General features: G+C 62.5%; 212 protein-coding genes, 3 tRNA genes, 1 pseudogene and 1 riboswitch (2 of these 217 only partly in view). Of the genes and pseudogenes, 138 read left to right on the top strand and 78 right to left on the bottom strand.

Going from position 1 to position 226917, the window contains the following annotated elements; genetic code table 11:
* Both ABVV53_RS05350 and ABVV53_RS05345 read left to right on the top strand, forming a co-directional pair.
* Window positions 1-522, top strand: the final stretch of a protein-coding gene (locus ABVV53_RS05350) for an acyl-CoA dehydrogenase family protein (RefSeq protein WP_353983340.1). It extends 636 nt beyond the left edge of the window; only the last 522 of its 1158 coding nucleotides appear in the window; its start codon lies off the left edge, out of view; it ends in the stop codon at window positions 520-522.
* Window positions 522-1439, top strand: coding sequence for an acyl-CoA dehydrogenase family protein (locus ABVV53_RS05345; protein ID WP_353983339.1), 918 nt, complete (start codon window positions 522-524; stop codon window positions 1437-1439). The genes ABVV53_RS05350 and ABVV53_RS05345 overlap by 1 nt, the downstream gene beginning before the upstream one ends.
* 32 nt (window positions 1440-1471) lie before the next feature.
* Here the strand turns inward: ABVV53_RS05345 and ABVV53_RS05340 are convergent, their stop codons facing one another.
* Both ABVV53_RS05340 and ABVV53_RS05335 read right to left on the bottom strand, forming a co-directional pair.
* Complete coding sequence (locus ABVV53_RS05340; RefSeq protein ID WP_353983338.1) at window positions 1472-2518, bottom strand: ABC transporter substrate-binding protein; 1047 nt, start codon at window positions 2516-2518, stop codon at window positions 1472-1474.
* 165 nt (window positions 2519-2683) lie between these two features.
* On the bottom strand, window positions 2684-3013 hold the full coding sequence (locus ABVV53_RS05335; protein ID WP_353983337.1) for a hypothetical protein: 330 nt from the start codon (window positions 3011-3013) through the stop codon (window positions 2684-2686).
* A 148-nt stretch (window positions 3014-3161) separates the two neighbouring features.
* Between ABVV53_RS05335 and efp the strand changes: the two genes are divergently transcribed.
* The 4 genes from efp (at window position 3162) to ABVV53_RS05315 (ending at window position 5165) form a co-directional block, all read left to right on the top strand.
* Complete coding sequence (efp, locus tag ABVV53_RS05330; RefSeq protein ID WP_353983336.1) at window positions 3162-3725, top strand: elongation factor P; 564 nt, start codon at window positions 3162-3164, stop codon at window positions 3723-3725.
* Window positions 3725-4114 (top strand): hypothetical protein, encoded by a 390-nt coding sequence (locus tag ABVV53_RS05325; RefSeq protein WP_353983335.1) that lies wholly within the window; start codon window positions 3725-3727, stop codon window positions 4112-4114. The genes efp and ABVV53_RS05325 overlap by 1 nt, the downstream gene beginning before the upstream one ends.
* A gap of 41 nt (window positions 4115-4155) precedes the next feature.
* On the top strand, window positions 4156-4974 hold the full coding sequence (locus tag ABVV53_RS05320) for an inositol monophosphatase family protein (RefSeq protein WP_353983334.1): 819 nt from the start codon (window positions 4156-4158) through the stop codon (window positions 4972-4974).
* Between the two features lie 107 nt (window positions 4975-5081).
* A tRNA-Leu gene (locus tag ABVV53_RS05315) sits at window positions 5082-5165 on the top strand.
* Window positions 5166-5195: 30 nt separating this feature from the next.
* Here ABVV53_RS05315 and ABVV53_RS05310 read toward each other — a convergent pair.
* On the bottom strand, window positions 5196-5573 hold the full coding sequence (locus ABVV53_RS05310) for a hypothetical protein (protein WP_353983333.1): 378 nt from the start codon (window positions 5571-5573) through the stop codon (window positions 5196-5198).
* Between the two features lie 272 nt (window positions 5574-5845).
* On the opposite strand from ABVV53_RS05310, the gene ABVV53_RS05305 reads away from it, so the two are divergent.
* From ABVV53_RS05305 to ABVV53_RS05290, 4 genes are read left to right on the top strand one after another with little or no spacing between them, the layout of a single operon-like run.
* The gene (locus ABVV53_RS05305; protein WP_353983332.1) at window positions 5846-7231 is read left to right on the top strand and encodes a TIGR03013 family XrtA/PEP-CTERM system glycosyltransferase; all 1386 of its coding nucleotides are present in this window, start codon (window positions 5846-5848) and stop codon (window positions 7229-7231) included.
* On the top strand, window positions 7231-9360 hold the full coding sequence (gene prsK / locus ABVV53_RS05300) for an XrtA/PEP-CTERM system histidine kinase PrsK (protein ID WP_353983331.1): 2130 nt from the start codon (window positions 7231-7233) through the stop codon (window positions 9358-9360). Before ABVV53_RS05305 ends, prsK begins: the two co-directional genes overlap by 1 nt.
* A complete protein-coding gene (gene prsR / locus ABVV53_RS05295; protein ID WP_353983330.1) occupies window positions 9357-10736 on the top strand; it encodes a PEP-CTERM-box response regulator transcription factor in 1380 nt (459 codons plus the stop codon). The genes prsK and prsR overlap by 4 nt, the downstream gene beginning before the upstream one ends.
* Window positions 10702-12516: a tetratricopeptide repeat protein gene (locus ABVV53_RS05290; protein WP_353983329.1), complete on the top strand. Its 1815-nt coding sequence runs from the start codon at window positions 10702-10704 to the stop codon at window positions 12514-12516. The genes prsR and ABVV53_RS05290 overlap by 35 nt, the downstream gene beginning before the upstream one ends.
* A gap of 4 nt (window positions 12517-12520) precedes the next feature.
* Here ABVV53_RS05290 and panB read toward each other — a convergent pair whose 3' ends face one another.
* Window positions 12521-13393, bottom strand: a complete 873-nt coding sequence (gene panB, locus ABVV53_RS05285) for a 3-methyl-2-oxobutanoate hydroxymethyltransferase (protein WP_353983328.1) — start codon at window positions 13391-13393, stop codon at window positions 12521-12523.
* A gap of 126 nt (window positions 13394-13519) precedes the next feature.
* Between panB and ABVV53_RS05280 the strand changes: the two genes are divergently transcribed.
* Window positions 13520-15100, top strand: a complete 1581-nt coding sequence (locus tag ABVV53_RS05280) for an amino acid permease (RefSeq protein WP_353983327.1) — start codon at window positions 13520-13522, stop codon at window positions 15098-15100.
* 552 nt (window positions 15101-15652) lie between these two features.
* Window positions 15653-16948 carry an ATP-binding protein gene (locus tag ABVV53_RS05275; protein ID WP_353983326.1) on the top strand — a complete coding sequence of 432 codons (1296 nt, stop codon included), beginning with the start codon at window positions 15653-15655 and terminating at the stop codon, window positions 16946-16948.
* A 24-nt stretch (window positions 16949-16972) separates the two neighbouring features.
* Here ABVV53_RS05275 and ABVV53_RS05270 read toward each other — a convergent pair whose 3' ends face one another.
* A complete protein-coding gene (locus ABVV53_RS05270; protein WP_353983325.1) occupies window positions 16973-17740 on the bottom strand; it encodes a DUF2243 domain-containing protein in 768 nt (255 codons plus the stop codon).
* 171 nt (window positions 17741-17911) lie between these two features.
* Here ABVV53_RS05270 and ABVV53_RS05265 point away from each other — a divergent pair, with 171 nt between their 5' ends.
* Window positions 17912-18340 carry a DUF2231 domain-containing protein gene (locus ABVV53_RS05265; protein WP_353983324.1) on the top strand — a complete coding sequence of 143 codons (429 nt, stop codon included), beginning with the start codon at window positions 17912-17914 and terminating at the stop codon, window positions 18338-18340.
* The gene (locus tag ABVV53_RS05260; protein ID WP_419956745.1) at window positions 18298-19701 is read left to right on the top strand and encodes a PQQ-dependent sugar dehydrogenase; all 1404 of its coding nucleotides are present in this window, start codon (window positions 18298-18300) and stop codon (window positions 19699-19701) included. The genes ABVV53_RS05265 and ABVV53_RS05260 overlap by 43 nt, the downstream gene beginning before the upstream one ends.
* A 180-nt stretch (window positions 19702-19881) precedes the next feature.
* Here the strand turns inward: ABVV53_RS05260 and ABVV53_RS05255 are convergent, their stop codons facing one another.
* Window positions 19882-20508: a hypothetical protein gene (locus ABVV53_RS05255; RefSeq protein WP_353983322.1), complete on the bottom strand. Its 627-nt coding sequence runs from the start codon at window positions 20506-20508 to the stop codon at window positions 19882-19884.
* Window positions 20509-20841: 333 nt separating this feature from the next.
* On the opposite strand from ABVV53_RS05255, the gene ABVV53_RS05250 reads away from it, so the two are divergent.
* Together ABVV53_RS05250 and folE are read left to right on the top strand one after the other, a co-directional pair.
* Entirely contained in the window at window positions 20842-22356 is a 1515-nt protein-coding gene (locus tag ABVV53_RS05250; RefSeq protein WP_353983446.1) for a phospholipase D-like domain-containing protein, read from the top strand.
* Between the two features lie 19 nt (window positions 22357-22375).
* The gene (gene folE / locus ABVV53_RS05245) at window positions 22376-22984 is read left to right on the top strand and encodes a GTP cyclohydrolase I FolE (protein WP_353983321.1); all 609 of its coding nucleotides are present in this window, start codon (window positions 22376-22378) and stop codon (window positions 22982-22984) included.
* 77 nt (window positions 22985-23061) lie between these two features.
* On the opposite strand, the gene ABVV53_RS05240 is transcribed toward folE, so the two are convergent.
* Window positions 23062-23742, bottom strand: a complete 681-nt coding sequence (locus ABVV53_RS05240) for an SDR family NAD(P)-dependent oxidoreductase (RefSeq protein WP_353983320.1) — start codon at window positions 23740-23742, stop codon at window positions 23062-23064.
* Window positions 23743-23811: 69 nt separating this feature from the next.
* Window positions 23812-24291 (bottom strand): peroxiredoxin, encoded by a 480-nt coding sequence (locus tag ABVV53_RS05235; protein WP_353983319.1) that lies wholly within the window; start codon window positions 24289-24291, stop codon window positions 23812-23814.
* A gap of 464 nt (window positions 24292-24755) precedes the next feature.
* Here ABVV53_RS05235 and ahcY point away from each other — a divergent pair, with 464 nt between their 5' ends.
* From ahcY to trxA, 8 genes are all read left to right on the top strand, one after another.
* Window positions 24756-26174 carry an adenosylhomocysteinase gene (ahcY, locus tag ABVV53_RS05230; RefSeq protein WP_353983318.1) on the top strand — a complete coding sequence of 473 codons (1419 nt, stop codon included), beginning with the start codon at window positions 24756-24758 and terminating at the stop codon, window positions 26172-26174.
* Between the two features lie 77 nt (window positions 26175-26251).
* Window positions 26252-28606, top strand: coding sequence for a sensor histidine kinase (locus ABVV53_RS05225; protein ID WP_353983317.1), 2355 nt, complete (start codon window positions 26252-26254; stop codon window positions 28604-28606).
* On the top strand, window positions 28603-29052 hold the full coding sequence (tsaE, locus tag ABVV53_RS05220; RefSeq protein ID WP_353983316.1) for a tRNA (adenosine(37)-N6)-threonylcarbamoyltransferase complex ATPase subunit type 1 TsaE: 450 nt from the start codon (window positions 28603-28605) through the stop codon (window positions 29050-29052). The genes ABVV53_RS05225 and tsaE overlap by 4 nt, the downstream gene beginning before the upstream one ends.
* Entirely contained in the window at window positions 29043-30029 is a 987-nt protein-coding gene (locus ABVV53_RS05215; RefSeq protein ID WP_353983315.1) for an aminoglycoside phosphotransferase family protein, read from the top strand. The genes tsaE and ABVV53_RS05215 overlap by 10 nt, the downstream gene beginning before the upstream one ends.
* On the top strand, window positions 30026-30757 hold the full coding sequence (locus tag ABVV53_RS05210; protein ID WP_353983314.1) for a nucleotidyltransferase family protein: 732 nt from the start codon (window positions 30026-30028) through the stop codon (window positions 30755-30757). Before ABVV53_RS05215 ends, ABVV53_RS05210 begins: the two co-directional genes overlap by 4 nt.
* Before the next feature lie 8 nt (window positions 30758-30765).
* A complete protein-coding gene (addB, locus tag ABVV53_RS05205; RefSeq protein WP_353983313.1) occupies window positions 30766-33765 on the top strand; it encodes a double-strand break repair protein AddB in 3000 nt (999 codons plus the stop codon).
* Window positions 33762-37253 (top strand): double-strand break repair helicase AddA, encoded by a 3492-nt coding sequence (gene addA / locus ABVV53_RS05200; protein ID WP_353983312.1) that lies wholly within the window; start codon window positions 33762-33764, stop codon window positions 37251-37253. Before addB ends, addA begins: the two co-directional genes overlap by 4 nt.
* Before the next feature lie 77 nt (window positions 37254-37330).
* Entirely contained in the window at window positions 37331-37651 is a 321-nt protein-coding gene (gene trxA, locus ABVV53_RS05195; RefSeq protein ID WP_353983311.1) for a thioredoxin, read from the top strand.
* A 27-nt stretch (window positions 37652-37678) separates the two neighbouring features.
* On the opposite strand, the gene ABVV53_RS05190 is transcribed toward trxA, so the two are convergent.
* The 4 genes from ABVV53_RS05190 to ABVV53_RS05175 all read right to left on the bottom strand — a co-directional run bounded on the left by ABVV53_RS05190 (window position 37679) and on the right by ABVV53_RS05175 (window position 41068).
* Window positions 37679-38497: an inositol monophosphatase family protein gene (locus ABVV53_RS05190; protein ID WP_353983310.1), complete on the bottom strand. Its 819-nt coding sequence runs from the start codon at window positions 38495-38497 to the stop codon at window positions 37679-37681.
* Window positions 38494-39105 carry a glutathione S-transferase family protein gene (locus ABVV53_RS05185; protein ID WP_353983309.1) on the bottom strand — a complete coding sequence of 204 codons (612 nt, stop codon included), beginning with the start codon at window positions 39103-39105 and terminating at the stop codon, window positions 38494-38496. The genes ABVV53_RS05190 and ABVV53_RS05185 overlap by 4 nt, the downstream gene beginning before the upstream one ends.
* 8 nt (window positions 39106-39113) lie before the next feature.
* A complete protein-coding gene (gene argJ / locus ABVV53_RS05180) occupies window positions 39114-40340 on the bottom strand; it encodes a bifunctional glutamate N-acetyltransferase/amino-acid acetyltransferase ArgJ (protein ID WP_353983308.1) in 1227 nt (408 codons plus the stop codon).
* Between the two features lie 71 nt (window positions 40341-40411).
* Window positions 40412-41068 (bottom strand): alpha/beta hydrolase, encoded by a 657-nt coding sequence (locus tag ABVV53_RS05175; RefSeq protein ID WP_353983307.1) that lies wholly within the window; start codon window positions 41066-41068, stop codon window positions 40412-40414.
* A 124-nt stretch (window positions 41069-41192) separates the two neighbouring features.
* Here ABVV53_RS05175 and ABVV53_RS05170 point away from each other — a divergent pair, with 124 nt between their 5' ends.
* The 3 genes from ABVV53_RS05170 to ABVV53_RS05160 are packed head-to-tail and all read left to right on the top strand — an operon-like array spanning window position 41193 to window position 43646.
* Window positions 41193-42236 carry a cysteine desulfurase family protein gene (locus ABVV53_RS05170; protein WP_353983445.1) on the top strand — a complete coding sequence of 348 codons (1044 nt, stop codon included), beginning with the start codon at window positions 41193-41195 and terminating at the stop codon, window positions 42234-42236.
* Window positions 42233-43312 (top strand): cysteine desulfurase family protein, encoded by a 1080-nt coding sequence (locus ABVV53_RS05165; protein WP_353983306.1) that lies wholly within the window; start codon window positions 42233-42235, stop codon window positions 43310-43312. The genes ABVV53_RS05170 and ABVV53_RS05165 overlap by 4 nt, the downstream gene beginning before the upstream one ends.
* Complete coding sequence (locus ABVV53_RS05160; RefSeq protein WP_353983444.1) at window positions 43284-43646, top strand: 2Fe-2S iron-sulfur cluster-binding protein; 363 nt, start codon at window positions 43284-43286, stop codon at window positions 43644-43646. Before ABVV53_RS05165 ends, ABVV53_RS05160 begins: the two co-directional genes overlap by 29 nt.
* A gap of 32 nt (window positions 43647-43678) precedes the next feature.
* Here ABVV53_RS05160 and ABVV53_RS05155 read toward each other — a convergent pair whose 3' ends face one another.
* Window positions 43679-44218, bottom strand: coding sequence for a type 1 glutamine amidotransferase domain-containing protein (locus ABVV53_RS05155; protein ID WP_353983305.1), 540 nt, complete (start codon window positions 44216-44218; stop codon window positions 43679-43681).
* Between the two features lie 104 nt (window positions 44219-44322).
* Here ABVV53_RS05155 and parC point away from each other — a divergent pair, with 104 nt between their 5' ends.
* Window positions 44323-46605: a DNA topoisomerase IV subunit A gene (parC, locus tag ABVV53_RS05150; protein WP_353983304.1), complete on the top strand. Its 2283-nt coding sequence runs from the start codon at window positions 44323-44325 to the stop codon at window positions 46603-46605.
* A 3-nt stretch (window positions 46606-46608) separates the two neighbouring features.
* On the opposite strand, the gene ABVV53_RS05145 is transcribed toward parC, so the two are convergent.
* From ABVV53_RS05145 to ABVV53_RS05120, 6 genes are read right to left on the bottom strand one after another with little or no spacing between them, the layout of a single operon-like run.
* Complete coding sequence (locus ABVV53_RS05145) at window positions 46609-47250, bottom strand: retropepsin-like aspartic protease family protein (RefSeq protein WP_353983303.1); 642 nt, start codon at window positions 47248-47250, stop codon at window positions 46609-46611.
* Window positions 47251-47308: 58 nt separating this feature from the next.
* Window positions 47309-48472 (bottom strand): CCA tRNA nucleotidyltransferase, encoded by a 1164-nt coding sequence (locus ABVV53_RS05140; protein ID WP_353983302.1) that lies wholly within the window; start codon window positions 48470-48472, stop codon window positions 47309-47311.
* Window positions 48465-49058 (bottom strand): NUDIX hydrolase, encoded by a 594-nt coding sequence (locus tag ABVV53_RS05135; RefSeq protein ID WP_353983301.1) that lies wholly within the window; start codon window positions 49056-49058, stop codon window positions 48465-48467. The genes ABVV53_RS05140 and ABVV53_RS05135 overlap by 8 nt, the downstream gene beginning before the upstream one ends.
* Window positions 49055-49600 (bottom strand): DUF1285 domain-containing protein, encoded by a 546-nt coding sequence (locus tag ABVV53_RS05130; protein ID WP_353983443.1) that lies wholly within the window; start codon window positions 49598-49600, stop codon window positions 49055-49057. The genes ABVV53_RS05135 and ABVV53_RS05130 overlap by 4 nt, the downstream gene beginning before the upstream one ends.
* A gap of 23 nt (window positions 49601-49623) precedes the next feature.
* Complete coding sequence (locus ABVV53_RS05125; RefSeq protein ID WP_353983300.1) at window positions 49624-50139, bottom strand: GNAT family N-acetyltransferase; 516 nt, start codon at window positions 50137-50139, stop codon at window positions 49624-49626.
* Between the two features lie 41 nt (window positions 50140-50180).
* Window positions 50181-51395, bottom strand: a complete 1215-nt coding sequence (locus ABVV53_RS05120; RefSeq protein WP_419956744.1) for a PQQ-dependent sugar dehydrogenase — start codon at window positions 51393-51395, stop codon at window positions 50181-50183.
* 4 nt (window positions 51396-51399) lie between these two features.
* Between ABVV53_RS05120 and ABVV53_RS05115 the strand changes: the two genes are divergently transcribed.
* The 6 genes from ABVV53_RS05115 (at window position 51400) to ABVV53_RS05090 (ending at window position 57512) form a co-directional block, all read left to right on the top strand.
* Complete coding sequence (locus ABVV53_RS05115; protein WP_419956750.1) at window positions 51400-52044, top strand: ribonuclease HII; 645 nt, start codon at window positions 51400-51402, stop codon at window positions 52042-52044.
* Between the two features lie 2 nt (window positions 52045-52046).
* Window positions 52047-52958 carry an oxidoreductase gene (locus tag ABVV53_RS05110; protein ID WP_353983298.1) on the top strand — a complete coding sequence of 304 codons (912 nt, stop codon included), beginning with the start codon at window positions 52047-52049 and terminating at the stop codon, window positions 52956-52958.
* Between the two features lie 190 nt (window positions 52959-53148).
* Window positions 53149-54282 carry a site-specific DNA-methyltransferase gene (locus ABVV53_RS05105; RefSeq protein WP_353983297.1) on the top strand — a complete coding sequence of 378 codons (1134 nt, stop codon included), beginning with the start codon at window positions 53149-53151 and terminating at the stop codon, window positions 54280-54282.
* A gap of 19 nt (window positions 54283-54301) precedes the next feature.
* Complete coding sequence (gene folP, locus ABVV53_RS05100) at window positions 54302-55408, top strand: dihydropteroate synthase (protein WP_353983296.1); 1107 nt, start codon at window positions 54302-54304, stop codon at window positions 55406-55408.
* Between the two features lie 137 nt (window positions 55409-55545).
* Window positions 55546-56847, top strand: coding sequence for an Hsp70 family protein (locus ABVV53_RS05095; RefSeq protein WP_353983295.1), 1302 nt, complete (start codon window positions 55546-55548; stop codon window positions 56845-56847).
* On the top strand, window positions 56847-57512 hold the full coding sequence (locus tag ABVV53_RS05090) for a DUF2161 domain-containing phosphodiesterase (RefSeq protein ID WP_353983294.1): 666 nt from the start codon (window positions 56847-56849) through the stop codon (window positions 57510-57512). The genes ABVV53_RS05095 and ABVV53_RS05090 overlap by 1 nt, the downstream gene beginning before the upstream one ends.
* Here the strand turns inward: ABVV53_RS05090 and ABVV53_RS05085 are convergent.
* Window positions 57467-57970 carry a ribonuclease HI family protein gene (locus tag ABVV53_RS05085; protein WP_353983441.1) on the bottom strand — a complete coding sequence of 168 codons (504 nt, stop codon included), beginning with the start codon at window positions 57968-57970 and terminating at the stop codon, window positions 57467-57469. The two genes, ABVV53_RS05090 and ABVV53_RS05085, sit on opposite strands and share 46 nt — an antisense overlap.
* 158 nt (window positions 57971-58128) lie before the next feature.
* On the opposite strand from ABVV53_RS05085, the gene ABVV53_RS05080 reads away from it, so the two are divergent.
* On the top strand, window positions 58129-59388 hold the full coding sequence (locus tag ABVV53_RS05080; protein WP_353983293.1) for an MFS transporter: 1260 nt from the start codon (window positions 58129-58131) through the stop codon (window positions 59386-59388).
* 30 nt (window positions 59389-59418) lie between these two features.
* Here ABVV53_RS05080 and ABVV53_RS05075 read toward each other — a convergent pair whose 3' ends face one another.
* Window positions 59419-60924 carry a GGDEF domain-containing protein gene (locus tag ABVV53_RS05075; RefSeq protein ID WP_353983292.1) on the bottom strand — a complete coding sequence of 502 codons (1506 nt, stop codon included), beginning with the start codon at window positions 60922-60924 and terminating at the stop codon, window positions 59419-59421.
* Between the two features lie 135 nt (window positions 60925-61059).
* On the bottom strand, window positions 61060-61548 hold the full coding sequence (locus ABVV53_RS05070) for a MarR family winged helix-turn-helix transcriptional regulator (RefSeq protein WP_353983291.1): 489 nt from the start codon (window positions 61546-61548) through the stop codon (window positions 61060-61062).
* Between the two features lie 183 nt (window positions 61549-61731).
* On the opposite strand from ABVV53_RS05070, the gene ectA reads away from it, so the two are divergent.
* The 8 genes from ectA (at window position 61732) to ABVV53_RS05030 (ending at window position 71612) form a co-directional block, all read left to right on the top strand.
* Entirely contained in the window at window positions 61732-62295 is a 564-nt protein-coding gene (gene ectA, locus ABVV53_RS05065) for a diaminobutyrate acetyltransferase (RefSeq protein ID WP_353983440.1), read from the top strand.
* Between the two features lie 16 nt (window positions 62296-62311).
* Window positions 62312-63613 carry a diaminobutyrate--2-oxoglutarate transaminase gene (gene ectB, locus ABVV53_RS05060; RefSeq protein WP_353983290.1) on the top strand — a complete coding sequence of 434 codons (1302 nt, stop codon included), beginning with the start codon at window positions 62312-62314 and terminating at the stop codon, window positions 63611-63613.
* Between the two features lie 14 nt (window positions 63614-63627).
* Complete coding sequence (locus ABVV53_RS05055) at window positions 63628-64041, top strand: ectoine synthase (protein WP_353983289.1); 414 nt, start codon at window positions 63628-63630, stop codon at window positions 64039-64041.
* A 22-nt stretch (window positions 64042-64063) separates the two neighbouring features.
* Window positions 64064-64978 carry an ectoine hydroxylase gene (gene thpD, locus ABVV53_RS05050; RefSeq protein WP_353983288.1) on the top strand — a complete coding sequence of 305 codons (915 nt, stop codon included), beginning with the start codon at window positions 64064-64066 and terminating at the stop codon, window positions 64976-64978.
* Window positions 64975-66411 (top strand): aspartate kinase, encoded by a 1437-nt coding sequence (locus ABVV53_RS05045; protein ID WP_353983287.1) that lies wholly within the window; start codon window positions 64975-64977, stop codon window positions 66409-66411. The genes thpD and ABVV53_RS05045 overlap by 4 nt, the downstream gene beginning before the upstream one ends.
* A gap of 42 nt (window positions 66412-66453) precedes the next feature.
* Window positions 66454-67692, top strand: coding sequence for an MFS transporter (locus ABVV53_RS05040; protein WP_353983286.1), 1239 nt, complete (start codon window positions 66454-66456; stop codon window positions 67690-67692).
* Window positions 67689-69035: an MFS transporter gene (locus ABVV53_RS05035; RefSeq protein WP_353983285.1), complete on the top strand. Its 1347-nt coding sequence runs from the start codon at window positions 67689-67691 to the stop codon at window positions 69033-69035. The genes ABVV53_RS05040 and ABVV53_RS05035 overlap by 4 nt, the downstream gene beginning before the upstream one ends.
* Before the next feature lie 111 nt (window positions 69036-69146).
* Window positions 69147-71612 carry an NAD-dependent epimerase/dehydratase family protein gene (locus tag ABVV53_RS05030; RefSeq protein ID WP_353983284.1) on the top strand — a complete coding sequence of 822 codons (2466 nt, stop codon included), beginning with the start codon at window positions 69147-69149 and terminating at the stop codon, window positions 71610-71612.
* Between the two features lie 7 nt (window positions 71613-71619).
* On the opposite strand, the gene ABVV53_RS05025 is transcribed toward ABVV53_RS05030, so the two are convergent.
* Window positions 71620-72333, bottom strand: coding sequence for an arylesterase (locus tag ABVV53_RS05025; protein WP_353983439.1), 714 nt, complete (start codon window positions 72331-72333; stop codon window positions 71620-71622).
* A 37-nt stretch (window positions 72334-72370) separates the two neighbouring features.
* Here ABVV53_RS05025 and ABVV53_RS05020 point away from each other — a divergent pair, with 37 nt between their 5' ends.
* The 4 genes from ABVV53_RS05020 to ABVV53_RS05005 all read left to right on the top strand — a co-directional run bounded on the left by ABVV53_RS05020 (window position 72371) and on the right by ABVV53_RS05005 (window position 76794).
* Window positions 72371-73057 (top strand): ABC transporter ATP-binding protein, encoded by a 687-nt coding sequence (locus ABVV53_RS05020; RefSeq protein WP_353983283.1) that lies wholly within the window; start codon window positions 72371-72373, stop codon window positions 73055-73057.
* Entirely contained in the window at window positions 73054-75594 is a 2541-nt protein-coding gene (locus ABVV53_RS05015) for an ABC transporter permease (RefSeq protein WP_353983282.1), read from the top strand. The genes ABVV53_RS05020 and ABVV53_RS05015 overlap by 4 nt, the downstream gene beginning before the upstream one ends.
* Before the next feature lie 179 nt (window positions 75595-75773).
* Window positions 75774-76352, top strand: coding sequence for a peptidase S14 (locus tag ABVV53_RS05010; RefSeq protein ID WP_353983281.1), 579 nt, complete (start codon window positions 75774-75776; stop codon window positions 76350-76352).
* Window positions 76353-76512: 160 nt separating this feature from the next.
* Complete coding sequence (locus ABVV53_RS05005; protein ID WP_353983280.1) at window positions 76513-76794, top strand: hypothetical protein; 282 nt, start codon at window positions 76513-76515, stop codon at window positions 76792-76794.
* A 31-nt stretch (window positions 76795-76825) separates the two neighbouring features.
* On the opposite strand, the gene ABVV53_RS05000 is transcribed toward ABVV53_RS05005, so the two are convergent.
* Window positions 76826-79165 carry a putative bifunctional diguanylate cyclase/phosphodiesterase gene (locus tag ABVV53_RS05000; protein WP_353983279.1) on the bottom strand — a complete coding sequence of 780 codons (2340 nt, stop codon included), beginning with the start codon at window positions 79163-79165 and terminating at the stop codon, window positions 76826-76828.
* 234 nt (window positions 79166-79399) lie between these two features.
* On the bottom strand, window positions 79400-81508 hold the full coding sequence (locus ABVV53_RS04995) for an HVA1 family protein (RefSeq protein WP_353983278.1): 2109 nt from the start codon (window positions 81506-81508) through the stop codon (window positions 79400-79402).
* 321 nt (window positions 81509-81829) lie between these two features.
* Here ABVV53_RS04995 and ABVV53_RS04990 point away from each other — a divergent pair, with 321 nt between their 5' ends.
* Window positions 81830-82603: an enoyl-CoA hydratase/isomerase family protein gene (locus ABVV53_RS04990; RefSeq protein WP_353983277.1), complete on the top strand. Its 774-nt coding sequence runs from the start codon at window positions 81830-81832 to the stop codon at window positions 82601-82603.
* Window positions 82604-83063: 460 nt separating this feature from the next.
* Here ABVV53_RS04990 and ABVV53_RS04985 read toward each other — a convergent pair whose 3' ends face one another.
* Window positions 83064-83936, bottom strand: coding sequence for an alpha/beta fold hydrolase (locus tag ABVV53_RS04985; protein ID WP_353983276.1), 873 nt, complete (start codon window positions 83934-83936; stop codon window positions 83064-83066).
* Window positions 83937-84112: 176 nt separating this feature from the next.
* Here ABVV53_RS04985 and trxB point away from each other — a divergent pair, with 176 nt between their 5' ends.
* Both trxB and ABVV53_RS04975 read left to right on the top strand, forming a co-directional pair.
* Complete coding sequence (gene trxB, locus ABVV53_RS04980) at window positions 84113-85087, top strand: thioredoxin-disulfide reductase (protein WP_353983275.1); 975 nt, start codon at window positions 84113-84115, stop codon at window positions 85085-85087.
* A gap of 161 nt (window positions 85088-85248) precedes the next feature.
* A complete protein-coding gene (locus ABVV53_RS04975; protein WP_353983274.1) occupies window positions 85249-85446 on the top strand; it encodes a hypothetical protein in 198 nt (65 codons plus the stop codon).
* Window positions 85447-85457: 11 nt separating this feature from the next.
* On the opposite strand, the gene ABVV53_RS04970 is transcribed toward ABVV53_RS04975, so the two are convergent.
* Genes ABVV53_RS04970 through ABVV53_RS04955 form a run of 4 tightly spaced genes read right to left on the bottom strand, consistent with a single transcriptional unit; the run spans window position 85458 to window position 88238 of the window.
* Complete coding sequence (locus ABVV53_RS04970) at window positions 85458-86249, bottom strand: hydrolase 1, exosortase A system-associated (protein WP_353983273.1); 792 nt, start codon at window positions 86247-86249, stop codon at window positions 85458-85460.
* Window positions 86246-86917, bottom strand: a complete 672-nt coding sequence (locus tag ABVV53_RS04965; protein WP_353983272.1) for a hypothetical protein — start codon at window positions 86915-86917, stop codon at window positions 86246-86248. Before ABVV53_RS04965 ends, ABVV53_RS04970 begins: the two co-directional genes overlap by 4 nt.
* A 7-nt stretch (window positions 86918-86924) precedes the next feature.
* Entirely contained in the window at window positions 86925-87188 is a 264-nt protein-coding gene (locus ABVV53_RS04960) for a phosphopantetheine-binding protein (protein WP_353983271.1), read from the bottom strand.
* Between the two features lie 39 nt (window positions 87189-87227).
* Complete coding sequence (locus tag ABVV53_RS04955; RefSeq protein ID WP_353983270.1) at window positions 87228-88238, bottom strand: GNAT family N-acetyltransferase; 1011 nt, start codon at window positions 88236-88238, stop codon at window positions 87228-87230.
* Window positions 88239-88265: 27 nt separating this feature from the next.
* Here ABVV53_RS04955 and ABVV53_RS04950 point away from each other — a divergent pair, with 27 nt between their 5' ends.
* From ABVV53_RS04950 to ABVV53_RS04890, 13 genes are all read left to right on the top strand, one after another.
* On the top strand, window positions 88266-89798 hold the full coding sequence (locus ABVV53_RS04950; RefSeq protein ID WP_353983269.1) for an acyl-CoA ligase (AMP-forming), exosortase A system-associated: 1533 nt from the start codon (window positions 88266-88268) through the stop codon (window positions 89796-89798).
* Entirely contained in the window at window positions 89795-91021 is a 1227-nt protein-coding gene (locus ABVV53_RS04945; RefSeq protein ID WP_353983268.1) for a pyridoxal-dependent decarboxylase, exosortase A system-associated, read from the top strand. Before ABVV53_RS04950 ends, ABVV53_RS04945 begins: the two co-directional genes overlap by 4 nt.
* A gap of 216 nt (window positions 91022-91237) precedes the next feature.
* Window positions 91238-91879: an XrtA/PEP-CTERM system exopolysaccharide export protein gene (locus tag ABVV53_RS04940; RefSeq protein WP_353983267.1), complete on the top strand. Its 642-nt coding sequence runs from the start codon at window positions 91238-91240 to the stop codon at window positions 91877-91879.
* Between the two features lie 40 nt (window positions 91880-91919).
* Window positions 91920-93437: an XrtA system polysaccharide chain length determinant gene (locus tag ABVV53_RS04935; RefSeq protein ID WP_353983266.1), complete on the top strand. Its 1518-nt coding sequence runs from the start codon at window positions 91920-91922 to the stop codon at window positions 93435-93437.
* A gap of 11 nt (window positions 93438-93448) precedes the next feature.
* Complete coding sequence (locus ABVV53_RS04930; protein WP_353983265.1) at window positions 93449-94444, top strand: P-loop NTPase family protein; 996 nt, start codon at window positions 93449-93451, stop codon at window positions 94442-94444.
* The gene (locus tag ABVV53_RS04925; protein ID WP_353983264.1) at window positions 94441-96159 is read left to right on the top strand and encodes a preprotein translocase subunit YajC; all 1719 of its coding nucleotides are present in this window, start codon (window positions 94441-94443) and stop codon (window positions 96157-96159) included. Before ABVV53_RS04930 ends, ABVV53_RS04925 begins: the two co-directional genes overlap by 4 nt.
* Before the next feature lie 20 nt (window positions 96160-96179).
* Window positions 96180-97373, top strand: coding sequence for an XrtA/PEP-CTERM system-associated ATPase (locus ABVV53_RS04920; protein ID WP_353983263.1), 1194 nt, complete (start codon window positions 96180-96182; stop codon window positions 97371-97373).
* Window positions 97374-97396: 23 nt separating this feature from the next.
* Window positions 97397-98266, top strand: a complete 870-nt coding sequence (locus ABVV53_RS04915; RefSeq protein ID WP_353983262.1) for an XrtA system polysaccharide deacetylase — start codon at window positions 97397-97399, stop codon at window positions 98264-98266.
* Window positions 98263-99339, top strand: a complete 1077-nt coding sequence (locus tag ABVV53_RS04910) for a FemAB family XrtA/PEP-CTERM system-associated protein (protein WP_353983261.1) — start codon at window positions 98263-98265, stop codon at window positions 99337-99339. Before ABVV53_RS04915 ends, ABVV53_RS04910 begins: the two co-directional genes overlap by 4 nt.
* A 1-nt stretch (window position 99340) precedes the next feature.
* Window positions 99341-100576 (top strand): TIGR03087 family PEP-CTERM/XrtA system glycosyltransferase, encoded by a 1236-nt coding sequence (locus tag ABVV53_RS04905; RefSeq protein WP_353983260.1) that lies wholly within the window; start codon window positions 99341-99343, stop codon window positions 100574-100576.
* Window positions 100566-102125 carry an exosortase A gene (gene xrtA / locus ABVV53_RS04900; RefSeq protein WP_353983259.1) on the top strand — a complete coding sequence of 520 codons (1560 nt, stop codon included), beginning with the start codon at window positions 100566-100568 and terminating at the stop codon, window positions 102123-102125. The genes ABVV53_RS04905 and xrtA overlap by 11 nt, the downstream gene beginning before the upstream one ends.
* Window positions 102126-102134: 9 nt before the next feature.
* On the top strand, window positions 102135-104030 hold the full coding sequence (locus ABVV53_RS04895) for an XrtA/PEP-CTERM system amidotransferase (RefSeq protein ID WP_353983258.1): 1896 nt from the start codon (window positions 102135-102137) through the stop codon (window positions 104028-104030).
* Between the two features lie 236 nt (window positions 104031-104266).
* Complete coding sequence (locus ABVV53_RS04890) at window positions 104267-106579, top strand: EAL domain-containing protein (RefSeq protein WP_353983257.1); 2313 nt, start codon at window positions 104267-104269, stop codon at window positions 106577-106579.
* Between the two features lie 346 nt (window positions 106580-106925).
* Here the strand turns inward: ABVV53_RS04890 and zapE are convergent, their stop codons facing one another.
* The 4 genes from zapE to ABVV53_RS04870 all read right to left on the bottom strand — a co-directional run bounded on the left by zapE (window position 106926) and on the right by ABVV53_RS04870 (window position 112347).
* The gene (gene zapE / locus ABVV53_RS04885; RefSeq protein ID WP_353983256.1) at window positions 106926-108041 is read right to left on the bottom strand and encodes a cell division protein ZapE; all 1116 of its coding nucleotides are present in this window, start codon (window positions 108039-108041) and stop codon (window positions 106926-106928) included.
* Between the two features lie 10 nt (window positions 108042-108051).
* Window positions 108052-108411 carry a PaaI family thioesterase gene (locus ABVV53_RS04880; RefSeq protein WP_353983255.1) on the bottom strand — a complete coding sequence of 120 codons (360 nt, stop codon included), beginning with the start codon at window positions 108409-108411 and terminating at the stop codon, window positions 108052-108054.
* A 100-nt stretch (window positions 108412-108511) separates the two neighbouring features.
* Window positions 108512-109294, bottom strand: a complete 783-nt coding sequence (locus ABVV53_RS04875) for a succinate dehydrogenase iron-sulfur subunit (protein ID WP_353983254.1) — start codon at window positions 109292-109294, stop codon at window positions 108512-108514.
* Between the two features lie 287 nt (window positions 109295-109581).
* Window positions 109582-112347, bottom strand: a complete 2766-nt coding sequence (locus tag ABVV53_RS04870) for an Rne/Rng family ribonuclease (RefSeq protein WP_353983253.1) — start codon at window positions 112345-112347, stop codon at window positions 109582-109584.
* Between the two features lie 561 nt (window positions 112348-112908).
* Here ABVV53_RS04870 and ABVV53_RS04865 point away from each other — a divergent pair.
* Together ABVV53_RS04865 and ABVV53_RS04860 are read left to right on the top strand one after the other, a co-directional pair.
* Complete coding sequence (locus ABVV53_RS04865) at window positions 112909-113775, top strand: N-acetylmuramoyl-L-alanine amidase family protein (protein WP_353983252.1); 867 nt, start codon at window positions 112909-112911, stop codon at window positions 113773-113775.
* Between the two features lie 49 nt (window positions 113776-113824).
* Window positions 113825-116344 carry a penicillin-binding protein 1A gene (locus ABVV53_RS04860; RefSeq protein WP_353983251.1) on the top strand — a complete coding sequence of 840 codons (2520 nt, stop codon included), beginning with the start codon at window positions 113825-113827 and terminating at the stop codon, window positions 116342-116344.
* Window positions 116345-116657: 313 nt separating this feature from the next.
* Here ABVV53_RS04860 and ABVV53_RS04855 read toward each other — a convergent pair whose 3' ends face one another.
* The 3 genes from ABVV53_RS04855 to rplO form a co-directional block, all read right to left on the bottom strand.
* A complete protein-coding gene (locus ABVV53_RS04855; RefSeq protein WP_353983250.1) occupies window positions 116658-117305 on the bottom strand; it encodes an adenylate kinase in 648 nt (215 codons plus the stop codon).
* 49 nt (window positions 117306-117354) lie between these two features.
* Window positions 117355-118722 carry a preprotein translocase subunit SecY gene (gene secY, locus ABVV53_RS04850; protein WP_353983249.1) on the bottom strand — a complete coding sequence of 456 codons (1368 nt, stop codon included), beginning with the start codon at window positions 118720-118722 and terminating at the stop codon, window positions 117355-117357.
* 191 nt (window positions 118723-118913) lie between these two features.
* Window positions 118914-119393 (bottom strand): 50S ribosomal protein L15, encoded by a 480-nt coding sequence (gene rplO, locus ABVV53_RS04845; RefSeq protein WP_353983438.1) that lies wholly within the window; start codon window positions 119391-119393, stop codon window positions 118914-118916.
* Window positions 119394-119613: 220 nt separating this feature from the next.
* On the opposite strand from rplO, the gene pyrH reads away from it, so the two are divergent.
* The 12 genes from pyrH (at window position 119614) to ABVV53_RS04785 (ending at window position 131242) form a co-directional block, all read left to right on the top strand.
* A complete protein-coding gene (gene pyrH, locus ABVV53_RS04840) occupies window positions 119614-120333 on the top strand; it encodes a UMP kinase (protein WP_353983248.1) in 720 nt (239 codons plus the stop codon).
* 2 nt (window positions 120334-120335) lie between these two features.
* Window positions 120336-120893: a ribosome recycling factor gene (gene frr / locus ABVV53_RS04835; protein WP_353983247.1), complete on the top strand. Its 558-nt coding sequence runs from the start codon at window positions 120336-120338 to the stop codon at window positions 120891-120893.
* A gap of 31 nt (window positions 120894-120924) precedes the next feature.
* Window positions 120925-121614: a polyprenyl diphosphate synthase gene (gene uppS / locus ABVV53_RS04830; RefSeq protein ID WP_353983246.1), complete on the top strand. Its 690-nt coding sequence runs from the start codon at window positions 120925-120927 to the stop codon at window positions 121612-121614.
* A complete protein-coding gene (locus ABVV53_RS04825) occupies window positions 121589-122368 on the top strand; it encodes a phosphatidate cytidylyltransferase (RefSeq protein ID WP_353983245.1) in 780 nt (259 codons plus the stop codon). Before uppS ends, ABVV53_RS04825 begins: the two co-directional genes overlap by 26 nt.
* Window positions 122365-123525: a 1-deoxy-D-xylulose-5-phosphate reductoisomerase gene (locus ABVV53_RS04820; RefSeq protein WP_353983244.1), complete on the top strand. Its 1161-nt coding sequence runs from the start codon at window positions 122365-122367 to the stop codon at window positions 123523-123525. The genes ABVV53_RS04825 and ABVV53_RS04820 overlap by 4 nt, the downstream gene beginning before the upstream one ends.
* Window positions 123522-124637 (top strand): RIP metalloprotease RseP, encoded by a 1116-nt coding sequence (rseP, locus tag ABVV53_RS04815; RefSeq protein WP_353983243.1) that lies wholly within the window; start codon window positions 123522-123524, stop codon window positions 124635-124637. Before ABVV53_RS04820 ends, rseP begins: the two co-directional genes overlap by 4 nt.
* A gap of 177 nt (window positions 124638-124814) precedes the next feature.
* Window positions 124815-127514, top strand: coding sequence for an outer membrane protein assembly factor BamA (bamA, locus tag ABVV53_RS04810; protein ID WP_353983242.1), 2700 nt, complete (start codon window positions 124815-124817; stop codon window positions 127512-127514).
* A complete protein-coding gene (locus ABVV53_RS04805) occupies window positions 127514-128185 on the top strand; it encodes an OmpH/Skp family outer membrane protein (protein ID WP_353983241.1) in 672 nt (223 codons plus the stop codon). The genes bamA and ABVV53_RS04805 overlap by 1 nt, the downstream gene beginning before the upstream one ends.
* Window positions 128186-128204: 19 nt before the next feature.
* Window positions 128205-128654 (top strand): 3-hydroxyacyl-ACP dehydratase FabZ, encoded by a 450-nt coding sequence (gene fabZ / locus ABVV53_RS04800; protein WP_353983240.1) that lies wholly within the window; start codon window positions 128205-128207, stop codon window positions 128652-128654.
* 120 nt (window positions 128655-128774) lie between these two features.
* Window positions 128775-129002: a 50S ribosomal protein L31 gene (gene rpmE, locus ABVV53_RS04795; RefSeq protein WP_353983239.1), complete on the top strand. Its 228-nt coding sequence runs from the start codon at window positions 128775-128777 to the stop codon at window positions 129000-129002.
* A 146-nt stretch (window positions 129003-129148) separates the two neighbouring features.
* Window positions 129149-130639 carry an MFS transporter gene (locus ABVV53_RS04790; protein WP_353983238.1) on the top strand — a complete coding sequence of 497 codons (1491 nt, stop codon included), beginning with the start codon at window positions 129149-129151 and terminating at the stop codon, window positions 130637-130639.
* Window positions 130640-130690: 51 nt separating this feature from the next.
* Complete coding sequence (locus tag ABVV53_RS04785; protein WP_353983237.1) at window positions 130691-131242, top strand: superoxide dismutase family protein; 552 nt, start codon at window positions 130691-130693, stop codon at window positions 131240-131242.
* A 184-nt stretch (window positions 131243-131426) separates the two neighbouring features.
* Here ABVV53_RS04785 and ABVV53_RS04780 read toward each other — a convergent pair whose 3' ends face one another.
* Complete coding sequence (locus ABVV53_RS04780; protein WP_353983437.1) at window positions 131427-132059, bottom strand: prolyl hydroxylase family protein; 633 nt, start codon at window positions 132057-132059, stop codon at window positions 131427-131429.
* Window positions 132060-132330: 271 nt separating this feature from the next.
* Between ABVV53_RS04780 and ABVV53_RS04775 the strand changes: the two genes are divergently transcribed.
* The 11 genes from ABVV53_RS04775 (at window position 132331) to ABVV53_RS04725 (ending at window position 141611) form a co-directional block, all read left to right on the top strand.
* Window positions 132331-132407 (top strand) — tRNA-His (locus tag ABVV53_RS04775).
* Window positions 132408-132454: 47 nt separating this feature from the next.
* Complete coding sequence (locus tag ABVV53_RS04770; protein ID WP_353983236.1) at window positions 132455-133519, top strand: Leu/Phe/Val dehydrogenase; 1065 nt, start codon at window positions 132455-132457, stop codon at window positions 133517-133519.
* A gap of 64 nt (window positions 133520-133583) precedes the next feature.
* Window positions 133584-134309, top strand: coding sequence for a heme ABC transporter permease CcmC (ccmC, locus tag ABVV53_RS04765; RefSeq protein ID WP_353983235.1), 726 nt, complete (start codon window positions 133584-133586; stop codon window positions 134307-134309).
* A 2-nt stretch (window positions 134310-134311) separates the two neighbouring features.
* On the top strand, window positions 134312-134452 hold the full coding sequence (locus tag ABVV53_RS04760; protein WP_353983234.1) for a hypothetical protein: 141 nt from the start codon (window positions 134312-134314) through the stop codon (window positions 134450-134452).
* Window positions 134452-134922: a cytochrome c maturation protein CcmE gene (gene ccmE / locus ABVV53_RS04755; RefSeq protein WP_353983233.1), complete on the top strand. Its 471-nt coding sequence runs from the start codon at window positions 134452-134454 to the stop codon at window positions 134920-134922. Before ABVV53_RS04760 ends, ccmE begins: the two co-directional genes overlap by 1 nt.
* Window positions 134919-136865 (top strand): heme lyase CcmF/NrfE family subunit, encoded by a 1947-nt coding sequence (locus tag ABVV53_RS04750; RefSeq protein ID WP_353983232.1) that lies wholly within the window; start codon window positions 134919-134921, stop codon window positions 136863-136865. Before ccmE ends, ABVV53_RS04750 begins: the two co-directional genes overlap by 4 nt.
* A complete protein-coding gene (locus tag ABVV53_RS04745) occupies window positions 136862-137425 on the top strand; it encodes a DsbE family thiol:disulfide interchange protein (RefSeq protein ID WP_353983231.1) in 564 nt (187 codons plus the stop codon). Before ABVV53_RS04750 ends, ABVV53_RS04745 begins: the two co-directional genes overlap by 4 nt.
* Before the next feature lie 32 nt (window positions 137426-137457).
* Window positions 137458-137841 carry a cytochrome c-type biogenesis protein gene (locus ABVV53_RS04740; protein WP_353983436.1) on the top strand — a complete coding sequence of 128 codons (384 nt, stop codon included), beginning with the start codon at window positions 137458-137460 and terminating at the stop codon, window positions 137839-137841.
* Entirely contained in the window at window positions 137838-138485 is a 648-nt protein-coding gene (locus tag ABVV53_RS04735) for a tetratricopeptide repeat protein (protein ID WP_353983230.1), read from the top strand. Before ABVV53_RS04740 ends, ABVV53_RS04735 begins: the two co-directional genes overlap by 4 nt.
* Before the next feature lie 88 nt (window positions 138486-138573).
* Window positions 138574-140541 (top strand): potassium transporter Kup, encoded by a 1968-nt coding sequence (locus ABVV53_RS04730; protein ID WP_353983229.1) that lies wholly within the window; start codon window positions 138574-138576, stop codon window positions 140539-140541.
* Between the two features lie 113 nt (window positions 140542-140654).
* Window positions 140655-141611, top strand: a complete 957-nt coding sequence (locus tag ABVV53_RS04725) for a TIGR03557 family F420-dependent LLM class oxidoreductase (protein ID WP_353983228.1) — start codon at window positions 140655-140657, stop codon at window positions 141609-141611.
* A gap of 11 nt (window positions 141612-141622) precedes the next feature.
* Here the strand turns inward: ABVV53_RS04725 and ABVV53_RS04720 are convergent, their stop codons facing one another.
* The 5 genes from ABVV53_RS04720 to ABVV53_RS04700 form a co-directional block, all read right to left on the bottom strand.
* The gene (locus tag ABVV53_RS04720) at window positions 141623-142279 is read right to left on the bottom strand and encodes an inner membrane-spanning protein YciB (protein WP_353983227.1); all 657 of its coding nucleotides are present in this window, start codon (window positions 142277-142279) and stop codon (window positions 141623-141625) included.
* Window positions 142279-143250, bottom strand: a complete 972-nt coding sequence (ftsY, locus tag ABVV53_RS04715) for a signal recognition particle-docking protein FtsY (RefSeq protein WP_353983226.1) — start codon at window positions 143248-143250, stop codon at window positions 142279-142281. Before ftsY ends, ABVV53_RS04720 begins: the two co-directional genes overlap by 1 nt.
* Window positions 143247-144422 (bottom strand): MiaB/RimO family radical SAM methylthiotransferase, encoded by a 1176-nt coding sequence (locus tag ABVV53_RS04710; RefSeq protein ID WP_353983225.1) that lies wholly within the window; start codon window positions 144420-144422, stop codon window positions 143247-143249. Before ABVV53_RS04710 ends, ftsY begins: the two co-directional genes overlap by 4 nt.
* Window positions 144419-145252: a diaminopimelate epimerase gene (gene dapF / locus ABVV53_RS04705; RefSeq protein ID WP_353983224.1), complete on the bottom strand. Its 834-nt coding sequence runs from the start codon at window positions 145250-145252 to the stop codon at window positions 144419-144421. The genes ABVV53_RS04710 and dapF overlap by 4 nt, the downstream gene beginning before the upstream one ends.
* A gap of 85 nt (window positions 145253-145337) precedes the next feature.
* Window positions 145338-146273, bottom strand: coding sequence for an isopenicillin N synthase family dioxygenase (locus ABVV53_RS04700; RefSeq protein WP_353983223.1), 936 nt, complete (start codon window positions 146271-146273; stop codon window positions 145338-145340).
* Between the two features lie 63 nt (window positions 146274-146336).
* Between ABVV53_RS04700 and ABVV53_RS04695 the strand changes: the two genes are divergently transcribed.
* The 3 genes from ABVV53_RS04695 (at window position 146337) to ABVV53_RS04685 (ending at window position 147401) form a co-directional block, all read left to right on the top strand.
* Entirely contained in the window at window positions 146337-146777 is a 441-nt protein-coding gene (locus ABVV53_RS04695; RefSeq protein ID WP_353983222.1) for an EVE domain-containing protein, read from the top strand.
* An 88-nt stretch (window positions 146778-146865) separates the two neighbouring features.
* On the top strand, window positions 146866-147042 hold the full coding sequence (locus ABVV53_RS04690; RefSeq protein WP_353983221.1) for a CsbD family protein: 177 nt from the start codon (window positions 146866-146868) through the stop codon (window positions 147040-147042).
* Window positions 147043-147194: 152 nt separating this feature from the next.
* Window positions 147195-147401 carry a hypothetical protein gene (locus ABVV53_RS04685; protein WP_353983220.1) on the top strand — a complete coding sequence of 69 codons (207 nt, stop codon included), beginning with the start codon at window positions 147195-147197 and terminating at the stop codon, window positions 147399-147401.
* Window positions 147402-147405: 4 nt separating this feature from the next.
* Here ABVV53_RS04685 and ABVV53_RS04680 read toward each other — a convergent pair whose 3' ends face one another.
* Complete coding sequence (locus tag ABVV53_RS04680; RefSeq protein WP_353983219.1) at window positions 147406-148707, bottom strand: MFS transporter; 1302 nt, start codon at window positions 148705-148707, stop codon at window positions 147406-147408.
* Window positions 148708-148874: 167 nt separating this feature from the next.
* Here ABVV53_RS04680 and pgsA point away from each other — a divergent pair, with 167 nt between their 5' ends.
* Window positions 148875-149468: a CDP-diacylglycerol--glycerol-3-phosphate 3-phosphatidyltransferase gene (gene pgsA / locus ABVV53_RS04675; RefSeq protein WP_353983218.1), complete on the top strand. Its 594-nt coding sequence runs from the start codon at window positions 148875-148877 to the stop codon at window positions 149466-149468.
* Between the two features lie 5 nt (window positions 149469-149473).
* Here pgsA and ABVV53_RS04670 read toward each other — a convergent pair whose 3' ends face one another.
* Window positions 149474-150370 carry a hydrogen peroxide-inducible genes activator gene (locus tag ABVV53_RS04670; RefSeq protein ID WP_353983217.1) on the bottom strand — a complete coding sequence of 299 codons (897 nt, stop codon included), beginning with the start codon at window positions 150368-150370 and terminating at the stop codon, window positions 149474-149476.
* On the bottom strand, window positions 150367-151545 hold the full coding sequence (gene rnd / locus ABVV53_RS04665; protein ID WP_353983216.1) for a ribonuclease D: 1179 nt from the start codon (window positions 151543-151545) through the stop codon (window positions 150367-150369). The genes ABVV53_RS04670 and rnd overlap by 4 nt, the downstream gene beginning before the upstream one ends.
* 151 nt (window positions 151546-151696) lie before the next feature.
* Between rnd and aspS the strand changes: the two genes are divergently transcribed.
* A complete protein-coding gene (gene aspS, locus ABVV53_RS04660) occupies window positions 151697-153523 on the top strand; it encodes an aspartate--tRNA ligase (RefSeq protein WP_353983215.1) in 1827 nt (608 codons plus the stop codon).
* Between the two features lie 24 nt (window positions 153524-153547).
* Here the strand turns inward: aspS and ABVV53_RS04655 are convergent, their stop codons facing one another.
* On the bottom strand, window positions 153548-154030 hold the full coding sequence (locus ABVV53_RS04655; protein WP_353983214.1) for a hypothetical protein: 483 nt from the start codon (window positions 154028-154030) through the stop codon (window positions 153548-153550).
* A 236-nt stretch (window positions 154031-154266) separates the two neighbouring features.
* Here ABVV53_RS04655 and ABVV53_RS04650 point away from each other — a divergent pair, with 236 nt between their 5' ends.
* From ABVV53_RS04650 to fghA, 5 genes are all read left to right on the top strand, one after another.
* Window positions 154267-154503: an acyl carrier protein gene (locus ABVV53_RS04650; RefSeq protein WP_353983213.1), complete on the top strand. Its 237-nt coding sequence runs from the start codon at window positions 154267-154269 to the stop codon at window positions 154501-154503.
* Between the two features lie 123 nt (window positions 154504-154626).
* Entirely contained in the window at window positions 154627-155889 is a 1263-nt protein-coding gene (gene fabF / locus ABVV53_RS04645; protein WP_353983212.1) for a beta-ketoacyl-ACP synthase II, read from the top strand.
* Window positions 155890-155899: 10 nt separating this feature from the next.
* On the top strand, window positions 155900-156874 hold the full coding sequence (mltG, locus tag ABVV53_RS04640) for an endolytic transglycosylase MltG (RefSeq protein WP_353983211.1): 975 nt from the start codon (window positions 155900-155902) through the stop codon (window positions 156872-156874).
* 97 nt (window positions 156875-156971) lie between these two features.
* A complete protein-coding gene (locus ABVV53_RS04635; RefSeq protein WP_353983210.1) occupies window positions 156972-158078 on the top strand; it encodes an S-(hydroxymethyl)glutathione dehydrogenase/class III alcohol dehydrogenase in 1107 nt (368 codons plus the stop codon).
* Window positions 158078-158911, top strand: coding sequence for an S-formylglutathione hydrolase (gene fghA, locus ABVV53_RS04630; protein WP_353983209.1), 834 nt, complete (start codon window positions 158078-158080; stop codon window positions 158909-158911). The genes ABVV53_RS04635 and fghA overlap by 1 nt, the downstream gene beginning before the upstream one ends.
* Before the next feature lie 6 nt (window positions 158912-158917).
* Here fghA and ABVV53_RS04625 read toward each other — a convergent pair whose 3' ends face one another.
* Window positions 158918-159202, bottom strand: coding sequence for a hypothetical protein (locus tag ABVV53_RS04625; RefSeq protein WP_353983208.1), 285 nt, complete (start codon window positions 159200-159202; stop codon window positions 158918-158920).
* A gap of 155 nt (window positions 159203-159357) precedes the next feature.
* Between ABVV53_RS04625 and ABVV53_RS04620 the strand changes: the two genes are divergently transcribed.
* Window positions 159358-161637: an FdhF/YdeP family oxidoreductase gene (locus ABVV53_RS04620; RefSeq protein ID WP_353983207.1), complete on the top strand. Its 2280-nt coding sequence runs from the start codon at window positions 159358-159360 to the stop codon at window positions 161635-161637.
* Between the two features lie 34 nt (window positions 161638-161671).
* Here ABVV53_RS04620 and ABVV53_RS04615 read toward each other — a convergent pair whose 3' ends face one another.
* Window positions 161672-162223 carry an energy transducer TonB gene (locus tag ABVV53_RS04615; protein WP_353983206.1) on the bottom strand — a complete coding sequence of 184 codons (552 nt, stop codon included), beginning with the start codon at window positions 162221-162223 and terminating at the stop codon, window positions 161672-161674.
* A 493-nt stretch (window positions 162224-162716) separates the two neighbouring features.
* Between ABVV53_RS04615 and ABVV53_RS04610 the strand changes: the two genes are divergently transcribed.
* The 3 genes from ABVV53_RS04610 to ABVV53_RS04600 all read left to right on the top strand — a co-directional run bounded on the left by ABVV53_RS04610 (window position 162717) and on the right by ABVV53_RS04600 (window position 164146).
* Entirely contained in the window at window positions 162717-162986 is a 270-nt protein-coding gene (locus ABVV53_RS04610) for a GlsB/YeaQ/YmgE family stress response membrane protein (protein WP_353983205.1), read from the top strand.
* A gap of 49 nt (window positions 162987-163035) precedes the next feature.
* Entirely contained in the window at window positions 163036-163317 is a 282-nt protein-coding gene (locus tag ABVV53_RS04605) for a hypothetical protein (protein WP_353983204.1), read from the top strand.
* Between the two features lie 226 nt (window positions 163318-163543).
* Window positions 163544-164146 (top strand): superoxide dismutase, encoded by a 603-nt coding sequence (locus ABVV53_RS04600; RefSeq protein WP_353983203.1) that lies wholly within the window; start codon window positions 163544-163546, stop codon window positions 164144-164146.
* 124 nt (window positions 164147-164270) lie between these two features.
* On the opposite strand, the gene ABVV53_RS04595 is transcribed toward ABVV53_RS04600, so the two are convergent.
* Entirely contained in the window at window positions 164271-164888 is a 618-nt protein-coding gene (locus ABVV53_RS04595; protein WP_353983202.1) for a sigma-70 family RNA polymerase sigma factor, read from the bottom strand.
* Window positions 164878-165009, bottom strand: coding sequence for a NepR family anti-sigma factor (locus tag ABVV53_RS04590; protein WP_353983201.1), 132 nt, complete (start codon window positions 165007-165009; stop codon window positions 164878-164880). Before ABVV53_RS04590 ends, ABVV53_RS04595 begins: the two co-directional genes overlap by 11 nt.
* Before the next feature lie 255 nt (window positions 165010-165264).
* On the opposite strand from ABVV53_RS04590, the gene ABVV53_RS04585 reads away from it, so the two are divergent.
* The gene (locus tag ABVV53_RS04585; RefSeq protein WP_353983200.1) at window positions 165265-166947 is read left to right on the top strand and encodes a CHASE domain-containing protein; all 1683 of its coding nucleotides are present in this window, start codon (window positions 165265-165267) and stop codon (window positions 166945-166947) included.
* Between the two features lie 155 nt (window positions 166948-167102).
* Here the strand turns inward: ABVV53_RS04585 and ABVV53_RS04580 are convergent, their stop codons facing one another.
* On the bottom strand, window positions 167103-167897 hold the full coding sequence (locus ABVV53_RS04580; protein WP_353983199.1) for a response regulator: 795 nt from the start codon (window positions 167895-167897) through the stop codon (window positions 167103-167105).
* A 556-nt stretch (window positions 167898-168453) separates the two neighbouring features.
* Here ABVV53_RS04580 and ABVV53_RS04575 point away from each other — a divergent pair.
* The 4 genes from ABVV53_RS04575 (at window position 168454) to ABVV53_RS04560 (ending at window position 171755) form a co-directional block, all read left to right on the top strand.
* Window positions 168454-169092, top strand: coding sequence for a sigma-70 family RNA polymerase sigma factor (locus ABVV53_RS04575; RefSeq protein ID WP_353983198.1), 639 nt, complete (start codon window positions 168454-168456; stop codon window positions 169090-169092).
* Window positions 169082-169540: a response regulator gene (locus tag ABVV53_RS04570; protein WP_353983197.1), complete on the top strand. Its 459-nt coding sequence runs from the start codon at window positions 169082-169084 to the stop codon at window positions 169538-169540. The genes ABVV53_RS04575 and ABVV53_RS04570 overlap by 11 nt, the downstream gene beginning before the upstream one ends.
* Window positions 169541-169605: 65 nt before the next feature.
* Window positions 169606-169872, top strand: a complete 267-nt coding sequence (locus ABVV53_RS04565; RefSeq protein ID WP_353983196.1) for a hypothetical protein — start codon at window positions 169606-169608, stop codon at window positions 169870-169872.
* Window positions 169873-170129: 257 nt separating this feature from the next.
* Window positions 170130-171755, top strand: a complete 1626-nt coding sequence (locus ABVV53_RS04560; protein WP_353983195.1) for a lysine--tRNA ligase — start codon at window positions 170130-170132, stop codon at window positions 171753-171755.
* A 60-nt stretch (window positions 171756-171815) separates the two neighbouring features.
* Here ABVV53_RS04560 and ABVV53_RS04555 read toward each other — a convergent pair whose 3' ends face one another.
* The 4 genes from ABVV53_RS04555 to ABVV53_RS04535 all read right to left on the bottom strand — a co-directional run bounded on the left by ABVV53_RS04555 (window position 171816) and on the right by ABVV53_RS04535 (window position 174886).
* The gene (locus tag ABVV53_RS04555; RefSeq protein WP_353983194.1) at window positions 171816-172496 is read right to left on the bottom strand and encodes a prolyl hydroxylase family protein; all 681 of its coding nucleotides are present in this window, start codon (window positions 172494-172496) and stop codon (window positions 171816-171818) included.
* A gap of 132 nt (window positions 172497-172628) precedes the next feature.
* The gene (locus ABVV53_RS04550) at window positions 172629-173255 is read right to left on the bottom strand and encodes a glutathione S-transferase family protein (RefSeq protein WP_353983193.1); all 627 of its coding nucleotides are present in this window, start codon (window positions 173253-173255) and stop codon (window positions 172629-172631) included.
* Window positions 173256-173454: 199 nt separating this feature from the next.
* On the bottom strand, window positions 173455-174207 hold the full coding sequence (locus ABVV53_RS17290) for a DUF1428 domain-containing protein (protein ID WP_474100930.1): 753 nt from the start codon (window positions 174205-174207) through the stop codon (window positions 173455-173457).
* Window position 174208: 1 nt separating this feature from the next.
* Window positions 174209-174886 carry a glutathione S-transferase family protein gene (locus ABVV53_RS04535; protein WP_353983192.1) on the bottom strand — a complete coding sequence of 226 codons (678 nt, stop codon included), beginning with the start codon at window positions 174884-174886 and terminating at the stop codon, window positions 174209-174211.
* Window positions 174887-174965: 79 nt separating this feature from the next.
* On the opposite strand from ABVV53_RS04535, the gene ABVV53_RS04530 reads away from it, so the two are divergent.
* Together ABVV53_RS04530 and ABVV53_RS04525 are read left to right on the top strand one after the other, a co-directional pair.
* Window positions 174966-175670, top strand: coding sequence for a winged helix-turn-helix transcriptional regulator (locus ABVV53_RS04530; protein WP_353983191.1), 705 nt, complete (start codon window positions 174966-174968; stop codon window positions 175668-175670).
* Window positions 175671-175737: 67 nt separating this feature from the next.
* Window positions 175738-176730: an AAA family ATPase gene (locus ABVV53_RS04525; protein ID WP_353983190.1), complete on the top strand. Its 993-nt coding sequence runs from the start codon at window positions 175738-175740 to the stop codon at window positions 176728-176730.
* Between the two features lie 52 nt (window positions 176731-176782).
* Here ABVV53_RS04525 and ABVV53_RS04520 read toward each other — a convergent pair whose 3' ends face one another.
* Window positions 176783-179107: a putative bifunctional diguanylate cyclase/phosphodiesterase gene (locus tag ABVV53_RS04520; protein ID WP_353983189.1), complete on the bottom strand. Its 2325-nt coding sequence runs from the start codon at window positions 179105-179107 to the stop codon at window positions 176783-176785.
* Window positions 179108-179269: 162 nt separating this feature from the next.
* Window positions 179270-180010 carry a tRNA pseudouridine(38-40) synthase TruA gene (gene truA / locus ABVV53_RS04515; RefSeq protein WP_353983188.1) on the bottom strand — a complete coding sequence of 247 codons (741 nt, stop codon included), beginning with the start codon at window positions 180008-180010 and terminating at the stop codon, window positions 179270-179272.
* 115 nt (window positions 180011-180125) lie between these two features.
* On the opposite strand from truA, the gene ABVV53_RS04510 reads away from it, so the two are divergent.
* Window positions 180126-180656: a cupin domain-containing protein gene (locus tag ABVV53_RS04510; RefSeq protein ID WP_353983187.1), complete on the top strand. Its 531-nt coding sequence runs from the start codon at window positions 180126-180128 to the stop codon at window positions 180654-180656.
* A 3-nt stretch (window positions 180657-180659) separates the two neighbouring features.
* Here ABVV53_RS04510 and fmt read toward each other — a convergent pair whose 3' ends face one another.
* Window positions 180660-181568 (bottom strand): methionyl-tRNA formyltransferase, encoded by a 909-nt coding sequence (gene fmt, locus ABVV53_RS04505; RefSeq protein ID WP_353983186.1) that lies wholly within the window; start codon window positions 181566-181568, stop codon window positions 180660-180662.
* A 120-nt stretch (window positions 181569-181688) separates the two neighbouring features.
* On the opposite strand from fmt, the gene recR reads away from it, so the two are divergent.
* The 3 genes from recR to ABVV53_RS04490 all read left to right on the top strand — a co-directional run bounded on the left by recR (window position 181689) and on the right by ABVV53_RS04490 (window position 184557).
* A complete protein-coding gene (recR, locus tag ABVV53_RS04500) occupies window positions 181689-182282 on the top strand; it encodes a recombination mediator RecR (protein ID WP_353983185.1) in 594 nt (197 codons plus the stop codon).
* A gap of 108 nt (window positions 182283-182390) precedes the next feature.
* The gene (def, locus tag ABVV53_RS04495) at window positions 182391-182960 is read left to right on the top strand and encodes a peptide deformylase (protein ID WP_353983434.1); all 570 of its coding nucleotides are present in this window, start codon (window positions 182391-182393) and stop codon (window positions 182958-182960) included.
* 67 nt (window positions 182961-183027) lie between these two features.
* Window positions 183028-184557, top strand: a complete 1530-nt coding sequence (locus ABVV53_RS04490) for a DNA recombination protein RmuC (RefSeq protein WP_353983184.1) — start codon at window positions 183028-183030, stop codon at window positions 184555-184557.
* A 79-nt stretch (window positions 184558-184636) separates the two neighbouring features.
* Here the strand turns inward: ABVV53_RS04490 and ABVV53_RS04485 are convergent, their stop codons facing one another.
* The 7 genes and pseudogenes from ABVV53_RS04485 to ABVV53_RS04455 form a co-directional block, all read right to left on the bottom strand.
* Window positions 184637-185443, bottom strand: a complete 807-nt coding sequence (locus ABVV53_RS04485) for a TrmH family RNA methyltransferase (protein ID WP_353983183.1) — start codon at window positions 185441-185443, stop codon at window positions 184637-184639.
* Window positions 185444-185447: 4 nt separating this feature from the next.
* A complete protein-coding gene (locus ABVV53_RS04480; protein WP_353983182.1) occupies window positions 185448-185726 on the bottom strand; it encodes an HPr family phosphocarrier protein in 279 nt (92 codons plus the stop codon).
* The gene (locus ABVV53_RS04475) at window positions 185723-186127 is read right to left on the bottom strand and encodes a PTS sugar transporter subunit IIA (protein ID WP_353983181.1); all 405 of its coding nucleotides are present in this window, start codon (window positions 186125-186127) and stop codon (window positions 185723-185725) included. The genes ABVV53_RS04480 and ABVV53_RS04475 overlap by 4 nt, the downstream gene beginning before the upstream one ends.
* A gap of 45 nt (window positions 186128-186172) precedes the next feature.
* Window positions 186173-187105: an RNase adapter RapZ gene (gene rapZ / locus ABVV53_RS04470; RefSeq protein ID WP_353983433.1), complete on the bottom strand. Its 933-nt coding sequence runs from the start codon at window positions 187103-187105 to the stop codon at window positions 186173-186175.
* A gap of 282 nt (window positions 187106-187387) precedes the next feature.
* Window positions 187388-187597, bottom strand: a pseudogene (locus ABVV53_RS04465) (HPr kinase/phosphorylase); the annotation flags it as partial.
* The gene (locus ABVV53_RS04460) at window positions 187594-189159 is read right to left on the bottom strand and encodes a sensor histidine kinase (RefSeq protein ID WP_353983180.1); all 1566 of its coding nucleotides are present in this window, start codon (window positions 189157-189159) and stop codon (window positions 187594-187596) included. The gene ABVV53_RS04460 and the pseudogene ABVV53_RS04465, both read right to left, overlap by 4 nt.
* Window positions 189152-189904 (bottom strand): response regulator transcription factor, encoded by a 753-nt coding sequence (locus ABVV53_RS04455; protein WP_353983179.1) that lies wholly within the window; start codon window positions 189902-189904, stop codon window positions 189152-189154. The genes ABVV53_RS04460 and ABVV53_RS04455 overlap by 8 nt, the downstream gene beginning before the upstream one ends.
* 236 nt (window positions 189905-190140) lie before the next feature.
* Between ABVV53_RS04455 and ABVV53_RS04450 the strand changes: the two genes are divergently transcribed.
* From ABVV53_RS04450 to secA, 4 genes are all read left to right on the top strand, one after another.
* The gene (locus ABVV53_RS04450) at window positions 190141-191754 is read left to right on the top strand and encodes a phosphoenolpyruvate carboxykinase (RefSeq protein ID WP_419956743.1); all 1614 of its coding nucleotides are present in this window, start codon (window positions 190141-190143) and stop codon (window positions 191752-191754) included.
* A 158-nt stretch (window positions 191755-191912) separates the two neighbouring features.
* Window positions 191913-192110 carry a hypothetical protein gene (locus ABVV53_RS04445; protein ID WP_353983177.1) on the top strand — a complete coding sequence of 66 codons (198 nt, stop codon included), beginning with the start codon at window positions 191913-191915 and terminating at the stop codon, window positions 192108-192110.
* Window positions 192111-192178: 68 nt separating this feature from the next.
* A complete protein-coding gene (locus tag ABVV53_RS04440; RefSeq protein ID WP_353983176.1) occupies window positions 192179-192499 on the top strand; it encodes a hypothetical protein in 321 nt (106 codons plus the stop codon).
* Between the two features lie 95 nt (window positions 192500-192594).
* Window positions 192595-195333, top strand: coding sequence for a preprotein translocase subunit SecA (gene secA / locus ABVV53_RS04435; protein WP_353983175.1), 2739 nt, complete (start codon window positions 192595-192597; stop codon window positions 195331-195333).
* 76 nt (window positions 195334-195409) lie between these two features.
* On the opposite strand, the gene ABVV53_RS04430 is transcribed toward secA, so the two are convergent.
* The 3 genes from ABVV53_RS04430 to ABVV53_RS04420 all read right to left on the bottom strand — a co-directional run bounded on the left by ABVV53_RS04430 (window position 195410) and on the right by ABVV53_RS04420 (window position 199195).
* Window positions 195410-196006, bottom strand: coding sequence for a response regulator transcription factor (locus tag ABVV53_RS04430; protein WP_353983174.1), 597 nt, complete (start codon window positions 196004-196006; stop codon window positions 195410-195412).
* Window positions 196007-196105: 99 nt separating this feature from the next.
* On the bottom strand, window positions 196106-197911 hold the full coding sequence (locus ABVV53_RS04425) for a hypothetical protein (RefSeq protein WP_353983173.1): 1806 nt from the start codon (window positions 197909-197911) through the stop codon (window positions 196106-196108).
* A gap of 483 nt (window positions 197912-198394) precedes the next feature.
* Window positions 198395-199195 carry a TrmH family RNA methyltransferase gene (locus ABVV53_RS04420; protein ID WP_353983172.1) on the bottom strand — a complete coding sequence of 267 codons (801 nt, stop codon included), beginning with the start codon at window positions 199193-199195 and terminating at the stop codon, window positions 198395-198397.
* A gap of 153 nt (window positions 199196-199348) precedes the next feature.
* Between ABVV53_RS04420 and ABVV53_RS04415 the strand changes: the two genes are divergently transcribed.
* The 3 genes from ABVV53_RS04415 (at window position 199349) to pssA (ending at window position 201104) form a co-directional block, all read left to right on the top strand.
* Window positions 199349-199434: transfer RNA gene (locus ABVV53_RS04415), tRNA-Tyr, on the top strand.
* Window positions 199435-199524: 90 nt separating this feature from the next.
* Window positions 199525-200274: a phosphatidylserine decarboxylase gene (locus tag ABVV53_RS04410; protein WP_353983171.1), complete on the top strand. Its 750-nt coding sequence runs from the start codon at window positions 199525-199527 to the stop codon at window positions 200272-200274.
* On the top strand, window positions 200271-201104 hold the full coding sequence (pssA, locus tag ABVV53_RS04405) for a CDP-diacylglycerol--serine O-phosphatidyltransferase (protein ID WP_353983170.1): 834 nt from the start codon (window positions 200271-200273) through the stop codon (window positions 201102-201104). Before ABVV53_RS04410 ends, pssA begins: the two co-directional genes overlap by 4 nt.
* Before the next feature lie 386 nt (window positions 201105-201490).
* Here the strand turns inward: pssA and ABVV53_RS04400 are convergent, their stop codons facing one another.
* Window positions 201491-201769: a hypothetical protein gene (locus tag ABVV53_RS04400; RefSeq protein WP_353983169.1), complete on the bottom strand. Its 279-nt coding sequence runs from the start codon at window positions 201767-201769 to the stop codon at window positions 201491-201493.
* Window positions 201770-202131: 362 nt separating this feature from the next.
* On the opposite strand from ABVV53_RS04400, the gene rpsB reads away from it, so the two are divergent.
* Window positions 202132-202890: a 30S ribosomal protein S2 gene (gene rpsB / locus ABVV53_RS04395; RefSeq protein WP_353983168.1), complete on the top strand. Its 759-nt coding sequence runs from the start codon at window positions 202132-202134 to the stop codon at window positions 202888-202890.
* A 94-nt stretch (window positions 202891-202984) separates the two neighbouring features.
* Complete coding sequence (tsf, locus tag ABVV53_RS04390) at window positions 202985-203908, top strand: translation elongation factor Ts (RefSeq protein WP_353983167.1); 924 nt, start codon at window positions 202985-202987, stop codon at window positions 203906-203908.
* A gap of 72 nt (window positions 203909-203980) precedes the next feature.
* Here tsf and ABVV53_RS04385 read toward each other — a convergent pair whose 3' ends face one another.
* A complete protein-coding gene (locus tag ABVV53_RS04385; protein ID WP_353983166.1) occupies window positions 203981-204202 on the bottom strand; it encodes a hypothetical protein in 222 nt (73 codons plus the stop codon).
* A 260-nt stretch (window positions 204203-204462) separates the two neighbouring features.
* Between ABVV53_RS04385 and thiE the strand changes: the two genes are divergently transcribed.
* Complete coding sequence (gene thiE / locus ABVV53_RS04380) at window positions 204463-205104, top strand: thiamine phosphate synthase (protein ID WP_353983165.1); 642 nt, start codon at window positions 204463-204465, stop codon at window positions 205102-205104.
* 92 nt (window positions 205105-205196) lie between these two features.
* On the opposite strand, the gene ABVV53_RS04375 is transcribed toward thiE, so the two are convergent.
* Genes ABVV53_RS04375 through npdG form a run of 4 tightly spaced genes read right to left on the bottom strand, consistent with a single transcriptional unit; the run spans window position 205197 to window position 208286 of the window.
* Window positions 205197-206117 carry an LLM class F420-dependent oxidoreductase gene (locus ABVV53_RS04375; RefSeq protein WP_353983164.1) on the bottom strand — a complete coding sequence of 307 codons (921 nt, stop codon included), beginning with the start codon at window positions 206115-206117 and terminating at the stop codon, window positions 205197-205199.
* 38 nt (window positions 206118-206155) lie between these two features.
* A complete protein-coding gene (locus ABVV53_RS04370) occupies window positions 206156-207013 on the bottom strand; it encodes an SDR family NAD(P)-dependent oxidoreductase (RefSeq protein WP_353983163.1) in 858 nt (285 codons plus the stop codon).
* A gap of 17 nt (window positions 207014-207030) precedes the next feature.
* Window positions 207031-207639, bottom strand: a complete 609-nt coding sequence (gene cofC / locus ABVV53_RS04365; RefSeq protein WP_353983162.1) for a 2-phospho-L-lactate guanylyltransferase — start codon at window positions 207637-207639, stop codon at window positions 207031-207033.
* Window positions 207636-208286, bottom strand: a complete 651-nt coding sequence (npdG, locus tag ABVV53_RS04360) for an NADPH-dependent F420 reductase (protein ID WP_353983161.1) — start codon at window positions 208284-208286, stop codon at window positions 207636-207638. Before npdG ends, cofC begins: the two co-directional genes overlap by 4 nt.
* A gap of 135 nt (window positions 208287-208421) precedes the next feature.
* On the opposite strand from npdG, the gene cofE reads away from it, so the two are divergent.
* From cofE to ligA, 15 genes are all read left to right on the top strand, one after another.
* Window positions 208422-209195: a coenzyme F420-0:L-glutamate ligase gene (gene cofE / locus ABVV53_RS04355; RefSeq protein WP_353983160.1), complete on the top strand. Its 774-nt coding sequence runs from the start codon at window positions 208422-208424 to the stop codon at window positions 209193-209195.
* Window positions 209192-210157 (top strand): 2-phospho-L-lactate transferase, encoded by a 966-nt coding sequence (gene cofD / locus ABVV53_RS04350; protein ID WP_353983159.1) that lies wholly within the window; start codon window positions 209192-209194, stop codon window positions 210155-210157. The genes cofE and cofD overlap by 4 nt, the downstream gene beginning before the upstream one ends.
* Window positions 210144-212474 (top strand): 5-amino-6-(D-ribitylamino)uracil--L-tyrosine 4-hydroxyphenyl transferase CofH, encoded by a 2331-nt coding sequence (gene cofH, locus ABVV53_RS04345; RefSeq protein WP_353983158.1) that lies wholly within the window; start codon window positions 210144-210146, stop codon window positions 212472-212474. Before cofD ends, cofH begins: the two co-directional genes overlap by 14 nt.
* Window positions 212475-212591: 117 nt before the next feature.
* A complete protein-coding gene (locus ABVV53_RS04340) occupies window positions 212592-213311 on the top strand; it encodes an RraA family protein (protein ID WP_353983157.1) in 720 nt (239 codons plus the stop codon).
* A 207-nt stretch (window positions 213312-213518) separates the two neighbouring features.
* On the top strand, window positions 213519-214067 hold the full coding sequence (locus ABVV53_RS04335; RefSeq protein ID WP_353983156.1) for a helix-turn-helix transcriptional regulator: 549 nt from the start codon (window positions 213519-213521) through the stop codon (window positions 214065-214067).
* On the top strand, window positions 214033-214551 hold the full coding sequence (locus ABVV53_RS04330) for a hypothetical protein (RefSeq protein ID WP_353983155.1): 519 nt from the start codon (window positions 214033-214035) through the stop codon (window positions 214549-214551). Before ABVV53_RS04335 ends, ABVV53_RS04330 begins: the two co-directional genes overlap by 35 nt.
* Window positions 214552-214690: 139 nt before the next feature.
* Entirely contained in the window at window positions 214691-215998 is a 1308-nt protein-coding gene (locus ABVV53_RS04325; protein WP_353983154.1) for an NtaA/DmoA family FMN-dependent monooxygenase, read from the top strand.
* A 245-nt stretch (window positions 215999-216243) separates the two neighbouring features.
* The gene (locus tag ABVV53_RS04320; RefSeq protein ID WP_353983153.1) at window positions 216244-217110 is read left to right on the top strand and encodes an alpha/beta fold hydrolase; all 867 of its coding nucleotides are present in this window, start codon (window positions 216244-216246) and stop codon (window positions 217108-217110) included.
* A 133-nt stretch (window positions 217111-217243) separates the two neighbouring features.
* Window positions 217244-217885 carry a TetR/AcrR family transcriptional regulator gene (locus ABVV53_RS04315; protein WP_353983152.1) on the top strand — a complete coding sequence of 214 codons (642 nt, stop codon included), beginning with the start codon at window positions 217244-217246 and terminating at the stop codon, window positions 217883-217885.
* Between the two features lie 92 nt (window positions 217886-217977).
* On the top strand, window positions 217978-218829 hold the full coding sequence (locus ABVV53_RS04310; protein WP_353983151.1) for a TauD/TfdA dioxygenase family protein: 852 nt from the start codon (window positions 217978-217980) through the stop codon (window positions 218827-218829).
* A 161-nt stretch (window positions 218830-218990) separates the two neighbouring features.
* Window positions 218991-219839 carry a TauD/TfdA dioxygenase family protein gene (locus ABVV53_RS04305; protein WP_353983150.1) on the top strand — a complete coding sequence of 283 codons (849 nt, stop codon included), beginning with the start codon at window positions 218991-218993 and terminating at the stop codon, window positions 219837-219839.
* Window positions 219840-219989: 150 nt separating this feature from the next.
* On the top strand, window positions 219990-220781 hold the full coding sequence (locus ABVV53_RS04300) for an outer membrane protein assembly factor BamD (protein WP_353983149.1): 792 nt from the start codon (window positions 219990-219992) through the stop codon (window positions 220779-220781).
* Window positions 220782-220848: 67 nt separating this feature from the next.
* A complete protein-coding gene (locus ABVV53_RS04295) occupies window positions 220849-221292 on the top strand; it encodes an RrF2 family transcriptional regulator (RefSeq protein WP_353983148.1) in 444 nt (147 codons plus the stop codon).
* 232 nt (window positions 221293-221524) lie between these two features.
* On the top strand, window positions 221525-223189 hold the full coding sequence (recN, locus tag ABVV53_RS04290) for a DNA repair protein RecN (RefSeq protein WP_353983147.1): 1665 nt from the start codon (window positions 221525-221527) through the stop codon (window positions 223187-223189).
* Between the two features lie 57 nt (window positions 223190-223246).
* Window positions 223247-225352: an NAD-dependent DNA ligase LigA gene (gene ligA / locus ABVV53_RS04285; RefSeq protein WP_353983146.1), complete on the top strand. Its 2106-nt coding sequence runs from the start codon at window positions 223247-223249 to the stop codon at window positions 225350-225352.
* A 10-nt stretch (window positions 225353-225362) separates the two neighbouring features.
* Here the strand turns inward: ligA and ABVV53_RS04280 are convergent, their stop codons facing one another.
* The 3 genes from ABVV53_RS04280 to ABVV53_RS04270 form a co-directional block, all read right to left on the bottom strand.
* Window positions 225363-225932, bottom strand: coding sequence for a TMEM165/GDT1 family protein (locus ABVV53_RS04280; RefSeq protein ID WP_353983145.1), 570 nt, complete (start codon window positions 225930-225932; stop codon window positions 225363-225365).
* A gap of 14 nt (window positions 225933-225946) precedes the next feature.
* A riboswitch (yybP-ykoY riboswitch) is annotated at window positions 225947-226136 on the bottom strand.
* Window positions 226137-226196: 60 nt separating this feature from the next.
* Window positions 226197-226499 carry a CtrA inhibitor SciP gene (sciP, locus tag ABVV53_RS04275; RefSeq protein ID WP_353983144.1) on the bottom strand — a complete coding sequence of 101 codons (303 nt, stop codon included), beginning with the start codon at window positions 226497-226499 and terminating at the stop codon, window positions 226197-226199.
* 231 nt (window positions 226500-226730) lie between these two features.
* Window positions 226731-226917, bottom strand: partial view of a DUF2459 domain-containing protein gene (locus tag ABVV53_RS04270; protein ID WP_353983143.1) — the final stretch only. The gene runs 542 nt beyond the window's last position; the window shows 187 of its 729 coding nt (coding positions 543-729); the start codon falls outside the window, past its right edge; its stop codon occupies window positions 226731-226733.

Below are 226917 nucleotides of genomic sequence, written 5' to 3'. Positions count from 1 at the left end.
GAGGGAGATATCCACGAGGTGTTCTTCGACGATGTCACCGTGCCCGAAGGCGCGCGCTTCGGCGAGGAGGGGCAAGCCTGGGAAATCATCGCCTACTCGCTGCGCAATGAGCGGCTCGGCATTCCGCGGTTCACGCTGGCACGTGCGGCGCTCGACCGGGCGGTAGCGATGCTGAAGGATGCCGGCGATTTCGATCGCGAGTACGTGAAAATCGAGGCGGCGCGCTGCGCGACGCTGTGCGAAGCGGCGGCGACCGCGAACTACGCCATCGTCCAGAAGCGAGTGGATGGGCTCGGCGTCGGGCCGGAGTCTAGTTCGGCTCGTTTTGCGACAGTAATGTGTGAGCGCGCGGTGTGTGAATTCGTGGTCGAGTTCGTTCCCGAAGCGCTGGCGGGTTCCTCGCCTTATCTCAAAATGCACCACCAGCGCGGGATCGTCGCCGGCATTGCCTCGGGCGCAGCCGAGATCCAGCTCAACATCATTGCGAGCGACGTGCTCGAATTGCCCAGGGAGCCGCGCTGATGCAGCTGTCGCTCAGCGAAGATCAAAGCCAGATCCTCGACTTTATAGACACTCTCGCCAAGCCTTACGCGACCGTGCCGATGCACGATCACTCGCTTGCGCTGACCAGTGCGGAACTGGACGAGGCGCTTGTCGAAGGCGGCTTCCTGGATGTCATGGCCGAGGAAGAGTTGGGCGCTGCCACAGCCGCACTCGTGGTCGAGAAACTGGCGCGCCTCCCGTTCGCGATAGAGGCGGCTGCCTCGGCGCTGGTGCGGCCGCTGATCGACGCTGATTTGCCGCGGCCGCTCTGCCTTGTCGAAGAAGGGCAGCTTCGCAAGCCCATACGATTCCTGAAGGAAGGCGCCACGGTGGCGCTCGTGGGTCCCTCGGGAGTGCGCAGCTTTACGGTCAGCGCCGACATGGTCCGCGGCGCTCAGGAAGACACACTCTATGCTTACCCGGTCGCATTCCTGACGCGTCTGCCGGACACGCTGACCGACCACGATGTCTATGCTGCGGAGATTACGCGGGCCTGGCGAGTCGCAGTAGCGGCAGAGGCATCCGGGCTCCTTGCAGCGGCCTTGCAAAGCGTGGTGACCTACGTGTCCGAGCGCAAGCAGTTCGGTCGGCCGCTCGCCACCTTTCAAGCGATCCGGCATCGTCTTGCCGAAGATCAGGTCATGACGAACGGTGTCTACTGGCTTGCGATCCGTGCGGCGGCGAGCGGCGAACCCGCTGACGCCGCGATGGCCATGTTGCATGCGCAGGACGCGGCCAAGCGAGTCGCCTACGACTACCACCAGTTCCTGGGCGGCATGGGCATGACGCTGGAGCATCCTCTGCACTTGTGGACCTACCGGCTCAAGCTGCTCTCCGCCGAACTCGGCGGCAGGGGTGCGCAGGCGCTGGCGGCGGCGGAGGCGCTCTGGGGTTAAGGCTAGGCCTCCGTCGCCGCGATCGGAGCGCTTCAGGTTACCGGAACGCTGCGCCCATCAAGCCACTGACGCAAGACCAGATAGCGACCGTGCAAAGCGCCGCGGTCATGGACACCGAAACCTAGAAGCGTGCCTTCTTCGCCCAGCGCTGCGGGCAGCCACTTTACGTGCTCCAGGCCGGCACGAAGTCCTTCGCGGGTGTGGTCGGTGGCTCTGGCGATGCCTTCTGCCACCAGTCGCCCCAGGTCATGCCCCTTGGCGGCGGCCAGTGCGCCCTCCGGCGGGATGTTCTTCGCGGCACAAAGCGCCTTGATGGTTGCGTTCGTGTCGCTGTGCATGTCGATGTAGGTCCATCCATCACAGATGCGCGCGAAGTCGCCAGAGTAGCCGCGCAGCCCGGCCGTGTTCATGATCTTGCAACCATCCCAGTCGGTCGCCGTCACTGCTTTGGCTACAGCGGGTGCTGTCATGCCGAGCCCCAGATAGAGCACGGCATCCGGTCTTGCGCCGAGTACAGTCGCCACTTCCTGCTCCGCGGCGTCAGCAAGCGGGGAAATCCCGGCCTCTGCGACCACGTCCAAGCCAAGAACGGCAGCCTCCTCCTGCAGGAACTTGAGGTGGCGCGTGCCGATGGGCGAGACATCGAAGACGACGCCTAGTCGACGGCATCCCACGCTCGCGAGATACCTTGCCATCACCAGCGGCTCATCCTCATGGCTGCCGACTTGGAGCTGGAACATGTACTTGCCGCGCGCACGCTCCGCTCCGGCCCAGTTGATAGTGGGAAGGCGCAGGCGCTCCACCAAAGGCGAGAGGACCAGTGCGTTTTCTCCGATCGCAGGGCCCACCACCAGCGCAACGTCTTGCGCCGCAAGCTCCTGATAGGCGCGCTCGATCGCTTCCGCGGTGCCCGAGGGAAGACCCAGGCCATAAGCGTGTACGAACTCGACGGAAGCGGTGATGCGGCCGCAGCGCTGCAGCGCCTGAACTTCGTGTTCAAGCCAGTCGCTTACGTCTCCCGGAGCAGGGCCGTCATCGGCCATGTCGTTGAGCACGCCCACGCGCGCGGTTGAGACCATCCGTGTCCTCCCGGTGGCACCCTCGCACAATCGCGGCCACCTCCGGCAGAATGATCAACCTGCGCGATGGCTGCATGCCCCGCCCCGGGCATAGTCGAAATTCACGTCAGGAGGTCAGGTCGGGCGTCCTGGCGCAGACCGGAACGCGGCAACTGCCTTATGGGGCTATCCGTTCCCGGGCGTTCCCAGCACACAGCGGAGCGCTCCATCGGTGCCGTCCGGCTCCACGCGGCGCAGGAAGCCGCTCGAGATGCGGTGAAGCTTCAGGCCGTTCAGCTTGCCGCTCGTCATCGTGACCAAATCGCCGGTGAGCAGGTAGCTGCCACGATCTCCGCCCGAACGATAGCTTGAGCCATGAACTACGGTGAAGTCGAACTCGTCGGCTGCCACGCGAATGGGGCCGCCTGCATCGCCCGGGAGTTCACAGGTGTAGATGCCGAGAGGCAATGTGCCGATAAGCCCGCCGGGCACCGCAGGGGGCGGAGCGGCAGCCATACAAGCGAGGGCCGCAAAGGCAGCGGGAAGGACGCGTCGCATGCTGGTATAGGTAGCACTGGAGCCGGGGAATTGCCACAGCGACCGCCAGGCGCTAAAGGCGGTTTCTTTCCGACATCACGGCTCTTTCCAGCGTAAGGCTTTTCCCATGAAGATCAGCGGCGTCGACATTCGCCCCGGCAATATTCTCGAATACGAAAAAGGTATCTGGAAGGTCGCCAAGACCCAGCACACGCAGCCTGGCAAGGGCGGTGCGTTCATGCAGGTCGAGATGAAGAACCTGATCGATGGCCGCAAGACGAACGTGCGCTTCCGCAGCGCCGATACCGTCGAGAAGGTGCGCCTAGACACCAAGGACTTCCAGTTCCTCTATGCAGAGGGCGAAGATCTCGTGTTCATGGATACCGAGAGCTACGAGCAGATCACGCTCCCGGCGGACCTTCTGGGCGATGCCGCCGCGTTCCTGCAGGATGGCATGCAGGTTCTGCTTGAGCTGTGGGAGGAACGGCCCATCTCGGTGCAGTTGCCTGAGCAGGTTGAGGCTACCATCGTCGAGGCCGACGCCGTGGTAAAGGGCCAGACGGCGTCTTCGAGCTACAAGCCGGCCGTTCTCGACAACGGTGTTCGCGTGATGGTGCCGCCCCACATCGAAAGCGGTACGCGGATCGTCGTCGATGTCTACGAGAAGGCCTACGTCAGAAAGGCTGATTGATGCGTCTCCTCCCGATCCTCTGCGCCGGTGCTGCGTTGATAGCAGCTCCGGCCTATGCCGCCGCTCCTAAGGGTGCATCCGCAAGGCCCGCGGCCGGGCAGAAGGAAGCGCCCGCAGAAGTGCAGCACGCGATGCTCTACCTGAAGGTGCTCATCAGTGCGCTTCAGGCGGACAAACTGGATCAGGGGATAAAGGGCGCTCTTGTTGGCTGTCTCTACAACAACACGCTCGGCACGATCACGGAGTCGATGGACAAGCTAATTGCGGCCAATCCCGACAAGGTCAGTCGGGATGATCCGAATCAGCTTTTGCAGGCCTTGGCCGCGGTTTGCGGTTTTCAGCCCGAAGCGCCGACACCGGCATCCAGCGACAAGCCAACCGGCAGATAACGTAGCGGCCATGTGGCCGCGCCAGCAGTACAAGGAATCTCATGGCCCTTTCCGGTCTCATCCGCGTCATGGAGAAGGCGGCCCGCAAGGCCGGCCAGCGTCTTCGTCGCGATTTCGGCGAAGTCGAGCACTTGCAGGTCTCACGCAAGGGGCCTGCGGACTTCGTTACCAAGGCCGACAGGGCGGCAGAGCGCACGCTCTGGGATGAGCTGCGCGCAGCTCGTCCCGAGTGGGGCTTCCTGATGGAAGAGGGTGGCGAGATCGAAGGGGACCCCGACAAGCCGCGGTTCATCATCGACCCCTTGGACGGCACCAGCAACTTTCTGCACAGTATCCCGCACTTCGCGATCTCCATCGCAGTGCAGGAGCCTCGGCTCGATGGTAGCGGCTGGGGCGATGTCGTTGCGGGAATGGTCTATCAACCCGTCACCGATGAGACCTTCTGGGCAGAAAAGAGCAGGGGCGCCTGGCTCCATGACCGCCGCTTGCGTGTCTCTGCACGACGCCACCTCGACGAGGCCTTGATCGCCACTGGAATTCCTTTCTCCGGTCATGGTGACATGCACCAGTGGACCCGAATCTATCAGGCGATTGGCCCTAGTGTAGCCGGCATCCGGCGCTTTGGTTCGGCAGCGCTAGATCTCGCCTGGGTTGCTGCCGGCCGCTATGAAGGTTTCTGGGAACAGGGTCTGAAGCCCTGGGATAGCGCTGCCGGCTGTTTGCTGGTGCGGGAAGCTGGCGGCTTCGTCTCGGACTTTCGTGGCCGTTCTCTGCCGATTTGCGACGCCGAAGTCCTGGCCGGCAACGACGCGCTTCACTCCCGCCTGCACAAACTGCTCGCGAACAGCCTCAAGGATTGAGCGCGCGGTCGGACGGCGTGGTCGCTCCGCCAAAATAGAGTGTCGGAAGAAGCGTCGACACGCTTGAACCGGAGGCAGAGCGCCGCTAAGCACGGCGCGCGCAGGTTGCCCCTGTGGCGGAATGGTAGACGCGATCGACTCAAAATCGATTGTCGCAAGACGTGCCCGTTCGAGTCGGGCCAGGGGCACCAGCAGCACACGTTCTCCGACGCGCCAGCGCGTCAGGGGCTGGGTGGTCCCGCCCTTCTGCGTCGTTCTTCCAGCATATCCCGCACCGCCTCAGGCGTGGCGGGCACGCGCGGTTCGCGCCCTCGCGCTGTGGCCTCCTCCTTGCTTACATAGATTCCGGTCCGGGCGACTGCGAGATAGTAGCCGTCGCCGTTTGACTGGCTTGGAGGGGCGTACGGAAAGGGTCGATCAGCCGAAATGACCGGCGCCGGCGTGTTTTCGATCCGCATTCCACTGCTGGCAGAGCCAGAGGCCGCGTTGGCGGTGGAAGCAGTTGCCGGTGGCCCGCTCGATGGATCCTCTGGCGAAAACAGCTCGACCATGAGAGCCACCAATATCGTGCCGATCGCGAAGTAACGGTAGCCGTTCATGCGGCTGAGTATCTCATCAAAGGCTGACTAGAATAGACCTTCACTTCAGCAGTCTATAGCCCCCGATGCATAGAAAGGGGGTTAACATACCTGCCTCTTGTGCGAGGTGTCGCCGGCTATAAGCGACGCTCCTTTCTCTACTCCTTTGCAGCGGGAGGCGCAGCTCTGTTCAGCGCCTTGAGCCATAGCGCAGGCGGGAGTAACCGAGATTTTACGCCTTGCGCCTAGGCATGCCTCCGGCCTCACCAAGAGCCAGGGACCCGGCGCACCTCATGATCCGATTGTTCAAGCACTACATACCCCATGCGGTGGTCCTGCTTTGGCTGGTCGACCTGGTGGCGTTGGTCGCAGCCAATGAGCTTTCCTGGCGGCTGCGCGCGGGGCAGATCGGAATAGATGTCGGCCCGGTGATGGATCGCGTCTGGCCGCATTTCGGCTTCGCGACGATGGTCGTCACCGCGATGATCGCCGTGGGGGTCTACGGGGGCGATGCGCTGCGGTCGATGCGGTTCGCTGCCGCGCGCCTGCTCGTCGCGATCTCTCTGGGCGTGATCGCCTTGTCCTTTCTCGATTTCCTCATCGGCAAGGAGACGTTCTGGAGGTCGACGCTGGCGTACTCGATGGCGCTGGCTTTCTGCCTGCTGATCGCCGACCGACTTATACTTGGCGGCTTTCTGGGAACCTCCGCGTTCCGGCGACGCGTGCTCGTGCTGGGAGCGGGTAACCGCGCGCAACGTCTGCGCGACCTGGGCGAGCGGCCGGAAAGCGGATTCGTGATCGTGGGCTACATCGGCATGAGTGAGGCTGCCCCGGTCATCGAGGAAGCCATCGCGCGCGCAGCGATCCACAACCTGACGCGCTTTGTGGAGAACCTCGGCGTCAGCGAGGTCGTGCTGGCACTGGAAGAGCGGCGCAACTCCCTGCCACTGAAAGACTTGTTGCGGATCAAGACGGCCGGCGTGCACGTCAACGAGTTCTCGAGCTTTCTGGAACGCGAGACAGGCCGCGTCGATCTGGACACCGTCAGCCCTAGCTGGCTTATCTTTTCCGACGGCTTTTCTTCGGGACGCGCGATTTCCAGCGCAGCGAAGCGTCTGTTCGACATTGGCGCCAGTGCGCTGTTGTTACTGCTCACCGCGCCGATCATCTTGATGTTCGCGTTTGTGGTTAAGCTCGACAGCACAGGACCTGCGTTCTTTCGTCAGACCCGCGTCGGTCTGTTTGGCCAAAGCTTTAACGTCATCAAGCTGCGCTCGATGCGTACCGACGCGGAAGTCGATGGAGCCCAGTGGGCTTCGCAGGACGACCCGCGCGTCACCCGCGTGGGCCGCTTCATCCGCAAAGTTCGTATCGACGAACTGCCGCAGACCTGGAGCGTGCTTAAAGGCGAAATGAGCTTTGTCGGGCCACGTCCGGAGCGTCCGGAGTTCGTGTCCGATCTGGAGGAGCACCTGCCCTATTACGCCGAGCGGCACATGGTGAAGCCCGGCATCACCGGATGGGCGCAGATCAATTATCCTTATGGCGCGTCGATCGAAGACTCCCGGCACAAGCTGGAATACGATCTCTACTACGCCAAGAACTATACACCCTTCCTCGATCTGCTCATCCTTCTGCAGACTTTGCGTGTGGTGCTCTGGAGCGAAGGCGCTCGCTGATGCAGGGCTCGCCCGCGGATCTGTGGAGCCTGGTTGCGCTTCTGCTGCACATGGCGGCAGCCATTGGCGCGGCCACGCTCGCGATCTGGCTTCTTCCTCGCGCGAGTCGGCTGGGCACCGCCGGTGGGGCGAGTGTCGTCGCACTTGCCCTTACGGCGGTGTGGTCTGTGGCTGAGGCGATAGAGCTTAGGGCTGTCGTGGCAGGACCAGTGCTGGAGACGAGCCGCAATCTCCTTTGGCTGCTTGTCGTTTACCGGCTGTTCGTGGGCGATGGCAGGGCCGCAAGTCTCGCGCCGATCCGCCCGGTGCTCTACGCGCTCACATTCGTGGAGCTGCTCTTGCTCGGGCTCGATCTTGGCTATGCCCGGATCGAGCCCGCCCTGGCGCTGCAAGGACCCGTGTTCGGGGTTGGCGTGATGCTTCGCCTGCTGGTCACCGTTGGCGCGCTCGTCCTCGTGCACAATCTCTACGGCGGTGCGCCACCCGACGCTCGGCGGGCGCTACGCTGGCCAGCGGCAGGCCTTGCGGCGGTCTGGGTCTTTGACTTGAATTTCTACACGATCGCCTATCTGAGCGGGGCGTGGCCGCACGAAATCGCTGCTTTGCGCGGTCTGCCGACGATAGTGCTGGTGAGCCTTTTTGCGATCGGGGCCAGCCACGGTCGCAACGCGCTGCGACTGCGACCCTCGCGCGCAGTCACGTTCCAGACGTTTTCACTGCTGCTGATTGGCGGATATCTCGTCGCCATGGTCATGATCGCACAGTGGCTCTCCTACTTCGGGGGCGACTTCGCGCGGTTGATCAATCTAGCCTTCCTCACTGTGACGAGCGCGGTTGCGTTGCTTGTCCTGCCGTCCCGCCGGATGCGAGGATGGCTGCGGGTGACTTTGGTCAAGCACTTGTTTCAGCACCGCTACGACTATCGCGAGGAGTGGCTGCGGCTGACACGTACGATCGGGGCGACAGGGCCAGACGCTCCGCCCCTGGGGGAGCGGGTGGTGCAAGCACTCGCCGATACTACGGGAAGCCCGGCGGGGCTGCTCCTGGTGTGTGACGAGAGCAGCGGCCCGGCGCTCGCTGCCAGGTGGAATTGGCCAAGCGCCACAGGAGCAGCCACGCTTGACCCGAGTTTCGCATTGTTCATCGAACGCGAGAACTTCATAGTGGAGCTTGACGGGATACGCGCGGGCTCCGGCAGCCTGCCGGGTGGCGTGGATGTGCCGAAATGGCTGCTGGAGGATTCGCGCGCTTGGGCCGTGGTGCCGCTCATTCACTATGATCGATTGGTCGGCGCAGCGGTGCTGGCGCGGCCCCCGCTGCCACGTAAGCTCGACTGGGAAGACTTCGATTTGCTGCGTGTGATCGGCCAGCAGCTCGCCAGTTATTTAGCGGAAAACGCCACCCAAGAGGCATTGGCGGAATCGTCTCGCTTTGACGAGTTCAATCGCCGGATCGCCTTCGTGATGCACGATATCAAGAATCTGGCCAGCCAGTTCAGTCTGCTCGCCCGCAATGCGGAGCTTCACGCGGAGAAAAAGGCCTTCCGCGACGACATGCTCGTGACCCTACGCAACTCGTCCGAGAAACTGAACGCGCTGACGACCAGGCTATCTCGCTATGGCAGCGGGGGCGTCGATAAACTGGACGAGGTCGCTGTGGACGAGGTCGCGCGGGCCGTTGTCGGGCGCTTCGCCGCGACAGGGCAGGTCCTGCTTGCCGAATGTGAACCTTTGCGTGCGACGGCCAACTGGCACTCACTGGAGCAGGTGCTGGTACACCTGGTTCAGAATGCTCTCGACGCTAGTGCGCCGGGCAGCCCTGTGCTCGTGTCTCTGGTAGCCGAAGGGCGGCAGGCTCGGTTCGATGTGGCGGATTCAGGGTCCGGGATGTCGCCGGAGTTCGTTCGCACTCGCCTGTTCAAGCCTTTCGTTTCGACGAAAAACGGAGGTTTCGGCATCGGTGCTTTCGAGGCGCGTGAACTGGTCCGCGCCATGCGAGGGCGGTTGGACGTCGACTCTCGAGAGGACCTTGGCACCCGCTTTGTGGTGCGCCTCCCGCTCGCAGTGGCAGATACCACGTACGACGACGCCGGTTTCGAGCCGACGCTCAGGAGTGAGAAGGCGGCATGAGTAAAGACACCAAGAGTCCGTCGCTTCCGAAGCTCCTCGTGGTCGAGGACGACGCCGGGCTGCAGGCTCAGCTCAAATGGTCCTATGGGGACTTCGAGGTGTTCGTCGCGGGCGATCGCGCGTCCGCTCTCGCGCTTCTGCGTGCCGAGACACCGGATGTTGTGACGCTTGACCTGGGCCTTCCACCAGATCCGGATGGAGTAAGCGAAGGGTTCGCCGTGCTAGACGAGATCATGGCGATCAAGCCGGACACCAAGGTCATCGTCGCCTCGGGCCACGGCGCACGCGAAAGCGCTCTTCAGGCCATCGCGCGCGGGGCTTACGACTTCTATCAGAAGCCGGTGAACATCGATGCGCTCGGACTCATTGTGCGTCGGGCGCTGGAGCTGCACAGGCTCGAGCAGGAGAACCGCAGGCTCGCCGCCAAAGTGGAGAGCGGCGAAAAGGTTCTGGGCCGCCTGATCACTGCGGCGCCTGAAATGGTGAAGGTCGCGCGCACGATTGAGCGGGTCGCCAACACCAACGTATCCGTCATGTTGCTGGGTGCGAGCGGCACCGGCAAGGAACTGCTGGCGCGGGGCTTGCACGATGCGAGTGACAGGGCAGGGGGCGCATTCGTCGCGATCAATTGCGCTGCGATTCCTGAAAACCTTCTTGAGAGCGTGCTGTTCGGCCACGAACGCGGTGCCTTCACAGGGGCGGTGAAAACCACTCAGGGTAAGATCGAGCAGGCGGCGGGCGGCACTCTTTTTCTCGACGAAGTCGGCGACATCCCGCTGCAACTGCAGGTGAAGCTCCTGCGCTTCCTGCAGGAGCGCGTGGTCGAGCGGATCGGCTCGCGCACCTCCATCGCCGTGGATACCCGGATCGTCTGCGCCACGCACCAGAACCTTGAGGCGATGATCGCCGAGGGGCGGTTTCGCGAGGATCTCTACTATCGTTTGGCCGAGATCGTGGTGCGCATCCCCCGTTTGGCCGAACGACCGGGTGACGCAACGCTGTTGGCCAAATCTTTCCTGCACCGCTTTGCCAAGGACATGAACCCGAGTGTGCGCGGCTTTGCGGTCGATGCGCTCGCTGCCATCGATGGCTGGAGCTGGCCGGGCAATGTGCGAGAGCTGGAAAATCGCGTGAAGCGTGCGGTTATCATGGCCGACGAGAAGCTGGTACATGCCGCCGACCTCGATTTGGCAGCGCCGGGTGAAAATGCTTCGAACGCGCTGAACCTCAAGGGCGCGCGCGAGCAGGCCGATCGCAAGGTCATCCGCCACGCGCTGGCGCGCAGCGAGGGCAACATCTCTTCCACCGCGAAGATGCTCGGGATCAGTCGCCCGACGCTTTATGACCTGCTCAAGCAGTACGACCTCCAGAGCTAAGCGAGCGTGGGGAGCGGGGTTCCGTCCGCTCGTCGCGTTTGCCGCGCTGGCGCTGACGTCCTTCGCCGGTCGTGCGCAGGAGGAAACAGGCGCAACGCTTTTTGCGGCGGGGCGCCAGGCGCTGGCTCGCGGCGACGGCATCGATGCCGAGGTGAAGTTGCGCGCCGCTCTCGATCAAGGGCTGCCGAAGGAGAGCGTCGCGGCTTGGCTTGGCGCCGCCTACTTGCGTCAGGAGGACTTTGCGCGAGCGCGCCACTGGCTCGGCCCGGGAGCATTCTCATCGGAAAGTGCCGCGGAAGGTTTCCGGCTCTTGGCGCGGCTGGAGCAGATAGACGGCAATCTGCCGGCAGCCGGCGCGGCATATGACCGGGCACTGGCTATCACCCCCAACGATGCTGTACTGTGGGTTGAGATCGGCAGGCTGCGGTACCGCGGCGGTGAGCATCTGTTGGCAATTGAGGCGGCCAACCATGCCCTTGCGCTCGATCCCCGCAATGTTCGTGCTCTGGAATTTAGCGGCGAGCTCGTGCGTGATCGGGTTGGTCTGCTGGCAAGCTTGCCGTGGTTCGAAGCCGGGCTGAAGCAAGCACCTGATGATGTGCCGCTTCTTATCCAGTATGCCGCCACTCTGGGTGAGCTTGGCAGAGCAACCGATATGCTTGCTGCCACTCGGCGCATCCTAAAGGTCGATGGCAGCAATCCGCGTGCCTTTTACCTGCAGGCGGTTCTCGCGGCACGAGCGGGAAAGTATGAGCTGGCTCGTGGACTGCTGGCGCGTACGGGCGGTAAGCTCGACGACACTCCGGGTGCCCTGCTACTGGAAAGCGTACTCGAACTGGCGGCTGGGAACCCGCAAGCAGGGGCGGAGCTTAGCGAGCGGTTGCTCGGCCTTCAGCCTGGCAATGCGCGCGCGCAGCAGGTGCTTGCGCGCGCGATCTTCCTTTCAGGGCAATACCGCTATCTCACTCTCCGGTTCCGAGACGAGATCACTCGAGAGGACGCCTCGCCGTATCTCCTGACCCTTGTTGCGCGCGGGCACGAGGCGCTTGGAAATCGAACACGGGCGGGAGAACTGCTGGACCGCGCAGCAGCTCGTCAACGCGCCAGCTTTCGGATTTTGCCGGGAGGTAGCGTGGTGGGTGCTCTGATGGCGCAGGGCCGCTCACAGGACGCCCTCGCAGCTGCCGAACGCGACCTGCTGTCCCGGCCGGGCTCCTACGAGGCCCAATCATTAGCCGGTGACGTGCAACTCGCGCTCGGTCACCCCGAGGCGGCGCAGCAGCTTTACGCTGCGGCGGGCAGCATTCGCATGTCAGAGAACCTGCTTGTGCGACGGGTGCAGGCATACGTTGGCGCTGGAGACGCCGCAAGCGCTGCGCGAATGGTGCGCGCGTACCTCGGTCAACACCCACGCAGCCGCATCGCGCTTCGCCTTGAAGCGGGGGCCGCGCTGGCTGCAGGCGATCTACGGCGGGCAGAGGCGATACTGCATTATCTCGCGCGCACGGGCGGCGATCGAGATGTCCAATTGCTCACCGACCTGGCACTCGTACAACTGCAATCCGGCGCAGCGGAGCAGGCCGTTCGCTCCGCCGAGCAAGCGTACCGGCTACAGCGCGCCAGCGGGGTCGCGGCGCAGGCACTGGGGCTCAGCTACGCGACACGCGAAAGCCGACGGGCGGACGCCGCCGCTCTGCTGGACAAGGCGAGGCAGATGCTGGGCGACACTGCTCTTCTGGCAGAAGCCCGCAGGCGTATGGATCGCAGCTTCCAAAGCTGAACCTTCAGGCTTTCGGCTGGTAAGTCTGCTCCGGCCCCGGGAAGCTGCGCTCGCGTACTTCCCGCGCGTACTGAGCTGCGGTGTCGCCGATCATGCCAGCAACATCGCCGTACTTTTTCACGAACCGCGGCACTCGCTCAAACATGCCGAGCATATCTTCGGTGACAAGTACCTGACCGTCGCACTGTGCCGACGCGCCGATGCCAATGGTGGGGATCTCAAGGGTGTTGGTGAGGGCTATCGCGATGGGCTCGATCACTCCTTCGATCACCACCGCGAAGGCCCCGGCGGCTTGAACAGCTTGCCCATCCGCGATGATCTTGGCGTGCTCTTCCTGGCTGCGCCCGCGTGCCGCATAGCCGCCGAGCGCGTTGACCGCCTGCGGCGTGAGACCCACGTGCGCCATCACCGGAATGCCGCGCTGGGCCAGGAACGCGATGGTTTCGGCCATCGCATGTCCACCCTCCAGCTTCACGGCCGCGGCGCCTGTCTCTGCCATGATGCGGCTGGCAGCGGCGAAGGCGGTTTGGGGGCTCGCCTCGTATGAACCGAAGGGCATGTCCACGACGACGACCGAATGGTAGCTGCCGCGCACAACTGCGGCGCCATGGGCAATCATCATTTCGAGCGTGACGGGCAGGGTGGATGGCAGGCCATAGATCACCTGCCCCAGCGAGTCTCCAACCAGCAGCAGGTCGCAGTGGGGGTCGAGGAGTTGCGCCTGTCGCGCGGTGTAAGCGGTCAGCATCACCAGAGGGTCAGCTGTCTTGCCTCCCATTTTCCGCCGCTGAATGGCAGGGACGGTGAGGCGCTTCATCGGCTGCGGCGTGGGATTTGCGCGACTGGTCGCGGTGTCGAGTTGAAAGGTTGTGGACATGCGACGACTTCTAGCGCTGTTGCGGAAATGACGCAAAGCCAGCGAATGCCGCGCGATTGCCCTTGCCAAGCGACTGCTTGCCGCTAGCGTCCCGCCATCCATGCGTTTTTAACCGGGGGTTCCCGCATGTTCGGTCGCGTAAAGCCGCTTGATGCCATTTTGGCGACAGCGGAAAAAAAATCTCTTCATCGTTCGCTTGGCCCGGTGCAGCTCACCCTTCTGGGTGTTGGCGCCATCATCGGCACCGGCATCTTCGTTCTGACCGCAGCCGCGGCGCAGAAGGCCGGGCCAGGCATGATGTGGAGCTTTGTCATCGCCGGTTTCGTCTGCGCGGTGGCGGCGCTCTGCTATTCAGAGCTTGCATCGATGGTTCCGGTCTCGGGATCGGCTTACACCTACACTTACGCGGTTGTCGGCGAAGTGCTCGCCTGGATGGTCGGGTGGGCGCTTATCCTCGAGTACGCGGTAGCTGCGTCGGCGGTGTCGGTGGGCTGGTCTGGCTACTTCATGGGGCTCTTGCGAAGTTTGACCGGGTTCGAGTTACCAGCCGCCCTGTCGGCAGGGCCGAGCTGGTCGATGAACGGTATCGATTTCAGCACCGGCGTCATCAACGTGCCCGCCATCGTGGTCGCGCTCGCGGTGACTTTGCTGCTTATGCGCGGCACGAAGGAAAGCGCCACGTTCAACGCCGTACTGGTAGCGATCAAAGTCGCAGCGCTGACGATGTTCGTGATCCTGACGGTGCCGGCTATCAGGGGCGAGCACTTCGCTCCGTTCACTCCGAACGGCTGGTTCGGGCCGGCCGGAACCACCGGCCTCGGCGTCGTAGGTGCCGCCGCTTCGATCTTCTTCGCCTATGTCGGTTTCGATGCGGTCTCCACTGCTGCCGAGGAGACCAAGAACCCGCAGCGCAACGTACCGATCGGCCTGATCGGAAGTCTCGCGATCTGTACGGTGTTCTATCTCCTCGTTGCCGCAGGAGCGATCGGTGCGGTCGGCGCACAGCCGACCTCGCTTGGCGTGCAGCCTGGTTCCCCGCAGTTCGCCACGGAATGCGCCGGGCTGGCTCAGCAGGGGGACGTCCCGCTGGTCTGTTCGAACGAGGCACTGGCGCATGTGCTGCGGGCGATCAATTACACTTGGGCGGGCGATCTCATCGGTCTGGCCGCCAATCTGGCCCTACCTTCGGTCATCTTGATGATGCTCTACGGGCAGACGCGTATCTTTTTCGTCATGGCTCGCGACGGTCTGCTGCCGGAGAAGCTTGCAACGGTGCACCCGAAGTGGAAGACACCGCACATCGTGACGCTGATCACGGGTGTTTTCGTCGCGATCGCGGCGGCGCTGCTGCCGGTCGGTCAGCTTGCCGACATCTCGAACTCGGGGACGCTGTTTGCGTTCTTCATGGTCTCGATGGCGGTGCTTATTCTTCGCGTGCGAGATCCACACCGCGTTCGCCCATTCCGCACTCCGCTCGTCTGGATCGTCGCGCCCGTGGCGGCAATCGGTTGCGTGTTGCTCTACTTCAACTTGCCGCCAGAGGCGATGCTGGTCCTGCCTGTTTGGGGCATGCTGGGTCTGGTGTTCTACTTCGCCTACGGTCACCGCAAGAGCCACGTCGGGCTTGGCCGGATCGAGGTTCATGAAGACGACGCAGACGTTCCGCACTCTGCCGTTCCGCCCATGCCGGGCGCTAGCATCGACTGAGGCGTCCGATGGAGCGGTCTGCACAGATGATCGCACGAGCCGGACCGCGGGAATCCGGTAGTGTGTCATCTGTGTGTTTATTGTATGACGACGGTGCCTGCGGTCTTGCTCTCGGCAGACCGCGGGGCCAGAGGCTCGCGAAATCTAATTACAGGGTGACGCAAGAATCATGATCCGGTCCGTGCGCAAAGGGCTGTTCCGAACAAACGTTCCTGGAATTGGAGAGTGCGCTCGGGTCGACATGCGCGCCGGCGATGCCGCGCCGTACCTAGAGCGGGAAATGTACGTGATGCTCGGGTTTGAGCCCGCCTTCGAGATGTTGCCGTGTAAGGACAGGGTGGAACTCGGCGGCAGGGAACTGGCGCGATAAGCTTACCGCAGGCATCGTGGGGGGCGCGATCGGCGCACGCCTGCAATCCTGCGGTCATGACGTCGCGCCGTAATGTCAAATCATTGCTGTTGACCGGAACGATTGACGTTCTGCTCTTCCAATGAGAGCCCATGAACGGCTGACATGTGCAAGTGTGCAGTCGACGGGAGAGCATACGTCTTTTGAAGGTCACCAAGCCTCTGCGGCTGTCGGCTTACGCGGCCTTGCTTTTCATCGCGATCGGGCTGGTTGAGCTTGTTGCCAGCCTCCTGTTCTATCGTCAGATCGATGAGCAGACTCTGCGTGAGGATCATGCGCGACGCGTCGCTGAGATGCTGGTGGTCAGCGACAGAGTTCACCGTCTGAGTCCCAGCCTTACACCTGCGGTCATGACGTCGCGCCACCTCCATGTCACGATCTCGCGTGAACCGCTCGTTCCTCGCTCGATGCCATCCGAGGTGTTGCAAGCGATGAGCCGGCAGATTGTGCGATGGGAGCCCACGCTGGCGGGTAAACCCCTGCACCTCGCAATACGACGGAGCTTTGCGGGCCGGCGCGACCTCGTGGGGTCAATGCCGCTTGCCGGCGGCCGCTGGCTCAACTTCGAGTCGCGGGATATCTCCTCTATGTGGCCAATCGCCTTGCGCGCTGCATGGATGACGGCCGTCACTGCCATTGTGTGCCTCATCGGCGGGCTGCTCGCGATCCGCGCGCTCACACGCCCGCTGCGGCGCATGTCGGAAGCTGCCAAGGCCATAGGGCAGGGCCAGCGGGTTAGCATCCGCGAGGAGGGGCCAACCGACTTGCGCAACCTTGCGCACGCCATGAACGAAATGCAAGATCGCATTGCCGGGTTGCTTGAGGATCAGGCGAAGTCATTCGAGGCTATAAGCCACGACTTGCGTACGCCCTTGTCACGGCAGAAGGTGCTGGCCGAGCTGCTGTCCGATGAAGAGCTGAGCCAGTTACTTCTTGAAAGCGTGGACGAGATGGATGCCATGCTTCGATCACTGCAGCAGTTCCTGCGAGCGCAGCATTTGCAATCCCTGCCCGAGCCGGTCGACCTTCTGGCAACGCTGCAGGAAATGACAGAGCATCTCGGTTCGCGTGTGCAGCTTACAAGCGAGGGGGACCCCTTGGTGGAGACATATCGCGAGCCCCTCGTTCTCTCACTTCAACCGCTGATCGAGAATGCGGCTCTCTACGGCGAGCGTCTGGACGTGCGGATACAGCGCGAGGAGGGCGATTGGATCATCGAGATCGAGGATGATGGGCCAGGTATTCCTCATGAGCACTTCGGCGACGTGCTCACACCGTTCTTCCGGTTGGATGAAGCGAGAGGCCGTACCACCAACGGTTTCGGCCTCGGCATTCCTACAGCTCACCGCCTGCTGACCCGCTTCGGCGGAGCACTGCACCTCTCGCAAGGGGCAGAGCGGGGGCTGCTTGTGCGGGTGCAGGTCCCGCGGGCGCATTGATACTGCTACCGTAAGCAAGAACGATCAGACGCTGGCCCAGGCAAGGCAACCAGCGGCCAGGTACGAATTGCTGACCAGAAGCGCGCCGTGTCCATACAAGCCGCTTGCGCGCTCTGGCTTCTGCCACTCGATGGCCCAGACTCCTCGTGAGGCCCACAGGACCCGACCGCCGGATGTTCCGACCGCGTTGAAGATCTGCCCGTCAGACATCTCGGGCCGGAAAACTGCAATCGCGGTGCGCGCATCCGTTGCCGAACGCGCCGCCCACACCCCTCCAACGAGGGCCAGGGTTGTCATCGCGACGGCAGCAGCCGGGCCGCCGCCCGTCCCGCTGCTGCGTCTCCGCTTTATCAGAGCGCCGAGAACGATCGGCAGGACGCCGAACAGAGCAAACCAGAGGGCGTCCCAGAAAAGCGGATTGGGGCTGTCCAACCTGATGCGGTGAATGCCCAAGAGCCAGTGGGAGAGAACGCTGTCCACCACGTGCCAGGAGCCGAATCCGATGAGGCCATTCCCAAGGATGAGCCTGCCGACCGCGGGACGGCCCAAGCTGTGTCGGCTGCGTATGAGCATGGTCAATCCATAGCCGGCGATCACGTACATCAGCGCGTGAAACAGGCCATCGAACAGAACCTGGTTGCGAATGTCACCCACGCCATCGACCAGGCTGAGAAGGTGATGCCATTGCAGAATCTGGTGAAGAAGGATTCCATCGAAGAAGCCGCCAACACCAAAACCCAACAGATAGCCTGAACGGCTGAGGCGGCGGTAGCCTTGCTCGGCTGTGGACATGGCGCTTCCCTCCAGCGGTACAGGAGCAACGATGCACCTTGCCGGCTGTTCCCAGACGGAACCATGGTGCTTGGCCGACGTTCCGCCAGCATCTGCCGCGTTTACGTGGTCGCACCGATCGCCGGCCGGCCTTTACATTTACATTCGCGCAAGCATGAGAGGGGAGACTCCTTGGCTATTGTCCATGAGCCGAGAACGAGGCGAGCGATTCACCCGCTGCACGCGGTATTTCTCGCTTCGAGCGTTCCGCTATTCCTGGGAACGCTTCTGAGCGATTACGCCTACACTTCGACGTACCACATCCAGTGGAGCAACTTCGCTTCCTGGCTCCTGGTTGGCGCCATGGTGTTCACCGGCCTTGCGCTGCTGTGGAGTTTTGTCTCGCTGCTGCGTGCACATAGGCGGAAGGGAACGGTTCTGGTCACCTTCCTGTTGTTGCTGGCCGTCTTTGTACTGGGGCTCATCAACGCCTTCGTTCACGCGCGTGACGCCTGGGGCACCATGCCGGAGGGTTTGATCCTGTCCGTCATCGTATCGGTGCTCGCGGTCGCAGCCACATGGGCGGGTTTTTCCACGCTTCGTACGGGAGTAACGCGGTGAAGACTCGCGGTCTTTTGATAATCCCCGGCTCGCTGGCGCTGCTGGCAGGTTGCGGCGGCAATGATGTGGATCCGGTCCAGCAGGGTGCAAACCCAAGCCTTCCCGAGCAGGAGCGCGGCCTTCTTCCCTCCATGAACATCGCGGAGCCCACACCTTGGGGGAACGAGCGGCCGACAGTGCCCCCAGGCTACAATGTCACCGCCATTGCGACCGGGCTTGGTATTCCGCGCCAGACGCTGGTGCTTCCCAATGGCGACATTCTGGTGGCTGAAGGGCGAGGGGGCAGCGCTCCGGCACTTCGGCCCAAGGATATCATCGCCGGCTTCATCAAGGCCAAGGGAACGACTTCGGTGGAGAGCGGCGATCGTTTGACGCTGCTTCGCGACAGCGATGGCGACGGGAAGTACGAGGGCCAAACAGTCTTCGCCGATGGCCTCAACGCACCCTACGGCCTCGCACTTGTGAATGATCGCTTGTACGTCGCGAACCAGGATGCCTTGGTGATGTTTCCATACCGCATAGGTCAAACGCAAGCGTCCGGCCCTCCCGTCAAGATCACCGACCTGCCGTCCGAGATCAATCACCACTGGACCAAGGCTCTGGCGGCGAGCCCTGACGGGCGCTTTTTGTACGTTGGCATTGGCTCCAACAGCAACATCACCGAACGAGGCATGACGGCCGAGGCCAACCGGGCAATGATCTGGGAAGTGGATGCGACGACGGGTGCTCACCGACCGTTCGCAACCGGGTTGCGCAACCCGACGGCACTCGCGGTGCAGCCCGGCTCGGGCAAGCTATGGGCTGTCGTGAACGAGCGCGATGAGCTCGGGCCCAACCTTGTGCCGGACTATCTGACCTCGGTGCGTGAAGGCGGCTTCTACGGATGGCCCTACAGCTACTGGGGGCAAAACGTCGATCCGCGCGTGCGCCCGCAGAACCCACAGAAAGTCGCTGCCGCTATAGAGCCCGACTATGCTCTGGGATCGCATGTGGCTACCCTCGGGTTATCGTTCTCCACGCCTGCGATGGGCAGTGCTTTCACGCAAGGGGCCTTCGTTGGTGAGCACGGTAGCTGGAATCGCAGCAAACCTTCCGGCTACAAGGTTGTGTTCGTGCCCTTCCGTGGCGGGCAACCTGCAGGCGCACCCGTGGACTTCGTGACCGGATTTCGCGGCTCGGATGGCAAAACGCGGGGGCGCCCGGTGGGCGTGACGGTTGATCCTCGGGGCGCACTCATCGTTGCCGACGACTTGGCAAACGTCGTCTGGCGCGTAACGCCAGAGCGGCAAGGTCCCGCTGCGGTATCGCCAACCGCTGTGACGCGGGGCACTGCGGAATCTGCTGGGAGCGCTACGCCCTGACGCGGCACGGGCCGTGCTGCGAAATCATCGATGCAGCGGTGAGGGCAGTCTGAGGGCCGCAGGAAAGTGGCAGCTCGATAGAACGGAACTCGTTGAGCTGAATTGGCTCTCACATATACGAAAGGGGCCGGAGCGAACGTGTCGCTCCGGCCCAACCCGTCTGTTGAAAACTCAGGCCGATCAGTCGGCGGCCGGCTCTTCCGTCGCCGCTGCCTGCGCGTTCGTATTCGCTTGAGCATCGGCGCCTGCGGGAGCGGTCGCGCCACTCTGCGTTGCGGCCGCGACGGCGGATTTGAACTCTGCCGCGTTCATCGTCAGCGCCAGGCCACCTGTGGGCGCCATCATGAGGTACTGCTTGGTGACGGTGACGGGGTTGCCGTCGGCGAGAGCGATGGTGATGTTGTCGCCGTCGATCTTCTGCACCGTTCCGATCATAGCGCCATCTTTGCTCTTGACCGCTGCGTCCACCACCAGAGCAGCCTGCAATGCCGACGAGGTCTGAGCCTCAGCCGCCGCTACGGCGGCGTTGAGCTGATCGCGGCTCATGCTGATCAGCAGACCCTTGTCGTTGTTGCCGAATGCCGCCAGCGGCAGCGTGGCGCGCTTGGTACCCGTATTTACCACGACGTTTGCGGGATCCACCTTTTCAACCGTGCCAACTTCTGCGCCCTGCGGACCGTAGACCTTCGCGCCTACTGCCGGCTTTGTAGCCGCAGCGGACGTAGGTGCGGTCGTTGCTTGCGCGTGAGCAGCAAGCGGCGACAGAGCGACAGCCGCCAGTGCGGCGGCTACGAGTGGCTTCTTCATTGCATTCTCCTAATCGAGCATGGAAACTTTGGTTCGATAAACGCGAAACGCTCCCACCCGTTCCGCCGGTAGGTAAAACCCGGTCTTGCCGGCGCTCGCGGTGATCCTTTTGATACCGAGTATCCGTCGGTCGAACCTACGTCGGCGCACGCGAGCTACCAACACGTTTCCCATTCCCGCTTGCTCAATTTAGGGCAACTGAACAGCGCGTTGAACTGAGCCTCCGGTGCGAGGAGCGGTGGTATGCTACGTGGCTTGACCTGGATTCGCTTCGATGTGACGGAACATTGCTGCGGCTCGCCGCTTCCCTCAGTCGAGATTGGGTGGGTACGAATGCAGGACGCGTCAGGCGAAGATGATTCCACACGGTCGGTGTGGCGGTATGCCAAGGCAAGCCGTGCGCATGTCGTAATCGACGCGGCTGACTACTTTGATATCATCCGGGATGCGATGTGCAACGCGCGGCAGCGTATCTTCCTGATCGGCTGGGATTTCGACACTCGAATACTTCTTTCCGCCGGGAAGCGTTGGTGGACGCTTCGGAAGCGAGGCCGCTTTCCGGCTCGGCTCGGCTCCTTCATGCTGTGGCTTGCTCGCACAACACCGGCCCTTGAGATCCGCGTGCTCAAGTGGAACCTATCGCTCGTCAAGTCGATCTTTCGCGGAACCATGGTGATTGATCTGATCCGCTGGGGGATGAGCCGTTCTATCGATTTCAAGTTCGATTCGGCGCATCCCGTTGGCTGCACTCATCACCAGAAGATCGTAGTCATCGACGATCGGTTTGCGGTGTGCGGCGGGATCGACATGACGACGGACCGTTGGGATACGCGCGAACACCTCCACAAGGACAGTCGGCGGCGGCGGCCGACGGGACGCAGCCACGGACCGTGGCATGACATCACTATGATTATGGAAGGGGAAGTGGCCGAGGCTCTGGGTGAACTCGGGCGCGACCGTTGGAAAGCGGCTGGCGGCGGCGAGCTGATGCCGTGCAGGGCGCAAGAGGAAAGTGCCTGGCCAGATCGGGTTCAAGCCGAGTTCCGGGATGTCGAAATTGGCATAGCCCGCACCCGTGCCGCTTGGGGCGAGTGCAGCCAGTTGGCGGAAATCGAGAGGCTCTTCGTCAGCCAAATCGCAAGTGCTCGCCGGTTCGTCTATGCAGAGACGCAGTATTTCGCTTCCCGACGGATAGCCGAGGCGATCAGCAAACGGCTGGCGGAGCCCGACCCGCCCGAGTTCGTCATTATCAATCCGGTCACCGCAGATGGCTGGCTGGAGCAAGTCGCCATGGACTCTGCGCGGGCCGAGCTGTTGCGGGCCGTAAAGCAGATCGACCACGCTGATCGCTTTCGCATCATGGTCCCGTACACCACGGGAGGCTCGCCGATCTACGTTCATGCCAAGCTGATGATCGTGGACGATAAGATGCTACGGATCGGATCCGCTAACATGAATAACCGCTCCCTGGGGTTGGACAGTGAGTGTGATATCTTCATCGACACGGCACGGCCCGCCAATGCGCATGTGGGAGACCAGATCACCAGGCTGCGTTATTCGCTTCTGGCTGAGCACTGCGGCATCGCGGAAGAGGAAGTGTCAGCGCTTCTGGAGAAGTACGGGTCGATGATCGGCATGATCGACGCGCTTCCCCAGCGGGGAAAGCACCTGCGTCATCTGGAACTGCCAGAGCTGAACGAGATTGAGACGGTATTGGCGGACGGCGCCTTTCTGGATCCGGAACGCCCCGGCGAAATGTTCGAGCCGATTAAACGGCGGGGCCTGTTCCGACGCCGCAGCTTGCTGCACAAGCCAAGACGTGGCCGCAAGACGCGGGCGAGTAGATAACGTCTAGGAGGATATAGCTATGAGCAGCCTGGTAGGTCCCGACGAGGACAACCCAACGGGCAAGCCCCCGGTCCCCGAGGATGTGCAGGACGCGATACGCACGCTGATCCGCTGGGCCGGCGACGATCCAGCTAGAGAGGGCCTGCTGGACACCCCCAAGCGCGTCGCGCGGGCGTGGAAGGAATACTGTATCGGTTACGCCGAAGATCCGGCCATCCATCTTTCCCGCATCTTCGAGGAAGTGGGCGGGTACGACGAAGTGGTCCTGCTCAGGGACATACCCTTCCAGTCGCACTGCGAGCACCACATGGCGCCGATCATCGGCAAGGCCGCCATCGCATACCTGCCGCGCGACCACGTGGTGGGAATCTCGAAGCTGGCGCGCGTGCTGCACGGTTTTGCACGACGGCTGCAGATCCAGGAGCGGCTCACTGCAGAAGTGGCCCAGTGCATCTGGGAGCACCTCAAGCCGCATGGCGTTGCCGTGGTGATCGAGGCGAGCCACGCCTGCATGACCGCGCGGGGCGTCCGCACGCCGGGTGTTGGAATGACCACGAGCCGCATGATGGGCACGTTTCTCGACGATCCCCGCAGTCGCGAGGAAGTGCTGAAGTTGATGGGCTACTGAGGCGAGGAGGGCGTGGGAACTGCGGGGCGCCGATTTAGGCAGCCCCGCTCAGCCCTCAGATATGCCGCAAAGCCGGATCAGCCGCCCCGCGTGACCGGGATAAGAGCGCCCGTGACTGCACCCGCTTCTTCGGAAGCTAGAAACAGGATCACTTTAGCGGCGGCCTCTGGACGGACCCAGGTCGACACGTCCGCATCGGGCATGTCGGCACGGTTGGTCGGTGTGTCGATGATGCTGGGCAGGATGGCGTTGACGGTTACGGTGGATCCGGCAAGCTCTTCCGCCAGTGCTTCCGTGAGGCGATGAACGCCCGCCTTGGAGGCCGCGTAGGCCCCCATTCCCGTACCAGCTTTCACCGCGCCCCCAGCGCCGATGTTTACAACACGACCCGCAGCTGAGTTTTTCAGCTCCGGAAGCGCGAGCTGCGTGATCGTTGCTGCCGTGATCACGTTCATCGCCTGCATCTTTGACCAGGTGGCGATGCTGCCGTCTTCAAGGGTCTCCCAGGCGAAGCCCCCAGCCACGTTCACGAGAACGTCGATACCGCCGTTCGTCTCAACAACCTTGGACAGTGCGCCGCGCGTGGACTGCGCATCCGTCAGGTCGATACCGCCGAGGTCCAGAGCTCCCTCGGCAGCGGTGTGCGGCTTCTCGGCGAAATCGATCCGCGCCACTTTGTCGCCGTTGGCCGCGAAAGCTTCGGCGACGGCTTGGCCGAGGACCCCGAAGCCGCCTGTCACAATTACCGAACGCGTCACGTTATTCCCCCAAAGTTCGAGAATGTCAGAAAAAACCGACGGCTCAGAGACGGAGCCGTCCAGGGTAAATCAGAGCTGGCCCAGCATGTAGTCGGCCGAGCTTACTTCGAACTGGCCAGGGGCTTCCACGTTAAGCTGCTCAACCGTGCCGTCATTCACGACCATCGAGAAGCGCTGGCCGCGCTTGCCCATGCCAAATCCGCTGCCGTCCATGACAAGGCCGACCGCCTCTGCCAAGTCACCGTTACCGTCCGCCAGCATCGTGACCGCGTCGCTGCCCGAAGCCTTGTTCCAGGCGCCCATTACGAAGGCGTCGTTCACTGCGGTGCAGGCGATCTCGTCGATGCCTTTGGCCTTGAGTTCATCTGCTTTTGCAACAAAGCCGGGCAAGTGCTTGGCTGAACAGGTGGGCGTAAACGCTCCAGGTACTGAAAACAGGGCGACTTTCTTTCCCGCGAAGTAGTCTGCGGCTTGGACTTGCTCAGGACCGCTCTCAGTCACCTTCGTCAGCTTCACGTTCGGCAGCTTGTCACCAATGGCGATGGTCATGCTCGGTTTCCTTGTTCTGAAAGTGAATCGCTTCCTGGCAGATATACGGCGCTGTTGCAGGGCAGCAACGGGCAGGGGCGGTTAAATCGAGTTTACCGTTGGTGCGAAGCCGCTGTTAACCATGCGATGCGATCGTGCTCTTCATGCATCAGGAGTCACGAGTCAGTTCAGTGAGCAGGTCGTATGTTAGGCAGAAGGGGCATCGGGATCGCAACTCGCCAGGGGAGTCGGGTGTGATTGGCGCTGCATTGATAGCGCTGCTTGCCGTTATTGCTCTGGGAATGAGTCTTCCCGCGTAGCGCAGACTGCTGCCGTCGATCCGGATCAAGCCCGTACGGCACCTGCAGCATGCCATATAAAGAAAGCTTTATATTTGCCTCCGGCCGTCTGACGGGCTAATGGGTCAGCATTGCAGGCGCGCCTGATCGGGCACGTCGATCCCGACCTTCTTCCAGGAGTTGCCCGTGGCTACCGCTGAGCTCACCAAAGACTACGCCATCGCCGACATCGGCCTAGCCGCTTACGGCCGCGCTGAAATCGCCATAGCTGAAACCGAGATGCCCGGCCTAATGGCGCTGCGCGAGGAATTCGGCGCCAGCAAGCCGCTGAAGGGCGCGCGCATCACTGGCTCGCTGCACATGACGATCCAAACCGCGGTGCTGATCGAGACGCTCGTGGCACTTGGCGCCGATGTGCGCTGGGCTACCTGCAACATTTTTTCGACTCAGGATCACGCCGCTGCCGCCATCGCCGCCGCCGGCATTCCGGTTTATGCGATCAAAGGCGAGAGCCTGGCGGACTACTGGGATTACGTCGGCCGCATCTTCGACTGGTCGAGCGATTCCGATCCGGACTGCACTGCCAACCTGATCCTCGATGATGGTGGCGATGCGACGATGTTTGCGCTGTGGGGCGCGCGCGTCGAAGCGGGTGAGACTCTGTTCGAGCCCGGCAACGCGGAAGAGATCGAGTTCGTCCGTGCGCTGAACGCCTTCCTCAAGGCAAAGCCGGGTTACCTCACCAAGTCGGTGCAGGCGATCAAGGGCGTCTCGGAAGAGACCACCACTGGCGTCCACCGCCTCTATCACCTCGCCAAGGAAGGCAAGCTGCCGTTCCCCGCAATCAACGTGAATGACAGCGTCACCAAGTCGAAGTTCGACAACCTTTACGGTTGCAAGGAATCGCTGGTGGACGCGATCCGCCGCGCCACCGATGTCATGCTCGCCGGCAAGGTCGCTTGCGTTGCCGGGTTCGGCGACGTCGGCAAAGGCTCGGCCGCATCGCTGCGCAACGGCGGCGCGCGTGTGATGGTCACTGAGATCGACCCGATCTGCGCACTGCAGGCGGCCATGGAAGGCTATGAAGTCGTCACCATGGAAGAGGCGGTGAAGCGCGCCGACATCTTCGTGACGGCCACCGGCAACGAAGCAGTCATCACCGCCGAGCACATGAAGGCGATGAGGCCCATGAGCATCGTTTGCAACATCGGCCACTTCGATTCCGAAATCCAGATCTCGGCGCTGGACAACTACAAGTGGACCGAGGTTAAGCCCGGCACGGACCTCGTCGAGTTCCCGGACGGCAAGCAGATCCTGATCCTCGCGAAGGGCCGCCTGGTGAACCTGGGCTGCGCCACCGGCCACCCCAGTTTCGTGATGTCCGCCAGCTTCACCAACCAGACTCTGGCGCAAATCGAGCTGTGGACCAAGTCCGAGAACTACCAGAACAGCGTCTACGTGCTACCTAAGCACCTCGATGAAAAGGTCGCGGCTTTGCACTTGGAAAAGCTTGGCGTGCAGCTGACGAAGCTCTCGCAAAAACAGGCCGACTACATCGGCGTTCCGCAAGAAGGCCCCTTCAAGGCCGACCACTACCGTTACTGACGCGAAGCGGGCCGTTCTGAGCGCAAGCTCAGGCGGCCCATTGTCATAGGCTAGCTCTCGCCCCATAGCCGCAGGCGATGGATCAGGATCGCATCGTGCCCGTTCTGCTGGGGCTGCTGCTTGCGGCGTGGACGGTCGCGGCCGCATGGGCAATCGTCTCGGCACGCATGCGCCAGCGCCGGGCAGAGGCCACCCAACGGTCTGCTCGGCGGCTTGCGCGCATGGTAGAGGAGTCGCCTTCTCTTCCGTTGCTGGTCCGAACCGACGGCAGAATCGAAGCTTCGCCGCGCCTTGGCCAATGGCTGGGACTTGACGGAGTTCCGCAATACCTAAGCGAGCTTGACGGAGGAGATCGCGGTTTCAGTGCGAGTGCCCTGGCGGAACTGACCGAGGCAGTGCTGCGCACGCAGAAGACGGCGGCGCCTTTCCGGATGGTTGCGACGCCGCGCGGCTCCACCCGCAGCCTTGCGTTGCGTGGTCACCTCGCCGATCCGCAGGTGTCACCGGGCGGCGCTGCGCTCGTATGGGTGTTCGACTTCAGCGACAGCGAAAGCGAGCTGTCGACTTTGCGCGAGGAAGCCGCGCGCGCGCGTGGCGACTTTACCGCCCTCGTGTCGCTTATCGAAGCGGCGCCGATGCCGATGTGGTTCCGCAGGCCCAGTGGCGCGCTGCGCCTGGTAAACACCGCATATGTCGCGGCGGTTGCGGGCGAGAGTGCGGAGCAGGTCGTTGAGGACGGCATCGAGTTGATCGAGACAATCGATGGTCTGAGCGCGGCGCAAGTGGCGTTGCAGGCAGCCGCTCGCGCCGCGCCGATAGAGCGTCTCGTACCGGTCACCATCGACAACCAGCGGCGCGCCTTTCGAGTCCACGATCTGCCTCTCGGAAGCGAGGGCATTGCCGGGTATGCCGTCGATGTGGAGGATCTGGAGGAAATGGCCCGCGGCTTCCGGGCTTTCCGTGAGGCCCAACGCGCTATGCTCGATGAGCTCTCGGCGGGCGTTGCGCAGTTCGACGCCAAGCGGCGGCTGACGTTTGCAAACCAGCCTTTCCAAAGCCTCTTCAAGCTGTCGCCGACATCTATGATCGATCCGCCTGCATTCGAGCGGCTTCTCGATGCTGCACGCGATGCCGGTCGCGTGCCCGAGGCGCGGGATTTTCCGGCTTGGCGACGCGAGCGGGCAGAGTGGTTTGCGGCCGACGCCACGCAGGAAGAAGCTTGGCCTCTAGCCGATGGCACCCACTTGCGGATCGTCGCCCAGCCGGTGCCAGATGGCGGCTTGCTGCTCATTGTGGAGGATCGCACCGAGCAACTGCGCCTCTCCGCGATGCGGGACACGCTCTTGCGGACACGGACAGCGACCTTCGACAGCCTGTTCGAATCCATCGCCGTTTTCGCGCCGGACGGGCGGATGCAGTTGTGGAACCGGCGGTTCGCGGCCGACTGGGGTCTTGAGAGTGAGTTCCTTGACACGCACCCCCACATCGAGGCGCTACTAGGCAAGGTCTCGCCGCGCTTGAAGAAGCCGAACCAAGCGAAGGCAGTGGGTGACGTAGTCCGGGCCGCGACGCTGGACCGCAAGCAGACAGGCGGTCGGATTGTGCTGGCCAATGGCCGCATCGTGGAATTTGCCGGGGTACCTCTGCCGGACGGCAACGGCCTGCTGACCGTGCTCGACATCACCGATTCTCAAAAAGCCGAGGCGGCGCTGCGAGACCGCAATGCCGCTCTGGAAGAGGCGGACGCGGTGAAGACGCGGTTCCTTGCCAACATGAGCTATCAACTGCGCACGCCCCTGACTTCGATCGGCGGATTTGCGGAGTTGCTGCAGGCAGGCGTCGGCGGCGAGCTCAGCGAGGAGGGCAGCGAGTACGTCCAGGCGATCATCGCATCGGCTGAAAGGCTGGGAGAGCAGATCGAGACGTTACTGGATCTGTCCCAGAGCGAAGCGGGAATGCTGCCGCTTTCGTGCGAGAATGTGGAGCTGATGTCGGTCGTTCGCGCAGTCGTGGAGGAGCGATCGTCGCGGCTGACACGCGCCGGCCTGACTCTCGATCTGCAAGGCAGCAGTCTCGTCGGCTCCGTTAGCGGCGATCGAAGGCGCCTCATTCGTGCTTTCGGGCACCTGGTGGACAATGCAATAGCAGCAACGCCGCGAGGCGGACGGATCCTCGTTCAGGTCTCACGCGAGAAGCACGAGGGCAGGCAATTTGCTCAAGTCGTAGTATCCGACAATGGCGCGGGTATGGACGAGGAGGCGCTGGCCCGCGCGCTTGACGGCCTCAAAATCAGTGCCGACGGGCGCTCGGTAGAGCGTCGGCAGGGCCTAGGGCTCCCGCTCGCGCGTGAACTCATTCGGGCGCACGGTGGTACCCTTCGTTTGCTATCCGAGCGGGGGCAGGGAACCGCCGCAATCGTGGAACTGCCGTGAGGATCGTGCTGCCCGATCTTGCCACCATGGATGGCTTCGGTCGTGCCATCGCCGAGGTCTTGCGGTCCGGCGATGTCGTCGCTCTGTCCGGCGGGCTGGGCGCGGGAAAGACAACCTTGGCGCGGGCGATCATAGCGGGCCTGGGGCATGGCGGCGAAGTGCCATCACCGAGCTTCGCCATTGTCGAGCTCTACGAACCGCCCGCCGTGCGGCTGCCAGTGGTGCATGCCGACTTCTACCGGCTCTCGCACTCTGCTGAAGTGGAGGAGATCGGCCTCGACGATTACCGCTATGGCGGCGCGCTCATAGCCGAATGGCCTGAGAACGCAGGTGGATTCGCGCATGAGCCGGGTTGCCTTTCCGTTAGGCTCGAACCTGCGGATGAGGGCAGGATCGCCATTGTCGAAAGCGGGGCGGATTGGCTAGGGCGAATCCCATGTCCATGACGCTACCCGCAGATGTAGAGATTTTCCTGGCCCGCGAAGGCTGGGGCGAGGCAGCAATCGAGCCGCTACCGGGCGATGCCTCGTTCCGACGCTACTTCCGCATTCGCAAAGCCGAAAGCACTGCGCTGCTGATGGATGCGCCTCCACCCAACGAGGACCCCGCGCCGTTCCTGCGCGCGGCCCGCTGGCTCGACGCGAACGGTATGCGTGCGCCCCGCATTCTGGCGGAGGATGTCTCCCGCGGCTTGGTGCTGCTGGAGGACTTCGGAACCGTGCGGATGCGCGACTATCTGGACGAATGGCCGTCGGACGAGCTGGATGTGTACCGCGGCGCCGTGGACGCGCTTGTCACGCTTCGCGCGCTGCCGTCCGGCCCGTTCCTCGACTACTCCATGAGCGAGTACATGCGCGAAGTGCGGCTGTTTACCGAGTGGTACTGCCCCGCCCAGAACCTCTATGCCGATGCCGCCGGCTTTACCGCAGCATGGGAGACGGTCCTTCGCGATCTGCTTCCTCGCCAACGCCCCGGGGTTACGGTGCTGCGCGACTATCACGCGGAGAACATCATGCTGCTCGGCGCGCTGCATAAGCAGGGCTTGCTCGACTTCCAGGACGCGCTCGTGGGACATCCAGCTTATGACCTGGTGTCGCTTCTGCAGGACGCGCGCCGCGACGTTTCGGCCGAACTAGAGGCCGCGATGATCGACCGTTATCTGGCAGCCACGGGTGACGACCGCACGACCTTCCTGGCTGATTACGCGCGTCTGGGCGCGCAGCGGAACGCAAAGATCGTAGGCATTTTCGTGCGTCTCTGGCGCCGCGATGGCAAGCCGCGCTATCTCGATCTCATCCCCCGCGTGTGGCGCCAGCTTGAGCGAGACCTTGCGCACCCGGCGCTGGCGCCCGTCGCGGCCTGGTTCGATGCAAACGTGCCTGCCGCGCTGCGCCAAGCAGGCGGCGGGGAGTTCGCGCGATGAGCTCAGGCCTTGCAAGTGATACTGCGATGGTGCTGGCGGCGGGGCTCGGCAAGCGTATGCGCCCGCTCACGGCCACGCAGCCCAAGCCTTTGGTCCGGGTGGCGGGCAAGCCGCTGATCGACCATGTTCTTGATCAGGTCAGCGCAGCCGGCGTCGGAAAGGCTGTCGTCAACGTGCATTATCTCGCCGATGCGCTGGAGGCGCACCTGGGAGCTCGCCGCGTTCGCCAAGCTGGCCCAGCCGTCACCGTTTCGGACGAACGCGAGCTGCTGCTGGAGACTGGCGGAGGCATGGCCAAGGCGCTGCCGTTGCTGCCTGACCCGTTCTTCGCCATCAACAGCGATAACATATGGCTGGACGGCCCGCGGAACGCGATGCTCGAGCTATCGTCCGCTTGGGACCCTTCACGTATGGACGCACTGCTCCTGCTGGTGCCGCATGCGCGTGCGCTCAACTACAAGGGCAAGGGCGACTTTCATCTGGACGGCTTAGGGCGGGTGTCACGCAGAAGGTCTGGCCGCGTAGCGCCATTCATTTACTCGGGCATCCAGCTGGTCTCTCACCAACTCATGCGCGACGCGCCCGAAGGGGCGTTCTCCACCAACTTCTTCTGGAACCGCGCCATAGAGGAAGGCCGTCTCTACGGCATTTCCCATACCGGCATATGGTTTGAAGTCGGCAATCCCGCCGCGGTTGCTGCGACTGAGAGCTGGCTCAATCGTGTCTGAGCGGGATCGTGGCTGAGCGGGGCCAGCCGCAGATCTACTCGATCGCTGCACATCGGGGTTTTGCCGATGCTCTCGTCGCCGGACTGGTGCCTCGCTATGCAGAGCCCGATTTTGGTCTTGCCCGACTGACGCTGCTCTTGCCCAGCCGGCGCGCCGTACGGACGATGACCGAAGCTCTCGTGCGGCACACGGGCACCGATTCGGGCAGGGGCGGCATCCTGCTGCCCCGCATGACGGTCGCAGGCGATCTCGATCTGGATGAGGCGCTCGGTCCCTTGCTGGACCCTCTGGGGGCGGCGGACATACCTCCCGCTGCTGACCCGACGCGCCGCTGGCTGCGCCTCGCGGATCACTTACGCGCCGTCGAAGGGGATGCCGCCGGAAGCGGTGCGGCCTTGCTGCGGCGCGCGTTCGAAATCGGCAGGACGATGGATCGGCTGGCGGTGGAAGGTATCGCCCCGATAGATCTGATGTCCGACACTGCCCTTGGCATTGTCGGCGAACTGGCAGAGCACTGGCGCGAGGCGACGCGCACCTTTCTCAAGGTGCAGCAATACTGGCTAGCGGACCTCGCCGAGCGAGGCGAAGTCGATCCTCCCGAGCGGCGTAACCGGCTGTTCGAACACGCGGCGCGGCGCTGGTCGGAAGCTCCGCCGGCGAACCCGATCGTGGCCTGCGGGGTCACCAGCGCCTCGCCTGCTCTGGCGCGATTGCTGCGGGTGATTTCACAATCGCCGCGCTGCGCAATGGTCTTGCCGGACCTCGATCTTGCGCTGGATCAGGAGGTCTGGGATGCGCTTGGCACGGCGGGCATGCCGCCCGAACCTGGCGATCCGCCGTTTGGGCGCAGTGACGCCGTGACGCACCCGCAGTACCATTTAAAGGTGCTGCTCAACCGCATGGGCGTATCGCGCCAGGAAGTGCAGTCCTGGCATCGCGCTGGCATGAGTGCAGCGCCGCCTGAGCGTAGCCGCGCCATCTCCAACCTGTTCCTCACGCCTTCGGCTTCGGCCCGCTGGTCGACGCTGACGGCACGAGAGAGACGGCTCACGGGCGTGCGGTTGATGGAAAGCGCGACCCCAGCCGCCGAAGCGCAGGCGATCGCCGTGATGATCCGGCAGGCTCTGGAAACGCCTGAGCGACGCGTCGCTTTGGTGACGCCTGATCGCGCTCTGGCCGGTCGCGTGGTCGCGCAACTGGGACGCTGGGGCATCGTTGCGGACGACACCGCGGGCCGTCCTCTGCCACAGACTGCCGCCGGGCGCGTGCTGCTGCTGCTCGCCGAACTGATCGCCGAGCAAGCCGCGCCGGTGCCGCTCGTGGGTTTGTTGACGCACCCGTTGGTGGCAGCTGGGGAAGAGCGGGCCCGGTGGCTGGAGCAGGCGAGGGCACTCGATCTTGCGCTTCGCGGTCCTCGGCCCGGGCCGGGCCTCACTCCCTTGCGCGATGTTGCTCAAGCAGCCGGTGCAGCCGTTTGGTGGGAAGGCCTTGAGCCCACCCTGGCGCCGCTCTTCACCTACGGTGCGGATGCCTTGCTGGGGGATCTGATCGACGCGCTTGCCGCCGCCGCCGAGGCGCTGTGCGGCGAAGGGCTTTGGAGCCGTCCCGACGGTCGGGCACTGGCGCAGTTCGTCGAAGAGTTGCGCGAAGCCGCGCGCGAGACGCAGACTCGCCTCGACCCCAAAGAATTGCATGCAGTGCTGCGCGACGCGATGGAGCGCACATCGGTGCGACCGCCATGGGGCGGCCACCCGCGCGTCGCGATCTATGGCCTGCTTGAAGCGCGGATGAGCCGTGCGGAACTGGTCATTTGCGGCGGCCTTGTGGAGGGTGTCTGGCCCGCAAGTCCTGCTCCCGATGCACTGCTGCCGCCTGCGATGCTGCGGGCGCTCGGTGTGCCCGGTGCGGACTTTCGCATCGGCCTTTCCGCTCACGATCTTGCATCGGCGCTCGGTGCGCCCGAAGTCGTGCTGAGTTGGGCGCGCCGGGACGAGAGTTCGCCGGTGATCCCGTCGCGCTTCGTACTTCGGGTCAAGGCCATGCTCGGCGACGCCGCCGATGCAATGGTGGAGCGGGACGCAGTACGGCTCGCCCGCCTGATCGATGAGGCGCGGGCAGCACCCGCCTATCCTCGTCCCAAGCCAGCGCCCACGCCAGAGCAGCGCAAGGTCGCGATCTCCGTCACTGCGCTCGATCGCCTGCGCGGCGACCCCTACCAGTTCTATGCAAGCTCCATTCTCAAGCTGCGCAGTCTCGATGCACTGGATGCGGAGCCCAGCGCGGCGTGGAAGGGCACGGCGGTGCACGCCATACTCGACCGTTGGCACAAGCAGGGTGAGCCTGCCGGAATGCTGCGCAGCATTGCTGAGCAAGTGATGGACGAGATGAGCGCGCATCCGCTCATGCGCGCGCTGTGGCGGCCGCGGCTTTTGGCTGCGCTGGACTGGGTCGGTGAAGAGATCGGTCGGCAGAAGGAGGACGGTCGCAAGGTGCTCGCCACGGAGGCCGATGGCTCGATCGAGTGGCGCGGGGTGCGTCTGCAAGGGCGTGCCGATCGCATCGATCGGTGTGCGGATGGGATACTTGCCGTCGTCGACTACAAGACCGGCCAGCCCCCGTCCGCGCGCCGAGTGCAGGAGGGCTTCTCATTGCAGCTCGGCTTAGTGGGCCTAATTGCCAGCGAAGGCGGGTTCAAGGACATCAGCGGCGAGGCGCAGCGGTTCGAGTACTGGTCGCTGGCGAAGAAGCAAGGGCAGGATCAGTTCGGCTACTGGACCGAGCCGGTGCTGGAGGACCGCAAAAAATCTGGGATTGCGCGCGAGAAGTTCCTCTCGGAGACGGTACGCTACCTCGACGACGCACTGGATCGGTGGATTCTCGGCGCCGAGCCTTTTACGGCCCGCTTGAACCCGGACTTGCCGGGCCATGCGGACTACGACCAGCTCATGCGCCTGGATGAGTGGATCACACAGCTTGGCTCCCTCGATGACGGGGAGGGCGCAGCATGAGCGGGCCGCACCCACTGCATGGCAGCCAGATGAAAGCCGTCGCGCCCGAGGATACCGTCTGGCTCTCGGCCTCGGCAGGCACCGGTAAGACGCAGGTGCTTTCCTCGCGCGTGCTGCGGCTTTTGCTGCAGCGCGGCATCGAACCGTCGCAGATTCTGTGCCTCACGTTCACCAAGGCCGGTGCAACCGAAATGGCGGCTCGTATTAACGAGAAGCTCGCCCGCTGGGTGCGTCTGGGCGATACCGAACTGGCGGCGGAGCTTGCCGCAATCGGTGCCGATGTCGGCCTCGAGACACGCCAGCACGCGCGCACGCTGTTCGCAGCCGTGCTCGATTGCCCCGGCGGCGGCTTGCGGATCGACACGATCCACGCCTTCTCGCAATGGCTGCTCGCCGCCTTTCCGCTCGAGTCAGGACTGGTCCCCGGTACGCGCCCGATGGAGGACCGCGAGCGCGTGCTGCTGGCGCGGCAAGTCCTGTCGGATATGCTGGTTGCTGCAGAGCAGGACCCGGTGGGCGATCCGCAATTGCTCGGTGCTGTATCCGAGCTGTCGCTGCGACTGGGGCCGGACGCGGTGCAGGCGTTTCTGCTGCGGTGCGCTTCGGCGCGTGAGGCATGGCTTGGCCCGGGCGGATGGCAGGAGCCGATGCGGCCCAACGTGCTGCGCCTCCTGGGTCTCCCGAGTGACGCCGGCGCCGAGATGCTGGCGCAGATGTGCTGCGACGATGCGTTCGACACGTCCGCACTGCGGCGCTGTCACGAGACACTGAGCGCTTGGTCCACCGACACCGGTCGCGAGGGGGTCGAAGCCATTACCGCGTGGCTTGCCGCTGAACCGGCCGTGCGTGCCAAGGCCTTGGTTGATCTTCATGGAGGGCTGTTCACCAGGACGACGGGCGCACCCAAGCGGCTCGCCAACATTCTCAAACGGGATCCTGACTACGAGGCGCACATTACCCGCGTCAGTGAGTGCATCGCGGGCGTGCAGCAGATCGCGGCGATGCTGGACCTTGCGGATCGGCTCGTACCGGCTCTGCGTCTTGGACGCGCGTTTGCCTTGGCTTGGGAAGACGCGAAGCGGCGCGAGGGGCTGATCGATTTCGACGACCAGATCCGCCAGGCGGCCGCGCTGCTTGGGCGCCGCGAACTTTCCGACTGGATCCGATACAAGCTTGACCGCCGCTTCGATCACATTCTTGTCGATGAGGCGCAGGACACAAACGCAGCGCAGTGGGACATCATCTTCGCGATGGCGGAGGAGTTCTGGGCCGGCGAAGGTCAGCGTGGCGATCGGCTCCGCACCTTGTTCGTCGTCGGGGACTACAAGCAGGCGATCTTCCGCTTTCAAGGGACAAGTCCGGAGAACTTCCGCCGCGCCGCCGACCGTGTGCGAGCGACGATGCGCGAGGCTGCGCAGAATGCGACGTACATCGCCGAGCAGGTGCGGCCGCGTGAGTTGCAGGACCTCGGCCTCGATCGGAGTTTCCGGACGGCGCAGCGCGTTCTCGACTTCGTGGATCGGGCGCTGAACGCCATCGGCCATGACGGGATCGGCTTGGACAAGCCTGCAGAGCGGCATGTGGGGCAGGAGCGGCCGGGATACGTCTCGTTGTGGCAGCCGATCGGCACCGCATCGGACGAGCCCGAGGATGAGCCCGAGGAAGGCACCGAAACCTGGCTGTCGCGTCCAGACCGGCAGCTGGCCGAGCGTATAGCTCAGCAGGTTAGGGCTTGGCTGGATCCGAAAGGACCCGGATTCCGTCTTCACAAGGGCGGCGAGCGCCGCGCTGGTGCCGGCGACGTCATGGTGCTGGTGCGCAAGCGCAAGGAACTTGCGGGGCTGATCGTCGCGCGCCTCCACGCGCTCGGCGTTCCCGTCGCAGGCGTTGACCGCCTTCGCCTCGGCGCTCCACTGGCGGTGAAGGATCTCGTCGCCGCCCTGCGCTTCGCCGCGCAGCCGCTGGACGATCTCAATCTCGCCAACCTGCTGGTCTCGCCTCTTGTAGGCTGGACGCAGGAAGCGCTGCTGGAGCACGGCTACCGCGATCCGGCGCAACGACCACGCCGTTCGCTCTGGGCGCACTTGCGCGGCTCGGCCGATCCGCTGGCGCGTGAAACCGTGGTTCAGCTTTCCTCTTTGCTTGCACTGGCCGACTTCGACCCGCCGCAGGTGCTGCTGCAATGGATTCTGTCCGGCCCGTGGCAAGGGCGCCGCAAGCTGGTCGCGCGGCTTGGCGTCGAATCCAACGATCCCATCGACGAGCTGGTCAACGCCGCCCTCGCTTACGCCGCCACGGCAACGCCGAGCCTCGTGGGCTTCCTCGCCTGGTTCGACGCAGGCGATGGCGAACTCAAGCGAGAGGCGGACAACGCACAGGGCCTCGTGCGCGTGATGACGGTGCATGGCTCCAAGGGCTTGCAGGCGCCCATCGTCATTCTCGCGGATGCGACCGGCAATCCTGATGATAGCCGCGAGCGCGGGCTCGACTTGCCGGACCCGCACAATCCCGCCCGTCGCATTCCGCTCCCGCCGCTGCGCAAGGAAGAAAAGTGCGGCCGGATCGCGGAGGAGGCGCAAGCGGTCAAAGTGGCTGAAATGCAGGAGCATTGGCGCCTGCTCTACGTCGCCATGACACGGGCCGAGGAAGCGTTGTTCGTGGGCGGGGCGCTGGGGCCAAAGGACAAGGGACAGGCTGCGCCGAACAGCTGGTACGCGCGGCTCGAAGCCCTCTTCCCGCCGGAGGGTGCGCTTACGGATCCAATCTGGGACAGCCGGCGGGACTGGGGCACACCGCCAGACGGTATGGCGCCCGAGCCGACCGCTGTTGCCGCCGAACTGGCGCTACCTGAGCCACTTCCGCCGCTGCTGCTGCGTCCGCCGCCTGCCGAGCCGCTTCCGCCGCGTCCACTTGCGCCTTCCGCCCTGGGTGAGGAAGCCGCACCCGATCCGCCGCTGCCTGCGGGAGCCGCTCTCGACGCAGCGCGACGAGGCACGCTAATGCACCGGTTGCTGGAGCGACTGCCCGAGCTGACACCCGATGCTCGCGAGAAGGCTGCGCGGCAGTGGTTGGCGCGCAATGCCGCGGACTTTTCGCTGGAAGATCGCGACGCAATGATCGCCGCGACACTGACGATCGTGGACGACCCTGCCTGGACCGACCTGTTCGGACCAGGGAGCCTTGCGGAAGTTCCGTTCTCAGCCATCTTGGGTGGGCAAGTCGTTGCGGGCACTGTCGACCGGCTGCTGATCACGCCTGACTTGATTCGCATCGTTGACTTCAAGACGGCCCGCCGCCCCCCCGCCAGCCTTGAGGAGGTGCCCGCGGCAACCCTTCGGCAGATGGGCGCTTACGCGGCGGCGCTTACGACAATCTATGCGGATCGGGCGATCGAAGCCGCGATCCTCTATACTGCGGCCCCGCAGTTGATCGCACTGCCGGCCGAAATTCTGGCCCGGTACAAGCCCGCCTTGGCCTCAACCGAGTAAACCTTTCGCAAACCGCCGTTGCCTGAGCGGCTTTCATCCCTAGATTGCGGCTCAACCACTTCCTTCGGAGAACGTAAATGCCCACCAAAGCCGTAACCGACGCCAGCTTCGAGGACGATGTCCTCAAGTCAGATAAGCCCGTGCTTGTCGATTTCTGGGCGGACTGGTGCGGCCCGTGCAAGATGATCGGCCCCGCTCTGGAAGAGATCAGCGAAGAGCTGGTCGACAAGGTGACCATCGCCAAGATGGACATCATGGCCAACACCGACGTACCCGGTCAGATCGGTGTGAAGTCGATCCCGCTGATGGTACTGTTCAAGGACGGCAAGCCCGTGGCGCAGAAGCTTGGCGCGGCTCCCAAGAGCGCACTCAAGGGCTGGCTCGAAGGCGAGCTGTAAGCTGACGAGAGGCCGAGTGCAGGCGCGTCAGAGGCGCGCCAGTCGCTCGGCCAGTTCGTCCCAGAGCCGCGGCGTGGAGGCTCCGATCAATCCGCGCGTTTCCCAATCATCGACGCGATAAGTCGAGCCGTCCAGGCGCGCGGCGCGGCCACCGGCTTCGTTCAGGAACAGCACGCCGGCGGCGTGGTCCCACGGCAGGATTCGGTTGAACACCGAGACGTCGTTCTCCCCGAGGACGAGCCGCGGGTATTGCTCGGCAGCGCAGCGGGGGATGTCGACCACGTGATAGTTCGGAGCAATGTGCTTTAGCACCTTTGCCCTCTCTTCCGGGTCCAAGTAGACCGTTGAAAGCGCCGCTACCGGTGGCTCCTGAGTTGTCGGGCGCGCCGTGACCCGTTCCCCGTCGATGAACGCGCCGCCCGAAGCCAGCGCGTGGCAAAAGCGGCCGGTCAGCGAGTCGAGAATCCAACCGCCGATCGTCTCGCCGCCGTCGGCCAGCGCGACGAGCACGCCGAACGGCGCTTTGCCCGAGGCGAAGTTGTTGGTGCCGTCGAGGGGATCGACGATCCAGCACAAACCGTCGCGCAGCCGCTCGAAGATGGCAGGATCGGCGAAGGCGGCTTCCTCTCCCACCACGGTTGCCTGGGGCAGGAGATCCGCCAGCAATCCTGTCAGGATCGCCTCACTTTCGTGATCGGCCACGGTAACGACGTCGTCAGCAGCCTTGGCGATGATGTCGCTTTCGGCAAGGCTGCGGTAGCGTGGCACGATGGCCGTTTGCGATGCCTGCCGCATGATCGCCTCTACCCGCGCGGTGAAGGCAGGAGTAATGTCGCGGCCATTCATGATAAGGGTATCCCCACTTGCTCCGCAAAGCCGGGCCGCTCGCGAATTCGGGCGTACCAGTCCTGCACTGCCGGAAATGCCGGCCGGTCGATGGGCAGGCTGAACCAGGTGTAGGCGTAAACGCCCATAGGGATATCTCCGATCCCAAATCCAGTGCCGGAAAGCCACGGCGTCTCGTTCAGGTACCGCTCCATGATTGCGAGTTGTGCGGCGCTCCTCTCGACTGCGGCGGAAACCTGCGCCGGATTGCGCTCGGTCTCCGGCTTTCGCACGTGCTGTATGAAGGCATCGCGCTGAGCGTCCGCATAGCCCGTCTGCCAGTCCATCCAGCGATCGGCGATCGCCCGTTCGGCGGGATCGCTGGGCCACCAGCGGGAGCCGCCGTACTCCGCTGCGAGATAGCGCAGGATTGCGTTGGATTCCCAGAGAACGACTTTGCCGTCCTCGATCGTCGGGATCAGCGCATTGGGATTTTTCGCGAGGTAGTCGGCTTCCATGCCGAACTTGCCCCCCACATCGATCCGCTGAAATTCGAGGCCAAGTTCGACAGCGAACCAGGCGACCTTCTTCACGTTGTGCGAGTTCAATCGCCCCCAGATCGTCAGCATTGTGGGCGTCAGCTCCTGTAGTCGGCGTTGATGGAGATGTAGCCGTGCGTGAGGTCGCAGGTCCAGACTTGTGCCCGGCCATCACCGAGGCCCAGATCGACTTCGATCGTTATGTCCTGCCCCTTCAGGTGGGCGGCCAGGGGAGCCTCGTCGTAGTCCGCCAGCGGCAGGCCTTCGCGCGCGGCCCATATGCCGCCGAATCCGATCGAAAGCTTGTCACGGTCGGCTGGCTCGCCCGCTTTGCCAACGGCCATAACCACGCGGCCCCAGTTGGCGTCTTCGCCCGCGATAGCGGTCTTCACCAGCGGCGAGTTGGCGATGGCCAGCCCGACGCGGTGGGCGCTGTCATCGGAAGCCGCACCGGAGACGGTCACTGCGATGAACTTCTGCGCTCCTTCGCCGTCCCTGACCACGAGGTGCGCGAGCTGGCGGCACACGTCGTGGATGGCTGCCGCGAAGCCGTCGGCGCCGGCGTCGTCAAACGAGGTCAGCGTTGCGTTACCCGCCTTACCCGTAGCGAACGCAAGAACGGTGTCGCTGGTCGAAGTATCGGAGTCGACCGTGATGCAGGAGAAGGTGGCCTTGTTGGCCCGTGACAAGCACTCCTGCAGGAAGGCCGGCGCGACGGCGGCATCTGTGAAGAGATAGCCCAACATCGTTGCCATATCCGGCGCGATCATACCCGAGCCCTTGATGATGGCCGAAATCGTCACTGTCGTCGCGCCGACTACGGCTGTGGCAGTAGCCCCCTTCGGGAACGTGTCCGTCGTCGAGATCGTGTGGGCGGCTTCTTCCCAGGAGCAGGGCGACGCCGTCAGTGCGGCTGCGACACCTCCGCGGGCCTTGTCCTTCGGCAGCGGCACGCCGATGACCCCGGTCGAGGATACGAACACCTCTTCTTGTGCGCACCCCAAGTGCTCGGCGACTTGCACCATGATCTGCTCGACCGCTTCTCGGCCGCGATAGCCGGTGAACGCGTTAGAGTTGCCGGCGTTCACCACCAAGGCGCGAGCGCTTCCCTTGGCGACATTGGCGCGGCCGATCTCGACCTCGCTCGAACAGCACACGTTCCGAGTGAAGACGCCCGCTACCGAGGTCCCCTCTGACAGTTCCACATAGGTGAGGTCGCAACGGCCCCAATCCTTGTACCCTGCGCGCGCGACACGTGGCGTCACGCCCGCAATGGCGGGGAGATAGGGGAAGGGCGTGGCGAGCGGAGAGACGGCGTCGGACATGCGCCGCACCTAGTCTGAGGCGCGGCGCTTCGCAACGCCGCGCCTACATCGGACTTAAATGGCCGGACGGCTCACTTGATCGGGCAGTCCGGGGCGAGACGCATGTCGAGGTAGTTGTCGACCGAACGCATCAGGTCTTCCATCTCATTCTCGAAAAAGTGGTTGGCGCGCGGCACTTCATCGTGATGGATGGTGATGTGCTTTTGGGTGCGCAGCTTGTCGACCAGCTTCTGCACCGCGTTAGGCGTCACCACCGTGTCCGCCGTACCCTGAACGATGATTCCCGAAGCGGGACAGGGCGCTAGGAAGCTGAAGTCGTACATGTTTGCCGGAGGAGCGATCGAGATGAAGCCACGGATCTCGGGGCGACGCATCAGCAACTGCATGCCGATGAGCGCACCGAAGCTATAGCCGGCGATCCAGGTCGTGGATGCCTCCGGATGAATCGACTGCACCCAGTCCAGTGCCGAGGCCGCGTCGGAAAGCTCGCCAATGCCGTTGTCGAAGCTCCCCTGGCTGCGTCCCACCCCGCGAAAGTTGAAGCGCAGGGTGGCGAAGCCCCGATTCACAAAGGTCTTGTAGAGGTGCTGGGTGATGCGGTCGTTCATGGTCCCGCCCGCCTGAGGGTGCGGGTGAAGGATCATCGCGACAGGCGCACGAGGACGCGAAGCGGGCTGGAAGCGGCCTTCAAGCCGCCCCTCGGGACCAGGAAAAATGACTGAGGGCATGTGATTCGCGAACCTGACTTGCTGACCGGAGCGCCGCGCCGAGTGGACGCAGGGGCAACGGGGGTGCCAAACGATGGGTGTTCGCTATATAGAACTACCGCTCCTGAAAACAACTTGCGTGACGATGCCCTCCGAACTGCTCTATCTCGACCATGCCGCGACTGCGCCGATGCTTCCCGATGCTCGCTCTGCGTGGCTGGAAGGGGCGGCTCTGTGGGCGAATCCTTCCAGTCCTCACCGGCAGGGCCGCGCCGCCCGGGCCGCGCTCGAGGACGCGCGCGAACGCGTGAAGGTGGCTCTCGGCTGGGAAGGTGAGGTCGTCTTTACTTCGGGAGCAAGCGAAGCCGTGACCATGGCGCTGTCTCGCTGTGTGCTGCCGGTCGGCGCCGTTTCGGCGGTAGAGCACGACGCGGTACTGCGCCTGTGCGACGGTGTGCCAAGGCTCGGCGTCGATGCCGAGGGGCGGATCGACAGCACGCAGGCCCCATCGCCCGCCCTGGTCGCTGTGCAGCACGTTAACAACGAGACCGGCGTAGTGCAGGAAGTTGGGCCTGTCGCGCAGGCCGTGCGCGAAGCTGGCGGCCTGCTGCTTTCCGATTGCGCGCAGAGCGCCGCCAAGCTGCCGCTGCCCGACGCCGACCTGATCGCGATCTCGGCGCATAAGTTCGGTGGCCCTGTAGGCATCGGCGCACTCCTCGTGCGGGACTGGGCGATGCTGAAGGCCTCGGGCGGGCAGGAACGAGGCTATCGCGCGGGGACAGAGAACCTGCCGGGAGTACTTTCCATGGTAGCCGCCCTAGAAGCGAGCAGAGACTGGCTGAGGCGGTCTGCAGACCTGCGCGCGCAGCTGGAACAGGGGCTGATCGCTGGTGGCGCCAGCGTCATCGCGCAGGGAGCCCACCGCGTCGCCACGATCGGCGCCTACCGTATGCCGGGCGTCGCCTCGGCCGTGCAGCTTATCCGGTTCGACGCGCAAGGCATTGCGGTGTCGGCGGGTAGCGCCTGTTCCTCGGGCAGCCTGAAGGCGAGCCATGTCTTGACGGCGATGGGCGTGGATGGCGCCGGCGAAGTCATTCGCGTGAGCGTCGGTCGAGAGACAAACGCTGCCGATATCGATCGGTTCGTCTCCGCCTGGACCGACATGTCCCAACGTCGAGCCGCTGCATGATCTATCTTGATTATCAGGCGACGACGCCACTAGCGCCTGAAGCGCGCGAGGCGATGCTCCGGTGGTTGGGCGGGCCTGACACGACGGGTTTTGCCAATCCTCACAGTCCCCACCGCCCAGGCCGTGCAGCGGCTGCGGTGATAGAAGTGGCGCGTGAGCAAGTGGCCAGTTTGCTGCCGCCGGGGGGGCGCGTGATCTTCACCGGCAGCGCAACCGAGGCGCTGAACCTGGCGATCTTCGGGAGCGGCACGCGACGGCTGGCAGTCTCGGCGATTGAGCATGCCGCCGTTCTCGACACGGCAAAAGCACGGGATCCCGGCATGGCAATCCTGCCAGTCAGTTCCCTAGGGATAGTCGAGTCGCACACGCGAATACCAAGCGGCGTCGATCTGGTGGCCGTAATGCAGGTGAACAACGAGATTGGCACGATCCAGCCGATAATCGAACTTGCGGATGCCGCCCACCGAGCGGGCGCCTTGTTCCTGTGCGATGCAGTTCAGGGTGCAGGCAAGATCGCCGCTCCGGAGGGCGCCGACATGATCGCGCTGTCAGCTCACAAGTTATACGGGCCTAAAGGTATTGGCGCGCTCTGGGTCCGCGATGGGCTGACACTCTCACCGCTGATCCACGGGGGCGCGCAGGAGCAGGCATTGCGCTCGGGCACTCTCAGCCCCGCCTTGTGCGCGGGTTTCGGTGCTGCAGCGAGAATTTGTTGCGAGCGGATGCTTGAGGATGCCGAGCATGTCGGCCGGCTCTGGCATGCCGCTCGAGCAGTCCTGTCGCGATGGACTCTGAACGGTTCGGCCACGGCGCGCTGGCATGGGAACATGAACGTGCGTCTGGACGGGCTCGATGTGGCACGGTTGATATCGGAGTTGCGCGACATGGCTTTTTCGGCAGGTTCGGCTTGCGCGAGCGGGTCTGGTCGTCCTAGCCATGTTCTCACGGCCTTGGGGCTGAATGCAGCCCAGGCAAAATCTTCCGTCCGTCTCGGGTTTGGAAGATACAGCGTGTTGGGAGACATAGAGGATGCCTGCGTACGCTTGGATGCCGCAGCGGCGGCGCAGGGAGTCTGATGAATTGAAGGTTCAATTCTTAACGAGCCAAGGGAATGCCGTCTCGGCTGAGGCTGAGATCGGCACGCGTTTGCTTGAACTGGCGCAAGCGGCAGGGATGCCGCTGGAAGGCACGTGCGAGGGGCAGATGGCTTGTTCCACCTGCCACGTGATCGTCGAGCCCGATTGGTTCGACAAGCTTCCGCCCGCGTCAGCGGATGAGGAGGACATGCTCGATCTGGCAGCCGGCGTCACGCGGACCAGCCGGCTCTCGTGCCAGATCGAGCTAAGTGAAGACTTGGAAGGGCTGACGGTCCGCATTCCCGGCGTCGCCCGCGATATGCAATTCGGCTGACCGCATAAGCGCAGGCGATCGGAAGGCGCAGCTTATCGGGCGATTGCCGGTGAGCGAACAGCTTCGATCAGGGCTTTCGAGAACGCGGGAATGTCGTCGGGCTTGCGGCTCGTGATGAAGTTGCCGTCGACGACGACTTCCTGATCCACGACGTCAGCGCCGGCGTTGCGCAAGTCGGTGCGGATCGAAGGCCAGCTCGTTACCTTGCGGTTGCGCACCACGTCAGCCTCGACCAGAAGCCACGGTCCGTGACAAATCGCGGCCACTGGCTTTCCGCTTTTGGCGAACTGCTGAACGAGAGAGACGGCTTTCTCCTCCATCCGCAGCTTATCCGGGTTGATCTGCCCACCGGGCAGCATCAGCGCATCGAAGTCTTCGGCTTTCACCTGATCCAGCGTCATGTCCACCTTGACACTGTCTCCCCAATCGGTGTGATTCCAGCCCTTGATTTCGCCGCTTTCGGGGCTGGCGACGGTGGTTTCGATGCCAGCTTCCTCCAGCGCCTTCTTCGGTTCGGTGAGCTCTGACTGCTCGAAGCCGTCGGTCGCGATGATGAGGACCTTCTGTCCCATGGTCATTTTCCTTTGAGGTTGGCGTTTGATAAGGAAATGAATGGCGGAAAACATCGGTTCCGATGGTTCCACTCGGCTCGCGGCGTTGCTAGGGCGTTCTGGCAATGGCTCGCACCACAGACGAACCCGATCCCTTCGACGCTATCGTCGACGCGCCGTTCGATGCGGCGCTATCCCAGCGTTACCTCGTCTACGCCCTTTCTACGATCACCGCGCGGTCGCTTCCCGATCTGCGCGACGGACTGAAGCCGGTGCACCGCCGCCTGCTGTGGGCGATGCGGCAACTGAAGCTAGATCCGGGCAGCGCCTACAAGAAGTCAGCCCGTGTCGTGGGCGACGTTATCGGCAAGTATCACCCGCATGGCGACGCCTCGGTCTACGATGCGATGGTTCGCCTCGCGCAGGACTTCTCGCTCCGGTATCCGCTGGTGCAGGGGCAGGGCAACTTCGGCAACATCGACGGCGATAACGCCGCCGCCTACCGCTACACCGAGGCGCGGCTCACCAAGACGGCCATCCAGCTCATGGCGGGGCTGGACGAGGGCACGGTCGAGTTTCACGCCACTTACAATGGCGAGGAGGAAGAACCCGAAATCTTCCCGGGCATTTTCCCGAACCTGCTGGCGAATGGTGCGACCGGCATCGCCGTGGGCATGGCGACATCGATCCCCAGCCACAATGTGGCCGAGATCATCGATGCGACGCTGCTGCTGATTGACAATCCCGAAGCCCAGCATGCCGAGCTCATGCAGGTCTTCAAGGGCCCGGACTTCGCGACCGGCGGGCTGGTGGTCGACAGTCCCGAAGCGATCAGCACCGCTTACGAGACCGGCAAGGGCGCCTTCCGCGTGCGAGGGCGCTTCTCCACCGGGCGCGTGGGCGACAAGTGGGAAGAGACGGGCATCGAAAAGCTGGGGAGCGGCCAGTGGCAGCTCGTGATCAGCGAGATTCCCTACATGCTTCCCAAGGCCAAGTTGATCGAGCAGATCGCGGCGCTCATCGGCGATCGCAAGCTGCCGATCCTGGAAGACATCCGCGATGAGAGCGACGAGCAGATCCGCATCGTCCTCATTCCCAAGAGCCGCAACGTCGATCCCGAGCTGCTGAAGGAAAGCCTGTATCGGCTGACCGACATGGAAAGCCGGTTCACGCTGAACCTCAACGTACTCGACGCGCATCGCACACCGGGCGTGCTGGGGCTCAAGTTACTGCTGCAGGAGTGGGTCTACAGCCAGATCGATATCCTGCTGCGCCGCACGCGCCACCGGCTGGAGAAGATCGCCTCGCGGCTGGAGCTGGTCGAGGGTTACATCATTGCGTACCTCAACCTTGACCGGATCATTGAGATCATTCGGACGGAGGATGAGCCCAAGCCGGTGATGATGGCTGAGTTCAATCTGACCGACCGGCAAGCCGAAGCGATCCTCAACATGCGGCTGCGCAGCTTGCGCAAGCTGGAGGAAATGGAGCTGCGCCAAGAGCGCGAGGACCTGCTGAAAGAGCAGGAGGAGCTCAACAAGCTGCTCGAGAGCCCGGCTCGCCAGCGCACTCGCCTCAAGCGCGACTTGTCCACGCTGCGCAAGGATTATGCCGAAGACACCGCTCTCGGCCGGCGCCGTACGACGATCGCACAGGCGGCGCCCACCGTTGCCTTCAGCATGGACGCGATGATCGAGAAGGAGCCGGTCACGGTGATCGTCTCGCAGCGCGGCTGGGTCCGCGCCGCGAAAGGGCATGTCCCGCTCGACAGCGATTTCAAGTTCAAGGAAGGCGATGGCCCCGCCTTCGCGCGCCACGCTCAGACCACGGACAAAGTGCTGATCGCGGTCGACAGCGGGCGGTTCTACACCATCGGAGCCGACAAGCTGCCGGGTGCGCGCGGCTTTGGCGAACCGATCCGCACGATGGTCGATATCGATGCCGACGCGCACATCGTTGCTGCGCTGACGTATCGGCCAAAGGGGCTGCTGCTGCTTGCCTCCAACACTGGCCGTGGCTTTGCAGCCGAGATGGACGAGCTTCTGGCGGAAACGCGCAAGGGCAGGGCGGTGATGAGCACCAAGCCGGGCGTGAAGCTAAGCGTGGTGCGCGAGATTCCGCCCGAGCACGACCACGTCGCAGTCGTGGGCGAAAACCGGAAGCTCCTGGTGTTCAATTTGCAGGAGCTACCGGTGCTCGCCAAGGGGCAGGGCGTCACGCTGCAGCGTTACCGCGACGGTGGACTGGCGGACGTCGTCACTCTGAAACTCGAGGACGGCCTATCCTGGACAATGGGCGGTGAAAGCGGCCGTACCCGAGTGGAGAAGGATTTGCTGCCGTGGAAAGTCGCGCGCGGCGCGGCCGGTCGCCTTCCGCCTCAAGGCTTTCCTCGAGACAACAAGTTCTAAGCGTCAGGTCACCGGCTGCGGATTGTTCGGCACCAGAATCAGGGTGCGCCCTTCGACTCTCCAGCTGGCAAGACGCGATAGCAAGTTCATGCCGATCACATTCGCGTTGCCAAGTCCCGGCGCAACGACCGCGTCGAGTTCCCGGGCGACGACATTGCCGAAGCGTAGCTCGTTTATAGTGGTCAGCTGGGCTTGCACCGTGCCGTTGGCAGTGCGCATCATGATGGCCTGAGGGAAAGCCTGTTCCTCAAGCTGCGCCGCCTCTGCCGTCTGCGGCGAGATTGCCGTCAGCGTGGCGCCCGTGTCGACAAGGAAGCGTCGTTCAACGCCGTTCACGCTGGCAGTCAGCCAGAAGTGGCCATCGCGATCCATGGGCACGCGAGTCTCACCGCCCTCGACGGTCTGACCGGGCATGCCCAGTTGAGGCAGTGCGAAGTCACTGCCAGTGGTAAAGCGCGTGACTTGCACAATCGTGAGCAGCAAGGCCGCGATAAGGCCAAGGTTGCCCACTCCGCGGACAAATCCGCCCAACATCGGCGTGGCACGACGCAACATGCCCCCGAGCGTCGCAACGAAGATCGAGGCGATGGCGAGGGCGAGCAGCGGTTGCTGCGTCAGAAATTCAATCAGTTCCGGGAAGTCCACCAAGCGTTCCTAGCAGAAGCAAGCTTTCTGCTTGCTGTCCTCGAGCCAAGGACGACACTTAGGTCAGCACTTCGTCGAGCATTTCAAGGACTCGGGCCCTTTGGGGAAATCCCTCTGCGATCCAACGCTCTTCCAGCACGCGCAGGGTGCGCGCGATTTCTGGTCCGGCTTTGATGCCGCGTGCGACGATTTCACCGCCCTTAAGGGGGAACTGCGGGATCTCCCAGCCGCTAAGCGGGGCTACGGATCCGCCGGAGATGAGCAGACGGTCCAGCGCCTCGCTACGGCCGAGGCGGTAGGCAAGGGCGCGCGCGTCCCCCGTTGGATCATCCCGCCTGGCTGCCGTGGCCAGGCGCTTCTTCTGCGCCGAGGACATTCGAAAGCGGGCGGCGACTTGCTCCGCCAGAGCGGGATCTTTGGGAAGCAGGGCGGCAAGCCTGCGAAGCGGGTCAGGCGCGATGCCTTGCGCGCGCTCATGCCCGATCAGTTCGCGAAGCATCTCCGGACGTGCCTCCGGCAGGATCTGCGTCAGCACGCCAAGTTCCGCCATGCGCGTGACGGTCGGGCCCGGATCGGACAGACCCAGGAGGTTTATCGTCTCCATGCCGATCCGCTCGCGCGAGAGTCCCTTCAGCGTGGAGGCAAGGTCGGCACAGGCGCTTTCCGCCTCGCCATCGGCGGGTTGGCTGCCGAACCGCGTCTGGAAGCGGAAGTATCGCAGAATGCGCAAGTGGTCTTCGCGGATCCGCTGGCGCGCGTCACCGATGAACCGAACCCGTCGCGCGGCAAGGTCTGAGAGGCCCCCGAACCAATCGGAAAGCTCAAGGGTAATCGGGTCCGCGTAAAGCGCGTTGATCGTGAAATCGCGCCGCGCGGCGTCCTCCTGCCAGTCACTCCCGAAGGCGACCTCTGCGCGGCGGCCATCGGTGGCAACATCCCGGCGCAAGGTGGTGATCTCTACAGGGCCGCTCGGCAGGACGGCAGTGATCGTCCCATGCTCAATACCAGTCGGGATGCTGCGGATGGCAACGGCGTCAAGTCGCTCGATGACTTGCTGCGGAAGCAGCGTCGTCGCCATGTCGATGTCCTTGACGGCGAGCCCGAGCAACGTGTCTCGCACTGCTCCTCCAACCCACCTGGCGTTTCCCGATCCAAGTGCCACGGCGAGCGCCGCCAAGTCCTCCCGGTTGGTCCACTCCGCCCGCGGCAGTTGTTCAGCCATGCCAACGCAGCCGTCCGGCGAGGTTGTGCAGAATGGCGCCGGTAACGCCCCAGATCTGATGGCCACGCCAATCGACTTCCACGAACGTGTGCATGCGGCCCTCGTGCTCGATGGTCTTTTCTAGCTGGTTTGCCCGGTCGAGCACGAAGTCGACGGGCGCCTCAAACCATTGCGAGACCTCCGCGGGATTGGGGCGGATCTCTATGTCAGGTGGAACGATGCCGAGCACCGGAGTGATCTCATAAGCCGAGCCGGTCCTGTACATGTCCGTGGTGCCGACCACGCGCACATCCTCGGGGCGGATGCCGAGCTCTTCCCAAGCTTCGCGCAGTGCGGCTTCCACGGGAGTTTCGCCGGGGTCGATGCGCCCGCCGGGAAATGCGATCTGCCCGGCGTGGGCTCGCATGGTGGCGGGGCGGTGGAGAAACAGGAAGCCGGGGCGCTCACGCTCAGTCATGGCAATGAGCACGGCCGCGGGCACGAAGCTTTCGATCTCATCGATGCGCGGATCGAGCCACAGCGCCGGCGGCGCGGTTTCATGACCTTCGCGGAAAAGGCGGGTCACCTGGTCAAACAGGGCGCTCATGCCGTGACGAGCGGAAACGTGACGCCCTGGCTTGAGACGGAGGTGCCGTCCCCAGCCAGAGCGATTTCCGCGAGTTGCGCCCAGGTGCTGCGGTTAAGCCGCGCCTCGACCCCGTGTCGCACGCTCACGTAGACGGCTGGGCTGTCCGCATCTCCGGCGACGCGGATCGGGTGATCGAGTCCGGCGATGACGAACTCATCGGTGTTCAGCTTGAAGGCTAGGGCGTCTCCATCCTGCCGCACGTCGATGGCGATCAGCGCCGCATCGTCCACCGCGAGGGATAGCTTCTGTGTCGGAGTGACCAGCCAATGCTGTCCATCATCGTCGCGCATCAGCAGCGAAGCGAATGCCCGTACCATGGCGGGGCGGCGGATTTCTCCACCTTGATGATACCAGCGCCCATCGGCGGCGATGCGCATCTCGCTATCGCCGCTCTCGCTTGGAGACCACTTGTCGAGTGGGGGCAGTTTGCGCGCCTGGACCAGCTCAGCAATCTGGGCGAGCGTGAGGCCGGCGAGTTCCGGAGGCGGTTCGTAGGGCATCGCCAGTCCGATGCCAGACAAGCTCAGCGGAGCCAAGGCCCCAGCGTACCCCTTTCCGGCAGCACCGACGGATTGTCGCAGCGAACCAGAAGGCGATGCGGTTCGAACGGACCGGGTAAGTCCCATCCGGCGGTATACTGGTTGGAAAAGCCCCAGAACCTGCCGTAGTACTCCGCATCGCCAATCATCACTTGCGGCAGCGGTGCGCGTCCATCGATCCCCGCCAGGCTCGCGCTCACCAGCGCCTGACCGTAGCCACGCTGCTGCTGATCGGGGAGCACTGCCACTGGGCCGACCATGATGATAGGATGGGCTCGGCCGTCTGGATCAGTCAAGGCAACGGGCCAGCACTGGATCGTGCCGACCAGCATCTCGCTTTCATCGAGGGCGGCGAAGCTCAAAGCAGGGAGCCAATCCATACCCTCGCGAACCTTGTATGCAGTGCGCTTGTGCCGATCAGCCTCGAAGGCGCGGTCGAGCAATTGCTCCACCAAAGCGGGATCGACATTATCGAGCGGGATGATCGCAGCACCGGACATAGCCGCGGGCGGATAGGACCCAGCGCCCGCCTTGTCGACAACTATCGCGGCGCGCCCGGTGCCAACTTGAGCAGTCGGCCCGCTCCGGCTTCCTTGCCGTCCTCCAGCAGCCAGACGGAACCATCCGGCGCCTGCTGCAGTTCGCGGATGCGGTGCTCCATCGGATAACGAGCTACTTCGCGAGCGGTTTCGCCATCGAAGTCAACGCGAACCAGCACGTTCGGCTTCATGCCGCCGACCAAGGCCTCGCCCTTCCATTGCGGGAAGGCCTCGCCCGAATAGAAAATGAAGTTTCCCGGCGCGATAACCGGATCCCAGCTGATTGCCGGGGCGGTCAGGTCCGGACGCGTGTCGTTGTCCGGGATCGGCTTGCCATCGTAGTGCTCGCCTTCCGAGACCAGCGGCCAGCCGTAGTTCTGGCCTGGCTTTATGAGGTTGATCTCGTCGCCGCCTGCAGGGCCATGTTCCATTGCCCACAGCCGTCCGTCGGGTCCGAATGCAAGCCCAAGCATGTTGCGATGACCGTAGCTCCAGATCTGGTCCGACGGCGAACCTCTGTCGGCGAACGGATTACCGGCAGCCGGTGTGCCGTCCAAGTTCAGCCGTACGATCGTGCCCAGTGTATTGGAGAGGTCCTGCGCTGGCGTCATCTTCTGGCGGTCGCCCGAGGAGATAAAGAGGTGGCTGCCATCAGGCGAGAAGGCAATCCGGTGCGAATAGTGACCCTGCCCGGTCACCTTCGGTTCCTGGCGCCAGATTACCTCCAACCCCCGCAGGTCACACGATGTCGGCTGCGTGCAGGTGAGGGTACCCCGTCCGACGGCAGCGCCGTAGGTATTTTCCTGCCCCGCCTCGGCCCAGCTCAGATAAATGGTTCGCCCATCAAGGGAATCGCCGCCCGACTGCCCCGGCGCGAACACCACGTCCCCAAGACCACCCTGGCCGCCATAGGCGACCTCCGGCATGCCGGAGACCTCTCCGATCCGCCCATCAGGCAGGCGCAGCTTCATCGTGCCTTTTCTTTCGGTGATGAGCTGGATGCCGGTGCTTTTGTCGAGGTCCATGGCCCACGGCTCATCGAACTGCGCCAACGGCTCGATATGGAACCCGTCGCTGTCGGTCGCTGGCTCTGAAGCGGCGGACTCTGCAGCCCCGCGGGCGTTTTCCCCGGAGGATGAAGCGCCGCAGCTTGCGAGAGCGATGAGGAGCGGCGATACGGAGGCGAGCAGGCGCCCGAAGCCTGTGGTGTCGGTCATGCCCATGTTAACGCACAATCCAGCTATGGTTTCCATCCCCGTCTTTAGGGCTGCCGATTACGTAATCGGAGTGGACGAAGCCGGTCGTGGTCCGCTGGCGGGACCCGTCGTCGCGGCGGCGGTGGTCTTGTGCAAGCCGCGTCCGGCCGGGCTCGACGATTCCAAGAAGCTTTCGCGCGAACGACGCGCTTCGCTGGAGGCCAGCATCAAGCGGCGGTGTCGCTGGGCGGTCGGTGTCGTCGATGTGGAAGACATCGATCGGCTCAATATCTTCGGCGCGACGATGCTGGCGATGAGTCTGGCGGTGCAGTCACTATGCGAACAGATGGAAGGCGCGCCGCGCGAGGTTCTCGTGGACGGCAACCTCACTCCGGCTGGCCGACGGGCCGAGTGGTGCTGGAAAGCCCGCGCGATCGTCGGAGGTGATGCGATCGAGCCCTGCATCTCCGCAGCTTCCATCATCGCCAAGGAACATCGCGATCGCCTGATGCGTGATCTCGCCGCGGTGCATCCGCACTACGGTTGGGAGCGCAACGCAGGCTATGGCACTCCTGAGCATCTTGACGCGTTACGCCGCCATGGGCCTTGTGCTCACCACAGACGCAGCTTTGCGCCGGTCGCGCAACTGCACCTCGAACTGGAGGCATAGCGATGGCGGGCTTTACGGCACAGGATGTGACGCCGCAAACAGGCAAGTGCTTCGTGGTCACAGGAGCGAACACCGGCATCGGGTTCGCAGCGGCAAAGGTCCTGGCAGCTCGGAGGGCTCGGGTGCTGCTCGCCTGTCGCAGTGAGCCTAAGGCGGCGCGTGCCATCGAGCGGATCGAAACTGAGAGTCCGGCTGCCGATCTCGCGTTCGTGCCTCTCGATCAAGCGGATCTGGAGAGCGTCAGGGCCTGTGCCGATTTGATTGCGCGCGAGCCGCGGGTCGACGTGCTGCTCAACAACGCAGGGGTCATGTTTCCGCCGCTGCAGCGCACTGCGCAAGGACATGAGCTGCAGTTTGGAGTGAACCATCTCGGTTGCTTCGCCCTGACCGGGCTCTTACTGCCCAAGCTTGCGCAGACGCCCGGCGCCCGTGTCGTCGTCACATCCAGCCTCGCGCACAGCAGCGGCCGCATCGACTGGGACGATATCGACGCACATCGCAAGTACAGCCGTACCCAGCGTTATTCGGCCAGCAAGCTGATGAACCTGCTGTTCGCCTTCGAACTTGATCGCAGGCTGCGCGCTGCCGGATCGCCGGTGAGTGCCATCGCCTGTCATCCCGGTGTCGCGTCGACAGAGCTGGTCCGGCACATGCCGGCTGCCGCAAGAGTCATCTGGCCATTGTTGTCGGCGGTGCTGAACAGCGCTAAACAGGGCGCATGGCCCGCCTTGCAGGCGGCGACGGCAGCAGATGCACGGTCTGGTGCCTACTACGGTCCGCAGCGCTTGCGCGGTGCAGCTGGACCCTCGGGTCTCGCAGACCGGTCCGCGCGCGCCTCCGATCCGGTAGCCGCGCGCCGCCTATGGGACATCTCCGTAGAGCTGACCGGCGTCGACCAGCTAACGTCTGCTTGAGAAAAATCTTGCGGTCGCTGCGAACCACATCTTGAGTCCGTGACCGGCGACGAGACTCGACATGTTGTGGCGGACTCCTTCCGTTCTCACCTACTTAGCTCAGAATCGCAAGGATTCCGGCGAGTCGCCGCTTGACTGCGAGTCCGTAAAGACTCACCCTATAGGCTGGTGAGACTGTTGCGGAGCGGGTATGGGACAGGTTCTGGTAAAGGAGCGGATCCGGGCGACTGCGCCCGCGCCCATTCCACGCGAGTTGCTGCCATTGGGGCAGATACTGGATGGTGACTGCATCTCTGCGATGCGGAGCCTGCCCGATGCTTGCGTCGACATGGTCTTCGCCGATCCGCCGTACAATCTGCAGCTCGGCGGCGACCTTTCGCGACCCGACGGCAGCCATGTCGATGCGGTCACCGACGCGTGGGATAAGTTCGACAGCTTCGCGACATACGATGCCTTCACGCGTGCATGGCTCACGGAAGCGCGACGGATACTGAAGCCCAACGGGTCACTCTGGGTGATCGGGTCTTATCATAACATCTTCCGCGTGGGCGCGATCCTGCAGGACGCCGGCTTCTGGATCCTGAACGACATCGTGTGGCGCAAGGCAAACCCGATGCCCAATTTCAAGGGCACCCGCTTCACCAATGCGCACGAGACGCTGATCTGGGCCTCGATGGGCGAAAAGGCGAAGTACACCTTCAACTATCGGGCGATGAAAACCCTCAACGATGAGCTGCAGATGCGTTCAGACTGGGTGCTGCCGATCTGTGCGGGCCCCGAACGCCTGAGAAAGGACGGCCACAAGGTTCATCCCACGCAGAAGCCGGAAGCGCTGCTCTATCGCGTGATGCTGGCGACCACGAACAAGGGCGACATCGTGCTCGATCCGTTCTTCGGAACCGGCACCACCGGCGCAGTCGCCAAGCGTCTGGGCCGTGAGTGGATCGGCTGCGAGCGTGAGGCGGGTTACCGCGACGCAGCGCTGGAGCGCATCGAAATGGCACTGCCGCTCGATGAGAGCGCGCTCAAGACGATGCAGAGCAAGCGCAGTGCGCCGCGTGTTGCTTTCGGCACTTTGGTGGAGACCGGCTGGATCGCTCCCGGAACCAAGCTGTTCGATCGCAAGCGCCGGTTCGCCGCTGCGGTGCGCGCCGACGGGTCGCTGGAGAGCGGCACGAAAAGCGGCTCCATCCACGGCATTGGTGCGGCCCTGCAGGGCGCACCTTCGTGCAACGGCTGGACCTTCTGGCACCTGGAGCACGAAGGCGAGTTGAAGCCGGTCGACGCAATCCGCCAGCTGTACCTTCTGGCGACCGAGCCTTGATCCGCAAGGCCGGCAGGTCGTGAGAAAGCTCTACATACGCCCAATCGGCTTTGCCGAAAGCCCGCAGAGCGAACATGGCGATGCCATACGGCTGTCCGGTTCCATGGTGTGGGCCAGCCGTTTCGCACTTCTGGTGCGGGACAATGGCCGAATCGTGTCGCGCGACTTGGTTGCAGCGCCCGGCATACCTGAGGCCTTGGCTGCGCTCCCGGATGACCTTGCAGTGCAAGGCGAAGCGCAGTGGGCAGCCCTGCGCAAGGTGCACGAGCCGCTCGGTTGCGGAACGCGAACGATCAGGCTCGATCAGCCGCAGGTGATGGGCATCCTAAACGTCACGCCGGACAGCTTTTCCGACGGTGGGCAGTTTCTGGACGATCCCGAAGCCGCCGCCACCCACGCTGCCCAAATGCTGGAAGCTGGCGCCGCCATCGTAGACGTCGGCGGCGAATCCACCCGGCCGGGGGCGGCGGCCGTGTGGGAAGGCGATGAACTGAAGCGCGTTATCCCGGCGGTGGAGCGTCTCGCGGGGATGGGCGCGGCCATCAGCGTCGACACCCGCCGACTGGCCGTGATGGAGGCCGCGTGCGCCGCTGGCGCCCACATCATCAACGATGTCTCGGCTCTGCGTCATGATCCTCGCAGCCTGCAGTTTGCAGCGGCGTCAGGCGCACCTGTGGTGCTCATGCACGCTCCGGGCTCGTCGGACGATCTTCATGCGGGTGGAGAGTACGCCGACGTCGTGCTCGACGTGTTCGACTGGCTGGCCGAGCGACGGGATGCTGCAATCGGCGCGGGCATCGCCGCCGAGCGGATCTTCCTGGATCCGGGCATCGGCTTCGGCAAGTCCGTGGCCGAGAACCTTGCACTAATGAACGCATTGCCGCTGTTCCATGCGCTTGGCTCGCCACTGGTCGTGGGCGCCAGCCGCAAGCGGACGATCGGAGCGCTCTCGAACGAAGCACCTGCCCACCGCCGCCTTGGCGGATCTCTGACGCTGGCGATCAAAGCACTCGACGCCGGCGTCCACATCCTGCGAGTCCATGACGTGTTTGAGACCGTGCAAGCCATTCACGTCTGGCGCGGCTTGCGCGACGCGGCGCTCACCGATTTCGCGCAGCTTCCCTGAGGCTCTGCGCCGGTGCCGCCAACGGCCGCAAGAGGTCGGCGGCGACAGCAGCTAGCCTGTGCTGAGGCTCGTCCCCTTGCGGCACAGCGACGATGCGACCATAAGCCCCCGCTCAGCGCTCGGGCACTTTAAAAATCATGACCTCGGATCAGAGCGGCCGTTTCGCAGGCCTGGATTTCGGCACGACGAACAGCGTCGCGGCTGTGGCCAGCGGGGCAGTGCAGCAGCCGCGCCTGGTGGACCTGACAGGGCCGCAGGGTGTCAGCGAAGTGTTCCGTTCGGCATTGTGCTTCTGGCAGGACGACAGCGTGCCGGGGGGGCTCGCCGTCGAAGCGGGGCCCACCGCTATCCACGAGTATTTAGAGGATCCTAGCGGCAGCCGTTTTCTGCAGTCGTTCAAGTCTGTTGCCGCGAGCGCCACGTTTGAGAGCGCGCCTGTGTTCGCGAAGCGCTATCGGTTCGAGGAACTCGGCCGCCTGTTTCTGACGAAGCTTGCATCGCACGCTGATGGAGAGTTGCAGCAACTGGACCGCCTGGTGATCGGAAGGCCCGTTCATTATGCAGGCGCACGACCGGATCCGGCCCTCGCGCGGCAGCGCTACGATGCCATGTTCGAAGGCTTCGCAAAAGAAATTCACTACGTTTACGAGCCGCTTGCAGCAGCTTTCAGCTTCGCGTCACGCCTGAGTGAACCCGCTACGCTGCTGGTCGCGGATTTTGGTGGCGGCACCAGCGACTTTTCGGTGGTTCGAGTCGAGGAGCCCGGTGCGGCGCAGCGATGTGTGCCGCTCGCCCACGCGGGCGTCGGGCTTGCGGGAGACCGTTTCGACCAGCGCATCGTCGATCGCCTCGTGCTCCCGGCACTGGGAAAAGGCGGGCAGTACCGCTCGTTTGACAAGCTCGTGGATATTCCCGCGACCTACTTCACGGAGTTCTCGGACTGGTCGAAGCTGGCGCTCATGCGCAATCGTAAGACACTGGCGGAGCTCGACCGCTTGCGGCGTAGCGCGGTGGATTCGGACGCGATTGGACGCATGATCGCGATGATCGAAAACGAGCTTGGCTTTTCGCTCTATGACGCGGTCGGCCATCTCAAGCGGAACCTCTCGGAGAAGGAGCACGCGCAGTTCCACTTCTCGGGAGCAGAGGTCGAAATCACGGCTGAAGTGACGCGTGCAGAGTTCGAGACCTGGATTGCAGATGACGTGGCCCGGATGGCGCGCGCAGTCGATGAGGCTCTGGCAGCCGCTAGCTTGAACGAAAGGGAAATCGATCGCGTCTTCCTGACCGGAGGCACCTCACTGGTGCCGGCGGTTCGCGCAATCTTCAGCGCGCGTTTCGGAGCCGCGAAAATCATGTCGGGCGGGGAACTTACATCGATTGCCCACGGCCTCGCCTTGGTCGCGCAGCAGGACGATGTGTCCGCCTGGACCGCGTAGTGGCGGACAATCAGCGCGCCGTCCTTTCGGAAACGGCCTTGTACGGCCCAATCAAGAGCTTCCTCGAGGCAAGGGGATTTGAACCGAAAGGAGAGATCTGCGGCTGTGACGTGGTGGCGGTCAGAGCGGGTGAGCCGCCGCTTGTCGTGATTGCCGAACTGAAGCTGAGCTTCAACCTGGAGTTGGTGCTTCAGGCCGTTGAGCGCCTCCGCTCAGCCGATCAGGTCTATCTTGCTGTCGTGGCCAGCCGGCGCGGTCGCGATCAGGACGGGCGAGTCCATCGCTTGTGCCGCATGCTGGGCCTGGGGCTCCTGACTATCGATGTCAGGCTGGGCAAGGTCTTCATGATCTGCGAGCCGACGCCCTACAAGCCGCGGAAGAACCTTCCGCAACGGCGACGCCTGCTGAAGGAACACGCGAGCCGCCGGGGTGACCCGACGAAGGGCGGATCCACTCGCCAGCCGATCATGACGGCCTACCGGCAGCGTGCGCTCGCTTGCGCACAAGCTATCGGCAACGCTCAGGCCCGACCGCGCGACTTGAAGCCGCTGGCGGAAGATGCGGGAGCCATCCTGCTGCGGAATGTCTATGGGTGGTTTGAGCGGGTGGAGAAGGGGACCTATCGTCTATCGGAAGCAGGAATGGCTGCGGTCCGGTCTGCATGATTCGTGCCTGACCAGTCCGGAAGGTGCCTTCGCGCAAGTGCAATGCCGGCGAGGTTTTTCGATCTCGCCACGTGGCGAAAGGCGACTTTCTCCAAGGGGGCAATCAAATCTTGGAGGGCAGCATGATACGACTGAAGCTGCACGCTTCGGCACGGCCAGGCGCCGCTGGCCTGGTGAACCACTAAAGACGAGTCGCCAACGAACAGCACGTTGGAAGCGCCCTGCGCTACTGCGATTTCGGCGGCGAAGAGCAGCGCTGACCACTCCGCCTGGCTGTTGTCACCGCTGCCGACATCATCCCTGAAATGTGCAAGTCCCCGGCTCACCACCGCCACCTCGACAGGACCCGGATTGGGGCGGCTGCCTCCATCGAAAAAGTAGGTCGAGCGTCGTGTCACGCCTCTCTCGTAGCGAAGATGACACACTCCGGCGACCGGCGCCGATGCAGACTGGGGCATTTTGTAGCCATGTGAGCTCATCGTGGCGGCAAAGCCAGCTCCTTGAATCTGCGGCGGGGCTGGACTTGCCCAACGCTGTAGACCAGAAGTGGTGAGAAAAAAGAAGGTGGTGACGCTCAGCCGATCGCTGGCTGGCGAGTTCACCAGGGGAGGGATCGATGACCTATCTGTTGGAGCTGAAGCGCGCCTGGAGGCCGCTGCTTGCCGCTACGATCGGCCTGGCAAGCGGCATGTCCATTGTAGGCACCATCACCAGCACGATCGCCCCCACTCTCGTCGCCGATGTCGGGTGGTCGCCGGCAGATTTCGCGATGGTAGGAAGCCTGGCTCTCCTGATGTCGTTTGTCTTCCCGTTCGTCGGGCGATTGGCGGATACGATTGGTGTACGAAAGACCGCTCTCATCGGGCAGGTGACATTGCCGCTGGTATACCTCGCCTATAGCGCGATGGGTGGCGCCCTGTGGGTCTATGTCACTATCTTCGCGTTACAAAGCCTGATCTGTGTGACGACGACCTCCACGGTTTACACGCGCGCGGCCGTGCAGCACGTCGAACATGCACGAGGTCTCGCACTGGCGATCGTGGCGTCGGGTCCGGCTATCGCGGGTATCATTATCGCTCCGCTTTTGAACGCCTACGTCGAGGAATACGGCTGGCGCGCCAGCTTCCAGGTGGTGGCGCTGTTCACCGCCATTGCAGGAGTGGTTACGTTTCTGCTCCTGCCGCGTGACGAAGGCAACAGGGGGGGCACAGCGCCCAAGCGCCGCGCTCGTGAGGATTATCCCTTGATCTTCCGTTCGCCCGCATTCTGGATACTGCTTGTGGCGATGCTGCTGTGCAACTTGCCGCAGACGATCATCCTGGTTCAGCTCAAGCTGCTGTTGCTCGCGAATGGCATCCCGGGCGAAGGAGCCGGAGTGATGTTGAGCGCGGTCTCTGTCGGAATGCTGGCAGGGCGCTTCGTTACCGGTGTCGCGCTCGACCGCTTCAATGTCCATCTCACCTCGTTCGTCGGACTTGCACTGCCAAGCGTAGGCCTCTTCCTCCTCGCTTCATCGCTCGACACGCCGGCGATCATCACCTTTGCAGTGTTCTGCCTTGGCTTCGCATTCGGTGCGGAGGGAGACATCATAGCGTTTCTCGTCGCGCGTCACTTTGGCGTGGCGGTGTACAGCTCGACCCTTGGCTTGCTCACTGCCGCTATGTCGTTCTCGGCCGCGTCCGGCGCCGTGCTGCTGAGCTACACTCTGGCGCAGACAGGAAACTACGATCTTTACCTGACGATAGTGGGTTGTGCAGTGCTGGCTGGCGCAGGAACGATCTTGCTGTTGAGGGGCGGTCGGGAGCCCGATCCCAAAGCGGCTGCGCTGGAGGAGGCCGTCCCTCCACCCGGCGTGGTCGGCACAGGGCAGGCCTGACAGTTGCGCTTGTAGCTGCTGAAAGCAGCTTTAGGCGGCTGCGGCCACCCATTCTACCCGGTCGCGCCCGCTGCGCTTCGCTCTGTAGAGGGCTTGGTCAAGCTTGCTGACGAGTTCCAGCACATCGCCAGGTGCGCGGTCGATGAACTGCGCGCCGATACTGACGGTGGCTCTGATCGGCTCTCCCTGCCACGTCGTGGTTTGCTCAGCGAACACCTGCCGGATCCGGTCTGCGGCAGCTTGGGCATCGCTTTCATTCGAGACCCTTAACAGGAGGCCGAATTCCTCTCCTCCCACTCGACCGATCAGGTCTTCGCTGCGGCAACATGACCGGGCGGCAGCTGCGAAGTCACGCAGTACCTCGTCCCCGGCAGGATGGCCGTGGCAATCGTTGATCGCTTTGAAGTGGTCGATATCGAGCAAAAGAACCGCAAACCCGTAGCCCGACGATGGTGGTTGCATCCCCTTCAAGCGCAAGGCCATTTGGCGCTCGAATGCACGACGATTGAGCAGCCCGGTCAAGCCATCATGGTCCGCAGCTTGCCGAAGCCGGTTTAGGAGGTCGTCTCGCACCGCCATCGCGCTGCTGATGGTCAGGGGAACGAGCACGAGGAATGCGACGGCGACCCGGACTGATACGGTCATGGCCGGAACTGACATATCTTGCCCGATATCAACGAGTTCAAGGCCTAGTACGGTGAGGCATCCTGTCCCGAGGACCATAGTCAGCATGGCAGTCGTTGCGGTAGTGTACGTCAGCGCACATAGGAGAAGTGCCGGCATAGGGAACATGATGCTGCCAGGCCCATCGAACAGCACGGCTGCGACGCAAGACACGGCGAGGAGAACGGCGGGCACGATGGTGTCACGGCTGTTGGTGTGACGCTCGTTGGTATTGCGGGTGTCGCGCAGGCGTGAAGCGGCGGTTCTGATGAACCAGTCACGCGGCAGTGTCAGCATTGCCGGCAGGAAGGTGAGATAATTCACCAGTTCGCTGGCGGGCCATGTCATCAGCGCCTGCAGTGCGGAGCCTTCGAATTCCACCACGACGAGAACCGCACCCGCCCCACCCGCCGCCAAGCAAGCGGGGAGCAGACAGGCGAGGATGCGCAAGACCGAGTGAGTGCGCCGCAGTTGCAAGTCCCGCTCATCCAAACGCATGAGGAGCAAAGTCGCTGCGAGCGTGCCGGCAAGGTTCGCGCTTGCAAAGAAGGCGGCAAGAGAAGGCGTGCGCCCGAAGAGGAGGTCTGCGACGATGAACCCTGCAGCCGCGCCGATCCACCCCGCCGGGCGCATCAGGTGCCGCGCACGTAGCATTACACCTACGAGAACTGCGTTAGCAGGCCACACCGACACGGAGGCCGCGTGGCGCGATGTAAGTCCAAGTAGGCTCGCCACCCACACGATTGCTGCGACGAGCAGGAAAGTCCGGGCTGCGCTCCCTAACCGTGCACCCCGCAAGAAGGTGGCGGAGACCACCGCTGGCTGCGAAGGGGAAGCACTCGGCTCAGCGGAGGAGAACATCGTCGGGCCCATAGCGCATCTTAGTAACGTTTCAGTGTCGAACCCGCTATGCGCCAAAGAGAACTGCACAGCGAGCCTTCGGAGTACGATTCGTGCAACGGTGCGGAACCGAGCGCCCAAGCTGGTTCTCGCGAAGCGTCGCCCGTGTCAGGGTTGGTGTGATCTGTTGATAGCCCCCGCATCCAAAAGCGGAGCGGCGTCGATCGACTGCGCTCCCATGATTTCTCCCAACCGCTCCAGAGCGGCCAAGATCATTGCGCGCTCCCAACCGGGTAGTGCTTCATATCCTTCGCTAAAGCGCGTCTGGAGCAAGTCTGGCGCCTTGTCGATTGTCGCTCTGCCTGCATCCGTCACTTGCAGGATAATCTGCCGCTTGTCGCGAATGCTGCGTTGACGCGTCACCAGCGCGGCGGCCTCTAACCGGTCCACGATGTTTGTGATCGTGGCTTGGCCAAACTGCAGTGCAGCAGAGAGTGCGCTTGGCGTCGTCTCGCCTCGCTGCTCGACCTCTTGCAGTACCAGAAGTTGGGACGGGGTAAGGGTGGTCGCGGCTGCAAGCCTGCGGGTGCCCAGGTCCGATGCACGCAGGATTCGGCGCAGTGCCTTCAAGGCTTCCGTCGTCAGAACGTCGCTCATGACGTCCTGCTATGCCGGAGCGGAAGCTCTGCCAATGCATAATTTGCTTCGGCTGATGAAGCATATTATCTGTCATTCCGGACATCATGGGTTGCGGAATGGCGGAATATGGCCATATAAAGCGCCAACGCAGCAGGGTGTCTCCTGCAGTGCCACGTATAATCGTTCGAAGGATGAATAATCATCGAAGTTCCAGCTAAGACAACGGAGCGGGCGCGCGACTCTGAAGAGCCTGCCCATACTCCCAAGGGTCGCTTCACTTTCCGGTGTCCGCGACCCGAGGATGGCTTCCGCATCGCGTCGCTGATCGCGCGCTGTCCACCGCTCGATACCAACTCGGTCTATTGCAATCTGCTGCAGTGCAGCGACTTCGCCGACACCTGTGTCGTTGCCGAGCGCAATGGAGAGATCCAGGGCTGGATCTCGGGCTATCGCCCACCCTCCGCACCTGAAAAGCTCTTCATCTGGCAAGTTGCCGTCGATGCCGCGGCGCGCGGAGAGGGGCTTGCCGGCCGCATGCTCGACGAGTTGCTAGCTCGTCCCGCCTTTGCCGGCACGACGATGATGACCACCACGATCACCGAAGACAACGCCGCTTCATGGCGCCTGTTCGGGGCATTTGCTCGCCGCCACGGCGCAGAAGTGGCCAAGGTGCCGCGCTTCGAGCGCGAAGTGCACTTCGGCGGGGCCCACGACACCGAATGGGAAGCGCGGATCGCGCCGCTTCCAACCACGATCACGAGCTAAACAGGGAGAATTCCACATGGCTCTTACCGTAAGCCCGAGCGCCGCTGCGCCGGACATCAGCATTTACGATCGCCGCGAGTCCCAGGTTCGCAGCTACTCGCGTTCCATGCCGCGCCAGTTCAATCGCGCCGAAGGCGTGTGGCTTCATGACAGCAACGGCGGGCGTTACCTCGACTTTCTGTCGGGCTGCTCGTCGCTGAACTACGGGCACAATCATCCGGTCCTGAAGCAGGCTCTGATCGATTACATCAGTTCGGATGGCATCACCCACGGCCTGGACATGCATACCGACGCGAAGGCAGAGTTTCTGAGCGCGCTCGAAGACGTGGTTCTGCGGCCGCGCGGCCTCGACTACCGTGCAATGTTCACCGGCCCGACCGGCACCAATGCAGTCGAGGCCGCGATCAAGCTGGCGCGCAAGGTCACTGGCCGCGAGATGATCCTCGCGTTCACTAACGGCTTCCACGGCATGACGCTGGGCGCGCTCGCCTGCACCGGCAATGCCGGTAAGCGGGGCGGCGCCGGCATTCCGCTCAGCCACGTCAGCCACGAGGCGTTCGACGGCTACTATGGGCCGGAGGTTGATACGGCGGCACTGCTGGAGCAGCGCCTGTCGGACCCTTCTAGCGGTCTTGATGCGCCTGCGGCGATTTTGGTCGAGACGGTGCAGGGCGAAGGGGGGCTGAACGCCGCTTCTCCCGAGTGGTTGCGCAAGATCGCGGCCATCGCCAAGAAGCACGGCGCGCTGATGATCGTTGATGACATTCAGGCGGGATGCGGCCGCACCGGCGGATTCTTCAGCTTCGAAGGCATGGGCTTCACGCCGGACATCGTCACGCTGGCAAAGTCGCTTTCCGGAATGGGCCTGCCGTTCGCTTTGACGCTGATCCGCCCGGAACTCGATGTGTGGTCGCCCGGCGAGCACAATGGTACCTTTCGCGGCAATAACCACGCTTTCGTGACTGCCGCTACGGCTCTCCGTCACTTCTGGAGCGACGACGCCTTCAAGGGCGACGTAGCGCGCCGCGGCGCACTGCTGGAGAAGCGCCTGAGCCGCATGGCGAAGGAGCACGGTCTCACCACGCGTGGCCGAGGCATGATGCGCGGCATCGACGTAGGCTCGGGCGAGGTCGCCTCCACTGTGACCAGCGCGTGTTTTGACCAAGGCCTCATCATCGAGACCAGCGGTGCACACGACGAGATCGTCAAAGTACTGGCGCCACTCACAATCGAGGACTCCGTTCTCGATGGAGGGCTCGACATTCTGGAGCAAGCGATCCGGGCAGCGCTTTCGCCCGCCTACGGCGTCGCTGCGTAACAAGGAGAACAATTATGATCGTTCGTGATCTCAAGGAAATCCGCGCATCCGAAAAGAACGTGAAGTCCGACGGCTGGGCCAGCGCCCGCATGCTGCTGAAGGACGACAACATGGGCTTCTCGTTCCATGTCACCACGATGTTCGCCGGAGCCGAACTCAAGATGCACTACCAGAACCACCTGGAGTCCGTGCTCATCCTCAAGGGCACCGGCACCATCGAGGATCTGGCGACCGGTGAAGTGCACGAGCTGAAATCAGGCGTGATGTACGCGCTCAATGAGCACGACCGCCACATCGTGCGTCCCACCACTGACCTGCTGACCGCTTGCGTCTTCAATCCCCCGGTATCCGGCCGCGAAGTCCACGATGAGAACGGCGCCTATCCCGCCGACGTGGATGCAGGCTTTGAGCCTGCGCTGATTGATTGAAAGACCAACAGGGGCCAAACCAATGAATGACAGCTACCCGTCGCGATACGCGGCGACCCCCGAGTTGCTGCCGCGCCATGACCCGGTTGCGTACCGTGCGTGGGAACCAGGAGCGCCGCTCTCCGCAGCGCAAGTGGAGCAGTTCGACCGGCACGGCTACCTCGTGATCGAGGATGTCTTCTCCCAAGAAGAAGTGGCCGCTCTCCAATCGGAGACCGGACGTCTGCTCGCCAATCCTGCCGGACTGGACGAAGAAACCATCATCACCGAGCCAGCGGCTCGCGAGATTCGGTCGATCTTCGCAATCCACCGCCAGAGCAAGGTGATCGAGAGGCTCTCGGCCGACGAGCGGCTGGCGGGGGTTGCCCGGTTCCTGCTCGATGACGAAGTCTACATCCACCAGTCTCGCCTGAACTATAAGCCCGGGTTTCAGGGCAAGGAGTTCTACTGGCACTCTGATTTCGAGACCTGGCATACCGAGGACGGCATGCCGCGCATGCGTGCACTGTCCATGTCGGTGCTGCTTGCCGAGAACACGCCGCACAACGGTCCGCTGATGCTGATCCCCGGATCGCACCGCGTATTCGTCTCATGCGTCGGGCGCACGCCCAGTGACCACTACAAGATGTCGCTCAAGCGCCAGCAGTTCGGCGTGCCCGACGAGGACACGCTGGCTGAACTCGCGCACGAGCATGGCATCGACGCTCCGCTCGGAAAGCCAGGAACCGTCGTCGTGTTCGACTGCAACACGATGCATGGCTCTAACGGCAACATCACGCCGTTCCCGCGTGCGAACGCTTTCCTGGTCTACAACGCGGTGTGTAATCGCCTGGAAGCGCCCTTCGCGGCCGAGGCTCCGCGGCCCGACTTCATCGCCGAGCGGGATTTCACGGCCGTGCGGGTTCAAGCAGGATCACTGGCGGAGATGGCGGCATGAACGGACACAGCGTAGAGAAGATCGGCGGCACATCCATGGCCGCCACGTCGACCGTGTTCGACAATGTGCTGATTGCCGGGCGCAGCGGACCAGCCCTCTACAACCGGATCTTCGTCGTTTCGGCTTATGCAGGCATGACCGATCTGCTGCTGGAGCACAAGAAGACGGGCGTACCGGGGGTTTACTCCAGTTTCGCAGGAAACGACGCGGAGTCCTGCTGGCGCGAGGCGCTGGAAAAGGTGCGCGAGGCTATGCAGCAACGCAATGCCGACATGTTCGCGCGCGCGAACAGCCTGGCCGAGGCAAATGCCTTTGTCGATTGCCGTGTGCAGCAGCTCAGCGACTGTCTCGCCGATCTTGACCGGCTTCGGGCGCATGGCCGCTTCTGCCTGAAAGAGCAGCTCGTCACCATGCGCGAGATGCTCGCGGGGCTGGGAGAGGCACATAGTGCCCACTCCACCGCTCTCTTGCTGCGCGATCGCGGCGTGAACGCGGTCTTTGTCGATCTGACCTTGTGGAGCCACGAAGACCTTGCGTCGCTCGATAGCCGCATCCTCGAGGCGCTGAAGCCGATCGACTTGGCGACGCAAATGCCGATCGTAACTGGCTATGCGGGCTGCGAAGGCGGAATGGTGAAGCGTTACGCACGCGGATATTCCGAAATGACCTTCTCGCGCATTGCTGTCCTCACCGGCGCACGCGAGGCGATCATTCACAAGGAGTTCCACCTTTCGAGTGCCGACCCTAAGCTCGTCGGCGTCGACAAGGCCCGTAAGATCGGCCGGACAAACTACGATGTGGCCGATCAGCTGGCGAACCTTGGCATGGAGGCGATCCATCCGCGGGCCGGGCGTGGGTTGCGGCAGGCGGAAATCCCGCTGCGCGTGCGCAACACCTTCGATCGGCTGGACGAGGGTACGCTGATTTGCGGAGACTACGTCACCAGCAAGCCTCGCGTGGAGATCGTAACCGGGCTTCGGGCCGTCCATGCGCTGCAGTTTTTTGAGCAGGACATGGTGGGGGAAAAGGGCTTCGACGCGGCCATTCTCGACGCCCTCACGCGGCATGGGGCATGGATCGTCAGCAAGTCTTCAAATGCCAATACCATCACACACTATCTCTCTACCGACGCAGAGACGGTGGCGCGCGTGATCGCGGAGTTGGAGGACACATATCCGGGCTCCGCCATTACGACGCAGCCGGTGGCCATGGTGTCAGTCATCGGCAGTGACATCTCCGAGCCTGGGCTGGTTCCCCGCGCTCTGCTTGCCTTGGATAAGGCGGGTGTGGAGATGATCGCGATGCAGCACCAGATCCGTAACGTCGATGTCCAGTTCATCGTTGAGCGCTCGCGCTTCGACGATGCGGTTCGGGCACTGCACGAGGCTCTGGTGGACGCCGGTCCCGGAGAGACGGCGCGCGCCGCAGCGTGACGTCGTGCCAGGACCGATTCAGCCGTCAGATCGTTACCTGATATGCTGACTGCAATCCTGCCCGTACGAAGCCTGTTGCTCGCCATCTTCATGCTAATGGCGGGCGGCGGCTTCCTCTCGACGCTGGTGAGCGTCCGGCTCGAGAGAGCGGGCAGCAGCGCGGTGTTCATCGGTCTTGTCGCTACGGCCTATTTTGCCGGATTGGTGACGGGATCTCTCCGCGTGCCTCAGCTCGTCCGGCGAGTGGGCCACATCCGCGCCTTCGCCGCGTTCGTGGCGCTGCTTTCCGCCAGCACGCTGACATACGCCGTCCACCGAGACCCGCTGCTGTGGGGCGTTCTACGCTTCATCGACGGCCTGTGCGTCGCAGGTGTGTTCGTGTGCCTGGAAAGCTGGCTCAACGAACGCGCCGAGGGCGCAACCAGAGGCGCTGTGCTGGCCGGGTACATGATCGCGCTCTATTTGGGACAGGCGATTGGCCAGTTCCTGCTCAACCTGAGCGAAACCAAACCCTCGATGCCGTTCCTCGTCGCTTCGATCCTCATTTCGCTATCTGCCATTCCCGTGGTGCTTACGAAGATTTCGGCGCCGCCGCCTGACGACGGGGCAGCCTTGCCCGTCCGCGCTCTCTATTCCGCCTCACCGCTCGGCATCGTCGGCGCCACGGTGACAGGCTGGATGCTCGGCGCCTTTTACGCGATGGGGCCGGTTTTCTTGCGCCGGCTTGGTATGGACTTGTCCGCCACGGCTCTGTTCATGAGCGTCGTCATCATGGGTGGTGTCGCGCTGCAATGGCCGCTGGGTCGTCTGTCTGACCGTTTCGATCGCCGGAAGATCATCGTCGTCGTTCTCGCCGGCGCCCTGCTTGCCAGCCTTGGCATCGCTGTCGTGGCAACCCAGGGGCCTGTGCTGCTAATTCTCGGCGCGCTGTTCGGCGGCTTGAGCTTCGCGCTCTACCCGTTGTGCGTCGCTCATACCAACGATCACCTCGCTCCCGACCAGCGCGTCGCCGCCAGCGGTGGGTTGGTCCTGCTCTACTCCGTCGGTGCCGCCGCGGGCCCTATGGCCGGCGCAGCGGCGGTTACCGTCGCCGGGGCTTCGGGGCTGTTCTACTTCATTGCCCTATGTGCCGGCGGCACTCTGGCGTTCGCGTTTTGGCGGCAGCTGCGGGCGCTGCCCGTGCCCCTTGAACAGCAGCAGAGCTACCAGGTTCTGCCTCGCACCACGCCACTCGCAGCCACGCTGGACCCGCGTGCCGAGGAAGAGAAGGAAGTGGCATGACGTCCCTGCTGAACAACCCGCCGCTCACTGGCGCGGACGTTCCCATCGGCCACCCAGAAGCGGTCCCCGCCTCGGTGCTGAGGAGGGCTATTGCCGCCTCGGCGCTCGGCAATGCGACCGAGTGGTTCGATTACGGCATCTATGCCTACGGCCTCACGTATATTTCGGCGGCGTTGTTCCCGGGGGAGGCGGAGGAGGCGACGCTGTTCGCCTTGGCGACCTTTGCCATTTCCTTCCTCGTGAGGCCGCTTGGCGGCTTGTTCTGGGGGCCTTTGGGAGATCGCTATGGACGCAAGTCGATCCTGGCGCTCACCATTCTCATGATGTCCGCCGCGACCGTCGCTGTCGGCCTGATCCCTTCCTATGACAGCATCGGCTTCTGGGCGCCCCTGCTACTGGTGGTCCTGCGCATGGTGCAGGGATTTTCCACCGGCGGAGAATACGGCGGTGCGGCGACCTTCATGGCCGAATACGCTCCGGATTCGAAGCGCGGCTTTTGCGGCAGCTTTCTGGAGTTCGGCACGCTGGCGGGTTTCTCGTTGGGCGCTCTACTCATGCTCGGATTTTCGCTGCTGCTTGGCGAGGAGGCGATGCACGAGTGGGCCTGGCGAGTGCCGTTCTTCGTGGCAGGGCCAATGGGCCTAGTCGGCATGTACTTGCGCTCGAAGATGGAGGACACGCCCGTGTTCCGAGAAATCGAAGCGCATCATGAGACTGAGACGGCTGCCTCTACCGAGCTTCGACACCTGATAACACGCTACCGGCGGCCGCTCCTGGCGATGGGTGGATTGGTGGTGGCGCTTAACGTGGTGAACTATACACTCCTGAGCTACATGCCGACATACCTGCAGCGCAGGCTGGGCCTGTCACCGGATGCAGCCTTGGTCGTGCCGATCGTTGGCATGCTGTTCATGATGGTGCTAGTGCCGTTTGCCGGAGCGCTGTCTGACCGGATCGGGCGTAAGCCGATGTGGTGGTTCTCGCTTATCGGCCTGTTCGTCAGCGCCGTGCCGCTCTACCTGCTCATGGGAAGCGGGATCGGCGGAGCAATCTTCGGGTTCGCAGCGCTTGGGCTTCTCTATGTGCCGCAACTCGCAACGATTTCCGCCACGTTCCCGGCGATGTTCCCGACACCCGTGCGCTTTGCCGGCTTTGCGATTGCTTACAACGTGTCGACCTCACTGTTCGGAGGGACTGCACCGGCGTTCAACAGTTGGCTGGTCGGTACTACCGGAAATCTGCTGATGCCGGCTTACACGATGATGGCCGCTTGCGTGGTTGGTGCCGTAGCGCTCTGCTACACGGAGGAGAGCGCGGGCAAGTCGCTGAGGACCGTAACGTAAGGACGGACCTAGGGCGTGCAGCCGGTGCGCGTGCACGGCTCCTGCGGCGGAACAATCGGGGAGCCGACGGTATACCCTTGTGACCAGATGCTGAACAGGGGTGAGGCACGCATGTCTTCCAAGCCGATTGTCCTGATTACCGGCGCGGCCGGGAACCTAGGGCGTTCACTCGCAGGAGCGCTGAGTGATCGCTACACCATCGTCGGCCTCGACAGGTCGACAAGCGGTACCGACTACCCACTCTTTGAGGTTGATCTCTCCGACGAGAAGAGCGTGCGCGAAGCGCTAGCTCAGTTTCGTCAGGATCATGGCGGCGAGATCGCCAGCGTCCTGCATCTGGCAGCGTTTTTTGACTTCAGCGGCGAGGACAAGCCTCAGTATCGGGCGGTCAACGTCGAGGGGAGCAGGAACCTCGTGCGCGCTTTGCGCGATTTTGACGTGGAGCAGTTCGTCTACTCCGGCACGATGCTGGTACATGCCCCCGGACGTCCAGGAGAGCGCATCGACGAGACGACTCCGATCGAGCCGGGCTGGGCCTATCCCAAGTCCAAGGCGCAGGCCGAGGATGCCATTCGCGAAGAGCGCGGAAACATGCCGGTTGTGTTCCTGCACTTGGCCGGTGTCTACGACGAGAAAACCTCCGTTCCCACTTTCGCCCACCAGATTGCTCGCATCTACGAGCGGGACTTCCAAAGTCACCTCTACTCCGGAGACACGGATGCAGGCCAGGCGATGGTGCACCGCGAGGATATGATCGACGCGTTCGTGCGAACCGTAGACCGGCGCAGGCGGTTCGAAGGTGAAACGGTCATCCTGGTCGGTGAGGAGGACGCGATCGGCTATGCTGATCTCCAGGACCGCCTCGGCTGCCTGCTCCATGGCGAAGACGATTGGGCCACGATCCGCATGCCCAGCGCTTTGGCTGGAGCGGGAGCGTGGGCTCAGGATAAGGCAGAGCCGATCGTCCCCGATGCGCTGGATGGCGGTGAGCGACCGTTTATTCAGCCTTTTATGACGCGAATGGCCAGCGATCACTATGCGCTTGATATCACGCGCGCCCGCAACCTCCTGGCTTGGGAGCCAAAGCATAGCCTTGCCAATGACTTACCGGCGATAGTTTCTGCGTTGAAAGAAGACCCCGCCGCCTGGTATTTGGCCAACAAGATCAACCCTCCTCCCTTCGTGGAAGAAGCGCGGGAAGCTGGACGCGAGCCCGAAGCTCTTCGCGCTCAGTACGAGGTCACGCGGCGTGAGCAGCATGCCGGCAGCCGGTGGGCGCACTTCACCAACATGGCGCTGGGCCTGTGGATCATGGTCCAGCCGGTAATCGTCGAGGTGACGGAGCCGCCGCTCTTCTGGGCCGAGGTTGTGCTTGGCGCCGCGCTGATCCTGTTCGCCTTCCTGTCGCTCTCATGGCAGCTGACTTGGGCTCGCTGGGCACAGGCAGGAGTGGCGGCTTTGCTGATGGCAGTACCGTTTCTGTTCTGGACGGAGAACCCGGCTGCCTTTCTTTCAGATACGCTGGTAGGCGCCTTCGTCTTTGGTTTAGCCGTCGGCACCCGGCCTGAACCTGGCACGTCCATCCTGGCCAGCATGACCGGTCCTGACGTTCCGCCGGGCTGGTCGTACAATCCGTCGACATGGACCCAACGTATTCCGATCATTTTCCTGGCGCTGATCGGCTTGCTGGTTGCGCGCTATCTCACGGCCTATCAACTTGGCCACATCAGTTCCGTATGGGAACCGTTCTTCCCGGGGTTGCCTGAGGATCCCACGAAGAACGGAACCGAAGCCATTATAACTTCTTCGGTTTCTGAGGCGTTCCCTATCCCTGATGCGGCCCTCGGCGGCTACACCTATGCGCTTGAGATCGTAACCGGCCTCGTCGGCTCGAGGGCCCGCTGGCGGACGATGCCTTGGCTGGTGTTCCTCTTCGGGCTCATGATTGCCCCGCTGGGTGTGGTTTCGATCCTCTTCGTCATCATTCAGCCGGTCATGATTGGTACCTGGGCCACGCTCACGCTCATTGGCGCGGCGGCGATGCTGATCCAGATACCGTACTCGCTCGATGAGCTGCTCGCGACGTTGCAGTTCGTCCGGCGGCGGTCGCGAGCAGGGCGTCCGTGGCTTCGCGTTTTCCTGTTTGGCGATACCGACGAAGGATCGCGTGGCGAACGCAAAGATGAGTTCGACCAAGGCCCCGGTGCCGTGCTCAGGGACATGTGGGCGGGAGGCGTCAACTTGCCTTGGAACCTCGTACTTGCCGGATTGGCAGGATTGTCGCTGCTGTTCACGCGTCTGACGTTCGACGCCGAAGGGGCGATGGCGGACGCGGATCACATTATCGGCTTCCTTGCACTTACGGTCGTGTCGGTTGCAGCAGCAGAAGTCGCGCGCCCGGCCCGTTATCTGCTGATACCGCTGGGGCTGGCCCAGATCGCAACGCCGTTTCTGTTTGGTGCGGAGACGGTTCACACCGTGGGCAGCGTGGTGATCGGGGTAGCGCTGATTGCCCTCAGCTTCCGCCGCGGTGGCATCTACGAGCGTTACGGAAGCTGGACTCGTTTTATCGTGTGAACCACCTCTATGAAGCTGCCGAGTCCTGCAACGCCGAGACCACGAGAGGGGCCACGTTCTGCGCGATGGTGTCGATGCCCTTCGCGTTGGGGTGGACACGATCCGGCAGCATCATGGCCCTGTCGGTGATCACGCCCTCCAGGAAGAAGGGGTAGAGCGTGGCTTCGTATTGCGTTGCAAGATCTCGGTATATCGCGTTGAAACGGCTGGCATAATCCTCCCCCATGTTGGAGGCTGCGATCATGCCAGTCAGCAATATCGGGATACCTCGACTCTTCAGTTCTTCGCAGATGGCGACGAGATTGCGGCGCGTTTCGGCAGGGTCGATCCCCCGCAGCATGTCGTTCCCGCCCAGGTTGACCATCACCAAATCGGGCTTGCGCTCCAGACCTTCCAACGTGAAGGCGAGCCGCCTCTGGGCCGCGGCAGTCGTGTCTCCGGATACTCCGGCGTTGCGCACGTCGGCTGCGAAGCCGCGTGCTGCCAGGGCTTGTTCAAGCTGCGCGGGGAAACTCTCCTCTGGAGCCAGTCCGTACCCCGCATAGAGGCTATCTCCGAAAGCGAGGACTAGCCTTGTGTCGCCCTGCGGCGCCAGTGATCGCGTAGCCCCCGCCTTCTTCTGAGGGGCTTCGGAGCCTATCCGGTCGGCGGAATTATTCTCCTTCGAACACCCGGTCAGCCCTTGGAGGAGGAACACCGTGCCTGCATATAGGACGAGCATTTTAGTCACGGGTGTTTCTCCAACGATGTCGATCGATATGGCTGCGGATATCGCAATCCGCGCACGCGATGTCACCCTGAGCCTGGGTACACGGGAAGCTCCCACGGAAATCCTCAAGAGCATCGATCTCGACATCGCGCGCGGAGCGAGCGTCGCGATTCTTGGGCCCTCGGGCTCGGGCAAGTCGTCGCTCATGGCGATCCTGGCTGGTTTGGAGCAGGCGAGCGGCGGAACGGTAACGGTGGCGGGTGTCTCCTACGCCGATCTGGACGAGGACGGACTGGCGCGCGCGCGGCGGGGGCGCATAGGGATTGTTCTGCAAGCTTTTCACTTGTTGCCGACGATGACAGCGCTTGAAAACGTGGCCGTTCCGCTGGAACTGGCTGGCGCTGCCGATGCTTTTGCGCGGGCGGAAACGGAACTGCACGCGGTGGGCCTTGGTCACCGGATGAACCATTACCCCGTGCAGCTTTCCGGCGGTGAGCAACAGCGGGTGGCGATCGCGCGGGCCGTAGCTCCGCGGCCTGGTATTCTGTTTGCAGACGAACCCACCGGCAACCTTGATGGCGCGACCAGCGGTGCGATCGTCGATCTGCTGTTCGAGCGCCAGCATGATGCTGCGGCAACTTTGCTCATCATCACGCACGATCCAAAGCTGGCGCAGCGTTGCGGGCGCGTTCTGGAGATGCGCGATGGCCGTATCGTTTCGGACACCGGCACTTGAGCACGGCAACAGCTGTCCGGGCGGCGCTGGGCTGGCGCGCCAGCTGGCGGATCGCGCGACGTGATCTTCACGCGGGTTTCCGCGGCCTGCGCCTTTTGCTCGTATGCCTGTTCCTGGGCGTCTGCACACTGGCGACGATCGGCAGCCTGACGACCTCGATCACAGCAGAGCTGACCGCACGTGGGCGAGTGCTGCTGGGCGGCGACGTCGAGGTGTCGATGACGCAGCGTCAGGCTTCTCCAAAAGAGCGCGCCGCGCTTGCCACACAGGGCGAGGTGAGCGACACCATCCGCCTGCGCGCCATGGCACGACGCGTGCGAGAGGCTGCCGGGGCCCCCGATGCGGTGCTGACCGAGCTCAAGGGCGTTGATGCCCGCTATCCGCTCTACGGCGAAGTCACGCTCACAAATGGGCGCTATAACCTCCTGGCCGCTGATGAGGTGGTGATCGACCGCGCCTTGGCGGACCGGCTGCTGCTCAGCCCCGGTGACTTTCTCCGTTACGGCGAGGCCACGTACCGCGTGGTCGACACAATTGCAGAAGAGCCTGATCGCGTGGGCGAGGGCTTCACGTTGGGACCTGTAGCTCTTGTGTCCATGGCGGGGATGCAGCGAGCCGGCCTGCTCAGTCCGGGCGCGCTATACGAAACCAAGTACCGCATCCGCCTTGCCTCCGATGAAGATCCCGAAGCTGTCATCGAGCGGCTGAAGGCGCGTTTCGGCGAGGCGGGCTGGGAGTACAAGGATCGGGGACGCGCGGCACCGGGAGCTGTGCGCTTCTTCGAGCGGATGGGACAATTTCTCTCCCTGATCGGTTTGTCGGCACTGGTTATCGCCGGGATTGGCGTGAGCAACGGGGTCGCTTCGTATCTCACGCTGAAACGAGGCAGTATCGCCACGTTCAAGATCCTGGGCGCCAGCTCGGTCGATATCGCGCGCATTTACCTGCTGGAGATCGGCACTGTGGCGCTGCTCGGAGTAGGGACTGGAGTGGTGGCAGGAGCTATACTGCCCGCGGCTCTTGTGGCGCTCGTTCGCGATCTCCTGCCGGTTGCGCCGGGATTCAGCGTGCATCCATTGCCTCTTGTCACCAGCGCCATCTACGGTCTGCTGATCGCCTACGCATTCGCGCTGCCTCCGCTCGCGCGCGCCCGCTCGCAGCCTGCGGCAGCTCAGTTTCGCGGCGGGGTGGAAGCGTCGCCCAAGATCGGGCTCCGCGACTGGCTAGGCGTAGCCATAGCAGGTACGCTCGTTATCGCACTTGCGCTCGGCACTGCGCGCGAGCCCTTGTTCGCAGCCGCAGTGCTCGGCGCCGTCGCCGCGGTGCTGCTGATGCTGCTGGCTATCGGTGTTGCGATCCGTGCTGTGGCTGCGCGCGTACGGCGTCCTCGGCGGCCGCTGCTGCGGTTGGCGCTGACGAACCTTCATCGGCCCGGCGCACAGACCGTGGCTCTTGTGATCGCGCTTGGGCTTGCTCTCACGCTGTTTGTCACTCTGGCTGCCATCCAGACCAGCCTGAGCAGCGAAATTAGCAACGCCGTCCCTGCGCGTGCGCCGAACCAGTTCGTGCTGGATATCCCTTCTGATGAGCGCGAACGGTTCGTGGACGTGGTGCGCGGTGAGGCCCCCGAGGCGCAGTTCAACATCGTGCCGTCGCTGCGCGGCACGATTACCGCCTATGGAGGGCAGCGGGTTGCAGACCTGGAGCGCTTGCCCGAGGGAGCCTGGTTCCTGAAGGGCGAACGCGGCGTGACTTACGCCGAGACACTGCCGCAGGGCAGTGAACTCGTCGCGGGTGAATGGTGGGACAGCAACTACACCGGCCCGCCGCTGGTCTCGCTTGATCGGGAGGCAGCGGACACCCTCAAAATCGGCATCGGGGATACCCTCACCGTGAGTGTTCTCGGGCGTGCAATTGAGGCACGGGTTGCCTCGTTGCGTCAGGTCAACTGGGACACCATGGGCTTCAACTACGTGCTGGTCTTCTCACCCAACACGCTGGCTGCTGCGCCGCACAGCCTGACGTCGACAATCGACATCGATCCGGCGCACGAAGGCGCCGTCTCCCGAGCATTGCTTGCCGCGTTCCCTTCCGCTTCGATCATCGCGGTGAGCGAAGTACTGAACCAAGTGCGCACAATCCTTGACCAAATGGCGACTGCAATCCTGCTCTCCGCATCAGTAGCGATCCTGGCAGGTATCGCTGTGCTGGTCGGCGCCATCGCAGCTTCGCGCCAGGCCCGCACCTATGACAGCGTCATCCTCAAGACGCTGGGCGCAACCCGCTGGCAGATCCTGGCGGCCCAAGCGCTTGAGTACGGGATCTTGGCGGGGGCGCTCTGCATCCTTGCGCTTGGTCTGGGTGTGTTGGCCGGGTGGTATGTCATTGTCGGAGTTTTCGAGTTTCGCTGGACGCCTGATTGGAGCGTAGTCCTCTCGACGCTGGCTGGTGGAGCGGTACTGACGCTTGGTATCGGTGTGCTGGGTTCGCTGCCGCTGCTCGGCACCCGCGTCGCGACCGCCCTGCGGCGGCTCTGAGCGGCACGTGGAGCGGTTGCGCTTAGGAGCAGTCCCCTTGCGGCAGCAAGGAAAGAGCGCGTCTCAGGAACGATTGAGGGGGTGCGGCATTATCCGCTCGCGCGAAGCACTCGCTGGCGCACGGAGTGAGGCGAGCGCCTTTGAAGTGCGGCGCCCGTGTTCTTCATGAGAGGCAGACGATGAGCAGCACCGGCGTAGCTAAGCTCCAGGCTCAGGATTTTCGCAATCCGGCGATTCTGCTTTCTGGCCAAGTCGACTACCAGATGTATGCCAGCTTCAGGCAGAAGCTTGAAACGGCTCCTGCAGAGGGCCTCGTTGCCATTGAACTCACTACCCTGGGAGGTGATCCCGAGGTTGCCCGTGTCATGGGTGAGGACGTGCGCTTCCACAGCGACCTAGAGCCGCAGCGACGGTTTGTCTTTTTGGGCAAAGCGGCGGTCTACTCTGCCGGCACCACGTTCATGAGCTTTTTCGCCCGGGAGAACCGTTATCTCACACGCGGCACTCGGCTGATGATCCACGAGCGCAAGATGAACACCCGGTTGCACGTGGAGGGTCCTTTGACTCAGTGCATCGCAGGGTTGGAAGCGACTCTGAACGAGATTCGGGAGTCCATCGCGATCCAGAACGAAGGTTTTGAAAACCTGATCCGGGGATCGCAAGTCACCATGGAAGAGCTTCTCAGGCGAGCGCCGACCAATTGGTATGTCGAGGCTCAGCAGGCGCGGGACCTTGGACTTATCTCTGAAGTGCTTTGACTTGCCGCGTTCTCTCAAGCGAACGGCCTGATCCGAGTTGCGAACACCGATACGGCGAGACCAAACTTATCGTTGTAACTCATGTATGTAGCGTGTCCATTCGGAACCTTCATTGCCACGGTTTGTTCTTGATTTGCTATCAGGACAGGAGTGGAGCGACATGCATGCGGTGACGGAAGTTGACCGGGAAGCTGCTGAAGAGCTGAGGGTGTTGCTCGCCGATTTGTCCGGTTTCTGGTACAATCCCGACGACACCGGACCACTCTGCGCCGCATTGGCGCGTCACCGTGTTCAGAGCGAGCTTCGCATGCTCGAGAAGATCAGCCAGGCCGGTCTGCTCGCGATACCCGGGGAGAGGGGGCAGGGAGAGTCTGATTCCCTGACTGCTCCTGCGTTTGACATCCGAACCCGGCGCCGGCTTCCCAACGCTCTCAACAGATGACGCCCGGCACGCTGCACCGCAAGCTGTTCTGTTAGGCAGCCATTCGGTTTGCGGCCAGGAGTTGTTCGAACTGCTGTGAAGGGAGAGGCGCGCTGATCAGGTACCCCTGCGCCATGTCGCAACCGGCCATGCGCAGGAACTGCAGGCATTCCTCGGTCTCGACGCCTTCGGCGACCACTTTGACACCGAGTTCGTGCGCCATGTCTATAGTAGAGCGGACGAGTACGGCATCGCTGCGGTTCTGATGCGCATGCTCGACGAAGCTGCGGTCGATCTTCAGTTCGTCCAGGGGCAGCTTTTTCAGATAGGTCAAGGTGGACTGGCCGGTGCCATAGTCATCAACCGAGATGCCGATGCCCCATCCCTTGAGGGCGAGGAGCGCCTCGGCAGCGCGGTCCGGTGCAGTCATCGCTGCGGACTCGGTGACTTCGAATATAAGCCGATGAGGATCTACGCCCCCCTCCTGGATGACCTTCTTGAGTTGGGAAAGGAACTCCGCGGACTGCAGCAGAAGCGCTGACACGTTCACCGCAACCTGTAGGGCTGGATCCGTGACCATCCATGCTTTCAGGTCGGCAATCGCTCTGCGCACGACAAAGATCGTGAGGTTGGCGATGCGGTCGGACTTTTCGAGAACGGGGATGAAGTAGTCCGGGCGCAACGGTCCGCGCGTTGCATGCGTCCAGCGGACGAGGGCCTCGGCACTGGTGATGCGCCCGCTCGCGAGATCGAGCTTGGGCTGATACACGACGGAGACATTGCCATAGGTCAGGGCGCTATCCAGATCGCCCAGAAGCGACAACTCTTCCTCCGCAACGGCAGAATCAGTTTCGGCGTGGATATGGAAAAGCTCGCCGTTAGAAAGCGCCAAGTCGGCGGCGAGCGCTGCGTTGTCGATGGTCTCTGCCTCTGAGCCCATGACGCCATGAGCATAGCCGATCGCCAGGGAGGCATCCACTCTGCGACCGCCCGCGTCGACGGGGTTCAGCATGATCGCTCTGATCCGCTCACACAGCAGGGGTATATCGCGGGACGAAACCGTGACGCGCCAAGCCAGAACCCGATCCTCCACGCGGAAGATCGTGGCGCCTGATTCCAGAACGCTGATCCGGTCGCGTATCCGCATGAGGAGCTGCGTCATGCCCTGGCGGCCCAAAGTCGCGAGGGCCTTATCGTATTCGGTGATCCGCGCAGTCACGACCCCGAAGCTCTCGTGCTCGCCAAGTGCGGTGATCAGCGCATGGCTATTAGGCAGGCCTGTCTGCTCATCATGGGTGCGCTTCTCGGCCGCCCAGCGTCTGACACGCATGGCCGTCGCTCCGGCGACGATCGTTAGGAGCGCGACGTAAGCGGGAACCATCGTAAACTCATATCCGGCACTCGCCGCAGGGATCGTAAGAGCGAACAAGCCGACCGACATCAGCAATACCGCGAATAGGAACCTTTCCACTTTCCTTTCACGCAGCAACAGCCAGCCCAGCGTCCATGTCAGGACCAGGGGAATGGCCCAACCTGCCTCCGAGGGCACGCCCTGCAGCAATGTGAGCGTCGCCAGTGCTTGAATAACGACACCAGACACCACCCCGAAGCGGGGGACAGCGTAGCGGTCGCCCAACTCGATGGCCGTCGCGCCGATCAAGACATGTTTGCCGCGAAATTCGCCGTTGTTGAATCGTCCGTTCATGACGTCCACGAAGCTGTGGCGCGGGATGGAAGCGGGGTTGATCGAGAAGTCGATCGGGAAAGCTGTGCCTGCAGTGCCCCGCATGCCGGCGGTGATCGCCGCAAGCGAGGGCCGAGGGACCCCAGCGGTGATCTCCCCGATCGGCGCCTTGCGCACGGCGCCTCCCGGTTCCGGCCGAATGCTGACCGTAGCGGCTTGGGAGTGCTCTCTCAGCGCGGCTATTGGAAGGGAATCGATGTAGCTGCCGCGGCCGGTGCCACTAGGCTGCCTGAAGGTGGGGAGGATCACTCCATTGTTTGCTCTGGCCAGCGCCCGGGCGAACAGTGCGTCGTCGCGGGCATTCGATGGCGTCGAGAAGTCGACGTCGAAGACGATTGATGCGGCGCCCGACTGTTGGAGCCGGTCCACGAGGGCGGCGTAGTAGCGGCGTGGCCAGGGCCAGTGGTCGATGGCGCTGATCGATCGCGCGTCGATCTCGACGAGATGAACCTCACCGCTACTGTCTTGATCGCGGACGGCGTACCGCAGATCGGCAAAAGCGTGCTCGAGGCTAGTGCCTGCACCAGTTAACCCAACGAGGACACCGAAGAAGAGGGCGAGAGTAAGGGTTGACGCACGCCACCGTGAGATCAGCCGGGCTCTGAACGCTATGAGACCGTTCCGCATGCTGACCGTGATATCGGGCAAAGACTAACATCCCGTCACAGCCAGGTTAGCTGACGGATCTGTTTGCCGTTTCCCTTCCGTCCGCGAGACCTGTTTCGCGCGGAAAGCGTGCTTCAGCGCGCAAGAGCGCAGCCGTCTCGGGGATCGCGCGAGTGCCCCCCACTTGCCTTCTGGAATGCCAGCAGGAGTTTGCTGCGCGACGGTACCTCGATCTCCACGCTACAAGTGCACAGTTTTACCAATTTCAGGCAGGTGCTACTTTTCGTGAAGAACTTCCGGCTTGTGTGCCGCTAGTTTTCCGGACTTGTCGCTTTTTACGATGTACTGAGGGTCATCCTCAGTAGCCGCGACCTTGTGGCCCTTTATGTGCGTAGGAGAGGTCTGCTTCTTCTGTACGGTGCCTTCCGTCTTACCTTGGCTGGTGTTCCACTCTACGGTGTCACCTTGTTTCAGGGACTTCGCCATAAGACTCCTCCTCAGGATAGCTCGGCCGCTGAATAAGCGCGTCGCTGGGGAGCGGAGTTCCACATCTGCCCCGACGGGCATCATCGAGCGAGGCGAGGTGAGCTCGAGAACATGCACTGCCTGCGGCTTCGCTACGGTGCGGCTCTCCATTTCAGGCGCATAGCGGATCACTTCGGTGCGTGAGGTCCGATCCGCTATGAAGAGTTCGACTTCGTTCCCAATGATCGGACGGCTGAGCAGAAAGCCTTGTATTTGCCGGCAGCCCTCCCGACGCAGCACTGCGAGCTGGGCGGCTTCCTCGACCCCCTCTGCGAGCGTTTCGATGCCTAGGGCATCGGCAAGGGTGGTGATGGCGCGAATGACGGCGTGTCCGTTTCCTTCGGACGCGAGATCCCGAACGAAAGTCTGGTCGATCTTGAGCTTGTCGAATGGGAACATGCGCAAGTGGCTGAGCGAAGCATAGCCCGTACCGAAATCATCCAGAGCGATACGAACTCCCAGCTCGCGCAAGGCGTGAAGCGTTTCGATCGTCTTCTCGGCATTGGCCGCGAAGGCGCTCTCGGTGATTTCCACCTCAAGCCGTTGCGGAGGAAGCCCCGACTCGGCGAGCGCCTGAACAACCATTGAGGGCAGGGTAGGGCAAAGGAATTGCCGCGCCGAAAGATTGACTGCCACCGCCAGCGGTTCAGGCCAGGAGCTTGCTTGGCGGCACGCTTCTCGCATCACCCATTCACCGATCTGTGTGATAAGACCGGTCTCTTCCGCAAGTGGGATGAAGTCGGCAGGGCTGACCAGGCCCAGCGTCGGATGGGGCCAGCGGATCAGCGCCTCGAAGGCTGTCAAACGCTCTTCGGTGAGACTGTAAAGCGGTTGATAATGCAACTCGAAGCGGCCGCTACGAATGGCATCGCGCAAGTCGGCTTCGAGCTGTCGACGATGTCTTGCCCGCTCATCCAGCGAAGGCTCGAAAAAGTGATGGCCTGCCTTGCCATGCTGCTTTGCGCGATAGAGCGCGAGATCAGCGTTTTTCAGCAAGACGGCGCCGCTCGTGCCATCGTCAGGACTAATGGCGATGCCGATGCTGGCGGACACCTCTGCCTTACGGCCGCCCAGGACGATGTTGCGTGCAAAGCAGCTTTGAATCCGCATTCCGAGCATGGCCAGATCGGCATCAATCGGAAGATCCCGGATCATCACAGCAAATTCATCGCCACTGAGCCGTGCAACCAAGGCGCCAGGCAACTCCGCCTGAAGATGTGCCGCGACGTCTCGCAGCAGGTTATCGCCCGCCGCATGGCCGAGCGTGTCGTTCACCATTTTGAAGTCGTCTAGGTCGATGTACGCGATAAGAAACTGCTCGTCCGGTCGCCGGCGCTGCAGTGCCTGGTTGAGCTGTTCGAGAAAGTACTGGCGATTCGGAAGGCCTGTCAGCGAGTCATGAAGCGCCGCGTGAGTGATGCGCCGCTCGCGCACCTCGATCGCATCGACCATCGCGTTGAAACTTTCCGCCAGAAGACCGAACTCATCCGTGGATTCCACAGGCAGTCTCGCCTTCCGGCCCTTTGCCACGTTTCGTGTTGCGCGAATGAGATCAGCCACCGGCTTCGTTATCGTGCGTGCAAGCGCCAACCCGAAGGCGATCACCAGCATTAGTTCGACCGCGAGCATCAAAGCGATCAACATCCCCATGCGTGTGCTGAGACCCGCTGCCTGCGAGGTGCCGACGCCAGCGAGGCCTATCGTGAACAGCCCGGCCAAAGTCGCCGCAAGCAGAAAGAACACCACGGTCAGTGCAACGGCGATGCGGCCGCGCACAGTGTTGAAAGCCGGAGCCAGGCGCTCTTGCGGAGCCGTCGATTGCGGCTGGCGGCCCATCAGGCGCTGGGGCACGGCAGCCATTCGAGAGAGCGTTGTGCGGTGCGGCATGTGCCGGGAATAGAGCGATAGAAGTTAAAAACCCTAAGCTTTGTTTTCTCTTCTCGCCGCAGATATGGCTCGCTTCCCCGCACCCCACGGAAGCGGGTTAACCTTGGGCAATATTGTGTCCTAAAAAGGCGGGCGCATCTCGTCTCTCAATCTCGTCGAATTGCGTTAACCAAGCTTTTCTGCACGAGATTCCTGTTCGGTATGGAAGGTCGGCGTTGTCATTCACGGATGCGCCGGGCAACGCAGGGAGCCACAACAGGGGCGTTCCCGCGAAGCAGAGAGGACAGTCTGAGCATGTCTATCGAAGTATCGGCAAGCGTACAGAACAACATCGGTGAAATCCGCTTTGCCAAGCCGCCGCACAATTTTGCCTGTCCGGAATTGCTCTGCCGCATTGCAGATGCAGTGGAGGCCTTCGATGGCGATCCGCAGGTGCGGTGCACGGTGCTTGCCTCGTCAGGGAAGGCCTTTTGCGCCGGCGCCGATCTTGCTGGTGACGAAAGTATTGCAGGCGAAAGCGGAATGACTGCAATCGGCGGCCTCTATGTGCAGGCCGAGCGCATCTTCCGCCGGGCCAAGCCCATGGTGGTGGCCGTGCAAGGCGCCGCTATCGGTGCCGGGTTGGGTCTGGCGCTTACCGCCGACTTTCGAGTCGCGGGTCCTGCGGCCAGGCTATCGAGCAACTTCGTACGGCTGGGGTTTCACCCCGGCTTCGGTCTCACCTACACGCTGCCACGTCTTTTGGGCCAGCAACGCGCCGCATGGATGATGCTTTCGGCAGAGCGGGTGAAACCTCGCGAAGCACTGGCTTGGGGACTGGTCGACCAAGTGGTCGACGAAGGCGGGGAGATTGAGGGCGCTCGGGAGATGGCGAGACAAATCGCGGCAAACGCCCCGCTGGCGCTTCTCGCCGTGCGGGCGACCGCCACCTCGGGCCATGCGGACGCCGTGGTTGCGGCGATGCGTCACGAACATGCTGCACAATCTGCGCTCAAGCCCACACGCGACTACGCGGAAGGAGTGGCTTCAGTGTTCGAGCGGCGTGAGCCGCAGTGGGTTGGAGCATAAGGCTGCGCAAGAGGAGGTTTATCCAGCCTGGCCTCTGTCCCTTTAGCTAAGTCGACGGCGGGCGAGAAAGGCGCCCGCAGCGCAGCAACAAGGAACATGTGTCCTTAAGGATCGTTCATTTTGGCAGAAAGAATGACAGACAATCCTTGGAGGGTGCTCATGAAAGCGTACAACGATTTTGCGAGCTTCGCTGCTCGCCGAGAAGCTGCGGATTTTCCTGCCTCTCGTTTTCAGGCTCACCAGATGCCACGCGTCGCTGTCCGGGCGATGGAGCACCGCCGACAGCTTCATAACGGCCGTGGGCTCGTGATATCGCTTGTTTTCAGTGTGAGCTGCTGGGCTGCGCTCGGCGTCGCTTTTCTATTCTGAAACCATCACATGTTGGCCCGCCAAGAGGCTGCGGAAGGTGGTCGTGGAGAGTTAAGCCCGCCTCAGCAAGTCTCCTGAGGCGGGATCTTTTTCAGAGGAACGCTTTGACGTCTCCCATGAACCGCTCGAACTGGTCATGGTGCAGCCAGTGCCCAGCGTCCTCGTATTCCTTGAGCGTCGCGTTGGCGAAGTAGTCGAGGCGACCGTCTCCCGCAGGGCTGACGGCAAAGCTGTTCTTGCCCCACAAAAGCAGAACCGGGCAAGTGATCGCTGTCCATAGCTTCGCCTTCTCGTCGAAGGGCATATCTCCCGCCGTCCAGACGTTCAGATAATTGTCGAATTTCCAGCTCCACGTGCCGTCCTCGTTCCGCATCGCTCCGTGAACGGTGAGGTGCCTCGCCTGCTCATCTGTCAGGAATGTATTTTCCGTCTTCATGCGCTCGTAAGCGTCACGCAGAGTGGGGTAGCGGCGGGGAGTGCGCCCGGCGGCGGCGCGTTTCTCATCGATCCAGCGGTGTAGGCGCGCGGTTGTGCTGCCGCCTTCCATCTGTTGCTGAATCTCACGCGAGGGGCCCAAGCCTTCAATATTCACCAGCTTGCGCACTTTGTCGGGATAGAGGCCTGTAAACCGTGTCGCGATGTTGCCGCCCAACGAGTGGGAGACGATCGTCACTTGCTCATAGCCCAGGGTGTGAACGAGTTGCGCGAAGTCGTAGACGAACGCGTCCATGCCGTAGTGCCCTTCTGGGGACCAGTCGCTGTCGCCGTGGCCGCGCAGATCGGGAGCAATGATGTGCCAGTCCTGGCGTAGCTCTTGCGCTACCCAATCCCAGCTGCGGCAGTGGTCGCGTCCGCCATGCTGAAGGATAAGCGGCGGCGCGTCCGGGTTGCCCCAATCCACATAGTTGAGGCGCAGGCGCTGCGAGACGAAGCGGTTCGATGTTGGGCCGGGAAAGGTTTCCATCGCGCGATGGTGGCGAGAGCAGTTCCCTGCGTCAATCGGCTCAGAGCAAGCCATGCCTGTGCCAAGATCAGCGGTGACGGCGCAGATCGGCTTTCCGGGGATGAATATATTCCTTCGCGTCGCTGAACTTGGCAAAGGGGCCTGCTGATCTCTATCTCCCGCGCCGGAGGTATTTCATGGCTACGCACACCACCCGCATGCTCATTATCGGATCCGGTCCAGCCGGCTTGTCCGCGGCAATCTATGGCGCGCGCGCGGGCTTGCAGCCGATCGTGGTGCAGGGGCTGCAACCCGGCGGCCAGCTTACGATCACCACGGACGTAGAGAACTATCCGGGTTTTCGCGATGTGATCCAGGGCCCCTGGCTTATGCAGGAGATGGAGGCGCAGGCTGTCCACGTTGGCACGCGGATGCTGTGGGACACGATCGTGTCGGTCGGGCTGGATGGCCCCACTTTCCGCGCCATCGGTGATGGCGGGGATGTCTACGAAGGCGATACCCTGGTGATCGCCACTGGAGCGCAGGCGAAGTGGCTTGGCGTGCCCGGCGAGATGGAGCTGTCCGGCAAGGGTGTCTCCGCCTGCGCGACGTGCGATGGGTTCTTCTATCGCGGCAAGAAGGTGGTGGTGATCGGCGGCGGCAACACAGCGGTGGAAGAAGCCCTGTATCTGACCAACCACTCTCAGGACGTCACTCTGATCCACCGCCGCGATTCGCTTCGTGCCGAGAAGATCCTGCAGGATCGTCTCTTCGCGCATCCCAACGTGAAGGTCGTATGGAACAAGCGGGTTGAGCGGTTCGTCGGTGATGCAGAGACGGGTGAGTTACGGGGGGTCGCAGTGATCGACACCGAGACTGGCGAAGAGAGCGAGATCGGGACGGACGGCGCGTTCGTGGCGATCGGACATGCTCCGGCAACTTCACTGTTCGAAGGCAAGCTCGACACGGACGAGAGCGGCTACCTGATCGTGGAACCCGGCACTCCGAAAACAAAGATCCCGGGCGTGTTCGCTTGCGGGGACGTGATGGATCACACCTATCGCCAGGCCGTGACCGCGGCGGGTACCGGGTGCATGGCTGCGCTCGATGCCGAGCGGTACCTGGCCGCAAAGGACTTCGCGGAGGCTGAGCAGGGGCTCGCTGCGGAGTAGCTCGCGGGCAAGCATGATTCTGCGCCCGATTTGAAACGTGGGGTGCCTCGCGCGGCTGCCGGGAGAGGCCGCTCGCACCTTCATCTGCCGACTCACCGGAACCGCACGGCACACGCCCGAGTTGCTGACCTGTGCCAAGGGTGGTTCAAGGAGAGATGATAGTGGATAATCGCGACGATCTGGACAAGCTACAGCGTTCCAAGAAGTCACTGGTTCTTCCAGCGACACTTGTCGTGCTGCTGGTGATCTTCTCGCTGTACGGTCTTGCTGGCGGCCTCGGCGAATCCGTGGGGATCGAAGAGGCTGCTCCTGGCGACACGAACTCCACCGTGAATCCGGCGGCTGACCCGGAAAACTGATCCTCTCTCGGTCAGTGCAGACGCTGTAGCTCGCTCAGCGTCTGCTCAATCAGCCATTCCCGGGCGTGCGGCTCGACAAAGCTATGAGACGCGTTCGGACATTGGTGGAGGCGAGCGTCCCCCTTTTCCCAAGTCGAGAGGAACGCCAGCCCGGTCCGATCACGTTTGGCGATCAGGAAGCGAACAGGGCCACTGAAGTCCGCGATACCAGCCGCCATTGCCTGCGCCAGCGTACCTGGCGAAGGCGCGGGCTTCGCTGCGGAGATAAGGCTGCGCAACAGCGGGCCTATCGCCACTTCACCCGTCAGCAGGCGCTTGACGGCGCCAAGATCCGTCAGACGATTGCGATAGTGACTGCGGACAGCCTCGGGCGGCGTCTCATCGGGAGTGTCGCTGTCGAAGGTCCAGGGATTGGAGAGGATCAACGCGTCGCAACCGGCGCCGCCGCTCAGCATCAGGGCGCTGGCTGCGTCGCAGTTGCCCATGCCTATCACGTGCTCCAGCTGGGGGCATTCACGGCGAAAAGCATCGAGAGCGGCTGCTATGTCCGGTGCGCTTGAGCGGAATTCCGCATTGACACCTTCGCTGTCCCCGCAGCCCCGGCGATCGAAACGCAGGACCGAGTAGCCGGCCGTGGCAATGGACGCTGCGAATTGAGCTTGTCCAGCCCACGCTCCCGATCGCACTTCGTTGCCGCCAGTTATCAGCAGCAGGCCGACTGTGCCGTTGTCCGATGCAGGCTCATCCAAGGTGCCAACGAGTACATCGTGGCCGCATACGAAGGTGAGGTGCCGCCGGATCATGCCAGTGCCATTGCCACTGCGGCAGCGAGCGCATCGGCCTGTTCCGCGCTCTCGCTCGGCTCTGCTCGCAACCAAAGGCCGGAGCCGCCGACGGTGTCCTGCGCAATCTGGGCGACGCCTTCGCGCGGGGTGAGCGTGTCGAACTGACGGACAAACTCAGCCCCAAGCTGATAACCGGCAAGTTCAATTCCCAGCGCCAGCCCAAGCGCCATCAGCCCCTCGCGCGTCTCCTCGCGACCGATCTCGCGCGAGGATAGTATGCGCGCGCGCAGCATCTGGCGCAGAAGGCTGGCGGCTTTCACCGGCGCATAGTGCAGGCTCGGCAGCGCTGACGGCGTGAACAGGCAACCACCACGGATACCGAGCACATGGGTGGCACCGAACTCAAGCCCGGCGGCCGTCATGGCGTCCGCCCAGTCGTCCGGCTCCTGCGTCGGCAGCGGCTGGAGGCTTTCATTCGTGCCGGGATAGTCTGGCAGAAAGACGTCTACTCCTGCGCCGTCGAGGCGGCGCATAACCTCGACAGTGAACCGCCGCAGGCGATTGCCTTCGTCGAACAGGGCAGGGACGATCAGCAGTCGCTTCTCGCGCGCCCGATCGAAAACGAGAGCATACTCCTCCACCATGGCGCCACCGGGCAGAGGGCAGGGCCAGCTAAGGGGAGTCACCGAAAGCTTATGCCTTCTCGCGCTTGGCTTCAGCGAAAGCCAGGAGGGCGCCGTAAGTCTCGAGCATGTCGCCGTCGATCTCGTCGTCATCGATAACGATGTCCAGGCGATCCTCGATCTCGGTCAGGAGGCCTGCGACAGCCATCGAGTCCAGCTCGGGCAAGTGACCGAACAGGCCGGTATCGGCATCGAACTCGGCCGCTTGGTTCTGCTTCAGGCCCAGAACGTCCGTAAGGATGCGGCGTAGCAGCAGATCGGTGTCATCGGACATAGTGGCCTCGGCGATAGGCATGTTTGAAAGGCCCGCGCTCTACCCGCGCTTCGCACGTGCGGCAAGCAATCGTGCAGCATTGCGAGCGAGAATTGGCCAGTTACCAGGAGCTTGAGGCCGGAACAGGTCGAGTCGCCAGCGTGGCCGCACTTGCTCCATCCAGTCGCGCTTGTAAGGGTCGTCGCCCGTGCCGAAGTCCACCAAGCCGACCTTGTCCACGTCGATCACGTGAAGGAACAACGCAGCGCTCAGCACCGAGCCCGGTGAAAGCGGCCTGGCGTTTTCGCGATGGGCAAGCTTGTGAATAAAGGCGGTGCCCCCTTCGACCGTCCACATCTGTGCGGCTATCGCGCGTCCTTCCGGATCATGCGCCACGCCTAGGCGCAGGCGCCCTGCGGTGCCCTCCGCTTCGGCAAAAGCCCTGAGGAACGCGGGGGAGCCTTCCTCAGGCTTCCAGCTCTCGGCGTAGATATCTTCGTAGGCGTCCCAGACGGAAGGATCGAAGTGCGTGAGAACCTGCGTAGCGACTTTGCCGGACTTGCGCTTGAGCGTCGTGCGCAGCTTGCCGGGCCGCCCGGCAAGGAACGCAGTGAAGTCCCGGCCTGCCAGCGGGAGGACGTGGTTTACGTCGCTCTGTTCGCGCAAGGCGATCCAGCCCGCCTTACGGAACGCAGCGGCGACCAAGTCGGCCTCCTCGCTCGGAAGTCCTGTCAGCGTGAGACGACGGCTCTTGGTGGCGAGATCGCGGCCCAGCGTCGTCAGCAGGGCAATCGCGTCGGCACCGGGAGAAATGATCGGGCGAAAGCGAAAGGTGTACCAGTTGGATAGCTGTGTCAGGTGCGCGCCGCTTCCGGTGAGCGGCAGCACGACGGCGCCGCTGCCGTTGCGGGCGATGACCAAGCGCGCGGCGACGCTGCAGTGCTCTGACAGCAGCCGCCACCATTCGAGCCGGTCGAAGGGTGCGCTTTGGACTTCGCACGAAAGCAGACGCGCCAGTTCCGCGTCGGATTGCACTTCCTTAAGATCGTCGTGATATTCGACGCTAACCACTCGATCCCGCCTCGGAGTTGCCTCTCTATGTCTGCGCAGAGCCCCATCCGGCCGCTCGACCATCTCGCGGAGCGAGGAGAGGCCGAAGCGCCAGCGCTGGTGCTGCGCGAGGGCACGCTTAGCTATGAGACCTTAAGAACGCGTGTCGCCATGCTGGCGGGATGGCTGCAGAGGCGTGTGCCAGAGAAGGGGGCACGCATCGCCACATGGGCGGCGAAAGGCGAACTGACGTGCCTGATGCCCTTGGCTGCTGCTCGTGCAGGTTTGGTCCACGTGCCCGTTAATCCACTGCTTAAGCACGCGCAGGTCGCCCACATCCTCGCCGACAGCGGCGCTCGACTGCTGGTCGGCACGCCCAGGCGAGTGAAGACGCTGGAGCCGGGCGACGTGCAGGAAGGTTGCGAGATGCTGGAAGAGGCGGCTGTGCTGGATGAGGCGAAGGCACTGGGTGAAGCGCTGCCAGCTTCCGATGCCGATCCGCAAGACCTCGCGGCGATCCTGTACACCAGCGGCTCGACAGGCCGGCCCAAGGGCGTAATGCTCAGTCACGCGAACATGTGGCTGGGGGCAGAGAGCGTTGCGGATTATCTCGGCCTCGCGCCCGACGACCGCACGCTGGCAGTCCTGCCGCTCTCGTTCGACTACGGTCAAAATCAGCTTCTGAGCACTTGGCATGCGGGCGGTTGTGTCATTCCTCTGGACTACCTTCTGCCGCGGGATGTGCTGAAGGCGGTGGAGAAGCACGCGGTCACCACGCTCGCCGCCGTGCCGCCACTCTGGGTGCAGCTTACCGAAGCCGATTGGCCATCCGATGCGGCGGCGACATTGCGGCGGCTGACCAACAGCGGCGGAGCGCTCACAGTGGATCTGGTGCGTCGCTTGCGAGCGCTTTTCCCGCAGGCGCGGCTATTCCCGATGTACGGGCTGACCGAGGCTTTCCGCTCCACGTACCTCGACCCATCGCTCGTCGATGCGCACCCGACATCGATGGGTAAAGCCATTCCTCATGCGGAGGTGCTGGTGATCGACGATGCGGGACAGGTGGCTGAAGATGGCCAGGAGGGTGAGTTGGTCCACTGCGGGCCTCTCGTGGCGCAAGGATACTGGCAAGATGCCGACCGCACGGCTGAACGCTTCAGGCCAGCGCCCTTGGCATCACGGTACGGTGGCACTGCGGTTTGGTCAGGAGATCGGGTCAGGCGCGATGCCGACGGCTTGCTGTACTTTGTCGGGCGCCGGGACGCGATGATCAAGAGCGCAGGCAATCGCATCAGCCCGCAGGAGATCGAGGATGCTGCGATTGCGACCGGTCTCGTCTCCGAGGCCGTGGCCTTGGGCGTACCGGACGAGCGGTTGGGGCAGGCGGTTCATCTGTTCCTCCGCGCAGCGCCAGGGGTTCAGGACGCGCACTCCGAGCTGCCGCGCCGCCTGATGCAGGATTTGCCCAATTTCATGCAGCCGCGCGTGATCCATTGGCGCGAGGCGATGCCGATCGGACCGAACGGAAAGATCGACCGTACCAGCCTCGCCAGCGAACTGATGGTGGGGCTTGCAGCATGAAACCGCTTGGCCCGATTCCGCCAGGCTTCCCGGCCGTGAATGGCATACTTTCCGTAGGGGGGCGGCCTGTCACCGAATGGGTCGAGCAGGCGGGTGACACACCGCTGTTTCTCTACTCGGCCGACCTGATCCGCGCGCGGGTCGCGCAACTTCGTGATGCGATGCCGGAGCGGCTGGCGCTGCACTATGCGGTGAAGGCCAACCCTTTCGATCCAGTGCTCAAGCTGTTTGCGGAGCTTGTCGACGGCTTCGACATCGCTTCGGGCGGCGAACTGGCGGTGGTCCAGCGCGCAGGAATTGATGCGTCGCGGGTCAGCTTTGCTGGGCCCGGCAAGCGCGACCGGGAACTGGAGGCGGCCATAGCGGCGGGCGTGACGCTCAACTGCGAAAGCGAGGCGGAGGTGCGCCGCGCGCTGGGCATCGGCGATGTGCTGGGATGCACGCCCCGTCTGGCGATACGCGTCAATCCGTCCTTCGACCTCAAGGGCTCGGGCATGAAGATGGGCGGCGGGGCCAAACCCTTCGGCCTCGACGCCGATCGCGTGCCGGCACTTGCGCGAGAAATCGTCGGCGCTGGAGCCGAGTGGCGCGGCTTTCACATTTTCGCGGGCAGCCAGGCTCTCGACGCTGAGGCCATTGCCGAGACACAGGAGCAGGCGCTCGAACTTGCCGCCCAGCTGGCCCGCCAGACCGGAGCGTCGCTGCCGCACTGCAACCTGGGCGGTGGCATGGGCATCCCCTATTTCCCCGGCGATAAACCCGTCGACTTGGCCCTTGTCGGCGAACGCCTCGGCCAGCGGTTCGCAGCGCTTCCCGATGAACTGCACGAGACTGGGTTCTGCATCGAACTTGGCCGTTATCTGGTGGGTGAAGCAGGCGTCTACGTCACGCGGATCGTCGACCGGAAAGTCAGCCACGGAGAGGTGTTCCTCGTCACCGACGGTGGCCTGCATCACCAGCTTGCAGCCTCGGGCAACTTCGGGACTGTCGTGCGGCGAAACTACCCCGTCGCGATCGCCACCCGCTATGACGCTGCAGTCGAGGAAGAGGCTAGCGTTGTGGGGTGCCTGTGCACGCCATTGGATCGCCTGGCTGACAAAGCTGGCTTCCCGCGTGCCGATGTCGATGATCTCGTGGCGGTGTTCTGCGCCGGAGCCTATGGCGCAAGCGCGAGCCCGGCTGCGTTCCTTGGACAAGGAGCTGCGGCTGAGGTGCTGGTGTAGGCTTTCTAAAGCAATACTTTCAGCCAAAGAGTATTGGGCATCGTCGTTCTTTACTTCCGCTGCCGCCGCTGTCCCGATCGGAGACTTCGCCCAAGATCGGCAGTTATCCTAACGTAATGTTCACCCTTTTTCTCGATACCAGAGGCTTAGATCAGCCAGGTCTCGGCGGCGTAGCTACGTCGTCGGGGAGCGACCTGGTGCAACAGGGATGTCTCCATGCCGAATTTACGCCTAGCCCGTCTTCTGGCCGGCAGCGCGATCGGGAGCCTGGCACTGACGGGTTGCGCCGGCAGTCCGGGGCCGCAGTTGCCACCTGCGTCTTTCGTGGCCATGCAGGAGGGCCCCGGTGAGGAGTACATTATCGGCCCGCTCGATGAGCTGACGATCTTCGTATGGCGCAATCCCGAACTGGGCGCCAAGGTCCAGGTCCGCCCCGACGGGCGCATTACTACGCCGTTGATCACCGACATGCCCGCCGTAGGCAAGACGCCCACGATGCTGGCCGAGGACATCCGCCTCCAGCTCTCCCAGTACATTCAGGAGCCGCTGGTCTCCGTCATAATCGACAAGTTCGCCGGTACGTTCAGCCAGCAGGTGCGCATCGTCGGTGCCACGGAGAAGCCGGCTTCGATCCCCTATCGCGCGAATATGACGCTGCTCGACGCGATGATCGCGGTGGGCGGCCTCTCCGAATATGCAGCCGGAAACAAGGCGCGCCTCATTCGCTTCGACAAGTCCATCGGCAAGCAGCGCGAATATGCTCTGCGCCTGGGCGACCTGCTGAAGAACGGGGAAAGCAAGGCGAACGTCATGCTCAGCCCGGGCGACGTCATCATCATCCCGGAAAGCATGTTCTGAGCGCGCGCCGCCAGCACATGACGGGACAGGGGGCAAACCGGTGAACTCGATCTACGAAGAAGTGCTCTCAGCGATCCACAGCGTCTGGCAGCGGCGCTGGTTGGCGTTGGCGGTCGCCTGGGGCATTTGCCTGCTGGGCTGGCTGGTCGTGGCGCTGATCCCCAACAGCTATCAGTCGCAGGCGCGCATTTTCATCCAGCTCGACGATGCTCTGGCCGAGCAAGTCGGGATTGGCGTGGCGGACCGCAAGCGCGACATCGAGCGTATTCGGCAGACGCTGACGAGCGCAGTGAACCTCGAAAAGGTTGTCCGCTCAACGCAGCTGGGTGACACCATTGAATCGCCCAAGGCGATGGAAGCCGCCGTCCTGCGCCTTGCCGGCAACATCAAGGTGGTGAGCGAGCAGGACAATCTGTTCAACATCCAGGCCATTTCGAACGAAAGCTCGTTTTCCGATGCCGAAAACGCCAAGGTAGCTCAGCAGATCGCCCAAAAGCTCATCGACATATTCCGCGAAGAGAACCTGGCCGGCAACCGTGGTGAGATGACCGAGACGCTGGAGTTCGTGAACGCGCAGCTCGCCCAGCGCGAGAAGGAACTCGAAGCCGCCGAACAGCGCCGTCGGATATTCGAACAGGCTCATCCGGAGATGGTCCAGGGTGGAGCGGCCAGCTCGCAGCGGCTGGAGGCAACCCGCACCGAACTGCGCGGGGTGGAAGCCGATCTGGCAGCGGCGCAAAGCGCGCTTGCGGCGGTCGATGGACAGCTTGCCGGCACTCCGCGCACTCTGCCGGGGGCTGCGGGCAGTGCTTCGGCTGCGCTTGCGCGGGCGGAGGCGGACCTCGGCGCCATGCGAGCGCGTGGCCTGACCGATAGCCATCCCGACGTGATTTCTGCCCGTAATCAGGTGGCTGCGCTGAAGGCGCCAGCGGCTCAGGAGGCGGCGAATGGCGGTGGCGTTCCCAATCCTGCCCATAGCTCGCTCCAGTCGATTCGGGCGGACCGACAGGCTACGGCACAGGCGCTATCCACACGCAAGGCAGCGCTGCAGGCTGACTTGGCTCAGCTGACTGCGCTGGCTCTCAACAATCCAGAAGCCGCCGCTGATGCCCAGCGTATCAATCGCGACTACGACGTGCTGCGCCAGCAGTACGATAAGCTCCTGCAAGATCGCGAGGAACTGCGCCTGCGCGGCGAGATCAAGACTGAGCGCGAGGCGGTGAAGTTCGAAATCGTCGATCCGCCGACGACCCCGCGCTCGCCAGTCGCGCCCAATCGCCCGCTGCTGCTGTTCGGTGTTCTGTTGGTGGGGCTGGGCGGCGGAGCCGGCGCTGCGTTCGGGCTTGGAAAGCTGAGGTCGACATTCGCCACGACGGCAGCGCTCGAGCGGACGACCGGACTGCCTGTGCTCGGCGCGATCTCTCAGAACCTCACGGATGCCGCGCGGCAGCTTCGTCGCAAGCGCCTGAGGCTCTGGTACAGCGGCAGCGCTGCCTTGGGCGGGCTCTTCATGCTGCTTCTGGCGGTAGAATTCATCCAGCGCGGCATGGTGGCCTAAGGGGACGTAGCATGACCGAACAGAGCAAGATCCCGATCCCCCGTGACAGCGAGGCCCTGCCTAGAGCTGAGTCGCTCATCGAGCGTGCGGCAGAACGTTTTGACTTTCGCCGCTTCGTTGCGCCTCGCCCAGCCGTGCCAGAGGCATCTAGGCGAGCACCTCGCCTCAGGGCAGCCGAGGCAGCTGCCCGGTCCGAGCAGCCTGCAACAGCGGTTCCTCGCATCGTGGGGCGGGATGTTCGCGCAGCCGGCGAACGCCCGCCGGTGTTTTCGGGCAAGCGGCTGCCGATAGACCGTCAGCGGCTGCGCGAGAACGGCTTCATCGTTCCCGAAGGCTCGGTAACAGCCCTCCTGGAGGAATTCCGCATCGTCAAGCGTCAACTCCTGCTGCGAGTGGGGGAACTAAGCCGCGAGGAGCGAGCGGCCAAGGCCAGGCGCGTGCTCATCACATCCCCGCATCCCGGCGAAGGCAAGACCTACTGCGCAGTAAACCTCGCCCTCTCGATCGCAGCGGAGAGAGACGGAGACGTCCTCCTCGTCGATGCAGACTTTGCGAAGCCTTCGGTCCTTTCGGCTTTGGGGCTGCCCGGCGGTCACGGCCTGATGGATGCCCTGATGGACGAGAACGCCGATGTGGCGGACTTCGTGCTCGGGACTGACATTCCGGGGCTTTGGGTTCTGCCGGCCGGCAACACCAGCACGAACGACAGCGAATATCTCGCCTCTGCCCGGACCGAGCGGGTGTTTGAGCGACTGACGCAGAACGCCCCCAATCGGATTGTAATCTTCGATTCTCCACCTGCACTGGCGGCGTCACCGGCTGCCGAGCTTGCCAAGTACGTGGGTCAGGTGGCTGTCATTGTGCGTGCGGACAGCACCGGGCAGGGTGCCTTGGAAGACGCGGTGTCGTTGCTTTCATCCTGCCCGAATATCGAGCTGCTGCTCAATGCGGCGCAGTTTAGTCCCAGCGGCCGCCGCTTTGGCTCCTATTATGGATACGCGGAATGACCCGATTGCTTCGCCACGCGCGCGCGATGACACCGCTCGCGGCTCTAGCATGGCTTATCCCGGCAACTGCTCAAGCCCAGACGCTGGATTACGGGGATGTGGGTGGTCCGGATGGGGCGGGCGCAGGCGCGCCCAAAGCGAACAGCTCCGGGAAGGCGCAGCGTGGCCGCGATGGCGGGCGCGGCGGACGTCATGCCGTGATCATCCCCTACGCCGAACTCAATCAGATCGTGGACGCGCAGCTCTCGCCCGGCGACGAGGTCCTCACATACACGCAGGTGGCCGTCGGGGTGGATGCCTCGGTCTCTGGCCGCAGCAATGCGCTGGCCGCCTCGGTTCGTTATGCCCACCACTTCGGCTGGGGCAAGAGTGCGGGCGATGGCGACACGATCAGCGGCTTGGTCAATGGCTACACGACGGTGGTCCCAGGCTTGACCGTGGAGGCCGGCGCGCTTGCTACACGCGCGAGCGGGGATGCCGGCGGACGGGCGTTCGGCGGAGGCAGCATCGGTGATGGCACGACGACCGTCTACTCCGCCTATGCCGGACCTTCATTCGCGACGCGTGCGGGTGAGGTGAACCTGGCTGCGAACTACCGCATCGGCTATACCAAGGTGGATCAGGAAACCGGCATTGCGGTGCCGGGGCTCGGCTCCGTTGATGTGTTCGACGAAAGCGTAGTGCAGTTTGCCGATGTCGCCGCATCGATCGCACCGGGCGTGGCTCTGCCGGTCGGTGTAGGGGTTGGCGGCAGTGTGTACCAGGAGGACCTCTCGAACCTCGACCAGCGCGTGCGCGATATGCAGGTACGCGCGATTGTCACCGTGCCCGTAAGCCGGACCGTGCAGGTGGCCGGTGCCGTGGGCTACGAGAACGTGGAGCTAAGCAGCCGAGATGCGCTTCGCGATGCGAGCGGCGCGCCAGTGGTCGGCGCTAACGGCCGCTACGTCACCGACGAAAGCGCGCCGCGGCAGATTGCCTACGACGTTGATGGCTTCATCTGGGATGTTGGCGTGACGTGGCGGCCGAGCCGTCGCACATCGCTCTCCGCGCATGTTGGCCGCCGCTACGGCGCCATCAGCGTCAACGGCACCTTCGCCTACGCTCCGAACGATCGCGGCACGCTCAGCATATCGGTTTACGACAATGTCGCGGGCTACGGCGGGCAAGTCACTCGTTTGCTGGACGATCTTCCCGATGATTTCAAGGCGGTGCGGGATCCGATTACGGGTGAGCTGCGCGGCTGCGTGTCTTCGCTCAACGGGAACGGTTGCCTTGCCAGTGCACTTGGCTCGATCCGTTCTGCGACCTTTCGCGCGCGCGGTGTGGCCGCGAATTACACGCTCCAGATGAACAGGATCAGTGCAGGACTGGGCGCCGGGTATGACCGGCGCAACTTCCTGGCTGCTCGGAACACGGTTCTTGCGTCCGCCAACGGTGTGGTGGATGAGAATTACTGGCTGGCGGCCTTCATCAGCGGCCAGCTCGATCAGCAGTCCGGCTGGGCGACCAACGGGTATGCGCAGTGGCTTTCAAGCGATGACTTGCTGCTCGACGACATCACTGCCATCGGCGCCAGCGCCAGCTACTACCGACTGCTGACGGCGCGCTTGCGCGCCACTGCGGCGGTTGGTGTCGACGGACTGCTGCAAAGCGCTCCGCTTGACGACATATGGAATGCGTCGGCCCTGCTCGGCGTGCGCTACAGCTTCTGATAGCCGGAAGGAGACAACACGTGTTCGACGAATTCTACGGGCTTGAAGCCAGGCCCTTCCAGCTTACTCCGGACCCGGCATTCTATTTCGAGAGCGTGACGCACCGCAAAGCGCTGTCGTACCTCGGTTACGGTTTGGCGCAGGGTGAGGGCTTCGTCGTGATCACCGGCGAAGTGGGCGCGGGAAAATCGACGCTGGTCGCGCATCTCATGGCAACGATCGATCCTGTTGGCCTCACAGCTGCGCAAGTGGTGACGAGCGCGCTGGACGGTGAAGAGATCATTCATGTCGTCGCTCGTGCCTTCGGCCTGGAAGTGGCCGGGCACGACAAGGCGACCGCTCTAGGCGCCATCGAGCACTTCTTCCACGAGGAAGCTCGCTGCGGACGGCGCTGTCTCCTCATCGTCGATGAAGCACAGAATCTCTCGATCGCGGCTATCGAGGAACTGCGGATGCTGTCGAACTTCCAGCTCGGCGCCCACCCGCTGCTGCAGACACTGCTTCTCGGACAGCCTGAGTTTCGCGCCATGCTGCTGGACCACCCCGAACTGGAGCAGCTGCGCCAGCGGGTGATCGCTACTCACCACCTCGAGCCGATGCAGATGAAGGAGGTGCAGCCCTATATCGAGCACCGAATGAAGCGCGCGGGCTGGCAGGGTAATCCGAGCTTCGATCCTCGTGTTTTTGCGGAGATCTACACTGCAACCGGCGGTATTCCGCGGCGGATCAACCAGACCCTCAATCGGCTGCTGCTGCTCGGCGCAGTGGAAGAGCGGGCGTACATCGACGGCGCGATGCTGGACCAGGTCTTGGGTGAGCTCAACGAGGACGGCTCCATCGCGATCGTGTCTCCGCAGAAACAGAATGCAAGCCTTCGTTCGCCTTCAACTGCGGTACCGGAAACGGACGGCGTCGCCGCTGGTCACAGCGACCAGCATGATGCCCCGGTCGCCGCTGTCGTGCTTGACGCGATGCTGGCCGAGCGAGACGCGCAGATCCACGAGCTGCAGCAGGCGGTGATCGAACTGGCGAATGCTGCCGACGAACGGCATGAGGCGCGGCAGGCCGCTTATGCTGGACTGGTGGAAGACATCAGCCGCCAGATCGCCGCTTTGGAGGGCCAGCTGTCCGAGCAGGACCGGACCGTCCGACACGCTTTGACCATGATCATCGAATGGATCGAGAGCGACGAAGCACTGCGCGCGGCGGCCTGATAAGACCCCGGGAGGCTTTCGACATGCATGCGCAAGCACCCGTCAACGGGATTTCGGTCGACGTCGAGGACTGGTTCCAGGTCGGCGCGTTCGAGGCCGTGATCGACCGCGAGAGTTGGGATGGCCTCGCCGATCGGGTGGAACGCAACTGCGACGCGATCCTCGCCCTGTTCGAGCAAGCCGGAGTCAAAGGGACCTTCTTTACTCTGGGCTGGGTCGCGCAGCGCCACCCCGTGCTGATGCGCCGCATCGTGGAGCAGGGTCACGAAATTGCCAGCCATGGCTGGGACCACGCGCGTGTCTTCCGGATGGACCGGGAGGCGTTCGCTCATGATCTTGCGCAGAGCCGCAAGGCTATCGAGGACGCAGCCGGCGTGGCGGTTACCGGATATCGAGCGCCCAGTTTCTCCATCGACGCACGCACGCCTTGGGCGCACGAAGAGCTTGCGGCACAAGGTTATACTTACTCGTCCAGCGTCGCGCCTGTCGCCCACGATCATTATGGCTGGCGCGAAGCACCCCGCTTCGCCTTCCATCCCGTCGAGGGCAGCGACTTGCTGGAGATCCCCGTCACCACGGCCATGTTTGCCGGGCGGCGCCTGGCAGCTGGGGGAGGAGGCTTCTTCCGCGTGCTGCCTTACGCGTTCTCGCGCTGGGCCATCCGGCAGGTAAACTGCGAGGGGAAACCCGCGGTATTCTACTTCCACCCTTGGGAGATCGATCCCGGTCAGCCGCGGGTAGGGCATGCACCGCTTCGCTCACGCTTGCGTCACTATACCAACCTTCATGTCATGGCTGACAAGTTGCGCGAGCTCGTGGGGGAGTTTGCGTGGGGACGCATGGATGCGCTCGCGGTCCGAGCGATCCCAAGCGCGCTTCCGCTCGCCGCATGAACGCGCCCTTCGTCTCTGTCGGTGTGAAGGTGAGCATCGCGGACCTTGGCGATCCCGATGTTTGCGCCGATATCGAGCGCTTTGTTGCCGATCACCCGCAGGGCACGCCTTTCCATCTGCCTCGCTGGATCCAAGCAGTCGAGCGCGGGACGGGCAACAAGGCAGTCGCTCTTGTGGCGGAGCGTGGCTCCCGGATCGTTGGCTTGCTGCCGCTTAACGAGATACACTCGCCCATCTTCGGCCGGCTGCTGGCCTCGGCTGGCTTTGCCGTCGATGGGGGGCTGCTGCTGGCTGACGGACAGTCTGGCATGTGCTTGCTCGCGGCGGCTGAGGATCTGGCGCAGAGCCGTTCGTGCCCGACGATCGAGCTGCGCGGAGGACCAGTCGCCGCAAACCGAACGGGCTGGGCGCTTCGCACCGAGTCTCATTGCGGCTTCGTGACGCAGCTTGCCGCGGATGACGAAGCGCAACTCACTGCCATTCCGCGCAAGCAGCGCGCTGAGGTGCGCAAGGGGCTTGCCGGGGACCTGAAGGTGAATACCGGCACTGGTATGATTGATCGCGAGGCACATTACGCCGTGTTTGCCGAGAGTGTTCACAATCTGGGAACACCCGTTTTCCCGCGGCGGCTGTTTGAAGCGGTGCTCGACGCCTTTGGCGACGCGGCGGACATTCTTACCATCCGCCATGCTGGACGGCCGGTCGCCAGTGTGCTCTCGCTATACTGGCGCGGTGCGGTGATGCCGTACTGGGGTGGCGGCACATGGGAGGCGCGGCGGTTGCGGGCTAACGATCGCATGTACTACGAACTTATGCTGCACGCGAGGCGACGCGGCTGCGATCGCTTCGATTTCGGCCGTTCCAAAACAAACAGCGGGGCCTATCACTTCAAGCGCAACTGGGGCTTCACTCCCGAACCGCTCAGCTACGCCGTGTGGACCGCGCCGGGTTGCGCGATACGGAATGCCGATCCGACCAGCGCCAAGCATGCGCTGCAGATCGCGCTATGGCAGCGCTTGCCGCTCCGCGTCGCCAACAGTCTGGGGCCGTGGATCGCGCGAGGCTTAGGCTGACGTGTCTGAAATTCTGTTTCTCGCCCACAGGATACCGTTCCCACCTGATCGAGGCGACAAGATCAGGTCGCACCATGTGCTGCGGCATCTCGCGCGCAGAGCACCGGTTCATGTAGCGACGTTTGCCGACGACGTTCTGGACCGGGCTGCGGAGGACGACCTGCGCCAGCTCGCCGCGAGCTATTGCCTCGTGCCGCGCGCCAAGCCGCTGCCCCTTGCGGGGCTGCAAGCGGTGGCAATGGGACGGCCGATCAGCGTGACGGCCTTTCGCTCCGCAAAGCTGGAAGCTTACGTACGGGACCTCATCGCGCGCAGACCTATCGAGCTGATCTACGTCTTCTCCGGGCAGATGGGGCAGTATGTTCCAAAGGAGTATACCGGCCGCGTCGTCGCCGACTTCGTGGACGTAGATTCCGCAAAGTTCGAGGCGTATGCCTTGCAGGGCAGCGGCATCAAAGGCTGGGCAGAGAAGCGGGAAGCTGAATTGCTGCGCGCGGAAGAGGTACGCGTCGCCCGTCGTGCGCAAGTCAGCTTGCTCATCAGCGACGAGGAGGCGGCGCTGTTTCGTTCACGCCTTACCGAAGCGGATCGCGCAAGCATCGACGTTCGCAAGCTTGCGAACGGGATCGACAGCGTCGCGTTTGATCCGGCGCATGCGATTCCGGAGCCTCACATAGCCGACATGCCGTTCCCTCGGCTGATCTTTACCGGGCAGATGGACTACAAGCCGAACGTAGAAGGCTGTCTTCGCGCGGTAGAGCACATCATGCCGGCAGTCCGACGCGAGTTCCCCGAAGCGACGTTCCACATCGTCGGGCGCAATCCGACCGAACGTCTCAAAGCTCTTTGGAAAGGCGACGGTGTGTATGTCTGGGGGCGGGTGCCGGACGTACGGCCTTGGCTCGCGGGCGCGGACCTCGCGCTGGTGCCGCTGGAGATTGGGCGAGGCGTCCAGAACAAGGTGCTTGAGGCGATGGCGATGGCGCTTCCGGTCGTTCTGACACCGGAAGCCGCCACCGGGATCGGGGCACAAGATGGTCGCGATTTGATGCTGGGCGCAAGCGACGCGGATCTCGCTGAGGCCTGCATGACATTGCTGCGAAGCCCGGCCCGCGTGCGGGCCATGGGTGAGGCGGCGCGCGCCTACGTTGTCGCCAACGGGAGTTGGGAGGCCGCTCTTTGTGACCTCACGGATGTAATCGAGGGGCGACCGGCTGGCGGGCACGATGCAGCCTGAAGCGCTTTGGATGGTTCCGGGCGCGATGCTTCGCTGGCAAGGTCTGTCCGAAGCGTGGCGAGGAGCGATCGTGCGGCTGCTGGGGGTCGCCCTGCTATTGCTCGTGCTGTTTGCGCGTGACTGGTCAGAGATGGTTCTGCATTGGTGGAACATCTCCACTTACAATCACATTTTGCTGGTCCCCCTCATACTGGCATGGCTGGTGTGGCAGCGACGAAGCGAGTTGTTCAAGCTGGAGCCCGTGGTCTGGTGGCCGGGGCTGATTCTGTTGACGGGAACAGCCTTCGTTTGGCTGCTTGGTGCGTTTTCCGGTCTCAATCTCGCGAGGCAAGCCGGGGCCGTGGGTATGGCTGCCGCAAGCGTGCCGCTGTTCGCCGGGCCCCAAGTGGCCAAGGGACTGCTCTTTCCCTTGCTCTACATGGTCTTCCTGGTGCCTTGCGGTGAGGAACTCGTAACCGCTCTTCAGATGATCACGGCGAAAATCACGATCAGTCTCGTCCACGCCAGCGACATTCCGGCGCACATCGACGGGGTGTTCATCGATACACCCGTGGGATTGTTCGAGGTCGCCGAAGCGTGTTCGGGCGTCAAGTTCCTCATCGCGATGATCGCTTTCGGTGCGCTGATGGCGAACGTCTGTTTTCTAAGCTGGACGCGAAGGGCCGCGCTTCTCGCCGCCTGTATCATCGTGCCCATCCTTGCGAACGGTGTCAGGGCTTGGGGCACCATCTACGCCGCTCAAATCATTGGCGTGGAGAGGGCTGCGGGTATCGACCACATCATCTATGGTTGGGTGTTCTTCGGGATTGTCATTGCAGTGATCATCGGCTTGGCGTGGCGGTTCTTTGACCGTCCGGTCGACGATACGTTCATCGACGCACAAGCGATCGTTGAGGATTCGGTGCTCTCGAGAATGGCGTCCCTGCGGATTGGATCCGGAAAGGCGCTGATGGCCTTTCTTGCCATCACCCTGGGAGCACAGGGCTGGGCTTACGCAGCAACCCGTCTCAGCGCCGATCTGCCGCGGACGGTTGCTCTTCCGAAGGTCGCGGGTTGGACCAGAGTGGACTACCAGCCGAAGGTCTGGTGGGAGCCGAGGGCGAGCGGGGCGGGGCATCGACTCCTAGGCAGCTACGCCGACCGGGCCGGAAGACGCGTGGACGTCTTCTTCGCCCTCTATGCTGCGCAAGCAGAGGGGCAGGAAGCGGGAGGGTTTGGCCAAGGCGCGCTGACACCCGGAACCGACTGGGCGTGGCAAGCGCCGGCGGCATTCGAAGGAGCTCACGGCGAGCGCTTGCTGGCCGCCGGACGCATAAGTCGCGTGGCGCTGACCTGGTACCGCACGGGCGATTTGCTCACGGGAAGCAATGCGCGGCTCAAGCTAGCCGTGATGTCCGACCGACTGGCACTGCGCGAGCGCACGACCATGCTGCTGATCGTCTCGGCGGAGGAAGGGGCAGGAGGGCCCGCGGACCGCGCGCTTCGTGATTTCATGCAAGCAGCCGGCCCGGTTGATGCTTGGATGGACCGCATCGGCCGGGTGAACTAGGCTCCCGGAATGTGTGGCATAGCGGGCATTTTCCACCTCGAAACAGCGAAGCCGGTCGATCCCTTGCGGATCGAGCGCATGTGCGATGCCATCGCGCACCGCGGACCTGACGGACAGGGAGTCTGGACAGCGCCCGGCGTCGGACTTGGCCATAGACGCCTGTCGATCATCGACGTGGCAGGCTCTCCGCAACCGATGGCTTCGTCCGATGATCGGACCATGCTTGTATTCAACGGCGAGATCTACAACTACCGGGAGCTGCGGCAGGAACTGCGCGTGCTCGGCGCCGTCTTCCAGACCGATGGCGATAGCGAGGTGATCCTCGCAGCTTGGCAGAAGTGGGGGCCTGAGTGCCTCTCCCGGCTCAACGGCATTTTTGCTTTCGCGATCTATGACCTTGACGCACGCACGCTGTTCCTCGCGCGGGACCGTTTTGGAGTGAAGCCGCTCTTCCTGGCTGAGTTAAGCGATGGGAGCGTGGCGTTCGCCTCCGAGCTCAAGGCACTGACGGCCCACCCTCTGCTACGCCGTGAGATCGATCCCCTTTCGATCGAAGACTTTCTTACATGGGGATATGTCCCGGACGCGCGATCTATCCTCAAGGGCGTGACCAAGCTGCCGGCGGGGCATTCGTTGCTCTTGCGCTACGGCAGTCCGATGCCGACCCCACGGCAGTGGTGGGATATTTCGTTCGCGGATCGCCGCAAAGGCAATTTCGAAGACCTGGAAGCGGAACTGCTGCACCTGCTGCGCGAAGCAGTGGCATCTCGAATGGTTGCCGACGTCCCGCTGGGCGCCTTCCTGTCGGGTGGCGTCGACAGCTCCAGCGTAGTGGCTCTCATGGCAGAGGTGAGCTCCGCCCCGGTGAAGACCTGTTCGATCGGCTTCGATGTCGCCAGCCTGGACGAGAGCGCCTATGCACGCCGCATCGCGGAACGCTTCGGCACGGAGCACCGGGAGCGTCTGGTCTCTCCCGACGATTTCGAGGCGGTTGATACCCTCGCGTCCATTTTCGACGAACCCTTCGCAGATGCGTCGGCGCTGCCCACGTGGCGTGTGTGTCAACTTGCTCGTGAGAGCGTCACGGTCGCGCTCTCTGGCGATGGAGCGGATGAGGCCTTCGCGGGATATCGCCGCCATGTGTTTCAGCACGGTGAGGATCGCTTGCGGTCCGTTCTGCCCGCAATGTTGCGAAGGCCGGTGTTCGGCACGCTGGGTGCGCTTTATCCCAAGGCGGATTGGGCACCCAGGTCTCTGCGGGCGAAAACGACGCTTTTGTCTTTGGCAGCGGACAGCGCGGAAGGCTACGCGCGAGCCATCAGTGTTACGGGGCCTGAGCACCGGAATGCGCTCTACTCCGCCGACTTCAAGCGCCTGCGCGGCGATTATCGTGCCGAAACGCTGGTAACTGAACTCATGCGGGGGGCGCCCGCCCGCTCAGGGCTGGATCGCGCGCAATACGCGGACCTGAAGGTCTGGCTACCCGGCGACATCCTTACCAAGGTCGATCGCGTGAGCATGGCAGTGGGGCTGGAAGCACGTGAGCCGTTGCTGGACCACAGGCTCGTTGAGTTCGCGGCAACCCTGCCCGAAGCCGTCCGGCTGCGAGGCAAGCAGGGCAAGTGGCTGATGAAGCGGACCATGCGCCGCTACCTGCCCGACGACGTGTTGTACCGCCCGAAGCAGGGCTTCGTGACGCCTATCGACGAGTGGTTCCGAGGCCCTCTCGCGAGTGCAGCCGGGAGCATCGGTACCAGCGCAGCGCTTGCGAGAACCGGCTGGTTCGATCCCCGAAGTCTGTCGAAGGTGGCAGAGGCGCACATCCAGGGCAGAGCTAACAACTCGCGGTTGCTATGGCAGTTGCTTATGCTGGACCGCTCCCTTGAAGGTCTCGGTGTAAGCTAAGCAGGACTTTTTTAACCGCCAATACCTGCGGTCTCCGGGATGTCTGTCACATTAACTAAACTCAATATTAGGACATTGACCCTAAACCGGAGCTGTAAGCGTCAGCTCAGGGCGTCAATGACAAATTTCGGTCGCACATCTTTCATCCTGCCCGCCCGGCGAGCGTGCTGCGCCTTGTGGACGTTCGCGCCGCGCGGCTACAAGTGCTCCGGCATCTTCAACACGAAGCCCAGCGCATGATTTCGCCCATCTCTCGTCTGCGTGCCGCCTGGCAAAACCGTCGCTCACGCATCGTGCTTTCCGCGCTGCTGCTCGGCGCGTTCTGCGGTGTCCTGGACGTGACAATGCCGCTCGAGGACCTCTTCATCGCAGCTCGCACCAAGCTGCGCTACGAGAAGGCCGACGGCTCCATCGTGGTGGTCAAGCTGGACGACCGTACCCTCGACGCCCTGCACGACAACGACGTCTCACCCGGCCTCGATGCGAAGCTGATCGAGAACCTCATGCAAGCGGGGGCAACGGAGGTTTACTTCGGCCGAAGTTATCCTTTTTCCCCCACGGCGGTAGGTGCCGAAAAATTCTCTACTGTACTGCGAAAGTATCCCAATCGTGTCTTTCTGGGCGTCACCGGAAAGTCAGATCGCCGCGGCATTAATAATAGCAGTAGCACTGCGCGGGATACGCTTCCGGCACGTGAACTCAGAGAGAATGCACGGCTGGTTTCGCTTGCCGCGCTGAACCACCCGCTCAACCTGAGTATTAGTATCCCGTTTTGGTCTCATAGTGTAGCCGGCCCTATCCCTTCCTTTGCTTCAGCAATGGCGGACAGATCCGTAGAAGAATCCGAGACATTTCGGCCGGACTTCGCGATCGATTATGCCACCGTTCCAAGCGTCAGTTACATTGATGTACTCAATGGCAAGACTGACGCGGAACAGTTCGCCGGGCGAAAGGTCGTAGTCGGATGGACGTCATCGGTAACCCAGTACCGGCCACTTCCGCTAGGAGACTTTGTTCCCGCAGTGTACTTTCACGTCATAGCGGCTCAAACTCTCAAGGCGGGCATACCACTGGATCTCGGTTGGGTGCCTGCATACCTGCTCGTCGCCTCGATGATCGTCACTGGCGTGGGACGCGGCCATTCCTTTAAGCCAGTGAGGCTGATCGGACACGGAGCCGTCCTGATCGCCGCTCCGTTGATCTTGGACCATTCCCTCATAGAAATCGAAGTGCTGCCAGCAGCGGTGATGGCAATATACGCGACATTTCGCGCGCGCACTCTCGATAAAGTAAAGGACGCAAGCGAAACAAATGCAGCGTCCGGTCTGCCCAGCTTACAGGCCCTACGCAGTCACCATGCCCCGACTTCCGGCCTTCTGGTTGCCCTCAAGATACGCAATTACAGCGGGATCATCCGCAGCTTCACCAACTCCGTCGAGGCTGAGTTGGCCAATGAAGTTCAGCGCCGCATTCGCATCAGCGAACCGGATGTGACCGTCTACCACGAAGGCGGCATGTTCGTCTGGGTTTCCAACCTTGGTGATATCGTCGACGTTTTCGAGAATCTGGAGGGCCTTCATCGCATCGTCCAGAATGGGATCGTTATCGCGGGCACCGAAGTAGACGTTGGCTTCAATTGTGGCATCGATTCCGAACGTCAGAACATCTTGAGCAGCCGGCTGGCGAACGCGATGCAGTCGGCTGAGGAAGCGGTAAGCTCGGATGAACTCGTCTGTCATCACGACGGGAAGGACGGCGAGGTTCAATGGGAAATTTCTCTCCTGACCTCACTCGATCGGGCCATTGACAACGGTGAGGTCTGGGTCGCCTTCCAGCCAAAACTTGACCTTTCGACCAACCGTCTCGTCGGCGCGGAGGCTCTTGCGCGTTGGTCGCATCCGGAGCGGGGCCCGATCAGTCCCGATAAGTTCATCAGCATCGCCGAGGAGTACCACCGGATAGAGCGGATCACCCGTTTCGTTCTCGATACCGCCATCCGTGGTGCCGCTTCCCTCGTCCGGGCAGGTCATGAGTTCTCCATCTCCGTCAATATTTCCGCGCAATTGCTACGCAATCCGCGCTTGCCAAAGATGATCTCTGAAGCCCTTGCTGTGCACGATCTACCGACAGAATACCTCATTCTTGAGGTCACTGAGACGGATCGCCTTGATAAATCCAAGAACACGATCAACATGATGAAGGAGCTCGTTGAAAGCGGAGTTAGAATATCGATAGATGATTTTGGTACCGGTAACGCTACGATAGATTACCTGCGCTATCTACCCGCATCGGAAGTGAAGATCGATAAACTGTTCATCCGAGAAATTGACACAAATCTGGACGATCAGCGCCTGGTCCAGTCCATCATCGAAATGGCGCATTCGCTTGGAAGACAAGTCGTTGCTGAGGGCGTGGAAACAGCTGGGGCACTGCGTCTGCTCAAGCAGTACCGGTGTGATCAAGCTCAGGGATACTACGTATGTAGACCTGTCCCGTTTTTAGACATGGTCGAGCAGCTTACGGCACCGCGCCTTCGCGCGAACGGTTAAAAAACAATTGCTGCCGAGTTAATACATTGGTAACCCTGCTGATGTCGCGGAACGTCGCGATTTACTTCAGCATGGGGAAATGCAAATGTGGACTTGGTGGTGGACTAACCTCGCTTAATCGATTTTCAGGGCTGAGCAGGCCTATAGGTTTGCACAGGTTCTGACGCATCGGTCTGTTTGCTCCCTCAGGAAGAGGGGCGAACGAGAAAGTAATTCTGACATGTGCGTGTGTCAGGAAGGCGTCGCGGGTATCTACCCGAGGCGCCTTCGTCGTTTCTGGGGCGCAACAACTGTTCCGAAACTCAGCCGACGGCGAAGTCTTTACGGATAAGGTAATCGGGTGGCGCTACTCTTCGCCATGCCCCAGGGCGAGGTAGTCCGCGCTTTGCATCTCATTTAGACGGCTGACGGTGCGCTCGAATTCGAAGCGGCCGGTTCCGCTCTCATAGAGAGCCTCCGGCGCGGCATCCGCGGCAGCGATGAGCTTTACCTTGTTCTCGTATAGTGCGTCGATCAGCGTCACGAAGCGCGCGGCCTCGTTCCGCTTCTCCGGGCCGAGTCTCGGTATGCCGACGATGATGACGGTGTGGTATGCGTGCGCAATGGCCAGGTAGTCGGCTGCGCCTCTCGGTTCGCCGCAGAGACGTTTGAAGCTGAAAACTCCGACGCCTTTGAGGCTTTTGGGCACGTGGATCGTACGGCTACCGCTAATTTCCAGGTCTGCTGCGGGAACATGCTCCCCGTCCTCTGGCGCATAGTCTGTGAGGCGGTAGAACGCTTCGCGCGTCTGGGCCGTCGCTTCTTCGCCGAGCGGTGTGTGCCACGTCGCCATGCCGCCCAGGCGCTGCAAACGATAGTCCGTGGGGCCATCCAGAGTCATCACATCAAGCTCGTCCTCGATAAGCGTTATGAAGGGCAGGAAGTGCTCCCTGTTGAGGCCGTCTTTGTAGAGCTGCGATGGAGCGCGATTAGAGGTGGTGACGATCGTCACACCTTCCTCGCGAATGAGCGCGGTGAACAGGCGGCTCATTATCATTGCGTCTGCCGAGTTGTTCACGACCATCTCGTCGAAGGCGAGGCAGCGCAGGCTTCGGCCAATCGCGGCCGCGACAGGCAGGATCGGATCGCCCACCTCTTTCTTGCGCTCGTCTCGCAGCAGTGCGTGAACCTCAAGCATGAAGGCGTGAAAATGTACGCGCCGCTTTTCGGGGATTGCCAGCGTCTGGTGAAACAAGTCCATCAGCATCGACTTGCCGCGCCCCACGCCGCCCCACATGTAGACGCCTCGGGGTGAGGGGGCTTTTCGGCCCATAAGCCGCCCCAGCAGGCCCACTGAGGCTTCACCCTTCTCGAGCTCCCGCTGCAGGTGTTCGAGCCGCTCTGCCGCAGCCGCCTGGTCGGGGTCGGCGCGTAGCTCGCCGCTGGCCACGAGCGCTTCATAACGGCTGAGGATGCCGGTCATCTCTGCCCTTTCAGCGCTTTGTCGGCTTGCGGATTGTACCCATGTAGCTGGCCACAAGGCCGTGTTCCTGCTCGACCGTGCCGCGCAGGAATACGAGACGTCCCGTCTCCTTCATCACTTCGCCTATCAAATCGAGTGGCTGCCCCACAACGCCGCTGCCCACGAACTGGCAGTTGAGATCGAGTGTAACCGATCCCGCAGCGTCCGCACCAAGCACGGTGTAGATGGTGGCAAACATCCCGATGTCGATCAGCGCGAGAGTGACCGCGCCATGGATGTTGCTGTGCAAGTTGCTGTGTCGCGTTTCCGTCGAAAGCATACGCACCCGCGCGCTATGCTCTCCCTCGGGGCGCACGATTAGCTTGCCCATAGCCAACGCGTTGAACCGGCTTCCGTCCGCGAGATCCCAGGTGTACCAGCCCGGATTGGCCGGGTCGGGCTGGTGTACAAACGCCGAAGAGGGTTGCACCTCAGACCTGGCGCTCGGCCTGCATTTTCTTGATCTCGGCGATCGCACGCGCCGGAGACAGGCCCTTGGGGCAGACGTTCGCGCAGTTCATGATTGTGTGGCAACGATAGAGACGGAAAGGATCCTCCAACTCGTCGAGCCGCTCACCAGTCATCTCGTCACGACTGTCAGCAAGCCAGCGATAGGCCTGAAGCAGGATGGCCGGGCCAAGGAACTTGTCGGAGTTCCACCAGTAGCTCGGGCAGGATGTGGAGCAGCACGCGCACAGGATGCACTCGTAGAGACCATCCAGCTTCTCACGCTGTTCCGGGCTCTGCAGGCGCTCCTTGCCCGAAGGCGTGGTGGATACTGTCTGCAGCCAGGGACGGATTGAGGCGTACTGCGCGTAGAAGTGCGTGAAGTCAGGGACGAGGTCCTTGACCACCTCCATGTGCGGCAGCGGGGTAATGCGGATATCGCCCTTGAGGTCCTCGATCGCGGTGGTGCAAGCAAGGCCATTGCGACCGTTCAAGTTCATCGAGCATGAACCGCAGATGCCTTCGCGACAGGAGCGGCGGAAGGTGAGCGTGGGATCCATTTCGCTCTTCATCTTGATCAGGGCGTCGAGCACCATGGGCCCGCACGTGTCCAGATCAATTTCGAACGTGTCGTATCGGGGGTTTTCGCCGCTGTCGGGATCGTACCGGTAGACGGTGAATTTCTTCACCCGGGCAGCGCCTTCAGCCTTGTGGACTTTGCCCTGCTTCCTGATCTTGCTGTTGGCCGGGAGGGTGAAGGTCGCCATCGATGAATCCTGTTTCCGTTCCGCACTGCAGCACCTGCCGCATTGCATGTGCATCTAGCGATTCGAACAGCGGGGGCAAGGGTCTCTGGGGGAAAACCGCCGATTGAGGCAGTAGAGCGTAAAAAGGCCGCTTTGCCGGCTCCTCCTCGTATACCCCTGTACGGGTACCGAGTTTATGATTTGCCCTTGAACAACTGGGTAGTTCCGCGATGCTCAAGCGGAAACAAAACACCCCCCGAGCGCTGCCGGAGGGTGCTTGTTCGTCTTATTTCCTACAGACGATAGCGTCAGTGGCCGAACGTGCGCTGCCACCAGCCGCGCCGCGGCTTCTCGTCTGTCTGCTCGGATCCAGCAGCGTCCTCATTGGTTGCCGTCGGCGCCGGTGACGTCTCTTCGTCGCGAGCGCCGGTGCGAGGCTGTCTGACTGCTGCCGGTTCCGCGTCAGCGGCCGGTTCTGCCTCACCGGTAGCGACCTGCGCAGGTGCGGCAACGGCTGCCTTGGCGCGCCGCGTGCGCTTCGGCTTAGCCGGTGCTTCGGCAGCTTCGGTCGCTGCTTCGGCGGGCGCCTCAGAAGGCGTAACCTCGACCTTCTTGCGGCGCGTGCGCTTAGGCTTCGGCGCGGCTTCAGCAGTCTCCACTACGGCTTCTGCTGCTTCCACGGCCTCAACAGCGTCGGCCTTCTTGCGGCGAGTGCGCTTCTTGGGAGCCGCCTTCTCGACCGGCTCTGCTGCCTGCTCTGCAGCTGCGCTTTCCTGAACTGGCTCCGGCTCGCGTGCAGGAGCGGGTGCAGGTTCAGGCCGATCAGGCGCGGTGGCAGCATCGCCACGCTCGCCTGCGTCAACAGTTTCACCTTCTGATGACTCGGACTCGTCGCCCTGGGCCTCGCCGCTCTCGGTCCGATCACGCCCGCGCCGGCGGCGTCCGCCGCGACGGCGACGTTTCTTAGGCGCCTCTCCGTCTTCACGGCCTTCGTCGCCCTCGGCTTCCACGTCGGCTTCGCCTTCGGTTTCGCTTTCGCCTTCCTCGTCGTCACCTTCGCTATCGTCGGTAGCTTCTGTCTGACCTTCTTCACGCTGGTCACGGTTGCGGCCCCGACGGCGCTTGCGGCGCTTGCGACGTCCTTCGCCGTCACTCTCGCTCCGCTGTTCTTCCTCGGCGAGTTCTTCCTCTTCGTCCTCCTCGATCGGCAGATCGTCCTCTACCTCCTCAGCGATGGGATCGAAGCGCGGCACGAAGTCGTTTCGCGGCCCGGAAGAAATGACGCGCATCTTCGCGCCTTCATTTTCGCCCTCGGGTATCACTTCCACGGAGACGCCGTAGCGCGCCTCGATGTCGGTAAGGTCCGCCCGCTTGGCATTGAGCAGGTAGATCGCCGCCTCGGTGCTGGCGAACAGCGACACCACGACCCCGCGGCCCTTCGCAGCTTCGTCTTCGATCAAGCGAAGTGCTGAGAGGCCGGCGGAACTTGCGGTACGCACCAGTCCCGTGCCGTCGCAATGCGGGCAACCGCGCGTGGTCGCCTCAAGCACGCCGGTGCGTAGCCGCTGGCGGCTCATTTCCATGAGGCCAAAGCTGGAGATGCGGCCAACCTGGATGCGCGCACGATCGTTCTTGAGCGCATCCTTCATCGCTTTCTCGACCTTACGGACGTTCGATCCGTATTCCATGTCGATGAAGTCGATGACCACAAGGCCAGCCATGTCGCGCAACCGCAACTGGCGTGCGATCTCGTGTGCAGCTTCGAGGTTGGTGTTGAGTGCCGTCGCCTCGATGCCGTACTCTTTGGTGGAGCGGCCCGAGTTGATGTCGATCGAGACCAAGGCCTCGGTGGGATTGATGACAATGTAGCCGCCGGACTTCAACTGCACGACCGGATCGTACATCGCGGTCAACTGGTCCTCGGCCCCATAACGCTGGAATAGCGGAACCGGGTCGGAATAGGGCTTCACCTTGCGCCCGTGGCTGGGCATCAGGAGCTTCATGAAATCCTTGGCGGCGCGGAAGCCTTCCTCGCCCTCCACCACGACTTCCTCGATGTCGCGATTATAGATGTCGCGGATCGCGCGCTTGATCAGATCGCTGTCCGAGTGGATCAGCGTCGGCGCGCTCGAGCGCATCGTGGTCTCGCGTAACTCGTCCCACAGTCGGGCGAGATAGTCGAAGTCGCGCTTGATTTCGGTTTTCGTGCGCTGGAGCCCGGCGGTGCGCACGATGCATCCCATCGAGCGCGGCAGTTCCATCTCGTTGATGATCGACTTCAGGCGCTTACGGTCACTGGCCGAGCTGATCTTGCGGCTGATGCCGCCGCCATGGCTCGAGTTCGGCATGAGCACGCAGTAGCGCCCTGCGAGGCTGAGATAGGTCGTGAGGGCCGCGCCCTTGTTGCCGCGCTCTTCTTTGACGACCTGGACCAGCAGGACCTGACGGCGCTGGATCACGTCCTGAATCTTGTAGCGGCGGCGGAGCGCCATGCGCTTCGCACGCAGTTCGTCAGCTTCCTTGGAGCGGCCGCCGCCACCCTTGCCGTGACGGCGGCCGCGGCCACGGCGCTGTGAGCGATCGTCGCCCGACCCGTGTTCCTCGTCCGACGAGTCATCGTCCTCGCCGTCATCGAACTGTCCGGCCTCGATAGTCGAAACTTCGTCCTTTTCTGACGTGTCGACTTCGGTCAGGCCGCCTTCATCGGAGAAGTCGTCCTGCCCGTCAGAGCCTTCCTCATCTTCGTCGTCACTTTCGCTGGCGCGTAGTGCCGCTTCCTCTTCGGCGTGCGCGGCTTCTTCAGCGAGAAGCGCTTCACGGTCTTCCTTGGGGATCTGGTAGTAATCGGGATGAATTTCGCTGAAGGCCAGAAAGCCGTGACGATTGCCGCCAAAATCAACGAAAGCAGCCTGCAGCGAGGGTTCTACGCGCGTTACTTTCGCGAGATAGATGTTGCCCTTTATCTGCTTGCGGTCGGCCGACTCAAAGTCGAACTCTTCAATGCGATTTCCCTTGAGTACCGCCACCCGCGTTTCTTCCGGGTGGCGCGCATCGATCAGCATGCGCGTTGCCATTGTGTATTCTCCAGACGCGCCGCGCTTCTGCCTCGTCGGCAGCGGCTGCGCGATTTTGTTCGATGGTGCCGCGGCGGGCACGAAGCCCGGGCGTCAGGCAAAAGCCCGAGCGTTTCTGCGCGGCAAGGTGAAGGATTCCAGGGCACGTTGCCCCGTTAGCGGATATCGTGTCTGCGAGTATCTGAGTGCGCGGCGAAATCGGTCGCGCTGCAAACGGCGTCCGGACCGGCCACGCCCAAGCGGGCATCGGCTGGCAGGACGGCAGTTGCATTCTCATCGTTCGCGTCAACCTGTTAGGATCCGGAAGAGATTTCCGGTCGTGACGACCGGGTTCTGACAAGAGCCGGCGCGGTCCGAAAGCCATTTTAGGCTTGTTGTTCGGAAGGCGAGGGTCGAAGCGTCAGGCCCCGGGTCGCAACTGCGTAGCATCCATGGTCTTGCGGGGCAAGGTCTGGGCCGCTGAGCGACTTGAGCCTAGCCGGATGTGGTTGCCAATTTGTTTAGGACGAAACTGTACTAGGCATTGCCCTATACAACTCCGCAACTTAGGCAGGTAGCACGATGTTGCGCGGCCTCCAGTTCGCCTTGCTCATGCTGAGCCCCCTTGCGGTCCTTGCCGCTGTGGTACTTCCCGAGATCGCTTCCGGCAGAGACGGTGCGACTTACGCCTACGTTGTGCGTCTTGAGCTTCCTAGCCCGGATCGGCTGCGTGGGTTGCCGCCCATCGCGGGCCCCCAGGACGCAAGTCGTCCGCTGGTGGTCATCGATCCGGGGCACGGTGGGTTCGACCCTGGGGCAGGGGCAGGGCAAGCCAAGGAAAAGTCCGTGGCGCTGGAGATCGCGTTGTTGCTGCGCAAACGTCTGCTGGAAGGTGGCGGTATCCGTGTGGCAATGACGCGCGAAGACGATCGCTTCGTCACTCTTGCCGAGCGTCCGGCCATTGCGCGACAACTCGGCGCCGATCTGTTCATATCGATTCATGCGGACAGCGCGGGAGCGGAGGCGGCTCGAGGCGCCAGTGTGTACGTGTTGTCGGAGAGCGGCTCGAGCGAAGCGGCAGCCCGGTTTGCCGCGCGGGAAAACAAAGCAGACCGCGTCAACGGTATCAGCCTGTCGGAAACGAACGACACAGTGGGAGCTATCCTGCTCGATCTGTCGCAGCGCGAAGCGCAGGCGGGTTCGGTGGAGGCGGCGCAGACTGTCCTGCGGGAAATACGCGGCAAAATGCCGCTGCATTACGACGACGTAGCGTCGGCCGGGCTCGCGGTCCTGAAAGCGCCTGATATCCCCTCGATCTTATTCGAGACTGGCTACATCAGCAATGCTGCCGACGCGCAGTATCTCACGTCGCAGCAGGGCCGCGAGACGATCGCCGAAGCGGCAGCACAGGCTATCCGCGTGTTTTTTGCCAGAAGAGCGCAAGGCTGATCTTCTCGACTGGCCTTGCCCGGAACTTGGATGCTACAGGGCCAGCGCAATGAGCGAGCAGGCAGAACCCGAAGCCGAGGACTTCACTTACCGTATCCGCCGCGAGACCGGCGGCGTCTTTCGCGCCGTCGGAGCGCAGTGGCGCGGTAGGCCATGGCTTCGGCGCTTCGCCTACTTAGGGGTGGCGCTGCTGATTGCGCTAAGCGTGTTCTGGGTGATCCTGACACGCGATCTTCCCTCTACGGACAAGCTGCTCGATTATCAGCCGCCGCTGCCTACGATGGTGCGCGGCATGGATGGCGAGATCGTGTACAGCTACGCGCGCGAACGGCGCGTTCAGCTGCGGTTTGTAGACTTTCCTCGGCCCCTCATCGACGCCTTCCTCTCGGCTGAAGACAAGAGCTTCTGGAGCCATGGCGGCGTAGACTACACTGGTTTGTTCGCGGCAGCCGTCGACTATATCTCCAAGCTCGGTTCCGGCGACCGGGCTCGCGGTGGATCGACGATCACGCAGCAGGTCGCCAAAAATATTCTGATTGGTGACGAGTATTCGATTACGCGCAAGCTCAAGGAAATGGTTCTGGCTCGCCGCATCGAATCGGTGCTGACCAAGCAGCAGATCCTTGAGCTTTATCTCAATGAGATCCCTCTGGGGCGTCAGAGCTTCGGCGTTCAGGCGGCGGCGCGGGCTTACTTCGATAAGGACATCGATCAGCTCGATCTACATGAAGTCGCGTTTCTTGCCATTCTCCCCAAGGCGCCCGAGCGGTACGGTCGCGCCAAGCACGAAGGCATGGCGATCGCCCGGCGCAATTACGTGCTGGACCAGATGGTCGCGAACCGTTGGGCCACGCGCGCAGAGGCCGACGCGGCAAAGGCGTTGCCGCTTGGCCTGAAACCGCGCCGCGCGGAACGCTACGAACCTTCGATCGGCTATTTCGTCGAGGAAGTCCGCCGCAACTTGATCCAGCGCTTCGGCGAGACGTCCGATGATGGTCCTTTGAGCGTCTATGGTGGAGGTCTCTGGGTCCGCACCTCCGTCGATACAGAGATGCAGAGCGCCGTGCGCGATGCATTGCGCGCAGGCTTGCTGCGCTACCACGGCAACCGGGGCTGGGTCGGTCCGATCGCGCACATTGACGATATGGATACCTGGCAGACGCAATTGATCGTCTCGAACCTTACCATCGATTACCAGGACTGGCGTATCGGAGTGGTGATCTCTCGCGACGGCAGCGGCGGCCAGATCGGCTTCACCGACGGCAGTGTCGCAGAGCTTACGGGCATTCCGGATAAGGCGAGAGTGGGCGATGTGCTTGCAGCCGCGCCGGTGCGTTCGGGTACTTACGCGGTGAGGTCGATCCCTGAGGTGTCAGGCGGCATGCTGATGGAGCAACCCGGCACAGGCCGTATCCTGGCGATACAGGGAGGGTTCGATTCCGGTCTGGGCTCGTTCAATCGTGCCACGCAGGCGATGCGCCAGCCCGGTTCCACCATCAAGCCCTTCGTCTATGCGACCGGGCTCATGTACGGTATGACCCCCGCGACGCAGGTCCTGGACGGCACCTTCTGCGTCTATCAGGGCGCGGCGCTGGGCAATAAATGCTTCCGCAACTTTGGCGGCGGGGGCGGTGGTACGCACACCATGCGCTGGGGTCTGGAGCAATCCCGCAACCTGATGACGGTGCGCATCGCCAACGACACCGGTATGCCCCGGGTGATCCGCACATTCCACAATGTGGGCATCGGTGACTACAAGCCCTACTTGTCCTTCGCACTCGGCGCTGGCGAAACCACCGTGGCTCGCATGGTCAACGCCTATGCGGCGCTGGCCAATAACGGCGTGCAGTTCCCGGCGTCCGTTATAGATTATGTTCAGGACCGTAATGGCAAGGTGATCTGGCGTAGCGATGATCGCCGCTGCATGGGCTGCAACATGGCCGAGTGGGATGGCAAGGCGATGCCCCGCATCGCTCGTAAGGGAAAACAAGTCCTCGACGCTGCGACCGCTTACCAGGTCGTCCATATGTTGGAAGGCGTGGTCACTCGAGGGACCGCGGTGAGCTTGCGAGACCTCGACCTGCCTCTGTTCGGCAAGACCGGCACGACCAGCGGCCCCACCGATGTGTGGTTCGTGGGCGGCTCGCAGGACTACGTGGCGGGTGTGTACCTTGGTTATGATACGCCGCGTTCCCTTGGCGGTTATGCTCAAGGCGGCCGCATTGCGGCTCCGATCTTCAAGCAAGTGGTTCAAAAGACTAAAGAGCGCTGGAGTTCCGAGCCGTTCGTGGCGCCGGCCGGCGTACGGATGGTGCGAATCGACCGTTCCAGCGGCAAGCAAGTGATGGGCGTTGAGCCCACGAACGAGCCAAAAGCAGCAATCATCTGGGAAGCCTTCAAGCCCGACACTGAGCCGAAGCGGTATACGGCGCAAGATGAGTTCGCGCGCAAGCGCGACGCCCTGGTCGCCGAGATACGCAGCGCTCAAAGAGCACGTGCTGCGGCTACAAGTACGACGCGACAGGCTGAGCCACGCGACTTCGTCGAAGAGCAGGGCGGGTTATATTGAGTTGAGCGCCAGGCTCAGAAGGCCCGGCGGGAGCTGCAAACGCCCTACCGAGGTTCCGTGTGGCGGCTCGGTCGTGAGTTGCTTGACGGCCCTGGCGGTCGCCGGACCGCGGCCAGCCTGGTAGCCCTTCAAGCCCCATCACGCTGTTCGCGAGCGGTGGCGCGCGGTGTGTCACAAGCTGCTGAATCCCGCTGCGGTGTCGCTAAACCGATTACAGGTGAGGGCCGAGGCGCTCACCTGTATAGACTACAGCAAAACTTTCGACGAAATCTAAGCCTGCCTTGGCACCACGCTGATGCAGGCGGAGCTTTCATTAGCCTGCGAGGATTGCCTCGATTTTCGCGGTAACCTCATTCATCTCGGCCATTCCATCCACTCGGGCGACGATGCCCCGGGCTTCATAGATGGGCAGGATTGGTGCAGTCTTTGCGCGATATTCCGCCAGCCGCGTGCGTACTGTCTCCGCGTTGTCGTCTGGACGGCGCTTGAACTCGTGGCTGCCGCACTTGTCGCACGTGCCGGGCTTCTGCGGCTGCTCGAACTGATCATGGTAGCCCTTGCCGCAAGTTGCGCAGGTGAACCGACCGGTGATGCGCTCGACCAATGCGTCCTCGTCGACGTCGAGCTCGATTACGTGGTCCAGCTTGCGGTTGCGGTCGGCCAGGATGGAGTCGAGAGATTCAGCCTGCGGAGCCGTTCGCGGATAGCCATCGAAGATGGCGCCTGTCCGGGGGCCCATTGAATCGAGCATCTCGCCGATAAGGCCCGACACGATTGCGTCCGAAACCAGTTCGCCGCGATCCATCACTTCCTTCGCTTGCAGGCCGATCGGTGTCCCCGCCTTGACGGCGGCACGCAACATATCGCCGGTGGATAGCTGGCGCATCCCGCGCCGTTCCATCAAGCGCTGCGCCTGGGTTCCCTTGCCCGCGCCCGGCGGTCCCAACAGGATGATGTTCACGCTAACCCCCCTGAACTTTTGTTGTGTTGTCGTCAGCAGACGGCCGCGCTCAGCGCAGCCGTCCCTTCAGCTTCGCCTTCTTGATGAGATCGCCGTACTGGTGTGCCAGCAGGTGCGACTGGATCTGCGTAATAGTGTCGACGGTGACGTTGACGACAATCAGCAGGCTGGTTCCGCCCATGAACAGCAGCGGAAGCCCCGTCTGCGACAGGAAGTACTCCGGCAGGACGCATACTATCGTGAGGTAGATCGCACCGATCACGGTGATGCGGGTGAGCACATAATCAAGATAATTCGCGGTGTTCTTGCCAGGCCGGATGCCTGGGATGAAGCCACCGTTCTTCTTGAGGTTCTCTGACGTTTCCTCAGGATTGAAGACGACCGCGGTGTAGAAGAAGCAGAAGAAGATGATCCCAGCGGCATAAAGCAGCATGTAAAGCGGCTTGCCGTGGCCAAGGTACTGATTCAACGCAACCACTGCCTGGCCCATCTGTGAGTCCGGTGCGAGCGAATTGCCGGCGAACTGGGTGATGGTTAGCGGCAGCAACAGCAGCGAACTGGCAAAGATTGGCGGGATGACGCCCGCAGTGTTGATTTTGAGCGGCAAATGACTGCGATCCGCCTGCATCATTCCGCGTTGTGTGGCACGCTTTGGATATTGGATCAGCAGCCGGCGCTGCGCCCGCTCCATGAAACAGATGAACAGGATCATCGAGACGATCAGCACAACCAGCAGGATGATCGTGATCGATCCTGTGTCGCCAGCGGAATACTGGTTCATCAGGTTGCCGACGAACTGCGGCATCTGGGCCACGATACCCGCCATGATGATGAGGGACACGCCGTTACCGATGCCCCGGCTGGTGATCTGTTCGCCCAGCCACAGCAGGAACATGGTGCCGCCAATAAGGCTGATCACCGCGCCGATGCGGAACATCAGGCCGGGAGCCACCACAGCCTGAAGGCCGCTGGACGCACCGTAGGCTTCTAGGCCCGTGGCGACGAAGTAGCCCTGGATACCGCACAGCAGAACCGCGCCGTAGCGCGTATACTGGTTGAGTTTCTTGCGCCCAGCCTCGCCTTCCTTCTTCAGCGCCATGAGCGCCGGATGAAGCGAGGCGGCCAGCTGCACCACGATAGACGCGGTGATGTAGGGCATCACGCCGAGCGCGATAAGGCTCATGCGCTCCAGACCGCCGCCGGAAAAAGCGTTGAACATGTCGAGGATGCCGCCGCGCGTCTGATCGTAGAGCGACTCAAGAATCAGCGGATTTACGCCAGGGAGCGGCACAAAGCTAAGGAAGCGGAAGACGATCAGCGCACCGATCGTGAACCAGATCCGCTTTTTAAGCTCGGTCGCTTTGGAGAAGTTGGCCAGACTTAAAGTGCTGGCGATGTTGTCGGCGCGTGAAGCCATCGGAAGGAAGGAGCCTTAAACTGTTCGGGCCGCAAGCCCTTCGCCGAGCACTCATATCGCGCGCTGGTTGGCTTGTCGAACCCCCCATCGGACATCGGGGCGAAGACTGCGCATATAGTTGCCGCCGCGCTGGCGGCAATGCCGGTGCGACGCCTGCTGTGCACAAGCGCCGCACCGGTTCAATTGTAAGCTTAAGCTTCGGCGGTCTCGACCGCAGGCACGTCAACCGAGCCGCCCGCCTTTTCGATCGCTTCGCGTGCGCCCTTGCTAACGCCGGCAACCTGGAATGTCACCTTCGCGGTCAGCTCGCCCTTGCCCAGCAAGCGCACGCCGTCCCTGCCGCCGCGGGCCAGGCCTGCTGCTTTCAGCACGGCGTGATCGACAGTGCCGGACACGTCGAGCTTGCCAGCGTCGATCGCCTTCTGGACGAGGCCCAGGTTGACCTCTGCGTAGTCCTTGGCGAACTTCTTGTTGTTGAAGCCGCGCTTCGGAAGACGCATGTGAAGCGGCATCTGGCCGCCTTCGAAGCCGTTGATGGAGACGCCCGAACGTGCTTTCGCACCCTTCTGACCGCGTCCGGCAGTCTTGCCCTTGCCGGAGCCGATACCACGGCCGACGCGCATGCGGCGGTGACGGGCGCCGGCGTTATCTCTAAGATCGTTCAGTTTCATGGTCTGCACTCGCTTTCGCTTTGTTCGCGCTGTTTGGAATTGAGCGGGCGCTCTTAGGTGCTCCGGGGTGCGATGTCACCTTGTAATTTGTCGCAAGAGGACGCGGTTCACGTTCCTGCATGCGAGGGGTCATAGTCAGGCATTCGTAACCTCGCCCCTTGGCAATCGCCTTGGGCACTTCTAAAGCCGGGCGTCTTCCCCCTTGCGAGAACCCGGTTCCATGGCATCCCCCTACAAGCGCGTCCTCCTGAAGCTCTCGGGTGAGGTGCTCATGGGTAGTCAGCAGTTCGGCATCGATCCAGCCTTCGTGGCCGAAATGGCAAAGGAAGTTAAAGCCGCGAAAGAGACCGGCCTGCAGATTTGCTTAGTGATCGGCGGCGGCAACATCTTCCGGGGCATGGCAGGTGCGGCGAAGGGAATGGATCGCGCGCAGGCTGACTACATGGGCATGCTGGCCACTGTTATGAATGCGCTCGCGATGCAGAATGCTCTCGAGCAGCTCGGGGTCGATACGCGAGTGCAGTCGGCGGTGCAGATGGATCAGGTATGTGAGCCCGTGATCCGACGGCGCGCAGAGCGACACCTGGAGAAAGGTCGCGTCGTTATTTTTGCGGCCGGTGTTGGTGCGCCTTACTTCACTACCGATTCCGGCGCCGCGCTACGCGCAGCAGAAATGCAGTGTGATGCCCTGCTTAAGGGTACCAGCGTCGATGGAGTCTACGATAGTGACCCGAAAACAAATCCAAACGCGACGCGCTACAACAGCGTCGGGTATGATACCGTCCTCGCCAACAATCTGAAGGTGATGGATGCCTCTGCCGTGGCTCTATGCCGCGACAACGATATTCCGATTGTGGTGTTCTCGATCCGCGAGAAGGGCAATCTGGCCCGCGTGCTCGCAGGACAGGGCACCCAGACGATCGTCCAGAAGGGAGCCTGAACATGGCAAAGTACGACAAAGCCGATCTAGAGCGTCGCATGAAGGGCGCAGTGGATTCTCTCAAGAGTGATCTTGCAGGACTGCGCACGAGCCGCGCCAGCACCAATTTGCTCGATCCTGTGATGGTTGAGGTCTACGGTGCTCAGATGCCTCTTAATCAGGTCGCCTCGGTGTCCGCGCCTGAACCGCGCATGCTTTCGGTGCAGGTTTGGGACAAGTCGAACGTCGGCCCCGTTGAGAAGGCGATCCGCTCGGCCGGCCTTGGTCTGAACCCCATCAACGATGGGCAGACGCTGCGCCTTCCGATCCCGGATCTTACGGAGGAGCGCCGGAAGGAACTGGCGAAGCTCGCCGGACAGTACGCGGAGAAGGCGCGCGTCGCCATTCGCAACGTCCGGCGCGACGGCATGGAAGCCTTGAAGGTCGACGAGAACAAGAAGGAAATCTCGGAGGACGATCGCAAGCGTGCCGAGGGAGACGTCCAGAAGCTGACTGACGAGCAGATCAAGGCTGCTGACGAGGAATTTTCGCGCAAGGAGAAGGACATCCTGGGCAAGTGATACCTGCCGAAGCCAATCAGCGGGCTCGGGCATGAGCGAAGTGGAGCCGATCAGGGCACGGCATGTTGCGATCATCATGGATGGCAACGGGCGCTGGGCGAAGAAGCGGCACATGCCACGCGCGCTCGGTCATCAGCGTGGGGTGGAAGCGGTGCGAAAGGTCGTGCGGGGCGCGCGGGATCTCGGGCTCGAGGCATTGACGATCTACGCCTTCTCCACCGAGAACTGGCGCCGGCCGGACGATGAGGTTTCCGACCTCATGACACTGATGAAGCGCTTCATCCTCTCGGATCTCGATGAGTTCGTCGAGGCGGGGATTAGGCTGAAAATTATTGGTGATTACAAAGCGTTCAAACCCGATGTTGTCGAGCTTATCGAACAAGCACTCGTCCGTACCGCAGCCAACACCGGAACCGCGCTGGCTGTCGCGCTGAACTATGGCTCGCACGACGAAATTGCTCGTGCCGCGAGCGCTGCGGCGGCCAAAGGGGCGATCACGTCCCAGAGCATCGCCGCGGAGCTTGATACTGCCGATCTCCCGCCGTTGGATCTCCTGATCCGCACTTCCGGCGAAGAGAGGCTGTCGAACTTTCTGCTGTGGCAGGCAGCGTACGCGGAACTGTACTTCACCGATGTGCTGTGGCCTGACTTTACGGCGGATCACCTCAAGGAGGCTATGGAGGCCTTCGCCACGCGTGAGCGACGTTATGGCGGACGCTGACAGGACCGGCCCTCACGTCAAGGTCCCGCTGGCGGTTCGAAATGCCGACTTGCCCAAGCGAGTCGCAACGGCACTCGTCATGCTTGTGATTGCGGGGACGGCGCTGTGGCTGGGCGACCTGGCCTGGACCGTGTTCGTGTTAATCATCGGAATCGGCGTCTGGTTCGAGTGGAGCGCGCTGGCGCTGCAATTCAAGCCGCCGGGCAGGGGGCGCACTGTCTGGCGCGCAGCGGGAGCCATCTACAGCGCCATCGGTAGCGCCATCCTCATTCAGGTTCGAGCCGAGGCGGCAGGTGCCGCTCTCGTGCTGTTGGTCGTCGGCGCTGTAGTTGGTACCGACGTGGGTGCCTACTTCGCGGGGCGAACCATCGGCGGCCCGCGCATTGCCCCGCGGATCAGTCCGTCAAAGACATGGGCCGGGCTGCTAGGCGGAGTGATCGGCGCAACGCTGGTCATCTGGCTGGTCCTTGCGAACGCGGAGCAAATCCTTGCCACCTCGCCGGGCGCTCAGGTTACGGCGGTCGAGATCGCCACGGATCCGCTGATCATGCTAGGGCTTGGCTTTGGCGTTGCCGTCGTTGCGCAAGCCGGGGACTTTTTTCAAAGTTGGATGAAGCGGAGGGCCGGGGTGAAGGACTCTGGCAAGTTGCTACCTGGCCATGGTGGATTGTTCGACAGGGTAGACGGGCTGCTTGCGGTGCTTGTGGTGTTTGGGAGCTTGTTCATCATCGTGCGGCTATCAACCCTTTCATGACCAGACGTTCCCTCACCATCCTTGGCGCTACCGGCTCGATAGGAACTTCGACTCTCGACTTGGTGCGCAGGGATCGTGAGTTATGGGATGTTGTCGCGCTGACCGCGAACTGCCAAGCGCGCGATTTGGCTCGCCTCGCGTGCGAGTTCGGCGCGCAAGTGGCGGTCGTCGCGGACGAATCCTGCCTCCCCGAGTTGCGCGAAGCGCTTGCCGGGAGCGGTGTCGAGGCGGCTGCCGGCAAAGACGCATTAGTGGAGGCGGCTTCCCGGCAGGCCGACATCGTGCTCGCTGCGATTGTCGGTTGTGCCGGTTTGGGCCCGACCATGGCGGCTATCGAGCAGGGACGGGTGGTCGCGCTCGCCAATAAGGAGGCGCTGGTTTCCGCAGGCGATGTAATGACTGCGGCTGTGCGCCGTTGCGGAACCGTGCTGTTGCCGGTGGACTCCGAGCATAATGCCATCTTCCAGTGCCTTGCCGGCAACGACGCTGCGGACGTGCGTACGATCACCCTGACAGCGAGCGGCGGGCCGTTTCGCGACTGGTCGCTCGAGCGGCTCTCAGCGGCGACTCCGGCCGAGGCGGTAAAGCACCCCAACTGGGACATGGGCGCCAAGATCAGCGTCGATTCAGCCACGATGTTCAACAAAGGCTTGGAACTGATCGAGGCCTATCATTTGTTTCCGGTTGGCCTCGAGAAGCTGCGAATCATCGTTCATCCGCAGTCGGTCGTGCATTCCATGGTGGAGTACCGCGATGGCTCCACTTTGGCGCAGCTAGGTCCCTCCGACATGCGCGTGCCGATCGCCTCGGCGCTGGCATGGCCGCGCAGGATGACTACGCCTTGCGCGCCGCTCGACCTTGCAGCTATTGGTGAACTGACATTTCGGGCGCCTGACGAGGTGCGTTTCCCCGCGACCCGCCTAGCGCGAGAGGCCGCGGAAGCCGGCGGAGCTGCCCCGGCTATTCTCAATGCTGCCAATGAGATAGCGGTTGCTGCCTTCCTCGCTGGTCAGATTGGGTTCACACGGATTGCAGCAGGAGTGGAGAATGTTCTTTCCTCCTATGCCGCGCCCGCGCCCGGGTGCTTATCCGATGTGCTCGCCATTGACGACGAGGCGCGCGCTCGCGCGCGTCAATTGACGCAGGCCGTAGCATGATGGACTCTCCCTCGCTGCTCACCATGCTGATCGGGTTTGCGCTCCTGCTGGGGCCGTTGGTCGTTTTGCACGAGCTTGGACACTATCTCATGGGGCGGCTGTTCGGCATCAAGGCGGATGTGTTCTCAGTCGGTTTCGGTAAGGAGCTTGCGGGTTTTACGGATCGCCGCGGCACGCGCTGGAAGCTCTCGGCGCTGCCGCTCGGTGGTTACGTCCAGTTCGCCGGTGACATGAACCCAGCCAGCGCGCCATCGCCCGAGCAGGACGGCCTTACGCCTGCGGAGCGCGCGCAGACCTTCCACGCCAAGCCGCTGTGGCAACGGGCGCTAGTCGTGCTCGCGGGCCCGCTGACCAATCTGATTTGCGCCGTGGCTATCTTCGCCGCATTTAACCTCGCGTACGGCCGCGTGGTTGCTGTGCCAGAGGTGCAGGGCTTCAGCGCCGACTCTCCCGCTCAGCAGGCGGGCCTGCGGGTAGGCGACCGGATTGTTGCGGTTGCTGGTAGTCGTATCACAAACTTCAACGAAATTCCGGAACACGTCGTGCCTTATCCGGAGCGCACCGTATCTGTTGCCGTGGATCGTGATGGCGAAACCGTCGTGATTCCCGTAAAAATCGGGACGTCGGTGGAACAGGACCGGTTTGGCAATGAAGCGCGCGTGGGGCGCATTGGGATCGCCGGAGGAAAAGGCGAGATCGTGCCGGTTGGGGCGTTCGAATCTGTGCAGCTCGGTGTGGACCAGAGCTTCAGTATCATGCGCATGATGGGTGCGGGGATCATCCAGATCTTCACGGGCGAGCGCTCGATGAAGGAACTGGGCGGTCCCATTAAGATCGCCAAGTACTCGGGCGAGCAGCTGAGCCTTGGCTGGGCGCCGTTTGTCGGCTTTGCTGCCCTGATCTCGATTAACTTGGCATTCATCAATCTCCTGCCAATCCCGGGCCTCGACGGGGGTCACCTGGCTTTCTATGGCGCCGAAGCGGTGCGCAGAAAGCCTCTGGATTTGCGGAGTCAGGAATGGGCGGTCCGCACCGGCGTCGCACTTGTGCTGACGTTAATGCTGATCGTAACGATCAACGATTTGGCCTCCCTTCCGGTTTTCGGGGGATAGCACTCGGTATTTCACTCAGTTTGGCGGCGGCGCTTGAATGGCTGCTTGATCGGTAAACTTCGATCAGGCAGAGGCAGCGGCGATTGTGTACGGCACGTTTCCGTCGGTATATCCGGCGGCGAGCCGAGGGTTCGGGATCGGCCAATTGGCGCGCGGGCGCTTACGGGATTTGCGTTGATGATGGGATGGGAAATAGTTCGCTGCGATAAGGCCCGCCGCGCCTCCCGGATGGCGGCAGTGCTTCTGGGAACCACAGGCCTGACAGTCTTTCCGGGGCTTGCTTACGCGCAAGGCGTCCCGGCTCCGGCCGTTACTCCTCCTGCCGCTTCTGCTGTGGGTGCTCCACAGGAACAGATCATTCAGTCGATCAGGGTGACAGGCGCCGAGCGTCTGGAGGCTCAGACGGTCATCTCCTATGTCAAGTTGCGCATCGGCCAGCCCTACAGCTCGGCCGCGGCGGATCAGGCGCTGAAGGATCTATACGAGACGGAGTTGTTCTCCGACGTCCAGATTACCAATGATGCCGGTAACGTAACGATCCAGGTGAAGGAAAACCCGGTCGTCAACCGGATCATTCTGGAGGGCAACAAGCGGATCAAGGATGACAAGATCCTGCCCGAGATCAAGGTTGCTCCGCGCCAGATCTTCACGCGTTCGAAAGTTCGTGCGGACGTTGCGCGCATCATCGAGCTTTATAAGCGCCAGGGCCGTTACGCCGCGACCGTCGAGCCGAAGATGGTCATGCTCGATCAGAACCGGGTCGATATCGTCTTCGAGATTACTGAGGGCGACAAGTCCAAGGTTCGGCAGATCAATATCATCGGCAACGAGCAGTTCTCCGATGGCGAGCTGCGCGGCGAGATGGTCACCAAGACGACCGGCCTGACCAAGATATTCAGTTCGAACACCAGCTACGATCCTGATCGCATGGCGTTCGATCAGCAAAAATTGCGCCAGTTTTACCTCACTCAGGGATATGCCGACTTCCGCGTGGTTTCAGCCGTGGCCGAGCTGACTCCGGACAAGAAGGACTTCATCATCACTTACGTGGTGGAGGAAGGCGAGCGCTACAAGTTCGGCGAAGTCGAAGTGGACAGCCAGCTGCGCGACTTCGACAGCGAGAAGCTCGCTGCCCAGTTGCCGATGAAGGAAGGTGACTGGTACGACGCCAAGCTCGTCGAGGACACGATCGAGCGGCTGAACGATACCGCCGGTGCCTTCGGCTATGCCTTCGCCGACGTGCGGCCGAACTACGACCGCAACAAGGAAGACCTCACGATGGGTCTGACCTTCGTCATCTCGGAGGCGCCGCGCGTTTACGTCGAAAGGATCGACGTGAATGGCAACACGCTGACGCAGGACAAGGTCGTACGCCGCGAGTTCCGTCTTGCTGAAGGCGACGCGTTCAATTCGCTTCAGGTGAAGCGCTCCACCAACCGCATCAAGTCGCTCGGCTACTTCCAGGAGAAGTTCGAAGTCGAGCAGAAACCGGGTAGTGCTGACGATCGCATTATCCTCGAGGCCAATGTCGAGGAGAAGCCGACCGGCGAGCTTCAGCTGTCAGCTGGTTTCTCGAGCCTCGAAAGCTTCATTTTCCAGGCATCTATCCGCCAGCGCAACTTCCGCGGACGCGGCCAGACCGTGGGTCTGTCGGGCAGCTACTCGCGCTTTTCCAAGAGCGTTGAGGCGAGCTTCACCGAACCCTACGTGTTCGACCAGAACATATCGATGGGCGTTGATGTCTACCGCCGCGACCTCAACAGCTTCAATTACAACAACAACAACCGTGACACGACTTATCAGCAGACCACGACGGGCTTCCAGGTCCGCGCCGGTCTGCCGCTCACAGAGTACCTGACCGCAGTTGCCCGCTACACGCTCAACTACGATGAGGTTTCGCTTGCCCGAGGTACGTTCTTCTCCGATCGCGTTACCCCGGGCGTGCAGGAGTGCGATGTCCTGCTGGCAGGACGCTACTTGTGCGATGCTATCGGTAATCGCCTGAGCTCGATGGTCGGCATGTCGCTGATCTATGACACTCTGGATAATCGGGTACGTCCGACTCGCGGCATTACGGCGTCAATCAATGGCGACGTGGCAGGTCTGGGCGGTGACGTGAAGTATGTCCGCCTGCGTGCGAACGCGTCTCGCTTCACCAACCTCGGCAAGGGCTTCATCTTCTCGCTCTCGGGCGAGGGCGGGGCGATCAAATCGCTGGACGATAATGAAGTCCGGCTGATTGATCGCTTTTATTTGGGCGAGCCGCAGATCGGTGGGTTCGACATTCGCGGCGTGGGGCCGCGCGTGCTGCGCAAGCCTTATGTGAATGCCGACGGAAATATCGTTGCCAACGCGTCAGAGGGCACTCTCTCCACTCGCCGTCGTGACTGGACCGATGATGCGCTCGGAGGCAAGTATTACTACCTTGCCAAGGCCGAAGTAGAGATTCCTTTGGGATCCGGCGCTCGCGAACTGGGGCTACGCCCCTCTATATTTGTGAACGCCGGTTCGGTGTGGGGGATCAGCGATCCTGGCGTCAGTCCGCTTCGCGAGCAGACGACCATACCACGGCGCGATGCACAGGGTAATCGCACTTACATTCGAACCTGCGGATCGACTCAGACCATCGTTAGCGGCAACGGCAACACAGCTCCGCCGCAGACGCCTGGCTGCGAGTTCACCGAGAACGGAACTCCGGTCAACGCCTTCGACGAGATCTTTGTTGGAGACACCTGGAAGCCGCGTGTGTCGATCGGCATCGGCGTCAACTGGAACTCACCTTTCGGTCCCTTCCGCATCAACTTTTCCAAGGTTTTGGTGAAGCAGGAAGGCGACGATACAAAACCCTTCAACTTCAACGTGGGAACGCAATTCTGATGAAGACCATTCTCAAGTCCGCGCTCGCCGCAAGCCTTCTGCTTGGCGTTGCGCAGCCTGCTTTCGCGCAGAACACCGGAACCGTGGTGCAGGGCATTGCCATCGCGAATCTTGATGCGGTGATCGCCAACGCGAACGCATACAAGACTGCCGAGACCCAGCGCCAGACGACGTACAAGGCGCAGTTTGACCAGGCGCGCGCACGCGGTGATGCGCTGAACGCGCAGCTCAAGCCGCTCGCGGACAGGTTCAACGCCGATCGCCAGGCTGCCAAGCCCAACCAGGCTTCGCTTGAGCAGCAGGCAGCGACGATCCAGCAGCTTCAGGAATCCGGGCAGGCCGAACTGCAGCAAATCCTTGAGCCGGTCGGCCGCTCGCGCGCCTACGTGCAGGAGCAGATTGACGAGAAGCTCGACCAGGCAGTGAAGAACGCCATGGCCAAGAAGAAGGTTTCGCTGCTCCTCAGCCCGCAGGCGGTGCTGGCCGTGAACAACAACGCCTACAACCTGAACCAGGACATCCTGGCCGAGCTCAACACGCTGTTGCCTTCGGCTCAGATCGTCCCGCCGCAGGGCTGGGAACCGCGTCAAGTGCGCGAGGCACGCGCGCAGCAGCAGGGCCAGCAAGCTCCCGCTCCCGCCGCTGCGCCTGCGCAGCCCGCAGGCCGCTGAGGCAAGCCGCGAGCTGACGATGACCGAGCAGGCGACACCCTACGATCACGCCAAAATCCTCGCGGCATTGCCGCACCGCTATCCGATGCTGCTCGTCGATCGGGTCGTCTCGGTCGGCGATGAGGAGATCCACGCCGTTAAGGCGGTGAGCTTCAACGAGGATTTTTTCCAGGGGCACTTTCCGGGCCGTCCAATCATGCCAGGCGTCCTCCAAATTGAGGCGCTGGCGCAGGCTGCCGGAATTCTTGCTGTGGAGAACCTCGGTCTCGCCGGCACCGGCAAGCTGGTCTACTTCATGGCCATCGAAGAGGCGAAGTTCCGCGCGCCGGTCGAGCCGGGAGTCCTGCTCGATCTCCGCGCGGGGTTCGTCCAGAAGCGTTCGCGTGTGTGCAAGTTCTGGGGCAAGGCGTCGATCGGCGATAAGGTGACGTGCGAAGTCAACTTCACGGCGATGATCGCGGACTCCTGAAGGGCAGTAGCCGAACAGACCTTCGGCACTGCTCCCTTGCATTTTCGTGGCTGCCCAGCTAAGGGCGCCGCTTTCCAAAGGCAGGCCGGTCGGAACCGGCCAAGCGAAAGAGTTGAGACCATGAAGGCCGACACCCATCCCGATTACCACATGATCACGGTGCAGATGACTGACGGCACCACTTTCCAGACCCGCTCGACCTGGGGCAGCGAAGGTGACACCCTGGTGCTTGACATCGACCCGACCTCGCACCCGGCTTGGACCGGCGGAAAGGCACAGCTTCAGGATGGTGGCCGCGTGGCGCAGTTCAACAAGCGCTTCGGCGGGCTCAGCCTCAAGAAGAACTGATTGTCTCCGAATCGCCGCGAAGGCGAGGACGACACGCAAGGGGCGGCTCCGCAGGGGCCGCCTTTTTTGTTGTCTGAGGCGGGAGCGGAGCCTTAGCTGGCCCTAGGAGGGTTGCGCGTAAGCCGGCAGGCGATAGGCTGCTGCTGATGGCGATCCATACTAATCCCGATGGCCACGCCGATCGCGCTAGCTTAATCGCCGCACGCCTGCCAGCGCGTCTCGATCGCTTGCCGTGGAGCCGTTTTCACTGGCTGATCGTAGGTGCGCTCGGCATCACGTGGATTCTCGATGGCCTGGAGGTTACGCTCGCCGGTTCAGTGTCGGGAGCCCTGCGGGACGAGCGTAGCCTTGGGCTTTCCGCCTCTGAAGTTGGGATCGCCAACTCGGCCTACCTTGCCGGTGCCGTGCTGGGCGCATTGCTGTTCGGCTGGCTCACTGATCGGATGGGCCGCAAGAAGATGTTCAGTGTTACGCTGGGCCTCTATCTGCTCTCGACTGCGGGAACCGCGTTCGCGTGGGATTTGCCCAGTTTCATGATCATGCGCTTCCTGACTGGCGCGGGTATCGGAGGTGAGTACAGCGCCATCAACTCGGCCATTCAGGAGCTGATCCCGGCTCGGCGGCGTGGTTGGACCGATCTTGCGATCAACGGCAGCTACTGGGTGGGAGCGGGGCTAGCGGCAGGGCTATCGCTGGTCATGCTCGATCCGGAGAACTTTGGTCCGGACATGGGATGGCGGCTGACCTTTTTCGGCGGCGCGGCAATCGGTTGCGTGATCATCTGGCTGCGCCGCTACATCCCCGAGAGCCCCCGCTGGCTCGCGATTCATGGCCGGGCGGAGGAAGCGGACGCGGTAGTGAGCGGTATTGAAGCGCGGATTGCGGCCGACGGGCACGTTTTGCCGCACGTGCCGCCGGCGAGGGTCTCCGTCCAATCGCGAAAGAGCACTCCGCTTTCAGAGGTGTTCGGCGCTTTGCTGCGCACGTATCCGCGCCGTACCGCTTACGGCCTTTCGCTGATGATCGCGCAGGCCTTCTTCTATAACGCGATCTTTTTCACATATGCGATGACGCTGACTGACTTCTACGGCGTTCCCCCCGCAGAAGTGGGTTGGTACATTCTGCCCTTCGCGGCCGGCAACGTGCTGGGGCCGCTGGTGCTGGGCAGCTTCTTCGACACCGTGGGCCGGCGGCCTATGGTCACCCTGACGTATGGCATGTCCGCCGTACTTTTGCTTGCGACCGGGTTCGCTTTCCGCGCCGGGGTGCTGGATGCGATGGGGCAGACTTTGTGCTGGAGCGTCACGTTCTTCTTCGCCTCGGCCGCGGCGTCCGCTGCTTATCTTACCGTCGCCGAGAGCTTCCCGTTGGAAGTTCGGGCGCTGGCTATCGCGATCTTTTATGCACTGGGCACCGGCATCGGCGGAGTGGCCGCACCTTGGTTCTTCGGCATGCTGATCGAAAGCGGCTCGCGCGATCAGGTGCTGCTTGGCTATACGGTGGGTGCGGGGTTGATGGCCATTGCCGCGGCGCTCGCGAAGGTGATCGGGATCGACAGCGAGCGGAAGGCGCTCGAGGACGTCGCGCGGCCGCTGTCATGGGGTGACGCGCCGCCTTCGGAACCGATTGGCCGTTGACGCCTTGAAGGGCAGGGTGTCCAAACCTCTTCACAGACAGGGAGATTTTAGATGAACCGCTTTGCCACGTTCGTTTGCGCCGCAGCAGTGTTTGGCGCCGGTCCTGCGCTGGCGCAGTCGAATGCCACGAAGCCGGGACCACACGGCGTGGTGCATGCCAGCGTCATCGGCGCTGATGGCCGGGATCATGGCGTCGTCACATTGAAGGACACACCGCACGGCGTGCTCGTCACCACGAATTTAAACGGACTGCCGGAGGGCGAGCACGGCTTCCATTTCCACGAAAAAGGGATGTGCGAGCCGCAGCAGAAGTTCACGACTGCCGGCGGTCACTACGCGCCCGGCGGGAGCAAGCACGGCTTCATGGTAGAGCAGGGGCCGCACGGTGGCGACATGCCCAACCAGCATGTCGGAGCCTCCGGGAAGCTCGTGAGCGAGGTCTTGAACACGGGTGTCACGCTTGCCGACGGCCCAAGGACGCTGTTCGATATGGATGGGTCCGCCTTGGTGATCCACGCCAAGCCCGACGACTACAAGAGCCAGCCCTCGGGCGATGCAGGCGATCGGATCGCGTGCGCTGTCTTGGCGGCTCCGAAGAAGTGAGGTGTGGGGCGGGTGCGGGCGAACGTCCGCGCCCGCTGGCAAGTGGAGGTTGAAGCCAGCGAAAGTTCAGCGGTGGACCGGAGAGCGCCTAGCCGTCGGACCGTCTTGGAGAGCGCGGCAAGCCACTCTGATATGAGCGGCCGCATCGAGTGGCGCCTGGGTTCGGCTCAAAATAACCCCCGCATCACCCCCAAGGCCGCTCCCGGTACCAACGGGTGATCACATACTTCAGGCCCTTGCGTACCTTCATCGCGTGGTGGAGCGTGGCCGCGTTCAGGCTGCCGTCCGGCCGTCGATTGTTCCAGGCGAGCAGCTTTCCCCGCTCGGGCTGGATGATCTTGTCGATCACCTTGAAGCGCGTGGCGCCACCGGCCTCTACGTCGTTGAGGTAGACCATGAAGGTCCACGTGCGCTGGCCGGAGACGGCGCAAAACGTCTTATAGTCGGGGTGCCCTGGTTCGAAGTAGTCCGTGTGTGCCTTGAATTCCTGACCTGCTTCGTAGCGTTGGCCTTGCAGCCGCTCGCCATAGACTGGGGCAATTCCCGAGACGTCGGCAAGCTTGCGATCCAGCGCAGCCACGCACGGATGGTCGTGGTGGAGATCACACGTCTCGCTTGTCCGGAAAAGGTCGTCCCCATTGTGATTGGCGATCGTGGAAGGACGACGTTCCGCCTCGATCAACTCGATTAGCGTCTCGCATTCGTTTGCGGACAGGAAGTCGCGAAGGATGAACAGTTCCAGCCGCTGCGACGGCACGCGCTGCACACCGCTCTGAGCCATGAGATGACTGGCTGACGATTCGCCGGGACCCTGCATCCGATCGAGATACAATCTCGTTCTGTCCTCGCAACATCTTTCAAGAGGCATGCGAATGCTCTTTGCCGCTGATTCGCCCCGAAGCCAGTGGTCAGCCGCTAGATGAACAGAGGAGCGCGACAGAAAATTGCGTGGTGAGCGCAACGTTCAACTTTTTGCTTTGCAAGAACGGCTCCCTTGTGCGAAGGCGCCCTCCCGCGCAGATCGCTGCTTGCAGCTTTTTGCGCCGTTCCCCTAAAGCGCGGGCTCCGGCATGCGCGTCGGGATTGTGGCGATCGTAGCTCAGTTGGTTAGAGCGCCGGTTTGTGGTACCGGAGGTCGTGGGTTCGAACCCCATCGATCGCCCCATTTTTCCACTGTTTTAGGCGCATGGTCCGCAGACTTGGGGACTTTACTTGGCCGCCTTTTGGACTCAGCCTGACTTCGACGATCACGAGTGCGTGCACTTCGTTCATGACCGTGCGAGCGGGCTTACTGCCATCATCGCATTGCATTCGACTCACTTAGGCCCCGGCGCGGGTGGCACGCGCTTCTGGCATTATGCCGAGCCCGAGGCAGCGCTACGGGACTCCCTACGACTCTCGCGGGGAATGAGCTACAAGAATGCCATGGCAGGGCTGCCGATGGGGGGCGGCAAGGCCGTGATTCTCGCCGGACCGGACCGTGCGAAGTCTCCTGAGGTTCTGGCGGCGTTCGGAGATGCGATTCAGGCGCTTGGCGGCCGTTACATCACGGCGGAAGACGTCGGCATGGGCGAGCCGGACATGGTCGCGATCGCGTCCCGCACTCCGTTCGTGACCGGGCTTCCGGCCACCGACAGCACTGCGGCCGGTGGTGATCCCGGTCCATTCACAGCCAAGGGCGTTTTTCTGGGCATCAAGGCCGCGGTGGCGCAAAAGCTGGGGCGCGACAGCCTCGAGGGCGTTCACGTGGCAGTGCAAGGCACAGGGAGTGTGGGAGGCGGCGCTGCGCGGTTGCTGGCGCGAGCCGGAGCGCAGCTGACCCTGGCTGATGTCGACGCGAAACGCGCTGACGCGCTCGCACTCGAACTGGGCGCACGCACTGTGTCGGCGAACGAGATCATGGACGCCGAGTGCGATGTGTTCAGCCCGAATGCTCTTGGCGCTATCCTCGACGACAGCGGGATTGCGCGACTGCGCGCTTCCATCGTGGCAGGGGGAGCCAACAATCAGCTCGCTCGGGCTGAGCACGGTGCCATGCTGGCAGAACGCGGCATTCTCTACACGCCTGACTACGTCATCAACGGTGGCGGGATCATCGCCGTGACATTGGAGTATCTTGCGCGTCGGGATGGCCACGCCTGCGACGTGGCGGAAGTTCACCAGGCCGTCGAAGCGATACCATCGCGTCTCCACGCGATCTGGGATGAGGCGGAAGCCAGTGGACGCACGCCCGATGTTGTCGCCGACAGCATGGCCCAGCGGCTCATCGGCAGGTAATGTCACAAGTTGATACCAAGTAGCTCTTGCGACCCCGGCTGTGGGCAGTAGAAGCGCGCCTGTCATGCACGGCTTTGCCAACCCGGCCCGTTTTCTGCGCCTCGCCCGTTGGTTGACGCCGCTGTGTCTGCTCGTGGGGCTGGCGGTCACTTCGGCAGCATTGCTCTACGGGCTGCTGTGGGCGCCCGCTGACCGGCTGATGGGCGAGACAGTGCGTATCCTATTCCTGCATGTGCCCGCTGCATGGCTGGGCATGGCAGGATGGATGACGATCGCCGGCGCGAGCGTAACCGAGTTGGTGTGGCGCCACCCGCTGGCTGCTATTGCGGCGCGCGCTGCAGCCGTCCCGGGCGCGGTGTTCACGGCAATCTGCCTTGTCACCGGCTCTATTTGGGGACGGCCGACCTGGGGCACGTGGTGGGTGTGGGACGGCCGGCTCACGTCGATGCTCGTGCTGCTGTTCCTCTACTTCGGCTATATCGCCTTGTCCGATGTCGCCCGGCGCGACGGTGGCAATGGCCGGGTCGCGGCTATCTTCGGCATCGTGGGTGCCATCAATGTGCCGATCATCAACCGTTCCGTAGTGTGGTGGAATACGCTGCACCAGCCTGCGAGCATCACGATGGGCAAGTCCGCGATCGATATGGCGTTCCTCTGGCCGCTGCTCATGGCAGCTGGAGGTTTCTCACTAATCTTTGCCGGAGTCGTGCTCGCACGAATGCGAGCGATTCTGGCCAACACCCAGGCCGAGGCGCGATTGCGGCGCAGGGCCATGGCGGAAGCGGGCTGAAGATGCGCGAGGCGTTGGATCAATGGACGTTTGTGCTGGCCGCCTACGGGATCGGTGTGCTGGGAACGCTGGGCATGATCGCCTGGTCCTGGCTGTCGATGCGCCAAGCCGAGAAACGTCGTGACGAAAGTCGGAAACGCTGATGGCCGTGAATGGACCTGCTGGGATCAAAGCCAAGCATCAACGGCTTGTGCTGCTGGTCATCGCGCTGGTGGTGGTGCTAGGCGCCGGGCTGCTCGCGGCTTGGGCGCTCCGCAGCCAAGCCAGCTATTTCTATGTTCCGAGCGAGATCGTAGCCAAGCCGCCTTCGCCTGACCGTGCGGTGCGTCTAGGCGGTATGGTCGTGGCCGGCTCGTTGCGTACGGCGCCCGACGGTGTGACCATCGCTTTCGTCGTGGGCGACGGCAAGGCGCGCGTGCCAGTTCGTTTCGCCGGCATCGTCCCTTCGCTATTCGTCGAAGGTTCGGGCGTTGTGGCCGAGGGCAAGATGACGCGCGAAGGCACATTCGTGGCCGACAATCTCCTGGCGAAGCATGACGAGAACTACGTACCGCGCGAAATGCAGGAGATGACCAGGGAGCAGGCCAAAACGGTCGTGGCCGAAACCAAATGATCGCCGAACTCGGCCTTGCCGCGCTGTGGCTCGCAGCCGCGCTGGCGGCGCTCCAACTGCTTGCCGGAGCTTTGGCGCTTACAAAAGGCGGAGCCGCATTTGGCGGGGTCGTGCGTCCGGTTGCCGTCGTGCAGGGCCTTCTTGCGCTGATCGCGTTTGCGGCGCTGATTCAGGTCTTCGCGGTGACGGACCTCTCCGTGAAGCTGGTGGCGCTCAACTCGCATTCGATGAAGCCGCTGGTCTTCAAGATAGCGGGCGCTTGGGGCAATCACGAAGGGTCGATGCTCCTGTGGGTGACGGTGATGGGGCTTGCCGGCGCTTTCCTTGCGCTGGTCGAGCGGCGGCTGCCGGAGCGGACCATGCTGGCAACCCTTGCGGGCCAGGCCTTTGTGAGCCTGGGCTTCTACGCATTCCTGCTGGTCGCCTCCAATCCGTTCGAGCGGCTTAACCCGGCGCCGCCGGAAGGGAACGGCCTGAACCCGCTGCTGCAGGATCTGGGCCTCGCCTTTCACCCGCCTACGCTGTACCTCGGCTATGTCGGCCTTTCGATCGCGTTCAGCTTCGCCATCGGCGCCCTGGTGACGCGAGAAGTGGGTCCGGCGTTCGCGCGCGCCATGCGGCCCTGGGTTCTGGCCGCGTGGATATTCCTGACAATCGGAATCACCGCAGGGTCTTACTGGGCCTACTATGAGTTGGGCTGGGGCGGCTGGTGGTTCTGGGACCCCGTCGAAAACGCCTCTCTCATGCCTTGGCTGGCGGCCACTGCACTTTTGCACTCCGTAAGCGTTCTGGCTGCGCGCGATGCACTGCGAGCCTGGACGATAATGCTGGGAGTCGTCGCTTTCTCAATGTCGATGATCGGCACGTTCCTTGTTCGCTCGGGCATTCTCACCAGCGTTCACGCCTTCGCGGTCGATCCAGAGCGCGGTAGCTTTATCCTGGCGCTGCTGGCCATCAACATCGGGGGGGCGCTCACGCTGTTCGGCCTGCGCGCCTCCACGGTGACGGAAGGCGAGCGTTTCGCCGTTGTCAGCCGCGAGGGCGCGCTGGTGATTAACAACGTACTGCTCTCCGCTATTCTGGGGATTGTGCTGTTTGGAACGCTCTACCCACTTGTGGCAGAGGCAGTGGGCGCGAAGGTCTCGGTGGGACCGCCTTACTTTAATCCTGTGGGCGCACTGTTTTTCGTGCCGATGCTGGTGGTGCTCGCGGTTGGTCCGCTGCTGCGCTGGCGGCGTGATCGCTTCGCGCGGATCGGCAAGCGCCTGCTGATCCCGGCCGCGATCACGCTCGCAGCCGCCGCCGGACTACTCGTGTGGAGAGGAGCAGGGCTGCTGCCGTTCCTCGGGCTTGCGCTCGGAGTGGGACTGGCGATTGCCAGCTTGCTTCCTTTACGGGACCGCAACCTGCGTCGCACACCGCTGCCGATTTGGGGGATGGTCGTCGCGCACTTTGGCGTCGCGGTTTCGCTGATAGGCATGGCAAGCGAGAGCGCTTACTCAGTCGAGCGGCTGGTGGCGTTGCGTCCGGGCGAGACCACTTCGGTGGGGCCCTGGAGCGTGCGCCTGGTCGGAATAGAGCCAGTCGCCGGGCCGAACTGGACTGCCTTGGAGGCACGGCTAATCGCCGCTTATCGAGATGAAGCCGCTGTTGTAGTCCGCCCGCAGGCGCGCAGTTTCTGGACCCCGCCGCAGCAGACGAGCGAGTCCGCGCTACTCACGCGTTGGAACGGCCAGCTTTATGCGGTGCTGGGGGGTGAAGCCACGGACGGCCGTTGGCAAGTGCGGCTCTGGTGGAAGCCGTTCGTTACGCTGATCTGGCTGGGCGGAGGATTGATCGCGCTGGGCGGACTGCTGGCCCTGATCGGCCGTGTGGCGAGCGATGTGCGGCGCATCGTCGCGCGGGACAAGATCGCATACAGGCGAGAGAGGCAAGGCCGGTGACCGAAGAGCGTCTCAACCCCTCATCCAGGCGCCGCCGGTCCTGGACCATCTGGTTGCCGCTAATTGTGTTCGCGGCGTTCACCGCACTCGTCGCCCTTGGGCTCTTTCGTCCGGCCGACCGGAATGTCGCCAGTGCCCTGATCGACCGCCCGCTTCCAGAGTTCACGCTTCCCGCTTCGCTCCCCGTCCGTCCCGGCCTGAGCAATCAGGATTTCGCCGATGGACGCCCGAAGCTGCTCAATATCTTCGCGAGCTGGTGTCTTCCTTGCAAAGTGGAAGCGCCGCAACTGGCACAGCTTGCAGCAGCAGGCGTGCCGATCCTGGGCATCTCCGTACGCGACAGGCCGGAAGCACTGGCAGCGTTTCTGGCCGAGCACGGCAACCCGTATCAACGAATCGGCGCCGACGATTCGGGAGCCGTGCAACTCGCTCTTGGCTCTTCGGGTGTTCCCGAAACCTATGTAGTCGATGCCAAGGGCAGGATTCGCTACCAGCATATCGGCGACATTCGGCCAGAGCATGTACCGGTGCTGCTGGAGAAGCTGGAGGCGGCGAAGTGACGCTGCTGCGCCATTTGCTATGTGCCGTGCTTATGCTCGCAGCATTGCCCGTGGCCGCGCAGGAGATGGAGTCCACCGCGCCTTACGCTTACCAGCAGCTGTCGGATGCGCAGCAGGAGGCCGAAGCGCAGTCGCTGATGCAGAGCTTGCGCTGCCTGCAATGCCAAGGCCAATCGATTGCGGATTCCGATGCGCCGATTGCCGGCTCCATGCGCTCGCTAGTGCGTGAACGCATTGCTGCAGGAGAGGAGCCGGAAGCGATTCGGGCTTGGTTGATCGAACGTTACGGCGATTACGTCAGCTACGCTCCGCGAGTGACAGCGCTGACTTGGCCGCTCTTCGCGCTTCCCCTCGCTCTCTTAGGGCTGGCCGCGTTTTTGCTGCGCAATCGCTTCCGTAAGGGAGAGGGTGCGTGAGCTGGACGGCAGCTATTCTCCTGGCGATTGGCGCCTTCGCCCTCGCCGCCTTCGTGCTGCGGGCACCGCGGCGGGGCTGGGAGGCGATAGGTGCAGCGCTGCTGCTCGGGATAGCCGGTTATGCGCTACAGGCGAGTCCCGGCGTTCCCGCAGCCCCCAAAGCGCCTCGAGAGCGCGTGGGCGGCAACGCCGATGCGTGGGTCGAAGCGCGAAGCCAGGTTACCAAGAGCGGCATTCCCCCCAGCGACCGTTGGGTCATCATTGCCGACGCGTTGGCCCGGAACGGCCAGTTTGCATCCGCCGCTGAGATACTCCGGGGCGCAACCAGTGCCGATCCCAAGAATGGTGAAGCCTGGCTGGCGATGGCCAATGCGCTCGTCTCGCACGCGGATGGGACGCTGACGCCGGCCTCGCTCTATGCCTATCGACGTGCCGCCGCAGCGGCGCCCGAACATCCTGGACCACCTTACTTTCTTGGGTTGGCAATGGCGCAGTCTGGCCGTTTGGAGGAAGCAGGCACGCTTTGGCGCCGCCTGCTGGAGCAGACGCCGCCCGATGCACCTTGGCTCGCGGACTTGCAGGGCAAGATTGAACAACTTGATGCCATTGTCGCTGCGCAGCGCAGCGGTTCGCCCGCGCGTTGACACGCGTTGCGAGTGCTATCCCATGCTGCTAACGGCGATCGATGCCGCACACGCGAGACGTGGTCGAACATCATGACGGGGCGCAAGCATGAGTGATGGATTGCCAGAGCCTGCTCTGGACGCCCCGCGGGTCGTCAATGCGGCAACGGGCAAGTCGGAACTGGCCACGCACGGCGGCGGCCGGGGCGCCAGCAATGTCACGAAGCTGGCCCTTGGGGCCGTCGGCGTCGTCTTCGGCGATATCGGTACTAGCCCGATCTATGCCTTCCGCGAAACGTTCGTAGGCCCGCACCCCCTCGCGATCGATGAACTGCATATCCTGGGCGTCGTCAGCTTGATCTTCTGGTCGATGACTCTGGTCGTTTCAATCCAGTACGTCGGCATCCTTATGCAGGCCGACAACAAGGGGCAAGGCGGCAGCCTGGCGCTTGTGGCGCTGATCTCAGGCAAGTTGTCGAAGTCGCGCTATTCAGGACTGGTGGTGCTGCTCGGCGTCTTCGCGACAGCATTGTTCTATGGCGATAGTATGATCACGCCGGCGGTCTCGGTGCTTTCGGCAGTAGAAGGCCTCACCGTGGTAGAGGCGCGCCTGCAACCTATGGTTTTGCCCATTGCGCTGGTCCTGCTGATCGCGCTGTTCCTGATACAAAAAAGCGGAACGGAGAAAGTCGGCAGGCTCTTTGCGCCAGTGATGGTGATCTATTTCATCGTTCTTGCGGTGCTCGGTATCTACCACCTGATCCAGCTCCCCCAGGTGCTGCTGGCGCTCAATCCCTGGTACGCGGTCCAGTTCTTTTTGACGGATAAGTTGCTAGCTTTCCTGGCGCTAGGTTCGGTCGTGCTGGCGGTGACCGGGTCAGAAGCGCTCTATTCCGATATGGGGCACTTCGGACGCGGGCCGATGCGGATTTCCTGGTTCGGCTTTGTCATGCCCTGTCTGCTGCTTAATTACTTCGGCCAGGCCGCGATGATCCTCAGCCTTGACGAGATCTCCGCAGCGCGAGCGATGGAGAACCCGTTCTTCAATCTGGCGCCGGAGACACTGCGACTCCCCCTGGTGATCCTTGCCACTTGCGCGACGTTCATCGCGAGTCAGGCTGTAATTTCCGGCGCATTCTCGATCACGCATCAGGCGATGCAGCTGGGCTTCATCCCCCGTCTGTCGACCCGCCACACCAGTGAGCACGAGGTCGGCCAGATCTACATTCCGTTCGTCAACTTCGCGCTCATGATCGGCGTGATCCTGCTGGTGCTGATCTTCCAGAACTCGTCCAACCTCGCTTCGGCTTACGGCATTGCTGTTACCGGAGCGATGCTGATCGACACATGTTTGATGACTGTGCTGCTCACCGTGATCTGGCGCTGGAAGCTGTGGCTGGCAGTGCCTGTGGTGCTGGTGTTCTTCATCGTGGACGGCGGGTATTTCGCTGCCAATGCCACGAAGGTGGCTGATGGCGGGTGGTTCCCGCTGCTGATCGGCGGGATTGCCTTCACGCTGCTGACAACGTGGAACAAGGGCCGGCGCCTGATGCGCGACCGCATGACGGAGGCGGCCCTGCCGCTCAATGTCTTCGCCAAGAGCGCGCACGGCAGCGCCGCTCGCGTGCCTGGCACCGCGATTTTCATGGCCTCCACCAACGTCGGCGTTCCCTCCGCGCTGTTGCACAACATCAAGCACAACAAGGTGCTGCACGAGCGTGTCGTGGTGCTCACCGTGGAAGTGGCGGACGTGCCTTGGGTCGAACCGTCCGAGCGCTATGAGGTGGCGAACCTCAGCGAAGGCTTCTATCGCATGACGCTGCGCTACGGCTTTATGGAAGAGACGGACGTGCCTGCTGCGCTAGCCCAGAGCCATCTTTGCGGCGGACCGTTCGAGATGATGAAGACGAGCTTCTTCCTCTCGCGCCAGACACTGCTTCCCTCCGCCAAGCCGGGCATGGCCATCTGGCGCGAGAAGCTGTTCTCCTGGATGATGCGCAACGCGGCGAGCGCAATGGAATTCTTCCGGTTGCCGACTAACCGTGTTGTCGAGCTGGGCAGCCAGCTGGAAATCTAGGCCCGCCGTTTCGTCGTGCCTGCCGGACGCCTGACCTTTTGAGCAGGGCCGGTGGGCCGAACCTTTCCCGATCCGACGCATTGCAGCGCTAAGTCCACAGACGGAGCGCGCAGATGACGAAGTTCGGGTACAAGCTGATGACTGAGGAACACGGGCCAAAGGCGCTCGTCGCCAACGCCGTGCGGGCGGAGCAAGCCGGGTTCGACTTCGTCTCGATCTCGGATCACTTTCATCCCTGGCTAAAATCCCAGGGACACGCGCCGTTTGCCTGGAGCGTGCTGGGTGCCATTGCTCACGCCACCGAGAAGGTCGGCATTACCACGGGCCTCACTTGCCCGATAATCCGCTACCATCCCGCGATCATCGCCCAGGCGGCAGCGACTATCGCCATCATGAGCGACAACCGCTTCAGCCTGGCGGTAGGCGCGGGTGAGCGGCTGAATGAGCATGTGACGGGCGAGTTGTGGCCGTCGACCCCAATTCGGCACGAGATGCTGAGCGAAGCCATCGACATTTTCCGCCTGCTTTGGGACGGCGGATTGCACAGCTTCGAAGGCAACTTCTACGACATCGATCACGCCCAGCTCTATGACGCTCCGGAGAAGCCGATAACGGTAACACTGGGCGTCAGCGGCGAAAAATCGGTGGAATTGGCTGCCGACAAAGCGGATGGCATCATGGCGACAAGCCCTGATGGGGCCCTGGTGAAAGGCTTCAAGAAGAAGTCGGGCAAGTCCGGTCCCGCGTACGGCGAAGTCACGCTCGCCTGGGCTCCGAGCGAAGAGGAAGGGCGCAGGATTGCGCACGAGCGCTTCCGCTTCGGGGCTCTGGGCTGGTCCGTCAATTCGGAGCTACGCGACGTGGAGGGCTTCGAAGCCGCCACGCAGTTCGTGCGCCCTGAAGATCTAGAAGGCTCCATGCCGATGGGCCCCGACCCGGAGGTGCACCTGAAGGTCATCCGGGAGTGGATGGACGCCGGCTTCGATCACCTCGTGCTGCTCGGCCCCGGCGACGATCAGGAGGGCTTCATCAGCTTCTGCGAGAAGGAGTTGTTCCCCAAGCTGCGCTGACGGGCTGAACGTTACTGATCGACGGGAGGGTTCTCGATCATCTCGGTCGTGGCCTTCTCGCCCATGCCGTGGCGCAAGACCATCGGGATCTGCGAGAAGGTGAACAGGAACGACAGGCCGGTGAATAGCCACAGCTTGGCTTGAAGCCAGCCGCCGAAGGTTAGCACCTGCCGCAGGACTTCGTTGAGAGCGGCGAGGAACAGGAAGAACACCGCCCAGTTCCGGGAGAGCTTCATCCATCCCTCGTCGTTCAGCCCTTCAAAGGCCGACTGCAGCAGATAGCGGAGCATCGGCTTGCCTTTGGCGAGACCTCCGAAGAGTACGCCCGCGAAGATCAGGTAGACCGCAGTCGGCTTGATCTGAATCCAGAACGGGTCGTTCAGGAACACCGTAAGCGCACCGAAGCCGAGGATCAGAGAGGTCGAGAGCCAGACCATCGGCGAAATGCGGCCAAGCCGCCATTTCGAAACGATCAGAGCAACCAACGTCGCCACCATGAACGCGATGGTCCCCTTGGTGACGGCAAGCACGATACCTAAGCTGCTCTCTTCCGCAGGTGAAAAGTGGCGATAGGTGAAGAAGAAGACCAGCAAGGGGCCGAAGTCGACGAGCAGGTTGACCCAAGAGCTACCGGTTTTTTCAGGCGCATTGGCCATGCTGCTACCCATCAGGCGATTCCTGCGATGACGCGGGCGAGGAGGTCGGGGTTGAAGGGGCGCAAGTCGTCAAGCCGTTCGCCCACGCCGATTGCGTGAATCGGCAGACCATACTGCTCTGCTGCTGCGACCAGCACGCCGCCGCGCGCGGTCCCGTCCAACTTGGTCATGATGAGGCCGGAAACCCCGGCGACTTCCTTGAAAATTTCAATCTGCGACAAGGCGTTCTGTCCATTGGTAGCATCGAGCACCAGAACGACGTCGTGCGGGGCCGCGGCATTAAGCCGGCCAAGCACGCGGCGAACCTTGGCGAGTTCTTCCATTAGCTCGCGCTTGTTCTGGAGGCGCCCGGCTGTATCCACGATGAGCGCATCGATCCCTTCGGCTGTCGCGGCCTTCAGCGCATCGAAAACGACGCTGGCGGGATCTCCGCCTTCCGGCCCTGTGATGATCGGAACGCCCAGGCGCTCGGCCCAAACGCGTAGCTGGCCAATGGCGGCCGCGCGGAAGGTGTCACCGGCCGCGAGCATGACGGAGTAGTCCTGCTCTTGGAACAAGTGCGCGAGCTTGGCGATCGTGGTCGTCTTGCCCGAACCGTTCACGCCGATGACGAGGATCACCTGAGGACGGGGGAAGGCCACGACGTCGAGCGGCTTCGCAACCGGCCGCAGGATATCCGCAATCTCGCGTGCGACCACTTCCATAATCGCGCGCTCGTCCGCATCGCGCTCGAAGCGCTCCTGGGCCAGCCGGTTGCGGATGCGGGCTGCGGCGCGCGGCCCTAGGTCCGACATGATGAGGGCGTCTTCGATATCGTCGAGCTGGCCTTCATCCAGCCGCGTCTTGCCGACGATCCCGGACAAGTTCTCCGATAGACGTTCGGACGTTTTTCGGAAGCCACCGAACAGACGGTTCGACCAGCTCTCATCGTTGGTGAGATCGCCAGACGCGCTATCGCTGCCGTGCGGGTTTTCGTCACTCATTCCAGCATTCCTTCGACCACCCTGGCGGGGGTTACGCTCACGACCGTTCCGCGCGCTGTGTTGGCAGGCAGGCGGACGGGTGCAAATTCAGGCGAATGGCCGGTCCCTCCACGTTCTACAAGGACCGAGAGGTCCGCGCCGATCAGGCTCTTCAGCCAATGGTCGCGCTGCGCGGCGACGGCTTGGCGAAGCGCACTTGCGCGCGTGCGTGCAACATCCGCTGCCACTTGCGGCATCCGCGCGGCCGGAGTGCCGGGCCGCGACGAGTAGGGAAACACATGACCGTGCACTATGTGCAGGGCCTCTATGATCGAGAGGCTGGACGCATGCATTGCATCGGTTTCCGTAGGAAAACCGGCGATAAGGTCAGCGCCAACCGACAGCTCGGGACGGGCGGCACGCAGACGCTCCACCAGCGCGATGGCATCGCCGCGCGTGTGGCGGCGCTTCATCCTCTTGAGGATCATATTGTCGCCGGACTGTAGCGAGAGATGCAAGTGCGGCATCATGCGCTTCTCTGTGCCGAGAAGGGCCAACAGCGCCCCGTCGACCTCGGCGCCATCGACGGAGGAGAGCCGCAGGCGCGAAAGGCTGCCAAATTGCAGCAGAATTGCCTCGCACAAATCACCAAGGCGCGGGCTGCCCGATAAGTCGGGCCCCCACGAGGTAAGATCGACGCCAGTCAGCACGACTTCTCCGACGCCCGCATCCGCGTGCATCGCCACGTCTGCCAGTACATCTGCGATCGGCCGCGATCGGCTGGGACCTCGCCCCTGGGGAATAACGCAGAACGTGCAGGCGTGATCGCAGCCGTTCTGCACTTGCACGAATGCACGGGTGTAGCCGCGCAGACGTGGAGCAGGGGTGCTTGCAGGAAGATTCCAGGCGCGCGGGTCGAGCTTGGCTGCGTTGGCGATCAGGCCGTCGACTTCAGGCATAGCCGCGATCTGCGCGCGCTCCACTTCAGCTGCGCACCCCGTCACCAGCAGTCTTGCGTCCGGCCTGGCGCGGCGAGCCTTGCGAATAGCCTGACGGGTCTGGCGCACCGCCTCCGCAGTAACCGCGCAGGAGTTGATCACCACTAGGTCGTCCGCATCTGCCAGCAGGCCGCGCAGTTGTTCGCTCTCAGCAAGATTCAGCCGGCAACCCAGCGAATGGACTTCCACTCTCACTCCGCGCTTCCGGAGGAGTAAAGGCCATAAGCGACGGGATCGAAATCGCCACGGAAGCTTTCCGTCGCAGGGCCGGTCATGACGATCTCGCCGTCCTCCCGCCACTCGATCCTCAGCGCGCCGCCGGGAAGGCGCACCGTGACCTTCCGGTCAACGAGACCACGCCGCATCGCGCCGATCGCAGTCGCGCAGGCCCCGGTGCCGCATGCCCGCGTCAGGCCGGCCCCGCGTTCCCAAACCCGCAGCCGAATGGCATCGCGAGCTGTCGCCGTCGCCACGTTGACGTTGATCCGCTCAGGAAACAGGGAATCATGTTCAATTTCGGGGCCGAGGCGGGCCAGATCGACGGCGTCCGTGTCGGGCACGAAGAAGATCGCGTGCGGATTGCCGACATTCACAGCGATCGGCGCGTCCAGTTCCTCCCACGCCACGGGCATGGCGTGCGTGTCCATTGCGTAGGCGAGGGGAATCTCATTCCACCCGAAGCGGGGCTTGCCCATTTCCACTGCTATACCGCCCCCGGAGGGCGCTGAGGAGATCACGCCCGCCAACGTCTCGATCCGCGCCGCTGCGCCGTGCAGGAGGCCCACTGCGCGAGTGGCATTGCCGCAGGCTTCCACCTCGCTCCCGTCGGGGTTGAAGATCCGCATGCGGAAGTCGGCCGAGGCGGAGGGCTCCAGCAGAACGAGCTGATCGCAGCCGATACCTGTATGGCGGTCGGCCAGTGCAGCGGCGGAGGTTGCGTCGATCTTCGGAAGGGGGCGCGTGCGTCCGTCGAGCACGACGAAGTCGTTGCCCAATCCGTGCATCTTGATGAAGGCGATCCGCATGACGGAGGCGATCTATGCGCTCGCGCTGGCCGCGTCCAGTGCGCGCGCGGATCGGCCCCCTATCCCCCAAAAGGGAAATGTGCGGTCAGCCTTTCAGACCAATCTCGCGCAGCCGTTCCTGAAGATAGTCGTCGGCGGTAATGCTCACCGGGTAGCGGTCCGGATTGGCGGCCGTTACGCACTGCGGCAGGGTTGCAAACCGGAAGTCGCTGCGCAGGTGGAGGAAGAAAGGCATCGAGTAACGGCTGTAGCCCGCGCGCTCGCCCACCGGATTGCGAACCCGGTGCGTGGTTGATGGTAGAACGTGGTTCGTCAGGCGCTGCAGCATGTCGCCGATATTCACGACCAGAGCGCCTTTTGGCGGCGCAATGGAAAGCCAGCGTCCATCCCGCCCCAGGAGCTCAAGGCCAGCTTCCTCGGCGCCCAGCAAAAGAGTGATCAGGTTGATGTCTTCATGCGCGCCAGCGCGAATAGCGCCGCCTGCTTCGGCAGAGACCGGCGGGTAGTGGAGCAGGCGCAGCACTGAATTGCCGTCCTCGATCGCGGGGTCAAACCAGCTTTCGTCCAGACCGAGGTCGAGGGCAATCGCCGAGAGGATGCGCGCTCCGGCCCGATCGAACTCCGCGTAGAGCCTGGTGAAAACATCGCGGAAGGCTGCCGGGCGTTCGGGCCAGATGTTGGGAGGCATCGTCGGGGCAAGCAGATGACCTTCTGGTAAATCGCGGCCGACGTGCCAGAACTCCTTGAGATCCTTCTCGGTCGCGCCTTTGGCGATCTCGGTGCGAAACGGGGTGTAACCCCGCGCGCCGCCTGTGCCCGGAACGAGGTAGCGCAGCTTCTCTTCGGTCGGCAACGCAAAGAACTCGGCCGTGAGCTGCCACGCCTCTTCGATCAAGGCCGCGTCAATGCCGTGATCGCGCACCATCGCGAACCCGTACCGGCGAAAGGTCGCGCCAAGCTCAGACGAGAGGTCGCGCGGCGTGTTCGCAAGGCTTAGGATGGGGATTTCGGCGATGTCCATGTGTGCGGTCCGGTGCGATTTGCTGTAGTTGCGCTCGCTCTAGTCGAAAACACGAGGCGATGCATGTCCAAGAGCCACGGGGCAAAGAGCTACTGGCTGATGAAATCGGAGCCGGACGCTTACAGCTGGGACGATCTCGTGGAGGAAGGCGAAGGCACGTGGGACGGCGTGCGCAACCATCGCGCCGCCAACAACCTGCGCGCGATGCAGGTGGGCGACGAGGCGTTCTTCTACCATTCCAACATCGGCAAGGCGATTGTCGGGGTGATGCGGATTAGTGTTGCGGGAATTACTGACCCCAGCGACCCCGAAGGGAAGTGGGCTGCCGTGCGGGTCCAGCCGGTCCAGAAGCTTAATCGTGCAGTGACGCTCAAGGAGATCAAAGCCGATCCAGCACTGGCGGAGATGGAAGTCGTAAAGCTGTCGCGACTCTCTGTCGCTTCTGTCACCGAGCAGGAATGGCGGCACATTCTGTTGCTTGCGAGAGGGAAGCCATCGGGCTGACGGGGCCTTCCGGCAACTCCGGCGCTTCCCACGGGTTAACTCACTAATGGCGGGCAGACGTATCCGCCTGAGTTAAAGGAGACCACTCATGGGTGAACTCACGGACAAGGCCAAGGGTATTGGCAACGAGATCGCTGGCAACGCGAAGCAGGCGACTTCCGGTGACAACACGCAGCAGGCCGCAGAAGGCCGCGCTCAGGAACGCAAGGGCGAAGCCCAGCAGTTCAAGGGCAAGGTCAAAGGTGCACTTGGCGATTCCGTCTGAAGCGGGATCGAACTGACCTTCAGAAAGGCCGCTTTCGAGCGGCCTTTTTGTTGTCGCAGAGGCGCATGCGGCAGCTTTGTGACGTCCCGTTTCGGGGCGGGGCATCGGGAGCGCTGGCCCTGTCAGTAACGATTTCTTAGGCATGAGCCATGATGTCAACGCAGCCCCGCCGCGCTTTGGTCCTGACCGATGAAAGCGCCCGCCACCCTTTCCGCCAGTCGCTGCCGCCGCATGTCTGTGCTCGGGTGAGGGACGCATCGAGGAAGCGGTCGGTTCGCGATATCATCATCGAGGACTGGAAGAGCTTCTTGGCAATCTACTGCGCCACGTTTCTTACGGTAAGCGCTTTTCTCGCCTGAGATATTAGACGATAGCGGCCCGTTCCGCGCGCAGGAGCGCGTAGCCGAACCAGGCAGGCAAAAGGCAGCACGCGGCTACCACCAGCAACTGCTTGACCACCGCCAGACCAACCAGGCTGAGCAGGCCTGCAAGCAGGGCACCAATCACCATCGCGCCCGAATTGACGATGTTGTTGGCTGCGATCGTTCGTGCGGTCTGCGATTTCTCCACAAACGTGGTGAGGAAGGCATAGAGGGGAACCACGAACATACCGCCTGCAACGGCGATCCCAAGCAGCGACAGCAGCAGCATCGGCGCGAGCGGATGAGCCAGGAACGTCGGCACGTCCATCATCACGTCGGCGGCGGTCCAGTCGCTGCAGACTCCTTCGAAGAGGATTAGGAAGCCGCCCATCGCGATCACGGAGACAGGGGAATACCGTGCTGACACAGTACCCTTGAGCAGCGCGTTGATCGAAACCGAGCCGATGGCGACTCCAACAGAGAAAATCACCAGAAAGAGGCTCGCCACTTCCTTGCTGGCGTGCAGGACGTTCTTGGCCAGCGGGGTGAACTGAACGAAGAGGATCGTGCAGATCGCCCAAAAGATGCTGATCGCGATGATTGCCAAGAAGACGCGGCGGTCATGCAGTGTGCTGCGGATGAGCTTGAAGGATGAGCGCAGGACATTGAAATCGAGCGGTTCCACAGGGCCGACTGGCGGCGCGGGCGGCACGAACCGGGCTGCGACGAAGCCCAGCAAGGCGACGCCGACCACAGCGATAGCGGCCCAGGACACACCTATCCAGCCCGCAACGATCGTTCCTGCGAGCACAGAGAGGTAAGTCCCAGCTTCCACTAGACCGGTGCCTGCAAGCACTTCGTTTTTTTCCAGGTGCTGCGGCAGAATCGCGTATTTGATCGGTCCGAAGAATGTGGAGTGGACGCCCATCGCGAACAGCGCCAGCAGCATCAGCGGAATGGAAAGCGTCCCGATCGCCACGCCTTGCCAGGCCAGCAGCAAGCCCGCCCCTCCAACAAGCATGATGCCGATCTCGCAGGTCTTCACCACACGGATGATTCGCGCCTTGTCGCGCATGTCGGCCAGTTGCCCCGCGAGAGCGGAAAGGAGAAAGAAGGGCGCCACGAACACGCCGGAAGCGACAGCGCTGAACCACATTTCCGCGGTCTCGGAATTGTAGACCGAGTAGACCACGAAGAACACCATGGCGTTCTTGAACAGGTTGTCGTTGAACGCCCCCAACATCTGAGTGATGAAGAGCGGCAGGAAACGGCGGGCCCGGATAAGCTGCGTCGATGTCGTCATGCGGTCTGCGGTAAGGCTCCCGGGGGCTTTCGTGCCCGACACTTAGTGGCAAAGCAGCGGCGGGCAAGTCTTTGGTGCACTTAAGTGCGCTGCCTTGACCGGAGTTTCCGGCAGGCAGCGCGATCACGTGCTTCCACCGAGGGGGCGCAGCCTCTAAGGCAGGTGAAATGCTGACTCTTCCGAATCTCCTGACACTCTCGCGCATCTTTGCTGTGCCACTGCTCGCCTTCCTGCTCTGGTGGCCAACATGGAGCTTTGGCTACGGCCTTGCATTTGGGCTCTATTGCCTGATGGGCGTGACGGATTACTTCGACGGCTATCTTGCTCGCTCCAGCGGCACGGTATCGAAGCTGGGCGTCTTCCTCGATCCCATCGCGGACAAGATCATGGTTGCTGCGGTGATCCTCGTTCTGACGGCGCAAGGCATCCTCACCGGCCCCTATGTGTCCGACGCTCATGTGATCGCAGGTCTTATCATCCTCGTGCGAGAGATTGCCGTTTCAGGCTTGCGCGAGTTCCTTGGCGGCCTGCAAGTGTCGATGCCGGTAAGCCGCCTCGCCAAGTGGAAGACGACCTCACAGTTGATCTCGCTAGGCGCGCTGATCTTGGGCCGGGCAATGCCGTGGTGGAATGTGAACGTCGGCGAACTGGCAATCAACGTGCCGCATACCGTCGGTCTGGCGACGCTCTGGGTGGCGGCTGCGCTCACGCTGGTGACCGGCTGGGACTATTTGCGAGTCGGCCTTAAGCACATGGACTGAAGGGCTCAGCCCGCTCGCAGTTCGTCCGCAAGCATTCGGAATTCCTCCGAGCGCGGCGAGTTCTTGCGCCACACGAGCGCGATCTCACGATTGGCGTTGGGAGAGTGCAGGGGCCTGGCGACGACGTTGGTGCCGTTGAGGATGCCGGCGTCGAGCGCCATTTCCGGCAGCATCGTCAAACCCAAGCCATTGTCCACCATCTGTACCAGAGTGTGCAGCGAAGTGCCGATCATCGTTGCAGAGGCGCGCAATTCGGGCCTGTTGCACGCGGCGAGCGCGTGGTCCTTCAGGCAGTGCCCGTCCTCAAGCAGCAGCAGGCGGTGCTCGTCGATGATGTCGGGCTCCACCTCTTCCGGCGGGTTGCGGGGATCGTCCTTGGGAAAGGCGACGTAGAACGCGTCGAGTTCGATCGTCTCCTTTTCCACTTCGCCGGTGGTATACGGCAGGGCAAGCAGCACGCAGTCGGCGCGGCCCTGATGGAGGGATTCCACCGCCGCGGCGCTGGGCTCCTCGCGCAGGAAGAGCTTCAGGTTGGGGCGCTCTCGCCGCAGGCGCGGAAGCATGCGTGGCAGCAGGAAAGGCGCGATGGTGGGGATTACGCTCATCCGCAACTCGCCTGAAAGCGGCTTGCCGCTCGACTGGATGAGATCGGAAAGCTCTTCTGTTTCCCGCAAGATCCTGTGCGCCTTGGCCACGACGGCTTTGCCCAGAGGCGTGAACCTTACCGCCCGCTTGGTGCGCTCGACAAGCACGACGCCGAGTAGCGCCTCGAGATCGCGCAGGCCCGCAGACAAGGTGGACTGTGAGACGAAACAGGCCTCAGCCGCACGCCCGAAATGCCCGTGCTCGTACAGCGACACAAGGTATTGGAGCTGCTTGAGCGTGGGCTGATGGACCGTCATGCCGCCTTGTCGTCGACGTGAGTCATTTTGAGGCGGCCGTTCTCGACCGCGAAGGCGAGCTTGCCTTCTACAAGATCGAGCGCATCACGGCCGAAGGTTTCATACCGCCAGCCCTCCAGCATCGCGAGGTTCTTGCGCACGCCAGCGGCCAGCATCTCCAGTTCATCACTGCGAGCCAGGAGCCGTGAGGCGACGTCGATCTCGCGTGCGCGAATCTTGAGGAGCAGCTTGAGTAAGTCGGCCACCAGCGATCCCTCCTTGCCCAGCGGCGCTCCCCTGGGAGCACGAGGCGGCATCTCCTCGTCTGGCAAAGGTACCGCATTGGCGAGTGTCTGCATCAGGCGCCTGCCGATCTCGTTGTCCTTCCAACCCTGTGAAAGACCGCGCACCTTAGCGAGGTCGGCCTGGGTTTTGGGCGGATGGCTGGCGATATCTGCCAGAGTTTCATCCCGAACAATACGGCCACGGGGGATGTTCTTGTCGCGAGCCTCATGCTCGCGCCAGGCGGCGAGAGCCTTGAGCCGCCCGAGCACCGCGGCGTTGCGTCCCGCAGCCTTGATCCGCTTCCAAGCGACGTCGGCATCGTTCCGGTAATTCTCCGGATCGGCGAGTTTTTCCATTTCCTGATCCAGCCACTGACCTCGGCTCGTCTTCATCAGGCGGCCGAGCAGTCTGGGAAAGATCTTCGCGAGGTGCGTGACGTCGCCAATGGCGTACTCGATCTGACGTTCGGTGAGGGGCCGACGCGACCAGTCCGTGAACCGCGCGCCCTTGTCGATGGTGAGGCCAAGCCACGATTCGACGAGGTTGGAATATCCGATCTGCTCGGACTGGCTGACCGCCATCATCGCGATCTGCGTGTCGAAGATCGGGTGCGGCGTGCGCTTCGTAATGTTGTAGATGATCTCCACGTCCTGACCTCCGGCGTGGAATACCTTCAGGACGTCTTCGTTGTCGGTCAGCAAATCCATCAGTGGCGACATGTCGAGTCCGGGCGCCATCGGGTCGATCGCGGCGGCTTCCTTGTCGTTCGCGATCTGCACCAGGCACAACTCTGGCCAGTAGGTGTTCTCGCGCATAAATTCGGTGTCGACCGCAACAAAGTCGGATTGAGCGAGGCGGGCGCAGAGCGCGGCAAGATCTTCGCTATCGGTGATCAGCGGGTGAATATGCATGGTCGGGGCGCGTTACGCCGTTCGCCATCTGCAATCAACGTTGCTGACGCGCCATTCGATCGAAGGCACGCTTGCGACGGCTGGAAATCCCCTCGTCAGTCGACTAGGGGCGACGGCTTGCCATTCCGATGATCGAAGAAGCCATCAAGCCATGACCCATCCCTATCGTTCCCACACCTGCGGCGCCCTGACGGCTGCCGAAGTCGGTCAGCCGGTCCGTCTGTCGGGCTGGGTCCACCGCAAGCGCGATCATGGTGGCGTGCTCTTCGTCGATTTGCGCGATCACTATGGCATCACTCAGGTGGTCGCCGATACCGACAGCCCCGCCTTGCCGATGCTGGAAGCGCTGCGTCTGGAAAGCGTCGTCACCATCGATGGCGGCGTGAAGGCGCGCAATGCGGCCACGGTCAACCCGAATCTCGGGACTGGCGAGATCGAGGTGTTCGCGCGGTCCGCAGCCGTGCTGGGCCGGGCCGAGGAACTGCCGATGCCCGTGGCGGGTGAGCAGGACTATCCTGAAGACATTCGCCTGCGGTACCGCTTCCTCGACCTCCGCCGCGAGACGCTTCACGCGAATATCGTCAAGCGCACGAAGATCATCTCGGACATGCGTCGGCGCATGGAAGGCGCAGGGTTCACCGAATATTCGACGCCGATCCTCACCGCATCAAGCCCGGAAGGCGCCCGCGACTTTCTGGTGCCGAGCCGTATTCATGCCGGCAAGTTCTATGCGCTCCCGCAGGCGCCGCAGCAGTACAAGCAGTTGCTGATGGTGGCCGGCTTCGACCGCTACTTCCAGATCGCGCCTTGCTTCCGCGACGAGGACCCGCGCGCTGACCGCCTGCCGGGCGAGTTCTATCAGCTCGACCTGGAAATGAGCTTCGTCACCCAGGAGGAAGTCTGGGAAACGATGGAGCCGGTCGTCGGCGGGATCTTCGAGTCCTTCGCAGAGGGCAAGCCGGTTACCCCGATCGGCTCGTTCCCGCGCATCCCTTACGCGCAGGCAATGCTGGATTACGGCAGCGACAAGCCGGATCTGCGCAATCCGCTGATCATTCGCGACGTCTCGGAAGAATTCCGCCAGTCCGGCTTCGGCCTGTTCGAGAAGATCGTGGGCGGCGGCGGCGTGGTGCGCGCCATTCCTGCGCCGGGCACGGCTGAAAAGAGCCGCAAATTCTTTGACGAGATGAACGATTGGGCGCGCTCCGAAGGGCATGCCGGCCTGGGCTATGTTACTCGCAAGGGTGGCGAGTTCGGCGGGCCCATCGCCAAGAACCACGGTCCTGAGAAGATGGCCGCGCTCTATGACGCACTTGGCCTGGGCCCTGATGACGGCTTGTTCTTTGCCGCAGGCAAGGAAGAGCAGGCAGCCAAGCTCGCCGGTCTGGCGCGCACGCGCGTCGCCGAGCAGCTGGACCTGATCGACAAGGATCGGTTCGAACTCGCTTGGATCGTCGACTTCCCGTTCTACGAGTGGGACGAGGACGAGAAGCGCGTCGACTTCGCGCACAACCCGTTCTCGATGCCGCAAGGCGGGATGGAAGCGCTTGAGAGCGGCGAGCCGCTGAAGATCAAGGCGTTCCAGTACGATCTCGTCTGCAATGGCTATGAGATCGCTTCAGGTTCGATCCGTAACCAGAGCCCTGAGCTGATGGTCAAGGCGTTCGAGTTGGTCGGCTTGTCCAAGTCCGACGTGGAGGATCGCTTTGGTGGCCTTTACCGCGCCTTCCAGTACGGCGCGCCGCCGCACGGCGGCATGGCAGCCGGCGTCGATCGCATCGTGATGCTGCTTTGTGGCGCGCAGAACCTGCGGGAGATTACGCTGTTCCCGATGAACCAGCGCGCAGAGGACTTGCTCATGAGCGCGCCGTCGCCGGCCGAGGCAAGGCAGCTTCGGGAGCTGCACTTGCGCGTCGTCGAGCCGGTAAAGCCGGCCGCCGTCGGCGCGAACAAGCTGGTCGCGCCGGACGCGGGATGAGGCGACCTGCCGTGGCGGAATGGGCTACCGGCGGCGAAGGCGGATTGTTAGGCCGCCGTCTCCTGTGAGCGTCTGCTGCTGCCCCTCTTGAAGAGCGAGGATTTGTGTAATGGAAACGGAGCGGCTGCCCATTCGCGCGGGGCAGCCTGCGCCGCTTCCCGGCCGCTCCCAGGTGACGCGCACGTTTAGTGCGCCCGTCGCGGGAAAGCGTGACATCGGCGACAGGTTGATCGAAACCACCGATCGTTCGTGAACCTCGCCGTAGATTTCCGGGCTCATACAATTCAGCGGTGCTGCGTTTTGCTGTTGCTGCGAGAAGGTGGCGCCCATGCGTTCTGAAACCCGCATCTGTCCGGACCACAGAAGCTCCGCGTCACTGCGGAGCTCGACATCGTACGTCATGGTTTGCGACACCGGCCTGGTTGGGTGCCGTTGGACGGTGGATTGTGACGGCGCGAGCGGAAGCGGAGGGGCAACGGTCGCAGCAAAAGCCAGCAAGATCGACATCCGCGCATTCCTTTCAGTTCGTCATCTGGATTTATGACCCACATCTTGGACTGCGCAGTTGCCAATCAGGGATAATATGGGGTGAACGTGGGCCTCCGATGATGCATGAGTGGGGGCGATGTGTGCACATGCAAGCAGTCGGTGCACCGAACCTCGCTGCAAGGCTTGCCAGCACGCCGCCTGCACATTAGGGCGGCTGGCGAAGATTTCATCCTCGTTTCAGAAGGGGTCACTAAATGAGCGATACCGCCGATCGTGTTAAGAAGATCGTGGTGGAACACCTTGGGGTCGAAGCCGACAAGGTCACTGACGAGGCCAGCTTCATCGACGATCTGGGCGCGGACAGCCTCGACATCGTCGAGCTGGTGATGGCCTTCGAAGAGGAATTCGGCGTCGAGATCCCCGACGATGCGGCTGAGAAGATCAGCACCGTCTCGGATGCGATCAAGTACATCGAAGAGAACAAGGGCTAATCGGGCCCGCCTGATTCCCGGCCGGTCAAACGGTGCTGCCGTGAAGCGGCAGCAGGGAACATACTACCGGCAGGCTCGGCTCCGAGAGGGGTTGGGCCTGTTGCGTTTGTTGCGGAGAGTTGCATGCGTCGCGTTGTCGTAACCGGTCTTGGTCTCGTCACTCCCTTGGGCAGTGAAGTCGAGACCGTGTGGGCTAATCTTCTGGCCGGTAAATCCGGCGCTGGACCGATTACCCATTTCGACGCCTCCGACCAGAAATGCCGCATCGCGTGCGAGGTAAAGCCCGCCGATCACGAGTATGGCTTCGACCCCAACAAGCGCGTCGACCATAAGGTGCAGCGCCAGGTCGATCCGTTCATCGTTTACGGCATCGATGCCGCCGGGCAGGCCATTGAGGATGCCGGCCTCACCGACATGAGCGAAGAAATGCGTCTGATGGCAGGCTGCTCGATCGGCTCGGGCATCGGCGGACTGCCGGGAATCGAAAGCGAATCCCTGGTGCTTGCCAACAAGGGGCCGAGCCGTGTCAGCCCGCACTTTGTGCACGGCCGCCTCATCAACCTCATCTCCGGCCAAGTGTCCATCAAGTACGGTCTGATGGGCCCGAATCACGCGGTGGTGACGGCTTGCTCGACCGGCGCCCACTCGATCGGCGATGCTGCGCGCATGATCAAGGATGGCGACGCCAACATCATGCTTGCCGGTGGTGCCGAGGGCACGATCTGCCCGATCGGCATTGCCGGCTTCGCGCAGGCGCGCGCCCTCTCGACCAACTTCAACGACGACCCCACCCGCGCCAGCCGCCCCTACGACGTCGACCGCGACGGCTTCGTGATGGGTGAGGGCGCTGGGGTGGTGGTGCTCGAGGAATACGAGCACGCCAAGGCGCGCGGGGCGAAGATCTATGCCGAAGTGATCGGCTATGGACTTTCCGGTGACGCTTATCACGTCACCGCGCCGCATCCTGAGGGTTCGGGCGCTTATCGCTCGATGGCCATGGCGCTCAAGAAGGCTGGCCTGACGCCTGATGATATCGACTATATCAACGCGCACGGCACTTCGACCCCGCTCGGCGACGAGCTGGAACTCGGCGCCGTGAGGCGCCTGTTCGGCGACGCGATCTCTCAGGTGTCGATGAGCTCTACCAAGTCGGCGATCGGTCACTTGCTGGGCGGTGCCGGCGCGGTCGAATCGATCTTCTGCATTCTTGCCATGCGCGATCAGATCGTGCCGCCCACACTGAACCTCGACAATCCCAGCGAAAGCTGCCTCGGTGTGGACCTGGTGCCCTACAAGGCCAAGAAGCGCGAAGTGCGCGCGGTGCTGAACAACAGCTTCGGGTTCGGCGGCACCAACGCCAGCCTTGTCATGCGCAGGGTCGACTAAGCTGTCGGCAATGCTCTCCCGCCGCGGCTGCGCTCTGGCGGCGGTTCTCGCTGCCGTGTTCGCCGTCGCGGTGGGCGTGTTTCTGGCGGGCTGGTACGGCTCCGGCCCGCTGGAGGAGGACGGCACCTTCATTGTCTCCAACGGTGCGAGCCTCACCGCCGTCGCGCAGCGGCTGGAGGAGAAGGGCGTCGTCTCTTCGGCGAGCGGCTTTACCTTGCGGGCACGCGTGCTCGGAGGTGGGCGCGACATCAAGGCCGGCGAGTTCGCGATTCCCGCGCACGCCAGCCCTTCTCAAGTGCTGGAGATCATCACCAGCGACGACGTAATTAGGCGCTTCGTCACGATCCCCGAGGGCATGCCCTCGATCATGGTCTACGAGCGCCTGATGGCGCAGGACCATCTGACCGGAGAGATCGCCGTGCCTGACGAGGGCTCGGTCCTGCCTGACAGCTACGCTTTCGAACGCGGCGAACCGCGTGAGGCCGTGCTGCGCCGGATGCAGGCGGCGATGAGCCGCACGCTGGCAGAGCTGTGGGCGAACCGCGATCCCAACCTGGTCGTAAAGACGCCAGAGGAGGCCCTGACGCTGGCTTCAGTGGTGGAAAAGGAGACCGGCAAGCCATCGGAGCGACAGATGGTGGCGGGTCTCTATTCGAACCGGCTGAAGCAAGGGATGATGCTGCAGGCCGACCCGACGATCATCTATCCGATCACACGGGGCAAGCCGCTGGGCCGCCGCATCCGCCAGTCGGAGATTCAGGCGGTGAACGACTACAACACCTACTCGATGGTTGGCTTGCCCAAGCATCCCATCACCAATCCGGGGCGCGAGTCGATCGCGGCTGTGCTTCATCCAGCGAAGACGGAAGCCCTCTACATGGTGGCTGATGGCACCGGCGGTCACGCCTTCGCAAACACGCTGGCGGAGCACAACAGCAACGTCGCCAAGTGGTTCGCCATCCGGCGGGAACGCGGCGAACTCTGACGGTTAGTCCTGCTCCGGTTCCACTTTGTTGGCGCCGGCAAAGCTTTCAACGCGCTCTGACACTGGTTAGATGGGGCTCAAAGGAGTCGCCTGTCTCATGAAAACCCGTGCTGCCGTTGCTTTCGAACCCAAGAAGCCGCTCGAGATCGTCGAGGTAGACCTTCAAGGCCCGAAGGCTGGCGAAGTGCTTGTCGAGATCATGGCGACCGGCATTTGCCACACCGATGCCTACACGCTCGACGGGCTGGACTCCGAAGGGATCTTTCCGTCGATCCTCGGCCATGAGGGTGCCGGAGTCGTGCGCGAAGTGGGGCAAGGCGTCACCAGCGTGAAGCCCGGCGATCACGTGATCCCGCTCTACACCCCCGAATGCCGCCAGTGCAAAGCCTGCTTGTCTGGCAAGACGAACCTGTGCACCGCGATCCGCGCTACGCAAGGGCAGGGCTTGATGCCGGACGGCACCAGCCGCTTCTCGTACAAGGGACAGCCGATTTTCCACTACATGGGCTGCTCGACCTTCTCGAACTTCACGGTTCTGCCCGAAATCGCCGTCGCGAGGATCCGCGAGGACGCCCCGTTCCAGACCTCGTGCTACATCGGCTGCGGCGTGACCACAGGTGTCGGCGCGGTGGTGAACACTGCCAAGGTCAGCCCCGGCGACAATGTCGTGGTGTTCGGGCTCGGCGGGATCGGCCTGAACGTGATCCAGGGCGCCAAGATGGCGGGGGCGGACCGCATCGTCGGCGTCGACATCAATCCGGAGAAGGCGGAGTGGGGCAAGCGGTTTGGCATGACCGACTTCGTCAATCCCAGGGACGTCGGCAACGTCGTGGAGACGCTGGTGAACATGCTGGATGGCGGGGCGGACTACTCGTTCGACTGCACCGGGAACACAGAAGTCATGCGTCAGGCGCTGGAATGCTGCCATCGCGGCTGGGGTACCTCGATCATCATCGGCGTTGCCGAAGCCGGCAAGGAGATCAGCACGCGTCCGTTCCAGCTCGTCACGGGGCGCAACTGGCGGGGCACCGCGTTCGGCGGCGCGAAAGGCCGTACCGACGTGCCCAAGATCGTCGACTGGTACATGAACGGCAAGATCGAGATCGACCCGATGATCACTCATGTCTTGTCGCTCGAAGAGATCAACAAGGGTTTCCACCTGATGCATGCAGGCGAAAGCATCCGCTCGGTCGTGGTCTATTGATGGAGAAGGTCTCCACCAATCGCAGCCATGGCGGAGAGCAGGGCGTCTATCGCCATCGCTCGACCGAGACCGGGACGGAGATGACGTTCTCGGTCTTTGTGCCCGACCATGCGCCCGGCACGAAGCTGCCGGTGCTGTGGTACCTCTCCGGCCTGACCTGCACGCACGCGAACGCGACGGAGAAAGGCGAATATCGCGCAGCCTGCGCCGAGCACGGCATCATCTTCCTCGCACCCGACACCAGCCCTCGCGGCGCGGATGTGCCGGATGCGGAGGGGTGGGATTTCGGCCAGGGCGCTGGCTTCTACGTCGATGCAACGCAGGCGCCCTGGGCCGCCAATTTCCGCATGCGATCCTATATCGAGAGCGAGTTGCCGGAGCTTATTGCAGCCGAATTCCCTATCGACTCTGAGCGGCAGGGGATCACCGGGCACTCCATGGGCGGCCATGGTGCGCTGACGATCAGCTTGCGCAATCCCGGCCGCTTTCGCTCCACGAGCGCCTTCGCACCGATCGTCAGCCCGCTGGCATGTTCCTGGGGTGAGAAGGCCCTTGGCGGTTACCTGGGGCCGGACCGGGCCGCCTGGCGTGAATACGATGCCTGTGCGTTGATCGAGAACGGTGCGCGCTTGCCAGATCTGCTGGTGGATCAAGGCGGTGCGGACGGGTTCCTTGAGGAGCAGCTGAAGACAGACCTCTTGCGCGCCGCTTGTGACCGCGCGGGGCAAACCGCGACGATCCGTATGCAGGCCGGCTACGACCATTCCTATTACTTCATCTCCACCTTCATGGCTGAACACGTGGCGTGGCACGCCGAGCGCCTGACAGGTTGAGCTGAACTAAGGCTGGTATTTCGCAGGGTTCCGAGGGTCGATGATGGCCCGTTGAGGTTGCCTGAGGGCCACCTCTGCCTCAGGCGATCTGGCAAATGCGTCGAAGTTCCTCCTCAGCCGCCACGCGACCGGCTTTTCCTTACCGGCGATAGTCGTGCGAAACATGACCCGACCCTCGTCGGTGTACGGAACGATCCGGTGCATCATCCCTTCATTGTCGAGCAGGTGATCCTTGTTCACCCGGATGATGCCGCCGATTTGCGGCTTGGCGGGTTCGACGGTCAGGCTCATCTCCGGTTCTCCATTTGTGTTTTGCTGTGCAGGTGTGCAGTGCTCTTTCGTCTGCTGGCGATGCGAGCGATGTCGAAGAGCCAGAAGGGGCAAGCGGGAACCCTTCCTGTGCCCAGGCTTTGCCCCCGCAAGGGCCAGCTTGCACGGAGGACACCATGAGCGACACGAACATGAGGGCTGGCTATCGCGGACCCGCCGGCGGCTGGGGGTCACTGAAGGGCATCGCCAAGACGGAAATGAACGGACGGTCGCGACCTTCTGCGCTTGCCACCCTCGCGGTTCAGAACAAGCCGGGAGGCTATATGTGTTCGTCGTGCGCCTGGGCCAAACCTCCGGTTGCGCATGTCGCCGAGTTCTGTGAAAATGGTGCGAAGGCGACGCTGTGGGATCTCACCAGTGAGCGCTGCACACCTGAGTTCATCAGTCGCCGCACAGTGACGGAACTGCGCGCCTTGGGCGACTACCAGCTTGAAATGGCGGGCAGGATCACGGAGCCGATGCGCTACGACGCTGCCAGCGACCGGTACGTCCGCACCAGCTGGGAAGAGGCATTCTCCGCTATCGCTGCGAAGCTTCAACAGCTCGAACCAAAGTCCGTGACGTTCTACACGAGCGGCAAGGCGGCTCTGGAAGCGAGCTATCTCTATGCGCTGTTTGCCAGAATGTACGGTAACAACAATCTGCCGGACAGCTCGAACATGTGTCACGAGACGACATCGGTCGGTCTCAAGAAGGTTATCGGCTCGCCCGTGGGCACCTGCACGCTTGAAGATCTCGAGCATTGCGACGCCATCTTCTATTTCGGGCAGAATCCCGGCACGAATAGCCCGCGCATCCTTCACCCGCTAAAGCGGGCAGTGGAGCGCGGCTGCAAAATAATCGTGTTCAATCCGCTGCGTGAGAAGGGCTTGCTGGAGTTCGCGGACCCGCAAAATCCGGTTCAGATGACGGTAGGCAAACCCACGCCGCTAGCTGCTCAGTATCATCAGGTGAGACCGGGCGGCGACATCGCGGCGATCATGGGCTTGTGCAAGCGCGTGCTGGAACGCGATGCGCGGACAAGGGCGGCTGGCACGAAGCGCATCCTCGACACTGCATTCATCGAGCAGCACACGCACGACTTCGATGCCTTCATGAGCAAGGTGGAGGCGACAAGCTGGGACGAGATCGAGGCTGCGTCGGGCCTGAGCCGCGACGCGGTCGAGTCCGCCGCTGACGTCTATTGTGAATCGCAGAAGGTCATCGGCATCTACGGGATGGGCCTTACCCAGCATGTCCATGGCAGCCAGTCGATCGGCCTGCTCGTCAACCTGCTGCTGATGCGCGGGAACATCGGTAAGCAAGGCGCCGGCTGCACGCCGATCCGCGGGCACTCCAACGTGCAGGGCCAGCGCACAGTCGGGATCACCGAGAAGACCAGCCTTGCTCCAATGGACAAGTACCGCGAGCTATTCGGCTTTGAACCGCCCCAAGAGGACGGGCACACCACGGTCGAGTTTCTCGAGGCGCTGCTTGACGGCAGCAACAAGGCCTTCGTCGGTTTGGGAGGCAACCTCGCCAAGGCCGTGCCCGATCATGAGCGCGTGCATGATGCCTGGAGCAAGATGGAACTGACGGTTCATATCGCCACCAAGCTGAATTCCACGCACATGATGCCCGGCAAGAAGAGTTGGATCCTTCCGTGCCTCGTCCGGTCTGAGGACGACACCCAGGCGGGAGGCCCCCAACAAGTCTCTATCGAGGACAGCTTCAGCTGCATTTACGGCTCGATCGGCCGGAGAACGCCTGCCAGCCCGCACTTGTTGTCCGAAACCGCGATCGTTGCCCGAATGGCAAAGGCGACGCTCCCGACGAACCCGCTGTGGAAGTGGGACGACTGGGCTGGCGACTACTCCCTCATCCGCGATCTCATCGCCCGGACTTTTCCTGAGCAGTTCTATGACATGAACGTCCGAATGAACCTGCCAGGCGGCTTCTACCGCGGTAACGCCGCGCACGAGCGGATTTGGAAGACTGAGTCGGGGAAGGCTGAGTTCACGATACCTACCGTGCTCAATGCCTGTGGCGTGGGCAACGCCGAGGGGCACTATCACCTCGTCACGCTGCGTTCGAATGACCAGTTCAACACCACGATCTACGGTCACGATGATCGTCTGCGGGGGCTCAAGGGCAGCCGCATGATCGTCCTGATGAGCCCGGCCGAGATCGCTCGCGCCGGTTTGAAGGCGGGCGACAAGGTTACCTTGGTGGGAGATGCAGGCGACGACGTTCGCCGCGAGGTCTCTGGCCTGGAAGTTACGCCGTATGATTTGCCGGACGGCACCCTCGTGGGCTACTTTCCCGAGCTCAATCCGCTGGTGCCGTTGTGGTACCATGACAAGGCATCAAAGACGCCCGCAGCCAAAGGGGTGCCGGTGCGGATCGAGACTGCCTGACGTTGCCATGGCGGCACGCAAAAGCGCCGCCGGGCTACTCCTCACGCCACTCGGGATCATCTTCAGGGTGATGATGCCACCCGTGCACCTCAATGATGTACGAGGCGACGGGACGGCCGGCAGCATTGCGCGACGGCCGGAAGCGGAAGCGCTCGGTGATGAGCTGACATGTCTTCGCGTCCAGCGCGGGCATGCCGCTGGAACGGACCACTCGGCAGTCGCTGACGCGGCCGTTCACATTCACTCGGTACGTCAGTTCTAGCTCGCCGCCTTGTTTCGCTGCGCGCAGTTCGGGCGGTAAATCGGACCACCGCAGTCGTCCCTTGATCTGCACGGGCCGGGTGATGGCATCGCCGGCACCCTTGCCGGTGCCATTCCCGCCTCCGCCGCCGCCTGTGCCGTTGCCCCTGCCGTCGGAGCCCTGGCCGGGACCGATTCGATCCGAAGCTCCCGTGTTGGATGCGTTCCCCGTCGCAGGGACCGGCGCTGCGATGATGGGCGGCGGCTGAACGATGGGCGGCAGCACCGGCGCAAACACTGCGCTTGCCTGATTGCGCAGATTTGGGGGGGAGGGCTCTTTCCTCATGCGTTGCGCCTCTGCCTTGTCCGCTTTGTGAGCCGGTTTCGTGGGAGAGGGGGTAGGGCTTGGCTGCGGTTGCGGTGCTTCCTCCTGCATCGGTGTGAGGGAGACCAGAGTCTCATGCGCCTCTCGTATAGGCGGCGCACCGGACGAGAGGCCCAGCACGAGCGCTGCCCCTCCCAGGCCGACAAGGCCGAGGGAGGCAAGTGCAGATGCGGTCCGCTGCCGGGGGGAGGTTGCGTACAAAGGCGATCCTAAGGTGCTTGGCCAGGTTGCTCCACTGGTACTGAATGAACAGAGCAGGCGGAGGAAGGATGCGGCGCTGTTAGAGCATAGCCAGGAGGGAAGAGTTCGGAGCCAGATCGGCCAATGCTCCTAGGGTAGTCTTCGGCCGTTGGGCCTCCCCGGCTGACATAACGTTGCCGCGCAAAAGGCGAGCGCGGAACTAAAGAATGATGGATCCGTTTAATAGAAAGATTCCCATCTGGAGTTTGGACGCATGACACTTATTCTTATTCTTCTCGTTGGCGGCGTTATTGGTTGGCTGGCCAGCATCCTCATGCGCACGGATGCGCAGCAGGGGATTTTCCTGAATATCGTCGTAGGCGTGATCGGTGCTTTGATCGCCGGCGTGATCATCACCCCGCTGATTGGCGGTGCTCCCATCACCAGCGGGTCGTTCGATATCATGTCGCTGTTTGCGTCGTTCCTTGGCGCCGTAGTCCTGCTTGCAATCGTGAACTTGTTTCGTCGTGGGTCGATCCGCTAAGGGTCAGCACTCGCAGTTCGCTATTTGAACACGAAAAGGAGTTTATCTGATGAAGCTGATCACCATGCCTCGACTGGCTGTTCTAGCTATCGCTAGCGCGTCTTTCAGCCTGACTGCCTGCAACAATGCGGCGGAAGAGCCCGCTGAGGTGGCTGCCGAGCAGATCGAAGAGTCGTCCGATGCAGCGGCCGATCGGCTTGAGAATGCCTCCGATGAGATCGGTGGAGTTCGGGAAGACGTTCTGGAAGACCGCGCCGAGGCTATCCGCGAGAGCGGCGAAGCCAAGGCGGATGCGATCGAAGAGCGTGCGGAAGTCCACGAAGGTCTGTAAGGCTTAGTTTCGCTGGCCTAAGTCAGCGGTCACGCAGAGGGGACGGCGATCTGACGCCGTCCCCTTTTTGCATGAAAAAACGGGCTAAGAGCGTCCGATTGTGAACTGAAGCTTGAATTGCTATCGCGAAACTCAACATACCGGACAAGCCGCACCCCGGCTTGGTCCTCGCAAGCGCGGGGACTGCGCGCCGCCTGATTTGCCAACCACAACAGGAAAGATGCCCATGACCATTCCCCTGATGCCGCTACCATACTCCCATGAAGCGCTTGAGCCGCACATCTCGCGCACGACGCTTGAGACTCATCATGGCGCCCACCACAAGACCTACGTGGACAAGCTGAATGCAGCCATCGAAGGCACTGAGGAGGCGAACAAGCCGCTAGAAGAGATCGTACGCACGTCCAGCGGGCCCAAGTTCAACAACTCGGCACAGACTTGGAATCATGGCTTTTACTGGCACTCCCTGAGCCCTGAAAAGACCCAGCCCAGCGAGAGCCTTGCCGCTGCGATCACCACCGACTTCGGCTCGATGGATGCTCTTCTTGAGGCGCTCAGCAACGAAGCGATCAACCACTTCTCGAACGGTTGGGCGTGGCTGGTCGTGAAGGGCGGCAAGCTGGCCGTAATCTCCACGCATGATGCGAACACCGGCCTCCTGGAGAGCGATAATCCGCTCCTCACCGTCGACGTTTGGGAACACGCCTACTACATCGACCAGAAGAACAAGCGTCCCGCTTATGTGAAGGCGGTGCTCGAAAACATCATCAACTGGAAGTTCGCATCCGACAACTTCGATCGCGGCACGCCTTGGGTGTACCCGGTCTGATCAGAACCTCGGAGATTTCCTGAGAGGCACAAGGGCTCCCGCAACACATGATGCGGGATCCCTCAATTTTGTCAGGGACTCATCATTGGCCGTGACGTCCGGTCTGCACGACTCGACCGGTCGGTCAGCCGGTCTCGCGCCTATGGGCGGAAGAACTTTCGGTGCCGGATCGGGTCAGGCCGGCGCCACTGCGGATCGCAGCCTTGCGTCTGGCAAGTGCCTGCGGATCGGGCTCGGCATTGAGTATCCGATTAAGCTCGGCACGAGCGCGGGCGACTCGACTTTTCATGGTGCCGACAGCGCAGTCGGCGATTTCCGCCGCTTCTTCGTAAGTGAAACCGCCAGCGCCTACCAACATCACCGCCTCGCGCCGCTCGGGAGCGAGCTGTAGGAGGGCGGCTTCCATGTCAGACAAGTGCAGGCCGCCCTCCTGATCGGCGTCCATCACAAGCATTCGCTCTACGGCGCCATCATCAAGGTCAGTTTGCCGGCGGTTGCGACGCAGTTCGCTCAGGTAGTGATTGCGCAAGATCGCAAACGTCCAAGCGCGCATGTTGGTGCCCGGCGTATAGCGCTCGCGTGCGGTCCACGCCTTGATCGCCGTCTCTTGGGCGAGATCATCGGCATAGTCGGGTCGACCTGAAAGCCCGCGCGCGAACGCGCGCAAGTGCGGAAGTGTGCCGAGGAGCTCTTTGCGGAATTCTTCGTCTGCCTGATGGCCGCTGGCTGACTCAGCCGTCATCACTCTCGTCCAGCTTCTTCAGCAGATCATCGAAGCTGTCCGGCAGAGGCTCATCGACAACGGAGTTGTACAGATTTCTCAGCCCGGCGGCCCAGCCCGGTTCCCCGTCCTTGCGGGTCAACGGGGGCAGACCGGGGCGTGACCCGGACCTCCCTTGTCCATTAGGGTGAGACAACACGAACTCCCTTTCAAGCAGATGTGTGCATGTGGCATGGCTGAACGGTCAAGCTTCTTCGCCGGAAATGGCGTCTAGGAATGGAACATTTGATCTTTGCCATGGTTCCCCTCTGAACGAAGACATGTCAGACGCCGCCTGTCCCGTGCGGCATATGCAAAGCCGGGGTCTTGCGGAGTTTTATGAGGAACGGTTTCCGGCGTGGTTGATGATACTCTGCTCGAGCGGGTGGAGAAGCAGGCTTGGTTCCACCGCTATCCTCGCGGGTGGCCGTTTCTGCTCTTCATCATTGCCAGCATCGGCACGGCCGTGAGCGTCATGGCCATCGAGCGATCGGAGCGGGAGCGCCGTGACGTTGAACTCGATCGTAACCTGACCGAGATCGCCTCAGCGCTGCAACGTCGTGTGACCGAGAACATCGCCTTGTTGCGAGCAGCGTCAGCGCTTTTCTCGACGCAGGAAGAAGTGACTCCAGAGCAGTTTGCGGAGTTCTCTTCAGACCTTCAGGCAAGTGGCAACCTGTACGGTTCGCTTGGCATGGGGTGGGCGCCCTTGGTTCGAAACTCCGAAGTTGCCGCTTTCGAGCAAAGCAGGCGGGAGGCAGGAAACACCAGCTACGCCATCTTCCCTGCGCCACCCAATGGGGGCAGCCAAGCGGCAGATCGAGCGTACTCCGTGCCGATCACGTACATCGAGCCGATGACGCGGATCAACGAGCGCGCTTTGGGCTACGATATGTATGTAGACCCGGTTCGCCGGAAGGCGATCAACGCGGCCATGGATACAGGGAAGCCGATTGCTACTGGTAAGGTCCAACTTGTGCAGGATCGTGGCAGGCCCAACTCGATCGGGTTCCTGATCTACATGCCTGTGATGGACACCAAACGGCGCTCGGTGGTCAAAGGCTTTGTATATAGCCCCTTTCGCGCGGATGACTTTCTTGCTTCCGCAGCCGAACTTTTCCGCAACGACGATATCGAGGTGAAGGTGTACGATCAGTCGGTCGCACCGGGAAACCTCATTGCACGGCGGCGGGCGCCGGGAACGACCGGCGCCGCTGTGGAACGGCGGATAGACGTGGGCGCCCACTCGTGGGTGATACGCGTGAGCGACAAAAAGTCCGGGCGGCTATCCACCGCGGCGCGTCTGACGCTGTTTTTCGGCGTGATCACTTCGCTCATGCTGATGGCGATCGGCCGGTTGATAACCAAGCGTGCGGCGGAGGATCGGCGCGTGCTGGAATGGCTGAGCCGGCAGTCGTCCATCCGCAACTCACTGACCCGGGAACTCAACCACCGCGTGAAGAATACGCTGGCCAACGTACTCTCCATTGCCGCTTTGACGCGGCGGCGCTCTACCGATCTCGACGATTTCACTGAAAGTCTGACGGCCCGGATCAGGGCGTTATCGGCCACCCATGACCTGCTTTCCCAATCGGATTGGAGCAATGCCCCGCTGGGGGATATCGTTCGGTCTGAACTGGCGCCCTACATGGAAGGCAACGAAAGCCACGTTGAGATTGCGGGACCCGAGATCAAGCTGGCGCCGAATGACGCGATGTCACTGGGCTTGGCCATTCACGAGCTCGCCACCAATGCCGCCAAATACGGCGCACTTAGCAGTGAGACAGGGCGGATCCACGTGACCTGGTCGCTGGTTGGCGGGGAGTGTGCGGAGATTCACTGGCGCGAGGAAGGGGGGCCGCTGGTGCGTGAGCCGAACAAGCGGGGCTTTGGCCGCGACCTGATCGAGAAGATCGTAGCTCACGAACTGCGGTCGGACGTCGACCTGCAGTTCCTGCCTGCGGGAGTGGAGTGCCGGCTCAAGGTGCCCGTGCGGGTCACGCGCGAGTTCGCGTTGCGTCACGGCAGCCGATCGAGTTGAGGGAAGGGGGCGGCGGTCAATTGGCCGCAGCAATTTAGGCAAAGCCGGACAAGGATCTGCCTTGAGGCCGCCAGCTGGCTGTTCAAGGGGCGGCGCCAGTCCGAGACTGGCGCACTTCAATCCAGGAGCGCCATTCAGGACTGGCGCTCCCTGCATCAGTTCAGCGGGCGGCTCGACCCGAAGAACAGCGCCTGGCTGATCGCCGCGCGAACAGTGGCTTCCTGGAACGGCTTGGTCACCAGATATGTCGGCTCAGGGCGCTCCCCGGTCAGCAGACGCTCTGGGTAGGCGGTGATGAAGATCACAGGCACATCGCCGAACTTCAGCAGGTCCTCGACCGCATCGATACCAGAGCTGCCGTCCGCGAGTTGAATGTCGGCAAGCACCAGGCCGGCCGGATGCTTGCTGAAGATCTCCAGAGCCTGGGTTCGTGTAGCTGCGGTTCCAACCACGTTGTGGCCGAGTTCCGAGACCAGCCCTTCCAATTGCATGGAGATGAGCGGCTCATCCTCGATGATCAGCACATCGGTCGTGCTCTCGCTTTCGATCTCCTCGATCGCCTGGCGCACGAGCGTATCGACCTCGGGCACGCCGACACCGAGAATGTCTGCCGTGTCCTCTCGCGAGAATTCTTCCACAGTTGTGAGAAGAAGCGCTTGCCGATGGGTTGGCGCGATCGTTGCGAGGCGCGTCTGCGCAGCCTGCTCGTGCAGCCCCACCGACGCGTCTCCCACTGGCCCATCCACGTGAGACGTTGTCCAGATGCGTGTGAAGGCACCGTACAAAGCGGCGCGACTACGGGAGATATCGGATCGCAGGCCTTGGTCGGCGAGCGCCGCTTCCAGCGTAGCGCGGACGTAGGCGTCACCGGAATGCTGGGACCCGGTCAGCGCGCGCGCATAGCGGCGAAGGTAGGGAAGTTGGACGCTGATCTGGTCGGAGACAGACATGCTCATTCCTCGAGATGGTTGGCGCGGTTTAGCGTTCGAAGAGAACCGGTTCGGCAGCCAAGCCCCAGACCTAGCACGGTAAGGGTGCGTGACAAGCCGGTTTGGCTGCTTCGAGCTCGCGGCGGGTTCAAAGGCGGGTGTAGACGAGTTTCTCGCGTCCATATCGCGCAAGGACAATGGAGGACAGACAAGGGTGCGACAAAATTTTTCGAGATCGCGACCGATTCTGCATCTTCAGGGGAACCCTTTTTCGCCCGACGTGTTCAACTGGTATCACCACTGGCCCTCCCACCCCCCCCCCCGCAACCGGTGGTGATCCGATCCCGAGGCCCTCGTCCAAACCGGACGGGGGCCTCAATTCGTTCAGAAGGGCTTTGTTCCCGATTCTCAGCGCCGCCTTTCGCATCGTGCTGCGCAGTTCACGATTTTTTTATGCTGGTGTGCCGCAGAATTCCAAGGTTCTCCTCATCTGAAGGGGTGTGACCTCCAGATCACGGGAACCAATTGTCCGGCAGTTACGTTCAGAACTCGACAGAAGCACAATGGAGGGAAGCATATGACGGTAGCAACCGACGTTCAGGTTGAGCCCGCTAAGTCGCTCAGCGACCGGGATTTCAAGCGCGCCCTGACAGAGGTGGCTCCTCATCTTCGGGCTTTTGCTCGTGGCCTGTGTGGTTGCCGCGACCGGGCGGATGACTTGGCTCAAGAAGCCATGCTCCGTGCTTGGGCTGCTCGCGAGCGTTATGCTGCCGGCACCAACTTCAAAGCTTGGACTTTCACGATCCTGCGCAACCACTTCTACAGCGAAGCCCGCCGGGCGCGCTTCCACGGCGAGTATGATGAGCTTGCCGCAGAGCGCATCCTTCGTGCTCCTGCCGGCCAGGAGAGCGCGATCGAACTGGGTGACGTGCTGCGGGCGCTGACGGCCATTCCCGAGACCTATCGCGAAGCACTGATCCTGGTGGCTGCCGGCAACCTCTCCTACGAAGAGATCGCCGATATCTGCGGCATCGCACTTGGCACCGTGAAGAGCCGGATCTGCCGCGCACGCTCGATGCTCAGCAAGGTCATTGAATCCGGCCAGCTGCCTGACTTCCGTCACAACTTTGTTCTTTCCGGAGAGGCGATCGACGCGTTCTTCGCGGAACTGGCCAAGATCGCTAACAACGAGGAAGAGGCATCTCTTGCCGCCTGAATCAGGTGCCGCATCGGCTGATACTGACAAGGTGCGCGCAAGCATTGCAATCGTAGAGGATGAGTTCCTCGTCGCCTTGCAACTGGAAGATATTTTGTTGGAAGGTGGCTACCATGTGGTGGCCACCGCCCCCGATTTGCCGGCTGCAGAAGCAATCAGCCAGACAGTAGATGTTGCTCTGGTGGACCTTAACTTGCGGGACGGTCTGACCGGGCCTGAAATCGCGCGTCGCTTGAGTACGCGGTTTGGCACTCGGATTGTTTACGTCACTGCCAATCCGGGGCAGATCGGCGTGCCGGCCGAGACGGCAATGGGCGTGCTGCACAAGCCATTCTCCCGAAAAGCAATCGAAGCTACGCTCGAGTATGCCTTGGACCAGTCGCTCACGGTTGCCCGGCCGAGAGAACTTGAGCCGCTTGAAAGGCATCCGGTCTTTCGCTCGGCCTGAGCGGCAAATCATTAACATACGAGACAAATGAAACCTGGCGGTTCGCCGGCGAGCAGGGTGTGGGCATGAGCGAAGACCTACTGACCGCGTTACAGTATTATGGCGCCGGGGCTGCCGCCTTTGCCGCATTGATCGTGTCCCTCGATCTTGGCCGCAAGTGGACCGGGTTCGGCTTCATCATCTTCGTGACCAGCTCCATAGCCTTGATCGCATGGGGCTTCATGGCTGAGGACTCGGAGGGTATTGGCGTTCAGAATGTCATCTTGCTGGTCATCAACTGTGTCGGCGTTTACCGTTACCTGATTTCCAAACATCGTGCGGACGTGACCTGAACGTCTGTCGCAACGTGGTCTTCTCAATCTGCCCAGGATTCCCTCACCCTCGGTGATGTCGGAAATTGGCATCTTTTCCCGCAGCATGATGAGGACACCGGCAAGGAAGTTCTCGAAGATGCCCTGAGAACGGTGATGTTCACAGAAGAAAGCCATCCGCTGCGATGAGGAGCGGTGCAAACCGCTCATGGGCAGTTGGTTTCCGCTGTCCCTTCGCCCTTGCGGAATGTGCGCTTTGCCGCGAATGAGTGCGCATCATGACCGACACAGCTCTCATCGACGCCGCTCTGAAGTCCAAGGCCTGGCCTTTCGAGGAGGCGCGCAAGCTTCTCAAGCGATATCCGCAGGGCAAGCCTGGCGGTGAGCCCGTGCTTTTCGAAACCGGCTACGGCCCATCGGGTCTGCCGCACATCGGAACTTTCCAAGAGGTTTTGCGCACCACTCTGGTCCGCCGCGCTTACGAGGTGCTGACCGGTGGCGCGCCTACGCGCCTCGTCGCGTTCTCGGATGATATGGACGGCCTGCGCAAGGTGCCGGACAACGTGCCAAATGCCGATCTGCTGAAGGCGAACCTGGGCAAGCCGCTTAGCCGAATTCCCGATCCGTTCGGCGGCTCCGAGAGTTTCGCGCACCACAACAATGCGCTCCTGCGCCAATTCCTCGACCGCTTCGGCTTCGACTACGAGTTTGTCTCGGCGAGCGAGCGTTACAACTCCGGCGCCTTCGACAAGGCTCTGGCGAATGTGCTGGCGCATTTCGATGCCATCATGGGCGTCATGCTGCCCACGCTGCGCGAGGAGCGTCGCAAGACGTACTCGCCGGTGCTCCCGGTCTCACCCACGTCGGGCGTGGTGCTGCAGGTGCCTGTCGAAGTGCTGGACCCCGCCACGGGAATGATCGCCTTCGAGGATGAAGGGCAGCGGATCGAACAGTCTGTCTTCAGCGGACACGCGAAGCTGCAGTGGAAAGTCGATTGGGCGATGCGCTGGGTGGACCTTGGCGTCGATTACGAGATGTGCGGCAAGGATCTTACGGATTCGGTCACGCAGTCCGGAAAGATCGCGCAGATTCTCGGCGGGCGCCGCCCGGATGGGCTGATTTACGAGCTGTTCCTCGACGAAAATGGCGAAAAGATCTCCAAGTCCAAGGGCAACGGCCTCACCATCGAACAGTGGCTGACGTACGGCACCGAGGAGAGTCTTGGCTTCTACCTGTTCCGAGAGCCCAAGAGCGCGAAGCAACTGCACATCGGCATCATTCCCAAAGCTGTGGACGAGTACTGGCAGTTCCGCGGCAATCTGGCCGCTCAAGAACTCGACAAGCAACTCGGCAATCCCGTGTGGCACCTCCTGCGCGCGAATGGTGAGCAAGATGGCGCGGGCGACACACTGCCGGTCACCTTCGGCTTGCTGCTGAACCTGGTCGGGGTGCTGGGCGCGGATGCGACCGAGGACCAAGTATGGTCGTACCTTGCCAATTACGTGGCTGACGCGACGCCCGAGGCCCATCCCGAGCTTAAGGACCTCGTGGCTGCCGCGCTTGCCACCAATCGCGATTACATCGCACCAACTCTCCAGCGTCGCACGCCCGAGTCCAATGAAGCAGCGGCGCTGAAGGCTTTGGACGCCGAGCTGGAGCGTGCTGCGCCCGACGCTTCTGCCGAGGAACTGCAGAACGCGGTTTACGAGATCGGCAAGCGCGAGGAGTTCGGCTTTGGGAACCTGCGCGATTGGTTCAAGGCGCTCTACGAGACGCTGCTGGGCTCCTCGCAAGGGCCGCGCATGGGAAGCTTCATCGCGCTTTACGGCATCCCGGAGACGCGCAAGCTGATCGCGCAGGCGCTTGAGGCCAGCCAGCAGGAGCAGGCCGGATACAGCGATTGAGCACCCGGTCGAGGCACAGAGCGTTCCGCTCTGCGGCCCCGCTGGCGGGTCGGCCGCCAGTCACCCCCAGGGGCGACCACGGAACCATTTGGTGATGACGTACTTCACGCCGCGCACAACGGGCAGGGCGGCGTGCATGGTGTCCCAGTTCACCGTGCCGTCCGGCAGGTTGTTGTTCCACAACAGCAGCGCGCCCGCTTGTGGCGGGATGCTCACCTCAATTCGGGGAAAATCGGTGGTCCCGCCTTCCTCCACGGTGTTGAGGTAGACCATCGCGGTCCAGCTGCGCTGGCCGCCGCGACGCAGCTCATCCTCCCAATACGGCTGCCTCGTATCGAACCAGTCGCAGTGTTCCTTGAATTCCTGCCCCGGATAGTAGCGCTGCCCCTGCACGGTCTCGCCCCAGGACAGGTCGATGCCGATCAAATCTGACAAGCGGCGCTCGATGGCCTTCACCACCGGGTCTGCCTGATCGACGTCGCCGGAGAAGCTGGTACGATAGTTTTTGTAGGCTTCGTCTCTCACAAGCTCCGAAGGTCGCGCTACCGCATCAATAAGCCTGATTACGTGAGCGCACTCGTGCGCATCGAGGAAGCCACCCACCGCGTAGATCTCCGCAGCGTCGACAGGAACGCGATAGATGCCAGGATCACGTGCAAGCCTGGACCGCACGCTTTCCCCCAATCGAGCCAGCGTTTTACGATCGGGACTGGAAGAATGGGTCTGTTTCGCCTCCGCCATCGTGTTCGACTGCTAACCGCTCAGCGCGACCAGGCAAGCTACTTTCGAAAACGCCTGCTTGGCTGAGCGATGGTGATGGAGGCCGCCGGAGAAAGCCAACCAGAGGCTGTCATGCACACCCTCGCTACCGTATTACTTCCGCATTTTTCCGATCAGCTCGTTGTCGATTGCCTTGGCAGCTTTGTACGCGGGACGCGCCTGCACGCGCTCGGCATAGGCGACGATCGGCTGGCTCGGCGGCAGGATGCCGAAGGTGAGGCCCCAGTCGATCGAACTGCCGACGTAGACATCCGCCATCGTAAAGCGCTCCCCGCAGACCCACGTCCGGTCCGAGAAGAAGGTTTCGAGCGTTCGCATGGTCCGGTCGAAGCTACCCCAGCCCGCCATGCCTTCTTGCTCGGCCGAGGGCTCGAACTTGAGTGCGCGCGAGGTGATACACTGCTCTATTGGGCCGGCTGCGAAGAAGGTCCATCGGTAGTAGTCCGCCATCTCCGCGTCGTTGGGCAGCAGGCTCGCCTCGGGATGCATTTCCGCCAGGTAGAGGCAGATCGCGGCGGCTTCGGTCACCACGCGATCGGCGCCAGCCTGATGGTGGACAATCGTCGGCACTTTGCCCATGGGGTTGGCAGCCAGGAATGCCTCAGGCTTGTCTTGCCAGTCCACAAGGACCTGCTCGTATTCGGCACCGACTTCGTGCAGCGCCCAGCGGACGATCTGACCGCGCGACATTGGATTGGTATAGAAGGTGTAGTCAGCCACTGCTCTTCTCCCTTGCCACGAAGTGGTGAGGTGGAACATTAACGGAACAGAGGGCTGCGTCAAGGCCTCGGCAGGTTCACGCCCTTGGGAGCCCACTAGGCCACAGGCTGCGAATTGAGGGTTCGTGGTGACCACACTCCAGTCACCGCCAAAGACCTCCGTTTGAGTGCCTAAGAGATAGAGATGACGACCGGATTGCTCATGATCCCGCTCCGCATGTTTTACCAAGTGTGAGGATCGGATCGAAACCGCCCCAGACCATGCGCATGCCGTCGAACGGTAGTTCCATGCCTTCGGGCATGCTCATCTCGCTTTGCATCTTCTTGGCCGCTTCGTCGCAGACCTGCCTGGAAGGCCAGATCATGTACGAGAAGACCACGCTTTCCTCTTCGGTGGCATTTACGCCACGGTAGAAGTCGGTGACTTCGCCGCGCGGCACGTCCTCGCCCCACGCCTCCAGCACGGCTAGCGCGCCGTAGTCCTTGAACATGCCCCAGGCATCCGCAGCCATCTTCGCGTAAGCGTCGCGCTTTGCGGTCGGCACCGGGACCATGAAGCCCTGCACATACGGCATGTCGGAGTGATCGCCTTCCGTCACCATCGGCTCGAAGCCGCCATAGATCACGCGCTTACCATCGAACGGCATCGGATTGCTCTGCGGGTCCACGCGTGAATCAAGGCTTTCCGGGTTCATCAGCGTGGCAAATGCAGTCTCGCGCGTTTGCTTGTCAGGCCACTCGATCCAGCTGAAGAGGATGCTCTCATCGTCTTTCGCATCCACCGCCCGGTAGAAGTCGGTCACTTTGCCGTGCGCGACATTGTCGGCCCAACACTCGACGGCCCGGATGGCGCCGTGTTCGACGAAGGCTCTGTCGGCTAGCCGGGCGTGCTCCAGAAACTTGTCCTTGTTTGCCGTGGGTACGGCGGCCACGAAACCGTCAAAGTAGGTCATGTCAGGCATCCTGCTTGGCAGTGGGCGCGTGCGCTTCGAAGTGTGAGAGCTGGGCGGCGAGGGCGGTCTGGAACGCAGGGCGTTCAACGCCGCGGCCAAGGTAGGCGGAAAGGGCCGGGTGGTCGTCGAGCAAGCCTGATCGCTCGAGTTCGCGCAGCACCGTGACCATAGCGATATCGGCAATCGAAAATGTGCCGGCGAGCCACTCTCGGTCGCCAAGCGCCCGCTGGAAGCGATCGAGGCGCTGCCCCGTCGCCTGCAGCAGCGAGGGGCGCCGCAAGCTTGCCCACTCTTCCTTCTTTGAAAAAATCTCGATGTTCGACAGTTCGAAAACGAAAGGCTCGATGCTGTTGAACGCGGCGAGCGTCCAGCTCAGTACGGAGGCGCGCGCTTGCCCTTCGCCGGGGAGCAGGTCGCCTTTTTCGCCGAGGTGAATGAGTATCGCACCGCTTTCGAACACAGAGACGTCGCCGTCTCGCAAGTGTGGCACTTGGCCCCAAGGCTGTTCAGCATAGTACCAGTCAGGGCGTTCCATCGCGCTGATCAGGCGCTCGCGATAGGAGAGCCCCATTTCTTCGCAGGCCCAGCGAGGGCGCAAGTCGCGTACGAAGCCTTGTGCAAAGGGTGGAACCCACGAAAACGCGGTAATTTCAATCTCGGCTTCGGAGTTGATGGGCATCGTTCCTCTCCTGTCTTGCTAGCCCCCATCGGCGAGTCGCTCTTGCAGGAGCGTGCCACGATAGTTACAAAAGGCAACAATGAAGTTTAAAAAGGAAACTAACGTCGCGTCTCAAGGTCACGGCAAGTGGTATGACGATGCTTGCGCCGCCGCTTTTGCCATGGAACTGATTGGCGAACGGTGGTCCTTGCCGATCATTCGCGAGCTTATGCTGGGGGGGCGGCGCTTCAGTGACATACGGGCCAGTTTGCCCGGCCTGAGCGCCAAGGTGCTGACCGAGCGGCTGGAGAGTCTTGAGGCGGCAGGTATCGTCACTCGCCTGGCGGTAAACTCGCCAGCGCCTGCCAAGCTCTACGCGCTGACCGATTGGGGCCTCGCGCTGGAAGACGTGATGCAGGCGCTTGGCCGCTGGTCGGTGCAGTCGCCTGAGCACAATCCTCGCCTTCCGCTCACGCCGGTCTCGCTGATGCTGTCCATGCGAACCATGCTCGACGCCACCGCGGACAAGGACTGGGACACCACCGTCCGCTTCGTCGTGGGAGAGGAGCGTTTCCTCGGTCGGCTGAAAGGAGGAGATCTGCGGATCGAGCGCATGGGAGATCGTGAGATCCAGGCCGACATCGCTTTTCAGGCGCCTGATGCTAACGCCTATCTATGGGTGTTCTACGGCAAGCAGGCGCTTGATGCTGCAGGAATTACGCTTAAGGCTGAGGGCGATCCTGCTCTTGTCGCACGCTTCATCGGTCTGTTCGGGTTGCCAGAGAAGCGTCGGCAAAGCGCCTGAACAGCGCGCCATGCCGGCTGCAATGGCTGTTGCAGCGCAGCGCTGCGTCCATTAGGCGATGATCACGATGACTGACTTCCCGAACATGCAGGCCGACAGCCGCGACCGCACCATCCTTGCCGCGCCGGACATCGAAGTGGATGTGCGCGAGACCTTCGGCATCGACATCGACATGAAGGTGCCGGCGTTCTCGGTTGCGGACGAACGCGTCCCCGACCTGGACGAGACTTATGTGTTCGATCCCGACACCACGATGGCCATTCTGGCAGGCTTTGCCTTCAACCGGCGCGTGATGGTGCAGGGCTATCACGGCACCGGCAAGTCGACACACATCGAGCAGGTCGCCGCGCGGCTGAAGTGGCCCTGCATCCGCATCAACCTCGACGCGCATATCAGCCGTATCGACCTGATCGGCCGCGACGCCATCGTGCTGCGCGACGGCTTGCAGGTGACCGAGTTCCGCGAGGGGCTGCTGCCTTGGGCGTTGCAGCATCCCGTGGCGCTGGTGTTCGACGAGTATGATGCCGGGCGGCCCGACGTTATGTTCGTGATCCAGCGTGTGCTGGAGACCGAGGGCAAGCTCACGTTGTTGGACCAGAACCGCGTGATCCGGCCTAACTCGAACTTTCGCCTCTTCGCCACCGCCAACACGGTGGGGCTTGGCGACACCTCGGGGCTCTACCACGGCACTCAGGCGATCAACCAGGGTCAGATGGACCGCTGGAACATGGTCGTGGGGCTGAACTACTTGCCGGAGAAGATCGAGACCGAGATCGTCGGCAAGAAGGTGCCCGGCATCGACGGCAAGATGATCGCGGACATGGTCAAGGTCGCCGATCTCTCACGTCAAGGCTTCATCAACGGTGACATCTCGACTGTCATGAGCCCGCGTACGGTGATCACCTGGGCACAGAACACCGCGATCTTCAAGGATGCGGGTTTCGCGTTCCGACTCTCGTTCCTCAACAAGTGCGACGAGACCGAGCGAATGCTGGTCGCGGAATACTATCAGCGGGTATTCGGCGCGGAACTGCCCGAAAGCGTCGTCGCCAAAGCCTGATGACTGCAAAGGCGGGCGGCTGCAGGCGCTGCCCGTTCGAGCGCCCCCGTGCTCAGGCTGCGTGGTATTGCCTGCGATCGGATGCAGGGAGCCGCCAAGCGGGCAGGGCTTTCTCGAACAGGAAGCCCTGGGCATGGCAGCAGCCCATTTGGGCCAGCTTGGCGAGTTGCGCCTCGCATTCGATACCCTCGGCTATTGTTTCCATGCGGAACTCGCGAGCAAGTGCCAGAACGCTTTCCACGATCGCGCGGCTCACGGGTTCGTTGATGATATCGCTGATGAAAGAGCGATCGATCTTTAGCTTGTCGAGCGGGAACCGACGCAAGTAGTTCAGCGAAGAATAGCCAGTGCCGAAGTCGTCGAGCGCGATACGAACACCAAGGCTGCGCAATTGGTGCAACTGACGCAAGTGGGCGTCTCCGTCGCGAATCAGAAGGTTTTCGGTAATCTCCAGCTCAAGCCGTCGGGAGGCGACACCAGTGGCCGCCAGTGCGCTCACGACTTGAGGCACTAGTGCGTCGCCGCGCATCTGGGCCGGAGAGACGTTCACCGCGATGGTCAGGTCCTCTCGCCAGGTCGCTGCTTCCGCGAGCGCCTGACGCAGCACCCATTCACCGATCGCACCAATCAGGTCCATTTCTTCGGCGAGCGGGATGAACACTGACGGCGGTACGGAACCCCGCACTGGATGATTCCATCGCAGCAGAGCTTCGTAACCGACAGTTCGCCGGCTCCGGATGTCTACCAGCGGCTGGTAAAAGACGACGAATTCCTTGCGCTCGAGCGCAACTCGCAGATCCATCTCCAGTTTGCGCCGTTCCTGAAGTTCGCTGAGCAAGTCTGTATGGAACAGCACGCTGTTGCCCCGGCCGCGGCTTTTCGCCTCGTAGAGCGCGACATCAGCCGCCCGCAATAGCGCCTCTCCGGTCAAGCCGTGCTGCGGTGCAAGGGCAATGCCCAGGCTGGCGCCGCAGGGCAGGACAGTCCCCTCGCGTTCGATCGGCTGGGACAGCGCGGCGACAAGCTCGGTGCCGAGCCTCTCGACCTCGGAGGGATCGATGATGTTCCACAGTAGGACGGCAAACTCGTCGCCGCCCAGCCGCGCAGCTAGCGTCTCCTCGCCGAGCAGACCTTCGATCCGGCTTGCCGCTTCGGTCAGCACGGCGTCACCGGCGGCGTGGCCATGCGTGTCGTTAACGAGCTTGAAGGAGTCGAGGTCGATAAAAAGGATCGCGCATTCGGCTCCGTCGCTGCAATTCTGGAGCACTTGTTCTAGTTGCGCGGTGAACACGGCGCGGTTCACCAGCCCGGTGAGGTTGTCGCGGGTGGCCATCAGATGCACGCGATCTTCGGCTGCCCGCTTAGCGGTGACGTCCTGCGCAAAGAAGCGAAAGCCAGCCTGCGCGCCTTCCTGATCCAGCATGGCACAGCCTGAGATCGACCACCACCGCTGCTCGGCTCCGACGCAAAGTGGCACTACCTGATTGCGAAATCGTTGGCCGCGCCGCGCTGCGGCTAACATGGCGTTGCGCTCGTCGCCTGGCTCGAACAGCGACGGGATCGGCACCCCGTCGAGTTCCTCGTGCGAGCGGCCCAGGGCCGCGCAAAGGCGAGCCGTAGGGTTCTGCAGACGTCCCTTGCTATCCGCCTCGATCAGCCAGTCTGTCCCGTGCTCGTCATATTGGGTGAGGAGGGCTTGAATGGTGTCGTTCGCCGTCGCGAGCAGGCGCGTGCGCAGACTGCGGGTCGCGAACATGTAATCGAGTTGGAAAATGGCAAATTGGAGGCTCAGCACCGTCAGCGCGGCAAGGGCAAGAAGCCCTTCGGTATGGGCCCCGGGACGGACGATCAGCGCGGTAAAGAGGCTCACGACGAACATCATACCGGTGAGCAGGCCCACAAATGGCAGGGCCAGCATGCAGACCACATCGAACAGGAGCGATGCGCCCACGAACATCATCACCGGACCGACGTGCCCCGGCACCGCCCATGTCACGAGAAGCCAGATCACGATAGACTGGCCGAGGCTGCGAACGAGTAGGACGCCCCGAATCCAGTTAAGGCGACGGCCTGGCGTTTGGGTGTCGCGTTCGAGTGAGGAGCGCAGTGCGACCTCAAGAAGCCAGAGTGCCGCGAGCAAGGCCGCAGTCACCATTCTCACATCGGATGGCGCCCGAAGGAGCCAGAGCGCCACCACCGCCCGCAACGCATCGCAGCGCACCCAGGGAAACCTTGCGAACTGCTGTATCCGGCAGGAGGCGAACCACTCGCGGTCGCGTTCCGGTACCTCATACCGCAGTACTGGGAAGCGCCGCAGGCGCGTGGGCAGCAAGCGCAATGGCAACAGTGTGCCGTGTATGCGTGCTAGTGCCTGCATGTTTGTTACCCGCGTCTGGGCCGCTCGCGGCCGTTCTCGCCTCACGACATATCCTTACCGTCTATAAAGACTTTTTCGGATCGTGCTAACTTTTTGCTGGCTAGTCTAGTCGGTGGCAATATCTCGGTATATTTTCGGATGGGCCTCGGACTTCTTACCGGGTCAGGCGTACCTCGCATGGACGAAGTAGAGCCCATCGGGTGGAGCATTAAGACCAAGCACTTGGCGGTCACGCGCTTCCAAGGCGGCGATCAGGCGATCTTCATTCCATCGGCCCAAGCCCACAAGTGCAAGGCAGCCCACCATCGAACGAACTTGGTGATGCAGGAAGCTGCGTGCTTCGGCTGCGACAAGCACACGCTCACCTTGGCGATGAACGTCGAGCCGGTCGAGAGTTTTAAGCGGGCTTTGGGCTTGGCAGTGAGCCGAGCGGAAGGTGGTGAAATCGTGCAGGCCCACCAGCACTTGCGCCGCCCGGTGCATGGCTTCGGCATCCAGTGGCTGCGGCACTTGCCAGGCTTGTCCGCGCTCGAACGTCAGCGGCGCACGGCGGTTGATGATGCAGTACTCGTATGCCCGGCCGATGCAGGAAAAGCGGGCGTGCCAGTCTTCCGGCACCGCCTCGCAGGCAAGCACGGCAACGGGAGCCGGCCTCAAGCGTGCGTTCAGCGCCTCCATCAGCCGAAACGGCGCTATGTCCTTCATGACGTCGATGTGCGCGCGCATACCGCGTGCATGCACACCGGCGTCGGTGCGCCCCGCCGCATGCATCGCTACCCGTTCACCGGTGATCGCGAACACCGCATCCTCTACCGACTGCTGCACGGATGGACCATGCGACTGGCGCTGCAGCCCCATGAAAGGGGCGCCGTCAAACTCGAGTGTAAGGGCGAACCGCGTCATCGTCGCCGCCGTTACAGGAGCAAGCCCGATCTGCAAACGGAGGCTGCAATGGTGCTTGGCTGCCGCATCGCGGGATGGCACCATGGTGCCGAAAAAAGAAGGAGAGGATTTCACGATGCCCCAGGAAGCAACGCCGCGGCCGCGCTTTGAAATTTTCCGCGGCAGCGAAGCGCCGTCGCTTGCGGAATGTGAGTGCATGACGAACCAGGGTGAAACGCCCAACCTTTTCACCGCGCTCGGCCGTTTCCCCGATATGATGGAGACTGGGGGCGAGCAGGTGGATGTGCCTTATCGGCGCCCCGGCATGAGCCTGGCGCGACTATGGCTGAAAAGCGGCTTCCCCCTGCCGCTTCACACGCACGACTGCGACTGCCTCTACTACGTCGTCGCTGGTACCATCCTGCTGGGCAGCGAGACGCTGGCCGCAGGGGACGGGTTCTTCGTTGGTAGCGAAGTGCCCTACGGCTACTCGGCCGGGCCAGAAGGTGCAGAAGTGCTGGAGTTTCGCGCCACGGACGCCTTCAACATCCGCTTGAAGGACAAACCCGTCGCGGCTTGGGAGAAGACGGCGGGGCAAATGCGCGAGGCGCGTAACCGATGGGCCCAGGAAACGCCCCCGGTGCGCCGAATGCCCGAAAAAGTCTAAGCGTCAGCCGAGCTGCGTCCCCGGGGAGATTGAACGGCCACGCAGGAGTTCAGCCGCCGCCATAGCCGGCCGCCCGGCGCGCTGAACCGTCGTCGGCCGGACAGCACCCGAGCCGCACGCGATGGTCAGCTGCTCGTCGAGAACCACTCCGGGCTGGCCTTCTTCACCCACGACATCAGCAGCCAGAACTTTGAACCGCTCGCCCTCCAGCTCAAAGAAAGCGCCAGGGGCAGGGGCGAAGGCACGCACTTGCCGCTCGACCTGGGCTGCGCCCTGCGTGAAATCGAGGCGCGCCTCCGCTTTGTCGATCTTGCTGGCATACGTGACGCCCTCCTCAGGCTGCGTCACTGGCCGATGCTTCGGCAATTCGCGCACGGTGCTTACCAGCAGGATTGCGCCGCGCTCCGCCAATTCGCGGGTGAGATCACCGGAGGTCTTGCAATCGATGGTCGTACGCAGTGTCGCCAGCATCGGTCCGGTGTCTAGCCCGGCTTCCATCTGCATGATGGTGACCCCGGTGGTCGGATCTCCGGCAAGGATCGCCCGCTGGATCGGTGCTGCCCCACGCCAGCGCGGCAGGATCGAAGCGTGGATATTCAGACATCCGAGCCGCGGGGCGTCGAGCACCGCCTGTGGCAGGATCAGCCCATAAGCCGCCACCACTGCGACGTCGGCATTGAGGGCGGCGAAGTGCGCCTGCTCTTGCGCGCCCTTCAGCGAGACCGGATGGCGCACTTCGATCCCGCGAGCCTCGGCCTCGCGATGAACGGGCGAGGGCGTCAGCTCCCGCCCGCGCCGGCCGGCCGGCCGGGGGGGCTGCGTATACGCTGCGACGATCTCATGGTCCGCGTCCGCCAGTGCAACAAGAGCGGGGACCGCGAAATCGGGAGTGCCCATGAAAACGATCTTCATTCGCGTTTCTCCGCTGACGTAGGCTTGCCGCACGCTGTTCGCCCGCGAACCGTCGAAGGGTGCGCATAAGCCCCGGTTTGTTCTTGCCGGGGCAGGGGCGCAACTCCTATCTGCCCAGGCATGGCATCGCAAGAGATCGAAACCCTCACTGGCGCGCTCTCGCGCTTGCCCGGGCTGGGGCCGCGCTCGGCTCGCCGGGCGGTGCTGTGGCTGATCAAGCGGCGCGATACTGCGTTGGTGCAGCTGCTCGATGCTCTGGGCGCAGTGCAGGGTGCTCTGATAGAGTGCGATGTGTGCGGCAACATCGACACCACCACTCCTTGCGGCATCTGCACCGATCCGCGCCGGGATGCGCGCCAGCTCTGCGTTGTCGAGGAAGTGGCAGATTTGTGGGCGCTTGATCGCGCACGGCTCTTTACGGGGAAATACCACGTTCTAGGGGGGCGACTCTCTGCACTGGACGGCGTGCGCCCGGAAGACCTGACTATCGAGGCACTGCTCACCCGCGCAAGTTCGGGCACCGATGAAGTCGTCCTGGCGATGAACGCCACGCTCGAGGGACAGACGACCGCTCACTACATTGCCGAGCGGCTGGAGGCATGCCCCGTCCGGGTCACGCAGCTGGCGCATGGCCTGCCGGTGGGCGGCGAACTCGATTACCTCGATGAAGGGACTCTCGCTCAAGCGATCCGGGCGCGTCGTCCAGTGGGCTGAAGAGCCCGCAAGTCGTTGCCCGGCCTGCAGAAAACGCGAATCACTGCAATCGACTTTCACTGCATTGCCGATGTTGCGAAAATGCTTCGTGCCGATTATCTCGCCAGCATGGCTATCCGTGAAATCATCGAAGTTCCCGATCCGCGCCTCAAGCAGGTCTCCACGCCCGTCGAGCGCTTCGATGACGAGCTCAAGACGCTTGTCGCCGACATGTTCGAAACCATGTACGACGCGCCCGGGATAGGTCTTGCCGCTATCCAGGTGGGCGTGCCGCTGCGCGTGCTGGTCATCGATCTGCAGCCGGACGATCCTGATGCCGAGCCCGAAGTCTGCACCGCCCACGGCGATCATCATCACACCCATCAGCCGACGAAGCGCGAGCCGCACGTCTTCATCAACCCTGAAATCCTTGATCCGTCCGAAGAGCACATCGTCTACAACGAAGGTTGCCTGTCGGTGCCCGAGATCTACGCCGAGGTGGAACGCCCTGCTCGCATCCGCGCCCGCTGGCAGGATCTTGAAGGCAATGTTCATGAAGAAGCTATGGACGGCATGATGGCGATCTGCCTCCAGCATGAGATGGACCACCTTGAGGGGGTCTTGTTCATAGACCATCTATCGCGCCTTAAGCGCCAGATGGCGCTCAAGAAGCTGGAGAAGCTGCGCCGGGCCGCTTGACGCCGGTGTTGTGGATGACTTTTATCAACTTCTAGCGTTCTCCCTTCGTTCCTGATATGCGCAGCGGATGGATTCCGCTGCGTTTGTCATTGTCGCCCTGGTCCTCGGTCTGGCTGCCGGCCTCTTTGCTGGCTGGTTCTTCGGATCGCGTCCCGTAGCCGAATGGCGCGATCGTCACGCTGCGCGTGACGCGGAGGCGCGAGATCTTGACGAAAAGTTTCGCCGCGCGATTACCGAGCTGGCGACCGCCAGCGAGCGGGCAAGTCGTGGCGACGCTTTGGAAGAAGCACTCGACCGGGCGCGTCTGGAGCATGCCACGACTCTGGAGCGCACGCACGGTGAGCACTCCAGCGCGGTCGAGCGCTTGCGAGCCGAGCATGCGGCACTGGTGGATACGTTACGCCGCGAGCATCGCGAACTCGCTACAGAACTGGCTGGTTTGCGTGAAAAGACCGCCAATTTTGATGAACAGAAGCGCCTGCTGATTGAAGCGCAGGAAATGCTGCGCAAGGAATTCGAGAATGCCGGTGCGAAGGTGCTGGCCGGCGCACAGGAAGCGTTCCTGCAGCGGGCAGGTGCGCGGTTCGACGAAAGCGAAAAGGCGAGCGCCGAGCGTTTGACCACTTTGCTGGCGCCGGTGAACGCGCGTTTGAAATCGTATGAGGAGCAGGTGACCGCGCTTGAGACCAAGCGCGCTGACGCTTTCGGTCAGTTGCACGGCCAGATCGAAGCTTTGCGGGCTGGCCAGGAACTGGTTCGCGCCGAAGCCATGCGGCTTGGCAATTCCTTGCGCAATGCACCCAAGGCCCGCGGGCGTTGGGGCGAGCAGCAACTTAAGAACGTACTTGAACAGTGTGGTCTGTCCGAGCACACGGACTTCGTTACCGAGCAGTCCGTCGGTACGGAGGACGGCCGGTTAAGACCGGATGCGCTCGTGCGCATACCCGGCAACAAACAACTAGTGATCGACGCAAAGGTATCGCTGAACGCTTATCAGGATGCCTTCGAAGCCGATGACGAGGTGAAGCGAATGGGCTTCCTCGACCAGCACGCAGCATCGATGCGCGCGCATATTCAGTCACTTGGCGCCAAAAGCTATCATAGCCAGTTCGATAACGCGCCTGACTATGTGCTGATGTTTGTGCCGGGTGAGCACTTCATCGCAGCCGCTCTGGAGCATGATCCGACGCTTTGGGATTTCGCGTTCGAAAAGCGCGTGCTTCTGGCCAGCCCAACCAATCTGGTCGCGATCGCTCGCACGATTGCACAAGTGTGGCAGCAGGAAGGCCTCGCCCGTGAGGCGCGCGAGATCGGCAAACTCGGCAGCGACTTGTACGATAGCCTGGCGAAGACGCAGGACGACCTCATGAAGACGGGCGTTCATCTCGGGCGTGCCGTGAACTCCTTCAACGACTTCACGCGCACTTATGAGGGCAACGTGCTCAGTAGGGCACGACGACTTTCCGAGAAGCACATCAAGATCGGGAAGCGCGAGATCACGGAAGACGTTGCCGTGGTCGAAGCGGCACCCAGGCACGCTGATGTGCGTTTGCCCGGGACATACAGCAGCGAGAGTACGGCCGGAGCGTCTGAGTAGTACTGCAGTTTGGCGGTAGGTTGGGCGATCTTCTGCAGTCGTGCGGAAAAGGGCTACCGCTTTTGAGAGTAGCGGATCGTCAGTCGCTCAAGCGTGCTAGCGCCTCATAGGCCAACACTGCCCCAGCTACGGCGGCGTTCAAGCTGTCGGCCCGGCCGCGCATCGGTATTGTCACGCGCAAATCGCACTGTGCCTCGTAAGTGTCTGGTAAGCCTTGTGATTCGTTGCCGACGAGCAGAAAGCAAGGCGCCTGGTACGGCGCCATCCGATAGTCGGTTGGATCCCGGAGCGAAGCGGCGACGAGTTGTCCCGGACCTTCGCGCAGCCACTCGATGAACTCTTCCCAGCGAGCGCTAGCCAGGCGCTGCGTGAAAATGGCGCCCATGCTCGCGCGCACGGCTTCGACGGAAAAAGGGTCGGCGCAGTCGTCGATCAGGATCAGTCCGCCGGCGCCCACCGCATCGCCGGTACGCAGCATGGTGCCGAGATTGCCGGGATCGCGCAGCGCCTGTGCAACCAGCCAGATCGGCGAAGTGCTTCTATCGATCCTCGCCAGTCGGGTGTCGAATTCGGCGAACACGCCAGCGACGGCCTGCGGGTTTTCCTTTCCTGTGACTTTGGCGAGGATATCCTCGTCCATCTCCAGAATCTCGCCTCCTGCGGCAGCGACGGCATCCTCAAGCTCTGCAAGCAGGGGGTGCGGCGCCCGTCCGCTTGACATGACCAGGATCTCGGGCAAGACGTCGCTCTCGCGTGCATCCGTCAGCAGGCGAAGCCCCTCGGCGAGGAACTTTCGTTCACGGCGACGGTGCTTCTTGTCCCGCAGCGATCGCAGGAACTTGACTGTCGGGTTTGAAAAACCATTTATCGTACGGCGCGGAGCCAAGGCCTTAATCCTCGCCGAAGCCGTCCCGGACGAGCTTCACAAGCTGCTCCAGCGCCGCTTCGGCGCCATCGCCGGACACGGCAATCTCGATTGTGTCGCCCTTGGCGGCGCCGAGCATCATCAGGCTTAAGATCGAGCCGCCGGCGGCGTCCACCCCGTCCTTGCTGACCTGGACCACGCAGGTAGGCGGCAACTCGCCGACAAAATTAACGAATTTCGCGCTGGCGCGCGCGTGCAGGCCCCGCTGGTTAACGATCGTCACGGATTCGCGGCAGGCAATCATGCGTCCTGCCCCAGGTATTCGGAGGCCACGGTTATGTAGTTGCGTCCCGCATCACGTGCGGCACAGGCCGCATCGCGCACAGACATGCAGCGGCGCGCTTTTGCAAGGCGGATCAGCATCGGCAGGTTTATGCCGGCGATCACTTCGACCTTGCCCGCTTCCATAAGGGAGATCGCAAGGTTGGAAGGCGTTCCTCCGAACAGATCGGTCAATACGACGACGCCTTCGCCTGCGTTCACATCGTGGATCGCGCTGGCAATTTCATGCCGGCGTTCTTCCATGTCGTCGTTCGGGCCGATGCAGACAGTGGCGACGCCCGGCTGCGCGCCGACGACGTGCTCCATCGCTTTGACGAACTCGACAGCCAGATCGCCATGGGTGACGAGGATCATGCCGATCATGTGGGATTTGCGCTCCGAATCTGCTGCGAACGCACCGGGGAATTGCTATTCTTCACGCCGCGGGCTTCCTTCCAGAAGATCGGCGGCACGTGCGCCCAGGTTGCGATGCAGCAATGTGGGGGAAAATCCGTGCTCACGCAAGGCTGCTGCCATTTGTCGCGCCGTGAAGACAGAGCGGTGCCGCCCGCCTGTGCAGCCAAATGCCACATGAACATATGCTTTTCCCTGCTCCCTGTAGCGCGGGAGCAACAGCAAGAGCAGGTCGCGTATCCGCTCGAACGCCTCGGCGAAGGCAGGGTCTTTACGAACATACTCGCCGACCGACAGATCCTCTCCGGTCAGGGGGCGAAGCTCAGGGTCCCAGTGCGGGTTGTTGAGAAAGCGCATGTCGAACACGAGATCCGCGACAGGCGGCATGCCACGTGCAAAGCCAAAGCTGGAGACGGTGAGCGTCAGTTGCTGCGCATCTTCGTTGGCGAAGCGATCACGCATGGCGCGTTGCAGGTCGTTGGCCGTGAACTCGCTTGTATCGATCAGGATGTCGGCCCAGCGACGCAGCGGGGCAAGTAGCTCGCGCTCCGCCCGAATGCCTGTCGAAACCGGCGTATCGCCGGCAAGGGGGTGCCGCCGCCGGGTTTCGTTGTAACGACGCTCCAACTCATGGCTCGCGCAGTCCAGGAACAGCGTGGTCACCTCCAGATCCGGCCTTTCGCCGAGATCCTTCACTTTGCGAATGATACTTTCCGGATCGAAGCCGCGTGTTCTCGAATCGAACCCGATGGCCAGCGGTCCACGCAGTTCGCGAGGCGCGGCCTGCGGAGTGTCCATGAGGCGATCGAGCAGACGAACGGGAAAGTTGTCGACGATTTCCCAGCCCAGGTCTTCCAGCACGCGCAGAGCCGTTGTCTTGCCCGCTCCCAGCATGCCGGTCACCAGCATCAGCCGTTGGCGGTTTTCGGAAGAAGAATCAGACTCCATGAGGCGCTGCTTTGCGCTTTTGCGCTGTAAAATGGAACTCCGGTATCGTCCTCGTCCCGATGCGGCGCGATTTTCAGGCGGTAAGCCGTAGAGCCGCAAGGCTTGTTCCACCTTGAGGGCAGGGGGGTGGGGTTCCGGCCAGATCGCTACAAGAGGCACGGACACACCGAGGCGTTCTGTTGGCGTGGGAGAATCGATGAACCGGGGAGCAGCCGGATCCAGCTTGATCACGAGAGCCACTGGTGCCGCATCGCACGCCTCGAATGGTGCCAGCCCAAGATTTCGCACTTCCAGCAGCCCGCGTGTGCGCGGGTGCGGGCGGGCGAGAAGACGTTCATCGAACAGTTCGAGAAGGACGCCATCGTCGCCGATCAGGCGGGCACCGCGATCCATCAGAGCGAGAGCGAGCGCTGACTTGCCCGAGGCGGGCGGCCCTTCAATGAGAATAGCCCGACCATCGATCGCGACGCATGTAGCGACGTGCGGTTTCATGAAGGATCGCGCCACATAGGAAGCACGAGTTCGATTCGCGCACCGGGCCGGCTATCAATGCGACCAGTGGCTGCAAGACGCCCGAAGTGAGCCTCGACCACGGTGCGAGCGATCGCGAGGCCGAGACCGCTATGGCGTTTGAAGGCTTCCCCGGAGGGGCGCAGTGAGTGGAACCGCTCGAAAACCTTGGTGCGGGCTTCTTCGGGAATCCCGGGGCCGTGGTCGGAGACTGCCACCAGGATGCGGTCGTTCGACTGAGAAAGCTCTATCTCGATTGCGCCGCCCGCCTCAGAGAATGAAACCGCATTGTCAAGCAGGTTGTGCAGTACACGTTCGAGGCGTGCGGCGTCGCCGGGAACGACCATGTTGCTGTCGCCCACGCGAGAAACGACGACTCGGCAGGTGTCGTTGGCCCCGCGCGTGTCTCGCTCGGCGACAAGAGCCAGCACGAGGCGTAGCATGTCGACTGGCTCGAACGTCGTGCGGCTGAGTTCCGCATCGATCCGGCTCACATCGGCAATTTCGGTGATCAGGAAGTCAATACGCCGCACGTCATCGCTGGCGATCGCCAGCAATTGGCTCCGCAACTGTGCATCGCTGACGCGCTCCAGGTTCTCAAGCGCGTTGCGCAGCGAGGCGAGCGGATTCTTCAGCTCATGCGCGACATCGGCTGCGAAGCTGCCCACCGCGTCGATCCGCTCGCGCAGGGCCGCGGTCATGTCAGATATCGCACGGGCCAGGAGCCCGATCTCATCACCACGCTCCGGCAGCCGCGGAACGATAACTTTGCGGTCCCGGCCAAGCCTTACGCGCACAGCTGCGCGGACCAGCTTGCGTAGCGGATCGACAATGGTGCGCGCCAGGAACAGCGAGAGCAGTATTGATATACCCAGGGCGCCTCCGACGATGATCGCGAGAGTCTGGCGCGCCTCGCGAACGTACTGGGTGATGTCGCGAGCGTTACGCGTAGAGAGCAGTGCGCCACCTTTGTCGCCCACCGGCGTGGCTGCCGTTATGACAGGAGTGCGATCTGGCGCGGATCGGCGCCGGGTGACTGTGTTGCCGGTCCCGAGCGCTGCGGCGATCTCCGGCCAGTTGCTGGCACCCGGCTGCTGCGGGTCTTGGTAGCCGGGGATCGGCTGAGTGCCGAGAACAAAATCCATCGCGCGGTCGATGAAGCGGGCAGCCTTGTCCAACAGCGGCTCGTGTTGAGGGTCTACGAAGGCATAGGAGGGGCTCGCCAGCGCGAAGCTATCGGCAACCAAGTCACCTTTGCCGTCATAGAGGCGCAGCCGCAGTTGCTGTGTGGTTCCGATCTTGGCGAGCAGTCGCTTCTGCTCCGTCGGGTCAAGGTATGTAAGGGCCGCGGCCGTCATCTCAGCCTCGGCCCGAGCGAGGCGAAAACGCTCTGCAAAGAGCTCCCGGCGGTAACTGTCTATGTAGAACAGGCTGCCCGCCAGCAATGCGAACGCAATCACGTTGACTGCCAGGATGCGTGTCGTCAGCGAGACGCGCCAGGGCCATCCTATGCGCGCGGTAAGGCTATGCAAGAGGTCAGGCATCGGCGAACGAGTAACCGGCGCCGTAAAGCGTCTCGATTGCGCCAAAGTCCGGGTCGACGGCTCTGAACTTGCGCCGGAGACGCTTGATATGGCTGTCGATGGTACGATCGTCTACGAACACGTCCTCGCTGTAGGCAGCGTCCAAAAGCTGATTGCGGCTTTTGACGACACCGGGGCGCGCCGCGAGAGCTTCTAGAATCAGGAATTCAGTTACGGTCAGCGAAACGGGCTGTCCCGCCCAAGTGACCTGGTGGCGGGCAGGGTCCAGCTCAAGCCGCCCCCGCGCGATCGTCTCGGGCGTTTCGTGCGGCGCTGCATCCCCCGTCTGGCTGCGGGCAAACTCGCTGCGCCGCAGGATTGCGCGAATGCGCGCCACAAGAAGGCGTTGGCTAAAAGGCTTGGTGATGTAGTCGTCCGCGCCCATCGCCAGGCCCAGCGCCTCATCAGGTTCCTCATCCTTGGAGGTGAGAAAGATGACCGGCAGCGCGGAGTGTGCGCGCAGAGCCTGCAGCAGTTCCAAGCCGTCCATACGAGGCATCTTGATGTCGAAGATGGCGAGATCGGGCGGATTCTCTATCAGCGCCTTGAGGGCGGTCTCTCCGTCGGTATAGACCCGCGTCGCGAAGCCCTCTGCCTGCAAACCGATGGACACCGCGGTGAGAATGTTGCGGTCGTCATCCACCAGCGCCACGGATTGTTGCCGCGGCTCGTATGGATCGGTAGCGGTTCGAGACGGGGCGTTCATCAATGCCATGCGGGGAAGAGGGCCAGAAGATGCAGGGGTAAACTCTTGCCGACGTACTGACAACGTGCGCAAGTTCGTGCAGCACTGGTGCCGATAGAGGTATTATCTAGGTTGATTAAGGCGAATCCGGGCAACCGAGCGCGTGGTGGTTTGACGAGAGTCGAGAGGCCGATTATCGCGCCCCGTGATTCTCTTGCAGAATGACTGCCTTGGCGCTGCGCCAGAGCGCCACTTATATGGAGACGACCTTGACCGCTTCCCTCAGCTATCCTCTCGACCGCCAGGGCATAACGACCGAAGCCACAATCTTCGCCAATTTCGGTACCGCGCCGCTTGTCGAGCACGCGATCGCCAATGGTGAGGGCATGCTGGCAGCGGGTGGTCCATTCGTCGTCGCGACCGGCAAGCACACGGGACGTTCGGCCAAGGACAAGTTCATCGTCAAGGATGCCGAGACCGAGGACACGGTGTGGTGGGGCAAGACCAACGTGCCCATGACGCCTGAACACTTCGCCGCCCTTAAAGAGGACTTCCTCAACGCGCTCGGGCGGAAGGACAAGCTCTATGTCGCGGATCTGTTCGGCGGTTCACAGCCCGAGCACCGCGTGAATGTTCGTGTCATCAACGAGTTCGCTTGGCACAACCTGTTCATTCGCACGCTGCTTGTACGTCCGAATGCGGACGAGTTGAGCGGTTTCACGCCCGAGTACACGATCATCGATCTTCCCAGCTTCCGCGCTGATCCTGAGCGTCACGGCAGCCGCAGCGAGACGGTGATCGCCGTTAATTTCACCGAAAAGCTCATCCTCATCGGGGGCACCGCGTACGCTGGCGAGATGAAGAAGAGCGTCTTCGGGATCCTGAACTACCTGCTGCCTGTTAAGGGCGTGATGCCGATGCACTGCTCGGCCAACATTGGCCAGGACGGCAAAACCGCGGTGTTCTTCGGCCTTTCGGGCACGGGCAAGACTACGCTCTCGGCTGACGCTAGCCGCACGCTGATCGGCGACGACGAGCATGGCTGGTCGGATACTGCCGTGTTCAACTTCGAAGGTGGCTGCTACGCCAAAATGATCCGGCTTTCGGCCGAGGCCGAGCCTGAAATCTTCGCAACCACTAAGCGTTTCGGCACTGTTCTCGAGAACGTTGTGATCGATCCGGTCACGCGCCAGATCGACCTTGAAGACAACTCGCTGGCCGAGAACAGCCGCGGTTCCTATCCGATCGACTTCATTCCGAACAGCTCGGAAAAGAACCTCGGACCAGTGCCCGCGAACCTGATCTTCCTGACCGCCGATGCCTATGGCGTGCTGCCTCCGATCGCGCGCCTCACGCCTGACCAGGCGATGTACCACTTCCTTTCCGGCTACACTGCCCGCGTTGCTGGCACCGAGATCGGCGTTACCGAACCCGAAGCGACTTTCTCGACCTGCTTTGGCGCGCCGTTCATGCCGCGTCATCCCTCGGTCTACGGCAACCTCCTCAAGGAGCGGATCGCCAAGGGCGGCGTGAAGTGCTGGCTGGTCAACACCGGCTGGTCCGGCGGCAAGGCCACCATGGAAGGCATCAAGCGCATGCCGATCAAGGCGACTCGCGCTTTGCTCAACGCTGCGCTCGACGGCAGCCTCAACGACGCCCAGTTCAAGGAAGATCCGAACTTCGGCTTTGAAGTCCCGGTCGCGGTTCCCGGCGTGGACAGCAAGCTGCTCGACCCTCGTGGTGCTTGGGCGGACCCCGCCGAGTACGACAAAACCGCGCAGGTCTTGGTCAAGCAGTTCATCGAGAACTTCGAGCAGTTCGAAGATCACGTCGACGAGGGCGTCCGCAAGGCAGCACCAGTCGCCGCTTGATCCTGAGCTGCGCTTCGCGCGGCTCAAGCCAAAACCGACGCCGCAGTGGTTTTCCGCTGCGGCGTTCGTCGTTTCCGCTGGACGCTCTTGCGAGGCTTGAAAACAAGTCCGCTTTCTACAGGCTCGCTTCATCTCGCGCTGGCCGCTATGATCCGCTCATGGCAATTGCGCTTTCGCTTCTGGTCCTCACGACGTTTGCACTTGTGGCCGGAGGCGTTGTGCTTCTGCGGCGGGGGGTGCGCACTCAGGCCTGGCTAATGCTCGCGCTGGCGGCCGTGATGGCGCTCAACGTTGCGATCTGGACAGTTCCTACCCGCAGCGGCACCACTTTGGCGCAAGGCGTCCCGATTCAATAACGCCGACAAGGGCGGCGTTGAGCGAATTCCCAATGATCGATAGCACCAGTCGTCATCGAAGTCGTCGCATGCAGTGGACACTCGCGCACACCCCGCCTATCTCAGCGGCGATGGCGAACCGCCTATTCCTGACCTTGCTGGCTCTGCTGACGGGCCTTGCGGCGCAGATCGCGCCGGCACAGGCGCGTGCCTCCGCTACGGAAGCCGCTGCGGTGACGGTCGCAGTCTGCTTGGTTGCTCGTCCGCCCGCCGCTCCGGTGGAACTTGCTCAACTGCCAGAACCGGGTCGCCGGCACGCACGACTCGTGGCGAGCGCAGGCGGTAGCGACCGGGCGCCGCTCTGCCGCACATCCAGCGTAAGGATCGGCGTCGACCGCGCTCGCGAGTAGCGCGGCCGCGATCCTAGAATCACGCTGACGCTGCCCGCGTTGCGGGTGCAACCGCGCACTTCCTGCGCCACCATTTCATATACAGGAATCCCGCCATGCTAGGGACCATCGTCAAGTCACTCTTCGGCTCCTCCAATGAGCGCTATGTGAAGTCGCTCGACAAGGTCGTTCGTCAGATCGCCTCGTACGAGCCCGCGCTTGAGGCGATGGGCGACGACGAACTCGCCGCACAGACCACCAAGTTCCGCCAGCAGCTCTCTGCAGGCAGCACGCTGGATGACATTCTGCCCGAGGCGTTCGCAACGGTGCGCGAGGCGGCGAAGCGCGTGCTCGGCATGCGCCATTTCGACGTGCAGATGATTGGCGGTATCGTCCTGCATCGCGGCGAGATCGCTGAGATGCGCACGGGCGAGGGCAAGACGCTGGTCGCTACTCTCGCAACCTACTTAAATGCGTTGGAAGGGAAGGGCGTCCACGTTGTCACAGTGAACGACTACCTGGCTCGCCGGGACGCCGAGTGGATGGGGCAGCTGCACCAGTTCCTGGGCCTGAGCGTCGGCGTAATCGTGCCAAATCTTAACGAGTATCAGCGCCGCGAAGCCTACGCTGCCGACATCACGTACGGCACGAACAATGAGTTCGGCTTCGACTACCTCCGCGACAACATGAAGCACGAGCGCAGCCAGATGGTGCAGCGCGCCTTCAACTACGCGATCGTCGATGAAGTCGATTCGATCCTCATCGACGAAGCGCGCACTCCGCTCATCATTTCCGGGCCGACGGACGACAAGTCCGAGCTTTACATCCAGGTCGACGCGATCGTGAAGCAGCTTTCGCCCGACGACTACGAGACGGACGAGAAGGGCAAGAGCGTTGTCCTGACCGAGGATGGTGTGGAGAAGGCCGAGCGCATTCTCGAAGCTGCCGGGCTGCTCGAAGGATCAAACCTCTACGACATCGAGAACACGCTGGTGGTCCACCACCTTGATCAGGCGCTGAAGGCCGTGGTCATGTTCAAGCGCGACACCGACTACATAGTGAAGGACGGCAAAGTCGTCATCATCGACGAGTTCACGGGTCGCATGATGGACGGCCGTCGCTGGTCGAACGGCCTGCACCAGGCGGTCGAGGCCAAGGAGGGCGTCCAGATCGAGCCCGAGAACCAGACGATGGCTTCGATCACGTTCCAGAACTATTTCCGCATGTACCCGAAGCTTTCGGGCATGACCGGCACGGCGGCAACCGAAGCGGCCGAGTTCTACGACATCTACAAGATGAACGTGGTAACGATCCCGACCAACGTGACGATCAAGCGCATCGACGAGGAAGACGAGTTCTACAAGAACACGCTCGACAAGTTTGCTGCGATCGCCAAGCTGATCCGCGAGAAATATGAGACGGGTCAGCCTGTGCTGGTTGGTACCGTCTCCATCGAAAAGTCCGAGCTATTGTCTGACTTCCTCAAGAAGGAAGGCGTGCAACACAACGTCCTGAATGCGCGCTTCCACGAGATGGAAGCACATATCGTCGCGCAGGCGGGGCGGCTGAACGCCGTCACTATTGCCACGAACATGGCGGGGCGCGGTACCGACATCCAGCTTGGTGGCAATGTCGAGTTTCGCGCTGATGACGAATTGCGCGACATGCCCGAAGGCCCAGAGCGCGACGCGGCACTGGACCGTATCAAGGCTGAGGTTGCCGAGGAGAAGGCTCGTGTGCTGGCCGCGGGTGGTTTGTGCGTGATCGGTACGGAGCGGCATGAAAGCCGCCGCATCGACAATCAGTTGCGTGGCCGTTCAGGCCGACAGGGAGATCCGGGCCTTTCGAAGTTCTATCTGTGTTTGGAAGATGATCTGCTGCGCATCTTCGGGCCGGATACGCTCTTCTCAAAAATGATGAATTCGAATCTCGCTGATGGCGAGGCAATCGGGTCCAAGTGGCTGTCGAAGGCGATCGAGACCGCGCAAAAGAAGGTTGAAGCGCGCAATTATGAGGTGCGCAAGCAGGTCGTCGAATACGATGACGTGATGAACGATCAACGGAAGGTCATCTACGAGCAGCGGTCCGACATCATGGATGCCGAAGCGGTGGACGACATTGTCGTCGACATGCGTCACGACACGATCAATGCCATCGTAGCCGATGCATGCCCTCCCGGTTCCTATCCAGAGCACTGGAAAGTAGAGGAACTGAAGGAGCGTGCTCGCGACGTGCTCGGTATCGAGATACCGCTCGAAGCGTGGATAGAAGAAGATGGCGTGGAGCCCGAGACCATCGAGGAGCGGGTAACTGAACTGGCCGACTCTCACATGAACGAGAAGATGGGCCGGGACGAGCCAGCCGTGTGGCGTCAGGTTGAAAAAAGCATCCTTCTCGATCGTATCGATCACTACTGGAAGGAGCATCTGGCCACCCTCGATGCCCTGCGCCAAGTGGTGTTCCTGCGCGCTTATGCGCAGAAAACGCCGATTAATGAATACAAGCAGGAAGCTTTCGGTCTGTTCGAACGCATGCTCGAGACTATTCGCGAGGACGTGACGCGCATTCTTTCGATCAGTGAATTGCGCATGCCGGAGCCGGTCGGCCTGCCGGACCTGCCTGACTTTCTTACCGGGCACATCGACCCATTGACCGGCTTCGACAACTCGGCCGATGGCGATGGGTCGGCGGCGCAAGCCGCTCTGTTCGGCGCGCTGGCTGGCAGTCCGGAAGCCGCGGTGGGGCCGGGTGCTTCGGGTGAGAATCCTTATGCCAATATGCAGATCAGTCGTAACGCGCCATGCCCTTGCGGCTCGGGCAACAAATACAAACACTGCCACGGTGCGTTGAGCTGAGGCAAAAAAAGGCGGCCCCTCGCATCGCACGGGGCCGCTCGCCGGAGCGATGGCAACAGGAGCGGAGGTGCAGCCTTTAGTGTCCCGCCTCTACGGCGACGCGGATCGCGTCTGCGCTGGTCTTTACGCCCAACGCTCGGAATAGCGATGCGCGATGCATTTTCACCGTACGTTCGCTCAGGCCCAGATCGAACGCGATCTGCTTGTTGAGCTTGCCGTCCGCCATTTGGATCAGAATCTCTCGCTGGCGCGGCGTAAGCGATGCCACTTTGTCCTTCGATGAGGACAGTCCCTCGTTCGATCCGTTCAGGTGCCCGCCCCCTTTGGGGACTTCAACTTGCGAGCCCAGGAAGTACTGCAATTGGCCCCCCTCATCAAACAGGGGCACAATCATCAGCGCGTTGCGAAAGCACGTGCCGTTCTTGCGGTAGTTCAGGATCTCGACGAGAACCGGCTTCTGGCCGTGTATGCCCTCTCTCATCTTGTCTTGCAGCCACGGCTCTGTTTCCGGGCCCGCGAGGAAGCGGCAGTTGCGGCCGATCACTTCTTCTCGGTCATAACCGGTTATTTCGAGGAACGGCGCATTGCACTCGATGATTGGGTTATCCGGCATGTTGGGATCGCTGACGACCGCGGCTATCGGGCTGTGCTCGATCATTGAACGTGGAGACATGAGTAGACGTTAGTCAAGATCACGTCTGGTGGGAAGATGTGCATCTTTCGCCTGCCACAAAGTAGTGCCAGCCACCCTGCAGCGGCTGGCACATCCTGTTCAGCTGCCGCCGCAAACGTTCCCCTGCTCTGCAAAGCCTTTGGTGCTGTAGACTACCACGCATGGGGCGCGGGGGGCTTCGAAGCGGTTTCCATCGATCAGGAGGGGACCATTGTGCATGTTGCCGGCAATCCTAGCCGAGGCGACTTCCGCCTGTGCCATGATGATGCCTGTGGCATAGCTGAAGCCAAGCTCGGCACCGCCGCTCTCAATGGAGTTGCCGGTGATGCGCACGTTGATTGCGCCTGCGCCTTCCAGCCATGGATCAAAGCTGGTCAGCAATCGGATGGCGGTCCGGGGAAGGCGGCGAATGGTGTTGTTCTGGATCAATCCGTTCGGGATCTGGACCAGCATGCCTCGTCCGATGCTGTCTTCCAACCTGTTGGAGACGATAGCGAAGCGGCGCGGTGTCATCGTGAGCACTCTCGCAAAAGCGGCTTCAGTAAAGGGCTCGCCAGGCTTGAAGCCGAAGGTGATTGTGTCTGTGTGGCCGATCGGTGGTGCCGAGGCGACAAAGCGCCGCCCCAGGTACTCGCCCTCCTTGTTGAAGAATGCCACTTCATCACCCACGCGGATCAGCCTGGCATCGTTCGTGAGCGTCGCTCGGTCAGTGCCGAGCACCGTCACGCGATGGATGATTGAACGCAGATTGATCTGATCGTCGCCGGTATGCGCGAAGGCGTTGTTGCGGATGAGGATATCCCCAGCGCTGGCGACGACGTGAACGCCATCGTAGTTGGTGCTGTAAGGGCGCCCCGGATCCGCGGCGATCGAGGAGTTCTGGATTGCAAGCCCGCGCCCTCGCGTCTTGGCGACAATGCCCATGCCGCCGGTAGATCCGATGCGCAGGCCATCAAGCACAATATCTTCGTTGGTGCCGGTGAAGCTGTCGCGCACGTAGACCATGCGCGTGCCGTAGTACGTGAACTTCACACCCACGTACTGGCCGTCCTTGAACGGCTTGAAAGTAGGCGACGAGAAGGTGCGGTCGTTGATGCGGACGGGCTGCGCGGTGGCGGGGTCTATGATCGCGCGGGTCTGCGTTTGCGGCCAGGTGTGACTGTCCTCGTTCATCGGCCTGATCCAATTGATCGTGGTGCCGGCTGGAAGAGGTTCATCCAGAACGAGCGTCATCGCTCCATTTATTGAGCGCATGCGACCGGTTCCGGAGAGGACACCGGCATCGCGCATCTGGGCTCCCGAGATTCGCACGCGCCGGCTGTCGCGAATGCCGATGCCGTCCACTCTTTGCTCGAACAGGAAGACGGTGTCAGCGGCTTGTATGTCGACATCACTCATATTCTGTACCAGAATATGGCCGGATGTCGGTTGCGCCGTATTGGCCGACTGGAAGTGGTACTCTCCCGGTGCGACCTTGAGGATCCCGCCGCCCGCCTTCTTGAGCTGGCTGAGCGCTGCTTGAAACACTGGGGTAGCGTCTCCGCCCGCTGCAGGCGGGGACACGGAGATGGTTGGCTTGCCCGCAGTGCGCGGCACCCGCACGACTGCGTTGGCGACCTTACCGTCCGCTCCGACCCAACTGTGAGAAAGATCCTGTGCAGCGGCTACGATCGGGCTGATCCGGTCCGACATCAATCTCTGCGCCCAAACGTCGAAATCCGTGACGCTTTGGTTGGCGGTTGTCGGTTGCGCGACACTCTGGGCGCTGACGGCGGTGTCTAGCTCCGCAGCGCTCGCCGCTGCGACCGGCGGTATGGCAGTAGTGCTTTGTCCGTCCCCACCTGAGCAGGCAGCCAGGAGTGGCAACAGCATGATCATCGACTTCGACTTAACAGCAACTTTCATCTTCGCGCCCGTTTTTTGCTCGAAAGTCGCGCATCGCGTGCAGTGGCCTGCATCGCAGCTGCTCTCGAGATCATTGTTGAGGTGTCGGCAGTGCCGGCTCGGGCGGTATGCAAGGGCTTCGACTAACCGGAGCCTCAGGCAGAAATCCGGTAAATCAGGGAGGAAATCTGAATCTGTTAAGCACGTTAGGCTACACTTGCCGCAGCTCTTCTGCGAGCCCGACGCGGAGCGTGGGTATCACGGGAAGTGAGGTTCTCGACCGCGCGCCAAAATCGGCAGCAGCGCGGCCAATTATTAACGATGCAGGTGCATTTTTTGGCTAAGTACAGGCTGAACAGCGCGCAACATCAAGGCCGCATACCGATCCGCTGCTGATTACGCGGATCGGTATGTTGTACCCGGGCATGGCCGACGGCGATTTGCAGTCGAGGCGCTCGTCGCCGCCGGGTTGTCGGGCACAGACTGATATCGTTGCGAACCGATCTATCGAGACGCTACCGCGTAGAGCGCTACGGCTCCCGCATTGCTGACATTGAGGCTTTCCATGGCGTCGCTGATCGGGAGGCGTGCCAGCGCGTCGCAATGCTGTGTGATGTTATGGCGCATACCATCTCCCTCGGCTCCAAGAACAAGCGCCACGGGGCCGGCAGGAAGCGCCTCTGCCAGCGTCATCTCCGCTTCTCCTGCAAGACCAATGCGCCAGTATCCAGCCTCCGCGATCTCATCCAGAGCTCGAGCCAGGTTCACGACGCGAACCCAGGGCACAATCTCTAGTGCCCCGGATGCAGACTTGGCGAGCGTCCCCGATTCGGGAGGAGCATGGCGATCCTGGGTAACGACGGCCGCGGCATTGAACGCAGCGGCCGTGCGCATGAGCGCGCCGACGTTATGAGGGTCGGTCACTTGATCGAGGATCAGAACCGGTCGTTCCGCCTCGGCAACCAGAACGTCTGAAAGATATACGTCTTCCAAAGGCTCGCATTCCAGCACCAGCCCCTGGTGTGGAGCGTCTCGCACCACCAGCCGTGCCAAATCTGCCGCTTGAGCCCATTCGACCGCGAAGTCGCTGGGCAAGTCTCCCGCAAGTGATTCGACGCCTTCGCGGGTCGCCCAGAGCTTCGAGTGACGCCGTTCCGGATTCATGAGCGCTGCTTCCACTGCGTGCCGGCCCCACAATCGCACCATACCGGTGGAAGCCCGCCCCGACCCGCGCCCGTTCTTCATCCTGCCCGCACGGCCGCGCAGAGCCCGGCTATTGCCATTGTGGGCATCGCCTTTTGCCATCTTTTATTCCTTTTGAACGTTCGATTGTGCAGCTCCCTGCCAGTCACCCCATTGACAGGCAAGGCTCGCTTCGCCATGAGCGCCACCTCTCGGCAGCGCGGCTCTTACGGGTCGCAATCGGCGGGGTCTCCCCGCCACCCGTGGAAACGGTGTGGACAGGTGGCCGAGTGGTTAAAGGCAGCAGACTGTAAATCTGCCCGTGCAAGCGTACGCTGGTTCGAATCCAGCCCTGTCCACCACCCTTCTTTTCCGCGGCAACGGGAGCGTCCCGCTCGCATTTCCGGTTGGCCCACGTTGCGGTGGGGAGCCGCAGAGCCTAGATGGGCCCGATGCCTGGCGAAATTTTCGATAATCAAGGACGCGGTGAAGCGTCATGGCGCTGGCCGCCGATCCACCCAGAGGGGCGCAAGTTCGGTGCCATCGCGGGCGCTTTGTGCCTGCTGACGATTATTATTGGCTGGTCTTGGCTGGCATGGCTGCTTGCCTTCCTTACTGCCGGAGTGCTCGCGTTCTTTCGGGATCCGGACCGTGTTGTCCCGCAAGACGAGCGCAGCATTGTTTCTCCAGCTGACGGTCTCGTCACGCTGATTCAGAAAGTTCCGCCTCCGCGTGAACTGACGTTGGATGACGGCAGCGGGACGAAGCCACTTAGCCCCGAGCCAGTCACGCGCGTGTCGATTTTCATGAGCGCGTTCGACGTTCACATCAATCGCGCTCCGATCGGTGGGACGGTGCGCCGGGTGATCTATATCCCCGGTCGGTTTCTTAATGCGGACCTCGACAAGGCCAGCGAGGAGAACGAACGGCAGCACGTGATGATCGAACGTCCCGACGGCCTCATCCTGTGCTTCACGCAAATCGCGGGTCTTGTCGCTCGTCGGATCGTGCCGTTCGTCAAGCCGGGTGACATCATCGCCAGCGGGCAACGCATCGGGCTGATCCGCTTCGGAAGCCGCGTCGATGTTTATCTTCCACACGACACAGAACCGCGTGTCGTGTTGGGGCAAAAGGTCGTGGCCGGCGAGAGCGTGTTGGCTGAACTGGGCGAGAAGCGGTTGATCGAGGGGATTGCACAATGAGCCTGCCTGAAGATCGCAGGGCCGAGCGACGTCTCGCGCGGAGTTTAAGTTTACGCGCGCTGGTGCCTAACGCGATCACTGCCGCTGCTTTGTGCTCGGGGCTGACCGGCATCCGCTTCGCAATCGCCGGTGATTTCGAGAAGTCGGTGCAGGCTGTAATCCTTGCTGGCCTGCTGGATGGGATCGACGGTCGTGCCGCTCGCCTGTTGAAAGCCCAGTCGCGGTTTGGCGCTGAACTCGACAGTCTGGCCGATTCTATCTCGTTCGGCGTTGCGCCGGCGCTTATCGTCTACCTGTGGGCCTTGCGCGACTTGCCAAGCTTCGGCTGGATAGCTGCACTCGCTTTCGCGATCTGCTGCGTTCTGCGCCTTGCCCGATTCAACGCTCGGATCGACCTTGCCGATCAGCCACACAAGCAAGCTGGCTTCCTGACCGGGGTCCCGGCGCCAGTAGGAGCCGGGCTTGCCTTCTTGCCGATCTACTTGTGGATAGCGAGCGGACAGGCGGAGTTTACCAATGCGGTCGCAGTGAGCGTCTGGATGCTGCTCATCGCGTTCCTGATGATCTCGAATCTGCCGACTCTCAGCTGGTCGAGAGTTCGCCCGCCTACGAGCTTGCGGATCGGCCTTCTTGCGCTGATCGGGATTACTATGGCCGCCTTGCTGATCGAGCCTTGGTGGACCTTGGCGGGAGTGACCATCATCTACTTGGCGTTGGTTCCTTACGGCCTTTTCAAATATTTGCGCGTCAAGCGGCGAGGCGGCACGGCTCCAGGGCAGGCGCTTGCGAGCCGCTCCACTGAAGCTGCATCTCCGGACACAGCGCCCTAAAGTCAGGCACGGGTGCGCCCGTCTTCATAATCCGCCAGACAACATACCGCTCGGGATCGTCGCCCGCTTTGTTTGCGAGCAGCACGAGCACGTCGCGCCCGTAGGTCCGCCACGCATTGATCATCACTGCCCCAGCGCCCACGGCAGCCAGAATGAAAAGAGTGGCGCAGATATTGGCGAACATCGCTTGACCTCCTGGTACGCCTTGTGAGCGACGCGCTGGACAAGCTGTGGACAACTTGTGGATGCAGCGCAATCGTTCTAGAATTGTTCTGATGTTGATATGTTCACTCTTTGTTCCGGTTGTCAAACGCTTTTGTTGAATAGAGCAGGCGAGCGTTAACACGCAGCGACGAGGGCAGGGTTCGCCTGCCCTCAACTACGGCTTACGCCGCGCTGCGAGCCTTGACGAACTGGTGAAGACGGTGCGTCACGGGCTTCGGGGAGAGGTGCCGAGCAGGGCGCCGACGACGCATGGAACCAACGGGCTCCAACTCACCGAAGTCATTGCGGAAGTTGACAGTGACCTCGGTCCCATACTCCGGCTGCCGGGCTCGGTGACGTAAGTCTGCCACGGCAGACAGGTTGGATACCAAGGCAATCCTGATAAGGGCGATGGACCCGAGGCCAACGAGAATAAAGAGGGTGGACAGAACGGCGGTCATTAGTGTCTCCAGGAGCCTGAGCCCGCATCCGCTCGACTGCACCTTAGTAAATGCCCTGCGTTGAGCGCTTGGACATTTAGACATTCGGTTGTAGCCGGTACCCTAGGGAACACCTAGTCAACTCCCTAAGTTCCTGGTTATCCTCTATAATTTCACGTCTTGCGCCCGAATGGGGGAATCTTGCGGCGAATTGGGGCTGGCTTTCGATGGGATTAGACGTTAGGTGCACCGCGCCGCGGGCTTTGTTCTCATCCGGGACTCAATCGCGGCAACTCCACATGGGAAGCAGCACATACCGGTGCCGCAGCGGGTCTACCGCACGGTTCCAGCTTCCCAGAGGTACAACCGGAAAGGAAATGATTATGGCGGCCCCTGTCGTCACCATGCAGCAATTGATTGAGGCCGGCGCTCACTTCGGGCACCAGACCCACCGTTGGAACCCGCGGATGAAGCCGTACATTTTCGGCGCCCGCAATGGCATCCACATTATCGACCTGTCGCAGACCGTGCCGCTTTTCGCGCGTGCGCTCGACTTCATTTCGTCGACCGTGCAGGCTGGCGGCAAGGTGCTGTTCGTGGGCACCAAGCGCCAGGCGCAGGAGCCGATCGCTCAGGCCGCGCGGGCTTGCGGTCAGCACTTCGTCAATCACCGCTGGCTGGGCGGCATGCTCACCAACTGGAAGACGATCTCGGGCTCGATCAAGCGTCTGAAGTCGCTGGAAGAGCAGCTCTCGGGCGATACTCACGGTCTGACCAAGAAGGAAATCCTTCAGCTCACCCGCGAGCGTGACAAGCTTGAGCTCTCACTCGGCGGCATCCGCGACATGGGCGGGATCCCGGACGTGATGTTCGTGATCGATGCCAACAAGGAAGATCTGGCGATCAAGGAAGCCAACGTGCTTGGCATCCCGGTCGTGGCGGTGCTCGACACCAACGTGAATCCGCAAGGCATCGCTTTCCCGATCCCCGCGAACGACGACGCCAGCCGCGCCGTGCGCCTGTACTGCGACGCGGTCGCACGTGCGGCCACGAAGGGGCATCGCGAAGGCGTAGTTGATTCGGGTGTCGACATCGGCGCCATGGACGAACCCGTCGCTGAGGAAGCGACCGCCGGGGCTTGAGCCCGACGTAAACGACACTTCGTCATCGAAATGTCGCGCGCCGGGTCCAGTGGATCCGGCGCGCCTGCCCATTCAAGCAAGAGGAATTTGAGCGATGGCTTACACCGCCGCTGACGTGAAGAACCTGCGCGAGCGCACCGGCGCTGGCATGATGGATTGCAAGAAGGCACTGGACGAGACCGGCGGCGACTTTGAAGCCGCCGTCGACGCGCTGCGTGCCCGCGGCCTTGCGGCTGCTGCCAAGAAGTCGAGCCGTACGGCCGCTGAAGGTCTTGTGGGCGTTGCCGTTACCGGTACCAAGGGCGTTGCCGTCGAAGTGAACTCGGAGACGGACTTCGTTGCGAAGAACGAGCAGTTCCAGGATTTCGTGCGTAACACCACGGAAGCGGCGCTTGGCGTTGCAGGTGACGACGTGGAGGCACTTAAGGCTGCGGCCTATCCGACCGGCGGCACAGTGGCCGACGCGCTCACGAACAATGTTGCGACGATCGGTGAGAACCAGCAGATCCGCCGCATGAAGACGGTGACGGTCTCGCAGGGTCTCGTCGTGCCATACATGCATAACGCAGCCGCGCCGAATCTCGGCAAGATCGGCGTTCTGGTCGCTCTGGAGTCGGAAGCCTCGGCCGAAACGCTGGAAGCCCTGGGCAAGCAGATTGCGATGCACATCGCCGCTGCCTTTCCGCTCGCCCTGAATGCCGAGGATCTCGATCCCGAACTGATCGAGCGCGAGCGTAAAGTCGCAGCCGAGAAGGCGGCCGAGAGCGGCAAGCCTGAGGCAGTGCAGGCCAAGATGGTCGACGGCGCGATTGCCAAGTATGCCAAGGAGAATGCTCTCCTCAGCCAGCTGTTCGTGATGGACAACAAGACGCCGATCCAGCAGGTCGTGGACCAGGCCGGCAAGGAAGCAGGAAGCAAGATCGTCCTTAAGGACTTCGTGCGCTTCCAGCTTGGTGAGGGCATCGAGAAGCAAGTCAGCGATTTCGCGGCTGAAGTTGCAGCGGCGGTACAGGGCTGATCCAGCCCTACGCATCTGCAAACACAATTAGGACGGGTCGGGCAGTTTGAGCTGCCCGGCCCGTTGCCTTTTCTAGAGGGCGCCCAGAAAGCGAAACCCGAAGCGGTAATCCGCTGGTCTAACCGGATCTTCATTCGTGGCGGGTTTGTCAGGTTGAACTTCCACTAGTTCGAGACTGCCATCGGCGATCTGGAACGGCGCACCCTGCGTGATCTCCCGCGTTTGACGCCCCGATCCCAAATCGATCTGGGCGCGAATGCGGACGCGCCCCGCCCATACGCAGCGTGCGTTCATAGGACAGCGGCTGTCTTCAAGAACGGACAGCGGCGTGAGCTTGGGCCCGCCCACATACATAGTCTGGCCAATGGTGGCTCGGCTCAGACCGTCGTTCCGGTACGGCGGAGCCGAAGCTGAGGAGGGCCAGGCCGCGCAACCGGCGAGCGTAAGTAAAGGACACAACGCGAGGAGCAGCTTCATTGCACCCATAGAATACTGCCCCGCTGAATGCAGGCCGAACGCTTGGCGGCGGGCTGGAGGGCGGCTAGAGCACAGACATGTTTGAAGATACCCTACCGCCAGAGTGCCGGCTTTACCTGATCTCGCCGCTGGATGTCGGCGGCGATTTTCCTGAGCGTCTCGCCCGCGCATTGGACGCAGGGCCGGTTGCCGCATTCCAATTTCGCGTGAAGGAGGTGGACCAGCACGAGGCCGTCCGCCTCGCAGAGCCGCTGCAGACAATCTGTGCCGATCGGGAGGTGGCGTTCATTGTGAACGACTCGATTAGCCTCGCCAAGCGGCTCGGGGCGGATGGTGTTCACTTGGGCCAGGAAGACGGCGATCCCGCCGAGGCGCGAAGGGTACTGGGTAGAGACGCCCAGATCGGCATCACTTGCCACGACAGCCGGCATCTCGCGATGGAGGCCGGTGAGGCGGGTGCGGACTACGTCGCATTCGGCGCGTTCTTCCCTACCACGACGAAAGATGTGAAGCACCGCCCGGAGGTGGACGTGCTCACTTGGTGGCAGTCTATCTTCGAGATCCCTTGCGTCGCCATCGGGGGAATCACGGCGGGAAATTGTGCTCCGCTCGTCCGGGCTGGGGCGGACTTCCTGGCAGTGAGCGGTGCAGTATGGAATGGCGACGAGGCTGCCGCAGTGCGCGCCTTCGATCAGGCCATCACTGCGGTTCGCGGATGATTCCCCTTGGACCGCCCCTGGGTTGACCAAGCCAGCTGGGTTGAGGGCTTGCTCTAGCCGGCTTGTTGCCAACAGCGAGCGACTCGGCCGATTCAGAAAGCAAGTTTCGCGATCACTTCCTCCCCGAAGCGAAGAGCATGTTCGCAGTATTCGCTGCGGCTCTCGGTGGAGATGCTCGCGCCAGAACCATCTACGCCGAGCGACTTCAGGTGCGCGTAGTGGTCCAACGCTTCCTGAGCGTTCCAGTCATCCTTGAGCGTGAAGGTGGAGGAAGCGATAACCTTGGGCGGCGTCTCGCGACCAACTTTCCCGCAGTGGTCCGCCATGTAGGCGATGGCATCCAGGATGTCCTGATCGTCGGACAGATTGACCGTGCGGGCCGTGTCGGTCACCATCTTTGGAACGAAGAATGGGTGCCACGCGTCGCCGAGCTCTACCGCGCGGCGTAGTGCCCGCTTGGAATTTCCGCCAATCAGCAGTGGTGGGTGCGGCGTCTGCACCGGAGTGGGCAACATGCGATTTCCGGGTGCTTTGTAACCACTGCCCTCGAACTCGAAGTCCTCGCCGGTCCAAGCGAGCTGCATGGCCTGGATGTATTCGTCCATAAGGTCGTTGCGGTTGTCAAATTCGACGCCAAGCGCCTTGTACTCAGCCTTGAGGTAGCCTGCCCCGAGGCCGAGGATTGTACGGCCGCTGGTGAACCGGTCCAAGGAAGAGACCATCCGCGCCGTGATGAACGGGTTGCGGTAAGGCAAAACCAGGATGTTGGTTTGCAGCTTCAGCTTGGTCGTTACGGCCCCGACCATTGAAAGCATGACGAACGGATCTTGCGCGTAGTGCCCGCCGCTGTCCAGCCAGCGCGACGACGGCACCGGATGATCGGTGACGGTGCCCGCGGCGAAGCCGGCTTGCTCGACCGCCTTCGCGCATTCGTGGACGGCTTCCATCGAGATGAACTCGTCGGGATGTTGAATGTGGTCGAAAGGGAAGGTGGTACTAAGAGTGAAGGTCATGGTGCAACGTCCTGAAGTATAGGTCTTTCATGGCAGCGTTAGTCCGCCGATTCTGGTGGCAGGATCCAGTCGTTGGTGCTCGATCGCACCCAGCCGCTGGATGCCCAGGCGCCGCCGTCAACGGGGATGATCGTACCGGTGACATAGCTGGCCATCGGTGAGGCTAGGAAAACCACCACACGGCCGCACTCCTCTTCCAGACCAGCCCGACCCAGTGGGATGCGACGGCGGATTACTTCCCTTTGTTCGGGCGTGGGCTGGTGCCATTTGCTTTCATCCACGGGACCAGTGAACTGCCCGCTGGTACCGGGAGTGCGCGTGTAGTCGGGCGCGATGGCGTTCACCCGGATGCCGTGTTCCGAGAACTCCAGCGCCAGGCTGCGCGTGAGGTTATCGACGCCAGCCTTGCATGCGGCATATACCGCGTACCCAGGCGCGGCGCGCGAGCCTTCGATGCTGCTCACATTGATGATTGAGCCGCCCCGGCCTCCCTCGATCATGACCGGAGCCGCCGCCTGCGTCGCTGCGAGATTGCTGACGAGGTTGAGATCGATATGGCGGCGCCAATTCTTCTCCTGAAGGTCAAGAAAGCTGCGCCGCGTGACGCCGCCAGCGTTGTTCACGAGAACGTCCAACCGGCCGAAGGTGTCTGCTGCGGCCTTCACCGCGTCTTGGAGCGCACCCACGTCCATGACATTGACGGGCAGGGCGACCGCCTTGCGGCCGCGCTTCTCGATCTCGCCGACCATCTGCTCGCACCGTTCGGGGATGGCATCCACGACAGCAACGTCGGCGCCCATATCGGCAAGACACAAGGCTGCGGATCGACCGATGCCGCCACCGCCTCCCGTCACGAAAGCCGCCGTTCCAGCAAGACTTATGTCGGTTGTATCCATCTTTCTCCCCGGCTCTTCTAGAACGCTTCTTGGAAGTTGCTCCTTGCATCCGCCAAGTCGGCGGGTTCGTCTATATCTTTCTCCAGCCCTTCGCTGAGCATCGTCTCAACGGTGTATCCAAACCGCAGTGCCTCGGCGCGGTGAGCAGCGTAGCTGCCGGTGCCGAAATGGAAGCGGAACTCTGGGGCGATCGCGAATGGAAGGGACAGGGCGTTGGTGCCCGCGCCGTGCCGGTCGGGAGCAATCGCAATGACGTTCGACGCTACCCTGGCCATCATCGTGAGTTCTGGTGAGCTGAGGTCTGGCAGGTCGGCTGCAACGATCAGGATTCGGTCTGGTGCGGGTGCCGGCAGGGCCATTACGGCTGCCTCAAGGGCAGGGTTGAGGCCACCGCCAGCGTCTTGAATCACCGTTGCCCCATCGCCGTTCCGACGTGTGGGGTCGCTCACGAGGCAGACGCGCTCGATGGCGGGAGAGCCTCGCGCAGCTTCCACGACTTGCGTGAGCATCGCCTCGACCAATCTGCTGCGCGCCTGCGCATCGAGGACACCCGCGAGGCGTGACTTGCCTTCGCCGGGTGCCTTGACGGGAATGAGGGCCCAGCAGATCGGAGCTTTGTCGGTCACGGGATCGCGGGTGCGTCCTTGAGATTGGTAAAGCGAATCCCGGCGCCGTCAGCCTTGTAGGTCTTGTTCATGTAGATAAGGATCGAAGTCAGCGCCTCTGCCGCCGCCGAGTTCGCAAGCGCACCGCCTGCCAGGCCCCGAAGCCCCATGCCGGGGCACAGTTCGACGATAGTCTTGCGCGCCTCGACATCATCGGAAAACACGAGGACGTCGCAATCGATGGCATGATCGCTATCGAGGTGATGTGCGGAAACGTTGTGGAAGGCGGTAACAAGCCGCACGTCCGGCCCCAGATGAGCCTGGGCTTGCTGCGCGGAGCTTCCCTCTGAAGGGAGCTGCACGCGCATGACCTTTGGCGGCACAAGCGGGACTGTCGTATCGACCACAATGGCGTTCCCCACGCGATCCTTGATCTGCGCCAAGGTGTCGCCCTGCGAGGCGTGCGGCACAGTGACGATGACGATGTCCTTGCTTTCGGCGGCATCGGCATTGGCAGCGTAGCCGGCGGCGCCCAGCTCTTGCGCGGTTGCTTGCGCCTTCTCTGCCGAGCGAGAGCCGATCGTGACCTCATGACCCGCCTTCACAAGTCTGCGAGCAATCCCTTTGCCGAGTGCGCCGGTTCCCCCGATCACCGCTATGGATGCCATGTGTCGTGCTACTCCCAAGTTATTGCATGTTGCGTTCACGTCATCATTGCCGATAGCGCCCCCTCTGCGCCAACGAAAAGTCCACATTTGGGAATAGCCAATGCACGCCTTGTCAGGATCAAGTGAGATGTACGGATGACGGGACTTTGCGCCATTCCATTGCGTGACATGCCACTTGTCGATGAAACGACCGACGTCGCTCAGGAGATCTGCGCCGCGATTGATCGCGCGGGCGAAGTGCTTGGAGACGGCGATGTCATCGTTCTTGCTCAGAAGATCGTCTCCAAGAACGAGGGGCGGCTGGTTGCGCTCGCAGCCGTGAACGTAGGCGAAGAGGCCAGCCGTATTGCCCAGCAGACGGCGCGAGAGCCCGCCATGGTGCAACTCATTCTAAACGAGAGCCGAGAGCTGTTACGCACCACCCCGGCAGCGATCATCGCCCGCCACCACACTGGGCACGTCCTGGCGAACGCGGGCATCGATGCCTCCAATGTCGAAGGAGGCGACGCCGGAACGGTGCTGCTCTGGCCCAAAGATCCCGACGCTTCCGCGCGCGCCATCCGTTCAAAAATTGCCGCTATTTCGGGAGCACGCCCGGCGATCGTGATCGCGGACAGCATGGGCCGCGCCTGGCGCATAGGGACAGCGGGAACTGCGATCGGCTGCGCTGGCCTCACTGTCGTCGAGGACAAGCGCGGCACGGGACGCGATTTGTTCGGCCGCGTGCTGCAGGCAACACAGATCGCCGTCGCAGACTCCGTCGCTGCGATGGCTGCATTGGCGATGGGTGAGGGGGACGAGGGGACGCCGGTCGCTTTGGTTCGCGGTGCTGAACGGTGGGTCAGCGCAGAGGATGGACCCGGCGCGGAGACCGGCGTACGGCCGATCGAGCAGGATATGTTCCGATGAAGCGTCACATTCTGGCGCTCTCCGGAGGCGTTGGCGGAGCTAAACTGGCGACAGGGCTCGCAGCGGTGTTGCCGCCCGGGGACCTGACCGTCGTCGTCAACACCGGAGACGATTTCGAGCATCTCGGCCTCACGATCTGCCCGGATCTCGATTCCGTTACGTATGCGATGGCCGGGCTCAACGACACTGATAGGGGCTGGGGCGTCGCGGGCGAAACCTGGCAGGCAATGGCCATGTTGCGGGAGTTGGGTGAGGCAGACTGGTTCAACCTGGGGGACCGGGACCTTGGTATGCACATCGCTCGGTCCTGGCGCCTGCGTGCGGGAGAGATGCTCTCGCAAGTCACTGCGCGCCTCACACGCGAACTCGGGATCGCCCATGCGATCGTTCCGATGAGCGACACGCCTGTGCGTACGCAGATCGTCAGCGAGGAAGGGGTGCTCGACTTCCAGCACTACTTCGTGCGGGAGCAGTGCCGGCCCGTGGCGCGTGCCATCCGCTTCGAGGGCGTGCCTGGCGCCGCTCCGTCGCCCGGATTCGCAGGCGCACTGGCGCGGCCGGATCTTGCCGCTGTCATCGTTTGCCCTTCCAACCCGTACCTCAGTGTGGACCCCATCCTGGCCGTAGACGGCGTGCGGGCGGCTCTGCAGGCACTTGCGGTTCCCATCATCGTGGTCTCGCCACTTGTGGGTGGGAAGGCACTGAAAGGCCCGTTGAGCAAGCTGTTGCGCGAGCTCGGTGAGGAAGCCAGAAACCTTGCCATCGGGCATCATTACAAAGAGCTGGCAAGCCACGTAATCATCGACAAAGCCGATGCGTCCGACGCGGAGGGGTTGCGCGCACTCGGTCTTTCCGTCACGATTACAGCAACAGTCATGTGCGATGCCGATGATCGGGAGCGGCTTGCGCGCGTAGCACTGTCAGCAGCCCGCATCGAACAGGAAGACAATGGCACCCGCTGACCGTGCGCTGATTACACGACTCCTTTCTGCCCCGCTGGCAGAGCTGCAAGCCGAAGCGCGCGAGCGCCGGTCCAAGCGTGGACCGGCTCGGATGACCTATTCGCGCAAGGTGTTCATTCCGCTGACCCGCCTCTGCGCGGACGTGTGCCACTACTGCACTTTCGCGACGACTCCGTCCCGATCGGAAGCGCTGTATCTGACGCCTGAGCAAGTGCTGGCGATCGCTCGCGATGGCGCCGCGGCTGGTTGCAAGGAAGCGCTGTTTACGCTCGGCGATGCTCCAGAACGCCGCTATGCCGCCGCGCGCGAATGGCTTGGCGCGCATGGTTTCGAGCGTACTATCGACTATGTGCGCCACTGTGCCGAGCTGGTCCTGAAAGAGACCGGCTTGCTGCCGCACGTCAACGCCGGCGTGCTTGACGAGGATGGCTGGCGGATGCTGCGCCCCGTCATGGCCTCTGGCGGCCTCATGCTGGAGAGCACGGCGGAGCGGCTGCTGGAGAAGGGCGGAGCGCATCATGGTTCGCCGGACAAAGTCCCCGCCGTGCGGCTCGCCTCGCTCAAGGCCGCCGGACGGGCCAAAGTCCCCATGACCAGCGGCATTCTCATCGGGATTGGCGAAACCGCCGATGAGCGGATTGAGGCGCTGCTTGCTCTGCGCGACTTGCAGCAGGAGCAAGGGCACCTTCAGGAAGTGATCGTGCAGAACTTCTGCCCCAAGCCTGGCACAAAGATGGCAGGGGCTCCCGAGGCTACGGAAACGGATTTCCTACGAGTTGTCGCGGCGGCGCGGATCGTTTTGCCCGACGACGTCTCCGTTCAGGCTCCTCCTAACCTCAATGACGAGCGCCTTTGCGAACTGATCGACTGCGGCATCGACGATTGGGGTGGTATCTCGCCGGTGACGCAAGATCATGTGAATCCCGAAGCGCCTTGGCCTGAAGTGGAGCGGCTGGCTGCGGTATGCGCCGACGCCGGGCTGCCGCTGGTTGAGCGACTGACAGTCTACCCGCGCTTCGTCGCGACGGACGATCGCTCCTGCCTTGACCCAGCGATCCGCCCCGCGGTGCTCAAGCTGTCCGACAGCGAGGGCCTGGCCCGCGACAGCGCGTGGAGTCCAGGCGTGGCGGATCCTGCACCGGGCACTCCAGTTATGCCTCTGGGCCGACGGCATGAGGGGCCAGTCGCCCTGCAGCTTCACCGCATTCTTGATCGAGCCGCGAATGGGAGCGGATTGTCGGAAGCAGAGATTGCCGCGCTTTTCTCCACACGCGGCGCCGCGGCGCAGGCGGTCGTCGAAGCCGCCGATGCTTTGCGAGCCGCAGTGAGTGGTGACGATGTGACGTACGTCATCAACCGCAACATCAACTACACGAACATCTGCACGCACTCATGCTCGTTCTGCGCGTTCTCGAAGACGAGCAGCAAGGGCGGCTTCCGCGATAGGCCCTACAATCTGGACTTGCCGGAGATTGCCGGCCGCGCACGTGAAGCGGTGGAACGAGGCGCTACCGAGGTTTGCCTGCAGGGGGGGATTCATCCCAGCTATACCGGAGAGACGTACCTCTCGATATTGCGCGCTGTGAAGGAGGAGTGTCCTGAGCTTCACGTGCATGCCTTCTCGCCGCTTGAAGTAAGCCAGGGCGCGCGTACATTGGCGATGCCAGTTATCGATTACCTGCGGATGCTGAAGGATGCGGGGCTCGGCTCGCTCCCCGGCACTGCGGCGGAAATCCTGTCTGACGACATTCGCGCGCAGATTTGCCCAGACAAGCTGACGACCGAGGAGTGGCTTGGGATCGTCGGCGACGCGCATCGCGTTGGCCTGCCAACGACATCGACCATCATGTTTGGCCATCTCGAGCGCCCCGAACACTGGGCGCGGCACTTCCTGGCCCTCCGGCGCCAGCAGGCTGACAGTGGAGGGTTCACCGAGTTCGTGCCCTTGCCGCTGGTCCACATGGAGGCGCCGTTCTACCGCCGCGGCCAAAGCCGCAAGGGACCGACGTGGCGCGAAGCAGTCATGATGCACGCAGTGGCGCGCATCGCCCTGCACGGAGCGATCGGCTCCATCCAATGCTCGTGGGTCAAGCTGGGCGTTGGTGGGGCTGCAGCAGTGCTGAAGGCCGGTGCGAACGATCTAGGCGGCGTGCTCATGAACGAGAGCATCAGCCGGGCTGCGGGCGCTTCGCATGGGCAGGACGTCAGCGTCGAGGACCTGGGTGCCGCGGCTGCTGCGGCCGGTCGTCGGCTTCGGCGGCGTACGACGCTCTACGGCGATCCGGAGATGCTCAGGCAAGCTCGACAGCTTGCCTGAGCCCCGCTCCAGGCGTCAAAATGTATATATTTGGCGTTGCGCGCTTTGGTGGCGAATGCAAATGACGGGTCTCGTTCTTTTGATCCGCGGTTGGCGGATTGCCATGCGGAGACAGTCATGCGTCCGGTCAAATCTGTCATTTACAAGCGTATTCCTCGTCCCGATCCAGAACTGATCGCTCGTGCCAGGCGCTTCGGTGTGGCCGACCTGCATGAGGGGCTTGGCGCCGTTGCCGGGCGCATGTGTCTGATGAGCCCCAAGATGCTGGCGCGCCAGGACGGCAAGCGTCTGATCGGTCCTGCCATCACCGCATGGAACTACCCTGGCGATAACCTAGCGATACACTGCGCGCTGGAGGTGGCGGAGGCCGGCGATGTGCTGGTGCTCACGAATGGTGGCGGGCACCAAGGCGCGTTGTGGGGCGACGTGGCTTGCGGGTTTGCCAAGAAGCAAGGCCTTGCAGGAGCTGTGGTCGAAGGTGCCGCACGCGATATCGACGCGATCCGCGAGCTGGACTTTCCGGTCTGGTCCACCGCTGTTTCGGTGGAGCATCCGGAGAAGCGCGGACCGGCAGCAGTGAACGTCCCTGTCACGGTTGACGGTGTGATCGTCGAGCCCGGCGATGTCGTTTGCGCCGACACCGATGGCGTTCTTGTGATCCCCCGCGCTCTGCTGCTTCACGCGGTGGACGGGGCAGAAAAGCGGGCGGCGGCCGAGGTCGGAATCCGTCAGCTTATCGCTGCAGGTGAGCGTCCCTTCGATATTTTCGGTTTTCGAGCCGCAATTGTGGAAATGGGCATCGAGATGAAAGACGGGACTTGGCAGGACGATCTCTGACCGAAGTTAGCGATTTCACTCTCGCTCTTCATTTTTGATATACATCGGGCGCCAAAAAGGCGCCCGGTTATTTCTCGCCCCCCTCTAACCTCTCGGCACGTCGGCAAAAACTGTCTTGATATGAAATGCTAAAGGCGTAAATCATAAGCGCGGTTAGTAAGCCCGGGGGATCGCTTTCTGGCCGTACACAGCTTGGTGGGGGCCAGTATGTTTATGGATTCGTCAAGCGCGGGGTATCGTGCGAGCGAGAGATCGTGTGAATTCGCCTCGGTGTTCGCAGTACTCACCGCGAAACAGCATGAAGTGTTTGCGCTGGTTTCGGACAATAGAAGCAGCAAAGAAATTGCAGGTCGTCTGGGAATTTCTGAAAGCGCTGTGAATCAGCGGATTGAAGCTGTCCGCGGCCGCGCGGGCTTTCCACCTCGCGCAGAACTCGCACGCGCATATCGCAGCTACACTGCGTGGCAGCAGCGGCAGGAAGCGGCAGTCTCGGCGCCGCAGGGTGAGCTTGAGTGTGCCTTCGCTGCAGGCGTCGCTCCGCAGTCACCTGCCGAGGGGCTGCCTCCCTGTATCGAAAGCCCATCTGCACTATTTGCGACGGAGGAGTTCGGCGCGGTGCGTGTCGGCCCTGACCTTTTCTTCGGGGGCGGCGGAAAGCTAAATCGCGTCGCCGCTATGGTCGTTATCGCGGTAGGAATGCTCGTCATGGCGATGACGACGCTTGGCGTTGCCCAAGCTCTTTCCGTCGCGCTCTAACCAGCTGAACTTGCCCATGCCTGATTATCTCTGGCTGCTCTGCGCACAGGCGCAGTTGCCGGAGGCTATGCTGCTTTTTCTTGTTGCCTGGATGCGCGGGGCTGCGCCCGAACGTCTTCTTTCGGGTGCCTTGCTGGTCTTCCTTACGCTATGGACGATTTACGATCTGATATTGGACGCTCCTGGTGCACTTGAGCAGGTTGATCCCGTACGTCTGCTGCTCGATGCCTTGATGGGTGGAGTGGTTGTTTCGATCGCGCTGTATGCCAATCGCATTTACCCGGTCTGGATGAGTGGAGCTCAGCTTGCCGCGCTTAGCGCGCATTTTGCACGAGCGACTTTGGTAAATCTGCCCCCAGCTGCATACATGGCGATGACTCAGTTTCCCAACTACATACACATGCTCGTCCTTGCTCTTGGTCTTTGTGCGCATACCATCCGCAAAAGGCGGGTGGGCGGCAGTTATCCGAATTGGAGCGACTGACTCTTTCTGCAATGGATGTTGCGGAGAGGCTATTGCGCCTTGCGGCAGATTGGATACATTTTGCGCAGAAACGACTTGCCCGAGTTTGCTTCAGCCGACATGATATGGCTGAGAACCATAGCAGTTTTGGGCGAGACATATGAGCAAGCAGATCCACCTCGTCAGCTTCCTGATCAATTCGCCGATCAACCACACGGTGCTGAGCTGGGCGGCGCCGGGGGACAATCGGCTCGAAGCACTGCACGATCTGAAGATGTGGCAGGATCTGGCGCGGACCCTGGAGCGCGGCCGTTTCGATGGCATCTTCTTTGCTGACACGCCTGGCGTGTTCGACCGCTACCGCGATAGTTATGCAGACGCTGTGAGGTATGGCGTCTGCTGGCCGTCGCTTGACCCGGTGGTTCTCTTGAGTGCTCTTGCCGCGGCGACCACGCACCTAGGGCTGGCCACCACGATGTCGACAAGCTCATACCAGCCCTGGACCATCGTTCGGCAACTGGGGACGATCGACTATCTCTCCGGCGGGCGCGCGGGGTGGAATATCGTCACTGGGCATTTGCGAGGCGAACACAGGGCTTTGGGCCTTGAGCAGCTGGATCATGATCGCCGCTATGACCGCGCCGATGAATACATGGAGGTCTGCTACAAGCTGTGGAACTCGGTAAAGCCGGGAGCCATTCTCGCGGACCGGAAGAGTGGCGTCTTCGCCGACCCGGAAAAGGTGGAGTTCATCGACCACCGTGGAGAATTCTTCTCCTGCCAAACAGTGGCGCCCGTTCCTCCTTCGCCGCAAGGGCGGCCGGTGCTGTTCCAGGCCGGCAGTTCGGGCCGAGGCCAGCAGTTCGCCGTCAGCCACGCAGATGTAGTATTCTCGATCCAGCCTAACGTTCCGGGTATGAAGCTTTTCAAGGCAAACCTCGAGGATGCGGCTCAAGCGGCAGGACAAAAGACGCCGGGTGTGAGCTTTGGAATTCAGCCCATCGTTGGCGGCACCGAGGAAGAAGCAAAGCGCAAGCTTGCCGATTTGGTAGAGCGCTTGCCCATTGATGGCTGCCTTGCACGTCTTTCGGGAACGATGGGGGTCGACTTCGCCGGCATGGGGCTGGACCAGCCGCTCGCGGACATAGAGACGCAGGCCTCGCAGGGCCTCATGAAGGCGTTCGCCAACATTGAAGGCGACAAGCCGCTGACTCTTCGCGAAGTTGCGATCCGGTGGGGTCTGGCTGTCGGGAAACCGCAGATAGTCGGGACGCCAGAGCAGGTCGCCAATCGGATGGAGGATATCTGGCGTGAGACCGGCTGCTATGGTTACAATATCACGCCCACTGTAATGGCTTCCTCCGTCGAGGAGTTTGTCGACGAGGTTGTGCCGATCCTTCAAAAGAAGGGTATTTACCGGACCGAATACGAGGGCACGACTTTCCGCGCCAACTTGGGGCTTGAATAAGGCACCCGCATCAGGTGCTCGGGCAGTGCTGATGCGCCGGTCCCTGCTTCGCTCCTGGTGAGCAGATCACGACCCGGCGGCACGGATAGGCGTAATGACGATGGCGCAACCGGACCTGCTACGTGCTCTGAGCGGAGCACATCGAAGGCAAAGGCGGGCGACGTGTCCGTGTTTGAGCTTGCCATCGTACCGGGGGAACGGGACGATAGATGGCAGACGGCATTGCAGCCGCGAGGGAGAGGCTCATGAACAAGATCGACGTCGACGGTATAGGCATCGCCTACGAACTGCTCGGGAAGGAGAGTGACGCCGCGGTGGCGCTCACTCCGGGTGGTCGCTTCACCATGGATGTGCCAGGTCTTCGCGAAATGGCGGAGGAGTTCGTCAAGGCGGGACGCCGTGTGCTGATCTATGACCGGCCGAACTGCGGTTACTCGGACGCGTGCCTGCGTGGGCCGAGCGAGTCCGAGATGCAGGCTGAGGCGCTTAGTGGCCTCATTCGAAAACTTGATCTGGGGCCCACGGTGATCGCCGGCGGGTCGGGCGGCTCGCGCGTGTCGATGCTGGCGGCGGCCCGCGATCCGGAGATATGCTCGCATCTCGTGCTGTGGTGGATCTCGGGCGATCCGATCGGTCTGATGCAGCTGGCAACCTATTACTGCGGCGAGGCGGGCACGTTAGCCAGTGTGGGCGGTATGGAAGCAGTGTTGAAGGCCACATCATGGGCCGAGAACCTCTCCAAGAGCGAACAGGCCAGGGAGTTCGTCCGTTCACAGGATCCCGAAAAGTTCATTGAGATCATGCAGAAGTGGGCCGCTGCCTATGTGCCCTCGGACATTTCGCCGGTCCCGGGTATGACTCCGCGCGACTTTGCTCGACTGACGATGCCGGTGCTGATCTATCGCAGCGGAAACAGCGACTTGTCGCACACGCGGGCGACCAGTGAGTGGGTTCACCGTCTTTTGCCGCAGTCCACCATGCTTGATCCGCCGTGGGAAGATAATGAGTGGAACTATCGCTCGGCCCAGACGCAGTCTGGAAAGGAGGGGCACACGCTTTTCCGCTCTTGGCCAAAGCTGGTGCCCGCCATTCTGGACTTCATTCGAGATTGACCAGGGACGTGTAGCGGCGCCGAACCCGAACAGCTCGATCCGTTCGCATGGTGCCGCTATCGCCCGCATGGTTAGGGTCGCTGGTTGACTTGGAAGATACTCTTCACCAACGCTGGTTGCGAAGGGGAATGTCATGGCCGGCGCAGCGCGCAGGATCGGAGCCGAGACCTCGGCAACGCGAGCAGCGATCGTTGAGGCTACCGAGAACCTTATCCGGGAAGAGGGCTACGTCGCTGTCAGCACGCGACGCGTCGCGGCGCGGGCAGGGCTGAAGCCCTCGTTGGTCCACTATTACTTTCCAACGACGGACGATCTCCTGATCGAAGTTTCGCGTCGAGGCGCGGAAGAAAGCGATCGCATGATCGAAGAGGCGCTTGCCTCTGAGGATCCGTTACAGGCGTTGTGGCGCTTCTTCATCGACACGAGCCGTACCGCAATGGCGCTCGAGTTCATGGCCATGGCAAACCACCGCGAGGCGCTCCGCGCGCAAATGGCGAAGCACAGCGAAGCGATGCGCCATCGCCAAATCGAGATTTTCCGGCATGTGCTTGGCGATCGCTTGCAAGCTCTTGATGGCTGCTCGCCGGCTGGGCTGAGCGTCGTGCTTGCCGGAGTGGGCCGGGCAATCGTCATGGAAGAGAACCTCGGCGTAACCGTCGGCCACGAAGAGGCGATGAGCTTTGTACTCGACTGGCTGGAGCGACTGACGAGCGGCCAGCCGCAAGGCCGTAGTGTCGGATCAATTTCACAGCGGAATAGGCGAAGGAGCGTGTGATCTAATCGGATACATACTCTGGACGACAGCCTTTGTTGGGGCCTATAGGCGCCAAGAACAGTGTTCCCACAGGCGGAGTTCGGGAGAAAAAGATGTCGGTCGAGACCAAAGCCCTGCTAAAGTCAGAAGAGATCAAGCCGAAGATCGGCTCACGCGTGCTCAACGGAAAGGAAGACCTGCTCTCCGGCGACATCGCGGGGGAAATCCGCGAATTGCTTGAGGCACGCGGTGTCCTCGTCTTCCCGAAGATCGGCTTCACGAGTGAAGAGCAGGTGGCCTTCACCAAGACGCTTGGCACATTTGCGCCGGAGCAGGCGGGCGGCGACGAGGAGATCACCAAGATCACGCTCGATGTGAAGGAGAACCCTTCAAGTGCCGAGTACCTCAAGGGCTCGCTTTACTGGCACATCGACGGCACGCGTAACGACGTGCCGATCCTCGCATCGCTCCTGACGTGCATCAAGCCCTCGCCGAAAGGCACCGGCAACACTGGCTTTGCGAACACGTACAGCGCGTTCGAAGATCTGCCGGAAGAGAAGAAGGCCGAGTACGAGCAGTACCGTGTCGTTCACGGCCCCTGGGCTTCGCTGTTCTACTACGAGCCTGAGCCGAGCCTTGCCAAGTTACAGGCCTACGCCGGCATCGGGGAGCAGGAATTGCCGCTCGTGTGGAAGCACAAGTCCGGGCGCAAGAGCCTGGTGATCGGCTGCACGGCGGCGCAGGTTGTCGGCAAATCGGCACTTGAAAGCGCCATGATTATCCATGGCCTGAGGGATTGGGCGACCGGACCCAACTTCACCTACAGCCACGAGTGGGAGGTGGGCGACCTGGTGATGTGGGACAACACGGGCACCATGCACCGCGCCGAGCCTTACGATCCTTCGTGTGGCCGTATGATGCACCGGACGAAGCTGGAGGGCGAAGAGGCGTTCGTCTACGCCTGAACTCACCTCTGAGTGAAAGTCGCAAAGGGTTCGTTCGGTTGTCGAGCGGACCCTTTGCGCGTCGACCGCAGAGCGCGTTACTTGACCCACTTCCGTTCCGCGCTGTACAACTGTTCAGCACATGAACCGGCATCGAAAGCCGGAAACGGGAAGGTTGACACATGGCAACGGTAACAAGCACTTGGCAGGTCAGTGACGCGGCGGAAAAGATCGGGACGGTTATCCGCACCGACAAAGACACGCTGCTGAGCGGCGAGAAGGCTGGTGAAATTCGCGCGATCATGGAAGCGCGCGGAGTTATCGTCTTCCCGCAGATTAACCTTTCCGATGAAGAGCAGATCGCCTTCACTCACACGCTGGGCACGTTTGCGCATGAGGAGGGCGAAGGCGGAAAGGAGGGTAAGGATGCAGTCTATCCCGTCACCATGGATGAGAGCATCAACCCGATCGCAAGCTACCTGAAGGGCGCATTCTTCTGGCACATTGACGGCACGATGTCGGAAAAACCGATCCTGGCTTCGATCATGAGTGCGCGGGCTCTGGCGAAAGAGGGTGGTGAGACTGATTTCTGCAATACTTACGCCGCTTACGACGATCTTCCGGAGGAGGAGAAGCGCGCCATTGATCCGCTGAATGTGGTTCATGCGATGTGGCGCGCACAGCTTTACTGGAGGCCGGAACCGAGCATTGGCGAACTCGAGAGCTGGATGGCGCGCGGCAGCAACACGCTGCCGCTGGTTTGGAAGCACCGCTCGGGACGCAAGTCGCTCGTGCTCGGTGCCACAGCGCTCCAGGTGGAAGGCTTGGGCACCATGGAAAGCGAGAAGATGCTGGTTCGCTTGCGTGATTGGGCAACGCAGCCACAGTTCTGTTATCGCCATACCTGGTCGCTTGGCGACATGGTGATCTGGGACAACACCGGAACGATGCATCGCGCGCTTCCTTATGACCACAAATCGGGCCGCTTGATGATGCGCACGAAGTTGGAGGGTGAAGAGGCATTCGCCTGAGCCGTCATCTCGGCTCATCAGTGCGCCTGTACCGTCCCAACGACCGTCGTTGGGGCGGCAGCGCCCTCTGCTTGCTGACACCAAGAACATTGGTCAGCAGATCCAGCGTTTCACTTGGCGTTCAGCCGCCGGCTGTCTATAGACCCCGCCATGCTCGATAGATCGCGTTTGAAGCCCGCCTTGTTCGCCGTTGCCACAGGGGCGATGATCCTGACCGCCGGCTGCGCGGGACGAGGGGGCGGGACCAAAGACACCGCTTACGTCGCACGCGATGTGGACACGCTCTACAGCGCCGCTCAGGCGCGCCTGGATCGTGGTCAGACCAAGCAGGCAGCCGCGCTGTTCGACGAGGTGGAGCGCCAGCACCCGTATTCGCCTTGGGCCCGGCGCGCGCAGTTGATGAGCGCGTTCAGTTACTATGCCGCGGGTGACTACAACAAAGCGGTCCAGTCTGCTGAGCGATTCCTCTCGATCCACCCGGGCAACAAGGATGCGCCTTACGCTTATTACCTGATCGCCGTGTCCTATTACGAGCAGATCAGCGACGTCACTCGCGATCAGAGGATCACGCAGCAGGCAAAGCAGGCGCTGACCGATGTCGTGCGCCGGTATCCGACGACCAGCTATGCGGCCGACGCCAAGATCAAGCTCGACCTCGTCAACGATCACCTTGCCGGCAAGGAAATGACGATCGGCCGTTACTACCAGCGAAGCGGGCGCTGGTTGGCGGCGACTCTGCGCTTCCGCAACGTGGTCGACAATTATCAGACGACCAGCCATGCGCCAGAGGCGCTGTACCGCTTGGTCGAGTCGTATCTCTCGCTCGGTGTGCCAGAAGAGGCGCAGAAGGCTGCTGCGGTGCTGGCCCGGAACTATCCGGGAAGCCAATGGTACTCGCGTGCCTACGGCCTGATGAAAAGGCACGCACCCCAGAACGTCTGACCGGCATCGTTCGAGTCTAGTCCGCAGGTTGACATTTTGGCATAGGAGGCGTTGAGTCTCCCGTGCCATGCTTTCGCAGAAGACCCGCTACTCCATCCGCGCCCTTCAGCACCTGGCAGACCGATACAAGCAGGGCCCGGTGCGCCTTGATGAAATCGTGACCGCTCAGAATATCCCCCGCAAGTTTCTGACGGTGATCCTGTCTGAACTGGTCCGCGAGGGTATCGTTATTTCGCACCGAGGCCGCTCCGGAGGGTACGAACTGGCCCTTTCGCCTGTGGACGTGCGGTACGGCGACATCATCCGCGTCACTCGGGGCAGCCTCGCACTTGTGCCCTGCGCCAGCCGCAACGCGCACGAAACCTGCGCCAACTGTCTTCCCGAAGCCGAGTGCCGTCTTCGTGGCCTTATGTTGCTGCTGCGCGACGAGATGGCGGCGATGCTAGACCGGATGAGTCTTGCGGACCCGATCGTTCCCGAACCGCCCTTTGATGGAGAGCCCGAAATATAGGGCATCTGACGCTCGTCACGTCGATTGTGTTATCAGATCGCCGGCGTCTTTTTCGTGAATGTGCAGAGACTTCCTCTGGCGGCAGCGTCGTCGGCGAACTTCAGTCCCGAATGGCGGCATCTTGTGGTACGTTAAGCTGTTGGAGTCTTCTCCGGCCACGCTTTCCCCTTGCCGCGGGCGGAGACAAGCCGGGTGACGCGTGGCATGCGCTGCGCTAGAACGCGCAACGAACATGCTCACCCGGCTTTCCATCCGCAACATCGTCCTTATTGCCGCGCTCGATCTCGAGTTCGCCGGAGGACTTGGCGTGCTCACCGGAGAGACCGGGGCGGGCAAATCGATCCTGCTGGATGCGCTCGGGCTCGTGCTCGGCAACCGGGCGGACAGCGGTCTGGTGCGCGCTGGAGAGGACCGGGCGAGCGTCACCGCCAGCTTTGAGTTCGGGCAGCTGCCGGCTGCCGTGCGACGGGCGCTTGATGAGGCCGACATAGAGATAGAGGCGGGCGAACCGCTGATCCTGAAGCGGCAGCTTCGTGCGGATGGGGGCAGCAAGGCATTCGTGAACGACCAGTCGGTCGGTGTGGCCCTGCTGCGCGAGATCGGTCCGGCCCTGGTGGAGATTCATGGCCAACATGACGATCGCGGTCTCGTGAATGCTCGCGGGCATCGACAGCTGCTCGATCGTTTTGCCAGCGGCGATACCAGTGCCGTCGCTGCGGCGTGGCGCGATTGGCGTGCCGCCCGCGACAGCCTGGAAGCCGCGCAGAGTCGCGTTGCCCAGGCGGCCGAGGAGCGCGACTTGCTCATTGCCTATTTGGAAGAACTGACTGCACTGCAGCCGGAGGAAGGCGAAGAGGAGCAACTCGCTCTCTCTCGTGCGACCATGCAGAAGGGCGAAAAGCTGACGGACGACCTGTCGGCGCTGCAGCACTTGTTTCAGGGCAGCGATTCGGCGCTGGCGTCATTGCGTGCCGCCGCGCGACGGCTCGACCGCATCGCCTCAGAGCACCCGCTGCTGGAAGAGGCCTTGGAGGCACTGGACCGCGCAATGATCGAGGCAGACGACGCTGAAGTGAAGATCGCCGGTGCGGCCGAGGCGATGTCCTTCGATCCCGCTGAGCTGGACCGGATCGAGACACGTTTGTTCGATTTGCGCGCTGCTGCTCGCAAGCACGCCTGCCAGGTAGATGACCTTCCTGCCAAGCTGCGTGAGATGCAGGCCGCACTCGACGCCATTGAGGGGGGCACCGAAGAGCTCGCTCGGCTGGAGGCTGCGGCTGCCGTTGCAGGTCAGGACTATCGCGCGGGGGCGCAGGCACTGCATGCCAACCGTATCGCTGCCGCGCTGCGGCTCGATGAAGCGGTCGCTGCGGAGTTGGCGCCCCTCAAGCTGGACGCTGCGCGCTTCCGCACTGCGGTTGCCGAACTTCCTGAGGAGCGCTGGGGCGCGCACGGTATGGATTCTGTCGAGTTCCTCATCAGCACCAACCCAGGCGCGCCTTTTGCACCGCTTGCGAAGATCGCCAGCGGCGGTGAGCTTTCTCGTTTCATCCTTGCCCTCAAGGTTGCGCTGGCGGAGGAGGGTGGAGCTGCCACCGTGATCTTTGACGAGATTGATCGAGGTGTCGGTGGAGCAGTCGCCAGCGCCATTGGGGAACGCCTCGGTCGTCTCGCGGCTTCAGGCCAGTTGCTGGCGGTCACGCATAGCCCGCAGGTCGCCGCTCGGGGTGATCGCCACTACATGATTGCAAAATCCAGCGAAGGCACCGTGACGCGCACGTCCGTCACGTTGCTTGACGCGGCGGAGCGCAAGGAAGAGATCGCCCGTATGCTCTCCGGCGCAGAAGTGACCGAAGAAGCGCGCGCTCAGGCAGACCGGCTGCTGGAGCGGGCATGAGCGCGCCGTGCCCTGTCGACAGTAGCTTTTGCCCACCCGCACGCTAGGGACGCGCGCATGTCACAGAACGCAACAGAAGCGCAGGCGGCCAATGAATTGATGCGGCTGGCCCGGCAGATCGCACGGCACAATCGGCTTTATCATGCCGACGATGCGCCCGAGATCAGCGATGCTGAGTACGACGCGCTGGTGCGGCGCAATGCCGAACTGGAGGCAGAATTCCCGCACCTGATTCGCGCCGACAGTCCCAGTCAAAAGGTCGGCCACGAGGTCGCTGCCTCGCCCCTTTCCAAAGTGACACACGAGGTTCGGATGATGAGCCTCGACAATGCTTTCAGCGCCGGGGAAGTCGCTGATTTCCTCAGCCGCGTACGGCGCTTTCTGGCGCTGCCGGATAACGAGCCGCTGGCGATAACTGCAGAAGACAAGATCGACGGGCTGTCTTGCTCCTTACGCTACGAAAAGCGGCGGCTGGTTCGCGCCGCGACGCGTGGCGACGGTCAGGTGGGCGAGGATGTGACAGCCAATGTCGCTTACATCCCCGACATCCCTCAGGAGTTGATAGGGGAGGTGCCGGAGATCTTCGAAGTGCGCGGGGAAGTCTACATGGAGAAGGCCGCGTTCCTGACGCTTAACGCGGCGCTCTTGGACGACGCCCGTGCAGTCGCCGACGCGAAGGGGGAGGCGTTCGACGAGAGCAAGGTCCGCCAGTTCGCTAACCCGCGCAACGCGGCCGCCGGCTCGCTGCGCCAGAAGGATCCTAGCGTCACAGCGAAGCGGCCCCTGCGGTTCTGGGCGCATGGATGGGGTGCTGCGAGCGCTGTACCAGGCGCAACACAGCATGAGGTTATCCGCCAGCTTGAGAGTTGGGGGTTGCCGGTGTCGCCCGATTTCCGCCTGTGCCGATCGCTCGAGGACATGCTCACCGCCTATGAGGCGATCCGCGCCGGAAGAGCAGGGCTGGCCTACGAGATCGATGGGGTCGTCTACAAGGTTGATCGGCTGGACTGGCAGGCTCGGCTCGGTTTCGTGGCGAAGGCGCCGCGCTGGGGCTTGGCGCACAAGTTTCCCGCCGAGCAGGCCGAGACCGTATTGGAAGCCATCGACATTCAAGTAGGTCGCACCGGCAAGCTCACGCCCGTGGGCCGGCTCCGCCCCGTGCTGGTGGGCGGCGTCACCGTCACCAACGTGACTTTGCACAATCGGGACGAGATCGCCCGCCTGGGTGTACGGCCCGGCGACCGCGTCGTGCTCCAGCGTGCGGGTGACGTGATCCCACAGTTGGTCGACAATCTGACTCGCGACGAGGAACGGCCTGCTTTCGTCTTCCCGGACCACTGCCCGCAGTGCCACTCCGAAGCTGTGCCAGAGGAGGGGGAGGTCGATGTGCGCTGCACCGGCGGTCTGATCTGTCCTGCTCAACGCACAGAGCGGTTGAAGCACTTCGTCAGCCGCGCTGCCCTTGATATCGAAGGGTTTGGCGAGAAGACGATCGACAAGTTGTTCTCGGTCGGCTGGCTTCAAAGCCCCGCCGATATCTTCCGCCTCCGACGTCATCGCACCGGGCTTCTGGCTCGCGAGGGATGGAAGGAGAAGTCTGTAGACAACCTGTTGGCAGCTGTCGAAACCAAAAGACAGCCCGATGCGGCGCGACTGCTGTTCGGACTTGGTATCCGCCACGTCGGCGCTGTGACCGCGCGTGACCTGATGAAGCAATTCGGAACACTGCCGGCGTTACGCCATGCGGCCGAAAAAGCGCGTGCGGGCGATTCTGAGGCTGCAGGGGAACTGCTTTCGATCGATGGCGTCGGCCCCGTCGTCGTGGAAGCTCTCGGCGAGTTCTTCCATGAGGAGCACAACCGCGCTGTCTGGGACGACCTGCTCGGCGAGGTTTCACCTCCTTTGTACCAGGTGGAGACCAGAGACAGCGAAGTCGCGGGGATGACGGTGGTGTTCACCGGCAAGCTCGAAACGATGAGCCGGGACGAAGCCAAGGCTCAAGCTGAGCGGCTCGGCGCCAAGGCCGCTGGCGCGGTGTCTGCCAAGACCGACTTGGTTGTGGCAGGACCTGGAGCGGGCTCCAAGCTCAAGAAGGCTGCGGAACTCGGTATCCGGGTGATTGAAGAGGCCGAGTGGGCCGAGATCGTGCGCGCCGCCGGTTGAGCATTTCAGACTAGAGCCAGCCAGCCGTTTGCGCCAGCAGCCAAAGACCGACAGCGAGGAACAGCGCCGCAGCCACCCAGCGCACGACGTGCAGCGGAACCCGGCGTATGAGTTCCTGCCCGAGGTACACCGCAGGTACGTTGGCGAGCATCATGCCGAGCGTTGTGCCCGCCATGACTGCCAAGACACTGTTGAACCGCGCGCCCAGAGCAATCGTCGCTAGCTGCGTCTTGTCTCCCATTTCGACGAAGAAGAAGGCGATCAGGGTAGTTAGGAAGGCGCCGTAGCGAGCCGGCTTCTGCTGATCCTCGTCGAACTTGTCGGGGATGAGTGTCCAAGCCGCCATCACGATAAACGAGGCTGCGACAATGTAGCGGAACCACAGACCGTCCAGGAAAGAGGCCGCCTGCTGCCCAAGCAAAGCGGCGACAAAGTGGTTGGCCAGCGTGGCTGCGAGAATGCCCAGCACGATCGGCATCGGTCGTTTGAAGCGTGCAGCCAAGACGATGGCGAGCAGTTGCGTCTTGTCGCCGATCTCAGCGATCGCGACGATGACGGTAGAGGTGAGCAGGGCTTCCAAGGCGATCTCTTTCCAGGCCGGGCGCGAGACGTGGCAACAGCATCGCGTCCCACCCGGCCGGTAAGGACGCCATGCCGTTGGTCTCGCCCGGATGGTTCTGACCTTCAACGGTCAAACCACCCTCCACACGCCATGATCTCTCGACCAAGTATGTTGACGTGCGGATCGCCACGCGGCGATCGGCTACTCCCCAACAACGGGTGCACTCCTCTAGACACGTGCCGCCGGGGCGGCAACCCGTCGCTGCGGCCGCGCGCGGGCAGATTATTCCCTACGCATCTCACGCTCATGGTTCTGCCGGTGGTGCTGCACGCGCGTTGCGCGAAGCCCCGGCATGCCTTCGCGCTCGATAGCGCGCTGCCAGGACGCCAGTTCTTCGAGCGTCAGATCATAGCGCTCACAAGCCTCGCGGATCGACAGCAAGCCGCCGTTCACGGCCGATACCACCTGCGCCTTTCGCCGGACCACCCATCGTGACGTATCAGGCGGTGGAAGGTCCGCTTTAGTCAGTTCTTCGCCCAACGGTCCAATGACGGTCCTCGGTTGGAAGGTGTCACTCTCCAGCATAGTTGTGCCTCCTTAGCTGTTTGGTACGCCCCCAGAGCGAGGTCAAACATTAGCCTCAAAGGTTAAGAGGAACTTTCTGAGATAGGTTAACAAACCTCCACCATATTGTGCTAAGTAGCTGGTCTGCTTGGCGAACAGGCCTACAAGAGTTGGGTTAGTCTTAATGGCCTATTCACCATGCTCAGAAACCATTTATACTCTTGTTGAGCGAGTGATCTCCGGACTGTGTTGCTACTGGGCTAAGGGGCCAGAGTCTCGAAGAAGCGCGGTTTCGCTTGTCGGACGCGGCACCCACTTCATCACGCCGCCGGCAGAAGGAGTCCACCAACCCACGCGGACGCCAGCGGCAGCCAGCCGATTGCTGGTCCACTGGTTGCAAGTGTTAACTGCCGTATACCGCCCGCCGACTTCGTAGAAG

The sequence above is a fragment of the Novosphingobium kalidii genome (assembly GCF_040534015.1).
Lineage (GTDB): Bacteria > Pseudomonadota > Alphaproteobacteria > Sphingomonadales > Sphingomonadaceae > Novosphingobium > Novosphingobium kalidii.
This window is presented reverse-complemented; position numbering and strand designations above follow the sequence as displayed.

Coding starts and splice junctions, on each gene's coding strand:
- ABVV53_RS04910 (WP_353983261.1), top strand. CDS start 98,263: ATGAACGCGCCCTTCGTCTCTGTCGGTGTGAAGGTGAGCATCGCGGAC.
- ABVV53_RS04690 (WP_353983221.1), top strand. CDS start 146,866: ATGGGTGAACTCACGGACAAGGCCAAGGGTATTGGCAACGAGATCGCT.
- ABVV53_RS05040 (WP_353983286.1), top strand. CDS start 66,454: ATGCTGACTGCAATCCTGCCCGTACGAAGCCTGTTGCTCGCCATCTTC.
- ABVV53_RS04635 (WP_353983210.1), top strand. CDS start 156,972: ATGAAAACCCGTGCTGCCGTTGCTTTCGAACCCAAGAAGCCGCTCGAG.
- ABVV53_RS04400 (WP_353983169.1), bottom strand. CDS start 201,769: ATGACCGCCGTTCTGTCCACCCTCTTTATTCTCGTTGGCCTCGGGTCC.
- cofE (WP_353983160.1), top strand. CDS start 208,422: ATGACGGGACTTTGCGCCATTCCATTGCGTGACATGCCACTTGTCGAT.
- ABVV53_RS05020 (WP_353983283.1), top strand. CDS start 72,371: ATGGCTGCGGATATCGCAATCCGCGCACGCGATGTCACCCTGAGCCTG.
- ABVV53_RS05010 (WP_353983281.1), top strand. CDS start 75,774: ATGAGCAGCACCGGCGTAGCTAAGCTCCAGGCTCAGGATTTTCGCAAT.
- ccmC (WP_353983235.1), top strand. CDS start 133,584: ATGCACGGCTTTGCCAACCCGGCCCGTTTTCTGCGCCTCGCCCGTTGG.
- prsK (WP_353983331.1), top strand. CDS start 7,231: ATGCAGGGCTCGCCCGCGGATCTGTGGAGCCTGGTTGCGCTTCTGCTG.
- ABVV53_RS04335 (WP_353983156.1), top strand. CDS start 213,519: ATGTTTATGGATTCGTCAAGCGCGGGGTATCGTGCGAGCGAGAGATCG.
- prsR (WP_353983330.1), top strand. CDS start 9,357: ATGAGTAAAGACACCAAGAGTCCGTCGCTTCCGAAGCTCCTCGTGGTC.
- ABVV53_RS05270 (WP_353983325.1), bottom strand. CDS start 17,740: ATGTCCACAGCCGAGCAAGGCTACCGCCGCCTCAGCCGTTCAGGCTAT.
- fabF (WP_353983212.1), top strand. CDS start 154,627: ATGCGTCGCGTTGTCGTAACCGGTCTTGGTCTCGTCACTCCCTTGGGC.
- ABVV53_RS04440 (WP_353983176.1), top strand. CDS start 192,179: ATGCAGTGGACACTCGCGCACACCCCGCCTATCTCAGCGGCGATGGCG.
- ectB (WP_353983290.1), top strand. CDS start 62,312: ATGGCTCTTACCGTAAGCCCGAGCGCCGCTGCGCCGGACATCAGCATT.
- rseP (WP_353983243.1), top strand. CDS start 123,522: ATGATGGACTCTCCCTCGCTGCTCACCATGCTGATCGGGTTTGCGCTC.
- ABVV53_RS05105 (WP_353983297.1), top strand. CDS start 53,149: ATGGGACAGGTTCTGGTAAAGGAGCGGATCCGGGCGACTGCGCCCGCG.
- ABVV53_RS04725 (WP_353983228.1), top strand. CDS start 140,655: ATGACGAAGTTCGGGTACAAGCTGATGACTGAGGAACACGGGCCAAAG.
- ABVV53_RS05225 (WP_353983317.1), top strand. CDS start 26,252: ATGGATCAGGATCGCATCGTGCCCGTTCTGCTGGGGCTGCTGCTTGCG.
- ABVV53_RS05250 (WP_353983446.1), top strand. CDS start 20,842: ATGCAGGACGCGTCAGGCGAAGATGATTCCACACGGTCGGTGTGGCGG.
- thpD (WP_353983288.1), top strand. CDS start 64,064: ATGAATGACAGCTACCCGTCGCGATACGCGGCGACCCCCGAGTTGCTG.
- ABVV53_RS05115 (WP_419956750.1), top strand. CDS start 51,400: ATGTTAACGCACAATCCAGCTATGGTTTCCATCCCCGTCTTTAGGGCT.
- mltG (WP_353983211.1), top strand. CDS start 155,900: ATGCTCTCCCGCCGCGGCTGCGCTCTGGCGGCGGTTCTCGCTGCCGTG.
- ccmE (WP_353983233.1), top strand. CDS start 134,452: ATGGCCGTGAATGGACCTGCTGGGATCAAAGCCAAGCATCAACGGCTT.
- ABVV53_RS04460 (WP_353983180.1), bottom strand. CDS start 189,159: ATGCCTGACCTCTTGCATAGCCTTACCGCGCGCATAGGATGGCCCTGG.
- ABVV53_RS04945 (WP_353983268.1), top strand. CDS start 89,795: ATGAAACCGCTTGGCCCGATTCCGCCAGGCTTCCCGGCCGTGAATGGC.
- ABVV53_RS05310 (WP_353983333.1), bottom strand. CDS start 5,573: ATGAACGGCTACCGTTACTTCGCGATCGGCACGATATTGGTGGCTCTC.
- ABVV53_RS05335 (WP_353983337.1), bottom strand. CDS start 3,013: ATGGCTGCCGCTCCGCCCCCTGCGGTGCCCGGCGGGCTTATCGGCACA.
- argJ (WP_353983308.1), bottom strand. CDS start 40,340: ATGTCCGACGCCGTCTCTCCGCTCGCCACGCCCTTCCCCTATCTCCCC.
- ABVV53_RS04455 (WP_353983179.1), bottom strand. CDS start 189,904: ATGAACGCCCCGTCTCGAACCGCTACCGATCCATACGAGCCGCGGCAA.
- ABVV53_RS04295 (WP_353983148.1), top strand. CDS start 220,849: ATGCTTTCGCAGAAGACCCGCTACTCCATCCGCGCCCTTCAGCACCTG.
- ABVV53_RS04490 (WP_353983184.1), top strand. CDS start 183,028: ATGGATTCCGCTGCGTTTGTCATTGTCGCCCTGGTCCTCGGTCTGGCT.
- ABVV53_RS04600 (WP_353983203.1), top strand. CDS start 163,544: ATGACCATTCCCCTGATGCCGCTACCATACTCCCATGAAGCGCTTGAG.
- fmt (WP_353983186.1), bottom strand. CDS start 181,568: ATGAAGATCGTTTTCATGGGCACTCCCGATTTCGCGGTCCCCGCTCTT.
- rpsB (WP_353983168.1), top strand. CDS start 202,132: ATGGCGGCCCCTGTCGTCACCATGCAGCAATTGATTGAGGCCGGCGCT.
- ABVV53_RS05125 (WP_353983300.1), bottom strand. CDS start 50,139: ATGTCCGGTGCTGCGATCATCCCGCTCGATAATGTCGATCCCGCTTTG.
- ABVV53_RS04805 (WP_353983241.1), top strand. CDS start 127,514: ATGAAGACCATTCTCAAGTCCGCGCTCGCCGCAAGCCTTCTGCTTGGC.
- panB (WP_353983328.1), bottom strand. CDS start 13,393: ATGTCCACAACCTTTCAACTCGACACCGCGACCAGTCGCGCAAATCCC.
- ABVV53_RS05175 (WP_353983307.1), bottom strand. CDS start 41,068: ATGCCCTCAGTCATTTTTCCTGGTCCCGAGGGGCGGCTTGAAGGCCGC.
- ABVV53_RS04560 (WP_353983195.1), top strand. CDS start 170,130: ATGACCGACACAGCTCTCATCGACGCCGCTCTGAAGTCCAAGGCCTGG.
- ABVV53_RS04300 (WP_353983149.1), top strand. CDS start 219,990: ATGCTCGATAGATCGCGTTTGAAGCCCGCCTTGTTCGCCGTTGCCACA.
- ABVV53_RS04995 (WP_353983278.1), bottom strand. CDS start 81,508: ATGGCTGCCGTGCCCCAGCGCCTGATGGGCCGCCAGCCGCAATCGACG.
- ABVV53_RS04875 (WP_353983254.1), bottom strand. CDS start 109,294: ATGGCGACCTTCACCCTCCCGGCCAACAGCAAGATCAGGAAGCAGGGC.
- ABVV53_RS05165 (WP_353983306.1), top strand. CDS start 42,233: ATGATCTATCTTGATTATCAGGCGACGACGCCACTAGCGCCTGAAGCG.
- bamA (WP_353983242.1), top strand. CDS start 124,815: ATGATGGGATGGGAAATAGTTCGCTGCGATAAGGCCCGCCGCGCCTCC.
- ABVV53_RS05290 (WP_353983329.1), top strand. CDS start 10,702: ATGACCTGCTCAAGCAGTACGACCTCCAGAGCTAAGCGAGCGTGGGGA.
- pgsA (WP_353983218.1), top strand. CDS start 148,875: ATGCTGACTCTTCCGAATCTCCTGACACTCTCGCGCATCTTTGCTGTG.
- truA (WP_353983188.1), bottom strand. CDS start 180,010: ATGACGCGGTTCGCCCTTACACTCGAGTTTGACGGCGCCCCTTTCATG.
- ABVV53_RS04870 (WP_353983253.1), bottom strand. CDS start 112,347: ATGGCAACGCGCATGCTGATCGATGCGCGCCACCCGGAAGAAACGCGG.
- recN (WP_353983147.1), top strand. CDS start 221,525: ATGCTCACCCGGCTTTCCATCCGCAACATCGTCCTTATTGCCGCGCTC.
- ABVV53_RS04890 (WP_353983257.1), top strand. CDS start 104,267: ATGATTTCGCCCATCTCTCGTCTGCGTGCCGCCTGGCAAAACCGTCGC.
- ABVV53_RS04320 (WP_353983153.1), top strand. CDS start 216,244: ATGAACAAGATCGACGTCGACGGTATAGGCATCGCCTACGAACTGCTC.
- ABVV53_RS05155 (WP_353983305.1), bottom strand. CDS start 44,218: ATGGGACAGAAGGTCCTCATCATCGCGACCGACGGCTTCGAGCAGTCA.
- ABVV53_RS04730 (WP_353983229.1), top strand. CDS start 138,574: ATGAGTGATGGATTGCCAGAGCCTGCTCTGGACGCCCCGCGGGTCGTC.
- ABVV53_RS04325 (WP_353983154.1), top strand. CDS start 214,691: ATGAGCAAGCAGATCCACCTCGTCAGCTTCCTGATCAATTCGCCGATC.
- ABVV53_RS04385 (WP_353983166.1), bottom strand. CDS start 204,202: ATGAACGCACGCTGCGTATGGGCGGGGCGCGTCCGCATTCGCGCCCAG.
- aspS (WP_353983215.1), top strand. CDS start 151,697: ATGACCCATCCCTATCGTTCCCACACCTGCGGCGCCCTGACGGCTGCC.
- ABVV53_RS04985 (WP_353983276.1), bottom strand. CDS start 83,936: ATGGAAACCTTTCCCGGCCCAACATCGAACCGCTTCGTCTCGCAGCGC.
- ABVV53_RS04925 (WP_353983264.1), top strand. CDS start 94,441: ATGACCCGATTGCTTCGCCACGCGCGCGCGATGACACCGCTCGCGGCT.
- ABVV53_RS17290 (WP_474100930.1), bottom strand. CDS start 174,207: ATGACCTACTTTGACGGTTTCGTGGCCGCCGTACCCACGGCAAACAAG.
- ABVV53_RS04685 (WP_353983220.1), top strand. CDS start 147,195: ATGTCAACGCAGCCCCGCCGCGCTTTGGTCCTGACCGATGAAAGCGCC.
- ABVV53_RS04555 (WP_353983194.1), bottom strand. CDS start 172,496: ATGGCGGAGGCGAAACAGACCCATTCTTCCAGTCCCGATCGTAAAACG.
- npdG (WP_353983161.1), bottom strand. CDS start 208,286: ATGGCATCCATAGCGGTGATCGGGGGAACCGGCGCACTCGGCAAAGGG.
- xrtA (WP_353983259.1), top strand. CDS start 100,566: ATGCAGCCTGAAGCGCTTTGGATGGTTCCGGGCGCGATGCTTCGCTGG.
- ABVV53_RS04575 (WP_353983198.1), top strand. CDS start 168,454: ATGACGGTAGCAACCGACGTTCAGGTTGAGCCCGCTAAGTCGCTCAGC.
- ABVV53_RS04860 (WP_353983251.1), top strand. CDS start 113,825: ATGAGCGAGCAGGCAGAACCCGAAGCCGAGGACTTCACTTACCGTATC.
- ABVV53_RS05075 (WP_353983292.1), bottom strand. CDS start 60,924: ATGGGCCCGACGATGTTCTCCTCCGCTGAGCCGAGTGCTTCCCCTTCG.
- parC (WP_353983304.1), top strand. CDS start 44,323: ATGGCTCGCACCACAGACGAACCCGATCCCTTCGACGCTATCGTCGAC.
- trxB (WP_353983275.1), top strand. CDS start 84,113: ATGGCTACGCACACCACCCGCATGCTCATTATCGGATCCGGTCCAGCC.
- ABVV53_RS04790 (WP_353983238.1), top strand. CDS start 129,149: ATGGCGATCCATACTAATCCCGATGGCCACGCCGATCGCGCTAGCTTA.
- ABVV53_RS04740 (WP_353983436.1), top strand. CDS start 137,458: ATGCTCGCAGCATTGCCCGTGGCCGCGCAGGAGATGGAGTCCACCGCG.
- ABVV53_RS04670 (WP_353983217.1), bottom strand. CDS start 150,370: ATGACGGTCCATCAGCCCACGCTCAAGCAGCTCCAATACCTTGTGTCG.
- secY (WP_353983249.1), bottom strand. CDS start 118,722: ATGGCTTCACGCGCCGACAACATCGCCAGCACTTTAAGTCTGGCCAAC.
- ABVV53_RS05160 (WP_353983444.1), top strand. CDS start 43,284: ATGCCGCAGCGGCGGCGCAGGGAGTCTGATGAATTGAAGGTTCAATTC.
- ABVV53_RS04880 (WP_353983255.1), bottom strand. CDS start 108,411: ATGGGCAAGCTAATCGTGCGCCCCGAGGGAGAGCATAGCGCGCGGGTG.
- ABVV53_RS04305 (WP_353983150.1), top strand. CDS start 218,991: ATGGCAACGGTAACAAGCACTTGGCAGGTCAGTGACGCGGCGGAAAAG.
- ABVV53_RS05135 (WP_353983301.1), bottom strand. CDS start 49,058: ATGAGCGCCCTGTTTGACCAGGTGACCCGCCTTTTCCGCGAAGGTCAT.
- ABVV53_RS05130 (WP_353983443.1), bottom strand. CDS start 49,600: ATGCCCTACGAACCGCCTCCGGAACTCGCCGGCCTCACGCTCGCCCAG.
- ABVV53_RS04610 (WP_353983205.1), top strand. CDS start 162,717: ATGACACTTATTCTTATTCTTCTCGTTGGCGGCGTTATTGGTTGGCTG.
- ABVV53_RS04480 (WP_353983182.1), bottom strand. CDS start 185,726: ATGATTGCCTGCCGCGAATCCGTGACGATCGTTAACCAGCGGGGCCTG.
- efp (WP_353983336.1), top strand. CDS start 3,162: ATGAAGATCAGCGGCGTCGACATTCGCCCCGGCAATATTCTCGAATAC.
- ABVV53_RS04865 (WP_353983252.1), top strand. CDS start 112,909: ATGTTGCGCGGCCTCCAGTTCGCCTTGCTCATGCTGAGCCCCCTTGCG.
- ABVV53_RS05260 (WP_419956745.1), top strand. CDS start 18,298: ATGGGCGGGTTTTTCCACGCTTCGTACGGGAGTAACGCGGTGAAGACT.
- rpmE (WP_353983239.1), top strand. CDS start 128,775: ATGAAGGCCGACACCCATCCCGATTACCACATGATCACGGTGCAGATG.
- ABVV53_RS04820 (WP_353983244.1), top strand. CDS start 122,365: ATGACCAGACGTTCCCTCACCATCCTTGGCGCTACCGGCTCGATAGGA.
- ABVV53_RS04475 (WP_353983181.1), bottom strand. CDS start 186,127: ATGATCGGCATGATCCTCGTCACCCATGGCGATCTGGCTGTCGAGTTC.
- ABVV53_RS04565 (WP_353983196.1), top strand. CDS start 169,606: ATGAGCGAAGACCTACTGACCGCGTTACAGTATTATGGCGCCGGGGCT.
- dapF (WP_353983224.1), bottom strand. CDS start 145,252: ATGCGGATCGCCTTCATCAAGATGCACGGATTGGGCAACGACTTCGTC.
- ABVV53_RS05120 (WP_419956744.1), bottom strand. CDS start 51,395: ATGACCGACACCACAGGCTTCGGGCGCCTGCTCGCCTCCGTATCGCCG.
- ABVV53_RS04450 (WP_419956743.1), top strand. CDS start 190,141: ATGGAGACGACCTTGACCGCTTCCCTCAGCTATCCTCTCGACCGCCAG.
- ABVV53_RS04410 (WP_353983171.1), top strand. CDS start 199,525: ATGCCTGGCGAAATTTTCGATAATCAAGGACGCGGTGAAGCGTCATGG.
- rnd (WP_353983216.1), bottom strand. CDS start 151,545: ATGCATATTCACCCGCTGATCACCGATAGCGAAGATCTTGCCGCGCTC.
- ABVV53_RS04340 (WP_353983157.1), top strand. CDS start 212,592: ATGCGTCCGGTCAAATCTGTCATTTACAAGCGTATTCCTCGTCCCGAT.
- cofD (WP_353983159.1), top strand. CDS start 209,192: ATGAAGCGTCACATTCTGGCGCTCTCCGGAGGCGTTGGCGGAGCTAAA.
- ABVV53_RS04915 (WP_353983262.1), top strand. CDS start 97,397: ATGCATGCGCAAGCACCCGTCAACGGGATTTCGGTCGACGTCGAGGAC.
- ABVV53_RS05305 (WP_353983332.1), top strand. CDS start 5,846: ATGATCCGATTGTTCAAGCACTACATACCCCATGCGGTGGTCCTGCTT.
- def (WP_353983434.1), top strand. CDS start 182,391: ATGGCTATCCGTGAAATCATCGAAGTTCCCGATCCGCGCCTCAAGCAG.
- fghA (WP_353983209.1), top strand. CDS start 158,078: ATGGAGAAGGTCTCCACCAATCGCAGCCATGGCGGAGAGCAGGGCGTC.
- ABVV53_RS04510 (WP_353983187.1), top strand. CDS start 180,126: ATGCCCCAGGAAGCAACGCCGCGGCCGCGCTTTGAAATTTTCCGCGGC.
- ABVV53_RS04785 (WP_353983237.1), top strand. CDS start 130,691: ATGAACCGCTTTGCCACGTTCGTTTGCGCCGCAGCAGTGTTTGGCGCC.
- ABVV53_RS04605 (WP_353983204.1), top strand. CDS start 163,036: ATGAAGCTGATCACCATGCCTCGACTGGCTGTTCTAGCTATCGCTAGC.
- cofH (WP_353983158.1), top strand. CDS start 210,144: ATGGCACCCGCTGACCGTGCGCTGATTACACGACTCCTTTCTGCCCCG.
- sciP (WP_353983144.1), bottom strand. CDS start 226,499: ATGCTGGAGAGTGACACCTTCCAACCGAGGACCGTCATTGGACCGTTG.
- ABVV53_RS05025 (WP_353983439.1), bottom strand. CDS start 72,333: ATGCTCGTCCTATATGCAGGCACGGTGTTCCTCCTCCAAGGGCTGACC.
- secA (WP_353983175.1), top strand. CDS start 192,595: ATGCTAGGGACCATCGTCAAGTCACTCTTCGGCTCCTCCAATGAGCGC.
- rplO (WP_353983438.1), bottom strand. CDS start 119,393: ATGAAACTGAACGATCTTAGAGATAACGCCGGCGCCCGTCACCGCCGC.
- ABVV53_RS04750 (WP_353983232.1), top strand. CDS start 134,919: ATGATCGCCGAACTCGGCCTTGCCGCGCTGTGGCTCGCAGCCGCGCTG.
- folE (WP_353983321.1), top strand. CDS start 22,376: ATGAGCAGCCTGGTAGGTCCCGACGAGGACAACCCAACGGGCAAGCCC.
- ftsY (WP_353983226.1), bottom strand. CDS start 143,250: ATGAGTGACGAAAACCCGCACGGCAGCGATAGCGCGTCTGGCGATCTC.
- ABVV53_RS05190 (WP_353983310.1), bottom strand. CDS start 38,497: ATGAATGGCCGCGACATTACTCCTGCCTTCACCGCGCGGGTAGAGGCG.
- pssA (WP_353983170.1), top strand. CDS start 200,271: ATGAGCCTGCCTGAAGATCGCAGGGCCGAGCGACGTCTCGCGCGGAGT.
- ABVV53_RS04990 (WP_353983277.1), top strand. CDS start 81,830: ATGTCTATCGAAGTATCGGCAAGCGTACAGAACAACATCGGTGAAATC.
- ligA (WP_353983146.1), top strand. CDS start 223,247: ATGTCACAGAACGCAACAGAAGCGCAGGCGGCCAATGAATTGATGCGG.
- ABVV53_RS05320 (WP_353983334.1), top strand. CDS start 4,156: ATGGCCCTTTCCGGTCTCATCCGCGTCATGGAGAAGGCGGCCCGCAAG.
- ABVV53_RS05170 (WP_353983445.1), top strand. CDS start 41,193: ATGCCCTCCGAACTGCTCTATCTCGACCATGCCGCGACTGCGCCGATG.
- ABVV53_RS05340 (WP_353983338.1), bottom strand. CDS start 2,518: ATGGTCTCAACCGCGCGCGTGGGCGTGCTCAACGACATGGCCGATGAC.
- ABVV53_RS04970 (WP_353983273.1), bottom strand. CDS start 86,249: ATGATCCGGCGGCACCTCACCTTCGTATGCGGCCACGATGTACTCGTT.
- ABVV53_RS04780 (WP_353983437.1), bottom strand. CDS start 132,059: ATGCAGGGTCCCGGCGAATCGTCAGCCAGTCATCTCATGGCTCAGAGC.
- fabZ (WP_353983240.1), top strand. CDS start 128,205: ATGACCGAGCAGGCGACACCCTACGATCACGCCAAAATCCTCGCGGCA.
- ABVV53_RS05005 (WP_353983280.1), top strand. CDS start 76,513: ATGCATGCGGTGACGGAAGTTGACCGGGAAGCTGCTGAAGAGCTGAGG.
- ABVV53_RS04310 (WP_353983151.1), top strand. CDS start 217,978: ATGTCGGTCGAGACCAAAGCCCTGCTAAAGTCAGAAGAGATCAAGCCG.
- ABVV53_RS04720 (WP_353983227.1), bottom strand. CDS start 142,279: ATGGGTAGCAGCATGGCCAATGCGCCTGAAAAAACCGGTAGCTCTTGG.
- ABVV53_RS04445 (WP_353983177.1), top strand. CDS start 191,913: ATGGCAATTGCGCTTTCGCTTCTGGTCCTCACGACGTTTGCACTTGTG.
- ABVV53_RS05045 (WP_353983287.1), top strand. CDS start 64,975: ATGAACGGACACAGCGTAGAGAAGATCGGCGGCACATCCATGGCCGCC.
- ABVV53_RS05325 (WP_353983335.1), top strand. CDS start 3,725: ATGCGTCTCCTCCCGATCCTCTGCGCCGGTGCTGCGTTGATAGCAGCT.
- rapZ (WP_353983433.1), bottom strand. CDS start 187,105: ATGGAGTCTGATTCTTCTTCCGAAAACCGCCAACGGCTGATGCTGGTG.
- ABVV53_RS04680 (WP_353983219.1), bottom strand. CDS start 148,707: ATGACGACATCGACGCAGCTTATCCGGGCCCGCCGTTTCCTGCCGCTC.
- ABVV53_RS04615 (WP_353983206.1), bottom strand. CDS start 162,223: ATGAGGAAAGAGCCCTCCCCCCCAAATCTGCGCAATCAGGCAAGCGCA.
- ABVV53_RS04530 (WP_353983191.1), top strand. CDS start 174,966: ATGAAGTTTAAAAAGGAAACTAACGTCGCGTCTCAAGGTCACGGCAAG.
- trxA (WP_353983311.1), top strand. CDS start 37,331: ATGCCCACCAAAGCCGTAACCGACGCCAGCTTCGAGGACGATGTCCTC.
- ABVV53_RS05055 (WP_353983289.1), top strand. CDS start 63,628: ATGATCGTTCGTGATCTCAAGGAAATCCGCGCATCCGAAAAGAACGTG.
- ABVV53_RS04520 (WP_353983189.1), bottom strand. CDS start 179,107: ATGCAGGCACTAGCACGCATACACGGCACACTGTTGCCATTGCGCTTG.
- ABVV53_RS04595 (WP_353983202.1), bottom strand. CDS start 164,888: ATGACGGCTGAGTCAGCCAGCGGCCATCAGGCAGACGAAGAATTCCGC.
- ABVV53_RS05255 (WP_353983322.1), bottom strand. CDS start 20,508: ATGAAGAAGCCACTCGTAGCCGCCGCACTGGCGGCTGTCGCTCTGTCG.
- pyrH (WP_353983248.1), top strand. CDS start 119,614: ATGGCATCCCCCTACAAGCGCGTCCTCCTGAAGCTCTCGGGTGAGGTG.
- uppS (WP_353983246.1), top strand. CDS start 120,925: ATGAGCGAAGTGGAGCCGATCAGGGCACGGCATGTTGCGATCATCATG.
- thiE (WP_353983165.1), top strand. CDS start 204,463: ATGTTTGAAGATACCCTACCGCCAGAGTGCCGGCTTTACCTGATCTCG.
- ABVV53_RS04535 (WP_353983192.1), bottom strand. CDS start 174,886: ATGCCCATCAACTCCGAAGCCGAGATTGAAATTACCGCGTTTTCGTGG.
- ABVV53_RS04960 (WP_353983271.1), bottom strand. CDS start 87,188: ATGTCCGATGACACCGATCTGCTGCTACGCCGCATCCTTACGGACGTT.
- ABVV53_RS05080 (WP_353983293.1), top strand. CDS start 58,129: ATGACCTATCTGTTGGAGCTGAAGCGCGCCTGGAGGCCGCTGCTTGCC.
- ABVV53_RS04655 (WP_353983214.1), bottom strand. CDS start 154,030: ATGTCGATCTTGCTGGCTTTTGCTGCGACCGTTGCCCCTCCGCTTCCG.
- ABVV53_RS05185 (WP_353983309.1), bottom strand. CDS start 39,105: ATGCTGACGATCTGGGGGCGATTGAACTCGCACAACGTGAAGAAGGTC.
- tsf (WP_353983167.1), top strand. CDS start 202,985: ATGGCTTACACCGCCGCTGACGTGAAGAACCTGCGCGAGCGCACCGGC.
- ABVV53_RS04425 (WP_353983173.1), bottom strand. CDS start 197,911: ATGAAAGTTGCTGTTAAGTCGAAGTCGATGATCATGCTGTTGCCACTC.
- ABVV53_RS04375 (WP_353983164.1), bottom strand. CDS start 206,117: ATGACCTTCACTCTTAGTACCACCTTCCCTTTCGACCACATTCAACAT.
- ABVV53_RS05110 (WP_353983298.1), top strand. CDS start 52,047: ATGGCGGGCTTTACGGCACAGGATGTGACGCCGCAAACAGGCAAGTGC.
- ABVV53_RS04420 (WP_353983172.1), bottom strand. CDS start 199,195: ATGGCAAAAGGCGATGCCCACAATGGCAATAGCCGGGCTCTGCGCGGC.
- ABVV53_RS05210 (WP_353983314.1), top strand. CDS start 30,026: ATGAGCTCAGGCCTTGCAAGTGATACTGCGATGGTGCTGGCGGCGGGG.
- ABVV53_RS04650 (WP_353983213.1), top strand. CDS start 154,267: ATGAGCGATACCGCCGATCGTGTTAAGAAGATCGTGGTGGAACACCTT.
- ABVV53_RS04950 (WP_353983269.1), top strand. CDS start 88,266: ATGTCTGCGCAGAGCCCCATCCGGCCGCTCGACCATCTCGCGGAGCGA.
- ABVV53_RS04625 (WP_353983208.1), bottom strand. CDS start 159,202: ATGAGCCTGACCGTCGAACCCGCCAAGCCGCAAATCGGCGGCATCATC.
- ABVV53_RS04430 (WP_353983174.1), bottom strand. CDS start 196,006: ATGTCTCCACGTTCAATGATCGAGCACAGCCCGATAGCCGCGGTCGTC.
- ABVV53_RS05280 (WP_353983327.1), top strand. CDS start 13,520: ATGTTCGGTCGCGTAAAGCCGCTTGATGCCATTTTGGCGACAGCGGAA.
- ABVV53_RS04370 (WP_353983163.1), bottom strand. CDS start 207,013: ATGGATACAACCGACATAAGTCTTGCTGGAACGGCGGCTTTCGTGACG.
- zapE (WP_353983256.1), bottom strand. CDS start 108,041: ATGACCGGCATCCTCAGCCGTTATGAAGCGCTCGTGGCCAGCGGCGAG.
- ABVV53_RS05030 (WP_353983284.1), top strand. CDS start 69,147: ATGTCTTCCAAGCCGATTGTCCTGATTACCGGCGCGGCCGGGAACCTA.
- ABVV53_RS05070 (WP_353983291.1), bottom strand. CDS start 61,548: ATGAGCGACGTTCTGACGACGGAAGCCTTGAAGGCACTGCGCCGAATC.
- ABVV53_RS05235 (WP_353983319.1), bottom strand. CDS start 24,291: ATGACCATCGCCATTGGTGACAAGCTGCCGAACGTGAAGCTGACGAAG.
- ABVV53_RS04580 (WP_353983199.1), bottom strand. CDS start 167,897: ATGTCTGTCTCCGACCAGATCAGCGTCCAACTTCCCTACCTTCGCCGC.
- ABVV53_RS04760 (WP_353983234.1), top strand. CDS start 134,312: ATGCGCGAGGCGTTGGATCAATGGACGTTTGTGCTGGCCGCCTACGGG.
- ABVV53_RS05345 (WP_353983339.1), top strand. CDS start 522: ATGCAGCTGTCGCTCAGCGAAGATCAAAGCCAGATCCTCGACTTTATA.
- ABVV53_RS04315 (WP_353983152.1), top strand. CDS start 217,244: ATGGCCGGCGCAGCGCGCAGGATCGGAGCCGAGACCTCGGCAACGCGA.
- ABVV53_RS05085 (WP_353983441.1), bottom strand. CDS start 57,970: ATGCCCCAGTCTGCATCGGCGCCGGTCGCCGGAGTGTGTCATCTTCGC.
- ABVV53_RS04525 (WP_353983190.1), top strand. CDS start 175,738: ATGACTGACTTCCCGAACATGCAGGCCGACAGCCGCGACCGCACCATC.
- ABVV53_RS04930 (WP_353983265.1), top strand. CDS start 93,449: ATGACCGAACAGAGCAAGATCCCGATCCCCCGTGACAGCGAGGCCCTG.
- ABVV53_RS05095 (WP_353983295.1), top strand. CDS start 55,546: ATGACCTCGGATCAGAGCGGCCGTTTCGCAGGCCTGGATTTCGGCACG.
- ABVV53_RS04695 (WP_353983222.1), top strand. CDS start 146,337: ATGTCCAAGAGCCACGGGGCAAAGAGCTACTGGCTGATGAAATCGGAG.
- ABVV53_RS04700 (WP_353983223.1), bottom strand. CDS start 146,273: ATGGACATCGCCGAAATCCCCATCCTAAGCCTTGCGAACACGCCGCGC.
- ABVV53_RS05215 (WP_353983315.1), top strand. CDS start 29,043: ATGTCCATGACGCTACCCGCAGATGTAGAGATTTTCCTGGCCCGCGAA.
- ABVV53_RS05035 (WP_353983285.1), top strand. CDS start 67,689: ATGACGTCCCTGCTGAACAACCCGCCGCTCACTGGCGCGGACGTTCCC.
- ABVV53_RS04940 (WP_353983267.1), top strand. CDS start 91,238: ATGCCGAATTTACGCCTAGCCCGTCTTCTGGCCGGCAGCGCGATCGGG.
- addA (WP_353983312.1), top strand. CDS start 33,762: ATGAGCGGGCCGCACCCACTGCATGGCAGCCAGATGAAAGCCGTCGCG.
- recR (WP_353983185.1), top strand. CDS start 181,689: ATGGCATCGCAAGAGATCGAAACCCTCACTGGCGCGCTCTCGCGCTTG.
- ABVV53_RS04620 (WP_353983207.1), top strand. CDS start 159,358: ATGAGCGACACGAACATGAGGGCTGGCTATCGCGGACCCGCCGGCGGC.
- ABVV53_RS04895 (WP_353983258.1), top strand. CDS start 102,135: ATGTGTGGCATAGCGGGCATTTTCCACCTCGAAACAGCGAAGCCGGTC.
- frr (WP_353983247.1), top strand. CDS start 120,336: ATGGCAAAGTACGACAAAGCCGATCTAGAGCGTCGCATGAAGGGCGCA.
- ABVV53_RS05140 (WP_353983302.1), bottom strand. CDS start 48,472: ATGGCTGAACAACTGCCGCGGGCGGAGTGGACCAACCGGGAGGACTTG.